General features: G+C 72.6%; 185 protein-coding genes, 3 tRNA genes and 1 pseudogene (2 of these 189 cut by a window edge). 100 read left to right on the forward strand and 89 right to left on the reverse strand.

What is annotated here, in order from left to right; all coding sequences use genetic code 11:
• Both ABZX85_RS08085 and ABZX85_RS08090 read right to left on the reverse strand, forming a co-directional pair.
• A protein-coding gene (locus ABZX85_RS08085; protein WP_355863641.1) for a transketolase crosses the window boundary here: on the reverse strand, positions 1-798 show its 5' portion. It extends 123 nt beyond the left edge of the window; the window shows 798 of its 921 coding nt (coding positions 1-798); it begins with the start codon at positions 796-798; its stop codon lies beyond the left edge, outside the window.
• Positions 799-828: 30 nt separating this feature from the next.
• The gene (locus ABZX85_RS08090) at positions 829-1,533 is read right to left on the reverse strand and encodes a transketolase (protein ID WP_355863643.1); all 705 of its coding nucleotides are present in this window, start codon (positions 1,531-1,533) and stop codon (positions 829-831) included.
• 136 nt (positions 1,534-1,669) lie between these two features.
• On the opposite strand from ABZX85_RS08090, the gene ABZX85_RS08095 reads away from it, so the two are divergent.
• A tRNA-Pro gene (locus ABZX85_RS08095) sits at positions 1,670-1,743 on the forward strand.
• Positions 1,744-1,832: 89 nt separating this feature from the next.
• Here the strand turns inward: ABZX85_RS08095 and ABZX85_RS08100 are convergent.
• The 3 genes from ABZX85_RS08100 to ABZX85_RS08110 all read right to left on the reverse strand — a co-directional run bounded on the left by ABZX85_RS08100 (position 1,833) and on the right by ABZX85_RS08110 (position 6,899).
• Positions 1,833-3,035, reverse strand: a complete 1,203-nt coding sequence (locus ABZX85_RS08100) for a cytochrome P450 (RefSeq protein ID WP_355863644.1) — start codon at positions 3,033-3,035, stop codon at positions 1,833-1,835.
• 544 nt (positions 3,036-3,579) lie between these two features.
• Complete coding sequence (locus ABZX85_RS08105; RefSeq protein ID WP_355863646.1) at positions 3,580-3,705, reverse strand: hypothetical protein; 126 nt, start codon at positions 3,703-3,705, stop codon at positions 3,580-3,582.
• 95 nt (positions 3,706-3,800) lie between these two features.
• Positions 3,801-6,899, reverse strand: a complete 3,099-nt coding sequence (locus ABZX85_RS08110; RefSeq protein ID WP_355863648.1) for a tetratricopeptide repeat protein — start codon at positions 6,897-6,899, stop codon at positions 3,801-3,803.
• 263 nt (positions 6,900-7,162) lie between these two features.
• Between ABZX85_RS08110 and ABZX85_RS08115 the strand changes: the two genes are divergently transcribed.
• On the forward strand, positions 7,163-9,265 hold the full coding sequence (locus ABZX85_RS08115) for a tetratricopeptide repeat protein (RefSeq protein WP_355863650.1): 2,103 nt from the start codon (positions 7,163-7,165) through the stop codon (positions 9,263-9,265).
• Between the two features lie 13 nt (positions 9,266-9,278).
• On the opposite strand, the gene ABZX85_RS08120 is transcribed toward ABZX85_RS08115, so the two are convergent.
• Positions 9,279-9,716 (reverse strand): hypothetical protein, encoded by a 438-nt coding sequence (locus tag ABZX85_RS08120; protein ID WP_355863652.1) that lies wholly within the window; start codon positions 9,714-9,716, stop codon positions 9,279-9,281.
• Complete coding sequence (locus ABZX85_RS08125; protein WP_355863654.1) at positions 9,713-10,930, reverse strand: hypothetical protein; 1,218 nt, start codon at positions 10,928-10,930, stop codon at positions 9,713-9,715. Before ABZX85_RS08125 ends, ABZX85_RS08120 begins: the two co-directional genes overlap by 4 nt.
• A gap of 239 nt (positions 10,931-11,169) precedes the next feature.
• On the opposite strand from ABZX85_RS08125, the gene ABZX85_RS08130 reads away from it, so the two are divergent.
• The gene (locus ABZX85_RS08130) at positions 11,170-12,972 is read left to right on the forward strand and encodes an ABC transporter ATP-binding protein (protein WP_355863656.1); all 1,803 of its coding nucleotides are present in this window, start codon (positions 11,170-11,172) and stop codon (positions 12,970-12,972) included.
• A gap of 114 nt (positions 12,973-13,086) precedes the next feature.
• On the forward strand, positions 13,087-13,662 hold the full coding sequence (locus ABZX85_RS08135) for a sigma-70 family RNA polymerase sigma factor (RefSeq protein ID WP_355863657.1): 576 nt from the start codon (positions 13,087-13,089) through the stop codon (positions 13,660-13,662).
• Positions 13,663-13,677: 15 nt separating this feature from the next.
• Here the strand turns inward: ABZX85_RS08135 and ABZX85_RS08140 are convergent, their stop codons facing one another.
• Genes ABZX85_RS08140 through ABZX85_RS08155 form a run of 4 tightly spaced genes read right to left on the reverse strand, consistent with a single transcriptional unit; the run spans position 13,678 to position 17,148 of the window.
• Positions 13,678-14,076: a (2Fe-2S) ferredoxin domain-containing protein gene (locus tag ABZX85_RS08140; RefSeq protein ID WP_355863659.1), complete on the reverse strand. Its 399-nt coding sequence runs from the start codon at positions 14,074-14,076 to the stop codon at positions 13,678-13,680.
• Positions 14,076-14,615, reverse strand: coding sequence for an NUDIX hydrolase family protein (locus ABZX85_RS08145; RefSeq protein WP_355863661.1), 540 nt, complete (start codon positions 14,613-14,615; stop codon positions 14,076-14,078). Before ABZX85_RS08145 ends, ABZX85_RS08140 begins: the two co-directional genes overlap by 1 nt.
• Positions 14,616-14,630: 15 nt before the next feature.
• The gene (locus ABZX85_RS08150; protein WP_355863663.1) at positions 14,631-15,743 is read right to left on the reverse strand and encodes an amidohydrolase family protein; all 1,113 of its coding nucleotides are present in this window, start codon (positions 15,741-15,743) and stop codon (positions 14,631-14,633) included.
• A gap of 1 nt (position 15,744) precedes the next feature.
• On the reverse strand, positions 15,745-17,148 hold the full coding sequence (locus ABZX85_RS08155; RefSeq protein WP_355863665.1) for a glutamine synthetase family protein: 1,404 nt from the start codon (positions 17,146-17,148) through the stop codon (positions 15,745-15,747).
• A gap of 280 nt (positions 17,149-17,428) precedes the next feature.
• On the opposite strand from ABZX85_RS08155, the gene ABZX85_RS08160 reads away from it, so the two are divergent.
• Complete coding sequence (locus ABZX85_RS08160; RefSeq protein WP_355863667.1) at positions 17,429-18,310, forward strand: Cof-type HAD-IIB family hydrolase; 882 nt, start codon at positions 17,429-17,431, stop codon at positions 18,308-18,310.
• 88 nt (positions 18,311-18,398) lie between these two features.
• Here ABZX85_RS08160 and ABZX85_RS08165 read toward each other — a convergent pair whose 3' ends face one another.
• The 3 genes from ABZX85_RS08165 to ABZX85_RS08175 all read right to left on the reverse strand — a co-directional run bounded on the left by ABZX85_RS08165 (position 18,399) and on the right by ABZX85_RS08175 (position 20,510).
• Positions 18,399-19,115, reverse strand: coding sequence for a response regulator transcription factor (locus ABZX85_RS08165; protein WP_355863669.1), 717 nt, complete (start codon positions 19,113-19,115; stop codon positions 18,399-18,401).
• 273 nt (positions 19,116-19,388) lie between these two features.
• A complete protein-coding gene (locus tag ABZX85_RS08170) occupies positions 19,389-20,072 on the reverse strand; it encodes an ABC transporter ATP-binding protein (protein ID WP_355863671.1) in 684 nt (227 codons plus the stop codon).
• Between the two features lie 66 nt (positions 20,073-20,138).
• Positions 20,139-20,510 carry a DUF4333 domain-containing protein gene (locus ABZX85_RS08175; RefSeq protein WP_355863673.1) on the reverse strand — a complete coding sequence of 124 codons (372 nt, stop codon included), beginning with the start codon at positions 20,508-20,510 and terminating at the stop codon, positions 20,139-20,141.
• A gap of 195 nt (positions 20,511-20,705) precedes the next feature.
• Between ABZX85_RS08175 and ABZX85_RS08180 the strand changes: the two genes are divergently transcribed.
• Entirely contained in the window at positions 20,706-21,923 is a 1,218-nt protein-coding gene (locus ABZX85_RS08180) for a histidine kinase (protein WP_355863675.1), read from the forward strand.
• Between the two features lie 575 nt (positions 21,924-22,498).
• On the forward strand, positions 22,499-23,737 hold the full coding sequence (locus ABZX85_RS08185) for an amidohydrolase (protein WP_355864167.1): 1,239 nt from the start codon (positions 22,499-22,501) through the stop codon (positions 23,735-23,737).
• Here the strand turns inward: ABZX85_RS08185 and ABZX85_RS08190 are convergent.
• Positions 23,703-24,506 carry a lysophospholipase gene (locus ABZX85_RS08190; protein ID WP_355863677.1) on the reverse strand — a complete coding sequence of 268 codons (804 nt, stop codon included), beginning with the start codon at positions 24,504-24,506 and terminating at the stop codon, positions 23,703-23,705. The two genes, ABZX85_RS08185 and ABZX85_RS08190, sit on opposite strands and share 35 nt — an antisense overlap.
• 85 nt (positions 24,507-24,591) lie before the next feature.
• Here ABZX85_RS08190 and ABZX85_RS08195 point away from each other — a divergent pair, with 85 nt between their 5' ends.
• Positions 24,592-25,365, forward strand: coding sequence for a sulfite exporter TauE/SafE family protein (locus ABZX85_RS08195; protein ID WP_355863678.1), 774 nt, complete (start codon positions 24,592-24,594; stop codon positions 25,363-25,365).
• On the opposite strand, the gene ABZX85_RS08200 is transcribed toward ABZX85_RS08195, so the two are convergent.
• The 5 genes from ABZX85_RS08200 to ABZX85_RS08220 form a co-directional block, all read right to left on the reverse strand.
• Complete coding sequence (locus tag ABZX85_RS08200) at positions 25,292-26,197, reverse strand: methylenetetrahydrofolate reductase (RefSeq protein ID WP_355863680.1); 906 nt, start codon at positions 26,195-26,197, stop codon at positions 25,292-25,294. The genes ABZX85_RS08195 and ABZX85_RS08200 overlap by 74 nt on opposite strands.
• 102 nt (positions 26,198-26,299) lie before the next feature.
• On the reverse strand, positions 26,300-26,746 hold the full coding sequence (locus ABZX85_RS08205) for a hypothetical protein (protein ID WP_355863682.1): 447 nt from the start codon (positions 26,744-26,746) through the stop codon (positions 26,300-26,302).
• Positions 26,747-26,766: 20 nt separating this feature from the next.
• Positions 26,767-28,827: an MDR family MFS transporter gene (locus ABZX85_RS08210; protein ID WP_355863684.1), complete on the reverse strand. Its 2,061-nt coding sequence runs from the start codon at positions 28,825-28,827 to the stop codon at positions 26,767-26,769.
• An 81-nt stretch (positions 28,828-28,908) separates the two neighbouring features.
• Positions 28,909-29,682, reverse strand: a complete 774-nt coding sequence (cobF, locus tag ABZX85_RS08215) for a precorrin-6A synthase (deacetylating) (protein ID WP_355863686.1) — start codon at positions 29,680-29,682, stop codon at positions 28,909-28,911.
• A gap of 192 nt (positions 29,683-29,874) precedes the next feature.
• A complete protein-coding gene (locus tag ABZX85_RS08220; RefSeq protein ID WP_355863688.1) occupies positions 29,875-30,357 on the reverse strand; it encodes a DUF309 domain-containing protein in 483 nt (160 codons plus the stop codon).
• Positions 30,358-30,438: 81 nt separating this feature from the next.
• On the opposite strand from ABZX85_RS08220, the gene ABZX85_RS08225 reads away from it, so the two are divergent.
• Together ABZX85_RS08225 and ABZX85_RS08230 are read left to right on the forward strand one after the other, a co-directional pair.
• Positions 30,439-30,512 (forward strand) — tRNA-Pro (locus tag ABZX85_RS08225).
• Between the two features lie 775 nt (positions 30,513-31,287).
• Positions 31,288-31,665 (forward strand): type I CRISPR-associated protein Cas7, encoded by a 378-nt coding sequence (locus ABZX85_RS08230; RefSeq protein WP_355864169.1) that lies wholly within the window; start codon positions 31,288-31,290, stop codon positions 31,663-31,665.
• Positions 31,666-32,142: 477 nt separating this feature from the next.
• Here ABZX85_RS08230 and ABZX85_RS08235 read toward each other — a convergent pair whose 3' ends face one another.
• Entirely contained in the window at positions 32,143-32,976 is an 834-nt protein-coding gene (locus ABZX85_RS08235; protein WP_355863690.1) for a L,D-transpeptidase family protein, read from the reverse strand.
• Between the two features lie 86 nt (positions 32,977-33,062).
• A complete protein-coding gene (locus ABZX85_RS08240) occupies positions 33,063-38,003 on the reverse strand; it encodes a LamG-like jellyroll fold domain-containing protein (RefSeq protein ID WP_355863692.1) in 4,941 nt (1,646 codons plus the stop codon).
• Positions 38,004-38,209: 206 nt separating this feature from the next.
• Between ABZX85_RS08240 and ABZX85_RS08245 the strand changes: the two genes are divergently transcribed.
• From ABZX85_RS08245 to ABZX85_RS08255, 3 genes are all read left to right on the forward strand, one after another.
• On the forward strand, positions 38,210-44,686 hold the full coding sequence (locus ABZX85_RS08245; protein ID WP_355863694.1) for an RHS repeat-associated core domain-containing protein: 6,477 nt from the start codon (positions 38,210-38,212) through the stop codon (positions 44,684-44,686).
• 63 nt (positions 44,687-44,749) lie between these two features.
• Positions 44,750-45,406: a hypothetical protein gene (locus ABZX85_RS08250; protein WP_355863696.1), complete on the forward strand. Its 657-nt coding sequence runs from the start codon at positions 44,750-44,752 to the stop codon at positions 45,404-45,406.
• A gap of 25 nt (positions 45,407-45,431) precedes the next feature.
• Complete coding sequence (locus tag ABZX85_RS08255) at positions 45,432-46,115, forward strand: hypothetical protein (RefSeq protein WP_355863698.1); 684 nt, start codon at positions 45,432-45,434, stop codon at positions 46,113-46,115.
• Between the two features lie 844 nt (positions 46,116-46,959).
• Here ABZX85_RS08255 and ABZX85_RS08260 read toward each other — a convergent pair.
• Positions 46,960-47,082, reverse strand: a pseudogene (locus tag ABZX85_RS08260) (IS5/IS1182 family transposase); the annotation flags it as partial.
• A gap of 13 nt (positions 47,083-47,095) precedes the next feature.
• Between ABZX85_RS08260 and ABZX85_RS08265 the strand changes: the two are divergent.
• Complete coding sequence (locus ABZX85_RS08265; RefSeq protein ID WP_355863700.1) at positions 47,096-49,300, forward strand: hypothetical protein; 2,205 nt, start codon at positions 47,096-47,098, stop codon at positions 49,298-49,300.
• A 220-nt stretch (positions 49,301-49,520) separates the two neighbouring features.
• Here the strand turns inward: ABZX85_RS08265 and sbnB are convergent, their stop codons facing one another.
• The 7 genes from sbnB to ABZX85_RS08300 all read right to left on the reverse strand — a co-directional run bounded on the left by sbnB (position 49,521) and on the right by ABZX85_RS08300 (position 62,735).
• Positions 49,521-50,522 (reverse strand): 2,3-diaminopropionate biosynthesis protein SbnB, encoded by a 1,002-nt coding sequence (gene sbnB / locus ABZX85_RS08270; protein ID WP_355863702.1) that lies wholly within the window; start codon positions 50,520-50,522, stop codon positions 49,521-49,523.
• Between the two features lie 45 nt (positions 50,523-50,567).
• Complete coding sequence (sbnA, locus tag ABZX85_RS08275) at positions 50,568-51,548, reverse strand: 2,3-diaminopropionate biosynthesis protein SbnA (protein WP_355863703.1); 981 nt, start codon at positions 51,546-51,548, stop codon at positions 50,568-50,570.
• 56 nt (positions 51,549-51,604) lie between these two features.
• On the reverse strand, positions 51,605-56,815 hold the full coding sequence (locus ABZX85_RS08280) for an amino acid adenylation domain-containing protein (protein ID WP_355863705.1): 5,211 nt from the start codon (positions 56,813-56,815) through the stop codon (positions 51,605-51,607).
• A complete protein-coding gene (locus ABZX85_RS08285) occupies positions 56,812-59,814 on the reverse strand; it encodes an amino acid adenylation domain-containing protein (protein ID WP_355863707.1) in 3,003 nt (1,000 codons plus the stop codon). Before ABZX85_RS08285 ends, ABZX85_RS08280 begins: the two co-directional genes overlap by 4 nt.
• Positions 59,815-59,994: 180 nt before the next feature.
• Positions 59,995-60,930 (reverse strand): ornithine carbamoyltransferase, encoded by a 936-nt coding sequence (locus ABZX85_RS08290; RefSeq protein ID WP_355863709.1) that lies wholly within the window; start codon positions 60,928-60,930, stop codon positions 59,995-59,997.
• Between the two features lie 85 nt (positions 60,931-61,015).
• The gene (locus ABZX85_RS08295; RefSeq protein ID WP_355863711.1) at positions 61,016-61,249 is read right to left on the reverse strand and encodes an MbtH family protein; all 234 of its coding nucleotides are present in this window, start codon (positions 61,247-61,249) and stop codon (positions 61,016-61,018) included.
• A 253-nt stretch (positions 61,250-61,502) separates the two neighbouring features.
• Positions 61,503-62,735 (reverse strand): MFS transporter, encoded by a 1,233-nt coding sequence (locus ABZX85_RS08300; RefSeq protein ID WP_355863713.1) that lies wholly within the window; start codon positions 62,733-62,735, stop codon positions 61,503-61,505.
• Positions 62,736-63,072: 337 nt separating this feature from the next.
• Here ABZX85_RS08300 and ABZX85_RS08305 point away from each other — a divergent pair, with 337 nt between their 5' ends.
• On the forward strand, positions 63,073-64,317 hold the full coding sequence (locus ABZX85_RS08305; protein ID WP_355863715.1) for an ATP-grasp domain-containing protein: 1,245 nt from the start codon (positions 63,073-63,075) through the stop codon (positions 64,315-64,317).
• A gap of 81 nt (positions 64,318-64,398) precedes the next feature.
• On the opposite strand, the gene ABZX85_RS08310 is transcribed toward ABZX85_RS08305, so the two are convergent.
• A complete protein-coding gene (locus tag ABZX85_RS08310) occupies positions 64,399-64,992 on the reverse strand; it encodes a TetR family transcriptional regulator (RefSeq protein ID WP_355863717.1) in 594 nt (197 codons plus the stop codon).
• A gap of 56 nt (positions 64,993-65,048) precedes the next feature.
• Between ABZX85_RS08310 and ABZX85_RS08315 the strand changes: the two genes are divergently transcribed.
• Positions 65,049-65,537, forward strand: coding sequence for a GNAT family N-acetyltransferase (locus tag ABZX85_RS08315; protein ID WP_355863719.1), 489 nt, complete (start codon positions 65,049-65,051; stop codon positions 65,535-65,537).
• A 432-nt stretch (positions 65,538-65,969) separates the two neighbouring features.
• On the opposite strand, the gene ABZX85_RS08320 is transcribed toward ABZX85_RS08315, so the two are convergent.
• Complete coding sequence (locus ABZX85_RS08320; protein ID WP_355863721.1) at positions 65,970-66,710, reverse strand: IclR family transcriptional regulator; 741 nt, start codon at positions 66,708-66,710, stop codon at positions 65,970-65,972.
• A gap of 189 nt (positions 66,711-66,899) precedes the next feature.
• On the opposite strand from ABZX85_RS08320, the gene ABZX85_RS08325 reads away from it, so the two are divergent.
• From ABZX85_RS08325 to ABZX85_RS08345, 5 genes are all read left to right on the forward strand, one after another.
• Positions 66,900-67,352 (forward strand): hypothetical protein, encoded by a 453-nt coding sequence (locus ABZX85_RS08325; protein ID WP_355863723.1) that lies wholly within the window; start codon positions 66,900-66,902, stop codon positions 67,350-67,352.
• Positions 67,353-67,820: 468 nt separating this feature from the next.
• A complete protein-coding gene (locus ABZX85_RS08330; RefSeq protein WP_355863725.1) occupies positions 67,821-69,251 on the forward strand; it encodes an amino acid permease in 1,431 nt (476 codons plus the stop codon).
• A complete protein-coding gene (locus ABZX85_RS08335; RefSeq protein WP_355863727.1) occupies positions 69,248-69,901 on the forward strand; it encodes an HAD hydrolase-like protein in 654 nt (217 codons plus the stop codon). The genes ABZX85_RS08330 and ABZX85_RS08335 overlap by 4 nt, the downstream gene beginning before the upstream one ends.
• 10 nt (positions 69,902-69,911) lie before the next feature.
• Positions 69,912-70,667, forward strand: a complete 756-nt coding sequence (locus ABZX85_RS08340) for a cyclase family protein (RefSeq protein ID WP_355863729.1) — start codon at positions 69,912-69,914, stop codon at positions 70,665-70,667.
• Positions 70,668-70,743: 76 nt separating this feature from the next.
• Complete coding sequence (locus tag ABZX85_RS08345; protein ID WP_355863731.1) at positions 70,744-71,184, forward strand: Lrp/AsnC family transcriptional regulator; 441 nt, start codon at positions 70,744-70,746, stop codon at positions 71,182-71,184.
• On the opposite strand, the gene ABZX85_RS08350 is transcribed toward ABZX85_RS08345, so the two are convergent.
• From ABZX85_RS08350 to ABZX85_RS08360, 3 genes are all read right to left on the reverse strand, one after another.
• On the reverse strand, positions 71,165-72,529 hold the full coding sequence (locus ABZX85_RS08350) for an aspartate ammonia-lyase (protein WP_355863732.1): 1,365 nt from the start codon (positions 72,527-72,529) through the stop codon (positions 71,165-71,167). The genes ABZX85_RS08345 and ABZX85_RS08350 overlap by 20 nt on opposite strands.
• Positions 72,526-73,950: an aldehyde dehydrogenase family protein gene (locus ABZX85_RS08355; RefSeq protein ID WP_355863734.1), complete on the reverse strand. Its 1,425-nt coding sequence runs from the start codon at positions 73,948-73,950 to the stop codon at positions 72,526-72,528. Before ABZX85_RS08355 ends, ABZX85_RS08350 begins: the two co-directional genes overlap by 4 nt.
• Positions 73,951-74,036: 86 nt before the next feature.
• Positions 74,037-75,101 carry a homoserine dehydrogenase gene (locus tag ABZX85_RS08360; protein ID WP_355863736.1) on the reverse strand — a complete coding sequence of 355 codons (1,065 nt, stop codon included), beginning with the start codon at positions 75,099-75,101 and terminating at the stop codon, positions 74,037-74,039.
• A gap of 159 nt (positions 75,102-75,260) precedes the next feature.
• On the opposite strand from ABZX85_RS08360, the gene ABZX85_RS08365 reads away from it, so the two are divergent.
• Entirely contained in the window at positions 75,261-76,034 is a 774-nt protein-coding gene (locus tag ABZX85_RS08365) for an IclR family transcriptional regulator C-terminal domain-containing protein (RefSeq protein ID WP_355863738.1), read from the forward strand.
• A gap of 6 nt (positions 76,035-76,040) precedes the next feature.
• On the opposite strand, the gene ABZX85_RS08370 is transcribed toward ABZX85_RS08365, so the two are convergent.
• The 3 genes from ABZX85_RS08370 to ABZX85_RS08380 all read right to left on the reverse strand — a co-directional run bounded on the left by ABZX85_RS08370 (position 76,041) and on the right by ABZX85_RS08380 (position 79,657).
• Positions 76,041-76,850 (reverse strand): SAM-dependent methyltransferase, encoded by an 810-nt coding sequence (locus ABZX85_RS08370; RefSeq protein ID WP_355863739.1) that lies wholly within the window; start codon positions 76,848-76,850, stop codon positions 76,041-76,043.
• A 120-nt stretch (positions 76,851-76,970) separates the two neighbouring features.
• Positions 76,971-78,302 carry an enolase C-terminal domain-like protein gene (locus ABZX85_RS08375; RefSeq protein ID WP_355863741.1) on the reverse strand — a complete coding sequence of 444 codons (1,332 nt, stop codon included), beginning with the start codon at positions 78,300-78,302 and terminating at the stop codon, positions 76,971-76,973.
• A 20-nt stretch (positions 78,303-78,322) separates the two neighbouring features.
• Complete coding sequence (locus ABZX85_RS08380; RefSeq protein WP_355864171.1) at positions 78,323-79,657, reverse strand: gluconate:H+ symporter; 1,335 nt, start codon at positions 79,655-79,657, stop codon at positions 78,323-78,325.
• 127 nt (positions 79,658-79,784) lie between these two features.
• Between ABZX85_RS08380 and ABZX85_RS08385 the strand changes: the two genes are divergently transcribed.
• The 4 genes from ABZX85_RS08385 to ABZX85_RS08400 all read left to right on the forward strand — a co-directional run bounded on the left by ABZX85_RS08385 (position 79,785) and on the right by ABZX85_RS08400 (position 83,258).
• On the forward strand, positions 79,785-80,576 hold the full coding sequence (locus tag ABZX85_RS08385; RefSeq protein WP_355863743.1) for an IclR family transcriptional regulator: 792 nt from the start codon (positions 79,785-79,787) through the stop codon (positions 80,574-80,576).
• A gap of 65 nt (positions 80,577-80,641) precedes the next feature.
• The gene (locus tag ABZX85_RS08390) at positions 80,642-81,214 is read left to right on the forward strand and encodes a TetR/AcrR family transcriptional regulator (RefSeq protein WP_355863745.1); all 573 of its coding nucleotides are present in this window, start codon (positions 80,642-80,644) and stop codon (positions 81,212-81,214) included.
• Positions 81,215-81,318: 104 nt separating this feature from the next.
• Complete coding sequence (locus ABZX85_RS08395) at positions 81,319-82,497, forward strand: acyl-CoA dehydrogenase family protein (protein ID WP_355863747.1); 1,179 nt, start codon at positions 81,319-81,321, stop codon at positions 82,495-82,497.
• A gap of 2 nt (positions 82,498-82,499) precedes the next feature.
• Positions 82,500-83,258, forward strand: coding sequence for an SDR family NAD(P)-dependent oxidoreductase (locus tag ABZX85_RS08400; RefSeq protein WP_355863749.1), 759 nt, complete (start codon positions 82,500-82,502; stop codon positions 83,256-83,258).
• A gap of 7 nt (positions 83,259-83,265) precedes the next feature.
• On the opposite strand, the gene ABZX85_RS08405 is transcribed toward ABZX85_RS08400, so the two are convergent.
• Positions 83,266-84,051, reverse strand: coding sequence for a GntR family transcriptional regulator (locus ABZX85_RS08405; RefSeq protein WP_355863751.1), 786 nt, complete (start codon positions 84,049-84,051; stop codon positions 83,266-83,268).
• Positions 84,052-84,258: 207 nt separating this feature from the next.
• Here ABZX85_RS08405 and ABZX85_RS08410 point away from each other — a divergent pair, with 207 nt between their 5' ends.
• From ABZX85_RS08410 to ABZX85_RS08430, 5 genes are all read left to right on the forward strand, one after another.
• A complete protein-coding gene (locus ABZX85_RS08410; protein WP_355863753.1) occupies positions 84,259-85,281 on the forward strand; it encodes a sugar ABC transporter substrate-binding protein in 1,023 nt (340 codons plus the stop codon).
• Positions 85,281-86,330: an ABC transporter permease gene (locus ABZX85_RS08415; protein ID WP_355863755.1), complete on the forward strand. Its 1,050-nt coding sequence runs from the start codon at positions 85,281-85,283 to the stop codon at positions 86,328-86,330. The genes ABZX85_RS08410 and ABZX85_RS08415 overlap by 1 nt, the downstream gene beginning before the upstream one ends.
• 5 nt (positions 86,331-86,335) lie before the next feature.
• A complete protein-coding gene (locus tag ABZX85_RS08420; RefSeq protein ID WP_355863757.1) occupies positions 86,336-87,208 on the forward strand; it encodes an ATP-binding cassette domain-containing protein in 873 nt (290 codons plus the stop codon).
• Complete coding sequence (locus tag ABZX85_RS08425; protein WP_355863759.1) at positions 87,205-88,101, forward strand: sugar phosphate isomerase/epimerase; 897 nt, start codon at positions 87,205-87,207, stop codon at positions 88,099-88,101. The genes ABZX85_RS08420 and ABZX85_RS08425 overlap by 4 nt, the downstream gene beginning before the upstream one ends.
• Positions 88,102-88,330: 229 nt before the next feature.
• Positions 88,331-88,870 (forward strand): GNAT family N-acetyltransferase, encoded by a 540-nt coding sequence (locus ABZX85_RS08430; protein ID WP_355863761.1) that lies wholly within the window; start codon positions 88,331-88,333, stop codon positions 88,868-88,870.
• Position 88,871: 1 nt separating this feature from the next.
• Here the strand turns inward: ABZX85_RS08430 and ABZX85_RS08435 are convergent, their stop codons facing one another.
• The 4 genes from ABZX85_RS08435 to ABZX85_RS08450 form a co-directional block, all read right to left on the reverse strand.
• Positions 88,872-89,315, reverse strand: a complete 444-nt coding sequence (locus tag ABZX85_RS08435) for a GNAT family N-acetyltransferase (RefSeq protein WP_355863763.1) — start codon at positions 89,313-89,315, stop codon at positions 88,872-88,874.
• Between the two features lie 255 nt (positions 89,316-89,570).
• Positions 89,571-90,575: a Gfo/Idh/MocA family oxidoreductase gene (locus ABZX85_RS08440; RefSeq protein ID WP_355863764.1), complete on the reverse strand. Its 1,005-nt coding sequence runs from the start codon at positions 90,573-90,575 to the stop codon at positions 89,571-89,573.
• Positions 90,576-90,624: 49 nt separating this feature from the next.
• The gene (locus tag ABZX85_RS08445; RefSeq protein WP_355863766.1) at positions 90,625-91,392 is read right to left on the reverse strand and encodes an SDR family oxidoreductase; all 768 of its coding nucleotides are present in this window, start codon (positions 91,390-91,392) and stop codon (positions 90,625-90,627) included.
• Between the two features lie 11 nt (positions 91,393-91,403).
• Complete coding sequence (locus tag ABZX85_RS08450; protein WP_355863768.1) at positions 91,404-92,582, reverse strand: phytanoyl-CoA dioxygenase family protein; 1,179 nt, start codon at positions 92,580-92,582, stop codon at positions 91,404-91,406.
• A 192-nt stretch (positions 92,583-92,774) separates the two neighbouring features.
• On the opposite strand from ABZX85_RS08450, the gene ABZX85_RS08455 reads away from it, so the two are divergent.
• Positions 92,775-93,800, forward strand: coding sequence for a LacI family DNA-binding transcriptional regulator (locus ABZX85_RS08455; protein ID WP_355863770.1), 1,026 nt, complete (start codon positions 92,775-92,777; stop codon positions 93,798-93,800).
• Positions 93,801-93,930: 130 nt separating this feature from the next.
• Here the strand turns inward: ABZX85_RS08455 and ABZX85_RS08460 are convergent, their stop codons facing one another.
• Entirely contained in the window at positions 93,931-95,088 is a 1,158-nt protein-coding gene (locus ABZX85_RS08460) for a Gfo/Idh/MocA family oxidoreductase (RefSeq protein WP_355864173.1), read from the reverse strand.
• A gap of 210 nt (positions 95,089-95,298) precedes the next feature.
• Between ABZX85_RS08460 and ABZX85_RS08465 the strand changes: the two genes are divergently transcribed.
• The 7 genes from ABZX85_RS08465 (at position 95,299) to ABZX85_RS08495 (ending at position 102,405) form a co-directional block, all read left to right on the forward strand.
• Positions 95,299-96,297: a LacI family DNA-binding transcriptional regulator gene (locus tag ABZX85_RS08465; protein WP_355863772.1), complete on the forward strand. Its 999-nt coding sequence runs from the start codon at positions 95,299-95,301 to the stop codon at positions 96,295-96,297.
• 87 nt (positions 96,298-96,384) lie between these two features.
• Entirely contained in the window at positions 96,385-97,035 is a 651-nt protein-coding gene (locus ABZX85_RS08470) for a GntR family transcriptional regulator (protein WP_355863774.1), read from the forward strand.
• Between the two features lie 280 nt (positions 97,036-97,315).
• Positions 97,316-98,059: a PIG-L deacetylase family protein gene (locus tag ABZX85_RS08475; protein WP_355863776.1), complete on the forward strand. Its 744-nt coding sequence runs from the start codon at positions 97,316-97,318 to the stop codon at positions 98,057-98,059.
• Positions 98,056-98,763, forward strand: a complete 708-nt coding sequence (locus tag ABZX85_RS08480; protein ID WP_355863778.1) for a 4-carboxy-4-hydroxy-2-oxoadipate aldolase/oxaloacetate decarboxylase — start codon at positions 98,056-98,058, stop codon at positions 98,761-98,763. Before ABZX85_RS08475 ends, ABZX85_RS08480 begins: the two co-directional genes overlap by 4 nt.
• A gap of 29 nt (positions 98,764-98,792) precedes the next feature.
• The gene (locus ABZX85_RS08485) at positions 98,793-99,995 is read left to right on the forward strand and encodes a PrpF domain-containing protein (protein ID WP_355864175.1); all 1,203 of its coding nucleotides are present in this window, start codon (positions 98,793-98,795) and stop codon (positions 99,993-99,995) included.
• 36 nt (positions 99,996-100,031) lie between these two features.
• Positions 100,032-100,985, forward strand: a complete 954-nt coding sequence (locus ABZX85_RS08490; protein ID WP_355863780.1) for a VOC family protein — start codon at positions 100,032-100,034, stop codon at positions 100,983-100,985.
• Between the two features lie 91 nt (positions 100,986-101,076).
• Positions 101,077-102,405: an aromatic acid/H+ symport family MFS transporter gene (locus tag ABZX85_RS08495; RefSeq protein ID WP_355863782.1), complete on the forward strand. Its 1,329-nt coding sequence runs from the start codon at positions 101,077-101,079 to the stop codon at positions 102,403-102,405.
• Positions 102,406-102,429: 24 nt separating this feature from the next.
• On the opposite strand, the gene ABZX85_RS08500 is transcribed toward ABZX85_RS08495, so the two are convergent.
• From ABZX85_RS08500 to ABZX85_RS08530, 7 genes are all read right to left on the reverse strand, one after another.
• Positions 102,430-103,500 carry a class I SAM-dependent methyltransferase gene (locus tag ABZX85_RS08500; RefSeq protein ID WP_355863784.1) on the reverse strand — a complete coding sequence of 357 codons (1,071 nt, stop codon included), beginning with the start codon at positions 103,498-103,500 and terminating at the stop codon, positions 102,430-102,432.
• A complete protein-coding gene (locus ABZX85_RS08505) occupies positions 103,497-104,759 on the reverse strand; it encodes a glycosyltransferase (RefSeq protein ID WP_355863786.1) in 1,263 nt (420 codons plus the stop codon). The genes ABZX85_RS08500 and ABZX85_RS08505 overlap by 4 nt, the downstream gene beginning before the upstream one ends.
• Positions 104,756-105,559 carry an alpha/beta hydrolase gene (locus ABZX85_RS08510; RefSeq protein WP_355864176.1) on the reverse strand — a complete coding sequence of 268 codons (804 nt, stop codon included), beginning with the start codon at positions 105,557-105,559 and terminating at the stop codon, positions 104,756-104,758. The genes ABZX85_RS08505 and ABZX85_RS08510 overlap by 4 nt, the downstream gene beginning before the upstream one ends.
• 9 nt (positions 105,560-105,568) lie before the next feature.
• Positions 105,569-105,862 carry a phosphopantetheine-binding protein gene (locus ABZX85_RS08515; RefSeq protein WP_355863788.1) on the reverse strand — a complete coding sequence of 98 codons (294 nt, stop codon included), beginning with the start codon at positions 105,860-105,862 and terminating at the stop codon, positions 105,569-105,571.
• Positions 105,859-110,367, reverse strand: coding sequence for a beta-ketoacyl synthase N-terminal-like domain-containing protein (locus tag ABZX85_RS08520; RefSeq protein ID WP_355864178.1), 4,509 nt, complete (start codon positions 110,365-110,367; stop codon positions 105,859-105,861). The genes ABZX85_RS08515 and ABZX85_RS08520 overlap by 4 nt, the downstream gene beginning before the upstream one ends.
• A gap of 70 nt (positions 110,368-110,437) precedes the next feature.
• Positions 110,438-117,109, reverse strand: coding sequence for an SDR family oxidoreductase (locus ABZX85_RS08525; RefSeq protein WP_355863790.1), 6,672 nt, complete (start codon positions 117,107-117,109; stop codon positions 110,438-110,440).
• 448 nt (positions 117,110-117,557) lie between these two features.
• Complete coding sequence (locus tag ABZX85_RS08530; protein ID WP_355863792.1) at positions 117,558-118,136, reverse strand: helix-turn-helix domain-containing protein; 579 nt, start codon at positions 118,134-118,136, stop codon at positions 117,558-117,560.
• A gap of 120 nt (positions 118,137-118,256) precedes the next feature.
• Between ABZX85_RS08530 and ABZX85_RS08535 the strand changes: the two genes are divergently transcribed.
• The 6 genes from ABZX85_RS08535 (at position 118,257) to ABZX85_RS08560 (ending at position 125,113) form a co-directional block, all read left to right on the forward strand.
• Entirely contained in the window at positions 118,257-119,678 is a 1,422-nt protein-coding gene (locus ABZX85_RS08535; protein WP_355863794.1) for an MFS transporter, read from the forward strand.
• 44 nt (positions 119,679-119,722) lie between these two features.
• A tRNA-Pro gene (locus ABZX85_RS08540) sits at positions 119,723-119,796 on the forward strand.
• 292 nt (positions 119,797-120,088) lie between these two features.
• Positions 120,089-120,514 (forward strand): RICIN domain-containing protein, encoded by a 426-nt coding sequence (locus ABZX85_RS08545; RefSeq protein WP_355863796.1) that lies wholly within the window; start codon positions 120,089-120,091, stop codon positions 120,512-120,514.
• A gap of 293 nt (positions 120,515-120,807) precedes the next feature.
• A complete protein-coding gene (locus ABZX85_RS08550) occupies positions 120,808-121,233 on the forward strand; it encodes a hypothetical protein (RefSeq protein WP_355863798.1) in 426 nt (141 codons plus the stop codon).
• A 7-nt stretch (positions 121,234-121,240) separates the two neighbouring features.
• Positions 121,241-123,799 (forward strand): caspase family protein, encoded by a 2,559-nt coding sequence (locus ABZX85_RS08555; RefSeq protein WP_355863800.1) that lies wholly within the window; start codon positions 121,241-121,243, stop codon positions 123,797-123,799.
• 51 nt (positions 123,800-123,850) lie between these two features.
• A complete protein-coding gene (locus ABZX85_RS08560) occupies positions 123,851-125,113 on the forward strand; it encodes a cytochrome P450 (protein ID WP_355863802.1) in 1,263 nt (420 codons plus the stop codon).
• Here ABZX85_RS08560 and ABZX85_RS08565 read toward each other — a convergent pair.
• Entirely contained in the window at positions 125,052-125,963 is a 912-nt protein-coding gene (locus ABZX85_RS08565) for an EamA family transporter (RefSeq protein ID WP_355863804.1), read from the reverse strand. The two genes, ABZX85_RS08560 and ABZX85_RS08565, sit on opposite strands and share 62 nt — an antisense overlap.
• A 40-nt stretch (positions 125,964-126,003) precedes the next feature.
• Between ABZX85_RS08565 and ABZX85_RS08570 the strand changes: the two genes are divergently transcribed.
• The gene (locus ABZX85_RS08570) at positions 126,004-126,576 is read left to right on the forward strand and encodes a MarR family transcriptional regulator (RefSeq protein ID WP_355863806.1); all 573 of its coding nucleotides are present in this window, start codon (positions 126,004-126,006) and stop codon (positions 126,574-126,576) included.
• 152 nt (positions 126,577-126,728) lie between these two features.
• The gene (locus ABZX85_RS08575) at positions 126,729-127,835 is read left to right on the forward strand and encodes an FAD-dependent oxidoreductase (protein WP_355863808.1); all 1,107 of its coding nucleotides are present in this window, start codon (positions 126,729-126,731) and stop codon (positions 127,833-127,835) included.
• 54 nt (positions 127,836-127,889) lie between these two features.
• On the opposite strand, the gene ABZX85_RS08580 is transcribed toward ABZX85_RS08575, so the two are convergent.
• The 10 genes from ABZX85_RS08580 to ABZX85_RS08625 form a co-directional block, all read right to left on the reverse strand.
• Positions 127,890-128,039, reverse strand: a complete 150-nt coding sequence (locus ABZX85_RS08580; RefSeq protein WP_355863810.1) for a hypothetical protein — start codon at positions 128,037-128,039, stop codon at positions 127,890-127,892.
• A 42-nt stretch (positions 128,040-128,081) separates the two neighbouring features.
• The gene (locus ABZX85_RS08585) at positions 128,082-130,169 is read right to left on the reverse strand and encodes a histidine kinase (RefSeq protein ID WP_355863812.1); all 2,088 of its coding nucleotides are present in this window, start codon (positions 130,167-130,169) and stop codon (positions 128,082-128,084) included.
• A gap of 84 nt (positions 130,170-130,253) precedes the next feature.
• Positions 130,254-130,937 (reverse strand): response regulator transcription factor, encoded by a 684-nt coding sequence (locus ABZX85_RS08590; protein ID WP_355863814.1) that lies wholly within the window; start codon positions 130,935-130,937, stop codon positions 130,254-130,256.
• A 144-nt stretch (positions 130,938-131,081) separates the two neighbouring features.
• Positions 131,082-132,230, reverse strand: coding sequence for an NAD(P)-dependent alcohol dehydrogenase (locus ABZX85_RS08595; protein ID WP_355863816.1), 1,149 nt, complete (start codon positions 132,228-132,230; stop codon positions 131,082-131,084).
• A 153-nt stretch (positions 132,231-132,383) separates the two neighbouring features.
• Positions 132,384-133,946 (reverse strand): GMC family oxidoreductase, encoded by a 1,563-nt coding sequence (locus ABZX85_RS08600; RefSeq protein ID WP_355863818.1) that lies wholly within the window; start codon positions 133,944-133,946, stop codon positions 132,384-132,386.
• Positions 133,943-134,476, reverse strand: a complete 534-nt coding sequence (locus ABZX85_RS08605; protein WP_355863819.1) for a VOC family protein — start codon at positions 134,474-134,476, stop codon at positions 133,943-133,945. The genes ABZX85_RS08600 and ABZX85_RS08605 overlap by 4 nt, the downstream gene beginning before the upstream one ends.
• Positions 134,473-134,871: a hypothetical protein gene (locus ABZX85_RS08610; protein ID WP_355863821.1), complete on the reverse strand. Its 399-nt coding sequence runs from the start codon at positions 134,869-134,871 to the stop codon at positions 134,473-134,475. The genes ABZX85_RS08605 and ABZX85_RS08610 overlap by 4 nt, the downstream gene beginning before the upstream one ends.
• Before the next feature lie 44 nt (positions 134,872-134,915).
• Positions 134,916-135,644, reverse strand: coding sequence for a cupin domain-containing protein (locus ABZX85_RS08615; RefSeq protein ID WP_355863823.1), 729 nt, complete (start codon positions 135,642-135,644; stop codon positions 134,916-134,918).
• Positions 135,637-137,415 (reverse strand): sedoheptulose 7-phosphate cyclase, encoded by a 1,779-nt coding sequence (locus tag ABZX85_RS08620; protein ID WP_355863825.1) that lies wholly within the window; start codon positions 137,413-137,415, stop codon positions 135,637-135,639. Before ABZX85_RS08620 ends, ABZX85_RS08615 begins: the two co-directional genes overlap by 8 nt.
• Positions 137,416-137,758: 343 nt before the next feature.
• Complete coding sequence (locus ABZX85_RS08625; RefSeq protein ID WP_355863827.1) at positions 137,759-138,625, reverse strand: TetR/AcrR family transcriptional regulator; 867 nt, start codon at positions 138,623-138,625, stop codon at positions 137,759-137,761.
• A gap of 195 nt (positions 138,626-138,820) precedes the next feature.
• Here ABZX85_RS08625 and ABZX85_RS08630 point away from each other — a divergent pair, with 195 nt between their 5' ends.
• The 12 genes from ABZX85_RS08630 (at position 138,821) to ABZX85_RS08685 (ending at position 150,221) form a co-directional block, all read left to right on the forward strand.
• Positions 138,821-138,934, forward strand: a complete 114-nt coding sequence (locus ABZX85_RS08630) for a putative leader peptide (protein WP_355863829.1) — start codon at positions 138,821-138,823, stop codon at positions 138,932-138,934.
• A gap of 92 nt (positions 138,935-139,026) precedes the next feature.
• Positions 139,027-139,908, forward strand: coding sequence for a glutathione S-transferase C-terminal domain-containing protein (locus tag ABZX85_RS08635; RefSeq protein WP_355863831.1), 882 nt, complete (start codon positions 139,027-139,029; stop codon positions 139,906-139,908).
• 472 nt (positions 139,909-140,380) lie between these two features.
• Positions 140,381-141,358: an amino acid ABC transporter permease gene (locus ABZX85_RS08640; protein WP_355863833.1), complete on the forward strand. Its 978-nt coding sequence runs from the start codon at positions 140,381-140,383 to the stop codon at positions 141,356-141,358.
• Entirely contained in the window at positions 141,355-142,143 is a 789-nt protein-coding gene (locus ABZX85_RS08645; protein ID WP_355863835.1) for an amino acid ABC transporter ATP-binding protein, read from the forward strand. The genes ABZX85_RS08640 and ABZX85_RS08645 overlap by 4 nt, the downstream gene beginning before the upstream one ends.
• Before the next feature lie 109 nt (positions 142,144-142,252).
• A complete protein-coding gene (locus tag ABZX85_RS08650) occupies positions 142,253-143,272 on the forward strand; it encodes an ABC transporter substrate-binding protein (protein WP_355863837.1) in 1,020 nt (339 codons plus the stop codon).
• 41 nt (positions 143,273-143,313) lie between these two features.
• The gene (locus ABZX85_RS08655; protein ID WP_355863839.1) at positions 143,314-144,261 is read left to right on the forward strand and encodes a GNAT family N-acetyltransferase; all 948 of its coding nucleotides are present in this window, start codon (positions 143,314-143,316) and stop codon (positions 144,259-144,261) included.
• Between the two features lie 53 nt (positions 144,262-144,314).
• Complete coding sequence (locus ABZX85_RS08660) at positions 144,315-144,404, forward strand: putative leader peptide (protein WP_355863841.1); 90 nt, start codon at positions 144,315-144,317, stop codon at positions 144,402-144,404.
• Between the two features lie 82 nt (positions 144,405-144,486).
• Positions 144,487-145,692, forward strand: coding sequence for an LLM class flavin-dependent oxidoreductase (locus ABZX85_RS08665; protein ID WP_355863843.1), 1,206 nt, complete (start codon positions 144,487-144,489; stop codon positions 145,690-145,692).
• A 20-nt stretch (positions 145,693-145,712) separates the two neighbouring features.
• Entirely contained in the window at positions 145,713-147,086 is a 1,374-nt protein-coding gene (locus ABZX85_RS08670) for an NtaA/DmoA family FMN-dependent monooxygenase (protein WP_355863845.1), read from the forward strand.
• Positions 147,083-148,147 carry an LLM class flavin-dependent oxidoreductase gene (locus ABZX85_RS08675; protein ID WP_355863847.1) on the forward strand — a complete coding sequence of 355 codons (1,065 nt, stop codon included), beginning with the start codon at positions 147,083-147,085 and terminating at the stop codon, positions 148,145-148,147. Before ABZX85_RS08670 ends, ABZX85_RS08675 begins: the two co-directional genes overlap by 4 nt.
• A gap of 17 nt (positions 148,148-148,164) precedes the next feature.
• A complete protein-coding gene (locus tag ABZX85_RS08680) occupies positions 148,165-149,316 on the forward strand; it encodes an LLM class flavin-dependent oxidoreductase (RefSeq protein ID WP_355863849.1) in 1,152 nt (383 codons plus the stop codon).
• A 74-nt stretch (positions 149,317-149,390) separates the two neighbouring features.
• The gene (locus tag ABZX85_RS08685) at positions 149,391-150,221 is read left to right on the forward strand and encodes a TauD/TfdA family dioxygenase (RefSeq protein WP_355863851.1); all 831 of its coding nucleotides are present in this window, start codon (positions 149,391-149,393) and stop codon (positions 150,219-150,221) included.
• Positions 150,222-150,440: 219 nt separating this feature from the next.
• Here ABZX85_RS08685 and ABZX85_RS08690 read toward each other — a convergent pair whose 3' ends face one another.
• Both ABZX85_RS08690 and ABZX85_RS08695 read right to left on the reverse strand, forming a co-directional pair.
• Positions 150,441-151,880, reverse strand: a complete 1,440-nt coding sequence (locus ABZX85_RS08690; protein WP_355863853.1) for an MFS transporter — start codon at positions 151,878-151,880, stop codon at positions 150,441-150,443.
• A gap of 175 nt (positions 151,881-152,055) precedes the next feature.
• Positions 152,056-153,120, reverse strand: coding sequence for a M12 family metallopeptidase (locus ABZX85_RS08695; protein WP_355863855.1), 1,065 nt, complete (start codon positions 153,118-153,120; stop codon positions 152,056-152,058).
• 94 nt (positions 153,121-153,214) lie between these two features.
• Here ABZX85_RS08695 and ABZX85_RS08700 point away from each other — a divergent pair, with 94 nt between their 5' ends.
• Positions 153,215-155,059, forward strand: coding sequence for a LuxR family transcriptional regulator (locus ABZX85_RS08700; RefSeq protein ID WP_355863857.1), 1,845 nt, complete (start codon positions 153,215-153,217; stop codon positions 155,057-155,059).
• Positions 155,060-155,093: 34 nt separating this feature from the next.
• Here ABZX85_RS08700 and ABZX85_RS08705 read toward each other — a convergent pair whose 3' ends face one another.
• Entirely contained in the window at positions 155,094-157,697 is a 2,604-nt protein-coding gene (locus ABZX85_RS08705; RefSeq protein ID WP_355863859.1) for a CHAT domain-containing tetratricopeptide repeat protein, read from the reverse strand.
• A gap of 370 nt (positions 157,698-158,067) precedes the next feature.
• Here ABZX85_RS08705 and ABZX85_RS08710 point away from each other — a divergent pair, with 370 nt between their 5' ends.
• The 3 genes from ABZX85_RS08710 to ABZX85_RS08720 are packed head-to-tail and all read left to right on the forward strand — an operon-like array spanning position 158,068 to position 160,633.
• A complete protein-coding gene (locus ABZX85_RS08710; protein WP_355863861.1) occupies positions 158,068-159,495 on the forward strand; it encodes a S8/S53 family peptidase in 1,428 nt (475 codons plus the stop codon).
• Positions 159,492-160,130 (forward strand): sigma-70 family RNA polymerase sigma factor, encoded by a 639-nt coding sequence (locus ABZX85_RS08715; protein ID WP_355863862.1) that lies wholly within the window; start codon positions 159,492-159,494, stop codon positions 160,128-160,130. The genes ABZX85_RS08710 and ABZX85_RS08715 overlap by 4 nt, the downstream gene beginning before the upstream one ends.
• Before the next feature lie 20 nt (positions 160,131-160,150).
• Complete coding sequence (locus ABZX85_RS08720; RefSeq protein WP_355864180.1) at positions 160,151-160,633, forward strand: hypothetical protein; 483 nt, start codon at positions 160,151-160,153, stop codon at positions 160,631-160,633.
• A 42-nt stretch (positions 160,634-160,675) separates the two neighbouring features.
• Here ABZX85_RS08720 and ABZX85_RS08725 read toward each other — a convergent pair whose 3' ends face one another.
• Both ABZX85_RS08725 and ABZX85_RS08730 read right to left on the reverse strand, forming a co-directional pair.
• The gene (locus tag ABZX85_RS08725; protein WP_355863863.1) at positions 160,676-161,890 is read right to left on the reverse strand and encodes a cytochrome P450; all 1,215 of its coding nucleotides are present in this window, start codon (positions 161,888-161,890) and stop codon (positions 160,676-160,678) included.
• 62 nt (positions 161,891-161,952) lie between these two features.
• Positions 161,953-162,750, reverse strand: coding sequence for an N-formylglutamate amidohydrolase (locus ABZX85_RS08730; RefSeq protein ID WP_355863864.1), 798 nt, complete (start codon positions 162,748-162,750; stop codon positions 161,953-161,955).
• 76 nt (positions 162,751-162,826) lie between these two features.
• Between ABZX85_RS08730 and ABZX85_RS08735 the strand changes: the two genes are divergently transcribed.
• A complete protein-coding gene (locus ABZX85_RS08735) occupies positions 162,827-163,168 on the forward strand; it encodes a DUF5713 family protein (protein ID WP_355863865.1) in 342 nt (113 codons plus the stop codon).
• A 1-nt stretch (position 163,169) separates the two neighbouring features.
• Here the strand turns inward: ABZX85_RS08735 and metX are convergent, their stop codons facing one another.
• A complete protein-coding gene (gene metX, locus ABZX85_RS08740; RefSeq protein WP_355863866.1) occupies positions 163,170-164,495 on the reverse strand; it encodes a homoserine O-acetyltransferase in 1,326 nt (441 codons plus the stop codon).
• 243 nt (positions 164,496-164,738) lie between these two features.
• The gene (locus ABZX85_RS08745) at positions 164,739-166,055 is read right to left on the reverse strand and encodes a bifunctional o-acetylhomoserine/o-acetylserine sulfhydrylase (RefSeq protein ID WP_355863868.1); all 1,317 of its coding nucleotides are present in this window, start codon (positions 166,053-166,055) and stop codon (positions 164,739-164,741) included.
• 177 nt (positions 166,056-166,232) lie between these two features.
• On the opposite strand from ABZX85_RS08745, the gene ABZX85_RS08750 reads away from it, so the two are divergent.
• Positions 166,233-166,721, forward strand: a complete 489-nt coding sequence (locus tag ABZX85_RS08750; protein WP_355863870.1) for a hypothetical protein — start codon at positions 166,233-166,235, stop codon at positions 166,719-166,721.
• A gap of 198 nt (positions 166,722-166,919) precedes the next feature.
• On the opposite strand, the gene ABZX85_RS08755 is transcribed toward ABZX85_RS08750, so the two are convergent.
• Positions 166,920-169,136 carry an NADP-dependent isocitrate dehydrogenase gene (locus tag ABZX85_RS08755; RefSeq protein ID WP_355863872.1) on the reverse strand — a complete coding sequence of 739 codons (2,217 nt, stop codon included), beginning with the start codon at positions 169,134-169,136 and terminating at the stop codon, positions 166,920-166,922.
• A gap of 233 nt (positions 169,137-169,369) precedes the next feature.
• Between ABZX85_RS08755 and ABZX85_RS08760 the strand changes: the two genes are divergently transcribed.
• Positions 169,370-170,902 (forward strand): M1 family metallopeptidase, encoded by a 1,533-nt coding sequence (locus ABZX85_RS08760; RefSeq protein ID WP_355863874.1) that lies wholly within the window; start codon positions 169,370-169,372, stop codon positions 170,900-170,902.
• Here ABZX85_RS08760 and ABZX85_RS08765 read toward each other — a convergent pair.
• Positions 170,899-171,963, reverse strand: a complete 1,065-nt coding sequence (locus ABZX85_RS08765; protein ID WP_355864182.1) for a mechanosensitive ion channel family protein — start codon at positions 171,961-171,963, stop codon at positions 170,899-170,901. The two genes, ABZX85_RS08760 and ABZX85_RS08765, sit on opposite strands and share 4 nt — an antisense overlap.
• Positions 171,964-172,324: 361 nt before the next feature.
• Here ABZX85_RS08765 and ABZX85_RS08770 point away from each other — a divergent pair, with 361 nt between their 5' ends.
• Positions 172,325-176,095, forward strand: coding sequence for a hypothetical protein (locus tag ABZX85_RS08770; protein WP_355863876.1), 3,771 nt, complete (start codon positions 172,325-172,327; stop codon positions 176,093-176,095).
• Between the two features lie 8 nt (positions 176,096-176,103).
• Positions 176,104-176,445, forward strand: coding sequence for a hypothetical protein (locus tag ABZX85_RS08775; RefSeq protein WP_355863878.1), 342 nt, complete (start codon positions 176,104-176,106; stop codon positions 176,443-176,445).
• 38 nt (positions 176,446-176,483) lie between these two features.
• Here ABZX85_RS08775 and ABZX85_RS08780 read toward each other — a convergent pair whose 3' ends face one another.
• The gene (locus ABZX85_RS08780; protein WP_355863880.1) at positions 176,484-177,446 is read right to left on the reverse strand and encodes a lysylphosphatidylglycerol synthase domain-containing protein; all 963 of its coding nucleotides are present in this window, start codon (positions 177,444-177,446) and stop codon (positions 176,484-176,486) included.
• Between the two features lie 126 nt (positions 177,447-177,572).
• Here ABZX85_RS08780 and ABZX85_RS08785 point away from each other — a divergent pair, with 126 nt between their 5' ends.
• Entirely contained in the window at positions 177,573-179,528 is a 1,956-nt protein-coding gene (locus ABZX85_RS08785) for an ABC transporter ATP-binding protein (protein ID WP_355864184.1), read from the forward strand.
• A gap of 97 nt (positions 179,529-179,625) precedes the next feature.
• On the opposite strand, the gene ABZX85_RS08790 is transcribed toward ABZX85_RS08785, so the two are convergent.
• Positions 179,626-181,002, reverse strand: coding sequence for an aminotransferase class V-fold PLP-dependent enzyme (locus ABZX85_RS08790; protein ID WP_355863882.1), 1,377 nt, complete (start codon positions 181,000-181,002; stop codon positions 179,626-179,628).
• Positions 181,003-181,314: 312 nt separating this feature from the next.
• Between ABZX85_RS08790 and ABZX85_RS08795 the strand changes: the two genes are divergently transcribed.
• From ABZX85_RS08795 to ABZX85_RS08805, 3 genes are read left to right on the forward strand one after another with little or no spacing between them, the layout of a single operon-like run.
• Complete coding sequence (locus ABZX85_RS08795; protein WP_355863884.1) at positions 181,315-182,115, forward strand: acyl-ACP desaturase; 801 nt, start codon at positions 181,315-181,317, stop codon at positions 182,113-182,115.
• Complete coding sequence (locus tag ABZX85_RS08800; protein ID WP_355863886.1) at positions 182,112-182,594, forward strand: hypothetical protein; 483 nt, start codon at positions 182,112-182,114, stop codon at positions 182,592-182,594. Before ABZX85_RS08795 ends, ABZX85_RS08800 begins: the two co-directional genes overlap by 4 nt.
• Positions 182,595-182,623: 29 nt before the next feature.
• Entirely contained in the window at positions 182,624-183,925 is a 1,302-nt protein-coding gene (locus ABZX85_RS08805) for a GDSL-type esterase/lipase family protein (RefSeq protein WP_355863888.1), read from the forward strand.
• 204 nt (positions 183,926-184,129) lie between these two features.
• Here ABZX85_RS08805 and ABZX85_RS08810 read toward each other — a convergent pair whose 3' ends face one another.
• A complete protein-coding gene (locus tag ABZX85_RS08810) occupies positions 184,130-184,804 on the reverse strand; it encodes a ScbR family autoregulator-binding transcription factor (RefSeq protein ID WP_355863890.1) in 675 nt (224 codons plus the stop codon).
• 106 nt (positions 184,805-184,910) lie between these two features.
• On the opposite strand from ABZX85_RS08810, the gene ABZX85_RS08815 reads away from it, so the two are divergent.
• The 5 genes from ABZX85_RS08815 to ABZX85_RS08835 all read left to right on the forward strand — a co-directional run bounded on the left by ABZX85_RS08815 (position 184,911) and on the right by ABZX85_RS08835 (position 190,295).
• The gene (locus ABZX85_RS08815) at positions 184,911-185,843 is read left to right on the forward strand and encodes a ScbA/BarX family gamma-butyrolactone biosynthesis protein (protein ID WP_355863892.1); all 933 of its coding nucleotides are present in this window, start codon (positions 184,911-184,913) and stop codon (positions 185,841-185,843) included.
• 71 nt (positions 185,844-185,914) lie between these two features.
• Positions 185,915-186,268, forward strand: a complete 354-nt coding sequence (locus ABZX85_RS08820) for a GNAT family N-acetyltransferase (protein WP_355863894.1) — start codon at positions 185,915-185,917, stop codon at positions 186,266-186,268.
• A gap of 502 nt (positions 186,269-186,770) precedes the next feature.
• The gene (locus ABZX85_RS08825; RefSeq protein ID WP_355863896.1) at positions 186,771-187,400 is read left to right on the forward strand and encodes an aspartate/glutamate racemase family protein; all 630 of its coding nucleotides are present in this window, start codon (positions 186,771-186,773) and stop codon (positions 187,398-187,400) included.
• A gap of 122 nt (positions 187,401-187,522) precedes the next feature.
• The gene (locus tag ABZX85_RS08830) at positions 187,523-188,974 is read left to right on the forward strand and encodes an FAD-binding protein (protein ID WP_355863898.1); all 1,452 of its coding nucleotides are present in this window, start codon (positions 187,523-187,525) and stop codon (positions 188,972-188,974) included.
• A 127-nt stretch (positions 188,975-189,101) separates the two neighbouring features.
• Positions 189,102-190,295, forward strand: a complete 1,194-nt coding sequence (locus ABZX85_RS08835; protein ID WP_355863900.1) for a transglycosylase family protein — start codon at positions 189,102-189,104, stop codon at positions 190,293-190,295.
• On the opposite strand, the gene ABZX85_RS08840 is transcribed toward ABZX85_RS08835, so the two are convergent.
• Positions 190,285-191,358: a DMT family transporter gene (locus ABZX85_RS08840; protein ID WP_355863902.1), complete on the reverse strand. Its 1,074-nt coding sequence runs from the start codon at positions 191,356-191,358 to the stop codon at positions 190,285-190,287. The two genes, ABZX85_RS08835 and ABZX85_RS08840, sit on opposite strands and share 11 nt — an antisense overlap.
• 227 nt (positions 191,359-191,585) lie before the next feature.
• Between ABZX85_RS08840 and ABZX85_RS08845 the strand changes: the two genes are divergently transcribed.
• The 3 genes from ABZX85_RS08845 to glgC are packed head-to-tail and all read left to right on the forward strand — an operon-like array spanning position 191,586 to position 194,801.
• Positions 191,586-192,353 carry a (2Fe-2S)-binding protein gene (locus ABZX85_RS08845; protein WP_355863904.1) on the forward strand — a complete coding sequence of 256 codons (768 nt, stop codon included), beginning with the start codon at positions 191,586-191,588 and terminating at the stop codon, positions 192,351-192,353.
• 14 nt (positions 192,354-192,367) lie between these two features.
• Complete coding sequence (gene glgA, locus ABZX85_RS08850) at positions 192,368-193,528, forward strand: glycogen synthase (RefSeq protein ID WP_355863906.1); 1,161 nt, start codon at positions 192,368-192,370, stop codon at positions 193,526-193,528.
• 52 nt (positions 193,529-193,580) lie between these two features.
• Complete coding sequence (gene glgC / locus ABZX85_RS08855; RefSeq protein WP_355863908.1) at positions 193,581-194,801, forward strand: glucose-1-phosphate adenylyltransferase; 1,221 nt, start codon at positions 193,581-193,583, stop codon at positions 194,799-194,801.
• On the opposite strand, the gene ABZX85_RS08860 is transcribed toward glgC, so the two are convergent.
• Positions 194,802-195,941 (reverse strand): nucleosidase, encoded by a 1,140-nt coding sequence (locus ABZX85_RS08860; protein ID WP_355863910.1) that lies wholly within the window; start codon positions 195,939-195,941, stop codon positions 194,802-194,804.
• 178 nt (positions 195,942-196,119) lie between these two features.
• On the opposite strand from ABZX85_RS08860, the gene ABZX85_RS08865 reads away from it, so the two are divergent.
• Both ABZX85_RS08865 and ABZX85_RS08870 read left to right on the forward strand, forming a co-directional pair.
• Positions 196,120-197,469, forward strand: a complete 1,350-nt coding sequence (locus ABZX85_RS08865; RefSeq protein WP_355863911.1) for a wax ester/triacylglycerol synthase family O-acyltransferase — start codon at positions 196,120-196,122, stop codon at positions 197,467-197,469.
• A 64-nt stretch (positions 197,470-197,533) separates the two neighbouring features.
• The gene (locus ABZX85_RS08870) at positions 197,534-199,012 is read left to right on the forward strand and encodes an SDR family NAD(P)-dependent oxidoreductase (RefSeq protein ID WP_355863913.1); all 1,479 of its coding nucleotides are present in this window, start codon (positions 197,534-197,536) and stop codon (positions 199,010-199,012) included.
• 7 nt (positions 199,013-199,019) lie between these two features.
• Here the strand turns inward: ABZX85_RS08870 and ABZX85_RS08875 are convergent, their stop codons facing one another.
• Together ABZX85_RS08875 and ABZX85_RS08880 are read right to left on the reverse strand one after the other, a co-directional pair.
• Positions 199,020-199,766: an SDR family oxidoreductase gene (locus ABZX85_RS08875; RefSeq protein WP_355863915.1), complete on the reverse strand. Its 747-nt coding sequence runs from the start codon at positions 199,764-199,766 to the stop codon at positions 199,020-199,022.
• A 25-nt stretch (positions 199,767-199,791) separates the two neighbouring features.
• Complete coding sequence (locus ABZX85_RS08880; RefSeq protein ID WP_355863917.1) at positions 199,792-200,229, reverse strand: hypothetical protein; 438 nt, start codon at positions 200,227-200,229, stop codon at positions 199,792-199,794.
• 469 nt (positions 200,230-200,698) lie between these two features.
• On the opposite strand from ABZX85_RS08880, the gene ABZX85_RS08885 reads away from it, so the two are divergent.
• The 3 genes from ABZX85_RS08885 (at position 200,699) to ABZX85_RS08895 (ending at position 202,689) form a co-directional block, all read left to right on the forward strand.
• A complete protein-coding gene (locus ABZX85_RS08885) occupies positions 200,699-200,872 on the forward strand; it encodes a hypothetical protein (RefSeq protein ID WP_355863919.1) in 174 nt (57 codons plus the stop codon).
• A gap of 72 nt (positions 200,873-200,944) precedes the next feature.
• The gene (locus tag ABZX85_RS08890) at positions 200,945-201,523 is read left to right on the forward strand and encodes a WHG domain-containing protein (protein WP_355863921.1); all 579 of its coding nucleotides are present in this window, start codon (positions 200,945-200,947) and stop codon (positions 201,521-201,523) included.
• A 2-nt stretch (positions 201,524-201,525) separates the two neighbouring features.
• Positions 201,526-202,689, forward strand: a complete 1,164-nt coding sequence (locus ABZX85_RS08895; RefSeq protein ID WP_355863923.1) for an SGNH/GDSL hydrolase family protein — start codon at positions 201,526-201,528, stop codon at positions 202,687-202,689.
• A 254-nt stretch (positions 202,690-202,943) separates the two neighbouring features.
• Here the strand turns inward: ABZX85_RS08895 and ABZX85_RS08900 are convergent, their stop codons facing one another.
• Complete coding sequence (locus ABZX85_RS08900) at positions 202,944-204,287, reverse strand: amidase family protein (protein ID WP_355863925.1); 1,344 nt, start codon at positions 204,285-204,287, stop codon at positions 202,944-202,946.
• Between the two features lie 185 nt (positions 204,288-204,472).
• On the opposite strand from ABZX85_RS08900, the gene ABZX85_RS08905 reads away from it, so the two are divergent.
• The 3 genes from ABZX85_RS08905 to ABZX85_RS08915 all read left to right on the forward strand — a co-directional run bounded on the left by ABZX85_RS08905 (position 204,473) and on the right by ABZX85_RS08915 (position 208,368).
• Complete coding sequence (locus ABZX85_RS08905) at positions 204,473-206,308, forward strand: beta-N-acetylhexosaminidase (protein WP_355863927.1); 1,836 nt, start codon at positions 204,473-204,475, stop codon at positions 206,306-206,308.
• Positions 206,309-206,317: 9 nt separating this feature from the next.
• Positions 206,318-207,964, forward strand: coding sequence for an alpha-L-fucosidase (locus ABZX85_RS08910; protein WP_355863929.1), 1,647 nt, complete (start codon positions 206,318-206,320; stop codon positions 207,962-207,964).
• A gap of 92 nt (positions 207,965-208,056) precedes the next feature.
• Entirely contained in the window at positions 208,057-208,368 is a 312-nt protein-coding gene (locus ABZX85_RS08915; RefSeq protein ID WP_355863931.1) for a protease inhibitor I42 family protein, read from the forward strand.
• 101 nt (positions 208,369-208,469) lie between these two features.
• On the opposite strand, the gene ABZX85_RS08920 is transcribed toward ABZX85_RS08915, so the two are convergent.
• The 3 genes from ABZX85_RS08920 to ABZX85_RS08930 form a co-directional block, all read right to left on the reverse strand.
• Positions 208,470-208,979, reverse strand: coding sequence for a hypothetical protein (locus ABZX85_RS08920; protein WP_355863933.1), 510 nt, complete (start codon positions 208,977-208,979; stop codon positions 208,470-208,472).
• Between the two features lie 32 nt (positions 208,980-209,011).
• Positions 209,012-210,118, reverse strand: a complete 1,107-nt coding sequence (locus ABZX85_RS08925; protein WP_355863935.1) for a C1 family peptidase — start codon at positions 210,116-210,118, stop codon at positions 209,012-209,014.
• A gap of 429 nt (positions 210,119-210,547) precedes the next feature.
• Positions 210,548-211,258: a FadR/GntR family transcriptional regulator gene (locus ABZX85_RS08930; RefSeq protein ID WP_355863937.1), complete on the reverse strand. Its 711-nt coding sequence runs from the start codon at positions 211,256-211,258 to the stop codon at positions 210,548-210,550.
• Between the two features lie 150 nt (positions 211,259-211,408).
• On the opposite strand from ABZX85_RS08930, the gene ABZX85_RS08935 reads away from it, so the two are divergent.
• Genes ABZX85_RS08935 through ABZX85_RS08955 form a run of 5 tightly spaced genes read left to right on the forward strand, consistent with a single transcriptional unit; the run spans position 211,409 to position 215,553 of the window.
• Positions 211,409-212,734 (forward strand): L-fuconate dehydratase, encoded by a 1,326-nt coding sequence (locus tag ABZX85_RS08935; RefSeq protein WP_355863939.1) that lies wholly within the window; start codon positions 211,409-211,411, stop codon positions 212,732-212,734.
• Entirely contained in the window at positions 212,731-213,486 is a 756-nt protein-coding gene (locus ABZX85_RS08940; RefSeq protein WP_355863941.1) for an SDR family oxidoreductase, read from the forward strand. The genes ABZX85_RS08935 and ABZX85_RS08940 overlap by 4 nt, the downstream gene beginning before the upstream one ends.
• Positions 213,483-214,424, forward strand: a complete 942-nt coding sequence (locus ABZX85_RS08945) for an aldo/keto reductase (protein WP_355863943.1) — start codon at positions 213,483-213,485, stop codon at positions 214,422-214,424. Before ABZX85_RS08940 ends, ABZX85_RS08945 begins: the two co-directional genes overlap by 4 nt.
• Positions 214,421-214,735 (forward strand): L-rhamnose mutarotase, encoded by a 315-nt coding sequence (locus tag ABZX85_RS08950; RefSeq protein ID WP_355863945.1) that lies wholly within the window; start codon positions 214,421-214,423, stop codon positions 214,733-214,735. The genes ABZX85_RS08945 and ABZX85_RS08950 overlap by 4 nt, the downstream gene beginning before the upstream one ends.
• On the forward strand, positions 214,732-215,553 hold the full coding sequence (locus ABZX85_RS08955) for an amidohydrolase family protein (RefSeq protein ID WP_355863947.1): 822 nt from the start codon (positions 214,732-214,734) through the stop codon (positions 215,551-215,553). The genes ABZX85_RS08950 and ABZX85_RS08955 overlap by 4 nt, the downstream gene beginning before the upstream one ends.
• Here ABZX85_RS08955 and ABZX85_RS08960 read toward each other — a convergent pair.
• Entirely contained in the window at positions 215,541-216,986 is a 1,446-nt protein-coding gene (locus ABZX85_RS08960; RefSeq protein WP_355863949.1) for a lipase maturation factor family protein, read from the reverse strand. The two genes, ABZX85_RS08955 and ABZX85_RS08960, sit on opposite strands and share 13 nt — an antisense overlap.
• Positions 216,987-217,055: 69 nt before the next feature.
• On the opposite strand from ABZX85_RS08960, the gene ABZX85_RS08965 reads away from it, so the two are divergent.
• Genes ABZX85_RS08965 through ABZX85_RS08975 form a run of 3 tightly spaced genes read left to right on the forward strand, consistent with a single transcriptional unit; the run spans position 217,056 to position 220,349 of the window.
• Positions 217,056-217,343 carry a hypothetical protein gene (locus ABZX85_RS08965; protein ID WP_355863951.1) on the forward strand — a complete coding sequence of 96 codons (288 nt, stop codon included), beginning with the start codon at positions 217,056-217,058 and terminating at the stop codon, positions 217,341-217,343.
• Between the two features lie 48 nt (positions 217,344-217,391).
• The gene (locus ABZX85_RS08970) at positions 217,392-219,452 is read left to right on the forward strand and encodes a SpoIIE family protein phosphatase (protein ID WP_355863953.1); all 2,061 of its coding nucleotides are present in this window, start codon (positions 217,392-217,394) and stop codon (positions 219,450-219,452) included.
• Positions 219,453-219,485: 33 nt separating this feature from the next.
• Positions 219,486-220,349, forward strand: a complete 864-nt coding sequence (locus ABZX85_RS08975) for a DNA-formamidopyrimidine glycosylase family protein (RefSeq protein ID WP_355863955.1) — start codon at positions 219,486-219,488, stop codon at positions 220,347-220,349.
• Between the two features lie 13 nt (positions 220,350-220,362).
• Here ABZX85_RS08975 and ABZX85_RS08980 read toward each other — a convergent pair whose 3' ends face one another.
• From ABZX85_RS08980 to ABZX85_RS08990, 3 genes are all read right to left on the reverse strand, one after another.
• Positions 220,363-221,034 (reverse strand): zf-HC2 domain-containing protein, encoded by a 672-nt coding sequence (locus ABZX85_RS08980; RefSeq protein WP_355863957.1) that lies wholly within the window; start codon positions 221,032-221,034, stop codon positions 220,363-220,365.
• A gap of 162 nt (positions 221,035-221,196) precedes the next feature.
• A complete protein-coding gene (locus tag ABZX85_RS08985; RefSeq protein WP_355863959.1) occupies positions 221,197-221,766 on the reverse strand; it encodes a hypothetical protein in 570 nt (189 codons plus the stop codon).
• A 134-nt stretch (positions 221,767-221,900) separates the two neighbouring features.
• The gene (locus tag ABZX85_RS08990; RefSeq protein WP_355863961.1) at positions 221,901-222,443 is read right to left on the reverse strand and encodes a sigma-70 family RNA polymerase sigma factor; all 543 of its coding nucleotides are present in this window, start codon (positions 222,441-222,443) and stop codon (positions 221,901-221,903) included.
• A 267-nt stretch (positions 222,444-222,710) separates the two neighbouring features.
• Between ABZX85_RS08990 and ABZX85_RS08995 the strand changes: the two genes are divergently transcribed.
• The gene (locus ABZX85_RS08995; RefSeq protein WP_355864186.1) at positions 222,711-223,880 is read left to right on the forward strand and encodes a CapA family protein; all 1,170 of its coding nucleotides are present in this window, start codon (positions 222,711-222,713) and stop codon (positions 223,878-223,880) included.
• Position 223,881: 1 nt separating this feature from the next.
• On the opposite strand, the gene ABZX85_RS09000 is transcribed toward ABZX85_RS08995, so the two are convergent.
• Positions 223,882-224,355, reverse strand: a complete 474-nt coding sequence (locus ABZX85_RS09000; protein WP_355863963.1) for a universal stress protein — start codon at positions 224,353-224,355, stop codon at positions 223,882-223,884.
• A gap of 76 nt (positions 224,356-224,431) precedes the next feature.
• On the opposite strand from ABZX85_RS09000, the gene lysX reads away from it, so the two are divergent.
• Together lysX and ABZX85_RS09010 are read left to right on the forward strand one after the other, a co-directional pair.
• Entirely contained in the window at positions 224,432-227,659 is a 3,228-nt protein-coding gene (gene lysX / locus ABZX85_RS09005; protein ID WP_355863965.1) for a bifunctional lysylphosphatidylglycerol synthetase/lysine--tRNA ligase LysX, read from the forward strand.
• 85 nt (positions 227,660-227,744) lie between these two features.
• Positions 227,745-228,575, forward strand: coding sequence for a polysaccharide deacetylase family protein (locus ABZX85_RS09010; protein WP_355863967.1), 831 nt, complete (start codon positions 227,745-227,747; stop codon positions 228,573-228,575).
• 27 nt (positions 228,576-228,602) lie between these two features.
• Here ABZX85_RS09010 and ABZX85_RS09015 read toward each other — a convergent pair whose 3' ends face one another.
• Positions 228,603-229,283 (reverse strand): class F sortase, encoded by a 681-nt coding sequence (locus ABZX85_RS09015; protein ID WP_355863969.1) that lies wholly within the window; start codon positions 229,281-229,283, stop codon positions 228,603-228,605.
• A 333-nt stretch (positions 229,284-229,616) separates the two neighbouring features.
• On the opposite strand from ABZX85_RS09015, the gene ABZX85_RS09020 reads away from it, so the two are divergent.
• Positions 229,617-230,114, forward strand: a complete 498-nt coding sequence (locus ABZX85_RS09020; protein ID WP_355863971.1) for a hypothetical protein — start codon at positions 229,617-229,619, stop codon at positions 230,112-230,114.
• 83 nt (positions 230,115-230,197) lie between these two features.
• On the opposite strand, the gene ABZX85_RS09025 is transcribed toward ABZX85_RS09020, so the two are convergent.
• On the reverse strand, positions 230,198-230,686 hold the 3' portion of the coding sequence (locus ABZX85_RS09025; RefSeq protein ID WP_355863973.1) for a hypothetical protein. Its footprint extends 42 nt past the window's final position; the window shows 489 of its 531 coding nt (coding positions 43-531); its start codon lies off the right edge, out of view; its stop codon occupies positions 230,198-230,200.

A 230,686-nucleotide genomic window follows, 5' to 3' on the forward strand; every position in this document is an offset into this window, starting at 1 on the left:
GCGGCCCACGCCGAGCCCGAGGACCCGGTGCGGGCGGTCCGCCAGGGCGTCGTTCGCGGCGGCCGTCGAGGTGCCCGCGAGGTAGGGCTCGACCAGGACGACGTCAGGGGCCGCCGCGTCCGCCGCCCGGCGCAGGGACTCCGCGTCGAAGGGGCGGACCGTCGTGCCGTACAGGACCGTGACGTCCAGGTCCTCCGTCGCCGCGAGGACCGCGTCCAGCGTCGTCCCCACGGCGACGACGACTCCTCGGCGGCCCTCGCGGACGGTGAGGAAGCCGGTGCCGTCGACCGGGTGGGGGCGCGCGTTGGACAGGGTCGACAGGCGGACGTACACCTTGTCGTCCCCGGCGGCCACCGCGTGCCGCAGCAGGGTCTCGGCCTCGTCGGGGTGGCCCGGGACGTGGACGGTCCAGCCGTCCAGCGTGTCCAGGAGGGCGACGTCCCCGGGCGACATGTGCGTGAACCCGCCCGAGGGCCAGTCGTACGACGCCGCCGCGCTCACCAGCACCGCGCCCGCGTCCTGGTGTCCCAGGTCCAGCTTGACCTGCTCGAAGGGGCGCTCCACGAGGAAGCTCGCGAACGTGTGCATGACCGGTCGCATCCCGGTCAGCGCCAGCCCCGCACCCGCCCCGATCAGCAGCTGCTCCCTGATGCCGACGTCGACGACCCGTTCGGGGTGACGCCGGGCGGCCTCGGCGAAGCCGTCCGAACCGATGACGGCGAGGACGACGGCGAGGCGGGGGTTCTCGTCGAGGAGGCGGGTGAGGGTGGGGGCGAAACGGTCGCGCATGGTGTCCATGGGGGTCCTCCGGGGAAGGTCGGTGCGGGCTTACGCGGCGTGCTTCGGTTCCACGCGGGCGATCACCACGTGCGGGCGGCCGGGGTGCGGCGCGGTGAAGGCGTCGTACAGGGCGTCGTGGTCACGGCCGTCGACGGTCGCCGTGGACCAGCCGGCCGCCTCGAAGCGGGCCGCGATCCCGCCGGGGCGGGCGGGCCGGGCCGAGGAGTTGTCGACGACGACGGCGTGCAGCCGGTCCAGGCCCGTGGGGCCGGCGTAGGCGATGGCCTCGTGGTTGCTGCCCTCGTCGAGTTCGGCGTCGCCGGTCAGGACCCAGACGGCCGCGTCGGTCAGGTGCTGGGCGCGCAGGCCGAGGGCCGTGCCGACGGCCAGCGGGAGGCCGTGGCCGAGGGAGCCGCTGCCGATCTCGACGCCGGGGATCAGGACGCGGTCGGGGTGGTGGCCGAGGGGGGAGTCGTAGCCGCCGAAGCCGTCCAGCCACTCCACCGGGACGAAGCCCTTCGCGGCGAGCACTGCGTAGTACGCCATCGGGCCGTGCCCCTTCGACAGCAGGAACCTGTCCCGGCCCGGGTCCTCGGCCCCCTCCGGCGTCACCCTCAGCACCCGGTCGTACAGCACCCACAGCACGTCCAGCGTCGACGTCGCCGCCGGGCCGTGCTTCTCGTCCCCCGTCATCCGGCCCATCAGCCGTGCCAGATCGTCGTACCCGTACGTGATGTCCTCTGCGATCGTCATGCCACCGATCCTGCAACCTCCACCAAACTTGAGGTCAACCCCGCCCCGCCGGGAAAGTGATGCGCGACCCGCTGTCCGAGTGCGGTATATTTTCCCTGCGCGTTCAACCCAGGGAAATCCCAGGTCAGACGGGCAACGGGACGTGGCGCAGCTTGGTAGCGCACTTGACTGGGGGTCAAGGGGTCGCAGGTTCAAATCCTGTCGTCCCGACTGTGGACATCACAGATCGGAAGCCGTTCTCTCAGCTTTGAGGGAACGGCTTTTCGCATGTCCTGCCCGGCCGGTGCGTGTGCCGCGGGTCAGAAACGTACCGGGAGGCTGAGCAGACCTCGGGTGCGCATCGACGGCCGTCGGTGCGGTCCCTCCGGCGGGAGGTCGAGTGCGAGGCCGGGGAAGCGGTCGAGGAGTGCGGAGAGGGCGATCTCGGTCTCCATGCGGGCCAGGGGCGCGCCGAGGCAGTAGTGGATTCCGTGCCCGAGCGCGAGGTGTCCGCCGGTGTCGCGGCCGATGTCGAACCGGTCGGGGTCGGTGAAGCGGCGCGGGTCGCGGTGTGCGGCGGCCAGGGACAGCAGGACGGTCTCGCCGGCCGGGACCACGGTCTCGCCGAGGGGGAGGTCCTCGGCCGGGAAGCGGCGGATGGCCAGGGGCACCGGGCCGTCGAAGCGGGCCGCCTCCTCGACGGCCGGGCCGAGGCGGGTGAAGTCGGCGCGGAGCGCGGCCAGTTGGCCGGGGTGCTCCAGGAGGGCCAGGACGGTGTTGCCGATGAGGTGGACGGTGTTCTCGTATCCGGCGAAGAGGATGAGGAAGGCCAGGGAGGTCAACTCGTCCTCGGTCAGCCGGTCCTCGTCGTCGCGTACGGCGATCAGGGCGGAGAGCAGGTCGTCGGCGGGGGCGGCCCGCTTGGCGGCGAGGAGTTCCGCGAAGTAGCCGAGTATGGCCTTGACGGCTCCCTTCGCCTTCTCCGGCCGGGCCGGGTCGGGGGCCACCAGAGTGTCGGTCCACGACCGGAAGTCCTGACGGGCGTCCGGGGTGATGCCCAGCAGGTCGCAGATCACCGTGATCGGCAGGGGCGCGGCGTAGGACGGGATGAGGTCCGCGTGGCCGAGCGGCGCGATGGCGTCGAGCAGGGCGTCCGCGGTCCTCCTGGTGGGTTCCCGCAGGAGTTCGACCTGTCGCGGGGTGAACGCCTTGGCCACGAGCCGCCGGATGCGGGTGTGGTCCGGCGGGTCCATGTTCAGCAGGTTCGCGTCCAGCGCGGGCGGGAGCGCGAGGCCGTGGTAGCCGCCGGGCTTCGCGTTGCGTTTGTCGAGGGAGAGCCGGGGGTCGGCGATCGCCTGGCGTACGTCCTCGTACCGCGTCACCAGCCAGGCCGGCAGCCCGTCCGTCCCGGTGATCCGGTGCACGGGCCCGTCCTCACGAAGCCGCGCGTACGCCGTGTACGGGTCCGCGATCAGCTCCGCGGGGTCGATGAGGGGGGATTCGCTGGGGGGTGTGGGCGACATGATCTCTAGCCTAGGCAGAATCGTGCGCGGGGGTGGAGCCGGGACTTGAACTCTGCCGCGCCTTCGCCGAACCGGAGGACCTGGTCACGGCCGTCCAGCGGGGCCTGGGCCGGCTCTGGTACCGCAGCGACGTGGCGGACGGCCGCCTCGCCCTGGCGGGACCTGTCAACGGCGTTGCGGGACGGGGGAGTCGACCCGATTCGATTGTCTGACCGCGCCGGACGGGCCGCTGCGGACGCCGGGGGCGGGGGTGCCGGGCGTGTGGACCTCGAAGCAACACCCTCGCCGTCCACCACCATCAACATCACCCTGATCCATTCCCACCGACCCCCCTTGGACCTGGGCCCCTCCGCCGCTTCCTGCAAATCCACGGCCCTGCTCGCGACTTCTGCCTCCCCGTCGCCCGACGCAAGGCACTGCCGAGGACTGGGCTGGTCGCGATCGGGGAGGACGCGCGGAAGTGGATCGAGGTGGCTCGGGTGTTCCCTTGAGGGGGAGGGGGGTGGGGTGGCGGCCGGTGCTGCCACCCCGGTGCGCCGGGGCGCTACATCATGATGTAGCCCCTGTCGGCGCTGACGCTGACCGTTGCGCGGAGGGTGAGTTCGGTGGCCGAGGCAGCCTGCGCGGACAGGCTGAAGGCAGCCAGGACGAGAATGGCTCCGACGGTCAAGCGGCGGGTTGTACGCACGAGCGTTGAGTTCCTTTCGCATGGTGGACGATCTTGCGAAGGAACAGTAGTCCATCGAACGGCAGTCTGAAGAAGTTCTAGCTTCCTGATTGGTTACTTGAGGGTAGTTCATCGTTCTGTTGAGCCATGGCCAGTGCTTCCTCGATCCGCGCCTGCTCGTCGGAATCGTGCGTGTGCTCGGTCAGGGAAAGGGCTTTCCGCAGGTATTTCACCGCCAGGTCTCGTCGGCCGGCGTCGGCGTGGCTCCGGCCGAGATGCCGCATGGCGCGGGCCTCCTGGTGTGCGGCACCGATTTCCTGGGCTATGTCCAGTGCTTCCAGGAGGTGCCGCACGGCCTGTTCGGTCTCCCCCGCTCTGCGGTGGGCTTCCCCAAGACCGGTCAGTATGTCGGCCTGGCTCTTGCGGTCGGCAAGCGCGCGGAATTCTCTGAGGGTCTCCAGATAAAGAGGGAATGCGGTGGCGGTGTCACCGGATTCCGTGAGGACGTCGGCCAAGCTGCCTCGGACTGTCGCGCGGTCGTATCGATTTCCGGAGTTTTCGAGCAGGGTAAGCGATTCTTCGAACGAGTCGCGAGCGGAATCCAGATCTCCGGTTCGCATGTGGAGGACGCCTACATTGTTGAGGCACTTACCCACGGCGGTAGGGTCACCTGCCTCGGTGAAGTAGGCGATCGCCTTCCGGAAGTGTCCCAGAGCGCGTTCGTGCGCGCCGAGGGATTGCGAGATCACCGCCATGTTGTTCAGGAGCCGCCCGGTTGCCTGCGGGTCCCCGGTCGGCGCGACGATGGCGTACGACTCCTGGAAGAACGCGAGGGCGGCATCGAGATCGCCCAGGTGCCACTTCAACGTCCCCAGCATCCGCAGCACCTCCCCCTCCGCCCCCCTGTCCCCGGTCGCCCGTGCCAGCAGCAGGGCCTGTTCTCCCGTGTCCGCCGCTTCCGGGTAGTGGGAGATGTTCGCGTGGGCGGTGGAGAGGCGGAGGAGGGTGTGGCAGAGGGCGGGGCGGTTGCCGGTGGAGGTCCAGTGGGTGACGGCCGGTTCGAGGACGGTCCGGGTGTCCTGCCAGTAGCACTCCTCGTTGAGGAACCCGGCGACGGCGTGGGCCAGCCGGGCGGCGGCCCCGGCGCGGCCGTGGTCGCGGGCGTGGCGTTCGACGGCCAGGAGGTTGACGCGCTCGGCGGCGAGCCACGCCTTCGCGGCGCGGGAGTCGCTCCAGCGGGGCGACCGGGCGTCGGCCGGGGGGCCGTAGGACGACCGGTCGGCGTCCTCGGCGGAGGCGACGTAGAAGTCGGTGAGACGGTCGAGGACCTCGGCGCGGTCCTGATCGGTGTCGTCGGCGAGGGACCGGGTGCGACCGTACGCGCGTAAGAGGTCGTGGTACTGGTAGCGGTCGGGGACGGGCTCTCTCAGGAGGTGTCCGGAGAGGAGGCTCTCCAGGAAGCGTTCCGCCTCCCGCGCGGGCCTGCCCAGCGCCGCGGCGGCCGATTCCGCGGTGATCTCCGGGCCGGGATGCAGGCTGAGGCGCCGGAAGGCGACGCGCTGTTCCTCGGTCAGCGTCCGGTAGGTGAGGTCGAGGGCCCGCGCCATCTCCGCCCGGTCGGCGTCGCGGATCTCGCTCAGCCGGTCCTCCGCGCGGGCGAGCCGGTCGGCGAGGGTCGCCGGCGTCCAGGAGGGGTGCGCGCGGAAACGGCTCGCGACCAGCTCGACGGCCAGCGGGAGGTGGCCGCACAGCCGGACGATCCGGGTGACCTGCGCGATGTCCCTCGTGCGGTCCTCCCCGGCGAACGCGCGGAACAGCGCGATGGCGTCGTCGGCGGGCAGCACGTCCAGCGGGATGTGCCGGGCGTGCGGCAGGCCGGTGAGATGGCGGCGGCTGGTGACGATCGTCAGGGAGGGCGAGCCGCCCGGCAGCAGCGGTGTGACCTGGTCGGTGCTGACGGCGTCGTCGAGGACGATGACGGCCCGCCGGTCGGCGAGCATGGTCCGCCACAGGGCCGTACGCGCTTCGAGTTCGACGGGAACGTCCTCCGCGGGGGTGCCGAGGAGGCGCAGCAGGGTGGCCAGCGCCGCGCCGGGGCTCAGCGGTTCGCCGGCGGGGGAGTGGCCGCGCAGGTCGAGGTAGAGCTGGGCCGAGGGGAAACGGTCCGCCAGCCTGCCCGCCGCGAAGACGGACAGGGCCGTCTTGCCGACTCCGGCCATCCCGCTGACGGTGCTCACCGACTCCAGGCTGATCACCGAACCGTCACCGGCCTCGGCGCCCAGGAGGCGCAGTTCCGCGTGGCGGCCGACCAGCGGAGGCTGGTGCGGCAGGTTGTACGGCGTGGCGGGCGCAGGTGGCGGCGGACTCGCGGCCGGACGGGGGCGGCGGCGCCCCTGGACGAGGTCGGTGACCGGCACCCGGTCGAGGAGCCCGCGGTGGATGCGGTCCAGTTCCGCGCCGGGCCGGGCGCCGTACTGGGTCAGCAGGAGGCTGCGCGTCTCCTGGTGGACCCGCAGCGCGTCGGTGTACCGGTCGCCTCCGTAGTACGCCAGCATCAGCTGGCCCGCGAGCGTCTCGTCGCCGGGGTGCCGGTCGACGAGGGCGGCGAGTTCGGCTCCGGCGTCCGTGAAGCGGCCGAGTCTCAGCAGGGTGGCCGTACGGGAGACGGTCGCGGCCAGCCGTCGTTCCGCCAGCGCCCGGCGCGTCGTCTCGGCCCACAGGCCGGGCAGCCCCGCGAGGGCCTCACCGTGCCAGAGGCGCTCGGCCTGCTCGTGGAGCGCGACGGCCCGCTCGTCGTCGCCCTCCGAGGTGGCGGCGCCCGCCTTCGTGGCCAGCCGCAGGAACCGGTGCCAGTCCACGCTCTCCGGGGCGGCTTCCAGGGTGTAGGTGTGGGCGCGGCTCAGGATGCGGGGCGCGTCCGGCGGCGGGGGGCCGGGGAGCTTGAGCCGGCGGCGCAGCTTGGACATGTAGCTGTGGGTGTTCGCGCGCGCGTGCGGCGGGGGTTCGCCGTCCCAGAGCCGGTCCATGAGCGTGTCCAGGGCGATCGGGTGTCCCACGTCCAGCGCCAGCAGGGCGAGGAGGCCGCGTTCGCGGTCGGACCCCAGTTCCACGCGCCGGCCGTCCACCCGTAGACCCACCGGGCCCAGTACCTGGAATTCCACCAGCGCCTCCCGCTGGTCCGGCCATGCCGCAGGCATGACAGGGGGTAATGGACATGTCAGGAGTGTCGAGCATGACAGCAGCGGGAAAGCGATTTCCAGTGGTGGTTCCGTGCTGACCGAAAGGAGACGCGGCGCTGGCCGGGAGAGGGTCGTCCGCCGCCGTCGGAACCGTTCCCTCCTCGGGACGCCCGCGTTCCGCCCAGGTCGGAGCATGTGCCTGTGGCATAGTCCACCCGGTGGCACGGGTAGAACCGCCATGATCGAAGTCATCGGGGGACCGGCCGAAGGGGGACGACGGCATGACCGCGGCAGGCGAGAACGAGACCCGCAACACCGTTCAGGGGGAGGCCCGGCTGTACGGGCCCACCGTCCAGGCCCGCGACATCCACGGCGGCGTCCACATCCGCGCCGACGCGCCCCAGCCGCCGCCCCGGCCCCGCCAACTCCTCCCCGTCCCGGCGCACTTCACCGACCGGGAGACCGAACTCCGCGCCCTCGACCGGTCGCTGGACAGGAACGAGGGCTCCTCCGGGCCGCTGATCGTCGTCACGGGCCCCGCCGGGGTCGGCAAGACCACCCTGGTCTCCCACTGGCTGCGCGGCCGTCAACCCTCCTTCTCCGACGGCCAGTTGTACGCCGACCTGCGCGGACACGCGGCCGACGGACCAGCTGACCCCGGCGAGATCCTGGGCCGCTTCCTGTGGGCCCTCGGCGCGGGCGCCGTCCCCGTCGACCTCGCCGAACGCTCCTCCCTGTGGCGGTCCGTCACCGCCGACCTGCGCATCGCGGTCATGCTGGACAACGTCTTCAGCGCCGCGCAGATCCGCCCCCTGTTACCCGGCGCGGCCGGCTGCCTCGTGGTCGCCACCAGCCGCCGCAGACTCACCGGACTGCGCCTGGACGGCGCCGAGTTCCACCAGGTGCGCGCGCTGGACCCGGACGCCGGGGTACGGCTGTTCATCCGGGCCGCCGGGGAGGACCGGGTCGGCGCCGAACTGTCCGCCGTCCGCGAGGTCGTGTCCCTGTGCGCGGGACTCCCGCTCGCGGTGTGCCTCGCCTCCGCCCGGCTCGCCGCCCGCCCCGGCCAGCCGGTCGCCGCCCTCGCCGACGCCCTCGCGCCCGACGCCGGGCGGCTGTCCGCGCTGGAGATCGAAGGGGAAGTCACCGTGCGCAAGGCCCTGGACGCGTCGTACGCCGTACTCGGAGCGGAGGCGGCCCGTCTCTACCGGGCCCTCGGGCTGCTGCCGCTGCCCGACTTCGACACCCGGACCGCCGCCGCCGCGCTCGCCGAACCGCCGGAGCGGGCCGCGCTCCTGCTCGACGAACTCGTGGACGCCAACGTCCTGGAGGACATCGGGCCCGACGCCTTCCGCTTCCACGACCTCGTCCGGGTCCACGCCCGGGACCGGGCGACGGCCGTCGAGACGGAGCCGGAGCGCGAGCGGACGCTGCGCCGGGTGGCGGACTGGTTCCTCACGGCGGCCACCGAGGCCCAGCGCCTCATCACCCCGGTCCAGCTCACCCTGCCCCGGACGTACGCCCACCCCACCCCGCTCACCGCGCCGTTCACGGACGACCGCGGCGCGCTCGACTGGCTGGACGCGCGGCGCGGGAACCTCATGGCCGTCCTGCGCCTCGCCGCCGAGCGCGGCTGGAACGCCACAGCCTGGCAACTGACCGACGCGCTATGGCCCTTGGTCCTTCGGCTGCGCCACTACGACCTGTGGATCGAGGCCCACCGCATCGGCCTCGCCGCCGCCCGCGCGGACGGACACCGCGAGGCCGAACGCCAGATGCTCAACTCCGGTGCCATCGGCCTGAGCGCGGCCGGGCTGACCGACGAGGCGATCGAGTGGTACACCGCCTCCCTGGCGGCGGCCCGCGACGCCGGCGACACCCGGGACGCGGGACAGGCGCTGCTCGGCCTCGGCGGCTGCCACCTGGAGTCGGGCCGCCCCGCCGAGGCGCGGCGCCTGCTGCGGGACGCGATCGCCGCCTGGGAGGAGTGCGGCTACCCGCGCGGCGTCGCCCTCGCCAGGATTCTCCTCGGCCAGGCGGCCCTCGCCGACGGCGAACCCGACCGCGCCGCCGCCCTGTTCACCCGGGCCAGGGAAACCCTCCTGGCCGTCGCCGACCCGCACGACGCGGCCCGCGCCCTCGTCTTCCTGGGCCGCGCCCGCGCCCGCGCCGGAGACCCCGCCGAGGGGACCGCCCTCATGACGGAGGCCCTCGCCGTCTTCACCGCCTCCGGCGCCGCCCACTGGCAGGCCCGCGCCCTGGAGATGCTCGGCGACACCGCGCACGAACAGGGCACGGACGCCCGGGAGTTCCACGCCCGTGCCCGCGCCCTGTACGAGACCACCAGCCCGGCCGACGCACGCCGGCTCGCAGAGCGGCTCTGACGCCCCGGCGCCCTCAGGACGCCGGGATCACCCGCACCTCCTCGATGTCACCCAGCGCGTACCCCGCCACCAGCCAGGCGTGCAGGCACGACACCAACAGGGGCCGGTGCACGGGCACTCGGCGGATCAGCAGCACCTCCGTCCCGTCGGTCACGGCCCAGCCCCCGCCCCGCACCGCCGCCCCGGCCACCCGGCAGGAAGGGTGGGCGGCCAGGATCTCCGCCACCCGGCGCACCGCCACCTCGGGCGGGCTCGGGCGTCGCGTGTACAGGACGTCGGCGCAGGCCCGCCACCGGGACTCCGCGCACCGGTCGACGTCCACCGCGAAGTGCTCGTCCTCGCCGCCCGTACCGGGCCGTGCCGTCACGCCGTACGTTCGCCCGCCCGCGCGGATGCGCAGCCCGAGCCCGGGAGCGCCGTCCGGTGGGCCGGCCGTGACGAGGCGCCTCATGCCGGGACCCCCCGTCGGCCCGGGACCCAGGTGCCGAGGGCGGGCGGCGACGGCAGCGGGACCGTCTCCGGCTCGTGGGCCGGCTGGCCGAGGCCCAGCACCCGGTACATGAGCCGCCGCATGTTGCGGTTGAACCGGCCCGGCTCCGAGGTGATGCGGCCGGCGATCGCCGCGTAGTCCGCCCTGCGGTACTCGGCGGCGGCGTACCGCAGCTGCCCGACGAGCGGATGCACGGGCGACAGCGCCGGCGCGGTGACCGCCAGCGCCGCCGCCGGGGAGAGCGGGTTGATCTCCTGGGCCGGTGAACCCGTCAGCAGGATCGGCGCTCCGGTGAGCGTGCCGTACAGCGTCACCGAGCCGTGGTCCCCGATGATCCAGTCCGCCGCGATCAGCACACTGCGCCAGTCCGCCTCCGGCGGCAGGAGGGCGATGCCCGGACCCGCGCCGCGCGACAGCCAGGCCCGCACCTGCCACGAGCCGTGGCCCGACCACACGTTGGGGTGCACGAGGAGCACCACCCGGTACCGTTCGGCGGGCAGCTCCGCGACGAGCCGGGGCAGCAGCGCCTCGAACCGGCCGAACGACGAGAGCGCGCCCCACGTCGACACGACCGCCACCAGTTTCTCCCCCGCCCGCAGTCCGAGCGACCGGCGGTAGGCGGGGCGCAGCCGCAGGCTCGCCGCGATCCGGTCGTGGGCGGGATCGCCCACCACGTGCGCGAGCGGCAGCGCCTCCGGGCAGTGGCGCTCCAGCTCGGCCAGTTCGGCGTGGTGCGGGACGGCCACCGCGGCGGGCAGCCGGCCGCCCGGGGCCAGATCCTGCCGCCGCAGACCCGCCACACCCGTGCACGCCCCCGCCGTCACCCGCTTCAGATACCCGGCGCCGTGCGGAAGCGTGATGAGCGGCGCGGAGAGCTGTTCCACCCCGCGCGGACCCGCCGCCAGCGCCAGGTCGAACGGTGTCGTGACCGCCTCGTCCCACGGCACCACCGCGCCCCCCAACCGGCTGAGGAAGCCCGGGACTTCGTCGCCGAAGGCGTGCGGCGGCGCGGTGAACAGGACCTGGAGGCGGAAGTCGGCCGCCAGCAACGACAGCACGTCGACCAGCCGTTTGCCGTAGGTGAGGGTGTGCACGACGGCCAGCACCGTCCTGCGCGCGACGAGCGTCAGCCGCTCGCGTCCGTCGTGCAGAGGTTCTCTGAGTGACCCTGACATGATGTGTCCCCGTTTCCCCCTCGGGCCCGATGCGGCCCGGCTGTCCGGACCGTGCCCGCGCCGGTGGACGGAACCCTTGTCCGAACCTTGCCGAAACCCTGCGGTCCCCGGCCGGGGCGGAGGAAAAACGCTTGGACGGCGTGGTCGCCCCCGCGGGACACTGCCCGTTCCTCCTCCGATTTGTCCCCGCTTGCGTGCTGTTTCTCGCGCGCGCGGGGCCCGAGCGACGCAGGGACGGGATGGATACGGCTGAATCACGCAAGGGCGCGGTGGTGCTCGCCCTTCGGTACTACGGACGGGAGTTGGGACGGCTCAAACGGCTGGCGGTGCCCGCGTTGCTGCTGCCCGCGCTGGGGAACGCGGGCATCAACTACGTGGCGCCGCTGGTGGTGGCGAAACTGGTGGGGCGGATCGCGGACGACGGGAACGTGTCGGTCGCGACCGCGTGGCCGTACGTCGTGACGTTCGCTGTCGTGATGCTGACCGCGGAGGCGCTGTGGCGGATCGGCATCCACTGCCTGAACCGGGTGGACGCACTCGGGGTCGAGCATCTGTACGTCGTCGGCATGGACGAACTCTTCGCGAAGGACGCGGCGTTCTTCCACGACAACTTCGCGGGCTCCCTCACCAAACGGGTGCTGAGCTTCGCCTCGCGGTTCGAGGAGTTCGCGGACACCCTCGCCTTCCAGGTCTTCGGCAGCCTGGTGCCGCTCGTCTTCGGCTCCGTCGTGCTCTGGAGCTACGAACCCTGGCTCGTCGTCTGCCTGTTGACGATGATCCTGGTCACCGCCGTGGGCGTCACCCCGCTGATCCGGCGCCGGCAACGGCTCGTCGACGAGCGGGAGGAGGCCATCGCGCGGGTGTCCGGGCATGTCGCCGACAGCCTCATGAACATGGACACCGTGCGGGCGTTCGCCGCCGAGGAGCGCGAGGCCGCCGAACACCGGGTCCGCGTCGCGGAGTCCAAGCGGCTGATGCTGAGGTCGTGGGACTACGGCAACCTGCGCATCGACACGTTCGTCGCGCCGATGTCCGTCCTCACCAACGCGCTCGGCCTGCTGCTGGCCGTCATGCTGGCCGGGGGCGGGCACAGCGTGGAGGCGATCGTCGTGGCGTTCACCTACTTCATGAGCGCCACCCGCATCATGTTCGACTTCAACCAGATCTACCGCCGCATGGAGAGCTCCATGACGGAGGCGGCCCAGTTCACCGAACTGCTCCTCACCTCGCCGACCGTCGTCGACTCCCCCACCCCGGAGCCGCTCGCGCCGCGCTCCGCCGACGTCCGCTTCGACCAGGTGACCTTCGCGCACGGCGGCGGAGATCCGCTCTTCCACAAACTCGACCTGGACGTGCCGAGCGGGACGAAGATCGGGCTGGTCGGCAGGTCCGGCGGCGGCAAGACGACACTCACCCGGCTGCTGCTGCGGATGACCGACATCGACGGCGGGCGCATCCTCGTCGGCGGGCAGGACATCAGCCGGCTGCGCCAGTCCGACCTGCGCGGCCTCATCGCGTACGTCCCGCAGGAACCGGCCATGTTCCACCGCACCCTGCGGGAGAACATCGCCTTCGCCCGGCCCGACGCCACCGAGGCGGAGATCCGGCGGGCCGCCGAAGCCGCCCACGTCACGGAGTTCGCCGACGCGCTGCCCGAGGGCTTCGACACGATGGTCGGCGAGCGGGGCGTCAAGCTCTCCGGCGGGCAGCGCCAGCGCGTCGCCCTCGCCCGCGCGATCCTGCGCGACGCGCCGATCCTCCTCCTCGACGAGGCCACCAGCGCGCTCGACTCCGAGAGCGAACTCCTCGTCCAGGACGCGCTGTGGCGGCTGATGGAGGGCCGTACGACCCTGGTCGTCGCCCACCGCCTCTCCACCGTCGCCGGCATGGACCGCCTCGTCGTCCTCGACCGGGGGCGGATCATCGAACAGGGCAGCCACACGGAACTGCTCGCGGCGGAGGGCGCCTACGCGAAGCTGTGGCAGCACCAGTCGGGCGGATTCCTGGACGACACGGCCGACGAGGCGGGGGTGAGGGCGTGAGGTAAAGGGGGCGGGGAGGCCGGGGCGGGCCTCCCTGGCACCCCGCTACGGACTCCCTGTGGTTTCCCCCGGTGCCGGGGGCGCGGCCCCGGCCCGCTGCCAGGATGGGGCGTCATGAACCCCGGCAAGCACACCAAGCGCCGCCTGCCGCCCAGGTCGGGCCACCGCAAGGCGTCCCGCGTGCACGACGACACCCGTACGACCGCCCTCGCCCTCGCCGCCAGGGACGGCGACCCCGTCGCCGGTGAGGCGTGGACGAGGGCGCTCTACCGGGACGTCCTGCGGTACGTCGTCCACCTCGGCGCCGACCCGCAGGCCGCCGACGACGTCGTCCAGGACACCTTCCTGCGGGCGCTCACCGCGCTGCACCGGTTCGAGGGGCGGTCCTCCGCGCGGTCCTGGCTGCTGGCGATCGCGCGGCACGCGGTCGTCGACAGCCACCGGCGCCGCGCGGCGCAGGACCCGCCCCGGGAGAGCGCCGAGGCGGGCGCCGGGTTCGAGGAGGGCGTCGTCCTCGGGGAACTGCTCGGGCTGCTGCCGCCGGAGCGGCGCGAGGCGTTCGTCCTCACGCAGCTCGCGGGATGGTCCTACGAGGAGGTCGCGCGGCGGGCCGACTGCCCGGTCGGGACGGTCCGCTCCCGGGTCGCGCGGGCGCGTACGGCGCTGGCGGAGCAGGTCAGGGGAGGGTGAGGGCCGAGAGAGATCTCACCGACGCGACCGTGCCCTGCTCCCCCTCGGCGCCTTTACGAACTGCATCTCCAGGGTCGCCGGAGGTTCCGCCACCCCCGGGCCGCCCGCCTCCGCCCACCCGATGAGTTCCTCCGTCGCGTCGTCGTCCGTGGCGAAGCCGATCCAGACGGAGCGGGCGCCGGCGAGACGGGCGGCGGTGGCGGGCTGGACGACGATGACGTTCGCCTGGTCGCAGGGGCCGAGGCAGTCGGTCGTCCGCACGGTGAACGTGCCGCCGGAGGACGCGGCGGCGGCCCGCAGCCGCTCCAGCTGCCAGGCGTGGTCGAAACCGGGGTTCTTGCGGCGGTCACCGCAGCAGCAGCCCCTGCACACCACGAGTGTGCAGGGGGCACCGCGCTGGGCGGGGAAGGGCATCAGGAGGCCGAGAGGCCGACGTGGGCCAGGGCCTGGCGCAGCAGGAAGCCGTGCCCGCCGGGCATCTCGCTCTGCACGGCCGGGGAGGCCGCCTCCTGCGGCTCGAACCACACCAGGTCGAGCGCGTCCTGCCGGGGCTGGCAGTCGCCGGTCACCGGCACGATGTACGCGAGCGACACCGCGTGCTGACGCGGGTCGTGGTACGGCGTGACCCCCTGCGTGGGGAAGTACTCGGCCACCGTGAACGGCTGGAGCGCGGCCGGCAGCCGGGGCAGCGCCACCGGCCCGAGGTCCTTCTCCAGATTGCGCAGAAGGGCGTCGCGGACGCGCTCGTGGTGCAGGACCCGGCCCGAGACCAGGGTCCGGCTGACATCGCCGTCCGGTCCGATGCGCAGGAGCAGGCCGATGCTGGTGATCTCGCCCCGGTCGTCCACGCGGACGGGCACGGCCTCGACGTACAGGATCGGCATCCGGGCGCGCGCCAGTTCAAGCTCGTCCTGGCTCATCCAGCCGGGCGTGGTCTCGGTCATGTCAGACATTGCTTGATCATACTTTCAGAACCGGTCGCGCAGCCGGTAGATCCGGCGCGCGTTCTCCGCGCCCGCCCACCGGGCGAGCCGCACCGCGTCGGGCGGACTCAGCTCACCCGCGTCCACCCGGTCCTGGAGAAGGTCCCCGAGACCCCGGCGGAACGCCAGCGCGCCGAGCGCGTAGAACTCGGCCACACCATAGGCGTCCGAGCTGTACAGCAGTTTGCCGAACGGTGTGATCTCCAGCGCTTCCGCCAGCACCGCCGCCGCCCGCACCGGCCCCACATGGTGCAGCGTCAGCCCGACATCCAGATACACCCGCGAGAACACCGAGGTCAGATAGGCCGCCTGCCGCTGGAACGGCCAGCAGTGCAGAAGCAGGACCGGGACGTCGCCGGGAATCGCGTGCAGCCAGTCCGTCAGCAGACTCGGGTCCGCCCGGTGCAGCCGGATGTCCCCGTCCCCGAACCCGGTGTGCAACTGGAGCGGCACCCCGGCCTCCACGGCCGTCCACAGCAGATGACGGACGAGTACGGCGTCGTCGAGCCGGCCTTCTCGCCCGAGCCAGCTCCGCGCGGCCCGCGTGATCTCCTGCGGCGCCGGGCGTGTCGGATCGAGGGCGAACCCGGTGCGGTAGGCGGCGACCGACTTCACGGCGACCACCCCGGGGGCCCGCACGGCGTCGTGGACGGCCCGCGTGAACTCCTCGGCCCAGTCGCCCGGTTCGACCCCGTCCGCCTTCAACTTCTCGGCGACCGACTCCAGCCGGACCACCTCGTACGCCGTTCCCCGCGCCGCCTCCGCGAGTTCGGCGGGCGTCGTGAGCGGGATCGGGGTGTGGCCGGTGTCCACACAGAACGTGTGGGTCCGGGAGGCGTGCAGGAAACGGCGGTTGACCTCCTCGGCGCCCAACTCGGCCCGCCGCTCCAGGTATTCCTCGGGCGGCGCGTGCGGCGGAAGGTCGAGGACGGGGGCGCAGTGGCGCCGTACGGCGATCCCCGTGGGGGTGTCGAAGGGGGTGACGCCGCCCTCGGTGAGGAGGGACTCGAAGGCCGGGCGGTCGAGGTCGTGCCGGGTCACGCCGTGGCAGTGGTGGTCGACCAACTCCAGTTCCGCGAGCGCCTCGTGGACCCGCATGTCAGTAGGTCCAGCGGTAGGCGGCGGCGATCCGCTCGTCGTCCAGGCCCCGGACGGCGTCGAGTTCGCCCTCGCGGACCGCGGTCACGGCGTCCGCGAGGACCGGGCCGAGGGCCGTGCGCAGGACCTTGTCCTCGCGGAACTCGGCGACCGCCTCGGAGAGGGACGCGGGCAGACGGCGGACCTCCCTGGCCGCGGCGGTGCGCGGGTCGAGCGCCGCCGGATCGCCGGTCGTCTCCTGCGGGAGGCTCCGTCCCGCGGCGAGGCCGTCGAGTCCGGCGGCGATCAGGCAGGTCAGGGCGGCGTACGGGTTCGCGGCGAGGTCGATCGGCTTGACCTCCAGGTTCGCCTGCTCGGCGCGGTGGCCCTTGGTGCCGGGGACCAGCCGCAGGGCCGTCTCCCGGGTCTCCAGGCCCCAGGCGGTGAACACCCCGGCCCACTGGGCGGGTTTGAGGCGCAGATAGCTGGCCGGGCTGGGGGCGGTGACCGCCAGCAGGGCGGGCAGGCGGGCGAGGACACCGGCCGCGAACGCCTCCGCGTCCGGGGTCAGACCGTGTCTGCGGTCGCCGCCGGTGTGCAGGTTGCGGCCGTCGCGCCAGGCGGAGAGGTGGACGTGGCCGCCGTTGCCGACGCCCGTCGCGGCCACGGCCGGGGCGAACGAGACGCGCAGGCCGTGCCGTCCGGCGACCGCGCGGATCGTGTGCCGGGTCAGCGCGCTGCGGTCGGCCGCCGCGACCGGGTCCGCCGTCCCCACCGAGATCTCGAACTGGCCCGCCGCGTACTCCGGATGGACCTGGTCGACGTCCAGCTCCTGGGCCGCGCACGCCTTCAGCAGGTCCGCGAGGAACGCGCCCAGCTCCACCTGGCGCGTCGCGCCGTACGCCGGGGCCGTCGTCACCGGCACGAACTCGCCCGGCGGGGCCGAGTCCAGGCCGAGCATCCACTCGACCTCGATCGCCGCGCGGAAGGTCAGGCCGTGCTCCAGGGCGGCCCGCTCCTCGATCCGGCGCAGCGCCGTGCGGGAGCAGCCCGGGTGCGGGGTGCCGTCCTGCGTGATGCGGTCGACCGGCGCCCACGCCCAGCCGGGCTGCGCGGCCAGCACGGTCAGCAGGTCGAGGTCCGGGTACAGGCGCAGGTCGCCGTCCGGGGAGCCGAGGACGTCCGTCGTGACGATGTGGTCGTTCGCGAGGAACGTGTCGAACACCGGGGACATGCCCACGCCCCAGGCGGCGGCCGAGGGGAGCTTCGCCGTGGGGACCGTCTTCACGCGGTGGACGCCGGCCGTGTCCACGTACGCGAGGACGATGCCGTGGACGTCTCGGGCGGCCAGTTCCTCGGCGAGGGCTTCGGCCCGCTCGACGTCGCCCGGCCTGCCGCCGGGGGTGGGGTCGGCGAGGGTGGTCATACGGGTCCTCCTCGGGCAAGCCGGGCTTTCGGGCCAGGGTTTCATGTCCGGGGGGTCGGGTGGGGGTGGTGGTGGGCGCGTTTGGCGCGGCGGGTGCGTCGGGTGGGGGTTCGGGGGAGGGGGCCGGGGTTTCCGGACGGGGGTTCGGGGGGTGGGTTCACGGGAGGGGGCGAGTTGGAGGGGCGAGGGGGGTGAGGGGAGCGTGGTGAGACGGTTCGGTTCGTCTTTCGAGGGGGCCGGTAGTCTGACGATCGGACCGACCCCGTACGGAAAGCAGGACATGCCCTACTCCGCCGCGCCCCAGCTCACCCCGAACCCCGGCCCGGCCGGACCGTCCGTCCCCGACATCCGTCTGATCGTCACCGACATGGACGGCACGCTCCTCGACGACGACAAACGGACTCCCCGGGGCCTCGGCGACATGCTGGGTCTGCTGCGCGAGCGCGGCATCCTCTTCACCCCGGCCAGCGGACGCCAGTACGCCACCCTGGAACGGGACTTCACCGGTCTCGCCGACGGCATGGTCTTCATCGCGGAGAACGGCACCTACGTCGTCCGCGACGGCCGGGAGCTCAGCTCCGACCCCGTCGCGCCCGAGGTCGCCGCCGAGATCGTCCGCACCGTGCGGCGGCTCGCCGCGAGCGGGGTCGACGTCGGGGTCGTCGTCTGCGGGAAGCGGTCCGCGTACGTCGAGCAGACCGACGCGGCGTTCCTCGCCGAGGTGCGGCGCTACTACCTGCGCAACGAGATCGTCGACGACGTCAGCTCCGTCGACGACGACATCATCAAGGTCGCCCTCTACTCCTTCGGCTCCGCCGAGCGGGACGTCGCCCCCGCGTTCGCCGGCTTCGCCCGTACCCACCAGGTCGTCGTCTCCGGCGAGCACTGGGTCGACCTCATGAACCGCACCGCCAACAAGGGGGCCGCGCTGCGCCGGCTCCAGGGGGAGCTGGGCATCACCCCGGCCCAGACCATGGTCTTCGGCGACTACCTCAACGACCTGGAGATGCTGGACGCCGCCGAGTGGTCCTTCGCCATGACGGGCGCCCACCCCGAGGTGATACGCCGGGCCCGGCACCTGGCCCCGTCCAACAACGAGAACGGCGTCCTGCGCACCATCGCCCGCGTCCTGGACCTCGGCACGCCGGAGTCGGTCGGCTGAGCCCCGGCGCGAGCGGGACCTGCGTGGCTTGGACCGTCGTGGCCCGGACCTGCGTGGCCTGGACCGGGTTCGCCTGGACCGGGTTCACCTAGACCGGGTTCACCTGGCCGTGCTGCCAGGCCCACGCCGCGATCTCCACCCGGTTCCGCGTCCCCAGCTTCACCTGCACGCTCGACAGGTGCGTCTTCACCGTCGACAGCGAGACGAACAGCTCCGTCGCGATCTCCGCGTTCGTCCGCCCCAGCGCCACCAGCCGGACGACCTCCAGCTCCCGGTCCGTCAACGGGTCGGCCGGCGCGGAGGCCACGGCGCCCGCCCTGGCGGCACGGCTCTCCTCCTGCTGCGTGAGGTGCTTGAGCAGCCGGACCGTGACCGACGGGGAGACCAGCGAGTCGCCCGCCGCTGCCGCCCGCACCGCCTCCGCGAGCAGCGTCGGCCCCGAGTCCTTCAGCAGGAACCCGCAGGCGCCGCCCCGCAGCGCGCCGTACACGTATTCGTCGAGGTCGAAGGTGGTCACGACGACGACCCTCAGCGGGTCCTCCACGCCCGGCCCCGCCAGCAGCCGCGTCGCCTCCAGGCCGTCCAACCTCGGCATCCGGATGTCCAGCAAGCACACGTCCGGCCGCAGTCGCCGCGCCAGCGTCACCGCCTCCTCGCCGTCGCCAGCCTCCGCGACCACCGTCATGTCCGGCTGCGCGTCCAGGAAGAACCGGAAGCCCGTACGGACCATCTCCTGGTCGTCGGCGATCAGCACCCTGATCGGGGCGGCGGGGTTCGGCGTCGGGGCCGGGGAGGGGACGGTCATGGGTCGATCATGCCTCAGGGGGTGAGAGGGGTGGGGTGGGTTGCGGGGGTGGGGATGGGTTCCGGGGGGGTGTTCGGGGTGGGGCGGTCTGGGCTCCTTGCTGGGGCTGGGGCTGGGGCTGAGGTTGGAAGCGGTGCGTGGGGGTGGGTGGGGTCGAGGGCTCGGCGAGCGGGTGGTCGAGGGGAGGTCCGGGTGCCGGGTGACCGGTGGGAGGGGCCCGGTGGGAGGGCGGGGCGGGCGTGGTGTGCGGGCGGTGTGGGGCGGGGTGTGGGCTCAGGCCACCGTGTACTGGGAGTGGCCGTTGATGCGGCCGTCGCGGACCTGGAGGATGCGGTCGCAGTGGGCGGCGACGTCGGGGTCGTGGGTGACCATGACGAGGGCGGCTCCCTGGGCGCGGGTGACGGAGGTCAGGAGGGTGATCACCTCCGTGCTGGTGCGCTGGTCGAGGGCGCCTGTCGGTTCGTCCGCGAAGACGACGTCCGGTTCTATGACGAGGGCGCGGGCGATCGCGACCCGCTGGGCCTGCCCGCCGGAGAGGGCGCCGGGGCGGCGGGCCTCCAGCCCTTCGAGGCCGAGCGGCGCGAACCAGCGGCGGGCCCGCTCCACCGCCTGCTTGCGCGGCACCCCCTCCAGCATCAGCGGCAGCGCCACGTTCTCCTCGGCCGGCAGTTCGGGCAGCAGCTGGCCGAACTGGAAGACGAAGCCGAACCGCTTGCGGCGCAGCGCGCTCAGCCGGTTCTCCCCGAGGCGCTCGATGCTCTCGCCGCGCAGCAGGACCGTCCCGGAGTCGGGGCGGACGATGCCCGCCAGGGTGTGCAGCAGCGTCGACTTGCCGGAGCCGGACGGGCCCATGACGGCGAGGGAGTCACGCTCCTGGATCTGGACGTCCACGCCGTCGAGCGCGACGGTCGAGCCGTACTTCTTCACGAGGCCGAGGCCGGCCAGAACGGGGTTCATGAGAGAGGGGAGCCTTTCGCGGTGAGGTGGGTGTGGACGGCTGGGCGGAGCCTGCTCGGCGCGCGGTCAGCGTTCGAACTTCCAGGTGACGGAGGTGGTCGTCGCCTTGACGACGCTGACCGGTATCTCGACGCTCTTCCCGTCGCTCCCGCGCCCCTCGCAGACGACGGTGGCGCCGGCGACCGCCTTGAGGCCCGTCGGGCAGCTGACGGCCTCGATCCTGGCGCCGACCCACGGCAGCGGGTGGTACTTGCTCTGGATACGGCCCTGGGCGATCGTCTTGGACAGGGCCGGATAGCCGTCCACCTTCACCAGGGAGTGCTCGTCCAGCCCCGTCGTCGACTCCGTGCCCGACAGCAGGTGTGTCCCCACCGCGCCCACCGCGACCAGGGCGGTCACGCCGCCCACCAGACCGATCACGAACTTGCTGCGCTGCATGGCATGCCTCCGAACGGGGAGCAGGGGAGAAGAAGGGAGAGGCGGGGCGACCGGATCGCTCCGTGCCCCCACTCTCGCCCGTCGGACCGCCCGCCCGCCTCGGCCGTCCGGCCAGGTTCTCCGGCCGTTTCACCCACTCGCCCTCGGCCGTTCGGCCGATCCGCGGAGGGGGCCGGCGGGGCTACCGTGATCGCCATGTCATCAGTCACCGGCAGGGCCCGGGGCTGTGCACGGGGTCTGGCTGTCGGCACCGTGCCCGCCGCCGCGGTCCTGGATCTCATGAACGCCGAGTCGGCGGGGGAGCCCGTCTGGCCGGTCGCCCTCGTCCTCGCCGTCGGCACCGCCGCCGTGCTCCGGGCGGCCCGGCGCCGGCCCGCCTGGCTCACGGAACAGGTGCGGATCGCCGTCCCCGCCCTGTTCTCCCTGATCTACACGGGCGTGGTGCTGGGCCTGCGGGAGCCCTCGCGGTTCGGGCCGGGCGAGGTGCTCGTCCTGCTCTGCCTCCTCTTCCTGGCGGTGCGGCATGCGCCGGGGTGGTGGGCGGCGGGGTGCGCCGTGCTGGACGGGCTGGCGCTGCTCGCCCTGCCCGTGCGGTACCTCCAGTCCTTCTCGCTGCGCGACGACGACATGGTGGCGGCGCTGCTGATCGGCCTGCTGCTCATCGGGATCGTCGCCGGGATCGCCGGGTATCTGCGGTCCGTGGACTACCGGCGGGTCGTCGCCGTCGGGGAGACCCGGCGGGCCGAGCGGCTCGCCATCGCCACCGACCTGCACGACTTCGTGGCGCATCACGTGACGGGGATTCTCGTCCAGACGCAGGTCGCCCGGATGATGGCCGACGCCCCGCAGCACGAGATCGACGGCGTCCTCGCCGGCATCGAGCGCGCCGCGACCGAGGCGCTGGCCTCGATGCGGCGTACGGTCGGGGTCCTGCGGGACGTGGGGCCGGAAGCCGTCGAGCGGCGGCCCGTCGGCGACCTCGACGGGATCTTCGAGCTCGTCGACCGCTTCCCCGGTCCCGGCCAGCGGGCCGTCGTCCACCGCGATCCCGAGCTGCCCGCCGGACTGCCCCACGAAGTGCAGGCCGCCGCCTTCCGCGTCGTCCAGGAGTCCCTCACCAACGTCCGCCGCCATGCCGCCGACGCGACCGAGATCCTCGTCAGCCTCTTCCCCGACGGGGACCGTCTCGTCGTCATCGTCCAGGACGACGGCCGAGGCGGCGTCCGCCTCCCCGCCGAGGCCCACGGCGGCGGCTTCGGTCTCGTCGGCCTCAAGGAACGCGTCACTGCACTCGACGGCGAGGTGACGGCGGGGCCGAGACAGGGGGCGGGCTGGGAGGTGCGGGCCGTCCTCCCGACGGGGGTGAAGGGGCGGGCGGGGAGTGGGGTGGAGATGCGGGAGGGGAGGCGATGAGGTGCGCGTCGAGCGGGTTCGGCCGGCCAGCACTCCGTTCAGTCCCGTGCGGCCCCCACCTCCCGCATCGGGCGGTAGACGAGGCCGGGCTGAGCGTCGACGGTGCTCCACCCCTCGGGCGGGCCGCCTGCGCCCGGCCCCTCGGGCGAGAAACGCGGCGGGTAGCGTGCCCGACAGGCGGTCGGCCCCACGCCGGCCCCCGCCGCACCCCGCGCCCGAAGGGAAGCCGCATGCCCCAACCCGCCCGCCCAGCCCCGGACTTCCCCGAGCCCGCCGGGACCGCCCCGGTCTTGCCGGACCCCGCCGGCACCGTCCCGGTCTTGCCCGCCCCCGCCGGGACCGCCCCGAACCTGCCCCACCCCGCCCACATCGCCCCCGACACGCCCGCCCGAGCCCCCTCCGCCCCCGACCGACCCGAGCCGGCCCCGCCGTCCACCGACCCGCCCACCCTCACCCCCTCCCACCTCAGCCCCTCCCACCTCACCCCCGGCCCGCCCGCCCCCGCCCACCAAGCCCCCGGCACCCCCGAGCCGACCCCCCTCACCGCCACCCCCGACCGCGCCACCCCCGCCGGCCTGGCCCTCGACCTCACCTCCGCGACCGACCCCGCCCGGCTCGCGGAGTTCTACCGGGACCTGCACCGCCACCCCGAACTCGCCTTCCAGGAACACCGCACGGCGGGGAAGCTCGCCGCCGGGCTGAGGGGAGCCGGGTACGAGGTGACGGAGGGGGTCGGGGGGACCGGGGTCGTGGGGGTGCTGCGGGCCGGTGCCGGTGCCGGGCCCGTCGTCTGGCTGCGTGCCGATATGGACGCGCTGCCGGTACGGGAGGCGACGGGGCTGTCGTACGCGTCCACGGCCGACGGCGTCATGCACGCCTGTGGGCACGACCTGCACGTCACCTGGCTCATGGGCGCCGCCGAGGCGCTCGCCGCCGGGCGGGACGCCTGGGCGGGGACGGTCGTCGTGGTGGGGCAGCCCGCCGAGGAGGGCGGGGGAGGGGCCGCGGCGATGGTCGCGGACGGCCTCCACGAACGCTTCCCGCGCCCGGACGTCGTCCTCGGCCAGCACGCCGCCCCCGGACTCGCCGGGTTCTACCCGCACACCCCCGGCCTGACCATGGCCGCCTCGGACGACATCGACGTCGTCGTGCACGGCGTCGGGGGCCACGGCTCCCGCCCTGAGTCGACCGTCGACCCCGTCGTCACCGCCGCCTACATCGTCACCCGCCTCCAGAGCGTCGTCTCCCGAGAGATCGCCGCGAGCGAGGCCGCCGTCCTGACCGTGGGCGCCTTCCACGCCGGGACCGGTCACAACATCATCCCCGCCGAGGCGAGGCTCTCCCTCAACGTCCGCACCCGGAACGGGAACACCCGCGAGAAGCTCCTCGACGCGATCAGGCGGACCGTCACCGGCGAGTGCCAGGCCGCCGGCTGCCCGAGGCCGCCGGACATCGGACTCTCCGGCGGCTACCCCGTCACCGTCAACGACCCCGGGACCGACCACCGGGTGGCCGAGACGCACCGGCGGCTCTTCGGCGCGCACACCGTGTTCGACTTCGGCCCGGTCATGGGCAGCGAGGACTTCTCCCTGCTCGCGCCCGAAGGGGTGCCGTACGACTACTGGTACGTCACGACGACCCCGCCGGACGTCTGGGAGGCCGCCGAGGGCGAGGAGCTGACGGAGCGGCTCGCGAACGTCCCCGGGAACCACAGCCCGTTGTTCGCGCCCGACCTGTCCGTGCTCGTGCCGGGCGTGCGGACGCTCGTGTCGGCCGCCCTCACCGAGCTGCGGCACCGTCCAGGAACCGGGTGAGGTCCCCGAAGACCTCCGCCCGGTTCGTCTCCGCGAACACCTCGTGCCGCGCCCCCGGATAGACCCGCGACGTCAGCACCCCGCCGCTGAGCGCCTCCACCCCCGGCCGGCTCCCCGCGAGCGGCACGAGCCGGTCCTCCTCGCCGTGCAGCCACAGCACCGGCAGCCGCCCCACGTCCCCGGCCCGGGCGACCGTTCCCAGCGTGCGGGCGAACGCCTCCAGCGTCGGCCGCTTCATCGCCCCGTGCCACACCAGCGGATCGGCCGCGTACGCCGCCCCCACCGCCGGGTCCCGGGAGAGCGCGGCCGGGCCGACGGGGACGTCCGGGATCTCGTCGTACGCCAGGAGCCTGCCCGGCAGCGCCCAGTCGCCGATCACCGGGCCCGACAGGACCAGCGCGGCGAGGTCGGCGGTCCGGCGCTGGGCGAGACGGGCCGCGATCAGACCGCCCATCGAATGGCCGACGACGACCAGCGGCAGCCCCGGCCGCCGCGCCCGCGCCAGGTCCACGACCGACTCGACGTCCGTGACGACGTCCTCGAAGTCCTCGACGAGGACCCGCTCGCCGTCCGAGAGCCCGTGCCCGGCGTGGTCCGGACCCACGACCTCCGCGCCCCGCGCGCGCAGCACCCCGGCGAGTTCCCCGTACCGGCCGAGGTGCTCGCCGTAGCCGTGGACCAGCAGCGCGAGGAGGCGGGGGGCCGGGTGCGGCCAGTGGTGGACCGCGAGGCGGCCGTGGGTGCCGTGCAGGTGGCGGACGTCGGCCACGTTCCCTCCGGAGGTCGTAGCGTTCTCAGGCGGCGAGACGGTCTTTACCTACCCCAGTTGCGTGGGCATAGCATCGGTCAACGCAATGAACACGATGACTCTGTGGCACATCACCGGCTGGGAGTTCGCCGCCCTGGCCCTCGCCGCCCTCCTCGTCGGCTTCTCGAAGACGGCCGTGAGCGGCGCCAACACCGTCAGCCTCGCCGTCTTCGCGGCGGTCCTCCCGGCCCGCGCCTCCACCGGCGTGCTGCTGCCGATCCTGATCTTCGGTGACGTCCTGGCCGTCCTCACCTACCGCCGGCACGCCCACTGGCCCACCCTGTGGCGGCTCTTCCCGGCCGTCGCGGCGGGGGTGATCGTCGGGACGGTGTTCCTGCTGTGGGCCGACGACGGCGTCGTCCGCACCTCGATCGGGGCGATCCTGCTGCTCATGGCGGGGGTCACGGTGTGGCGCAGACGCCAGGCGGAGACGCCGGACGACCCCGACGCGGTCGTCACCCGCGCGGGGCGGCTGAAGGCGCGGTCGTACGGGGTGCTCGGGGGTTTCACGACGATGGTCGCGAACGCCGGGGGGCCGGTCATGTCGATGTACCTGCTGTCCGCCGGGTTCCGGAAGCTGGGGTTCCTCGGGACGTCCGCGTTCTTCTTCCTCATCGTCAACGTGACGAAGGTGCCCTTCAGCGCCGGGCTCGGGCTGATCGACGGGAACTCGTTGCTGCTGGACGCGGCGCTGGTGCTGTTCGTGGTGCCGGGGGCGCTCATCGGGCGGTGGGCCGTGGACCGGATCAACCAGCGGTTGTTCGAGCGGCTGGTGATCGCGGCGACTGTGGTGGGAGGCTTGCAGCTCCTGCTGCGGTGAGCCCGGAGGCGGTGAGCCACGAGGACGTCGCCGCCAGGCCGCCGAACGTGTAGAAGTGCAGGCCGACCTCGCCGTGTGCCTCCGGTGAGAGCCCCGCCGCGAGCTCTCGCAGGAAACGGTCCGGGCCCGCCGTACCCATCAGGTGGGTCAGGGAGAAGCCGTACTTGCGGGCGATGCCCGTGCTGGTCGTGACGCCGAAGCGGCGGGCGTACGACAGGAGGCGGCGCACGCCGGCCGGGCCGGGGACGCCGATGCGCACCGGCAGGTGGACGCCCCGGCGCCGGGTCTCCGTGAGCCACTCCAGCACCGGGTCCACGGCGAAGCCGAACTGGGTGATGACGCCGCCGGCCATCCCCTGCTCCCGCAGCGCCGCCGCCTTCGCCTCCAGCGCCGACCACAGCACCGGGCCGTCGATCGCCGGGTGGCCCTCCGGATAGCCCGCGATCCCGACGTGCCGGACGCCGTACTCCTCCAGCAGGCCCGAGCGGATGACGGCGAGGGCGTCGTCGTACGGGCCGTGCGGGGTGGCCGGATCGCCGGAGACGACGAAGACGTCCTCCGCGGCGCGCACGTCACGCAGCGCGGCGAGCGTCTCGGCCAGCTCCGAGCGGGAGCGCAGTCGGCGGGCCGAGAGGTGGGGTACGGGGGTGAGGCCCAGCCGGCGCAGGGCGCTCGCTGCCTCCACTCTGGCCGACAGGTCCTCGGTCGCGAGGTGCGTGATGTTGACCCGGGTGCCGGGAGCCAGGGCCGCGCTCTCCAGGGCCGGGGTGTCCTTGCCGGTCATCTCCAGGGACGCGTCGGGGAACAGGGGGTGCCGCGGGCTCTCCGTCATCCGTCGTCGCGTTCCTCACCTGGGGAAAAGGGCGGTCCAGGCTAACAATCGGACGGGGGTGGGCGCTGTGGCGGGGGTCTCGTGGAGACGCGGTCGAGTGGCTCAGGGGGTGACGACCGAGGCGCGCAGGCGGTCGATCGTACGGAGGATCTCGGTGCGGTTCCCGGCGGACTTGAGCCAGGCGGGGAGGCGGGCGACGTACGTCATACGGCGGTGCTCGTGCTCGTACCAGGGGGCGTGTTCGCGGAGGTCGGCGGCCACGAAGTCGCGGAGCCGGGTGAGGTGTTCGAGGTTGTAGGCCCAGACGGTGCCGTGGCGGGTGTCGGCGGTGAGCCACAGGGGCTCGACGTCCGTGCACCGCTTGACCTGTCCCCGCACCCGTGCGAGCCCGCAGGACCGGCAGATCACCCGCCACTGCGCGGCCCGGTCGGCGGTCCCGGGCCGGTGTTCGCGGTGGGCGAGGCGGTCGCAGCGCGGGCAGCGCACGAGAGCCGAACTCGCGTAGTGGTGCAGTTCCTCGCGGGTGTCGAAGAAGCGGATCGGGGCCATGGTGGGGAGTATCGGTGGCCTCAGCCCGACGGCACCAGCTCTTTTCGCCGGCCGGGTGTGCTGCTCAGGTCCTCCACCAGGAGCTGCTTCGCGATGGAGTCGACGGCCGCGTGGAGGTCGCCGGTGGGGGTGTGGCCGAGGTCCTGTTCGACACGGGATCTGAGCCAGGTGCCCCATGCCTCGGTGATGAGGTGGGCCTCGCGGGTGCCGGCCGGGGTGTGGGAGAGGAGGGAGCCGTCGTGGGTGAGGTAGCCCTCGTCGACCATGCGGTCGAAGACCGGGAGGAGGACCTCGGGCGGGAGATGGCGGCGGGCCGCGATGAGGCCGAGGCTCGCGTGGCCGACGAGTCGGGTGAAGAGCTCGACCTGCATCACCGCCCAGGCGCCGGCCGTGTCCAGCCGGGTGTCGGACTCCTCGACGATCCGGCGCGTGGTCGTGAGGTCCGTACTGCCGATGATCTTCGCGACCGAGGTCTCCAGGACCCGCCGCGAGTCCGTGCCGCTCGGGGAGGCGAAGCCCTCGCCCAGGTCGGTGGAGCCGGCGCGGGCGCTGTCGCGCAGGGGGACCTGCTTGAGGAGGAGGGCGACCAGGAAACCGAGCGCCGCGACCGGGACCGTCCACAGGAACACCGTCTGGATGGTGTCCGCATAGGCCCCGATAATCGGGGCGGCGGTCTTCGCTGGCAGCGCGTGGACGCCCGCCGGGCTCGTCGCCGCCTTCGCCAGCGCCGCCGCGTCCCCCGCCCCCGTCGCCGCCTCGGCGACACCGTCCCGCAGGTTCGGCGTCAGCGCGTTCGTGTAGATCGTCCCGAAGACGGCCGTACCGAAGGAACTCCCCAGCGTACGGAAGAAGGTGACACCCGAGGTCGCGGTCCCGAGGTCGGCGTACTCGACCGTGTTCTGCACGGCGATCGTCAGGACCTGCATGCACAGGCCGATCCCGGCGCCGAGGACGAACATGTACAGCGACTCCAGCCACGCGCCCGTCGACGGCCCCATCAGGGACATCAGATACAGGCCGAGCCCCATGACGAGCGACCCGGCGATCGGGAACACCCGGTACTTCCCGGTCTGGCTGACGACGTTGCCGCTCACGATCGACGCGATCAGCAGGCCGATCACCATCGGCAGCGTCCGCACCCCGGAGACCGTCGCCGAATCGCCGTCCACGTACTGGAGATAGCTCGGCAGGTACGTCATCGCGCCGAGCATCGCGAACCCGACGATGAAGCTCAGCACCGAGCACACCGTGAACACCGGGTTCCTGAACAGCCGCATCGGCAGCATCGGCTCCGCCGCCCGCGTCTCCGTCCAGCAGAACAGGCCGAGCGCGAGCACGCCGCCCACGAACAGGCCGACGATCACACCGGAACCCCACGCGTACTCGTTGCCGCCCCAACTCGTCGCCAGGATCAGGGCGCTCGCGCCGAGCGCGACCCACGCGATGCCGAGGTAGTCGATGACCGGGCGCGACACCGACTTGACCACCGGGATCGTGCGGGCCGCCGCGACGACGACCGCGATCGCGATCGGGACGTTCACGTAGAACGCCCACCGCCACGACAGGTGGTCCGTGAACAGGCCGCCCAGCAGGGGGCCGATCACCGTCGCCACGCCGAACACCGCGCCGATCGCGCCCTGGTACTTGCCGCGCTCCCGCAGCGGGATGACGTCCGCGATCAGCGCCATCGCCGTCACCATCAGGCCGCCCGCGCCGATGCCCTGCACCGCCCGCCAGGCGATCAGCAGCGGCATGTTCGTCGCCAGGCCGCACAGGAACGAGCCCGTGATGAACACGATCGCCGAGACCTGGAAGACGACCTTGCGGCCGAAGAGGTCACCGAACTTGCCGACCAGGACCGTCGCCACGGTCTCCGCGAGGAGGTACGACGTCACCACCCACGACATGTGGGAGGCGCCGCCCAGGTCCGAGACGATCGTCGGGAGCGCCGTGCCCACGATCGTCTGGTCCAGGGCCGCCAGCAGCATGCCGAGGACGATCGTCACGAAGACGACGTTGCGGCGGCGGGGGTCGAGGACCGGGGGCTGCGCCGCGGGCGGGGAGTCCTGGGTGACGGTCACGGGGCCACCTTCGCGCCGGAGGGTGGGGGACGCACGCGGGGAGGGCCGACTGGGGGGCGTGTGTGCTTCGCCGCGTGGCGGTCAGCTCGTGCGCGGTCTGCGGCGCAGCAGGTACGTGTCCATGATCCAGCCCTTGCGCTCGCGGGCCTCGGCGCGCAGCTCCTCGATCCGGGGGCCCGCCTCGGCGATCGGGCCGGACACGAGGATCTCGTCCGGGGTGCCGATGTACGCGCCCCAGTAGATGTCGACGTCCTCCCGGGCGTACTCCCGGAACGCCTGGTGCGCGTCGAGCATCACCACCACGTCGTCCACCCCCTCCGGGAACCCCTCCGCGAGGCGCCGGCCGGTGGTGATCTGGACGGGGCGCGCGACCCGGTTGAGCCCCGTCCGGTGCCGGGCGACGAGGGCCGAGACGCTGCTGACGCCCGGGACGACGTCGTACGAGAAGGCGACCGTGCCCCGGGCGAGGACCTCGTCGAGGATCGCGATCGTGCTGTCGTAGAGCGCCGGGTCGCCCCAGACGAGGAAGGCGCCCGTCTGGGTCTCCGTCAGCTCGTCGGCGATCAGACGCTCGTAGATGTCCGCGCGGGCCGTGCGCCAGTCGCCCACGGCGGGGGAGTAGGCGGCGGAGCCGGCCGTACGGTCGCGCTCGGGGTCGCGGGCCTCGACGACGCGGTACGTGCCCTGCGCGACATGCTCGCTCAGCATCTCCCGCCGCAGGTCCGTGAGGTCGCTCTTCACCTCGCCCTTGTCCAGGACGAAGAACACGTCCGTCCCCCGCATGGCCCTGACCGCCTGCAACGTCAGGTGCTCCGGGTCGCCCGCGCCGATACCGATGACATGAATCTCTCGCACACCTCCGAGTCTGCCGTACGGCACTGACAGCGGGGACGGTGCGGTGGGGGATGGGGGCTTGGGTGATCGGGGTGGGGCCGACCGGGGTGCGCCTGGTCCGCGCGGCGTCGAGTCGGGCGGGGTGGGGCCGGCCAGGGCGGGGCGGCCGGGGTGCGGCTGGTCCGTGTGGCGTCGAGGCGGGTGGGGGAGCGGTCAGGGCGGGGTCAGCCGGGGTGCTCGTGCCGTCGGGTCCACGGGGCGGCCGTTGCGCTCGACCTCGTCCGCGAGGTCCCGGGCCCAGCGCACCAACCCGGCGAGATCCATTCCGTACGACGGTCCCGTCCACCCCGCGACGACGTCCGCGCCGCGCCGCAGCAGCCGTACGCCGCCCGTCGGGTTCCCCCGGGCCGCGTGCGTCAGCCCGACGGCGAGCTGGGCGAGCCCTCGCCACAGGGGGCGTTCCTTCTCGGGGCCCGTCTTCCAGGCGTCCTCGAACACCTCGTGCGCGTGGAACGGCCGGCCGGCGTCCAGCAGCGACTGAGCCTCCGCGACGGTCTCCGCCGGGCCCCGCACGATCCCCTCCGGCTGCCGGGGCACCCCTCGCGCGCCGTACTCCAGGGGCCGCCCCAGCCCGTCCCTCGGCCGCGCGCTCCGCGCCCGCCCCTCCCCGTCCCTGTCCCGCTCCGCTCCCGCCATACCCCGATTCTCCCGCCTCCGTCCCCCTGCTCCCGGTGGGGTACAGTTCTGTTCGCGCGACCGCACGCTTGCGGTCCGCGACGGGACGTGGCGCAGCTTGGTAGCGCACTTGACTGGGGGTCAAGGGGTCGCAGGTTCAAATCCTGTCGTCCCGACTGTGGAAGTCACAGGTCGGAGGCCGTGTCGGAGAAATCCGACGCGGCCTTTGTTTTGTTTTTGGGGACCTGTTGGGGACCAGGGGGTCAAGTGAGGGGGGATTCGCGGGTCTCGGGGGCTGTGTGGTGGGGGTGAGGTGGGCGGTGAGGGCGGCGTCGGCGGACGCGGGCGCGGGCGCGGTAGGGGGGGTGGGGCGGTCGGGGCGGAACTCGACGGTGGGGGAGAGCTGGACGCCGATGGGGATGGGGGTGGTGTGCCCCATCAGGCGGTCACGCCGGGGGTGGTGCGGTGCTGGTGGAGCCAGGTTTCGACGTCGTGGTCGCTGTACATGACGACGCGTTCGGAGAGCCGGACGAAGGGCGGGCCTTGGGGAGGGCGGGCGGTGCGCCAGCGGCGCAGGGTCGAGGGGGCGATGTTGAGGAGGAGCGCGAGTTGCTCGGTGGTGTGCCAAGTTCCGTTCAGGAGAGTGATGTTGGATGTGGCCGGAAGGGCATCGGGTACGGGAGGCGCGGAGCGGTTGGGGGAGAGCAGGAGGGCAGACGTTTCTGTGCGGGGTGGTCCACAGGGCGCGGCTGGTCTCTGATTCCGTTTGTGCGGGGAGACTTGCGGAAGCCGGAGTCAGGGCACCGGGTTGAGTACGAGTGCAGGTGCCTGCTCTGGAGATCGCGGGACAGTGTGCGGCTGGTGGACACAGCGGGCGACTGAACCGCACCGGCGCGGCATTCGCTTCAGGGGGAATCCCTGCAAGCGAGGGGGCGAGGGGAGTGAACGGCCATCTGCAAAGTCACCGAGACGGGCAACAAGCACTACGTGCCCTACGGCCTCTACCGCGGCCACGGCTTCTACTCCGCACCTCTCGGCACCAAAGCCGGCGTCACCTCCGACGACCTCGCCGCCTACTGGCACGCCATGACCATGATGTTCGACCACGACCGCGCCTCCACCCACGGCGAAATGGCCATCCACGGCCTCTACGTCTTCACCCACGACGACTCCTACGGCCGAGCCCCCGCCCACAAACTCTTCGACCTCATCCGCATCAAACCTCTCGGCCACAACGAAGCCCGCTCCTGGGACGACTACACCGACCGCATCACCATCGACCACGACAACATCCCCACCGGAGTGACCCTCACCCGCCTCATCGACTGAACAACACCCCACCGACCGACCGGCATGGCCGTCCTAGACCGAGAAGCCCGGACCGCGACACCGGATGCTATAGAAGGTGCAGGTCAGACCCGGCGCAGCGGTAGCCCTCCGCGGCGCTCGAGGACCGTAACGCCCCGAGGACCTGGGGTATCGAAGAAGTTGTCACCGTGGCGGTCGCCCTCCGGGACGACCGAGGATCGCAACCAGAAGAGTAAGAAGGAACGGGGCGTGTCGGGGGCTGTGGAGTGGTGCCTCGGCGGTGTTGTGTTCGTTGGTCCTGGCGGGTGGCGGGTGGCGGGTGGCGGGTGCCTGACGGGCTGTTGGGTGGATCGGTCTGTCGGAAGAGGGAAAGGCTCTGTGTGCCTCCCGGGGTCGGCGGGTGTTGCTTGGAGATGGGGTCGGCTCCGAGTTCTGCCAGGGGCCGCGGGCCGGTGCTCGACCTGCGGCCCCCAGCTGTCATGCATCGCCGCGCGGGCGCTAGCGAATGGCGACTACCGGGTGCTGGGCCGGGTCGATCCAGCGGATGATCTCCGTCATCACCGAGGCCGGCAGGGCGACGCATCCTGCCGTGGGACCGGCCTGTGGGCCGAGGTCATGGAGGAAGATGCCGGCGCCACGGCCGGCGACGGCGGGGTTGGTGTTGAAGTTGATGACGAGGGCGTTGTTGTACTGGGTGGGGTAGTTGATGAGGTGTTCGCTGCCGTGGACGCCGGCTTCGGTGAGCGGGAAGCCGCCCTGCTCCGAGGTGCGCGCCTGGTTGTAGTAGGACGAGGAGGGGTCCTCGACCCACCAGTCGTCCGTGGCCACGTGGTGATAGGGCATCTTCGTCCCGGGGTCGGTACCGACGCCGAAGCCCTGCGTGATGGTGTATGTGCCGGTCGGCGTCGTATCGGTGCCCTGTTTGCGGGTGGCACCGTCGGCCACCCCGTTCGCCCCGACCCTGGCCTTGGCTGTGGCGTAGACGTTGTGCCAGGTGGTTCCGCTTTTCTGCCACGCGATGACGGTGGCGTAGGAGCCGTGGGACTGGACGGTGATGACCTGGGTCGCCTTGCCCACCGTGACCGGCACGGGGAAGGGCGACGCCGCCGAGGAGGAGGGGAGGGCCAGTCGCTCGCCCGGGTGGATGATGTACGGGCTGACCAGCTGATTGGTCCGGGCGAGCGCCTGCCAGCCGCCGGCCACGTGCTCGGCCTGCGCGATGCCGGAAAGGGTGTCGCCGGCTTTCACCGTGTACGCCGTCGTGGCTGCCTGCGCCGGTGCTGCGGCGAGGACGCCGCCTGCGGCGGTGGCGGCGAGGGCAGAGGATGCCATCGCGGTGCGTAGCCGTGCGGGCCGCGGTTTTGCGTGGCGGCCCGAGCCGGTGATGAGGGACATCGGTTTCCTGGTTCCTCTGGTTGTCACTGGATCTGCTGGTAGAGAGCGGTGACCTGGTTGGCGGTCAGTGCGTAGTTCCATGCCTGGACATTGCTGACGGAGCCGGGGAAGAAGTCGTTGTCGGCCCCGTTGTACTTCGAGCGCCCGATGGAGAACGCGCCCGTGGCGCTCCACGACTTCACGTTGGCCGCAGTCCCGGCGAGGGTGCCGTTGACGTAGAGCTGGGCCGTTCTGGTGGCGGCGTTGTAGACGCCGACCAGGTGGGTCCAGACGTTCGCGGTGGCCCCGGAGGCGTAGGCGTTGGTGAAGGAGGGGCTGTTCGTGTCGGCGTCGGTGAAGGCGAGGTCCCAGCCCGGGCTGCTCTTCTGGGCGTAGTTGTACTGGAGGTAGAAGGGGCTGTTCTGGGCGCCGTCCTGTCCGGCGACGGTCGCGTTGCTGCTGGGCAGTGAGGAGGGCTTGACCCAGGCGGAGACCGAGTAGCTGGCTGTGGTGTCGAGGACTTGGCCGCCACTCGCGGCGTAGCCGCTGCTGCCGTCGAGCGACAGGACGGTACCCCGGGTCGCGTCGGTGGCCCAGGTCGTGCCGCCGGTCAGGGTGAGCGGGTTGTTGCCGAGGTTCGGGTTCGCGCCCGCCGCGTTGAGGGTGTTGAGCGTGTCCGTCGCGGCGGTGTCGGTGGCGACCGGCATGCCGTCGCCGTCGTCGAGGTTCCAGGTGTCGACGGGGGAGAGGAGGGCCGTGGTGAGCGCCCCGAAGGCCGGGTCGGAGAGGTTGACGTGGTCGCCGCTGTCGGCGGTCGCCGTGAGTTTCTCCTCGCCGGTCGTCGTGTCCGGCACGGCCACGGCCGCGTCGAAGTCCGCGAAGTAGAGGGCGGGCGTGGCCCAGGGGTTGCCCAGGTTCATGCCGCCGAGGAACGCGTTGACGTCCGTGCGGTTGTCGTCGGTGGCGGACGTGCACGGGTCGTTCGGGGTGGCGCCGTCCCCGGCGAAGCCCTCGCAGGGGGTCAGGGAGGTGAGGACGACGTTGACGCCCCGGCCCTGGAGTTGCTGGACGAGTTCGGTGTACCCGTCGGCGTCGAGGTCGTCGCTGGTGGACCCGGCCAGGAGGTCTTCGAGACCGGCGTCGACGACGACGGTGGACAGGCCGGGCTGGTCGAGGATGTCGCGGTCGAGCCGGGAGAGGACCGAGGGGCCGCCGACAGAATTGCCGTTGTACGTCTGGGGGTTGTCGGTCATGAGCTGGTTGGCCTCGATGCCTTCGGCGAGCACGCCGTAGGGGGCGGCCGTCGTAGGTTCGGCGGCGGTCAGGCCGTCGGCCACCCGGTAGCCGTTGGAGTTGGGCAGGGTCGTGTTCGGCTGGAACGGGTCGACCAGATGGTCTCCGAGGACCGCCTCGGTGGGGATGTTCGCGGACTGCACGTCCAGCCCGGTCACCAGGTCGGTGAAGTTGCCGTACGCGGCGGCGTTCGTCGTGAACGGTGTCGCGCTGGTGCCGGTCGTCAGGTCGCCCGTGCCGCTCGCGGTGATGTACTCGTAGGAGCCGCCCGCGTAGGTGTGCTGCACCAAGTAGGGGACGGCGTTGGAGAGTTGGTAGGAGACCAGCAGGTACTGGTTCGCGGCGACGGTGAACGGCAGGGGGTCGCTGTAGACCATGCCGCCGACGGGGACGGTCACCGCCTGGGCGCCGCCGAACTTGAGGGTCGTCGGGGTGCCCGACGGGACCGCGCCGATCGCGTTCGGGGTGGAGCTGACGGCGATCGTCGCGTGGCCGATGGACAGCTTGTTCGTGCCGAGCGCGTTGTCGAGCTTGACGCGGACCGCGGACCCGGACACCGACGGCTTCAGCGCCACCCGGATCGTCTGGTTCGAGTAGGTGCCGCCGCCCGGCAGCCCGAAGCTGCCCTCGGTGGCGCCGGACCAGGCACCCGTCCAGGACTGACCGGACGGTGAGGCGGCGTAGGTGCCGTTCGCCTCGGCCGTGCCCGCCGTGGTGTTGCGGGTGCCCAGCGCGAAGACGTGCAGCGTCGGCTCGCTCGGCCCGGCCCCGCCGGTCAGGTCGGGCAGGGTCACCGAGGCGATCGTCCGCGCCGGGTCGACCGGCACGGAGAACGCGTACAGCTGCCGGTTCGCCGTGCTCTGCGTCGAGCCGTTGGCGTGCGGGAACACGGCCGCCGCGATGGAGCTGTCGCTGTTGGACCAGTCGGGCACGGTCAGCATGTAGGTCGCGCTGGTGCCGTCCGTGTAGGTGATCTGCCCGCTCGCCGGGCAGAACGAGTCGGCGTCGTCACCGGAGAAGCAGTACGCGGCGCTGACCCGGGTACCGGCCGGCACGTACGGCGACGTCGTGTCGCCCGCGATCGCGCCGGGGGAGCTGAGGTTGGTGTACGTCGAGGTCGTCAGGAAGACGAGCGCGTTGCCCTGACCGGAGTAGCCGACGGTCTGGTTGGCGGCGAGGAGGTTGTCCTTCTGGCCCGAACCGAAGGCGGGGAGCGTCAGGGTCGCGCCGTCGACGGTCACCTTCCCGCCGCTCGTCCAGCCGGCGTTCGCCCAGTCGGTCGCCGAGAAGCTGTGGCCGTTGCCGTCGAGGTTGGCGGCGGTCATGTTGCTGTCGGCGCTGATGCCGACGTTGTCGAAGCAGGCGGCGAGGCTCGCGCACGTGGTGTTCGGGTGCCCGGCGGCCAGGAACGGGTAGGCGGAGGTGCCGGACACGTCACCGGCGCCGTCCACCGCGTACACGTACAGGGTGTGCGGGCCCGGTGAGGGCGGGGCCACGGTCACGGTCGCTTTGTTGCCGCTCGCGGTCACTGTCTCGCTCGCGGGCGCCCCGCTCGTCGGGGGCGGTACGTCGAGGTGGTACACGAACTTCGTCGCGGTCGTGCCGGAGCCGGTGATGTCGAACTTCCCCGAGGTGCCGGCCGCCGCGCCGACGGCCGCGTCGGTGACGTCCGTGTTCGGGTACAGGTTGCTCTCCGAGGCGAGCGTCGGCTCGTCGGGGGCGTTCGGCTCGGCGGTGAAGTGGCAGGTGGGGGACTGGCTGTACGTCGTGGACGCCATGCCGTCGGTCACCGACACGTCCCAGTCGACCGTCTTGCCGGCTGTCAGCGAGGAGACGAACGACGCCGGGAGTGAGGCCGTGGCGTACGTGTTGCTCGCGAGGTTGTCGCCGCTCTTGACCGTCGCCTTCGTGGTCGTGCCGTCCACCCAGTACTGGAACGTCGCCTGGAGCTTGTCCCCGTTCGGGTCCTTCACCTTGGCGCGCAGCACCGGCGGCGTGGAGGCGATCGTCTTGCCCATGTACGGGTACGGCGAGGAGGTGTCGCAGGCCGCGTCGGCGGCGCCGGAGACGGCGGCCATGGTCGCGGCGGTGGGGGCGCTCGGCGGGTTGTCGAAGAAGATCTGGAGCGTCGGGTTGTGCGAGAACCGCTTGAACCCGAGGTCGTTGCGGTCGGACTCCATCGAGTCCTCGCTCAACGTGGCGGTGAAGCTCGTCGAGTGGCCGCTCGCCGCCTTCTTGATCGGCGTCAGCACGTCGAAGCCGTTGGTCGAGCTGCCGTTGTTCGGGCACAGCGACGGGTTGTACGCCGGGCCGAAGCTCTTCGACGTCGAATAACTGTTGTACTTCGGCCTGTTGCTCCAGTCCGTGCCCGAGCCGATGCCCCGGGACCAGTGCAGGTTGACGGTCGCCGTCGTCGAGCAGGACGCCGAGTAGATGTCCGTCGCGTCCACTTCAGCGCTGTTGATCGTCGCGCCGAAGATCGTCTTGGACAAGGTCCACTGGTAGACGGCGTGCTCGTCACCCGTGTTGCAGGAACCCTCCGGCCAGCCGTTGTAGCCGACGCCGAGATAGCCGTTGTCGGCCAGCGAACCCGTCTTGTTGTAGAAGGACGTCCCCGGGCAGCCCTGTTTCACCTCGTCGAACGCCGGGTTCGCGTAGTCGACGGGGTGCCAGTTGACCGACGGGTCGACGTACACCGGGAACACGGTCGAGGCGCGGGTGAGCATCGCCCTGTCCGGTACGAGGGTCAGCGCGCCGTGTCCGAGCCGGGTGCGGACGTCGGCGACGCGGGCGGCGAGGCCCGGGTGTCCGGCGTCGGAGGGGTCGGCGGCGACCTTCGCCCTGGTGTGCAGGGCGCGGTTGGAGTCCCACTGGAGCGGGGTCGGGGAGTCGGCCACCGCTGTGCCGCGCGTGTCCGTGACGGTGAGTCCGCCGCCGGCTGTGGGGGCCAGGTGTCCTCCGTGCACCTGAGCGCCCAGGCGCAGGGCGGCCAGCGCGGGGTTGCGGGCGGCGGTGGCGTCGTGGACGACGAGGGTCTCGCTGGGGCCACCGGACACGGTGGCCGTGACCTGGAGGTCGACGCCGGGGAGTACGGCGGGGTAGGTCGCGGTGTCACCCTCGACGCGCGGGGCGGGCAGGGGAGTCGGCCAGGTCAGGGTGAGCGACGTGTTGCCGGAGCGGGTGACCGCGAGGGGCGCCTTGCCGCCGCCGGAGAAGGAGACCGTGCCGTACGCCGTGGCCTTCGGAGCCCAGGTGCCGTCGGGGCGGCGCGTGAGCGTCAGGTCCACCGGGACCCAGCGGCCGGACTGCCGGGTTCGCACCGGCAACGGGTTCGAGACCGTGCGGAAGCCGCCGCCCGGCCGCGCCTCGACCTGGAGGGTGGGGGTGGTGAGGGCGGAGACGGTGACCGGTTCTCCGGTGGCGTGCGCCTGTGCCGCGGCTGCCTGCATGGCGGTGGCGTCGGCCGAGGTGGGGCCGTAGCCGTCCGGCAGGACCGGTGAACTGGCGCTGTTGTCGGTCGACTTGGTGACGGGGGCGCTCTTGCCGGTGACCTGGAGGCCCGTGGCCGGGCGTGGGGGCGCCGCTGCGGCGGGGGTGGTGGCGAGGCCGGCCGCGCCGACCGCCAGGATCGCGGCGACGGCAACTGCCGCGCTCGGTCTGTGGATTCGCGCACGTGCACGAGGTGGGTGCATCGGATTCCCGTCTGTTGAGGGCCTTCGGGACGGACGTGAGTGACCGTTCGGAACCCCGCAAAGATCAGCCGGGCAGGTGAGAGACGTATGTGGTCATGTCAAGAATCGGGGAAGAGCTTCCGGTTGCCCGATGCGCGGCAAATCGTCGGGCACGTACGGTCCGATGCGTCGTGAAGATCGACATCGGCGTGCGAAGGAGCAAGTCCTTGCCCAGGACGACAGGTGCACAGGGCGGCCCGAGACCCGACGGCCGTCTGAGACGCGGGCTGACCGCCCTGACCGCGGTGATCTCCGTGATCGTCGGCGTGACGGGTGCCGCCCAGCCGGCCCACAGCCGCTCGCAGCCGGGGTACGCCCAGGTGAAGCCGGTTCCCGTGACGGCCGTACGCTCGCACTACGGCCCCGTACGGCATCTCGCGAACTCGCCGTCGCCGAAGGTGACATGGCCCAGCGGGGCGGCGGGGTTCCGTGAACCGACGGCCAAGGGCCGTACGGAGACGGCGTCCGGCACCCGGCTCAGAGCGGGCGGCCTGCCCGTGTGGCTCACCCCCGCGTCCGGCGCCCACACCTCCTCGGCCAACTCCTCTTCCCCCGGCGCCACTTCCCCGGCCGGTCGAGCCGCCACCCCCGGCAGCGCTCCCGCCTTCGCGCACACCACCGCACGCCTCCTCCCGCAGCGCACCGCCCAGGCGGCCGGAGTCGACGGCGTCCTCCTCCAGCTCACCGGACTCCCCAGGACCAAGTCCCAAGTCGCCCTCGACTACCACGACTTCACCGCCGCGTACGGCGCCGACTGGGGCGCCCGCCTCCACCTCGTCCAGCTCCCCGCCTGCGCCCTCACCACGCCGACCCGCGCGGCCTGCCGTACCCAGACCCCCGTGGCCTCCACCAACGACGCCGGGGCGCAGACGGTTTCGGCCCCCCTCGCCCTCGCGCAGAGCGACGTCGTCATGGCCGCGACCGCCGCGCCCACCGGAGGCGGCGGCGACTTCACGGCCACCTCCCTGAAGGCGTCCGGCTCCTGGCAGGCCGGCGGCAGCACCGACGCGTTCACCTGGTCCTACCCGATCAGCGGCCCCGCCGTACCCGGAGGGCTCGCCCCCAACCTGGCGCTCGGCTACGACTCGCAGAGCGTGGACGGCCTCACCTCGTCCACGAACAACCAGGCGTCGGTGGTCGGCGACGGCTTCTCCCTGCCGAGCAACTACGTCGAGCGCTCGTACGCCTCCTGCCACGACAACCCGGCCGGTTCCACGAAGACCTGGGACAACTGCTGGTCCTCCGACAACCAGCTCACCCTCTCCCTCAACGGCACGACCACGACCCTCGTCAAGGACGACACCACCGGAGCCTACCGCGCCCAGGGCGACGCCGACGAGCGCGTCGAGCGGCTGACCGGCGCCACCAACGGCGCCCAGAGCGGCGAGTACTTCCGGGTCACCACCCCGAACGGCACCCAGTACACCTTCGGCCTGAACCAGCTCCCCGGCTGGGCCTCGGGAAACACGGCCACGAACTCGGTGCTGACGGAACCCGTCTACGCCACCGCCTCCGGCCAGCCCTGCTACAACGCCACCTGGGCCAACTCCTGGTGCCAGCAGGGCTACCGCTGGATGCTGGACTACGTCAAGGACACCCACGGCGACGTGATGTCCTACTTCTACACGCAGACCACCGCGCACTACGCCCGCGACCTCGGCAAGACCGCCGACACCCCGTACACCCGCGACGCGGCCCTCGCGAAGATCCAGTACGGCCAGCGCGACGGCTCGGTGTACTCCACCAGCCCCGCCGCTCAGGTCACCTTCACCTACAACGGCCGCTGCAACACCGCCGCCACCGGCTGCGCCACCTCCACGCTCACCAGCTCCACCGCGTCGAAGTGGCCCGACGTACCGTTCGACCTCAACTGCGCCAGCGGCGCGACCTGCTCCGCCAACTCGCCCACGTTCTGGAGCGAGAACGAACTGACGGGCATCCAGACACAGGCGCTCGTCGGCACCACCGAGACGAACGTCGACGCATGGGCGTTCACCTACTCCTTCCCCGCCACCGGAGACGCGACCACACCCTCCCTGTGGCTCGACTCCGTCACCCGCACGGGGCAGGACACCTCTGCCGGGGGCTCCACGGCGTCCCTCTCCATGCCCCAAGTCACCTTCTCCGGCACGCCGTTGTCGAACCGGGTGGACCTGACCGACGGCTACCCGCCCATCACCCGCTACCGCCTCAACACGATCACCACCGAGTCCGGCGCCGTCATCAGCGTCGGCTACTCGGCCCCGGCCTGCGGCAGCGGCACCCCGGGCGACGCGAGCCACAACACCAGCCTGTGCTACCCCGGTTACTGGACCCCCACCGGCCAGACCGCCCCGATGCTCGACTGGTTCAACAAATACGTCGTCACGACCGTCACCCAGCAGGACCCCACCGGCGGCGGCGTCAACGACACGATCGTCACCCGCTACACCCCCGTCGGCACCCCCGCCTGGCACCACGACGACAACCCGCTGACCCCCGCCGCCCAGCGCACCTGGGACCAGTGGCGCGGCTACGGCGGCATGAAGGCCACCACCGGCACCGCGCCCGACCCGGTCACCGAGACCGACTACACGTACTTCCGCGGCATGGACGGCGACACCCTCTCCAGCGGCACCCGCTCGGCGTCCGTCACCGACTCGCGCGGCGACCCCGCGGTGACGGACTCACCCCAGTACGCGGGCCTGACGTACGAGGCGATCCTCTACAACGGCCTGAACAGCGGAAAGGTCGTCAACGACACGATCACCGCGCCCTGGAGCAGCGCCGCCACCGCCACCCACGCCCTGTCCGGCGGCCTGCCCGCGCAGAAGGCGTACCTCACCGGCCAGAGCTCGGTCGAGGTCTACACCCCCCTCGCCTCCGGCTCCACCCGCGAGACCGAGACCGACTACACCCACGACGCGCACGGCCGCGTCACCCAGACCGACGACAAGGGCGACGTCTCCACCACGGGCGACGACCTGTGCACCACGGCGAGCTACGCGGACAGCGCCTCCGCGTGGATCTACGACCTCGTCGACGAGACGAGGACGGTCTCGGTCAAGTGCTCCGCGACCCCGTCCCTCCCGGCCGACGCCGTCAGCGACAAACGGGTCCTGTACGACGGCTCCACCACCCTCGGCGCCACCCCGACCGTCGGCGACCCGACGTCCACCCAGCAGGCCACGTCGTACACCGGCGCCACCCCGGTCTACTCGACCATGTCGGCCCTCACCGCGGACGTCTACGGCCGCCCCCTCACCAGCACCGACGCCGACCAGCGCACCACCACGACCGCCTACACCCCGACCACCGGCGCCGCCCCCACGGCCGTCGTCTCCACCGACCCGCTCGGCCAGACCCTCAGCCAGACCTACGACGCCTCCCGCGGCCTGATGCTGACGCAGACCACGGCCGCCGGATACGTCACCAAGGCGCAGTACGACGCCCTGGGCCGCACCACCGCCGTCTTCCGCCCCGGCATCACCGCCGCCACGACGAAGTACACGTACGTGCTCGCCGCCGGCAAGCCGAGCACCGTCACCACGCAGACCCTGAACGACGACGGCACCTACCGCAGCAGCGAACTCCTCATGGACGCGCTCCTGCGCCCCCGCGAGACACAGATCGCGACCGTGGACGGCGGCCGGGACGTCACCGACACCGTCTACGACACCAACGGCTGGGTCGCCAAGACCACCGCCCCCTACTACGCGAGCGGCGCCCCCTCGGCGACCCTCGTACAGGCCCAGGACGGCGACATCCCGTCGGAGACCGGCTTCACCTACGACGGCGCCGGCCGCAAGACCGTCGCCACCGCCTACGCCCTCGGCACCGCGACCTGGAACACCACCACCGTCTTCGGCGGGAACTTCACCACCACGATCCCGCCGAAGGGCGGCGTCGCCGAGTCCACGCTCACCGACGCCCGGGGCCGCAAGACCGACCTGTACCAGTACCACGCGGGCGCCGCCGCCGACCCCGTCCACGACAGCGCCGCCGACTACTCCGACACCCACTACACGTACTTCCCCGACGGCCACCAGTCCGGCCAGACCGACCCCGCCGGCAACTCCTGGTCGTGGACCTACAACCTCCTCGGCGACCAGGTCACCGCCACCGACCCCGACGCGGGCGGCTCCTCCGCGAGCTACGACAACGCCGGCCAGCTCCTGACGACCACCGATGCGCGCGGCGACCAGGCGACCTACACGTACGACAAGGACGGCCGCCGCACCGCCGTCTACGACACCACCGGCAACGCCACCGCGTCCGCCGCGAACCAGACGGCCGCCTGGACGTACGACACGCTGAAGAAGGGGTACCCCACCTCTTCCACCTCGTACGAACTGGGTACGGGAAGCGCTTCGGTCACCAACACCGTGCTCGGTTACACCAGCCTGGGCAAGGTCGCCGCCTCGAAGACCACGCTGGCCAACCTGCCGAGCAACCTCGCGGCACTGGCCCCCAGCGCCGGGTACACCGAGTCGTACACCTACAAGACCACCGGGACCCCGGCCAGCAGCCAGTCCCCGGCGGGCGGCGGGCTTCCGACGGAGACGGTCGACTACGGGTACGACCAGTACGGGCAGCCCACCAGCCTCGCCAGCACCGGCACCACGGCCTGGACGTACGTCTCCGCCATCGGCTACGACGAGTACGGCGAGCCCCTCCAGTACTCCATGGGCCCCACCACCAGCTGGGTCGACCTCACCCTCAAGTACGACGCCCAGACCGGCCAGCCCACCGACGCCAAGACCACCGACTCCAGCAGCTCCACGGTCGTCGACGACACCTCGTACACCTGGGGCAACACGTCCGTCTCCAAGGGCGCCGGGCTCCTCACCGCCACCACCGGCAGCCAGTCCGGGACCCAGTGCTACGGCTACGACTGGGCGGCCCGCCTCACCGCGGCCTGGACCGCCACCGACAACTGCGCCGCCGCGAGCAGTTCGACCGTCGGCGGGCCCGACCCCTACTGGCAGACCTGGACCTACACCGCCGACGGCCAGCGCGACACCCAGACCGACCACGGCACCACCGACACCACCACGACCTACCACTACCCGGCCGCCGGCTCCGCCACCGACCAGCCCCACACCCTCGGCAGCACCACCGGCCCCGCCGCGGACACCGCGTCCTACACCTACGACGCCTCCGGCAACACCACCACCGTCAAGGGCGGCGCCCTCGGCGACCAGACCCTCACCTGGAACCACCAGAACCGCCTCGACACCGACACGACGTCCAGCGGCACGACGAGCTACCTGTACGGCCTCGACGGCGGCCTCGTCCTGCGCACCGATCCGACGCAGGCCACGCTGTACCTCGGGGACGAGGAACTCGTCGAGAACCTCTCCACCAAGGCCGTCACCGGCACCCGTTACTACTCCGTCGCCGGCACGACCGTCGCCACGCGCTCCAGCAGCGGGAACATCCAGTACCTCATCCCCGACCGCCAAGGCACCGACTACCTCTCCGTCGACTACCAGACCCAGGCGGTCACCCGTCGCGAGTACCTCCCCTTCGGCGGCACGCGGGGTACGGCTCCTTCGGCCTGGTCCGGCGACAAGGGATACGTCGGCGGCACCACCGACACCGGCACCGGCCTCGTCAACCTCGGCCTGCGCGAGTACGACGCCCAGACCGGCCGCTTCATCAGCCGCGACCCCCAGCTGGAGACCACCGACCCCTCCCAGCTCACCGGCTACGACTACGCCGCCAACAACCCCGTCACCGGCAGCGACCCCACCGGGCAGAGCTGGTTCAGCTCCCTCTCCAACGCGGTCTCCAGCTTCGCCGACACCGCCCAGCAGGTCATCGACCGGACCAACGGGCCCATGGCCGCGCTCGGCGTCGGCGAACTCCTGATCGGCGCCGCGTCGGACGGGCTGGGCGGGGCGCTCATGGCGACGGGGATCGGGGCACTCGGTCCCGGGGAGGCGTTGATCGCGGCGGGGTCGATGCTGGCCGTGTCCGGCAGCGCGACGGTGGCGTCGGCGGTCGCCGCGCCGAACATCGCGTATGCCGTGCAGAACGGGGACGGCGGGGGCGAGGACGGAGGCGGGTCCGACGGCTCGTCCTCGGAGGATTCGAGCCGGGACGCGGACGCGGAGAAGCTGGTCCGCGAGCACCTGAAGGGCGGTAGGACCGATCAGCTCACTCTGGACAATGCCTACCGCGCGCTGGACGGGGCGCCGGAGGGTACTCGGGTTCAAGGTCTGTCCGAAGAGAACGAGTACAAGAACATGAAGGGCTATAAAAATCCTGACCTTGAGTATCTCGACCAGCAAGGAAACGTGGTCGGCTACGGAGAGGTCAAGACTGTTGGGAAGATTGACCAGAAGACCTTCAACGAGCAGCTTTCCAGCGCCGTGCAACAGTTGCGTGTTCGCGATGACGTGGAGGGGTCCCAGGACATCGATGAAATCTTCATTCAAGTCCCTGACCTGACCGATGCTCGGGAGATCAAGGGATGGGTCCGTTCCTATCAGCGGGCACGAGTGAACCGAGGAAGCCCGCTCGACAAGGTCAGCGGGTACCACGTACGGGTCTACAGCAAAAGCGGCAGCAAACTGGCAGACTTCGACCTCGGCGTCAACGCCGACGAAGGCCATGTCGTGGGACACACCTACTATTCGCCGAACGGGTACTCCTACTGAATCTCCGTCCACCGTCCTGCCCTTGCCCGAAAGGCGCATTCCTTGTCCTCGACGCTTTACCGAGTGCTCGAACCCTTTTCCGACGCGTCGAGCGCGCTGACCCGGGCACGGGCGATCATGCGTGAGCTGACCGATTGGGTCGCGCTCCCCTGGCCCACCCTGGAGGAGGTCACCACGGCCGAGCAGTACGCGTACGCCCTGCGGACCTTCGACACCGCCCGCATGGCCGGCGACTGGGAGCCCGGCGTCATGCCTTTCCTGGACGAACTGAGACGCCGCGGGGTCATCACCTTCGACGAGGGCCCGTCGAGAACCTGGTTCACGGCGGACCTGAGGATCAGCCCTGACCTGGCCGATCTCTGGCCGCTGCCCGAGGGGGTGGACCTCGGCCTGTACTTGACCCCGCCTTTCGGCAGCCCCGGTGGCAGGGAGCCCGAGGACACCTGCACCGAGGAGGAGTTGGACCGGATGGTCGCCGCGCTCGGGCCGCTGACACTGAACGCCAGATGGGACTGCGCCTGGCGCGGCCTGCCCGAGTCGAAGGACTGTGCCGTGCAACTCTGCCTGAACAGTGTCTGGGTCTCGCAGCACACCGAGCCGTCCCCCGGCGAGTTCGGCGTCTGGATCTCCCTCGGCCCCCGCGTGGCCTGGACCCCCGCCGGCGAGGCATGGCTGCGTAACCTGGGAATTCCGCTGGGCGAACCCCAGACGGGCTGGTGAGCAAGGTCTTCGAAAGGAACTCTTCTTGGCCTCCACGCTCTGGCCCGTCCTCGAACCCTTCCCCGACGCTCCGAGTGCGCTGGCGCGGGCGCGGGAGATCGCGCGCGAGCTGGCCGACTGGGCCTCGGGCCCCACGGCTCGAATGAAGCCGGTCACCACGGCCGAGCAGTACGCGTACGCCCTTTCAGCCTTCGACACCGCCCCCGCCCGCATCTACGGGAACCGGGCGGAACCCGGTGTCGGACCCCGCTTGGACGAACTGCGGCGCCGCACTGTCGTCACGTTCGACAGCGAAAAGCCGGATTCCTGGTTCGCCGGCTATGCGCTACTCCGCCCCGATCTGATCGACCTCTGGCCGCTGCCCGAGAGGCTGACTCTCACTCTGGACTCGACAGCGCCCTTCGGTGATCCCTCCAGCGAGTTCGACCCCGACTGTGGCGAGGAGGAGCTGGATGACATGGTTTCCGTTCTCGGACCGCTGTCTCTGGACGTGGACTGGGACTGCGGTTGGCGCGGCCTGTCCGAGTTCAAGGACTGCGGTGTGCAACTCTGCCTGAACAGTGTCTGGACGCAGCAGATCGCCGTGCCGTCGCCCGGCGAGTTCGGCGTCTGGATCTCCCTCGGCAACCGCATCGCCTGGACGACCGAAGGCGAGAACTGGCGCCGCGACTGCGGACTTTCGCTGGGCGAACCGCAGCAAGGCTGGTGACTCGGACGCCCGGAGCCCTATGTTCCGGCAGAGGCGAGGCGCGCGTGCCACTCGCGTCGGGCTGTCCGACTGGTGATCGAGAAAGCAGAAAGTGCCTGCCGGCCGGCGAGAATGAGGATTACCGAGGTCCTTGCGTCCGCGTCGAGGGCGGCGGTCGTGGGGCGGTGCACGATCCGGGCAGGAGCCTGCTGGATGTCGCGTTCGCGGGCGGTGGGTGTTGTCCAGGCGGGTGGTGAAGCCGCCCGCCTGGCTGAGGGTGAGGAGGGGCAGGGGTTGGCTGGTGCTGAGGTCCGGGGTGTAGAGGTGAGTGGTGTTGCGGGTGCCGTGTAGCCGTTCAGCAGGCACTTGGCGACGCCGAGGGTGAAGCAGCCACCGAGGAGGCTGGCGGTGGTGCTCTGGATGAGGGTGATGACAGTGAAGAGTTCACCTTCGGGGGGCGGAGGGGACGTGAGTGTGTGTTCGTGGGCCGGGGAGCCTTGCTTGGGGACCACACGGTATGCGCGGAGGTGAACGTGACGGGCGTTCACTCGCAATTTGCGTCCATGATTAGTCCGTTATGTCACGACAATCCCGCTGGCCCTCACTCCTGGGGGTCAAGGGGGCGCAGGTTCAAATCCTGTTGTCCCGACTTGTGGAGTCGCAGGTCGGAGGCTGTATCGGAGAAATTCGATGCGGCCTTTGATTGTTTCTGGGGACCAGTCCCGTCTGGGCGGGCCTGTGGCACACCTTGACTTGGTACACACGCGCCACAGGAGCATCTGCGACGTGATGTAGTCATGATGTCGTCCGCCTGCTGCGAATCGGGCAGATCCTTGTCGCCATCTGCACTCGGCGAGACAAACGTGTCCACGAGCCACAGCCGTTCCACCGCGTCTGCCGGACGGGCTGTCGGCTCGATGGCCAGCAACGGCCGCAGCCGTTGAACGACTCGGCATACCGTTGTCGGCGAGCATCCGAACAGCTAGGAGGAGGGGGAGTTCGTGCGCGACCGCATGCTGACAGCTGACGTACCGCTCGGGCCGTTCGAGGGCACCAAGATCACCGTCTACTCGGCGAAGGGCAAGAACGCCAGACTGCATGTCCGGAGGGAATGCGGCCAGCTCCGCACGGCCAACGTGACGACGACCGAAGTCCCGTTGAGCGCGGACGTGATGGGCAGGTTCTGCTCGGGTTGCGCGGACTGGGGGCCGAGGGCGCGGGAGACGTCCGGGCTGGGCATCTTCATGGGGGCGCTCTGCGGCGCGGGACTGCTTCACCAGTTGCAGGCCTATGCGGAGCCGGACGAGGACGTGTACTGGACGCAGGAAGAGGTGCGGGCCGCAGCCGAGCTCCTGCGCTTGCAGCGAGAGGACGAGGACGAGGACGAGGATGACGATGGGTGGTGGGAAGCCCGTAGGGAGGCCGGCGAGCTTCAGGATCAGGTCTTGTCCCTCTGGCGTCATGCCGCGGGGAGCCTTCACCGAGCGCATGCCGTCATCGCCCACTTCCCTTGGCTGACGGACTGGGCGCGGCCGAAGCTGTTGGTGAAGGAGGGCTACCTTGAGACCCTGCGGGTACAGGCGGCCCTCTTCGTGGATCCGGCCGGTCTCGTTGTCGCCGCAGCAGCCGCAGCAATGGACACACCCACGTTGCCTGTCGACGATCATGCCTTCGCGGTGCTCGGCAACCGTAGTCGGATCTCCACTGGCCTGAGTGCGCTATGGCGCAGGTGGCAGTATGCGGCCGAAGACGGCTGGGAGGGACCGCCCGCCCGTGCGTTGAAGCGTTATGACCTGGTGGAGGGCGTCAGGTCCAACAAGAAGGGGCGCGCGGAAGCTCTGGAAGGAGCCGCTCGCCTGATCCAGTCGTGGGAGGACGAGGCCCGCGCGGCTGCCGCGGCGGCGGATTCGACACCGACGGTGTGGGTCACGGCACGCTTGCCGGAGGATACGGAGGAGCCTTCGCGCAGGGATGTGCGGGATGTCCTGGACGGCCTGGATCGGTGGACCCTCGGGGTGGTGGTGACCTGGACCGTGACCGCCGACTGGAGCCGACGCGCCTTGACGCTGAAGGTCCCGGCCTTCGTCGCCGACAGACTCCTCACATCCTCGAACGCCCTCACCTGCGACCGTGGGGCAGAAGCCGCGTCGGCGGAGGTCGTCCCCCAGGTACAACCCGGCTCCGTGCGCCCCGGGGTCTTCGACGACACGGCTGTCTTCGATCGCCAGCCGGTTAGCCTTGCACATTTGCGGGCACTGCGTAATTTCTCGTACGACGCCGACCAGCTCTACATCGTCTTCTCGACGAGCGGAGGAGCGGAGGTCCTGCCCCTCAAGGTCATCGAGAAGCGCGTCGCGCAGGGCTGGCTCGGCGTCATCGTCGCCGGTGCGTCGGACCTTCCTGAAAGCGTGATCAATCCGTGGATGAAGGAAGCCTGCCCCGCACCGGAAGCCGAAGAGGGCCCTCGACCGGGCCACGTCGGTGCAGGGCAGGATGACCGCTCGGGGGCTGACCTGGGCCTTGCAGTCGGGGCTCAGGTAGCTGTCCGGTGGGCGCAGGGGGAGCGGGCGAAGGAGCATGAACTGCGTCTACTCGCCATGGCGCGCGGCGTTCCCGACCTGCGGAGCCTCGATACCGGTCGCCCCGGAACGCTGTCGGTAGCGGTCTGGGAGGGCCTGCTCACGCCCGGCCCCTTGGACCTGACGCCGTTCCGGGCGCGCAGCACCGACCGTTGGCGCGGCGGTAGCGGCCTACCATTGGGCGTTCTGGGACCAGTGCAGATCTACGCCACGAACGCGGATCCCGCGTTCGAAGGCAAGGGACATTCACCCTTCTGCCGGCACACGCAGGACAGAGGTCTCGCGCAGAGCGACGACCTTCTCAGCCTCTGCGACCTACTGGCCCGTGACGACTGGGACTGGTGCAGCAAGTGCGGCGGCTACTCCGCGCGCCGACTGACCGACACCCAACTCTCCTACTATCGCGCCGCCCACCGACTCCACGACATCGTCGGCCAGCTCGACGACGAGCGCACCTACCTCGCTCCTGTCGAACCGGAAGCCTTGCTCAAGGAGTTGGACGAGCTCGCGGACTGGGAGCCCGGCTGGCACGAGAACGGCAACCGGGGCGGAAGCTGGCGTTGGCGTGAGGTCGTCAGTGACCTTCGCCGCCGGGCCGAAAGGAAGCGGCTTCACACCGCTCCCTGACTCGCCGTCTCCGCCCAGCGGCCGGAGACGGCTCGGTGGCCCGAGGCCAGGTGGCTTTGCCTCGGGGACCACTGCCCACGTCGATGAGCGCACGGCAGGTACGTAAGTACACGCTGTGCGCCCTGAGATGGGGGCGTGTGTCGCGATTTCTCCCCCGGTCCATCGACCTGGAGGTCAAGGGGGCGCAGGTTCAAATCCTGTCGTCCCGGCCTGTGTGGGGTCACCAGCGTGCGGTCTCTCCGATGAAGTCGGGGATCTCCACGACGCCGCCGCGGGCCTTGGCGCTGTGCAGGACGTGGTGGCCCACGGCGAGGTCGAGGATGCCGAGTCCGAACGGTGAGAAGACGGTGGGCCTCGCGGGGTCCGGGGTGACCTTGCCTTCCAGGAGGGCCCCCAGTGTGCCGGTGACGAAGTCGCGGCTCCCGGTGAGCTGTTCCGTCAGGTGGGGTGAGGTCTGCGCCTTCAGGCAGTGGTCGACGTCGTCGACGATGTTGTTGCTGCGCAGCAGGATCTCGGGGGCGAGGTCACGGAGGGAGATGTTGAGGAGGACCTGGCCGGGGCGCAGCGGGAGGTCGGCGGGGACGTAGGGCGTGGCCGCCGTGGTGGCGAAGACGACGAGGTCCCGGGACAGGGCCTCGGACAGGGTGCCCGTGGCGGACGGCAGGCCGTGGCGTTCGGAGGCGTGCTGGGTGAGATGGCCGGCGCTGGTGTCGTCGAGGTCGTGGACGAGGACGTCCGTGATCGCGACGTCGTTCGCCCGGAGATAGTCGAGGATCGTGCGGGCGATGACCCCGGCGCCGATGAACGCGACACTCGCCCCGTCCGTGCCGGGGAGGAGTTCACGGGCGGCGACCGCCGCCGACGCCGCCGTACGGGCCGCGCTGATGCCGGCCGCTTCGAGGCAGGCGAGCGGATAGCCCGTCGCGTAGTCGTTGAGGAGCAGGGTGGCGGAGGCCCTGGGCAGACCGTGCTCGACGTTGCCGGGGAAGCTGGCGATCCACTTCATGCCGATGGTGTCGACCTCGCCGCCCAGGTAGCAGGGCAGTGCGATGACCCGCGCGTCGGGTTTCTCCGGGAAGCGGAGGAAGTAGCTGTCGGGGTTCACCGACTGCCCCTGTTCGTGGGCGAGGTAGGACTGGGCGACGATGCGCAGGACGTCCTTGTGGGAGGTGGCGAGGATGCTGGACACCACTGAGCCGGGGACCACGGAGAAGGTCGTCATGTAGCTCTCTCTTTCTGTTCTCGGGAGTTCTGTGCCCGCGGGGCGTCAACGTGCGGTGGCGTGGCCGAGATCGGCCAGATCGGGCGTTCTGGTGTACCGCTCCGCGACCCAGGTGTCGGAGTAGACGGTGTCCGTGTACTTGTCGCCCAGGTCGGGGGAGATGGCGGCGACCCGGCAGCCGGGCGGCAGCGCCGGGGCGAGCCGGCGCACGGCGGCGAGGACGGTGCCGGTCGAACCGCCGATGAGCAGCCCGTACCGCGCGGCGACCGTCCGGCACATGCCGATGGTGTCGGACTCCTCGACCAGGACCTTCTCGAACGTGCCGCCGTCCACGAAGATCTCCGGCCGGCGGCTGGTGCCGAGCCCCGGGATGAAGCGGGGCGCGGCGGCGCCGCCGAACGTGACCGAGCCGGCCGCGTCCACCGCGATGACCCGGGTGCGGGGGCTGTGCTCGGCGAAGTACTCGACACAGCCCATCAGGGTCCCGGTCGTCCCCGCCCCGACGAACAGGGCGTCGATGTCGCCGAGTTCCCGGTGCAGGGACTTCGCGGTCCGCTCCCGGTGCGCGGCGACGTTCGCCCGGTTGGCGTACTGGTTGAGCCAGACCAGCTCCGGTTCCCTGACGAGGCACTGGCGGATGTGGTCCAGCCGGGTCCGCAGATAGCCGCCGTGCGTGTCCCGGTGGGTGACCTCGACGACATGGGTGCCCAGGCTCTCCATGACCCGGATCGCCTGGCGCGCCGCGTTGGGGTCGGTCACCACGGTCAGCCGGTATCCGCGCGCGGCGCACACCACGGACAGCGCGACGCCGAGGTTGCCGGAGGACGATTCGATCAGCCGGCCTCCCGGCCGGAGGGTGCCGTGGGCCTCGGCCGACTCGACCAGGGCCACGGCGGTCTTCAGCTTCACCGACCCGGCGGGGTTCAGCCCCTCCAGCTTCAGGAGCACGTCGATGTCGGGGACGAAGTCGGGCAGGCGCAGGAAGATGTCGTCGAGAACGACGTCGGAGGCGCTTTCGAAGATCATGAGGAGTAGGCCCTTCCGGTCGGCGGGCACCCCCGGACAGGGGGTGCCCGCCGGCGTCAGCTGCGGGAGTCCGAGGGGCGGCGTACGGCGCCGAGGTGCTTCTCGACGACGGCCGCGATCTCGGAGAGGGGCTCGGGGCCGGCCATGGCCAGGTGTTCGCAGTCGACCTCGTGGTTGTCCACCCGGCCCCGGACGAACGGTGCCCACAGCCCGGCCAGGGAGGCCGCGCCGGGTTCACGTCCGGCGGTGAAGAACAGCACATCCCCGTCGAACGGGGCGCGCGGCGGCTGCGCGCCGATGCCGTTCTCGTTGCGGTAGACGTCGTAGATCGCCCTGAGCACCGCTTCGTCGAGGCCGGCCAACGACGAGCCGGAGACGGCGGGCCGGGCCGCCGACGGCGAACCGGCGGCGGCGATCAGCCCGCGCAGCCGGTCCATGCCGAGGGGTCCGTCGTCCGTTCGCAGCGCGTCGCGGTCCAGTCCCAGTTCGTAGAGGATGTACTCGGCGAACTCCTCCTCCCCGGGAAGGGCGCTGTCCGGGGTCGAGGGCCGGGAGTCGAGCAGGGCCAGCAGCCCCGTCTCCTGGCCGAGTTCACCCAGCCGGACGGCGACCTCGTGGGCGATGCGACCGCCCCAGGACCAGCCCAGCAGGTGGTAGGGCCCGGTGGGCTGAACAGTGCGGATGTGCTCGACGTAGCTGTCGGCCATCTCCTGGATCGTGCGAGGTGCCAGGTCGGGCCGGGTGATGCCGTGGGCCTGGACACCGTAGACCGGCTGCTCCGCGTCGAGCAGTTGCACCAGCCGGGCGTACGGCCAGGCGAGACCGCCCGCCGGGTGGATGCAGAAGAGCGGCGGACGGCTGCCGCGGGGCCGCAGTGGAAGCAGGACCCCGAGTCCGGCCTCGCGGTCGTCGGCGCCGAGCCGGGCGGCGAGGGCCTCGACGGTGGACGCCTCGAACAGCACACGGACGGGCAGCTCCACGTCGAGCACGGCGCGCACCCGGGACGCGAGCCGGATCGCGAGCAGGGAGTTGCCGCCCAGGTCGAAGAAGCTGTCGTCGATGCCGGCCCGTTCGATGCCGAGGACCTCGGCGAAGAGCCGGCACAGCGTCTCCTCCCGCTCGTCGCGCGGCAGGCGGTCCGACGCCGCCGCGGACAGGTCGGGGGCGGGCAGCGCCCTGCGGTCCAGCTTCCCGTTGGGTGTCACCGGCAGGCTGTCCATGACGACGACGGCGCTCGGCACCATGTGGTCGGGCAGGACGCTGCCCACGTGGTGGCGGACGGACACGGCGAGTTCGCCCGTGCGGCGGGCGCCGGCCGGGTCGTTGACCGCGGTCCGCCAGGACGCGGTGCCGGCCGGGGCGGCGTACACGTCGGTCAGGGCCGAGGGCTCGCCGGGGGTGGGCAGGACGACGGCGTCGAAGGCGTCCGCCGCCGTACGCGACCAGGTGGTGAGGACACCGCGGCCGTGGGCCCGTCCCCAGGCGTGCACCGCCTCGGGGTCGACCGCGTGGGCGGGGGTCCGCTCCAGCAGGGCTTCGACCTGGTCGAGCGGCGCCCCGTCGGCGAGGCGGTCGGCGGCGGACACCTCCGGGACGAGGCGCGCGTTGGGGATGCCGGTGACCCGCACCGGTCCCTCGTACCCGGCCAGCCGGCCGGCGAGGCCGTCGAGCCGGTCGGTGTCCTGGTCCCAGGCCACCTCGGGCAGTCCGGCGTACGACACGGCGGAGGCGGGACCCTTGTGCAGCACCACTTCGTAACGGTGGCGGGTCAGTTCGTTGTGGGGCTCGCCCCTCTTGAGCCGGATGTCGACCCCGGAGATCCGGCCGCCGGACTCGGCGGCGAGCCCGGTGAAGAACTCCGGGTCGATGACGAGTTCGCGTTCCAGGAGCAGAGCGCGTTCGACGGTGGCGGCCAGCCGGCCGCTGTCCTGCCCGTCCGCCGTGCGGCCGGCCTGGATCGCGGTGTGGAAGGCCCGCAGGGTCTTCGCCCGGCGCACGTCCCCGATGAAGACGCGCCCGCCGGGCGCCAGCAGGTCGAGGGCCTGTTCGACGACCTGGCGGAGGTAGTCGCCGTGGGGGAAGTACTGCACCACCGAGTTGATGACGACGGTGTCGAAGTACCCGGCCGGGAGGCCGTCCGTGACATGCGCCGGCTGGCTGCGCAGCCGCACCTTGCCGGTGAGGCCCTGTTCACGGACGTGCGTCTCCAGCAGGGCGATCGCGGTGGGGGAGAGGTCGATGCCCCAGTACTCCTCGACCCGGCCGACCAGCTCGGCCAGGACGAGACCGGAACCGACCCCTATCTCCAGCACCCGTACGGGGTCGTGTTCCGCGATGCGCCGGATCACCTCGGAGCGCCACTGCCGCATCTCCGGGAGCGGGATCGGGTCACCGGTGTAGCTGGAGTCCCAGCCGCCGAAGTCCTCGCCGAAGGGGATGGGTTCGGTGTCGATGGCCTCGTGGACCTGGAGCCACTCCTCCAGCTGCCGCTCCGTCGCGTCGTCCGCCTCGGGCCCCTGGGCGGCCGGACCGGAGGACGGCACCACGTAGGCCACGAGCTGCTGATTGCCCAGCCGGTCCGCCCGGGCCACCACGACGCCCCGGTCGACGGCGGGGTGCTGCCGGACCACGGACTCGATCTCGCCGAGCTCGACCCGGAAGCCCCGCACCTTCACCTGGTCGTCGGCGCGGCCCACGTACACGAGGTTCCCGTCCGGCAGCCGGCGTACGAGGTCGCCGGTGCGGTACATGCGTTCGCCGGGGGCGCCGTAGGGGCAGGGGAGGAACCTGTCGGCCGTCAGCCCGGGCCTGCCCAGGTAGCCGCGGGCCGTCTGGGCGCCCGTCAGGAAGAGTTCACCGACAGTGCCGACCGGGGTGAGCGAGAGGTCCGGGTCCAGGACGTGGGCGCGGGTGTTCCACACCGGACGGCCGATGACCTGTTCCCGGCCGGCGCCGACCTGGTGCGACGTGGCGTCGACCGTGTACTCGGTGGGGCCGTAGAAGTTGTACGCCACCGTGTCGGGCGCGCCGGCCAGCTCGGCCGGCAGCGACGCCGGCATCGGCTCCCCGCCCACCACGAGGAGGGCGGGGCGGGCCCGGGTGAGCAGCCCGGCCTCGACGAGCTGCTCGGCGAAGGAGGGCGTGACGTCGACCACGTCGAGACGGGCCGCCGTCGCGTACGCCACGAACGCGGCCGGATCATGACGGCACTCGTCGTCGAGGAGGTGCAGCTCGTGGCCGTCGAGCAGCCACAGCAGACCGGCGACGGAGGCGTCGAAGGAGATCGAGGCCGCCAGAGCCACCCGGAACCGGTCCGCCGACACCCGTGCCGTCTGCGGCCGGTACAGCTCGGCGCGATGGTCGTGGAAGAGGTTGACGGCGCTCCGGTGCGCGATCACCACGCCCTTGGGCACACCCGTCGAACCGGACGTGTAGATGACGTAGGCGGCGTGGTCCGGAGCGAGCGCGGTGGCGCGTTCGTCGTCGCCGACGTCCGTCGCGGGCTGTTCCGCGGCCGGGTCGGTGTCCAGGAGGAGCACGGGAGTGCCCTCGGGCAGGACCGCTCGCAGGTCACCGGTGGTCACGACCAGCGCCGGCGCGGCGTCCGTGACCAGCTGGGTGACGCGCGCCGCCGGGTAGTCGGTGTCGATCGGCACATAGGCGGCGCCCGACTTGAGAACGGCCAGGACCGCGACCACCAGGTCGGCCGTCCTGGGCAGGGCTATCCCCACCAGGCGCTCCGGACCGGCACCCCGGCCGATCAGGGTGCGGGCGAGCCGGTTCGCCGCCGCGTTCAGCTCGGCGAAGGTGAGCCGCCCGCCGTCCGCGGCGACGGCCACCGCGTCGGGCGTCCGGGCGGCCTGGGCCTCGAACAGGTCGGGCAGGGTGAGCGCGGGCACGTCCTGGACGCGGCCGTGCCCCGTGCCGAGGAGCAGTTCCCGTTCGGCGGGGTCCAGGACCTCGACGTCGGACAGGGGCCGCAGCGGATCGGCGGCGACCGCCTCGACGATCCGTACGAGCCAGCCGAGGAGCCGTTCGGCCGTGTCGCGGTTCACGGCGTCGGGCTGGTGGTCGAGGCACAGCCGCAGCGTGTCGCCGGGGAAGACGGTCAGACCGAGCGGGTAGTGGGTCGCGTCGACGCTGTAGGAGTCGACGAGCCGGACGTCCCCGGCCGTGCGCCGCTCGGCGCTGGGGGCGGTCGGGTAGTTCTGGAACACCATCAAGGTGTCGAACAGGGCTCCCGCGCCGGCCTGTTGCCGGATCTCGGTGAGGCCGAGGTTCTGGTGCGGCAGCAGCCGCCCCTGCTCCTGCTGGAGCCCGTCGAGCAGTTCGGCGAGGGTCGCCTCGGGCCTGATCCGCAGGCGCGCCGGAACGGTGTTGATCAGCAGGCCGATCATCCGCTCGACACCGTCGACCTCGGAGGGCCGCCCGGAGACGGTGACGCCGAAGACGATGTCGTCACGGCCCGTGAGACGGGCCAGGGCCAGCGCCCAGGCGCCCTGGACGACCGTGTTGAGCGTGAGGCCGTGACGGCGAATCCGCGCGGTGAGCTCGGCGGTCGTCCTCTCGTCGAGGGCGGCTTCGAGCGTGTCGGGCAGCGTCGGGGGCCGGCCCGCGTTCCCGGGGGCCACGAGCGTGGGCTCGTCCACGCCGGCGAGGGAGTGCCGCCAGGCGCTGCGGGCCACCTCCCAGTCCCGTCCGGCCAGCCACGCCAGGTAGTCCTTGTACGGGGCCACCGCAGGCAGCCCGGCGCTGTCGCCGCCCTGGCGGTACAGCGTGAGCAGCTCACCGATGAGCACGGGGATCGACCAGCCGTCGAGCAGGATGTGATGGTGCGTCATCACCAGGCGCCAGGCGCGCTCGGCGTGGCGGATCAGCATGAACCGCAGCAGGGGCGGGCGCGCCAGGTCGAACCGCCGCGCCTGGTCCGCACGCATCAGGCGGGCGATCTCGCCGGCCCGCTCGGCGTCGGGGAGCGGCGTCAGGTCGTACTCGCCGAGCAGCACGTCCACGCGGTCCGGGATCACCTGGACGGGGGCACCGCGCCGGGTGCGGGTGCGGAAACAGGCGCGCAGATTGTCGTGGCGGGCGAACAGGGCCGCGACGGAGTCACGCAGCACACCGGCGTCGACGTCGCCTTCGAGCTCGATGACCATCTGCGGCATGTACACATCGATGCCCTGCTCGTCGTACAGGGAATGGAAGAGCATTCCCTCCTGGAGCGGCGACAGGGGCAGGATGTCGGTCAGGCCGGGGCTCTCGCTCATTCCCACTCACTCACAAGGTCGTCGATTTCGTCCTGGCTCAGGGAGAGCAGGGACAGGTCGGAAGGCGTGCGTCCGCCCGCGCCGGGGCGTGTGCCGTGGGCCGCGACGCCCTCCATCGCCTCGGTCCACAGCACGGCCAGTTCTTCGACGGCGTGCGTGGCGATCCGGTCCGGCAGCCAGGTCCAGGTGGTGGCGAGCTGCCGGGCGTCGGGCGGGCCGGACAGGGCCGAGCCGATGTCGAGCGCGTGGCCCGGGGTCATGAGGTCCCCGCCGAACTCGGCGGGAAGCGGCGCGTCGTGGTGCCGGAAGCCGATCCGGGGCGCGCTGTCCGCGGCGGGCAGGGGCGGCCCGCCGCGGGCCGAGCGCACCTGTTCCTTGACCCGTTTGACGGCCTCTCCCACACAGTCGCCGCCGGCCCGCACCTCGGCCCAGGGCGCGGGCCCCGCGTCCAGGGCGGCCGGGTGCACACGGGCGAGGGACCCGACCGTGCGCGCGAGGTCGGCACCGGGCGCGGACCCGGTACGTCCGTCGTCCTCCAGGCCGACGGCCACGGCGCCGTCCGCCCGCCGCCCGCGGCGGGCCCGCTGTTCGGCGACCGCCAGGGCGAGTCCGGTCAGCGCCATGTCCCGGGGCAGGGCCCGGAACGCCTCAGGTACGGAGGTGAGCAGCGGGCCGCTCACCTCGCGCGGGAGACGGATCGTCAGTGTCCGCGCCGGGAGGCCGGCCCCGTCCCCGTACGGCTCGGTCTCCTGGTGGCCGTCCGCCAGGTGCCGGGCCCAGTGCCGGTACGACGTGCCGGCGGGCGCCAGGGTCACGGGTTCGCCGGCCTGGAGCGACGCCCAGGCGGTCTCCAGGTCGGCGAGGAGCACGTCCCAGGAGACGCGGTCCACGACCAGACGAGAGGCCACCAGCGCGAGGCGCCGCGGGGTGCCGCACCAGACGGCACGCAGCACCACGGCCTTCGCCGGGTCCAGCCCCGCCGCCGCGTCCTCGATCGCCGTACGGACGCCGTCACCCGCGGCGACGACGGCGGCCGTCATGTCGACCGCGCCGGGCGGCAGGACGGCCGCGTCCCAGTGCCCCTCCGCGATGTCCCACCGCGACCTCAGGGCGCCGTGGTGGTCGACCACCGCCTGGAGCGCACGGGCGAGCAGTTCCGGACTCCGGCCGGCCGGTATCTCTATCGCGGCGGACTGCCAGGAGGCGAGCGCCCCGGCCGAGGCCGGGGTCCGGGGCAGCGGCCCCTCCGCGTCGTCCGCGTCGTCCGGGTCGCCGTCCCCCGCGACCGGCTCCAGCGACGGCGCCAGCTCCACCACTCGTTGCCGGGCGAACACGTCGGCGGGTTCCAGCGCCCACCCCGCCCGGCGGGCGTTCGCGGCGAGCCGGATGGCCAGGACACTGTCCCCGCCCAGGTCGAAGAAGCGGTCGTCGATCCCCACCGCGTCGAGCCCGAGGACCTCGGCGAACAGCGCGCACAGGACCTCCTCCCGGGGCGTCGAGGGCGCCCGGCCGGACGACAGCGCCGACAGGTCGGGGCTCGGCAGCGCGCGCCGGTCCAGCTTTCCGTTGGCGTTGAGGGGAAACGCGTCGAGCGTGACGACGGCCGACGGCACCAGATGGCCGGGGAGCCGCTCCGCCAGGTACCGCCGCACCTGCGCGGGGTCCGGATCGGCGCCGTCGGCCGGGACGACGTACGCGACGAGACGCTTGGCGCCCGGCCGGTCCTCCCGGGCCGTCACCAGGGCGGCCGATACGTGCGGGTGCCCGTTCAGCACCGTCTCGATCTCGCCCGGCTCGATCCGGAACCCGCGGATCTTGACCTGTTCGTCGACGCGCCCGAGGAACTCCAGGTTCCCGTCCGGGCGTTCGCGTACGACGTCCCCCGTGCGGTACATGCGGTCACCCGGCCCGCCGAACGGGCAGGGCAGGAACCGGTCGGCGGTCAGCCCGGGCTGCCCCCGGTACCCCCGGGCCAGTCCGTCCCCGGCGATGAACAGCTCACCCTCGGTGCCGGGCGGCACCGGGTCCAGAGCGGCGTCCAGGACGTACACGCGGGTGTTCAGCACGGGTTTGCCGATGGGCGGGGCGGACGGCCCCGGGACGACCTCCGTCACGAGGGCGTCCACGGTGGCCTCGGTCGGCCCGTAGGCGTTGAACATCCGGCGGCCGGGCGCCCACAGGGAGACCAGGTCGGCGGGGAGCACGTCGCCCGCGGTGGCTATCGACCGCAGGGACGGGTGGTCGGCGTGCGGCAGGGCGGCGAGGACCTGGGGCGGGACGGTCGTGTGGGTGACGCGGGCCCGCCTGATCAGCTCGCCGAGCTGGTGCCCGGACAGGCAGTCCGCAGGGCGCACGACGAGGGCCGCCCCGGAGCCGAGGGCCATCACCAGGTCGCCCACCGAGCAGTCGAAGTTGAACGAGGCGAACTGGAGGACGCCGTCTCCCGGCCGGATGCCGAACCGCCCGATGTGGTCGGCGGCGAGGGCGGCCAGACCGCGGTGCGGTACGACGACCCCCTTGGGCGCTCCCGTCGAGCCGGAGGTGTGGATGACGTACGCGGCGTGGTCCACGAGGAGCGGGACGGCGCGCTCCTCGTCGGTCACGTCGTCGTCGGCGAACCCGGCGAGCGCGTCGGCGGTGCCGCTCTCGTCGAGGACGAGCGCGCGGGCGCCGTCCGGCAGCCGGCCGGCGGTCTCGCGGACGCACAGCACCAGCAGCGGCCGAGCGGAGTCCAGCAGCGCGGTGATCCGCGACCTGGGGTACTCGGGGTCGACGGGTACCCAGGCGGCCCCCGACTTGGCGACCCCCAGGATCGCGACCACTGTCCGGGCCGAACGGGGCAGGACGAGGGCCACGCGCTCCTCGGGGCGGGCCCCGCGGGAGATCAGCAGGCGGGCCAGCCGGTTGGCACGTGCGTTGAGTTCCCGGTACGTCAGAACGGTTGAACCGTATACGACTGCGTTTGCTTCCGGAGTCTTCGCCGCCTGACTTTCGAGCATGCGCGGCAGCGTCAGTGATTCGATGCGCAATGAAATTTCCCCCGTGCGATTTTTTTGGCGCACGCCTGACAGGCGCCGTCCCGAAATGTTCGGGCGCGTCGCGAGAACGTCTCTCGTATTCCTGTGGGCGTCCCGGAAAGGGAAGAGAAAAAGGTGAGAGGAAGAGAAGAAGGGGTGGGGTCAGCGCCGGCCGGCGCACCACTCCAGTACGGCCATCGCGGCGTACATCTTGTTCTCGGCCTGGTCGAAGGCCAGGCTGTACGGCCCGTCGAGGACCTCGGCGCTCACGTCCTCGCCGCGGTGCGCGGGCAGGTCGTGCAGGAAGACGGCGTTCGGGCTCCTGTCCCAGAGCGCGGACGTGACCTGGAACGGCGCGAAGACGGTCCGCCAGCCGGGGTCGGGCTTGTCCGTGCCCGTCGTCTGCCAGCGGGTCGTGTAGATCACGTCGAACCCGTCGGCGGCGCCGTCCATGGTGTGGTGCTCGGTCACGGTGGCCCCGATGACGGAGGCGTTGGCCGTCGCGTCCCGCAGCACGGTGGCGTCGAGCCCGTAGCCGGGCGGGGTGCGCAGTTCCAGGTGGACGCCCTTGAACCGGCTCAGGGTCAGGGCCAGCGCCGCCGCCGTGTTGTTGCCCTCGCCGACGTAGCAGACGCGCAGCCCCTCGATCCGCCCGAAGCGGCGCAGCAGGGTGACGAGGTCGGCGACGGCCTGGGTGGGGTGTTCGTCGGCGGTCATCGCGTTGATCACGGCCATACGCCGCTGACCGGCCAGAACGCGCAGGTCGGCGGGGTCGCCGGCGGTCCGTACGACGAGCAGGTCCAGCATCCTGGACAGGACCTCGGCGGTGTCCTCGAGGGTTTCGCCGGTGTTGGTCTGGAGGTCGCCGGGCCCGAAGGACACGATCTGCGCGCCGAGGCGCAGCGCCGCCGCGGAGAACGACGTACGGGTGCGGGTGGAGGTCTTGAGGAAGTGGATGCCGGCGATCAGCCCGGACAGCTGGTCACCGCCGCGCAGGGCGGACGAGGAGAACTCGGCCCCGCGCTCGACGAGCGAGGTCAGCTCGCCGTCGGTCAGGTCGTGGGTGGAGATGAGGTGCCGTACCGCACTGGTGTTCATGGGGTGTCACTTCCGTGCGTGAGGGCCGCCGCGCCGAGATCGTCGGCTGTCGGCGGAAGGGTCGGTACCGTCCGGCGGGACCCGGTCAGGGTCGGGCGGCATCCAGCGAAGGGCGGATCGAGGCGGGACGCATGTCCGTCCACACCTGGTCGATGCGCGCCAGACACTCGGGTCGGCTTCCTTCGAACCCCTCAGGAGTCCATCCCGCCGGCAGCCCTCTGTGAGCCGGCCAGATGGAGTACTGCTCTTCGTTATTGACGACGACGCGATATATGGATGTGGACACCTTTGCCGTATCCCCCTGGCTCGGCTTTTGCATTCGACCCGCAGACGCACCGTTCGGCGAACAGTGTGTGAAGCGGGTGTGAAGCGGCAGTTCGATCGATGATTCGACCCTGCTCGGCTTTCAGAATATTTGCACGGTGCTCTGCGAAGGTGAAGAGCGCGCCCTCGGCTCTTTCTGGCCAGCTGGCAGGAAAGTGATGCTAGCCGACGCGGAGTCACCTCTGAATTCTGGACACTTCGCATCGATACGGTGGCGTTACCTGCACGCTACGTGATGGTGACATAGGTCACACGTGAGGGGCGGGCGGTGTGACGACCCGGGAGCGTTCGCCCCACCGGACGACCGGGCCCATGACCGCCGACACGACGACGAACAGGACGCCCAGGAGTATCCAGCCGGGAGCCCCCCAGTAGACGATTAGACCGGTCAGGAGCAGTGGCCCGACCATCTCCGCGACCGTGGTGCCGTTCCCGAAGAACGCCTGGTACTGGCCGTGCTTCCCGTCCGGCGCGAGACCGAAGCTGACCTCCCAGGCCCCCGCCGCCTGCATCATCTCGCCCAGTGCCTGGATCGCCACCGCGACCAGCAGGACGACACCCGCCACCCAGGCCGAACTCCCCACGCTGGTCAGGGCGAAGACCACACAGCCCAGCCCCAGCAGGGAGCTGCCCACGAAGAGATAGCGGCTCGCGCTGGCCAGTCCGGTCACCCCTCGGGAGACCCGTACCTGGAAGAGCACCACGGACACGGTGTTGAGCATGAACATCAGCGACAGCAGCCACACGGGCGCCGCCGTGTGCTCGCTGATCCACAGCGGCAGGGCGATGTCCACCAGCGGGATGTGCAGCAGCAACAGCGTGTTCAGCGCGGTGACGACGACGTACGGCCGGTCCTTGAGCACGGACGTCTCACCCTGTGCCGCCTCCGGTGCCACCGGCCTCGGCGGCACCTCGGGCACCCGGCTGAGGACGAACGCGGCGCAGAAGAACGCCAGCGCGTTGAGCGCGAAGACCGCGTAGTACGCCTCGCGCCGGTCCACCAGCAGGGCCACGCCGCCGAGCGCGGACCCCATGGCCAGCCCGGCGTTGTAGCTGGACTGGACGTACGCGCGGATCTCGGTGACCCGCCCCTCGGGGGCCAGCCCGGCCAGCAGCGCCTGCTGGGCGGCCGAACCGCCGCGCTGCGACACCGCGTACGCGCAGGCACCGGCCAGGAACAGGGTGAACGAGGACACGAACAGGTACGAGGAGATCGCCAGGCCCGCGCAGACGAACAGCACGACCGCCATGACACGCGGTCCCCGGCGGTCGGCGAGATGGCCCAGCGGCACGCTCAGCACGAGCGCGAGCGACCAGGCGATGGTCAGACCGAGGCCCATCTTCACCGGGGAGATCCCCACGACGCGGGTGAAGAAGAGGGCGGAACAGATGTAGTAGGCCCCGTCGCCGGTCCGGCAGACCAGTTGGGCGAGGGCGAGGACCCGGGGCGGGCCGGGGGGCGGGATCAGTCCTTTGAGCACGGCGCTCCTTGGTGCGCGCGCGGGTGACACCGGTGAAGGCACGGCCGCGGCGACAAGTGGGGGGCAGGGAAGGCCGGACGACCCGTGCGCGCGGCCTGATTCGGCTCGTCCGGCCCGCAGCGCACTCCAAGATCCCCCGGCTCGTGAAAGAGTATGTGCGGTAACTCCCCACGGCCAGAGGGGTTTCTTGACACCGTCGGCCTCCCTGGCGAAGATCTCAAAGGCATCACGGTCATGCCCTGCGCCCGCCCTCGCGCCCATGACCCCTCAGCCGCGGCGGCACTCGGCTGACGCCCCCACCTCTCTTCTTCGACCCTTCTTCGGCAAGGAGTTCGCCGTGTCTGAGCACGTCCTGGTCTTCGGCGTCGGGTACGACATCCCCCAACGGATGCGGGACTCGGGTGAGGGCGTGGTCACGTCGGTGATGTGCTGGCCCGAACACCTGGAGAAGCTGGACGACCCGGAGGGGCACGCCCGCGTCGTCGTCCTGCGGCCCGACGCCCCCGACAGCGAGTGGCTGGCCCTGGCCCACGCCGTCCACGCGCTCCACCCGGTGACCCGGATCGGTTCCTTCTACGACGACTGCCGCCGTCAGGCGGCCCTGGTGGCGCAGGAGCTGGGCCTGGAGACCCACAGCCCGGAACGCGTCGAACTCGTCGGGGACAAACACGCGATGCGCCGTCGTCTCGCCGCGGCGGGCGTCGAGGACACGGCGTCCCGCGTCGTCGGCAGCGTCGACGCGCTGAAGGAGTTCGCCGCCGAGCACGGCTACCCCTGTGTGGTGAAGCCCGTCGACGGGGCCGCGAGCAAAGGGGTCTCCGTCCTGCGGGCGCCGCAGGAGGCCGAGGCCGCGTTCCTGCGGGCCAGTGGGGTCGGCACCGGCTCGCGGGTCACGGCCGAGGAGTTCCTGACGGGGGACCAGTACAGCGTGGAAGCCTTCTCGGAGAAGGGGGAACACGTGGTTCTGGCCATCACCCGCAAGTACTCCGACCCCGTCTCCCTGGTCGAGTTGGGGCATGTGATGCCGGCCCCGCTGGAGGAGGCGCAGAGGGCGGCCGTCGAGCGGCACGTCCTCGCGATGCTCGACGCGCTCGACGTGGAGTTCGGTCCGACCCACACCGAGATCATCCTGACGCCCGCAGGGCCCCGGGTCATCGAGACGCACTTGCGCACGGGGGGTGACGAGCTCTGGAACATGGTGACCGACGTCACCGGCGTCGACATGATCGAGTGCCAACTGCGCCAGGTGCTCGGCGAAACCGTCCTGCCCGGGGTCCGGGCCACACTCGCGGACCCGGGGCGGACGGCACGCTGCGAGGCGATCTGGTTCGCGGGCGCCCCCTCGTCCGGCACGCTCGTCGAGGTGACCGGTGTCGACGCCGGCCTTCCGGCGGAGGTGACGCTGACGGTGCTCGGCAAGCCGGGCGCCCGGCTCGGCGGGCTCCAGAACAGCTTCTCCCGTCTCGCGCAGGCGCGGGCCCACGCCGACACGGCCCAGACCGCCATGGAACTGGCCCGGCAGGCCATCGCGGGACTCTCCTTCATCGCCCGCCACTCCGGTGACCAGACGGAACTGCTGTGAGCGGTGGGGCGTCCTCGGCCGGCCGCAGGGGGCCGTCTTCCTGAGGTGACGGCCCGTCAATACCGGCGGGCCCGTGCGGAGTCAGGCCATGGCGGACAGATGGCGATGGACCGCCGCCGTCGTGCGGGTGGTGTCGCCGGTTGCCAGGAGGTCCAGGAGGGCGCCGCGCAGGACGGCGAGGAGGAGGGTGCGTTCGGTGCGGGCGGGGGTGGTGTCGCGGACGGTGGGGGGCTGGGCGCCGGCGAGGAGCGTGAGCCAGTCGGTGACCGTCTCGTGGGCGAAGTCGGCCCAGGGGCCGTCGGGTTCGGTGAGGGAGCGGGAGTAGCTCTCCAGCCAGAGGGTGAGCAGGCCGCGGTGGGTGTCCGCCGAGAGCCACGCCCACAGCTCCAGGGCGACGGCGCGCGGATCGCCGGGGGCGTGCCGGGTGAGGTGGTCGATGTGGGCCAGCTCCTCCGCCCTGGCCCGTGCGAGCAGGGCGCGGATCAGGCCGTCCTTGCTGCCGAAGAGGTAGAGCAGGACGCGGGGGCTGGAGCCGATCGCCTCCGCGAGGGGGCGCAGGGAGAGGCCGGTCAGGCCGTCGCGCAGGGCGTACGCGTAGGCCGCCTCCAGGAGTTCCTGGCGGCGGGCCGAGGGGGGTGCCTCGGGCGCGGAGGGGTTTGCCTCGGGTTCGGTCACCGGAATAGTCTACTGAAACAGTCGTTTCAGTGGGTTCGGCCGGTGGGAGGCGCAGGGTGACGGCGGAGCGTGAGGTGGTGGTCCGGCCGCTGGGGCGGCCCGGGGATCTGGGGTGGGTCGTGATGGCCCACGGGGAGCTGTACACGCGGGAGTTCGGGTGGGACGTGAGCTTCGAGGGGTTCGTCGCGAGGATCGTCGCCGACTACGCCGAGGACTCGCGGGAGCGGGCCGCGTGGATCGCGGAGGTCGACGGGGAGCGGGCCGGCTGCGTCTTCTGCGTCCGCGCGGACGACCGTACGGCGAAGCTGCGTCTCCTGCTCGTCGATCCCCGGGCGCGCGGGCTGGGGCTGGGGGCCCGGCTGGTCGGGGAGTGCCTGGCGTACGCGCGGGACGCCGGGTACGCGGCGATCACCCTGTGGACCAACGACATCCTCGACTCCGCGCGGCACATCTACCGGAAGCAGGGGTTCGAACTGGTCGCGGAGGAACCCCACCACAGCTTCGGGCACGATCTGGTGGGGCAGACGTGGGAGAGGCGGTTGTGACACGGGGGTGAGGGGGTGCGGCGGCGCCGGCCGGGGACGAGGCGCGGCGGCGCCGACCGGGGACGAATCGCAGCTCACGCCCTCCCCGACACCGGCTCGCGCCGCCCGGCACGGGCTCATGCCACGGGACGTCGGCTCGCCCCCTGACTCAGGCTCGCGCCGCCCGGCACCGGCTGATGCCCCCCGGGATGTCGGCTCACGCCTTCCTGGCGCCGTGCTCACGCCCGGCACCGGCTCGCGCTCCGAATGCCGGCTGGCCCCCCTGGCACCGGCTCGCGCCGCCCGGCACCGGCTGATGCCCCCCGGGATATCGGCTCGCGCCCTCCCGGCACCGTGCTCACGCCCCAGCACCGGCTCGCGCCCCGCATGTCGGCTCGCGCCCCCTGGCGCCAGCTCGCGCCCCGGCTACCGGCTCGCGCCCCAGGCGCCGCCTCACACCCCCCGCAACGCCCCCTCCAGCCACCTCCCCCACCGCAGCGCGGCCGCCACGCACTCCTCGCGTCTCGGTTCCAGGCGCCTGCGGGGGCCCACGACCTGGACGGCCGCGACGATCTCGTCGGTGAAGTCGCGGACGGGTACGGCGACGGAGTAGAGGCCGGGCTCGGCCTCCTCGTCGACGACGGAGTAGCCGCGCCGGCGGGTGAGGGCGAGCCGGTCGAGGAAGTCGGCCAGGTCGGTGGGGGTGTTGGGGCCGTGGCGGACGAACTCCGTGCGGGCGAAGACGGCGGTCACCTCGTCGTCGTCCGCGTCGGAGAGCAGCGCCTGGCCGCAGTCGCTGCAATAGGCCGGGTACGGGCGCCCGATCCAGGAGCCGAGCTGACGGCTGCCGGGGGGTACGCGCTCGGCGACCGTCACCGTCGTGTCCCCGGCGAGGACGCCCAGGTAGCAGCTCTCGCCCGTCTCGGCGGCCATCCCCTCCAGCGCCGTGAGCCCGTCGGTGCGCAGACGGTGGGCGGTGAGTTCACGGGCCGTCGCGTACAGCTTCCAGTGCGGGCCGACGGTGCCGTCGGTCTCCTCGCGGCGCACGAACCGCTCCGACGCCATCGCGGTGAGCGTCCGGGAGAGCTGGCTGCGGTCGCGGCCCATCTGGCGGGCCAGGTCGGCGACGGACACGGCCGCGCCGTCGGCGAGCGCCGTCAGGGCGTCCAGCCCCTTGGCCACGCTGGAATCCACCCGGTCCTCCGCCGTGCCGTCCCCGTGCTCCGTCGGTCCGCACTGTACCGGCACGCTCCGTCACCACCCCTCAAGATCCAGAATCGTGCAGCATTTACATCTTGCCGTGCATTTAATGCACGCTCTAGCATCCTCGCAACGGACGCCACCACCGAAGGTCGGCGAAACGGAACAAGGGGCACGATGCGTATGGCCATGACAGCGCCGCCGACCACCGTCGACCGGGTGCCGGTGACCCGCCGACGGGTCCGGACGATCAAGGTGTACTGGCCGGTCGCCGAGGAGACCCTCACCGCCGCCTCGGCGGGCGACCTCGACGCCCTGCGCCGCGACGACTCGTTCGCCGCGCTGCTGCGCGTCCTGGAGAGCACACCGGAACTCGGGGACTTCGGCGTCTACGGCGACGTCTTCGAGGTGGCGTTCGGCGCCGAGGGCTTCACCGTCCGCCCCGGCGCCCGGCCCAGCCTCGGCACGGTCGGCGGACGCTTCCTGTCCACGACCCTCGCCGTCACGACGTACGTCGACGGCACTCTCGACGACGACGCCCTCGCCCCGGTCCTCGCCCGCCTCGTCGCGGCCCACCCCTGGGAGATCCCGGTCCTCGAACTCTCCGCCCCCCTGGACCTCGTCTCCCGAGCCTGACCGGCGACGGCGAGACCCGCCCTCCCGGCAGCGCACGGCCCGCCCGCGAGACCCGCACACCCCCCGGCCCGGCCGGTGAGGACCCGCACACCCCCGGCCCCCGGTCCCGGCCCCCGGTCCCGGCCCCCGACGGCCCACCACGTCTCGTCGCCCGCCCGGTCCCGGCCGCCCACCGCAGCCCTCGGCGCCAGACCCCGCCCCGGCACCACCCCCGGCCGCCACCCCCGTCCCCTCACCCGACGGCACCCCGGCCCCCGCCGCCGAGCCCCGCCGCAACCCCGCTCACCACACCCCGCACCCCGCCGCCCCATCCCCAGCCCCACCTCATCCCCAGCCCCACCCCGGCACCCCCGCACCCCACCCACCCCGCGCCCACCACCCCGCGCGACACCCCGAAAGCGGCCCCACCCCCGCCATGCCCCACTGCTCCCCCCACCTCCCCCGTCCGCCTCCCCAGAGGACTCCGCCATGTCAGTCTCGACCACCCCGGACCAGCCGACGTCCGCCGGCAGTCTCGAACCCCCGTCCCCCGGCGGCCTGCGCCGCACCATGCGGTCCCGGCACCTCGTGATGATCGCGATGGGCGGCGTCATCGGCTCGGGGCTGTTCCTCAGCTCCGGCTACACCGTCTCCCAGGCAGGCCCCCTCGGCGCGGTCCTCGCCTACCTCGTCGGCGCGTTCGTCGTCTGGCTGGTCATGACCTGCCTCGGGGAACTCGCCGTCACCTACCCGGTCTCCGGCGCCTTCCACGTGTACGCGTGCCGCTCCATCGGCCCCGCGACCGGCTTCGCGACGGCGTGGCTGTACTGGCTGACCTGGGCGGTGGCGCTCGGCTCGGAGTTCACCGCGTGCGGGCTGCTGATGCAGCGCTGGTTCCCGGGCGTCGGCGTGTGGGTGTGGTGCGTCGTCTTCGCGGCGGTCGTCTTCGGCGTGAACGCGTTCTCCGCCCGGGTCTTCGGCGAGACCGAGTACTGGTTCTCGCTGGTCAAGGTCGTCGCCGTGGTCGCCCTCATCCTGCTCGGCGGCGCCGCCCTGTTCGGCTTCCACCCGATGGCCCCGGCAGGCTCCCACCCCTTCCTGCTGGAGAACTTCCACACCCCGGACGGCCTCTTCCCGAACGGCTTCTCCGGAGTCCTCGTCACCGTCCTCGCCGCGTTCTACGCGTTCTCCGGCTCCGAGCTGATCGGCGTCGCGGCGGGCGAGACCGAGGACCCCGCCAAGGCCGTCCCGAAGGCCCTGCGCGTCACCGTCGTCCGCCTCCTCGTCTTCTTCGTCGGCGCCATCACGGTCATCGCCGCGACCATCCCGTACGACAAGGTCGGGCTCGACGAGAGCCCCTTCGTCACCGTCTTCTCGTCGATCGGGATTCCGTACGCGGCGGACGTCATGAACTTCGTGATCATCACGGCGCTGCTGTCGGCGGGCAACAGCGGCCTCTACTCGTGCGCGCGGATGCTGTTCTCGCTGGCGGAGGAGAAGCAGGCGCCGCAGGCGCTGCGCAGGCTGAGCCGGCGGGGTATCCCGCTGACCGCGCTGGCGGTGAGCATGCTCGGCGGGCTCGCGTCGCTGGCGAGCAGCGTGGCGGCGCCGGAGACGGTGTACCTGGTGCTGGTGTCGATCGCCGGGTTCGCGGCCGTCGGGGTGTGGATGTCCATCGTGGCCTCGCAGTTCATGCACCGCAGGGCGTTCGTGCGCGGCGGCGGCGACATCCGCACCCTCGCCTACCGGACGCCGTTCTACCCCGTCGTCCCCGTCCTCGCCTTCGCCCTCTGCCTCGGCTCGCTCATCGGGATCGCGAGCGACCCGGCGCAGGCGACGGCCCTGTACTTCGGGGTGCCGTTCGTCGCGGGCTGCTACCTCTACCACTGGCTGCGGTACGGCCGCCGGGCGGACGCGTGAGGGCGACCTGTCTCCTCCTCGACCTCGACGGCACCCTCCTCGACTCGGCCCCCGGGGTGACCGCGAGCGCGGCCGAGGCGCTGCGCGCGGTCGGCGCCGAGGTCCCGGACGCGGCCGTCCTGCACGGCTTCGTCGGACCCCCGATGTACGACACGTTCCGCGAGGCCGTCGGCCTCGACGAGCCGACCGCCCGCACCGCCCTCAGCGTCTACCGCGCCGCGTACGCCCGCGAGGGCACCTACGCCGCCACCCCGTACGCCGGCGTCCCCGAGATGCTCGACGAGCTCGCCGCAGCCGGGCTCCCGATGGGCGTCGCGACCTCCAAGGTCGAGGACCAGGCCCAGTCGATGGCCCGCCGCTTCGGCCTCGACACCCGGCTGCTGACCGTGTGCGGAGTGTCCGACGCGGCGGGCCGCACCAGCAAACGCCTGGTCATCCGCGAATGCCTGGCCCGGCTGCGGCAGCGGGGCGCCGACGTCACCCGCCCGCTGATGGTCGGCGACCGCGCCTACGACGTCGAGAGCGCCGCCGCCGAGGAGATCCCCGCCGTCCACGTCCGGTGGGGGTACGGCGGCCCCGCCGAGGGAGCCGGCGCGGTGGCCTCCGTCGCCGCGCCCGCCGACCTCGTCCGCCTGCTCACCACCCTTTGAAAGAGGACGCATGACCACCGAACCGCCCCTGTGGGCCCTGCACCGCGAACTGACCGAGAAGACGGTCCGCACCGACCTCACCCACGCCTTCCACCCCGGCCAGCCGCACTTCCCGGCCTTCCCGGACGAGAAGCGCGAGACGCTCTTCGACATGGCGCGCGGCGACGGCTTCACCGTCCACCTCCACACGATCGTCGGCCAGTGGGGCACCCACGTCGACCCGCCCGTGCACTTCGTCGCCGGCGCCAGGACGCTCGACGAGATCCCGGTCGACGAGATGATCCTCCCGCTCGTCGTCCTCGACATCACCGCACGCGTCGACGCCGACCCGGACGCCGTACCCACCCTGGACGACGTCCGAGCCTGGGAGGAGCGCAACGGCCGTGTCCCGCAAGGGGCGTTCGTCGCCCTGCGCACCGGCTGGGGGCGCCGCTGGCCCGACCCGGACGCGATGGCCAACAAGGACGCGGCCGGCGTCAGCCACTACCCGGGCTGGTCGGCGGAGGTCCTCCGGTACCTCTTCGAGGAGGCCGGCGTCACCGCGATCGGGCACGAGCAGACCGACACCGACCCCGGACTCGCCACCTCCGCCGGGGACTTCGGCCTGGAGCTGTACGTCCTGGAGCGCGACCGCTGGCAGATCGAACTGATGGCCAACCTCGACCAGGTGCCGGAGACCGGCGCCCTGATCGTCGCCACCTGGCCCAAGCCGCAAGGCGGTTCGGGCTTCCCGGCCCGCGTCTTCGCCCTCCACCCGGCGCTGTAGAAGCGACCGACCCCCAGCTCCGGCGGCCCGCTCGAACCCGGCCGCCGGAGCTTGCCGCACGTCCAGGAGGCACCGCATGGACACCATCGACGAGCAGATCATCACCGAACTCACCCGCAACGCCCGGATCTCGCACGCCGAACTCGGCCAACGCGTCAGCCTGTCCCGCAACGCGGTCCGCCAGCGCGTCGAACGCCTGGAGCGCCAGGGCCACATCGGCGGCTACACCATCGTCCGCCCCGCGCACACCGCCGGACGCTCCCCGGTCGCCGCGCACGTCCTCGTCTACCGCCAGGACCGGATGCGCGGCGGAGAGGTCCTCGCCGCGCTGAAACGCATCCCCGAGGTGGTCTCCTGCGACGTCCTCAGCGGCCAGTTCGACCTGCTCGTCAGCGTCGAGGCGGACTGTCTGGAACGCGTCCAGGGCATCTGGGAGCAGATCGCCCAGATGCCCGGTGTACGCGACACGGTGACAGCCCTCGCGCTGTCCCGCGTGGTCAGCCGCCCGAGGCCATGAGCCCCCGCGCGCTCTCCCGGTCCAGCAGACCCCGCCGTACGACGACGTCGAGGACCGGCTCCCCGGTCGCCAGCGCCTCCCGGGCCACCGCCGAGGCGGCCTCGTGCCCGATGCGCGGCGCGAGCGCGGTCACCGCCCCCACCGCCGCCTCCCGGGGCCGGCCCGGCGTGATGCCGGCGACGCACAGGGTCCGCAGCGCCGCGCAGCCCCGCGTCAGCCAGCCGATGTGCTGGAGCAGCAGATGCCCGATGAGCGGCTCGAACGCGTTGAGCTGGAGCTGCCCGTTGTCGGCGGCCATGGTGATCGCGACGTCCGCGCCGGCCGTGGCGAACGCGATCTGGTTGACCATCTCGGGGATCACCGGGTTCACCTTCCCCGGCATCACCGACGAACCCGCCTGCCGCGCGGGCAGGTTGATCTCCCCGAACCCGGCGTGCGGCCCGCTGGCCAGCAGCCGCAGATCGCTGCACACCTTCGACAGCTTGACGGCCGTCCGCTTCAGCACCCCGGACACCAGCAGGAACACCCCGGTGTCGGACGTCGCCTCCACGAGGTCGGCGGCGGGCGTGACGTCGAGACCGGTCAGCTCCCTCAAGTGCCGTACGGCCGCCGCCGCGTAGCCCGGTGCGGCGGCGATGCCGGTGCCGACGGCCGTCGCGCCGAGGCTCGTCTCACCGAGCAGCGGGAGGGTCTCGCCGAGGCGCCGGACGTCCTCGGCGAGGGTGACGCCGAACGCGCCGAACTCCTGGCCCAGCGTCATCGGCACGGCGTCCTGCAACTGGGTCCGGCCGGTCTTCGCGATCCCCGCGAACTCGACGCCCTTCGTCGTGAACTCGGCGGACAGCAGGGTGAGTTCGTCGCGGAGTTCGATCAGCGCCGCCGACACGGCGAGCCGCAGGGCCGTCGGGTAGACGTCGTTCGTGGACTGGCAGCGGTTGACGTCGTCCAGCGGGTGCAGGAACTCGTAGCGGCCCTTCGGGTGGCCCAGGTGTTCCAGGGCGAGGTTCGCGATGACCTCGTTGGCGTTCATGTTGGTGCTGGTCCCGGCGCCGCCCTGGACGACGTCCACACAGAACTGGTCGTGGTGGCGGCCCTCGGCGACGGCCCGGCAGGCCGCCGCGATCGCGGCGGCCTTGGCGGGGTCGAGCACGCCGATCTCCTCGTTCGCGAGCGCGGCGGCGTGCTTCACGAGCGCCAACGCCCGTACCAGGTGCGGGTGTTCGGAGACAGGGACCCCGCTGACCCGGAAGTTCTCCCGGGCCCGCGCGGTGTGGACGCCCCAGTACGCCCCGGCGGGGACGGCGAGTTCGCCGAGGGAGTCCCGCTCGGTCCTCAACCCGCTCATCTCCCGGCCCCGTTGAGGCAGACGACCTTGGGCTGCGTCATCTCCTCGTACGCGAACCGCACCCCTTCGCGGCCCATGCTGCCGTACTTGGAGCCGCCGAACGGCATCGCGTCGAAGCGGTAGTCGGAGGAGTCGTTGACCATCACCCCGCCCGCGTCCAGGAGCCGGGCCGCCGCCATCGCCTTGTCCAGGGAGGAGGTGAACACGCCCGCGTGGAGGCTGAAGTCGATCTCGTTGGCCCGCTCGATCGCCTCCTCGAAGGAGTCGACCGGCTGGAGCACGACGACCGGCGCGAACACCTCGTCCCGCCAGACCGCCGCCGACCCCGGCACGCCCTCCAGGACGGTCGGCGCGTACACCCCGCCCTCGCGCCGGTGACCGCACAGCAGCCGCGCGCCGTCGGCGAGGGCCGCCGCGACCGTGGCCTCGGCGGCGACCGCCGCGTCCTCGCCGATCATCGGACCGACGTCCGTGCGCGGGTCCAGCGGGTCCCCGGCACGCAACTGCCGGGCGCGGGCCACGAACGCGTCGCGGAACTCCTCGTACACCGCCCGCTCGACCAGGACGCGCTGGGTGCCCACGCAGTTCTGGCCGGCCGCCCAGAACGCCCCGGAGACGCAGGCGTCGACGGCCGCGTCCACGTCGGCGTCGGCGAGGACCAGGACCGGCGCGTTCCCGCCGAGGTCCATCGCGAGCTTCTTCAGGCCCGCCGAGCGGGCGATCGCCTCACCGGTGCGGAAACCGCCGGTGAACGACACCATCCGCACGTCCGGCGCCGCGACCAGGGCCGCGCCGAGGTCGGCGCCGCCGTTGACGACGGTCACCACCTCCTCCGGCAGCCCCGCCTCCACCAGCGTGTCCACCAGCCGCAGCGCGGACAGCGGGGTCAGCAGCGAGGGTTTCAGGACGACCGCGTTGCCGCCCGCGACCGCCGGGCCCAGCTTGTGGGCGACCAGGTTCAGCGGGTCGTTGTACGGGGTGACGGCGACGATCACGCCCAGCGGCTCCCGGCTGAACCAGCCGGTGCGGTGCTCGGAGCCCTCGTACGCGTCGAACGGGACGACCTCGCCCGCGTTGCGCCGGGCCTCGGCCGCCGACAGGCGCAGGGTGTTGACGGCCCGGCCGGTCTCCTTGCGGGCCTGGGCGAGGGTCTTGCCCGCCTCGGCGACGATCAGCCGCGCGAACGACTCCGCCCGCTCCTCGACGAGGCGCGCGGCGCCGTCCAGAACAGCCGCCCGGGCCGCCCGCGACAGCCCGCGCGCGGTCTCCCGCCCCTCCCGGGCCCGCCGCAGCACGTCGGCCACGGCGTCGGCGGGCGTGAGGCAGACCGAGCCGATGATCTCGCCGGTGTAGGGGTTACGGACGGGGGACATGCCCGCGCCGACGGACAGGGGGGCACCCATGAGGGTCGTCTCAGCCATGGCGGGTCTCCTTGAGGGGGGTGGCGGGGGCGGTCGGGTCGGCAGCGGCCGGTCTCGTCGAGCGAGTCGGCGCCGGTACGGTCGGCTCAGCCACGGCCGGCCCCCGTGAGGGCGGCGGACCGTGCCGCGTGGATGCCGATGATGTCCGACAACAGCGCGTACGCCGTCTCCGTGCGGCCCGCGCCGGGGCCGCCCAGGGTGATCGCGCCCAGCAGGTCGGTGTGCAGGACCAGCGCGTTGGTGGGGCCCGCGACCCCGGCGAGGGGGTGTTCGGCGGGCAGCGCCACCGGGGCGACCTTCGCCTCGACGGTCCCGTCCGGACGGCGTCGTGCCGAGCCGACGAGCTTCCAGCGCAGCCCCTCGGCGGCGGCCCGCCGCACATCCTCCGGGGTGAGGGAGGAGATGCCCGTGCAGGGGACGTCGGCCCGGGTGAGGCGGGTTCCGAGGACCTCGCCCGCCAGGATCATCACCTTCAGCTGGACGTCGTACCCCTCCACGTCCGCCGTCGGGTCGGCCTCCGCGTAGCCCAGCGACTGGGCCTCGGCGACGGCGTCCGCGAAGGTCAGCCCGGACTCCAGACGGCCGAGGACATGGTTCGAGGTGCCGTTGAGGATGCCCTCGAAGCCGGTCACCGCGAGGCCGCCCAGCATCTCGCGGGCCGTGCGCAGCACCGGCGTGCCGGACATGACGGTCCCCTCGAACGCCAGCCGCACGCCGTGCCGTTCGGCCAGCTCCCGCAGCGCGGGCCCGTGCAGGGCGACGGGACCCTTGTTGGTCGTGCACACGTGCTTGCCGGCCTCGATCGCCCAGCAGACGTGCGAGAGGGCGGGCTGCCCGTCCTCCGGGTTGGTGAAGGTGGCCTCGACGACGATGTCCGACGGCACCTCCTTGACGACCCACTCGTTGCGCGGGTCCCGGCTGCCGCCGGGCAGCACCGAGAGGTCCAGCTCCCCGGGGGCCACCGCGAGCAGCGGGGCCAGGTCGATGCCGTCCGTCCGTACGAGGGAGCCCGCGCGCAGGTCGGTGATGGCCACCACCCTGAGGGCGAAGCCGAGTTCGGCCTCCAGGGCGTCGCCGCGCTCGGCGATCAGCTCGGCCAGCGCGCGGTTCACGCCGCCGAATCCGATGAGGGAGAGGTCGTAACGAGTCACCCGGTCCTCCGTACTCTCTGTGTTTCTTCGTGCCGTTCCGCTGTCCCCTCAGCCTCGGGGCCGGGCGTGTCGGTGCGGGCATGCCGATGCGACGGCACCGGCTGCCGATGTGCGCCGTGCGGCGGGCGATCGTCCTGTACGGCTCGTTACAGTGGGCGGATGACGACGAGAGAGCCGGTGGGCAAGGGGGCCGCGTCCTCGCTGCGGATGGCGCTGCGGATCGTCAACACGGTCCTGGACCGGGAGGTCTCCGGACGCGCCGGGTTCACCGTCGGCCGGCTCGCCGACGAGGTCGGGGTCGAGCGCAGCAAGGGGTCCCGGACCACGCAGGACCTGTGCGACAAGGGGTTTCTGGAGCGCCGGGAGGACGCCACGCTGCGCGCCGGGTCCGCGTTCTTCTCGGTGGCGGCGTCCCTGCACCCCGGGCTGCTCCGGCTCAGCCGCCCCCACCTGCGCCGGCTCGCCGTCGCGCACGGCGCGGACGCCCGGCTCTCCGTCCGCGACGGCGTCCAGGTCAGGCTGCTGCGCACCGAGTCGGCGGCGGCCGTCGCACCCCAGTGGTTCATCCGCGCCGGACTGGTCACGCCCTGCTGGTGCACCGGCGCGGGCCGCGCGCTCCTCCTCGACCACACCGGCGACGAACTCGCCGCCCTCCTCGCCGACTACGAGCTGATCGGCGTCGGCGGCCCCGACGCGGCCCGCTCCGTCGAGGAACTCCTCGCGGCCAACGACCGCGACCGCCCGGCCGACTTCGTCGCCGCGCACGGCGAGTTCGAACACGGCGTCACCGAGTACGCCATGCCCGTGCGGGACCCCGACGGCCGTATCCGGGCGGCGGTGTCGGTCGTCGGCCGCCGCCAGGACCTGCTGCCGCGCGAGGCGGAGATCCGTACGGACCTGGCGGCGGCCGTCGGGGCGCTGGCCCTCGGCTAGGCGCGGTCAGGCGTCCTTGCGGGCCACGCCGCCGTAGAAGCCGATCGGCGGGAGGGCCGGGTCCGGGGCCTCGTCCGGGCGCCAGGTCGGGACCGTGACCAGGCCCGGCTCCAGGAGCGTGAGGCCGTCGAAGAAGCGCAGGACCTCGGCGTGCGGGCGGGGGTTCATCGTCGCGGAGGCGTTCTTGTAGATGGCGACGGCGTTCTCGCGGCGGTCCGCGTGGAAGTCGACCGTCGCGTGCGTGAGGATCAGGTAGGAGCCGGTGGGCAGGGCGTCCAGGAGGGTCGTCATCAGGGCGTTCGGGTCCTCGTCGTCCTTGACGAAGTGCAGGACGGCGACCAGCAGCAGGGCGACCGGCTCGTCGAGGTCGATGACCTTGCGGACGTCCGGGTGGTCGAGGATCGCGCGCGGGTCGCGCAGGTCCGCGAGGACGACGGAGATGCCCTCGTCGTCGTCGAGCAGGGCCATCGAGTGGGTGCCGACGATCGGGTCGTTGTCGACGTACGCGACCCGGGTCTCCGGCGCGATCTCGCGGGCGATCTGGTGGACGTTCGGCTCGGTGGGCAGGCCCGTGCCGATGTCCAGGATCTGCCGGACGCCGCCCTCGCCCACCACGTGCCGCACGGCCCGCCGCATGAAGGCGCGGTTCGCGCGGACCGCGACCTTCACCTCGGGGGCCGCCGCGATGAAGCGTTCGGCGGCCTCCTGGTCGACCGGGTAGTTGTCCTTGCCGCCGAGGAAGTAGTCGTACATCCGCGCCGGATGCGGACGGCTCGTGTCGATCTTCGGGCGCGCGGTGGGCTCGGGGGCGGTCATGGGCGGGCTCCGTCCTGGCGGTCGGCTTCGCGGAGCCGGGCGCGGGATGACTTGCGGAACATCATCTTGGCACGCGGGAGGCCGCGCCCGACGCCGGGTGCCGGGAAGGGGCGCCTATGGTCAACTGCGCACGAGACAGGGGCGTTTGGCATCGAACGTCCAGTCCGGGACGAGGTGGCGCATGCCCGCCGCGTCGTCGCGCCCCGACAGCCCGTGCTCCGCGTACAGCGCCTCGGCGGCGGCGAGCCGCTCCCGGTCGAGCGTGACGCCGAGACCGGGCGCGTCCGTCACCGCGACCTGACCCGCGACGATGCGCGGCGGCTCCACGGTCAGGCGCTCCAGCCCCTCCTGCCAGATCCAGTGCGTGTCCAGGGCGTTGTAGTCGCCCGGCGCCGCCGCCCCGCAGTGGGCCATCATCGCGAGCGAGATGTCGAAGTGGTTGTTGGAGTGGCAACCCCACGTCAGACCCAGGGAGTTGCAGAGCTGCGCGACCCGGACCGAGCCGGACATCGTCCAGAAGTGCGGGTCGGCCAGCGGGATGTCGACCGAGCCGAGCGCGAGCGCGTGGGCGAGCTGACGCCAGTCGGTGGCGATCATGTTCGTGGCCGTCGGCAGCCCGGTCGCCCGGCGGAACTCCGCGAGGATCTCCCGCCCGGAGAAACCGTCCTCGGCCCCGCACGGGTCCTCGGCGTAGGCGAGGACGCCCCGCAGCGGACGGCACAGCTCGACCGCCTCCGCCAGCGACCAGGCCCCGTTGGGGTCGAGCGTGATCCGCGCCTCGGGGAACCGCTCCTTCAACGCGCGCACCGCCGTCACCTCCTCCGCGCCCGCCAGCACGCCCCCCTTCAGCTTGAAGTCCCGGAACCCGTACCGCTCGTACGCCGCCTCCGCCTGCCGCACGATCGCCTCCGGCGTGAGCGCCTCCTCGCGCCGGACCCGGTACCACTCGACGTCCGCGTCCTTCTCCCGGACGTACGGCAGACCGGTGCGGTCCGGGTCGCCCACGTAGAAGAGGTACCCGAGCACACGCACGGCGTCCCGCTGCCGCCCGTCGCCGAGGAGGGCCGCGACGGGCACCTCCAGGTGCCGGCCCAGGAGGTCGAGGAGCGCCGACTCGATCGCCGTGACGGCGTGGACGGTCGTCCGCAGGTCGAAGGTCTGCTCGCCCCGGCCGTGCGCGTCACGGTTGGCGAAGGTCTCCGACACGGCCCGCAGGACCTGCTTGTAGTCGCCCAACTCGGCGCCGACGACGAGGTGTTCGGCGTCCCGCAGGGTGCGGGTGATGGCCTCGCCGCCCGGCACCTCGCCGAGGCCGACGTGCCCGGCGGAGTCCTCGACGACCAGGACGTTGCGGGTGAAGAAGGGGGCGTGGGCGCCGGAGAGGTTGAGGAGCATCGAGTCGTGGCCCGCGACGGGGTGCACGGACCAGCGGGTGACGACGGGCTGGGGCATGAGGTTCCTTACCGAGAGGGTCAGAGGGCGTCCAGGGCCAGTTCGAGCAGCAGGGTGCCACCCAGGCCCAGGACAGCGAGGACGGTCGTGTAGGTCGTCCGTGCCTTGATGGCCTGGACGACGGACAGGTTGAAGTACTCCTTGAACATCCAGAACCCCGGATCGTTCACGTGGGAGAACGCGATCGAGCCGCAGGACACGGCGAGGACCATCACCTCGGCGTGCGCCCCGCTGCCCGCGACGAGCGGCAGGACGACACCGGAGGCGGTGACGACGGCGACGGTCGCCGAGCCGAGCGCGACCCGCAGGATCGCGGCGACCAGCCAGGCGAGGACGATCGGCGAGATCGACCAGCCGTCGGTGGCGTCCTTGATGTAGTCGGATATCCCGCCCTCCACCAGCACCTGCTTGAACGCCCCGCCCGCGCCGATCACCAGCAGGATCATCGCCATCGCCTGCGCCGCGCCCCGGCAGGACGCGCTGACCTCCTCCAGACTCCGCCCGATGCGCGGCCCGAACGCCCAGACCGCCACCAGCAGCGTCAGCAGCAGGGCGACCGGCGCCGAGCCGATGAACTCGACGGTGTGCACGAGACCCGATTCCGAGCCGGTGGCCATGTCGGTGACGGCGGCGCCCGCGATGAGGACGACCGGCAGCAGCGCCACCGCCAACGACCAGGACAGGCCCGGGAGTTCCTCCTCCTCCTCGAAGACCTTGTCGCTGACCAGACCGGTCGGCACGCTCGGGTTCATCGCGCGCACGAACGGCAGCCGGGGCCACACCAGCGCGATCACCGCGCCGATCGGGACGGCGATGAACAGGCCGTAGAACAGGGTCAGTCCGACCGAGGCGTGGAACGTCGCGGCGACGGCCGTCGGGCCCGGGTGCGGGGGCAGGAAGCTGTGCATCGTCGACAGCGCGATCGACATCGGCAGGCCCACCCACAGCAGGTTCGCGCCCGTGACCCTGACGAGGGTGAACGCCACCGGGACGATGATGACGAACGCCACCTCGTAGAACATCGTCACGCCGATCAGCATCGCCGTCAGCACCATCGCGACCTGCACCCAGCGCGGGCCGCACACCGCCAGCAGCTTCCCCGCGATGCGCTGCGCCGCGCCCGAGTCGCCCATCACCCGGCCGACCATCGCGCCGAGCCCGATCGTCAGCATCGTGTCGCCGATCTGACCGCCGATGCCGTCCGAGAGGACGTCCGGGATCTTCGCCACCGGGATGCCCCTGACCAGGGCGACCCCGACGGCGACCAGGAGGAGCGCGGCGAAGCCGTTGAGCTTGAGCCTCGTCATGAGGAACAGAAGGACCAGGACGCTGATCCCGACGACCACGAGCGGCATGTGCAGTTCCCCCATCTGAGATACGGAGACGCTGTCTATGTCCTGCTGTCTATGTCCTGAGACGCAGGCTAGATATGTAGACGGCAGTTATCAATGTGTCTGCACGGACGGGATCTACGATCGGTTCATGTCGACACCTGGGGGAGTCCCCGAAGTGAAGTCGGCGGTGCGGACCGTCGCCCTGCTCGAACTGCTCGCCGCGCGCGGTGACCGGCCCGCCCGGCTGCGCGAACTCGCCGAGGCGCTGGAGGTGCCGCGCAGCAGCATGTACGCGCTGCTGCGCACGCTGGTGGACCAGGGATGGGTGCGGACGGACACCACCGGCTCGCTGTACGGGATCGGGATTCGGGCGCTGCTGACGGGGACCGGGTACCTCGACAGCGACCGGTACGTCCGGCTCGTGCGGCCGTATCTCGACGAGGCGTCCGACGCGCTGGGCGAGACCATCCACCTCGCGCGGCTCGACGGGACGGACGTCGTGTACCTCGCGACGCGGGAGTCCCACGAGTACCTGCGGACGATAAGCCGCGTCGGACGCCGGGTCGCCGCGCACGCGGGGGCCCTCGGCAAGGCGCTCCTCGCCGAGCGCCCGGACGACGGACTCCCGCTGCCCGAGGGCGGGTTGACGTCGTACACGGCCAACACGCACACCACCCGGGAGGCGCTTCTCGCGGATCTCGCCGGGGTCCGGGAGCGGGGGTACTCCGTCGACCGGGAGGAGACGGTGGCCGGGATCGCCGGGTTCGGGTTCGCGCTGCGCTACGCCTCGCCCGCCACCGACGCGATCAGCTGCTCGGTGCCGGTGTCACGGCTCACGGAGGAGCACGAGCGGCGGATCGTCGCCGTCATGGGGGAGGTGCGGGGGAAGATCGAGGCGTTCGCGCCGGCGGCTTCGCGGGAGGTGGACTGGCGGAGGTGAGCGGCGCGGAAACGGTCCGCCGCACGTTACCTACCCACCGGTCACTTCTGGATTAGGCTGAGATCATGCCCTCCGCTCGCCGCACCGCCCGCCAGGCGGACCTGCTGGAACGTCTCGTCGCACTGGTCACGGCGGAAGGGTTCGCCGATCTCACGCTGGACGACCTCGCGGAACGGCTGAGGTGCTCCAAGACGACCCTGTACCAACTGGCGCGCAGCAAGCAGGGGTTGGTCGTCGAGGCGGTGAAGCACTACTTCCGGGGGGCGACCGAGGCGGTCGAGAAGCGGGTCGTGCAGACCGCCGACCCCGCCGACCGGGTGCGGGTGTACCTGACGGCCGTCGCCGAGCAACTGCGGCCCCTGTCCCGCCGGTTCGTCGACGACGTGGCCGATTTCCCGCCCGCGCGCGAGGTGTACGAGGCGAACACGCGGTGGGCGTCGGAGCGGGTCCGCCAGCTCATCGCGGACGGGGTCGCGCACGGCGCGTTCCGGGACGTGCACGCCGGGTTCGTCGGGGAGGTGGCGGCGGCGACCATGCGGCAGATCCAGGGGGGCGAGCTGAAGGCGCGGACCGGGCTGTCGGACGCGGAGGCGTACGAACAGCTCGCGTCGCTGATCGTGCACGCGGTGTCGTCGTAAGCATGCAGGGCGAGGGAACCGCTGTCGTCGCACGTCCCTGTGGCGTACTGTTAACGATACGCAGGTACTCGTTCCAGTATCGTTTTCGTCCCGGGGAGGCCACCGTGCCCGCCACTCGCGCCCTGCCCACCGAGGAAGCCCTCGACCTCGTCCGGCTCACGCGGATGCTCGCCGCCAAGGAGCTGGCGCCGCGTGTCGCCGACGCGGAGGCGGAGGCGGAGTTCCCGAGGGACGTGTTCCGCACGCTCGGCCGCAGCGGACTGCTCGGCCTCCCGTTCCCCGAGGAGGACGGCGGGGCGGGGCAGCCGTACGAGGTGTATCTCCAGGTCCTCGAAGAGGTCGCCGCCGTCTGGTCGAGCGTCGCCGTCGGGATCTCCGTGCACGCCCTGTCCTGCTTCCCGCTGGCCCGGTTCGGCACGGCCGAGCAGCGCGCCGAGTGGCTGCCCGAGCTGCTCGGCGGGGAGCTGCTGGGCGCGTACTGCCTCTCCGAGCCGCACGCCGGATCGGACCCGGCGGCGATGCGGACACGCGCGGTGCGCGACGGCGACGAGTACGTCATCAACGGCGCCAAGGCATGGACCACGCACGGCGGTTACGCCGACTTCTACACCGTCATGGCGCGCACCTCCGAGGACCGCACGCACGGCATCTCCTGCTTCCTCGTCCCGGCCGGCACCCCCGGCCTGAGCGCGGACCCGCCGGAGCGCAAGATGGGGCTGACCGGTTCCGCGACCGCGACGATGCGGTTCGACGACGTCCGTGTACCGCTCTCGCGGCGGATCGGCGAGGAGGGGCACGGTCTGCGGATCGCGCTCGCCTCGCTGGACTGCGGTCGCCTCGGGATCGCCGCCGTCGCCACCGGCCTCGCGCAGGGCGCCCTCGACCACGCCGTGCGCTACGCGCGCGAGCGGGAGACGTTCGGGAAGCCGATCATCGAGCACCAGGGGCTCGCGTTCGTCCTCGCGGACATGGGGGCCGCCGTCGAGTCCGCGCGCGCGACGACCCTGGCGGCGGCCCGGCTCAAGGACCAGGGGCTGCCGTTCACCAGCGAGGCGTCCATCGCCAAGCTCGTCGCGACGGACAACGCGATGAAGGTGACCACGGACGCGGTGCAGGTCCTCGGCGGGTACGGCTACACGCGGGACTTCCCCGTCGAGCGGTACATGCGCGAGGCCAAGGTCATGCAGATCTTCGAAGGAACGAACCAGATCCAGCGCATGGTCATCTCGCGTGCGCTGGACCGGAGCGAGGGCGGTGCGCTCACCGTCCTCGGCAAGGAGTGATGATGCAGCTCGCCCACACCGCCGCCCTCGTCACCGGCGGGGCCTCCGGACTCGGCGCCGCGACCGCGAAGGCGTTCGCCGAGGCCGGTGCGCAGGTGTTCGCCGTCGACCTGAAGTCCGGGATCGACGGCGCCCCCGAGGTGCCCGGGGTGACGTACGTCGCCGCCGACGTCACCGACCCCGAGCAGGTGGCCGCCGCCGTCGCCGCCGCGTCCGGGGCGGGGGTGCCGCTGCGGGCCGTCGTCAACTGCGCGGGTATCGGGCCGTCCATGCGGATTCTCGGCCGCAAGGGGGTCCACGATCTCGCGCTGTACGCGAAGGTCGTGCAGATCAACCTCGTCGGGACGTTCAACGTCCTCGCCCTCGCCTCCGAGGCCATCGCCGCGACCGAGGCGGACGAGGGCGGCCAGCGCGGCGTCATCGTCAACACCGCGTCCATCGCCGCGTACGACGGACAGGTCGGGCAGGCGGCGTACGCGTCCTCCAAGGGCGGAGTGGTGGGGCTGACGCTGCCCGCCGCCCGGGACCTCGCGCAGTACGGCATCCGGGTCTGCACGATCGCGCCGGGCATCGTCGACACACCCATGATGGGGACCGTCTCGGAGGAGTTCCGTACGTCCCTCGCCGCCGGGGTGCCGTTCCCGCAGCGGTTCGCCTCGCCGGAGGAGTACGCGAAGCTGGCGCTGGCGATCGTCGACCACGACTACCTGAACGGGGAGACGATCAGGATGGACGGGGCGCTGCGGATGGCGCCGCGCTGAGCGTTTCTCATGACCTGACCAGCAGCTGGAAGTCGAACGCGTAGCGGCTCGCGCGGTAGATGTGCGTTCCGTACTCCACCGCGCGGCCCGTGTCGTCGTAGGCCGTGCGCTGCATCGTGAGGAGGGCGGCGCCCGGGGTCTCCTCCAGGAGCTTCGCCTCGTCGGGGGTGGCGGAGCGGGCGCCGATGGTCTGGCGGGCGCTGTGCAGGGTGATGCCGGCCGTGCGGAGCATGGTGTAGAGGCCGGTGGCTTCGAGGTGGGGCGTGGAGAGGTCGAGGAGGTCCGGGGGGAGGTAGTTGGAGAGGCGGGCGACCGGCTGGCCGTGCGTCGCGCGCAGGCGTTCGATGAGGATCACCTCGCTGCCCTCGGGGACGGAGAGGGCGGCGGCGACGTCGGCGGAGGCGGGGAGTGTCTCGTTGCGCAGGACGACGGTGGTGGGGCCCTGGCCGGCGGCGGCGAGGTCGTCGTACAGGCTGCTCAGCTCCAGGGGGCGTTTCACCTGGCTGTGCACGACCTGCGTGCCCACCCCCCGGCGGCGGACCAGCAGGCCCTTGTCGACGAGCGACTGGATCGCCTGGCGGACGGTCGGGCGGGAGAGGCCGAGGCGGGTCGAGAGGTCGATCTCGTTGCCGAGGAGGTTGCCCGGGGCCAGCTCGCCGTGCTCGATCGCCGCCTCCAGCTGCTGGGCGAGCTGGTAGTACAGCGGGACGGGGCTGCCCCGGTCCAGCGCGAACTGGAGCGCGTCCAGCGCGGAGGCGGACACGGCGCGGGCCCGCTCACCGGTCTTCGGCATGCGAGGCACCTCCTCGGGGGTAGAGATCGGCTCCGGAGTGTGCGTTCCTCAGGTGTAGGTCCCGGGAGTCTCCCCTGTCAATGATTTGTTCTGACATTCGGACCTGTTAGTGAAATGATGTCTTAACAAAGTATTGACACCGGGTTCGACAAGGGATTTGATCCCGTCCCAACAGAGCAGCGTCCCGCACAGTGAGGTGCCGGAAAGATGGACAGTGCAACGTCAGCCCGTTCCCGCAAGATCGTCCCGCTCGTGGCCCTCGCCGCGGCGGCGGCCCTGACCGTCGCGGGATGCTCCAGCAGTTCCGGTGGCAAGAAGGCCGAGGAGAGCGCCTCGACCGGCGCCTCCGCGGGCAAGGCCACCACGCCCCGGATGAAGGTCGCCTTCGTCACCCACGCCGCCGCCGGCGACACCTTCTGGGACACCGTCCGCAAGGGTGCCGAGGCCGCCGCCGCGAAGGACAACATCGAGCTCATCTACTCGAACGACCCGATCGCCGGCAACCAGGCGAACCTGGTGCAGAACGGCATCGACCAGAAGGTCGACGGCATCGCCGTCACCCTCGCCAAGCCCGACGCGATGAAGACCGTCATCGCCAAGGCGAAGGCGGCCGGGATACCCGTCGTCGGCCTCAACTCCGGTCTCAGCGACTGGAAGAGCCTCGGCCTCCTCGAATTCTTCGGGCAGGACGAGTCCGTCGCCGGCGAGGCGTTCGGCAACCGCCTGAACACCGACGGCGCCAAGAAGGTCGTCTGCGTCATCCAGGAGCAGGGCAACGTGGGTCTCACCCAGCGCTGCGACGGACTGAAGAAGACCTTCAAGGGCACCACCGAGATCCTCAACGTCAACGGCACCGACATGCCGTCCGTGCAGTCGACGATCACCGCCAAGCTCCGCCAGGACACCGCGATCGACCGGGTCGTCGCCCTCGGCGCGCCCTACGCGCTGACCGCGGTCAAGTCGGTCTCCGAGTCGGGCTCCAAGGCGAAGGTCGCCACCTTCGACCTCAACAAGGAACTCGTCAAGGCGGTCCAGGACGGCAGCATCGAGTTCGCCGTCGACCAGCAGCCCTACCTCCAGGGCTACTTGGCGGTCGACGGGCTGTGGCTCTACAAGAACAACGGCAACTACAGCGGCGGCGGCGAGCAGGCCGTCCTGACCGGCCCCGCGTTCGTCGACAAGACCAACGTCGCCAAGGTCGCCGAGTACGCGGCGAAGGGGACGCGGTGATGAGTACGGCCCAACTGGCCCCGCCCGCACCGGAGAAGGACGGGCGCACCGCACAGCGCCCGTTCGCGGTACGGGCGTTGGCCCGTCCTGAGGTGGGGGTGTTCCTCGGGGCGGCGGCGGTCTTCGTGTTCTTCCTGATCGCGGCGCCGACGGTGCGTGACGGCGGTTCGATGGCGACGGTCCTCTACCAGTCGTCGACGATCGGGATCATGGCGCTGCCGGTCGCCCTGCTCATGATCGGCGGGGAGTTCGACCTCTCGTCGGGTGTCGCGGTCATCTCCTCCGCGCTCACCGCGTCCATGCTCAGCTTCCAGCTCACCATGAACGTGTGGGTCGGTGTGGTCGTCGCCCTGGTCGTCGCCCTGGCGATCGGCGCGTTCAACGGCTGGATGGTCGTCAAGACCGGACTGCCCAGCTTCCTCGTCACGCTGGGCACGTTCCTGATCCTCCAGGGCGCCAACCTCGCCGTGACGAAGCTCGTCACGACGAACGTCGCGACCGACGACATCAGCGACATGGACGGCTTCGACCAGGCCCGCAAGGTCTTCGCGTCGTCCTTCCACGTCGGGGACGTCGAGATCAAGGTCACCGTGGTGTGGTGGCTGGTCTTCGCGGCGCTGGCCACCTGGGTCCTGCTGCGGACGAAGTACGGGAACTGGGTGTTCGCGGTCGGCGGGAACAAGGAGTCGGCCCGCGCGGTCGGTGTCCCGGTGAACTTCACGAAGATCACCCTGTTCATGGCCGTCGGGTTCGGTGCCTGGTTCGTGGGGATGCACCAACTGTTCTCCTTCAACACCGTGCAGTCGGGTGAAGGGGTCGGGCAGGAGCTGATCTACATCGCGGCGGCCGTCATCGGCGGCTGTCTCCTGACCGGCGGTGCCGGTTCCGCGATCGGGCCGGTCTTCGGCGCCTTCATGTTCGGGATGGTCCAGCAGGGCATCGTCTACGCCGGCTGGAACCCCGACTGGTTCAAGGCGTTCCTCGGCGTCATGCTCCTCGGCGCCGTCCTGATCAACCTGTGGATTCAGCGCACGGCGACCCGGAGGTGACTTCCATGACGACCGAAGGAACACACGGGGCGATCCTCCAGGACCCCCCGGCCGGCGACGGCGCGATCGTCGAACTCCGCGGCGCGGGCAAGGCGTACGGCAACATCCGCGCCCTGCACGGCGTCTCCCTCGCCGTGCACCCCGGGAAGGTGACCTGCGTCCTCGGCGACAACGGCGCCGGCAAATCGACCCTCATCAAAATCATCTCCGGCCTCCACCAGCACACCGAGGGTGAGTTCCTCGTCGACGGACAGCCGGTCCGCTTCAGCACCCCGCGCGACGCGCTCGCCCGAGGCATCGCCACCGTCTACCAGGACCTCGCGACCGTCCCGCTCATGCCGGTCTGGCGGAACTTCTTCCTTGGCTCCGAGATGACCAAAGGCCCCTGGCCCATCAGGCGGCTGGACATCGAGCGGATGAAGAAGACCGCCGACGAAGAACTCCGCAACATGGGGATCGTCCTCGACGACCTCGAACAGCCCATCGGCACCCTCTCCGGCGGCCAGCGGCAGTGCGTCGCCATCGCACGCGCCGTCTACTTCGGCGCACGGGTGCTGATCCTCGACGAGCCGACCGCCGCCCTCGGCGTCAAACAGTCCGGCGTCGTGCTGAAGTACATCGCCGCCGCCCGCGACCGCGGCCTCGGCGTCATCTTCATCACCCACAACCCCCACCACGCCTACATGGTCGGCGACCACTTCAGCGTCCTACGCCTCGGCACGCTGGAGTTGAGCGCCGCCCGCAGCGAGGTGAGCCTGGAGGAGCTGACCAACCACATGGCCGGCGGCGCCGAACTCGCGGCTCTCAAGCACGAGTTGTCGCAGGTGCGGGGTGTCGACGTGGACGAGCTGCCGGACGCTGCGGGGGAGGGCTCGTGACTCTCGACCGTATCCGCGTCGGCTCGGCTCCCGACTCGTGGGGGGTGTGGTTCCCCGACGATCCCCGGCAGGTGCCGTGGGAACGGTTCCTGGACGAGGTCTCCGAGGCCGGGTACTCCTGGATCGAGCTGGGTCCCTACGGCTATCTCCCCACCGATCCCGGCCGGTTGGCGGAGGAGGTGGCGAAACGGGAGCTGAAGGTGTCCGCCGGGACCGTCTTCACCGGTATGCACCGGGGGCCGTCCGTCTGGGAGTCCACCTGGGAGCACGTCAGCCAGGTCGCCGCGCTCACCCAGGCGATGGGGGCCCGGCACCTCGTCGTCATCCCCTCCTTCTGGCGGGACGACAAGACCGCCGAGATCCTCGAACCCCCGGAGCTGACCGCCGCCCAGTGGGCCCACCTCACCAAGGGCATGGAGCGGCTCGGGCACGAGGTCAAGGAGGTGTACGGGCTGGACATCGTCGTCCATCCGCACGCCGACACCCACATCGACACCGAGGACCACGTCGAGCGGTTCCTCGACTCGACGGACGGCGAACTCGTCAACCTCTGCCTCGACACCGGGCATTACGCGTACTGCGGCGGCGACAGCGTGAAGCTGATCGAGACGTACGGGGAGCGGATCGGGTACCTGCACCTCAAGCAGGTCGACCCGGCGGTCCTCGCGGACGTCCAGGCCAAGGGGACCCCCTTCGGGCCGGCCGTCGCCCAGGGCGTGATGTGCGAACCGCCTTCCGGTGTCCCCGAGTTGGGGCCCGTGATGGAGGCGGCCCAGCGGCTGGGCGTCGAGCTGTTCGCGATCGTCGAGCAGGACATGTATCCCTGCGAGCCGGACCGGCCCCTGCCGATCGCCGTGCGGACCCGGCAGTTCTTGCGGTCGTGCGGGGCGTGAGGGGGCCTGCCGGCGGGAGTCCGTGGCTGGAGGCGGGGGGAGGGAGCCGGGGGCTTGTCGGCTGACCTCAGGGGGGCTGGGAGCTTGTGGGCCGGGCTCAAGGAAGCTGGGGGCCGGTCGGCCGGGCGTGAATCTGCGGCTGCGGCTGCGGCTGTGACTGGGGCTGCGGTTGTGACTGGGGCCGAGGTCGCGTCCGCGTCCGTGCCCTGAGGGCCCTAGCCTCCTGTACATGGACAAGATCGCCATACCGCTGGAAGCCGGCTCTTCGGGGCCGGCTTCCGCGCTCTCCCTGCGCCCCTGGCAGCCCTCCGACGCCCCCGCGCTGATCCCGCTGGCCCAGGACGCCGCCCTCCGCCACTGGACCAGCCTCGACATCCACGACGAGAGCGACGCCGTGCGCTGGATCGCCGAGCAGGAGCGGGGCTGGACGACCGGAACCCGCCTCGCCTTCGCCGTGGTCACCCCGCAGGGGCAGCCGCTGGGCCACGCCGTCCTCAAACACCCCGACGCCGTCGCGGCCGAGATCGGCTACTGGACGGCCGCCGCCGCCCGGGGACGAGGGGTCGCCTCCAATGCCCTGCGCACCCTGACGTCCTGGGCGTTCAGGGAGTACGAGGCCCTGGAGCGGCTGGAGTTGATCCACCAGACCGACAACGCGGCGTCCTGCCGGGTCGCGGAGAAGTGCGGGTACGGACTGGAGGGGGTACTGCCCGCTCGTCCGCCCGCGTATCCGTTGGAGGGGCATCTGCATGTGCGGGGGCGGGGCTGACTCAGAAGAGCGCCCGCGTGAACACCACCATCGGCTCGCCGGGCCCGTTGTAGTCGTCCACCACGTTCGCCTCGAACCCCAACGAACGGTGGAACGCGATCGACCCCGCGTTGCCGGTGCCGGTGATCGCCTTGAGCCGGGCGGCGCCCTGCTGCTGGGCGGCCTCGCCGAACGCGGTGTACAGGGCGCGGCCCAGCCCCGTTCCCTTCGCGTCGTCGCGGACGGCGATGAGGTGGACGTACCCGGTGGCGGCCGGCGTGACGAAGCCGATCACGTACCCCCGAATCCCGTCCCGCGCGCGGGCCACCAGGCAGGTGTCCGGGAACTCCTGTACCAGGGCGCGGAGATGGAGCGCGCGGAGGTCGCGGTCGCCCCAGTAGCGGGGGTGGTCGGAGAGGAGTTGGGGGAGGTCGGTGATGTGGGCGGGGGTAATGAGGGGTGGCATGGGGTGAGGGTGCCAGAGGGGGGTGGGGAGGTGGTGCGTGATATATCACGCATGATGTGTCATGTGTGGTGCGTGGTGCGTGGTGCGTCGTGCGTGGGGCGCGTGATGCGTGATGCGTGATGCGTGATGTGCGGCGCATGGCGCGTGGTGTGTGATGCGTGATGTGCCGTACGGCAGCCATGTAGCCGTACGGCACATCACATTCCGCCGGGCCCGGAGTCCGTGCGGGTGGGCTCAGGGGGCGGCTCTCCGGGCTCAGGCGCCCCGTACCTCCGCGATCGTCACCGGGCGGTGTTCGTGGAGGGAGAGGGTGCAGGCGTCGGCGATCCAGCCGGCTTCGAGGGCGTCCTCGATGGTGCAGGGGGAGGTGCGGGTGCCGGAGACGACCTCGGTGAAGGCGGTGAGTTCGGCGCGGTAGGCCGCGGTGAAGCGGTCCATGAAGAAGTCGTGGGGGGTGCCGGCGGGGAAGGTGACGCCGGGTTCGACGGAACGGAGGGGGAGCTTGTCCTCCAGGCCGACGGCGATGGAGTCGGTGAAGCCGTGGATCTCCATCCGGACGTCGTAACCGCGCCCGTTGTGGCGGGAGTTGGAGACGACGGCGATCGTGCCGTCGTCGAGGGTGAGGACCGCGCCGGTCGTGTCGGCGTCCCCCGCCTCCTTGATGTAGTCGGCACCCCGGTTGCCGCCGACGGCGTACACCTCGGTGACCTCGCGGCCCGTCACCCACCGGATGATGTCGAAGTCGTGCACGGAGCAGTCGCGGAAGATCCCGCCGGACGCGGCGACGTAGGCCGCGGGCGGCGGAGCCGGGTCGAGGGTCGTGGAGCGGACCGTGTGGAGCTTGCCCAGCTCACCCGCCTGCACGGCCGCGCGCGCGGCGACGAAACCGGCGTCGAAACGGCGGTTGTACCCGATCTGGATGGGGACGCCGCTGCCCTGGACGGCCTTGAGGACCTCGACGCCCTCCGCCATGGTCTTGGCGACCGGCTTCTCGCAGAAGACCGGGATGCCCGCCGCCACGCCCGCCCGGATCAGCGCCGGGTGCGCGTCGGTCGCGGCGGCCACGACGATGCCGTCCACCCCCGCCGCGAGGAGCGCCTCGGGCGAGTCGACGACCTCCCCGCCGAACTTCTCGGCGGCGGCCTTGGCGGCCTCGGCGAACGGGTCGGTGAGGACGAGGGAGTCGACGGCGTCGAGTCCGGAGAGGGTCTCGGCGTGGAAGGCGCCGATGCGGCCGAGGCCGAGGATTCCGATGCGCATGGGGGTGCAGCTCCTAAGGGTGGTGCCAAAAACAGGGGGAGAGGGAGGTCTAGTCGAGGCCGCCGAGGACGTTCTGGTCCCAGTCGATCACCGAACCGGTCACCACGCCCGACCGGTCGGACAGCAGGAGGACGACGAAGTCGGCGATCTCGTCGGGCTGGCCCAGCTTGCCCATGGGCAGCTTCGCGGCGGCGTCCGCCAGCCAGCCGTCCTCGGCGCCGTGGAAGGCCCGCTGGGTGGCGTCCTCGCCCTCCGTGGCCGTCCAGCCGATGTTCAGGCCGTTGATGCGCACCCGGTCCCAGCGGTGCGCGTGCGCGGCGTTGCGGGTCAGCCCGATCAGGCCCGCCTTGGCGGCGACGTACGGCGCCAGGAAGGGCTGACCGCCGTGCGCCGACGAGGTGATGATGTTGACGACCGTCCCGGGCTCCTTGCGCCCCACCATGTTGGCGACGGCCGCCTGCATCGCGAAGAACGGCCCCTTCAGGTTGATCGCGATGTGCGCGTCGAACAGCTCGGGCGTCGTGTCGAGCAGCGTGCCGCGCGAGGTGAGGCCCGCGGAGTTGACGAGGCAGTCGACACGGCCGTACGCCTCCACGACGGCCGCCACGGCCGACTTCGCCTGTTCGGCGTCCGAGAGGTCGGCCTGTACGTACAGTGCGTCGCCGCCCAGTTCCGCCACCAGGGCCTCGCCCACCTCGGGCCGGCGCCCGGTCACGGCGACCTTCGCGCCCTCGCGCGCGGCGGCCCGCGCGATCGCCGCCCCCACGCCCTGGCTGCCGCCGTTGACGAGGACGACCTTGTCCTTCAGGAGTGCCATGCCGTTCCCTTTCAGCTCTCGCGCCGTACGGCGCCGGCCCGCAGCTCGTCCCGCAGAGCCCGGGTGGTCCATCCCTCGGCGAGCGCCCGCCGCACCACGTCCGCCTGCGAGGGCGGCGCCATCCCGTCGACCGGCGGATCACGGTCGAGGTTCGTGGGGAAGGCGTAGCCCTCCGCGCTCGCGGCGATCACCCGCTCCACCCAGGCCGGATCGCCCGCGTGCTGGACCAGCGCCGGGTAGACCGCGTTCGCGACCGCCTCCCGGTCGACCGTCTCCATGGCCCGCCCGAACGCCGACGACACCTGGAGCAGGTTCGCGATCCTTCGCACGTCGAGCGTGCGGTTGGTGCCGGCCGCGTGGAACACCGCCGGGTTGAAGAACACCGCGTCCCCCTTGAGCAGCGGGAGCTGGACGTGGCGCTCCTTGAAGTACGCCTGGAACTCCGGCCGGTGCCACGCCAGATACCCGGGGACGTATCTCTGCGAGTACGGCAGGTACAGCGTCGGCCCCGACTCCACCGGCATGTCGCAGTGCGCCACCGCGCCCTGGAGGGTCAGGACGGCCGACAGCCGGTGGACGTGCTCCGGGTACGCGGCGACCGCCTCGGCCGACAGGAACCCCAGGTGGTAGTCCCGGTGCGCGGTCTGCGCGGCGCCGCCCGGGTTGACGACGTTGACCTGCGAGGTGATCTGGTAGCCGGGGCCGAGCCACGCCTCGGAGACGAGCGCGACGACCGGGTTCGCGTAGTAGTCCGCGAACGCCGACGGGTCGTACAGGGCGGCCTTCTCCAGGGCGTTCCACACCCGTTCGTTCGCCCCCGGCTTCGCGAAGTGGTCGCCCGCGGGGGCCTCCGCCGCGCGCTGCTCGTTCAGCAGGGCCTCGAAGACGGAGGTCAGCCGGTCGACGACCGCCGCGTCCGGGAAGGCACGCCGGAACAGGACGACGCCGGGGCCGTCCGTGAGGGCCCGGACCAGCTCGGCGCGCAGGCCCTCGCCGGGCGCCTCACCGTCGTAAGCCTCACCGTCGTACGCCTCGCTGTCGTACACGAGGACGCCGTTCTCGACCGACGCCGCGCGCGGGTAGTCGGCCGGGTCGGTGGTGCGTTCGACGAGGGCGCGGAACGTGTCGAGGTCGCAGTCCTGGGCGGTCAGCCAGGCGGCGGAGGTCGGGGCTTCGGGTGTGAAGGACATCCTCGTCCTTTCGGGGCACAGGAGGGCGACTCGGGGCGCGGGGTGCCGCGGCTCTGTCATTCTTGTCAGCACAAACCCCTCGAACAACCAGCAGTGGGCCATCAAAAACCCCTCAGAAAACCGGTGCCGGCGCGGCTGGGGAGCCGGCCGGCGAGGTGTGAGGAGTCAGGCGTGGGGCTTAAGGAGTCAGCTGTGGGGCACCCCTTCCCGATCCGTGAGATCGCCCGTCAGGCGGGGCTCAGCGAGGCCACCGTCGACCGCGTCCTCAACGGCCGCGGCGGCGTGCGCGCCTCCACCGAGCAGGAGGTGCGCCGGGCCATCGCCGACCTCGACCGGCAGCGCACGCAGGTCCGGCTGGTCGGGCGGACGTTCATGCTGGACATCGTCATGCAGGCCCCCGAACGGTTCACCACGGCCGTACGCGCCGCCTTGGAGGCCGAACTGCCCGCCCTGCACCCGGCGGTCCTGCGCTCCCGCTTCCACTTCCGGGAGACCGGTCCCGCGCGCGAGACCGTCACCGCCCTGGAGCGCATCGGCCGGCGCGGCTCCCAGGGCGTCATCCTGAAGGCGCCCGACGCCCCCGAGGTCACCGACGCCGTCGGCCGGCTCGTCGACGCGGGCATCCCCGTCGTCACCCTCGTCACCGACCTGCCCGCCAGCGCGCGCCTCGCCTACGTCGGCATAGACAACCGCGCGGCGGGCGCCACGGCCGCCTACCTGATGGGCCAGTGGCTCGGCGAACGCCCCGGGAACGTCCTGACCAGCGTCAGCAGCGGCTCCTTCCGCAACGAGGAGGAGCGCGAGATGGGCTTCCGGAGCGTCATGCGGGCCCGGCATCCCGCGCGGGCGCTCGTCGAGATCACCGAGGGGCAGGGGCTCGACGCGACGCAGTACGAACTGGTCCGGGCGGCGCTGGAGCGGGACGCGGAGATCCGCGCGGTGTACTCCATCGGCGGCGGCAACAACGCGACGCTCCGGGCGTTCGCGGATCTCGGGCGGGAGTGCGCGGTGTTCGTCGCGCACGACCTCGACCAGGACAACACACGGCTGCTGCGGGAGCAGCGGATCTCGGCGGTCCTGCATCACGATCTGCGGCAGGACGTGCGGGACGCCTGCCAGACCGTGATGCGGGCACACGGGGCGCTGCCGCCGGCGGGGCCGGTGCTGCCGTCGGCGATCCAGGTGGTGACGCCGTACAACATGCCGGTGGGGAGGTGAAGGTGCCCTCCGGGGAGCGAGGTCCGGTTTTCGACGCACCGGGAGGGCAGGGGACCGAGGGAGCCCGGTGGCCCACCGGGAGCGCCGATCGCCTATCGTCCGACAATCGGCTCGTACGGCCGTACGGCGTCTACTCCGCCGCCACGTCCACCCACCCCCGGCGCTCCGCCGACCTCGTCATCGCGTCCAGCACCGTCGCGCTGCGCACCGCGTCCGCGAGCGTCGTCCCGTACGGCGTCCCCTCCGCCACGGAGCGGAGGAAACGGTACGCCTCGATGACCTTCAGGTCGTCGTACCCCATCGCGTTCGCCGCCCCCGGCTGGAACGCCGCGAACTCGCCGTCCCCGGGGCCGACATACACCGTGCTGACGGACTGGTCCTGGTACGACGTCCCGAGGCTGACGCGCAGCTCGTTCATACGGCGGAAGTCCCACAGGACCGCGCCCTTCGTGCCGTGCACCTCGAAGCCGTAGTTGTTCTGCTCGCCGACGGAGACCCGGCACGCCTCCAGGACACCGCGCGCGCCCGAGGCGAAGCGCAGGAGACAGCTGACGTAGTCCTCGTTCTCGACGGGCCCCAGGACGCCCCCGGAGGCCAGCGTGTGGCCCGCCGTAGCCCCGGTGGGCCGCGCCCGCTCCGGGACGAAGACGGCCGTGTCGGCGGCCAGGGAGACGATGTCGCCCAGCAGGAAGCCGGCCAGGTCCACGCCGTGCGAGGCGAGATCGCCCAGCACCCCGCTGCCGCCGCGCTCCCGCTCGTACCGCCAGGTGAGGGCGCCGTCCGGGTGGGCCGCGTAGTCGCTGAAGAGCCGCACGCGCGCGTGCGTGACGTCCCCGATCCCGCCGGAGGCGATGATCTCCCGCGCCTTCTCGACGGCCGGGGCGTTGCGGTAGTTGAAACCGACCGCCCCCTGGACGCCCGCCTTCGCGACCGCGTCGGCCACCGCGCGCGCGTCCCCCGACGTCAGCCCGACCGGCTTCTCGATCCACAGGTGCTTACCGGCCTTCGCCATCGCCACCCCGATCTCCCGGTGCAGGAAGTTCGGGGCGGTGACGCTGACGGCGCGCACGCGCGGGTCGGCCGCGATCTCCCGCCAGTCCCGGACGGCGTCCTGGAACCCGTACCGCGCGGCGGCCTCCTCCGCGCGGCCGGGCACCTCCTCGGCGACGGTCACGAGGCGGGGGCGGAGCGGGAGGCCGGGGAAGTGGTGCGGCACGCGCGCGTACGCCTGCGTGTGCACGCGGCCCATCCAGCCGAATCCGATGACGGCGACACCCAGCTCGTTCACGTCGTTCACGGCAGCAGCCCTTCGTTGGACTCTCTGGAAGCTCTTCGGACTCGTGACGGTCCTTGATTGTTTGGACCGGTCCACAACTTGTCCCGGCCACCCTGGGGGTGTCGGCGCCGGACTGTCAAGGGGCCGGCCTGCTGCCGGGCGGGCCGTCGGAGACCGGGGCGACCCTTTGACAAGCGGGCGGCCGACTGGAACGGTCCACGCATGAGACCGCCCACCATCCGTGACGTCGCCGACCGGGCCGGGGTGTCCAAGTCGCTGGTCTCCCTCGTGCTGCGCGGCGCCTCCCAGGTCCGGCCCGAGAAGCGGGAAGCCGTGCTGGCGGCGATGCGCGAACTCGGCTACCGGCCCAACGCCGCCGCGCGCAGCCTCAGCGAGCAGCGCACCCGCACGGTCGGCGTCCTCCTCAACGACCTGCGCAACCCCTGGTACGTCGACCTCCTGGACGGCCTCAACTCGCTGCTGCACGAGAGCGGGCTGCACATGCTCCTCGCGGACGCCCGCCTCAACCGCCGGGTCGGGCAGGACCTCGCGGACCCGTTCCTGGCCCTCCAGGCGGACGGACTCGTCGTCGTCGGCACGTTCCCCGACGGGACCGCTCTGGACGCCGTGGCGGCCCGTATGCCGGTCGTGGTGGCCGGTGCGCGGGAGCCGGTGCCGGCCGGGGTGGACGTCGTCGCCGCGGACGACGCGCTCGGCGCGCGGCTCGCCACCGAGCACCTGCTCGGGCTCGGGCACCGGCGGATCGCGCACATCGCCGGGTACGGGGCCGTGGGGGAGCTGCGCAGGGGCGGGTACGAGGCGGCGATGCGGGCGCACGGGGGTGATCCGGCGGGGCTCGTGGAGGTGTGCGACATGACCGAGGAGGGGGGTCATCGGGCCGCCGTGCGGCTGCTCAGCCGGGCCGAGCGGCCCACCGCCGTGTTCGCCGTCAACGACATCGCGTGTGTGGGGGTGCTGTCGGCGGCCGAGGAGATGGGGCTGCGGGTGCCGGGGGAGCTGTCGGTGGTGGGGTACGACAACACGAGCATCTCGCGGCTGCGGCATCTGTGGCTGACGACGGTGGACCCGGCGGGGCGTGAGGTGGGGCGGGAGGCGGCTCGGTTCCTGTTGTCGCGGTTGGCGGGGGAGCGGGGGGAGGGGCGGGTGCGGTTGGCGGTGCCGGTGCTGGAGCGGCGGGGTAGTACATCACGCATCGCCTGAGCTCCCCATCTGTCGGCGACGAAATTGTTGACAATCTTGTCGGGCTAGATTTACGTTCGACAGGCACTCACTTCAGGGAGGGCGACGATGCCTCAAGGAGCCGGCCCGAGCACCGGGGAGCAGGCCAGGCAGCATGCGCTCGCGCAGTTGCGGCAGGCGATCCTGCACGGCGAGATGTCACCGGCCCAGCGGCTGGTGGAGAACGAACTCGCCGAGCAGTTCGGTGTGACGCGGGCCAGTATCCGCGCCGCGCTCATCGACCTCGAAGCGCAGGGGCTGGTCGAGCGCATCCGCAACAAGGGCTCACGGGTACGGGTCGTGTCGGTCGAGGAGGCCGTCGCCATCACCGAGTGCCGCATGGTCCTCGAAGGACTGTGCGCGGCGAAGGCGGCGACGCTCGCGAGCGACGAGCAGATCGACGAGCTGAAGCACATCGGCACGGCGATGACCAAGGCGGTCGCCGACGGCGAACCGCTCACGTACTCCGACCTCAACCACGAACTGCACACCCGCGTACGGGAGTTCTCCGGCCAGCGCACGGCCGTCGAGCTCCTGGAGCGGCTCAACGCCCAACTGGTCCGGCACCGCTTCCAGTTGGCGCTGAGGCCGGGCCGTCCGCAGCGCTCCCTGAACGAACACCTGGCGATGATCGAGACGATCGAGGCCAGGGACCCGGAGGCGGCCGAGACGGCCGTGCGCGCCCATCTTGCCAGCGTGATCGAGGCGTTGCGGGACTGACGCGGGGGCGGTGGCGGGGGCGGTGGCGGGGCGGCGTGGTGGCAGGGCCGGTGTGGTGCCGGGGCTGATGCGGGGCCGGGGGTGACGCGGCGTCGGGGTCGATCCGGTGCCGGGGCCGGTACGGCGTCGGGTTCGTGCCGGTGCCGGTGCCTGCGCCTGTGCCTGTCCGTTCCGGTGTCGGTCCGATCCGATCCGGTGCCGGGGTCGATCCGGTGCTGGGGTCGGCGTCACTTCGGGGTGGGTGCTTTCCGCTCATGCGAACAGCCCGAGGAGTTCTGCCGTGAACCAGCCCACCGCGCCCCCTCGTTCGACCCTCGTCGTCACCGCGCACGCCGGGGACTTCGTCTGGCGGGCGGGCGGGGCCATCGCCCTGGCCGCCGCCCGTGGTGAACGGGTCACCATCGCCTGCCTCACCTTCGGCGAGCGCGGCGAGTCCGCCAGTGCGTGGCGTGCCGGGAAGACCCTGGACGAGATCAAGGCGCTACGCCGCGACGAGGCCGAGCGCGCCGCCGCGGTCCTCGGCGCCGAGATCCGTTTCTACGACGCCGGCGACTATCCCCTCGTGCCCACACCGGAGTTGACGGACCGTCTGGTCGGGCTGCTGCGTGCCGTGCAGCCCGATGTCGTCCTCACCCATCCCGCCGACGACCCCTACAACGGTGACCATCCCGCCGCCCACCGGATGGCGATGGAGGCCCGCGTCCTCGCGCAGGCCGTCGGCTATCCCGGGCCGGGCGAGATCATCGGCGCCCCGCCTGTGTTCTGCTTCGAGCCGCACCAGCCGGAGATGAGCGGCTTCCGGCCCGAGGTGCTTCTCGACATCACCGAGGTGTGGGACACCAAGCGCGCGGCCATGGAGTGCCTCGGCGCCCAGCAGCACCTGTGGGACTACTACACCGATCTCGCCGTGCGCCGGGGCGTCCAGCTCAGGCGGAACGCGGGCCCGAATCTGGGGCTCGCCCACACCGCCATGGCCGAGGCGTACATGCGGCCGTTCCCGCAGGTCGCGAGGGAGCTGGCATGAGCGGCGTGATCGTCACCGGGCCCCCGAAGGCTGCCGCCGAGGACGTCGAGGCGCTGGCTCGCTTCGGTGTCGCCACCGTCAGCGAGGCGATGGGCCGAACCGGCCTGCTGGGTAGGGGAATTCGCCCCGTCCAGCAGGGGGTGCGGGTCGCGGGCACCGCCGTGACCGTGCTCGGCTGGCCCGGCGACAACCTCATGATCCACGCGGCCGTCGAGCAGTGCGGCGAGGGCGACCTCCTCGTCGTCACCACCACCTCGCCCTCCACGGACGGCCTGTTCGGCGAGTTGTTCGCCACCGCCCTCCAGGCGCGCGGTGTGCGGGGCGTCGTGCTGAACACGGGCATCCGCGACACCCAGGAACTCCGCGACATGGGTTTCCCCGCCTGGGCGCGGGCGGTCTCCGCGCAGGGCACGGTCAAGGCGACCGGTGGCTCGGTCAACGTGCCGATCGCGATCGACGGCCAGGTGATCCACCCGGGTGACGTGATCCTGGCCGACGACGACGGCGTCGTGATCGTCCCCCGCCGCCGCGCCCACGCCGTCGCCCTCGTCGCACGGGCGCGTGAGGACAAGGAGGCCCGTGCGCGTGCCGCCTTCCTCGACGGTGAACTCTCCCTCGACCGCTACGGGTTGCGGGGGAAGCTGAAGCAACTCGGCGTGGAGTACCGGACGTACGAGGAGTACTCGGCCGGGGAGGAGACGTGAGCCCCGCCGGCTCCGACGGGGTGCGCTGCATGCTGATGCGGGGCGGCACCTCCAAGGGGGCCTACTTCCTCGCCGCCGACCTCCCCGCCGAACCCGCCCTGCGCGACGCCCTGTTGCTGCGGATCATGGGCGGGCCCGACCCTCACCAGATCGACGGCGTCGGCGGCGGACATCCCCTCACCAGCAAGGTCGCGGTGGTGTCCCCGTCCACCCGACCGGACTCCGACATCGACTACCTCTTCCTCCAAGTCGCCGTGGACCGAGCCGAGGTGAGCGACCGTCAGAATTGCGGCAACATCCTCGCCGGCGTCGGCGCGTTCGCCGTCGAACGGGGGCTCGTCACGGCCGGGGACCCGGAGACCGCCGTCCGCGTCCGGATGGTCAACTCCGGTGATCTCGCGGCCGTTTCCTTTCCCACACCCGGAGGCCGGGTGCGGTACGACGGGGACGTCACCATCGCGGGAGTGCCGGGGAGCGCGGCGCCCGTGCTGATCGAATTCCCGCCCGGGGCAGGGCCGTTGCTGCCGACCGGGCGAGTGCGGGACGTCGTCGACGGGGCGCCGGTGACCTGTGTCGACAACGGGATGCCGACCGTACTCGTCGCCGCCGCCTCGCTCGGGGTCAGCGGCTACGAGTCACCGGAGGAACTGGAGGGGGACACCGCACTCGCCGGCCGGATTCGCGCGATCCGGCTCGCCGCGGGGCGGCTGATGGGGCTCGGGGACGTGTCCGCGGCGACCGTGCCCAAGGTGACACTGCTGTCGCCGGCTCGGTTCGGGGGGACGGTGAGCACGCGGACGTTCCTGCCGGTGAGGTGTCATACATCGATCGGGGTGCTGGGGGCGGCGAGTGTGGCGGTGGGGGTGGGGCTGGTGGGGGGTGTGGGGGAGGGGGTGACGGCGGAGAGGGTGACGGCAGAGGCGGCGGAGGGGGTGACGCTGGAGGCGGCGGAGGCAGTGGTACATCACACAGCACCGGACGGCCCAGCGGTACGTGATACATCACGCACCGGCGCTCCCGGCGCTCCCGGCGCTCCCGGCGCTCCCGCCGCCTCTCCCAGATCAGCTCCCCCCACCCCCACCCGTCTCCGCATCGAGCACCCCGCCGGCCACCTCGACATGGAGACCACCCTCGGCACCACCCCCGAAGGGCTCCTCACCGCGCGTCGCACCGCCGTGATCCGCACGGCGCGCAAGATCTTCGACGGGACCGTGTTCCCCGCCCCCGCCTGACCTCCCCACCTCCTCTCCCTCCCCAAGGACCCCCTGATGACTCCGCCACTCGGCGACATCGCCCACCTCGGCCACGCCCAGCTCCACACTCCGGACCTGGCCGCCAGCGTCGCCTTCTGCACCGACTACCTGGGACTCACCGTCAACGCGGAGACCGCTGACACTGTCTACCTGCGCGCCTTCGACGACTACGAGCACCACAGCCTCGTCCTCACCGCCCGCGACCGCCCCGGCCTCGGCCGCGTCGCGCTGCGCACCTCCAGCGAGGCGGCCCTGCACCGCCGGGTCGCCGCGATCGAGGCGGCGGGCGGCACCGGGAAGTGGGTCGAGGACGAACCCGGCCTCGGCCCCCTCTACGTCACCACCGACCCCGACGGCCACGAACACGCCCTGTACTGGGAGTCCGAGCACTACCGGGCGCCCGAGGAACTCCGCCCCGCGCTGAAGAACCAGCCCCAGGCCAAGCCCAACCGGGGCGTCGGTGTCCGCCGCCTCGACCACGTCAACTTCCTCGCCGTGGACGTCCTGGCGAACGCCGAGTTCCAGGAGAACGTCCTCGGCGCCCGCCCCACCGAACAGATCAGGCTCGACTCCGGCGGGATCGCGGCCCGCTGGCTGACGTACACGAACAAGTCCTACGACGTCGTCTACACCTCCGACTGGACGGGCACGCCCGGCCGGCTGCACCACATCGCGTTCGCCACCGACACCCGCGAGGACATCCTGAGGGCGGCCGATCTCGCCGTCGACACAGGGGTGTTCATCGAGACGGGCCCCCACAAGCACGCCATCCAGCAGACGTTCTTCCTCTACGTCTACGAACCCGGCGGCAACCGCGTCGAGTTGTGCAACCCCCTCACCCGACTCGTGCTCGCCCCCGACTGGCCGCTCGTGACGTGGACGGAGGCGGAGCGGGCCAAGGGGCAGGCGTGGGGGCTGAAGACGATCGAGTCGTTCCACACGCACGGGACACCACCGGTCGCCCCTTGATTGTCGATGAGATTGTTGACAAAAATGTTGACGTCTAATCCCGGGCTCCCTACCGTCATGCGCACCGTCCCCGCCCGAGAGGAAAACAGCGATGTCCTCCTCGCACTCCCCCTCGACCTCGATCGCCCCGCCGACAGGCCGGCTCGCCCTGCTGGTCGTCGGCCTGTGCTGGCTCGCCGTCCTCTTCGACGGGCTCGACATGTTCGTCTACGGCTCGGTGCTGCCCCACCTGCTGGCCACCAAGACCTTCGGCCTCACCCCGGACCAGGCCGGTGACCTGGGCAGTTACGCCACGCTCGGCATGCTCGTCGGCGCCCTCGCCGCAGGCACGGTCGCCGACCGGACCGGCCGCAAGAACCTGATGGTGGGCTGCGTGGCGCTGTTCTCCCTGGCGTCCGCGCTATGTGCTGCATCACACAGCATCGAGGTGTTCGGCCTCGGCCGCGTCCTCGCCGGGATCGGACTCGGCGGCCTGCTCCCGACCGCGATCAGCATGGTCTCCGACTACGCGGGCCGCGGCCGGGCCGCCCTGACGATCGGCGTCCTCATGACGGCCCACCACACGGGCGGAATCCTCTCCGCGTACGTCGCCAAGTGGCTGGTGGAACCGGTGGGTTGGCGGGCCGCGTTCTGGGTCTGCGTGCTGCCGCTGCTGTTCGCGCCGGTCCTCGCCAAGTTCCTGCCGGAGTCGCTGAGTTTCCTCGTCGCGAAGGGCCGCACCGACGAGGCGCGCGCCCTCGCCGACCGGCACCGCGTCGAACTCCCGCAGACGGAGGAGAAGCGGACGCCGGCCGACCGCTGGGACGCGCTGCTGCACCTCTTCCGCGCCGGTGCCTGGCTCCAGACCCTCCTGTACTGGCTGGCCTCCTTCGGCGGCCTCCTCCTCGTGTACGGCGTCGCCACCTGGCTCCCCACCCTGATGCGCACCGAGGGCTACGCCCTGTCCGACGCCCTCACCTTCGTCGTGGTCTTCAACCTCGGCGGCATCGCCGGCATGCTCCTCGCGGGCCGCGCCGCCGACCGCTTCGGCGCCCCGCGCATCTCCGCCCTCTGGTTCGCGCTCACCGCCGTCGGCGTCCACCTCTTCGGCGTCCACATGCCGACCGCGCTCACCATGCTCGTCGTCTTCCTCACCGGCGTCTTCCTCAACAGCGCCCAGGTGATGGTCTACGCGACCGTCTCCCTGCGCTCCGCCCCCGAGCACCGCGCCACCGCCGTCGGCTGGACCTCGGGCATCGGACGCTTCGGCGCGGTCTTCGGCCCCTGGCTGGGCGGCCGGCTGCTGTCCTCGGGCCACGGCGACTGGGGCTTCACCGCGTTCGCGATCGCCGGACTCTGGTCCATGCTGTTCATCGGTACGGCGGCCCTGCGCGGCGCGTCCCGAGAGGGCGGGCTGGGCCGGCCGGCCGAGGCCCGCTGACCCACCCGGCACACCCCGCCGACGTCAGTCCCTGCGGGCGACCACCCGGTACGCGTTGCACATCCGCCCCCGCCGCGCGAACGGCCGTACGGCGATCCGGTCGAGCACCGTCGCCACCAGCAGCGCCGGAATTCCCGCCACGAACACGGCAGTTCGCACCGCCCGCCGCAGCCGGCCCGGCGGACGGGCGAGCCAGGGAGTGTTCTCGGCCGGTGATATATGACCCAGCACCAGCCATGCGGCGGCCACCAGGTCGATCACCTCGTGGGCTTCGGCGTGCTCCTCGGCCACCACGGTGAACCCGAGCGCGCCGAGCCGCTCCCGCAGATTGGCCACCGGAACGAAATGCAGGTGCTGCGGCTGGAGCCAGGGCAGCCACCACCGCCCCAGCAGCCGGGAGAGGCGGCTCTCGGCATCCGGCACCTCGATCAGCAGGTGTCCCCCGGCCCGCACCACCTCCTGGGCGGCCCGTAGCTCCCGGTCCGGATCGGCGCTGTGCTCCAGGTAGTGGAACATGCTCACCACGTCGTACCGGCCGGCGAGTTCGGGAGCGAGCGCGGGGAAACTCCCCCGGTAACCGCGTTCTACGCGTTTCTCCCGTTCGGCGATCTCCGCGCCGTCGGTGAAGTCCAGCCCGTCGAAGACGGTGTCCGGTAATACATCACGCACCGCCGCGCAGAAGTGCCCCTGTCCGGTCCCCACGTCCAGCCACCGCTTCGGCGCCGCGTCGTGCGCGGCCATCGTCCGGGCCCGCCCCAGGTACGACGAGTTCCGCCCTTCGAAGAGATCCCCGAGCTGCTTCTCCCCGAGCCCGTCGTAGAAGTCCCGGTAGTAGAACTCCAGACCCTCGGCGGTGAGTTGGGGGTTCTGGAAGATGTGCCCGCAGGTCTCGCACCGGTCGAGGACGAACCGTCCCGGCTTGTGCTGGAGCAGATCCGTGGTGCGCAGCCGGGTCCGCAGCGACTCGCCGCCGCACCAGGGGCAGTCGGTGCGGCGCGGCGCGAAGTACCGCTCCACCCCGTCCGCCAGATCCTTCTGATACCCCGGCCGGAGCGCGGCGATCCGCTGCTCCCGCTCGGCCTTCGCGTCACTCACGAACGACTCCTCTCGGCAAGCTGTTCGAGATGGACGGCGGCGGCGTCCGCACCCCCGGCCGCCCGGAACGCCGCACCGACCCGCGCCGCCTCGGCCCGGTACGACGGTTCGTCGAGCACGGCGTCCAGCGCCGCCCCCACCTGCTGCGCCCCGGCCCGCCCGAACCGCACCCGCACCCCGGCCCCCGCGGTCACGACCTGCCCGGCGATCAGCGGCTGATCGTCCCTGATCGGCGCGACGACCAGCGGCACGCCGTACCAGAGCGCCTCGCAGACGGTGTTGTGTCCCGCATGACATACCACCGCGTCGAGACCCTTGGCCAAGAGCGCGATCTGCGGCACGGACGCCACGACCAGCACGTTCTCGTCGGCGCCGCCGCCCAGTACCCCGCCGGGGTCGACCAGCACCGCCTGGAGCCGGCCCGCCCGCGCCCGCACCGCGTCCCGGCACACGGTGAGGAACCGTTCCCCCGCGTCGGCGTTCGCGGTGCCGAGGCTGACGAGGACCGTCGCGCGGTCCGGGTCGAGCCACTCCCACGGGAACCCCTCACCGTCGGGCCGGCCGGTCACCGACGGGCCCACCCAGCGCACCGCCTCGACCTCCCCGACGAGTTCGGGCGTGCTGAACCCGATGACCAGATGCGGCGAGAACCGGGGATCGGCGGTCCCGGACACGTCCCCGACGGCCCGTCGCAGCCCGGCCAGCCGTGCCCCGATCCACTCCTGTACCTTCGGCAGCCCCGCCAGCGGGTCCATGAACTCCGCCGAGGTGGTTGCCGACGTCGCCCACGGCACCCCCGCCCGCTCCGCGACCAGCGCCCCCGCGAACGCCTGCTGGTCGGAGACCACGACATCCGGCCGGAACACCTCCACGGCCCGCCGCACCCCCGGCGCCATCGCCTCCGCCAGCGGCAGCAGAAACCGCTCCCACAAGAACTTCAGCGCCTCGGGGCCACGGAGTTCGGGCGGGCGGTGGGAGGAGGTGACGGTGCCGTGCATGATGCGTGACATATCGGTCTCGGCGCTGGTGGTGTGTGATGTACCACCACCGCCGCCGCTGGCCACGCTTTCGGCCTCGCCCCCGCCCTCCACCTCACACCCGAACACCACAGCATCCGCCCCCGCCAGCCTTCGCACCAGCTCCCGGTCCGGGCACACCCACGCCACCCGGTGTCCTCGGGCGGCGAGACGGGCGGCGACGCCTACGACGGGGTTGATGTGGCCGGTGAGGGGCGGGACGACGAAGAGGAAACCGCTCACCGGGACGTCACCGCCGCGCAGGTCTCGGTGACGAGGGCCTGGACGTGGTCGCCGACCGTGGCGGGTGCCTCGACCAGGATCGAGTGCTCGTGGCCGGGAAGGATCACCGTCCGGCAGTCGGGGAGCAATTCGGCCAGCCGGGGCGCGAGTTCGACGACGTCCGAGTCCCCTCCGTAGAGGGCGAGGACCGGACAGGAGACGGACCCGATCTGATGGTCCGTCAACGTCCCGCTGGCCGGTATGTCCTGGCCGAGGGAGGTCTCGCGGGCCAGCCGGGCGGCGCCCCGTGCGAGGCGGGCCATGTTGTGGCCGCGGTGGGCGGCGATCCAGGTGATCGTGTCGGACTCGTTGTGCGCCAACTCGTGCACGACCCGCCCGAGGATGCGGCGGAGCTTCGACGCCCAGGCGGGCGTGGCCGGTTCGGACTCGATCAGGGAGAGGCTCGCGACCTGCCCGGGATGCCGCACGGCGTACCCGAACGCGATCGTCCCGCCGTAGGAGTTGCCGACCAGATGGACCGGGCCGGTCACCTTCAGCCGTCCCAACAGGGCTTCCAGATCGGCGATGTTGTGGTCGAGGGTGTAGCCGTCGGGCGGCCGGTCGCTGCGGCCGTGGCCCCGCAGGTCGTACATGATCACGTCGAACCCGGCCGCCGCGAACGAGGGCGCCACGGTGAAGTAGTAGCTCGCGAGGCTGTCGGTGAGCAGCCCGTGGACGAGTACGACGGTGGCCCGCGAACTCCGGCTGCCCCGGGGCCCGATGCGCTGGACGTGCAACCGGAGCGCGCCGGTGTCGACCATCGACACGGGTCAGCCCTCCTCGGCCGCTTTGAGACCCAGCACGACGTACTCGACGAGCCGCCCGACGGTGAGCTCGATGATCTCCTCGAACTCCATCCCGGCCAGGAACTCGGCGAAGTTGACGCGTTCGCCGTACCGCTCCTGGAGGAGCCCGGCCAGGGTGACGAGGTCGATGCTCTCCAGCTCCAGATCCCGGTTGAAGGACGTCTCCATGCCTATCTCGGCGTCGTCGACGCCGTACTCGTCCTCCAGGAGGCGGGCGAGCATGCCGGACACGTCGGCGAGAACGGTTTCCTCGTTCATCGGGCGTCGTACTCCTCTTCGTTCGCGTGTCCCGTCGTCCAGGCCACGACGTACTCCCGCGCCGGCAGGCCCGGCGGGTTGGCGGCCGGTGCGCAGTGCACCGGGTAGGCGCGCTCCAGGCGGCCGGAGACGGTGAGGAGGTCGCCGTCCGGGGTGGCGTCGAGGACGGTGAACTCCCGTGGCCTGCCACCGAGTCCGGTGCCCTCGGCCTTGGCCACCGCCTCCTTCGCCGCCCAGAACCGGGTGAACCACAGGGCGCGGGAGCCCTCCAGCCGCTCCAGCAGGCGGAGTTCGTCCGGGCCGAGGGCTGCCGACTCCGTCTCCGGGGTACGCGCGGTGATCTCCTCGATGTCGATCCCCGGCCCCGGACCCGGCCGGTGCGGCCGGGCGATCGCGGCGCCCGCCTCCGCGCAGTGCGCCAACGACACGTCCAGCGCGGGCAGTTGACGGCCGTGCACGCCGACGACGTACGGCCGGCCGAGACCGTCGTTCTCGACGCGCAGCTCCGCCGGGAACACCGGACCCTCCCCGTGCTCCCACAGCCACCGCCGCACCGCGTCCTTCGCGGCGATCCGCCCCAGCAGCCACTGTCGCCGGCCACGCGGCGCGTGCTCGGCGTAGCGCGAACGCTCCACACCGCCCAGGGAGTTGCGCATGATGAGTTCGCGAGAGGCGAGGTCGGGCCACCGTTCGTGGACCAACGTCCAGCCACCCGGCCGGAGTTCGGACAGGGTGTGGCGTTCGGGGAAGCGTTCGACGGGGCGGGTGCGCGGGTCGTTGTCGAAGCGGCGGTCCTGCCAGCCGGAGATCTCCGCCCACACCTCGCCGCCCACGGTCAGCCGGACGTCCGCCTCCAGGAGGGCGTCCGTGAGCGCGGTGATCCGCACCAGGCAGGCGACTTGAGTGCCGGGCGCCGGGTGGGGGCCGTAGAAGCGGATCTCGCGGACGCCGACCGGGAAGACGACCGTGCGGTCGGTGCGGGTGGCCATGATCCAGTAGCCGAGGAGCTGGCCGACGTTGTCGAGGAGGGCGCCGGGGGCGGGCGGAGTGGTGATGACGCCCCGGACGTGGCGGTCGCCGATCGCGGTGAGTTCGGTGACCCCTTGGAACGCCGGGCCGTGGAACATCCAGCGTTCTTCGTAGAGTTGGGCCGCCGTGTGGTCCGGGACGCGCTCCTCGGCGGCAGGGATGCTGGTGGGAGCCGGGCGGGGGTGGGACGGGGCGAGTTCGACCGTCGCGCGGGCGCGGGGGCCGAAGGAGACCGCCAGGCGGTTCGTGGACTCGGGCGTCGTCGTGACCGGGACGTCCACGGCGGGGGTCGCGGTGAGCCACTCCTCGAAACGCGCGTCGTGGACGGCCACCGGGAGGAGTCCGGGGCGGGCCTCGGCGGCTGTGTCCATGATGTGCTGGACGATGGTGGTGGCGGGGACGACCGGCCAACGGTCGGCGATGTCCGGCCAGTTGGGGCGCTGCGGGAAGAAGCAGTGGTCCAGCAGGTAGGGCATGGTGTCGGGGGAGACGCGGACCGTGGTCCGTCGCGGGGTGGTGCGGGCCGCCATGAGGGCGGTCGCCGTGTCGGCCGTCTCCCGCAGGAGTGCGCTGAGTTCGGCGGCGATCGGCATGTGGTCCGCGAGCGCGTCCAGCGGGGCGGACGAGGTGCGCAGGACGGGACGCGCCTCGGGCGGGAGGGAGATCAGGGCGCCGCTCAAGTCGAGGCGGGTCGGCGGGTGTTGGGTGCGAGGGGAGTGGTTCGGGCCCGGCAGTGCCGGGGCCACCTCCGCGCCCGCTGTCCACAAGGCCGCCGCCACACGCCTGAGTTGGGGAAGTCCGTCGCGGTGCGGGGAGTTGGCGGCGACGGTGAGGTGGTCCTGGGCGCCGAGGGTGTCGTCCACGAGGGAGCCCAGGCGGCCGGGGCCGACCTGGACGAAGACGCGGTGGCCGGCGTCGTACAGGGCCTGGGTCAACTGCCGGAAGCGGACCGGCTCCAGGAGGTGGCGGATGAACAACGCCCTGACATGCGCCGGGTCTTCGGGGAACGGGGTCGCCGTCGTTCCCGACCAGAGGGGGATCGTCGGCGGGCGCAGCCGGAAGCGGTTCGCGGCCTGCGCGATGGGGGTCAGGTGGGGACGGAGCATCGGGGTGTGGAAGCCCGAACGGAACGGCAGGACCTGACTGATGACGCCTCGGGCACGGAAGGAGCGGACGAACTCCTCGACCGCCGCGTCCGGTCCGCACACCATCGACTGGCCGGGCGCGTTGTCGTGCGAGAGGACGACGTCACTGCGGCCCAACTCTGCCAACGCGTCCAGCACTTGTTCGGCGGGGGCGCCGATCGCGCCGAACGCCAGGCCCGGGACGGTCAGGGAAGCGGGGTCGAACTCGGCCATGAACGTGTCGACTTCGTCCCCGTCGTACAGCCCCGACGCGACCATCGCCGTCCACTCGCCGACGCTGTGCCCGGCGACGGCGTCCGGGACGATGCCGCTGCGGCGCAGGGCCGCGTCCAGGAGGCGGCCCACGGCGACGACGTCGAAGCCGTGCCGGCCCACGTCGTCCACCTCTTCACCGGGCGCGGGCAGGGCGGGGAGGTCGAAGTGGGCGGCGACGTCGTCGACATGGGGGGCGAAATCGGCTTCGAGGCCGGGGAACAGGAACGCCAGCTTTCCTGTAGCCAGCTTTCCCGAACCGGACTGTCCCGCGACCGGCTCTCCTGCACCCGGCTTTCCCGTACCTTGCTCGCCCGCCCCCGGATCTCCCTTGCCCAGCAGGGGAGTCGGCCGGAGCCACACGTCGCTCCGGCCGCTCCAGGGGCGGGACTTGGCCGCCGCGCGGCGGGCCAGGGCGAGGCGTTTCGCGGTGGGGCCGAAGACGGCCAGCCGGGCGGGGCCGGCCGTGGGATGGAGGCGGGTGGGGTCGAGGCCGGCGGCCCGGAGGGTGGTGTCGTCGGTGTCGAGGAGCGCGGCGAGGGCGGTGGGGGAATCGGCGGCGAAGAGGAGGATCTGCTCGCTCTCGACGACTCGCTCGACACCGGCCTGAGATAAGCGAGTTGACGACACGGGCTCTCGCGAAGACGCCGTCCCTAGCGAAGACACCGTCCCTGGTGAAGGCAGCGCCCCCCGCGAAGACACCACCCCTCGCCCCGGCCTCTGCTCCAGCACCACATGCGCGTTGATCCCCCCGAACCCGAACGCGTTCACCGCCGCCCGCCGCACCTCCCCCTCCCACGGCTCCGCCTTCTCCAGCGGCCTGAACCGGGTCCGCGCCAGCGCGGGATGCGGATCGTCGCAGTGCAACGTCGGCAGCAGCACACCGTGATGGACGGCCAGCGCAGCCTTCACCAACCCGGCGACCCCCGCGGCCGGCATCGCGTGCCCGATCATCGACTTCACCGACCCGATGACCGCGCCCCCGTCCTCCACCGGCCCACCGAACACCTCGGCCAGCGTGGCGAGTTCGGCCCCGTCACCGGCAGGCGTCGCCGTGCCGTGCGCCTCCAGGAGCCCCAGCGAACCGGACGCCGCGGGGTCGAGCCCGGCCGCCCGCCACGCCTGCCGGACCGCCCGCGCCTGGCCGCCGGGGTCCGGGTTGACCAGCCCCGACGCCCGCCCGTCGCTGGAGATGCCGGTGCCCCGGATCACCGCGTAGACCCGGTCGCCGTCCCGCTCCGCGTCCGCCAGCCGCTTGAGGACGACGACCCCGGTGCCCTCGCCGATCAGGATGCCGTCGGCGTCGCGGTGGAAGGGCCGGATGCGCTCGGTGGGGGAGAGCGCCCGCAGTTGGGAGAAGACACTCCACAACGTGATGTCGTGACAGTGGTGGACGCCCCCGGCGAGCATCAAGTCACAGCGCCCCGAGGCCAGTTCACCCACCGCCTGGTCCACCGCGACGAGCGACGAGGCGCAGGCTGCGTCCACGGTGTAGGCGGGCCCGCGCAGGTCCAGCCGGCTCGCGACCCGGGACGCGGCGAGGTTCGGCACCAGCCCGATCGCCGCCTCGGGGCTGTCGGGCCCGAGCCGCTCGGTGAACGCCTCCCGCACCCGCTCCAGTTGTCCACCGGACAGCTCCGGCAGCAACTCGCCCAGCGTGCGCACGAGTTGACCGGCGGTCCGGACCCGTTGATCGAGCCGGACCAGCCCGGGGGTGAGGTATCCGCCCCGGCCGAGGACGACCCCGACCCGCTGCCGGTCGGGCAGCCGCCCGGTCCCGCCCGCGTCCTCCAGCGCCGCCGCCGCGACGTGCAGCGCGATCAACTGGTCCGGTTCCGTGCCGCCCACCGACGCCGGCATGATCCCGAACCGGGTCACCTCGACCTCGGCGAGCCCGTCCACGAACCCGCCGCGCCGGCAGTACACCCGGTCGGCGACGGCCGGTTCGGCGGCGGTGCCGGGACGGTAGTAGTCGGCGTCCCAGCGCCCGGCGGGCACGGCGCCGATCGCGTCGACGCCGTCACGGAGGTTGCGCCAGTAGGTGTCGAGGTCGGGCGCGCCGGGGAACAGGACGGACATCCCCACGATGGCCACCGGGAGTTGACGGTCCGTCAAGCGGGCCTCCTCGGGACCTCTGTCAGCCACCCCGTCACCAGCCCGAGGCCGTGTGCACGACCGCCGTCAACGACGGATCGCCCCACGCCAACTCCCGCAGCAGCGCGGCCGTCCCCTCCTCCGGGTCGATCAGCTCGACCCCGCGCCGCGCGTACTCCCGCGCCAACTCCGGCCCCACCATGCCCCCGTGGGAGGCGTCGGGCGCCCATGGCCCCCAGTGCACGGTCAGCGCCCGCCACCCCGTCCGCGCAGCCCAGGCCGCCCCCAGCGCCTCCAACGCGTCGTTGGCGGCGGCGTAGTCAGCCTGCCCCCGGTTGCCGAGGACCGCCGAGATGCTGCCGAACAGCACGGTGAACGACGGCCCGCCCGGCAGCTCCTCCAGCGCCGTCAGCAGGGCGTGCGCGCCGGACGCCTTCGTCCCGTACACCCGCCGGAACGACTCGGCGCTCTTCTCCGCGATCAGCCGGTCCTCGATCACCCCGGCCGCGTACACCACACCGTCCAGCCGCCCGTGCTCGGCGTGGATCTCCTTCACCGCCTGCAACACGGCGTCGGACTCCCGGAAATCGACGCTGCGATACCGCACGGCGCTGCCCAGCGCGGTGAGTTCGGCGAGCGTCGCCCTGATCTCCCGCTGGGCGAGCAGCAGTTCGGCCTCCCGATTGATCTCGGCAAGGCCGCCACCACCCCGCCCGGCCAGTACGGCACGCAGCTCGGCCGGGGTGCGCGCGCCTGCCGTCGCCGCATCCTCGGGGCCGTCCGGCGCGGGCGTACGGCCCAGCAGTTCGAGACGGCACCGCGAGGCGCGCGCCAGCGTCACGGCGCACTGCGCGGCGATCCCCCGCGCCCCGCCCGCCAGCAGGACGACGGCGTCCTGGTCGAGCCCCAGCGCGGCGGCCTCCGCGATCCCGTCCCCGGCGGGCCCGGCCCCGGTGCTGCCCAGCGCCCCGAGCGGCGCCTCGACCAGCTCGAACCCGTGCCGCCCGACAGCCCTGCACAGCACGGCGGGTGACGGATCGTCAGCCAGTATCTCGGCGATCACCGCGTCGGCCACGTCCTCGTCGACGTCCACCACCCGTGCCACCGTCTCCGGGAACTCCCGCGCCACGCTCCGGAACAGCCCGCGCAGCCCGACTGCGTCCCCGTCCACCGGACGCACCGCCAGCAGCCATCCCGGCTCCCGCGCCAACGCGGCCTTGAGTACCGGGAACGCGTCCGGCAGCACCGGCACCCCGTCGGCCGCCCCGAGATACACCACCCCGTCGACCGGCCCGTCCGCCTCGCCCAGGAGATGCTCCATGTCCCGGACGGAGACCTCGGCGCCGTGCGACGTGAGCCGCTCGGAGATTCCGGCGCCGAACCCGTCGTCGCCGAGCAACACCCAGCGTGTGCCCGAGAGTCGGGACGGCGGACGGCTGCCCGTGTCGAGGAGGACCGGCTGGAGGAGGAGCCGTCGGGGCGCCCGGCCCGTGACCGTCTCCTCCGCGCGCACGGATTCCTCGGCGGTCGGGGGACCCGACAGGCGTGCGGTCAGCCAGTCGGTGACGGCGGCGGCCGTCCGCGCCTTCGTCAGCTCCTCCAACTCGTCGTCCGCGAGCGCCGCGAGGTCGGTGGCGCCGCCGAGTCTTCGGGCCAACTCCCCGGCGATCTCGGCCCGTTTGATGGAGTCGATGCTGAGGTCGGCCTCCAGATCGAGGTCCGGCTCGATCATGTCGACGGGATACCCGGTGCGTTCGCTGATGATGTCGAGGACGACCTGGCCGACGTCCACGACCTCCGGCGCCGGACCGGGCTCAGGCGCTACCTCAACCGGCTCGCTCTGTACGGCAGTTGCCTGAAGGACCGGCATCTGCACCGGTGGCGCCGACGGCCGTTCGCCGCCCCCTGCCCCGAAGTACGTGAGCAGCACGTCCCGTTGGGCCGCGATCATCTCCCGGCTCGTCCGCAGGAACTCGGCGATCAGGGCGTCCTGGCCCTGCGGGGGATTCGTCGTCACGTTCGCCTCCAAGGAGCCCTGGAAAACCGAAGAAACCGAAGAAACGGGGGAGACCGGGGAACCCGGAGAAGCCGGCACGGCCGACGAGACCAGCGTCTGCGCGACACGGCGGGCCGGTGCCAGCCCGCCGGGCAGGAACGCCCCGTCGGCGGTCCGCACGAGCTGCCCGTCCACCGTCCACCCGGGCCGCTTCGGCGCCGGCGTCCGCACCGCGTCCACCGCGCCCCGCCCCCGCAGCAGCCACCCGGCCCGCACCGGCACCCCGGCCAGGGCGAGTCGGGCCAGTGCTTCCAGCCAGCCGCGCAGTCCGCTGCCGGGGCGCGGTTCGCAGGCGACCGTCCGGTGCGGCCTGTCCCCGAGCACCTTCCCGACCAGTCGCGTCAGCACCGACCCCGGCCCGGCCTCGACGAAGACGCGCGCGCCGGCGTCGTACATGGCCTCGATCTGGTCGGCGAAACGGACGGGGGAGCCGATCTGGGCGGCGAGTTCGGTGCGGACGGAGTCGGGGGTGTAGGGGGCCGCCGTCCGGTTGGCCCAGACGGGGAACTCGGGCTCGTGGAAGGTGTGTTGGGCGAGGGTTGTGGCGAAGCGGGGGCCTGCTTCGGCGACGAGCGGGCTGTGGAAGGCGCAGGCGACCGGGATGCGGCGGGCGGTGAGGCCGGCCGCGCGCAGGAGGCGTACGGCTTCGGCGACCGAGTCCGTCGGGCCCGAAACGACGGTCTGTTCCGGGGAGTTGAGGTTGGCGATCACCACAGCCGGGTCGCCGGTGTCAGCGAGGACGCGTCCGACGGACTCCGCGTCCGCCGACACCGCAGCCATCGTGCCCGGCTCGTCGCCGGCGGCGGCCAGGATCGCGGACGCCCGTTCCTCGCTCAACTCCAGCAGTGCCTCGGGGGAGATGACCCCGGCGGCGCACAGGGCGACCAGTTCGCCGTAGCTGTGCCCGGCCGCCATGTCGGGGTGGACCCCGGCGGCCGTGAGGACCGTGTACGCCGCCAACCCGGCGATGCCCAGAGCCGGTTGGGCGACCCGGGTGTCGGTCAGGGCGGCGTTCTGACGCTCGCGGGCGGCCTCGTCGAAGGCGGCCGGCGGATACATCGTCGGGGTGTGGGCGCGGCCCAGCTCCAGGTAGTACCGCAGCTCGGGGAAGGCGATGAAGAGGTCCGCGAGCATGCCCGGCCGCTGACTGCCCTGGCCGGGGAAGAGGAACGCCACCTTGCCGCCGGTCTCCCCGTCGACACCGCCCTCCCTGTCGGCCGGCTCCCGCTCCCGCACCCGCCTCAACTCCCGCACCAGCTCCCCGACATCGGACGCCACCACCGCGAACCGCACCGGCTCATGGCTCGCGTCCGCCCGCCGGGCCGCGCTCAGCGCGAGATCCCGCAGCCGCCACGCCTGCTGCCCCGGCGCCTCGGCGGCCTTGAGCAGCTCCTCGACACCCCGCCGGGCGGAGGCCGCGTTCCGTCCCCGGAACAGGAACAGCTCGGCGGGCCACTCGTCGACACCGCGCACCCCTTCGTCGTGCGCGGCCAGCACCACATGGAAGTTGGTCCCGCCGAACCCGAACGCGCTCACTCCACCGATGCGTTGAGCCGGCTCGGCGGTCCACGGCCGGGCCTCGGAGTGGAACACGAAGGGGCTCTCCCCCTCCGTCCAGGCCGCGTTGGGCGCCTCCACGTGCAGGGTCGGCGGCCGGACGCCCGTGTACAGCGCCAGCGTCGTCTTGATCAGCCCCGCGAGACCGGCCGCGCACTTGGTATGCCCGATCTGCGACTTGACCGACCCGAGGGCACAACTCCCGGGCTCGGCACCGGAGGTGCGGAACACCTCGGACAGGATGGTCAGTTCGGTGCGGTCCCCGACGACCGTCCCCGTACCGTGCGCCTCGACGATCCCTACGTCCGCCGGAGACACCCCCGCGCTGCGGTACGCCCTTTCCAGCGCGGCCCGTTGACCCTCCGGGCGAGGTGCGGTGAGGCCCAGGGAACGGCCGTCGCTGGAGGAGCCGAGTCCCTTGATCACGCCGTAGACCCGGTCGCCGTCCCGTTCCGCGTCCGCCAGCCGTTTGAGGACGACGCAGGCGACACCCTCGCCGAGCGCGATGCCGTCGGCGGAGGAGTCGAAGGCGCGGGAGCGGCCGGTGGGGGAGAGGGCGTGGACGGAGGAGAACAGGGCGTAGTCGTTGATGCCGTTGTGCAGGTCCGCGCCACCGCACAGCACGACGTCGCTCGTCCCGGACAGCAGTTCCTTGCAGGCGACGTCCACCGCCGCCAGCGAGGACGCGCAGGCCGCGTCCACGGTGTAGTTGGCGCCGCCCAGGTCGAGGCGGTTGGCGATGCGGCCCGAGATGACGTTGGCGAGCATGCCGGGGAACGAGTCCTCGGTGAGGAGCGGGAGTTGACCCTCCAGGGCCGCGGGGACCTCACCGTAGTAGGCGGGCAGGACGGAGCGCAGCGTCGCCGCGTTCGACAGGTCGCTGCCCGCCTCCGCGCCGAACACCACCGAGGTGCGCGAGCGGTCGAACTCCCGTCCCCCGTCGCCGTATCCGGCGTCGTCCAGAGCGCGCCGGGCCGCCTCCAGGGACAGCAGCTGGACCGGCTCGACGCTGCCGAGGGAGGTGGGCGGGATGCCGTAGCGCAGCGGGTCGAAGGGGATCTCCGGCAGGAAGCCGCCCCACTTGGAGTCGGTGGACGTGCCGTGGTGGACGGCCGGGTCCCAGCGCTCCGGGGGGACTTCGGTGACCGCGTCGACGCCCGCGACGACGTTCGCCCAGAACGAGGGCAGGTCGGGGGAGCCGGCGAACATGCAGGCCATGCCGACGATCGCGACGTCCAGCGGCGCCGGTGCCGGCGGCTCGACCTCCTCGCGTGGAACGAGGCGCCCGGCCAGGAAGGCCGCCGCGCCGGTCGTCACCGACTCGTGCAGCGCGGCGATCGTCGTCGTACGGGAGCGCAGGACGGCGACCTCGCCGGCCATGAACATCCCCTCGGCGAGCTGCCGTTGCTCGTCCACCGAGGCGAGCGCCCCGTCCGTGTCGCGCTCCACGCCCTTGCTGGCGATGCGCAGCCGCCCCACGTTGAGCCGCTCCAGCTGCTCCCACACCTCGCGCTCGGGCAGCCCCCGGGCCCGCAGCCGGGCCGCCTCCTCCCGGTACCCGTCCGCGAACGGGCTCGGCACGCAACGGGTCGCGTGGCCCGGCGCCGACTCCAGCAGCGTCGTCGACCCGGCCGTCAACACCCGCTCCTGGAAAAGGGGTTGGATGGCCCCCTGGCTCACGGCCTCCTCAGTGAAGAGGTACGCCGTGCCCATCAGCACCCCGACCGCCGCGCCCCGGGCCGTCAACGGGGCGGCGAGCGCCGCGACCATCGCCGCCGACCGCTCGTCGTGCACGCCGCCCGCGAAGAACACCTCCACCCCGGAGACGTCCCCGAAGTCCGCCAGCACCCCCAACTGGGCTTCCCACAGCGGGAACGCGGCGCGCGGGCCGACGTGACCGCCGCACTCCGCGCCCTCGAAGACGAACCGCCGGGCACCCGCGTCGAGGAACTGCCGCAGCAGCTCGGGGGAGGGGACGTGCAGGAACGTTCGGATGCCCGCCTCCTCCAACGCCCTTGCCTGGGACGGGCGTCCACCCGCGATGATCGCGTGGGTCGGCCGGGACAGCCGTACCGCCTCCAGCTGCGCGGTGCGCAACTCCTCGGGTGCGAAGCCGAGTACGCCCACTCCCCACGGCCTGTCACCCACCGCCTCCCGGGCCTGCGCGAGCATCGCCCGCGACCGCTCGCCGTTCGCCAGGGCCAGCGCCAGGAACGGCAGCGCCCCGTCGTCCGCCACGGCCGCCGCGAACGCCGCCCGGTCGCTCACCCGCGTCATCGGCCCCTGCGCGACCGGCAGCCGGGTCCCCAGCGCCCGGCTCATCACCGAGTCCGGTCCCAGCGTCCGGACGAGGTCGGTGTCGCGTAACGCTGAGCCCACCGCGTCGGTCAACTCCCTTACCGTGCGCCGGACATCGCCCCATCGGTCGGCGAACCGGGCGGCGAGGAAACCGTCCTGGCCCACCGGGAGCCGTACGCCCCGGCGCTCGACGCAGCGGACGCCGTCCACGACCGCCGACTCGGAACCGTCCAGGGTGCGGACGACGGCGGCGAGCCGGTCGGGGAGCGACGACTCGGCGAGCAGGGCGAGTTGGGAGTCCAGGACGACCCCCGCGGCACCGCCCGCGACCGCCGCGGCGGCCGTACGGGGACCGATGCCGCCGCAGGCCCACACCGGGACGTCGACCTCGGCCAGGAGCTGCTGGAGGAGCACGAAGGTGCTCAACTCGCCTGTCCTGCCGCCCGATTCGGAGCCGCGCGCGATCAGCCCGTGCGCCCCGGCCCGCACCGCCGCCCGCGCGCCCGCCAGGTCGGTGACCTCGGCGAGGACCCGGTGCCGGGCGCCGACCTGCGGACTGTGGCCCTCGGCGAGGACGACCGTCAGCTTGCGGTCCGGGAGGTCCGCCGGAGTCAGCCGGCACCCGGGCCCGATCCGGACCCCGACGGGCGCCCGCCGCACCCGCTCCAGCGCCTCGCGGGCGCCCCGGCCGCCGTCACCGAGGTCGAGGACGCCGAGGGCGCCGGACCGGGCGAGCGCGAGGGCGAGCGTGGCGTCGGGCCCACCGAACGGGGTGATGCCGATGATCATGTCCTCGGGGCGCACAGCGGGCGTCATGTCTCTCCGTAATCACTGCGTCAAGGAGGAAACTGCACGGTGGGGGGTGCGGGGACAGCGGAAAAGGGCAGGGCCGGACAACGGCTTCCCAGGCCACGCCATTCGGGCAGGGCTCACCGGGGAAACGCCGGTCCGACTTTTGACGCGTGTGTGTGAAACGCATGGAAAGGTAGTGCGGTTATTACTCGCGGGTCAATAACCGTGCGGGCCTCTGATCGGCTGTCGCACCGATTCGGTCAGACGCAGGTCAGGGGGCAGCAGTGCCGAAATCGGGCCAATCGTGGTGCCGGAAGGCGGCGTTCACCTCGGGCTCACGCCGTTGAAACACGGGTGGCCGCGGGAAATGCGTTCGGATGGCCTCGCATGTCCGAAAAGGCCATCGGAATCGCCCCGGTGGATGGCCGCCGGGGAAATTCCTTGTTTCGATCTTGGGGTGACCAGGAAAGGGTCAGGGGGTCTTGCGGACTCCGTCGAGAGCGATCCCGAGAACGCGGTCGCGCTGCGCGTCGTCCGGGAAATGGGTGGCGGTGACGCCCGCGACCAGGCGCAGCAGATCCGAGAACTCCATGTCGGCGCGCGCCTCGCCCGCCTCCTGGGCGCGGGTGAACAGTGGGCCGCCCGCGGCGTAGAGGGACTCGCGGCAGGCGTCGAAGATCTCGGAGTCCTCCTCCAGCGCCTCGCGGACCGCGCGCTTGGTGACCATGTAGGCGGTGAAGCTCTCCAGCCACGTCGTCACCGCGGGCCACGGGGGGAGATCGGCCACCTCGCCGGCCGTCTCGCACAGCGCGTTGACCTCGTCGGCGTAGACGCTCTCGAACAGGGCGCGGCGGGTGGGGAAGTTGCGGTACAGCGTGCCGATGCCGACGCCCGCGCGGCGTGCGATGTCCTCCAGGGACGCCTCGGCGCCGTTCTCCGCGAACGCCTCGCGCGCGGCGGCGAGCAGGGCGTCGTAGTTGCGCGCGGCGTCCTTCCGGTGGGGGCGCTGGGCGGCGACGATCGCCGTGATCGGGAACGACTGGGCGGTCACGGTGGCCTCCCTGGGCCGAAAGAGTGAAGCGGAGGTTGGCCTCCGGAACGGCTTGAAGCGGAGGTTCGCCTCCGCTATGGTGGAGGGGTGCCTCCACTTTACCATTCGAGAGGTCCCCTCATGCCTCGCACGTCCTCCCGTCTCACCTTCGCGGTCCTCGCGACAGGCGCGGGTGTGTTCTCGATGCTCCAGTCGCTCATCGCCCCCGCCCTGCCCACCGTCCAGCACGCCCTGCACACCTCGCAGTCGACGGCGACCTGGGTGATGACCGCCTACCTGCTCTCCGCGTCCGTGTTCACCCCGATCCTCGGCCGCGTCGGCGACCTGATCGGCAGGAAACGCACCCTCGTCGCCGTCCTGTTGGCCGTCCTCGCCGGCTGTCTGCTCGCCGCGCTCGCGCCGAACATCGGCGTCCTCGTCGCCGCCCGGGTGATCCAGGGCGTCGGCGGCGCGCTCTTCCCGCTCTCCTTCGGCATCATCCGCGACGAGTTCGCCGCGCAGGACGTCCCGGGCCGCATCAGCGCCCTGTCCGCCGTCATCGCCGCGGGCGGCGGCGTCGGCATGGTCGCCGCCGGGCCCATCGTCTCCGCGCTCGACTACCGGTGGCTGTTCTGGATACCCGTCGCGATCGTCGCGGGCGCCGCCCTGATCGCCGTGCGGTACGTCCCAGAGTCCCCCGACAGGGCCTCGGGCAAGGTCGGCTGGCTCGGCGCGGTACTGCTGTCCGGATGGCTCGTCGCCCTGCTGCTGCCGCTCAGCCAGGCCGCCGTCTGGGGCTGGGGTTCGGCCCGGGTGCTCGGACTGTTCGGCCTCGCCGCCGTCCTCGCCGCCGCCTGGCTGTACGCCGAGTCGCGCTCCGCCGACCCGCTGATCGACCTGCGCATCATGCGCCTGCCCGCCGTGTGGACGACCAACCTCGCCGCCCTGCTGTTCGGCGCCGGCATGTACGCGATCTGGTCCTTCCTCCCCGGCTTCGTCCAGACCCCCGAGAGCGCCGGGTACGGCTTCGGCGCCAGTGTCACCGCGTCGGGGCTGCTCATGCTGCCGATGCTGCTCGCCATGTTCGTCTCCGGCATGCTCAGCGGCCGGCTCGCCCCGCGCGTCGGCTCCAAGGCGCTGCTCGTCACCGGCTCCGGGCTCGGCGCCCTGGCCCTCGCCTTCCTCACCCTGTGGCACGACGAGCGGTGGCAGATCGCCCTCGTCGCCGGGGTGTTCGGCCTCGGCATCGGCCTCGCGTTCGCCTCTATGGCCAACCTGATCGTCGCCAGCGTCCCGCCCGCCCAGACCGGCGCGGCCACCGGCATGAACGCCAACATCCGGACGATCGGCGGCTCCATCGGCGCCGCCCTCACCAGCGTCCTCGTCACCAGCCGCCTCCAGCCCTCCGGCCTGCCCTACGACAGCGGCTACACCCACGGCTTCACCCTGCTCACCCTCCTCTGCCTCGCCGCCGCCCTCGCGGCCCTCCTCGTCCCCGCCACCCGCACCACCCGCCCCGCCCCCGACCCCGCCCAGGCAAAGGCACCCGCTCCCGTGCGGTAAGGTTTACCTGCGTGTTCACGCGGTCACCGGCCACGCGGACACCACGGGACGTGGCGCAGCTTGGTAGCGCACTTGACTGGGGGTCAAGGGGTCGCAGGTTCAAATCCTGTCGTCCCGACTGTGATGGTCGAGAACAGAGGCCGTGTCAGAGACATCTGACACGGCCTCTGTCTCGTTCTCGGGGCGGGGTGGGCCGGTACGAGGAGACTGCCGGGGGCCGGCGCGCCGACGAGCCCGGCTGCCGCCGCCCGTCCGGCCGGGGGGTCGGTGCCGGACCGCTCCGGTTCACCGCTTGGGGTGGTTTACCGCGGCTGGGGCCTGAGGGGGGCGATGACGAGTGACAGGCTCGGTTCCGGCCCCAGCGCCGAGCCTGAGGGGCCGTCGGCTCCGCTCGTGAAAGAGGGAAACGCATGTCTGTCTTCACCGCCGCCCTGATCGCCCGCCACAGCGACAAGGCGGTGTCCGTGAACGGCGAGAAGAAGGACAACGGAACGGAGGTGATCCAGTGGCCGTTCAGTGACGGCGACCACCAGAAGTGGAACCTGGAAGCCGCCACCGGCGGCTACTACGTCGTCCGCGCCGTACACAGCCGCAAGGCGCTCTCCGTCGACAGCGAGAGCACGAGCCAGGGCGCCCGGATCGTCCAGTGGGACTACGAGGCGGGCAAGGGACACCAGGAGTGGCGCCTGGTCCAGAAGGACAACGGCTACTTCGCCCTGCAGAACCGCCACAGCAGCCTGTTCCTGTCCGTCAACTCCGAGAGCACCGACAACGGCACCGCCCTGGTCCAGTGGCCGGGCGGCGACAGCCGGCACCAGCAGTTCCGCCTCGGCTGACCACCCCGGCCGCACCGCATGCGCATGCCCTGGCAGTTCCGCACTGCCAGGGCATCGTGCCGCAACCACTCAGGCCGATCACCGCCACATCTTCACCCCTGCTCGCCCACCCGCCGGTCGACCTTGTCGGCCGTCCCTGCCGCCCCGCCCGGCCGTGCCGCGGCAGAGCGGCGGGCGTCATTCTCCCCGGAATCCGGTTCCGGGGACGGCCGAAGGCGCGAAGTTCCGCGAGAGGCTCCCGCCGGACCCCGCGCGCGACCACACTGGAGGGGTCGAGCACATCGGGGGACACCATGTGGCAGAGCGATGCGAGCGCCGACGAACGCGCGGTCGGGCTGAGGGACGTACGGCTGGACGTCACGCCCGACCCCGAACTGGACCCGGAGGCCGCCGAACGGCTGCTGCGCCGGCTGCGGGCCGAACTCGACGGGCTGGACGTCGAGTCGGTCCGGTTCGCGCCGGGTGCCGCGCCGCCCGAGGGCGCGAAGGGCTCGGACGCGGTGACGCTCGGGGCGATCGTGGTGGCGCTGAGCGCGTCCGGCGGGGTGTTCACCTCGCTGATCGGCGCCGTACGGGACTGGCTGGGCCGCTCCTCCGGCCGGCACCGGGTGTCGGTCACGGTCGACGGCGACACCATCGAGCTGGAGGCCGCGACGGACGCCGAACGCCGGGCGCTGGTCGAGACGTTCGTGCGCCGGCACTCCGGCGAAGGGCGGTGAACGGGCCATGGGCCGCAGGCTCGCGCTGCTCGTCGCGACGTACGACCACCAGGACGCCACGCTCCGGCAGCTGACCTCGCCCGCGCAGGACGCCGAGGCGCTCGCGGCGGTGCTGCGCGATCCGGACATCGCCGGGTTCGAGGTCACCACCCTCGTCAACGAGCCGTACCACCGCGTCGGTTCCGCGATCAGCGACCTCTACCGCGACCGGCGCCGCGACGACCTCACCCTGCTGTACTTCACCGGCCACGGCCTCAAGGACGACCACGGCCGGCTCTACCTCGCCACCACCGACACCCGCCACGACAGCCTGCTGTTCACCGCGCTGTCCGCCGAGCAGATCGCCCAGGCCATGGAGGGCTGCGCGTCCCGGCGGATGGTGCTGATCCTCGACTGCTGCTACAGCGGCGCGTTCCCCGCGCACACCAAGGGCGACACCGAGGTGCACGCGCTGGAACGCTTCCAGGGCCGCGGCCGTACGGTCCTCACCGCCTCGGACTCCACGCAGTACTCCTTCGACGGCGAACGCGCGCAGGGGCAGGCGGCGCAGTCGGTGTTCACCCGCTACCTGGTGGAGGGGCTGCGCGACGGCAGCGCGGACCTCGACGGCGACGGCGACATCACCCTCGACGAGCTGTACGGCTACGTCCACGACCGGGTCGTCGAGGCGATGCCGCAGCAGCGGCCCAAGAAGCAGGACGACGTCGAGGGCCGGATCGTCATCGCACACAACATCAACTGGCGGCTCCCCGTCCATCTGCGCAACGCCCTCGCGAGCCCGATGGTCGGCGACCGGCTCGGCGCGCTCGACGGGCTCACCCGTCTGCACCGGATCGGCAACGCGACGGTGCGGGTGGCGGTGCTGGAGGAGATTCGGCGGCTGGAGGAGGACGACAGCAAGCAGGTGTCCGCGGCGGCGGCGGTACGACTGGCGAGCCTGACGCCCCGACCGGTGCCGCCCGACCCTCCGGCGCCCCCACCTCCACCGCCGGAACCGGAACCCGAACCGCCAGCGCATCCGGAGCCGGAGCTGCCTGCGCACCCCGAGCCGCCTTCGCGCCCCGAACCGGAAGCGCCGCGCCCTCCGGAACCCGAAGCGCCACTGGTACCGGCCGCTGAGGCATCACCGACACCGGAAGCATCACTGGCCCCCTCGACTCCGGAAGCACCACCGGCACCGGCTCCAGCGACCTCTCCTCCCCGGACCACCGCCCCTGCCGAACCCAGGCACCCCGCCGCATCAACTCCCGCCCCGCACAAGGCCCCTGCCCGCATCCCACCCCAGCCCTCCGACCCCCCGACCTTCCATCCCCGCTCCCGAGCCACCACTCCCCACAAGCCCCCCAAATCCCGCAAACACGCCTTCTCCACCCGCGCCAAGATCCTCGCCGCCGTCATCGTGGTGGCGATCGGCGTGTCCGTCCCCCTGTGGCTTCCGCTCCTCCAGGGCAAGTCGGAAGACAACTCGAAGGCGTCCGCCTCGTCCGCCGGCGGGAGCTCCTCGGCCGGCCCCTTCCTCCGCACCGCCGTGGCCGACGCCGGCACCTCGGCCGTGTTCAGCCCGGACGGCAAACTCATCGCGACGACCGGCAGCACGGGCGTACGGCTGCTGCGGGCGACGGACGCCGGGACCGTCACGACGCTGCCCCAGCAGGCGTACCCCCTGTTCAGCCGGGCCGGGAACCTCCTGGCGACGATGGACACGCGCGGCACCGGCAAGACGACCGTCCACCTGCGGGACGTGGCCGGCGACGGCACGACCGGCAGCACGATCGACATCCACACCGGAGCCCCGGCCAGTGTCACGATGGCGTTCAGCCCTCGCGGCGACCTCCTCGCGACCGCCGCCGGTCTCGCCGCCGGGCAGGACTACGACAACCCGGTCCGCCTGTGGAACACCGCCACCGGCAAACTCGTCACCACCCTCCCCGGCTTCGGCAACGGCGTCCAGAGCATGGTGTTCACCCCGGACGGCAAGACGCTCGCGGCGGGTGCGGCGGGCAGCCCCGGCACGGTGAAACTCTGGAACGTGACGACCGGCAAGGTCACCGCCACCCTCCCCACCGGCTACGTGATCGCCCTCAGCCCCGACGGCAAAACGCTCGCCACGAGCAGCGAGTTCGCCGCCGACCACAAGGCGAGCCTGTGGGACGTCACCACCGGGAAACGCCTCGCCGCACTCGCCGAGGGCCGCCCGCTCGGGTTCAGCGGTGACGGCGCGCTGCTCGCGCTCATGGACGCCAAGGACGTCGTACAGATGTGGCGGGTCTCCGGCGGCACATACGTGAGCTCCGCCACCGCCATGGCCACGGCGGAGTTCGGCCCGACCGGTGAACGCTACGCACTCCTCTCCGCCGCCGGCGCGGTCACCGTGGTCGACTACGCGAACTCCGGCTCGATGCACACCCTCACGCCGCCCGCCGGAAGCGTGGGGAAGACGCAGACGGTCGACTTCAGCGCGGACGGCAGCGCCCTGGTCACGGCGGATCAGGACGGAACCGTGCGGGTGTGGATGCTCAACTGGTCGTCGTGGGCGAGCCCGTCCCCGTCCCCATCGCGGTCGTGAGGAACACCCACCGTTCGCCAAGTCACTGAACACGCCCAGCAGGAGGTCGAGTTGGCCGGTGCAGTACCGGAGTTGCCCGAGGCGGAGGTGGCCGCCTGGCGGGCGGAGGGGACGCCCGTCGTCGAACTGCTGGCGCGGGCCCAGCGGTTGGGGCCGGTGAGCGGGATTCGGCTGGGGGACCGGCCGGTCGCGCTGGTGACCGGCCCGGAGGCCGTCCGGCACGTGCTCGCGCGCCGGCCGGAGCGGTACGTCAAGCGGTCGCACCGGATGCGGCATCTGCTCGGGGACGGTGTGCTGACCGTGGACGGCGAGCCGTGGCGCGGGCAACGGCGGCTCTTCCAGCCGCAGTTCACCGTCCAGGGCGTGCGGCGGTACGAGCGCTGCATGCGGGACGCCGTCGAGGACACCGCGCGCGCCTGGGCGGAGTCCGCCCGCACCGGCCGCCCCCGCGACCTCGTCGCCGACATGCGGCGCTTCACCATCGACGTGATCTGGCGGGCCACCACCGGGCTGCCCCTCGACGACACCACCCACCGCCAACTCCTCGCCGCCGCCCGCATCGTCGCCTCGATCGCGGCCCTCGGCCCCGCCGACACCACCGAGCTGGAGCACGACCTCGCCGAGGTCGACGCCGCTGCCGCCCGCGCCGTCACCGCGGCCCGCGCCAAGGGCGACCCCGGCATCCTCGACGCCCTCCTCGGCGCCGTCGAACTCCCCGACCCCGACGGGCGGTTGGTGCGCGACAACTTCGTCACCCTCCTCGTCGCCGGCTACGAGACCACCGCCGCCACCCTCAGCTGGCTCCTGCTCCTCCTGCACGACCACCCCGAGCACCGGGACCGGGCGCTCGCCCAGGGGCCCGCCGGCTCGCCCGCGCGGACCGCCGCGATCCGGGCGCTGATCAGCGAGACGCTCCGCCTCTACCCGGCGGCCCTGCTGCTGTTCCGCGAGGCCACCGAGGACGACGACCTCGCCGGCCACCGCGTCCCGGCCGGTACGACCGTCGCGCTCTGCGCCTACCTCACCCACCGCGACCCCCGGCTCTGGCCCGACCCCGAACGGTTCCTGCCCCAGCGTTTCCACGAACCGGCTCCCCGCCCCGCCCTCGGCACCTACTACCCCCTCGGCCTCGGACCGCGCACCTGCCTGGGCGCGCAGTTCACCCTCCAGGAGATGACCCTGCTCGCCGAAGCCCTCCTGCCCGCCTTCGACGTCACCCTCGAAGGGAAGCGGCCCGAGCCGGCGTTCGACATCACGATCCACCCCGACGGACCGCTTCTCGCGACGCTGACGCGACGGCGCCGGAGCGGCTGACCGGCGCCCGGGAGGGCCGCCCCAGCACCACCCCCGCCAGCACCAGCACCAGCCCGCCCACCTGCCGTCCGCTCAGGCTGTCCCCCGCGACAGCCGTGCCCAGCAGCACCCCCGTCACCGGGTTGAGCAGGCCCGTCAGCCCCACCGTCCCCGCGGGCAGATGCCGCAGCCCCGTGAACCAGACGGCGAACGCCAGGGCCGTGGCTATCAGGGACGTGTAGCCGACCGCGAGGAGCGCCGTGCCGGACAGCTCGGGCGGGGCGCCCTCCACGGCTACGGCGACCGGGAGCAGGAACAGGCCGCCGGCGGTGAGCTGCCAGGCGGTTGCCGAGAGGACGTCGACGCCGGAACCCCAGTGCTTCGTCAGGACGTGCCCGAACGACGACACCAGCATCGCCGCCGCCGACGCGAGGACGCCCACCGTGTTCGTGCCGTCCGCGCCCGTGAAGAGCATCAGGCACACCCCGGCCAGGCCGACCGCCGCGCCCACGAAATGGGCGGCCCGGGGGCGCTCGGCGAGGAGACCCCACGCGATCAGCATCATCGTCAGCGGCGACACCGCCATCACCGTCGACGCCACGCTCGTCGGCAGTGTCTGCGAGGCGACGTACACGAGGACGAAGAACACGCTCGCGTTCAGCAGGCCGAGCACGGCGGAGCGGCCCCACCACACCCCGCGCGGCAGCCTCGGGCGCAGGGCGAGGAGGGCGAGCCCGGCGGGCAGGGCGCGCAGGGCCGCGCCGTACAGCGGGGAGTCGGGCGGGAGGTATTCGTGCGTCACGAAGTAGTTGGCGCCCCACGCCACCGGCGCGAGCGCCGTGAGGACGGTCCAGCGCAGATTCGCTTCCATGGAAGACAATGTAGCTTCCGGGGAAGGTATCGTGGAAGGCATGCATGAGGACATTCCCTCGGAAGAGTGGCGAGCCGCGGAATCGGGAACCTCCGAGCGGCGGCCCGAGGACCGCGTCGCCCGAATCCAGGCGGACTGGAGACGCGAGCGGCCCGACCTCGACGTGTCGCCGCAGGGCGTCATCGGCCGGCTGCACTCCCTCGCGGGCCGGCTGACCGACGAACTGTGCCTGGTCTACGGGCGGTACGGCCTCGGGGAGGGCGAGTTCGACGTCCTGTGCGCGCTGCGGCGCGCGGGAGCGCCGTACGAAAGGGCGCCCGGGGAACTCGCCGCGTACACCATGGTCACCACCGGGGCGATGACTAAGCGGATCGACCGGCTGGAGCGGGCCGGACTCGTCACCCGGCGGCGGTCCGCCGACGACCAGCGCGGGCGCATCGTCGCGCTGACGACCCCCGGACGCGAACTGATCGACCGGGCCTTCACCGACCACATGCGCAACGAACGCAAGCTGCTCGACCTGATGACCCCCGCCGAGGCCGCCGTCCTCGAACAGCTCCTCGGCTCCTGGCTCGCCCGGCTCGACGGCGACCGCCCGCCCGGCAACTCCTGAGCCCGGCCCGTGGTTTCACGGGATGCGCACGCGTCCTCACCGTTTCTTTAGATTTCAAAAGCTACGCTCGCGGTCAAGCCGAGCGGCCGAAAACGGCCCCCCACGCCGCGGCGCTCGCGTATCGCACCCCCCACAGGTACAGGAGACAGGCCGTGCGCGACGGCGACGTAGTGGTGATCGGCGGCGGCTACGCCGGAGTCCGGCTGGCCAAGCGGCTGGACGCCACCTCGCGGGTCACCCTGGTGGACCGCAAGGAGGTCTTCTTCCACCGGATCGCCTCCCTGCGCGCGGGCGTCCACCCCGACTGGACCGCCACCCCCTTCATCCCCTACGACCGGCTCCTCACCCACGGCCGGATCGTCGTCGGCAAGGCCCTGCGCATCGACACCGCCGCCCGGCACGTCGTCCTCGCCACCGGCGAACGCATCCCCTACGACGTGCTGGTCGTCGCCACCGGCGCCGACTACCCCGAACCCGCGCGGTTCACCGGGACCACCGCCGACGAGGCCGCCAAGGGGTTCACCGCCCACCAGCAGAAGATCGCCGCCGCCCGGCACGTCCTGGTCGCCGGCGGTGGCCCCTCAGGCGTCGAACTCGCCGCCGAGATCCGCCTCGCGCACCCCCACGCGCGCGTGACGCTCGCCCACGCCGGAGAGACCCTCCTCAACTCCACCGGCAGCGCCTGGGCCGGACGCCGGGCGCGGACCTGGCTGGAGGCCCACGACATCGACGTACGCCTAGGCTCCTTCATGGCCCCCGGGAACGAGTTCGGTGTCTACAAGGACACCCGGGGCAACACCATCGAGGCCGACGTCTCCTTCTGGGCCACCGGCATCACCCCCAACACCCTCTGGCTGCGCCTCGCCGGACACGGCGACTGGCTCAACCCCGCGGGCCACATCCGGGTCGACCGCGCGCTGCGGGTCACCGGGCTGCGCGACGTCTTCGCCGTCGGCGACGTCAACGACGCGGCCGGACAGAAGGTGACCCAGACCGCCATCGCGCAGGCCGACCTCGCCGCCCACAACATCCGCACCCACCTCGCCGCCTCCGGCCGCCACCGCAAGGAACCCCGCCTCTACCGCCCCGCCCACCGCACCCCCCTCATCGTCCCCTTCGGCGGCGCCGACGGCCTCACCCTCGTCCCCGTCCCGGGCGGCGAGAGCGCGGTCCTGGGGAGCCGGACGACGACCGTCGCCAAGGCGAAGACGCTGATGACGCCGTACATGCGGCGGCAGCTGGGGTATTCGGCGGCGTGAACGCACGCGAAAGGGCCGCCCCGTGACGGCTCACGGGGCGGCCCTGACGTACCGCTACTTCTTGACCACCACTCCGCACGGCGCCTTGCAGCGGGCGTCGAGCTGGGCCTTCGCACCCGGAAGGCGAAGACGGGCGGCGATACGCAGCAGGAAGAGCGCGGGGCCGGACGGGTCCTCCCCGTCGCGGTGCCGGTTCTCGGTCATGTCTTTCTCCCTTCGACCCCGCTGACGCGGGCTCGTGATCGCTCACGAGTCTTCGGCACCCGCCGTCCCGGCCGCATGGGGCCGGTGTCCCGACGTGGTCCCGGGCTCCGCCGGGAACGCGGCCCTGACGACCGTTCCGGCTCCGTCGCTGGTCAGCGCGAACGCGCCGCCCAGCTCCTCCGAACGCTCCGCCATGGAGCGCAGCCCCACCCCCGTGCAGTGCTCGTGAGTGGGGAAGCCGTCCCCGTTGTCCGTGATCCGCAGGCCGACCTTCCCGTCCGTGACCGTGACCAGCGCCCGCGCGCGGTCCGCGTGCGAATGCCGTACCACGTTGTTGAGCGCCTCGGACGCGATCCGATACACCGCGACCTCCAGCGCGGCGGGCAGCGCGGGCAGCGGGTCCGGTTCCACCCCCACCGAGATCCGCAGACCACGGCTGCTGAGCTGCTCCGCGAGCTGCCGCAGCGCCCGCGCGAGATCCGCCCCGTCCAACGCGGCCGGCGCCAGCCCGTCCGTGATGTGCCGCAGCTCGCGGATCGCGTACCCGATGCCGTCGGACACCCCGGACAGCGGCTGGGCGACCTGCGGTGCCGCACCCCGCCGTACCGCGTCGACCTGGAGCCGCAGCCCCGACAGGGCCGGACCCAGCCCGTCGTGCAGTTCGTGCCGCAGCCGCCGCCGTTCCTCCTCGCGCGTGTGCACGATCCGTTCCCGGCTGCTCTTGAGGTCCTCGTACAGCCGCAGCGAGGCCAGCGCGGGCCCCGCCTGCTGCGCCAGCACCTGCACCGCCTCCCGGTCCTGCGGGTCCAGCGCCAGCTCACCGGGTCTCGGCGACACGTCGAGACGGCCCGTCTCCTCGCCCTGGTAGAGGATCGGGAACCGCTCCGACTGGGGCCCCGGACTCCCCACCCGCACCAGCTCGCGCGGCCCCTCCCGGCTGTCCACGACGACCGACGCGGACGGCAGGCCCAGCGTGTGCACGACCGTCCCCGCCAGCAGCTGAGGCGTCTCCCCGGGGTCGACGGCCCGGCTCAGCGCCTTCGCGAGACCCCGCACCACCTGGTACGGCTGCGCGCGCGAGCCGTAGAACCAGCGGTCCGTCAGCCGCGCCGACCACCGCGCCGCCGGCCGCAGCAGCAGCCCCAGCAGCAGACCCAGGGCCAGCGCGGGAAGGAGTTTCGCGAGGCTCTCGTGACGAGGGCCGAGGTCCAGCAGCAGGAAGACCGCCACCGTGCACTCGACGAGGATCAGCAGCGTCAGCAGCAGCGCCGTCAGCATCCGCCGGGCCGCCCGGTCGAGCGCCCAGGTACGCGCGCGCACGTGGACGCAGCACAGCGCGATCGGCCACAGCGCGGACGCCCCGTACGCGAGCACCTTCTCCAGCGGCTCGGGGATGACCTCGCTGAGCAGGATGCGCGCACACCACGCCGCGTACGGCACGTTCACCCAGTACGTCGCCCGCCGGTACTCCCGGGACACGACCATGCGGACGACCATCAGCAGCAGCGCGGCACCCAGCAGCACATTGGTGGCGTTGTCGTCGATCCACCGGGTGACCGGCGAGGTCCAGCGCCAGAAGTCGGCCCACCCGCCCCGCGTCAGCGGATTGACGACGCTCATCCGCGCGTCGATCTCCTGGCTCCACCGATAGCACTGCTGGGCGATCGCCACCACCAGCAGGACCCCCACGTACCCGCGCGCCCACCGGTTGCCCAGCCGGCCCGTGGGCAGCCACAGAGGCTGCGTGTAGAGGAGCATCAGGAAGAGGACGAAGTAGAGCATTCCGCTGGTGAACAGGAGCCCGCTCAGCGCCCTCGGCGCGTACCCCAGGAGGATCATGAGCTGGAGGACGTAGAACAGCATCCCGGTGACGCCCGTGGACAACAGGAACCAGCCGAAGACCACCCCCGAACGACGGGCGACGAACACCATCCCGGACAGCGCGAAACCGACGGTCAGCAACATGCCCTGGGCCGCGTAGTGGAACTCCGGGAAGTCGGTGACGCGGTCGATGTGGAGGAGCGCCACCACCATCCACGCCACCCCCGTCAGCGCCGCGACCGCGCACACCAGGTATGCCGGAAGCAGCTCACGCCCTGTCCCGGGACCCTTCGTGCCGCTCGCGCCCATGCCCACTCCTCGCCGTCGCCGACCGGATCTGACCAGCCTCGCGCGCCCGCTGTCCCGGACGCATGGGGCACCGGTCCCGACCCGCTACCGTTCCTCGCCGAGCCCGGCGTCCCGCGCGCGGGCGACGGCTTCCGCGCGGGTGGCGACGTGGAGCTTCTCGAAGATGTGCGTGACGTGGTTGCGGACGGTCTTCTCGGAGAGGACGAGCTCCCGGGCGATACGACGGTTGTCGAGCCCGCGCGCGATCAGCGCGAGAACCTCGCACTCGCGTGTCGTCAGCGCGGGGAACAACTGCTCGGCGTCCCTGCGCCGGCCCCCCGCGACCAGCGAGTTCAGCCGCGCCGCCACCCCGGCCCCGAACACCGCGCCGCCCGCCGCCACGGTCCGCACCGCGTGCAGGACCTCCTCTGCGGGGGCGCCCTTGACGATGTAGCCGCGCGCCCCGGCCTGGAGGGCGGCGAGGAGGTCGCCCTCGTCGTCGGACATGGTGAGCGTCAGCACCGGCAGCCCGGGGTGCTCCTCGGCGAGTGTCCGGATCGCGGAGATGCCGGAGCCGTCGGGCAGCCCCAGATCCATGATCACGACGTCCGGGAGATGTGCCGACACCGCCCCCGGCACCTGCGCGACGGTCTCCGCCTCCGCCACGACCTCCACCTCGCCGAGGCTCTCCAGCGCCGACCTGAGCCCGCTGCGGAACAGGGGATGGTCCTCGACGACAAGCGCCCGCAGCACGGACCGGTCCGCGGGCGACGCGGCATCCTCGTTCACATTCGAAAGGTAAGCCCTGGTGGGGTGGTTCAGCATATTTTCGGGCGGTATATCACACGCCACATACCGCCCGTACGGCGTCACGGCGGCGCGGCTTCACGGTGGCGCGGCTTCACGGTGGCATGCCGACAAGGCGTCACACGCTCACGGCATCAGCAGCACCGGCTTCACCGCCTCCCCCCGCACCGCCGCCTCCCCCGCCTCCTCGATCCTCTCGAACGGGAACACCGACACGATCGCGTCCACCGGCAGCCGCCCCGCCAGATACAGCTCCACCAGCGCCGGCACGAACACCCGGGGCACCACGTCCCCCTGGTTCACCCCCACCACCCGGGGCCCCCGGTCCAGCATCGCCGGCACGTCGAACGCCGCCTCCGTCCCCACCGGCGGCGCCCCCACCACCCCGCACACCCCGCTCACCGCGAGCCCGTCCACCGCCTGCCGCAGCACCCTCGGCACCCCACTCGTCTCCAACGCCCGCTCCGCCCCGGCCCCACCCGTCAGATCCCGTACGGCGCCCAGCGGATCGTCCTCGTCCGGGTTCACGACGTCGGTCGCGCCGAGCCGCCGCGCGAGCGCCAGCCGACGGGGGTCGGGATCGACGGCGACGACCCGCGTCGCCGCCGTCAGCCGCGAGGCCATCACCGCGGCCAGCCCCACCGACCCCACCCCGTACACCACGAGCGTGTGCCCCGCCTCGGGCCGCAGCACGTTCAGCACCGACCCCGCCCCGGTCTGCACCCCGCACCCCAGCGGCGCCAGCACCTCCGGCGGCAGCCCCGCGGGGACGGGGACGACATTGCGCTCACCGGTCAGCGCGTACGTCGCGAACGACGACTGCCCGAAGAAGTGCCCGTGCAGCGGCTGACCGGCGTACCGGCCCGTCCCGGACACCGTCGCGCTCCCGTCCAGCCGGCTCCCGCCGAACAGGTTCAGCGCGGGCCAGTGCGCGCACCGCACCGGCCGCCCGGTCAGACACGCCGCACACCGCCCGCACGAGGCGAAGCTCAGGACGACACTGTCGCCGGGCACCACCGAGGTGACCGCGTCCCCCACCGCCTCCACGGTCCCCGTCCCCTCGTGCCCCAGCACCGCCGGGACGGGGAAGGGGGTGTGACCTGCGCGGACGCTGAGATCGGTGTGACAGACGCCGGCCGCCCGGACGCGGACGAGGACCTCGTCGGGGCGGGGGGTGTCGACGCGGATCTCCTCCAGGGCGAAGGGGGCGCCTCGGGTGCGGACCACTGCTGCGGTGGCGGGGGTTGTGGGGGTGGTGGCGGTGGTGGTGGGCATGGCGGGCTCCGGGGGAGGGGGCGGGGGCGGGGGTGGAGGGGGGTGGTACATCACGTGTCATGTGGGCGGGGCTGGGTGGGGCGAGCCGAGTGGTACATCACGCGTCACACATCACGCATGATCCTCACCCCCTCTCGCGGCCTCCTCCGCCCCTCACGGCAGCACCCCTCCCTCTCGCACCACCCGCAACGCCTGCGCCGCGATCGTCAACGTCGGATTGACCGCCGCCGACGAGGGGAAGAAGCCGCCGTCCACGACGAACAGGTTCCCCACCTCGTGGCTGCGGCAGTACGGATCGAGGACGGACCGCGCCGGATCGGTCCCGGCGACGGTCGTCCCGCACTGGTGCCCGGTCGCCTCGACGCCCAACTGCCGCGAGAACACGAGGGGATAGCCGGCCCGGCGCATCATCGTGGTGGCGGCGCGGACGAGCCTGCGGTGGGTGCGGGTGTTCGTCGGGTGCCAGCGGACGGTCACGTCGTCGACGCCGGGACCGGGCAGGACACGGTTCTCCGGGTCGGGGAGGTCCTCCGACATCACCCACCAGTCGACGCTCCGCGAGGCCAGCGCGCCCAGCAGCCGCCGGGGCAGCCGGGGACGGGCGGCGGCGAGCGTCGCCCCGTACACCTTGCCCATCAACTGGAGGTTGCCCAGCGGATGTTCGCCCTGGGGGCCGTCCGGCAGGTAGAAGTCGTTGACGGCGAGGGTCTTCTGGAAGGTGACCGGGTTGCGGCGGCGCGGATCGACCGCCATCAGCACGGAGTTGTTGTGCAGCATGAGGTTGCGTCCGACGAGCCCGCTGCCGTTCCCGAGCCCGTCGGGATGCGCGGCGCCCCCCGAACGCAGCAGCAGGACAGCCGAGTTGACGGCTCCGCAGGCCACCACCACGGTCCCGGCCCGCAGCCGCACGGCCCGCCCGTCCCGTACCGCGTCGACGGACGTCACCCGCCGCCCGTCGGTGTCGGTGCGCAGCCGCAGGGCGCGGGTGCGGGTGAGGAGGCGGACCGTCGGGGTGCGCAGCGCGGGGCGCAGCGCTCGGGTCTCGGCGTCGCTCTTCGCGCCGATCCGGCACGGGAAGGCGTCACATGTGCCACATCGTTCACACGTCCCCTCCGGCGCCAGGTCGACGCCGAGTTCGACGGGGTAGGGGTGCAGCCCCTGCGCCGTGAGCCGATCGGCGAGTTCGGCGATGACCGGCTCGTGCGGCACCGGCGGCCACGGGTAGGGGGTGCTGCGCGGCGGACCGCTCGGATCGGTGCCGTCGGCGCCGTGGACGCGGTAGAGGCGTTCGGCCTCCGCGTAGTACGGCTCCAGGTCGCCGTACGCGAACGGCCAGCCGGGGGAGGTGCCTTGGAGGTGCTCGACCGCCCGGAAGTCGCTCGCCCGCAGCCGGGGGAGGGCGGCGCCGTACACCTTCGTGGTGCCGCCGACGCCGTAGAAGCCGCCGGAGGTGAAGGAGCGGCCCTCGGCCGTGTGCCAGGAACCCGTGTTGTGGTAGCGGTTACCGACGAACACGGCCTCGGGGGACCAGTTCTCGGGCTCGCGGGGCAGGAAGTCGCCCCGCTCGACGACGAGTACGCGCGCCCCCGTCGACGCCAGCGCCCACGCGGTGGTGGCACCGCCGGCGCCCGAACCGAGGACGAGGACGTCGGCGTCGTACACCTCCCGCTCCTGTGTGACGACCGGCGGGGAGCCGGGACCCCAGACGCCGGTCATGACGCGGCCCTCGGCGGGTCGTAGAGGCGGACGGGTGTGTCGTCGTGGAAGGGCAGTCGCTCGGGGATCTCGGAGAGTTCCAGGTGGAGTCCGAAGGGGGTGCGCAGGTAGATGAAGCGGACGCCGGCGATGGGCCCGTCGGTGACGGTCTGCGGCGCACCGAGGGCCACCACCCCTTCGTGCGCGGTGAGATGGTCCAGCGAGGCGTCCAAGTCGTCGGTGGCCAGGGCGAGATGGTGGCCGCCCCAGTCGCTGTTGCGCGGGTAGACGCGGCGTTGGTCGGGGGAGGTGTACTCGAACAGCTCGACGTTGGTGACCGGGCCGAGGCGCAGCATCGCGATGTGCGCGACGGCGTCACGGTGGACACCGAGCTGGCGGAGCATCCACAGGCCGGCCGGGTCTGCCACCGGGCCGGTGAGATAGGCGAGTTCGGCGCCGAGCACGTCGGTGAAGAAGGCCACGGCCCGGCCGAGGTCGGGGACCGTGTAGGCGACGTGGTGGACGGCGCCGACACCGGGGACGCTGATCATGGCTGTTCCTTGCGGGAGTCGGCGGAAGTGCTGGGGGTGCGGGCGGGCAGGGCGTGGGTCACGGCCGCCGGACCGAGCGTCAGGCAGAGCAGCCGGGCGCCGTGCCGGCCCGCGGTGAGGGAGGCGGCGCCGCCCTGCGGGGCGAGGACGAGGCCGCCCGCGGTGAGCGGGACGGCGCGCCGGTCGGCGTGCACGGTCCCGGTCAGCACGTACCAGACGGTCTCGGTGCCGCCGCGGCCGGCGGGCTCCCAGCGGGTGCCGGGCGTCAACTCGACCTCGTCGAACGCCTCGCACTCGCTGTGGAGCATCCCCCGCCGGGCGAGGCAGCGGACGGTCGCCCGCTCCTCGCCCGGCCCGAACAGGACGGCGCTCAACGGTCCGTCGTGGACGATCACGGCCAACTCCCTGTCTGTCGAGGTGGATTCATGAACTGGCCTGTCTACGCGGCGAGTTGCCGCTCGCCCGGCAGCGGGACGTCCAGGACGGCGTGAAAGAACTCCATCCCGCCGTCCCCGGCCCACAGCCGCACCGACCCGCCGAGCGGCAGGGTCAGCGCGGTCCCGGAGGCCAGCCGGACCTCGCGGTCGGCGGTCCGGGCGGTGCCCGTGCCGCTCAGCACGAACACCGTGTGCTCGGTGCCGCGCGCCGCGAACTCCACGCCCGCGTGCGGCGGAAGGTCCTGCACATGGATGGTGCGCAGCGGCCCGGTCAGGACGCTCTGGGCGTCCAGCGGCCCATGCGCACGCAGATCGCGTACGACGATGCTGTTCACGGAGTGCTCCTCCTCGGAGGACCGGCGGGGCCGGGGGAAGACGGCGGGCAACTCGACCACCAGCCAGGACAGAGGCCGTCGCCCGGTGTTGTGCAGCGCGTGCCGGGAGCCGATCCCGGTGAGGACGGCGTCCCCGGCGCGCACCGCGTGCGCCGTGCCGTCGAGGCGGATCTCGCCCCGGCCGCGCAGCAGGAAGTACAACTCCTCGGTGCGGGAGTGCAGATGCTCCCCGCTGACCCCGCCGGGCGGCAGCCAGGCCCACTCGACGGCCTCCCAGCCGCCGTACAGCCCGGTCCGCCGCGCGAGGCAGGACCAGCGGGAGATCCCGTCCGAGTCGTGCACGCCGTGCACCACGGCGGGTGCGTGTACGTCGGCCACCACGAGTGCGTCACGCATGGGACCGCACCTCCTTCGCGGCGCGCGCCAACTTCTCGGCCGCGCCGGTGATCTCACGATCCGTCAGGTCGTTCACGAACACCGCGTCACCGATCCCGACCGGCAGCGGCAGCCGCTGCATGCCGTCCCGGTGGCGGACGGTGTCCGCGAGGGCGGAGCCGAGCAACTCCGGCTCCAGCAGGGGGTGGTGGACCGGCAGCCGCAGGGCGCGCATCGTGTCCAGCACGCGCGTGCACTGACGGTCCGTCATGAGGCCGCGCCCACGGGCGATCACGGTGGTCAACGCCATGTCGAGGTTGACCGCCTCGCCGTGCAGCAGGGCGGGCAGGGCCCGCATCTCCAGCGTCGGGCTGAAGGTGTGGCCGTAGTCGACGACCCGTTCGAGCCGGTGCTCCCACAGGTTGTCGTGGAGTTCTTCGAGCATCCCGTGCACCGCGCGGGCCAGTACGTGATGTGCCGTGGTCCGCAGCGGGCCGTCCGACTGGAACCGGCCGGCGAGCAGCCGCTCGCCGCTGCTCTCCAGCAGGTCGAACAGGTCACGGTCCTTGATCAGGGCGATCTTGAGGATCTCGGCGAGGCCGTTGCCGATGTGCCGCTCGTCGAGCGTCGCGAGGAACGCCGGGTCGAGGAGGGTCTCGACGGCCGGGTGGTAGGTGCCGAGGCGGTTCTTGCCGCCGCCGAAGTTGACGCCGGTCTTCGCGCCGACCCCGGCGTCGACCAGCCCGATGAGGGTGGTCGGCACCCGGACGTACGGTGTGCTGCGCCGGTACAGGCTGCACGCGAGGCCGACGATGTCCAGCAGCACGCCGCCGCCGACGGCCACGACCGGCTCGCGCCGCCGGTCCAGACCGAACCGGTCCATCGCGTCGACCACGGAGTACACCGAATCCATCGTCTTCAGCCGCTCGTGCGCGGGCAGGACATGGATGCTGTACGACGCGTGACGCGCCGCCTCGCAGTAGGCGCGCAGCGCGTCGCCGTACAGCAGGTCCACGTGCTCCTCGACGACCAGCAGCCGGCGGGCCGGCGTGCTCTCGCCGTCCGGGAGTCCGGCGAGGGCGAGGGCGGGGTTGCGGGGGTCCAGGACGCCGGGGGCGAAGCGGACCCGGTAGCTGACGGGCTTCGCGGTGGCGACGGTCCAGCTGCGCGCCGGCCCGGGGCCGTCCGTGGTGGTGAGTCCGTGGGTGGTGGGAGGCGGGAAGGGCATGGCGGGTCCTTCGGTGTGCGGACGGCCGGGAGTGGGAGTGGGGAGGGGGTGGTGTGTGATGTGCCACCGGTTGGGAGAGAGGCGGGGGAGGAGGTGGTGCGTGATGTTCCACCTGCTGGTAGCGCGGCTGGGAGGGCGGTGATGCGTGATGTGCCACCCGCCGGCAGCCGGGCAGTGATGCGTGATGTTCCACCCGCTGACAACGGGCCGGTGGTACGTGATGTGCCACCCGCCGGGAGAGGCGAAGTGGTGTGTGATGTGCCACTGACGGTGCAGGAGCGCCCACGCTCCGCACGAGGCGGCCGGACGGGCCGGCGTGGCCTCGTGCGGGCGGGGCAGGGAGGCCGGACCGGTGGACGCCCTCGCCGGCCGCCGCTGCGCCGCACCCCTACGACGCCCCCGTCGGCGGCCGGCGACGCGGGCAGCTCGCGGGGAGCGCCCGGTCCGGTCCGGCTGGTCGGTGTGCTCGGGCTCCGTGCGGAGCGGGGTGGTGTCCAGGGCGGTGCGGGCCTGTGCGCTGTACGACACCTGCGTGCTGTACGACGCCTCTGTGCTGTATGACATGTGGCCCACCACCTCTCGGGATTCCCCTCCGAGAGCGACCCTCTCGGAACCTTGCCCACTCAAGGTCCCCCGCCCGGTGTCCCGGCGGCTTGAGCCCCCGGCCCCGTGACGGCCCTGCCCGCGCCCGGTGCCGTATGGGACAAGGGGCAGGGTGGGGTGTGAGAGGAGGGCCCGGGATCGGGGTGGGATCGGGGTCCCGGGTTCCCGGGCGGCGGCGTCAGGGGTGCCCCCTAGGGGACGCCTCCGGCGTCGTGGAGCGCGGGCCCGGTGAGGGAGGGGCGCCCGGGCAGCGAGAAGCCCCCGCCGGTCGTGCCTGCGGGGGCTGTGGGTCGGACGGGCCGGGTCAGGCGGGGTCGTGGGCCGCCGGTTCCGAACTCGGCTTGCGGGCGCCGGACTTGGCCGTCCTCGCGGACGTGGTCTTCGTCCCGGCCGGGGACTTGGCGGCCGTCGACTTGGCGGCGGCGCCGCGTGACGCCGTCGCCTTGCGGGCCGCGGGCGCCTTCTTGGCCGCGGGAGTGGCCACCGGTTCGGCCGACGCCGGGGGCGGGCCCGTGATGCCGCCGAGGCAGAAGGACCAGACCTCCTCGACCGAGATGGGGGAGGGGTGGGCGCCCACCGGAGCGGCGGGGGCGCGGGCGGTGAACATCGCCGTCTGCATGATGAGGGAGGCGACCCGGCGGGGCTTGGGCGCGGTGGCCTGGCCCGCAGCGACCGCTTCCTCGACCAGCTCCGTGAAGAAGCCGAGCAGCGGGAGGTGCGCGGTGGCGACCTGGTCGGGGTGGGTGACCAGGAGCTGGATGGCGAAGTCGGTGAACAGGGGCGACTGCGCACCGGACTTGGGCTCGGAGGAACGGTAGAGGAGGTCGACCGCGATACGGAGCCTGTCCAGGGGATCGCGGCCGGACGCGGCGGCCTCGCGGATCTCCCCGGCCGACCGCGACAGCGCGTCCTCGAAGAGGGCGAGCAGCAACTCGTGCTTGCCGTCGAAGTGTTGGTAGAAGCTGCGCAGTGACTGACGCGAACGCTCCACGACCTCCTGCACGGTGAAGTCGGTGGTGCCCTTGTCGGCGATCAACTCCTGCGCGGCGTCGAGGAATCGCTGCACGCGCTGTTCCGCGCGGAGCTTCGCGGCCCGGGTGGACCGCTCGACGGCGCGCTGCCGCCAGGCGGGCTCTGGGGTCTCGACCGGTTCTACGGGGACGGCACTCATGAGTAGAACGCTACTCCACGTATGTGAAAAGCGAGTCCGTTCCCCCTACCGAATTCCCCTCCACCGGAAACGAGACCGACATGTTCGATATCCAGAATGCCATTCTCTATTACTCACCCTTCGGACGCCCTCTTGACGCACCCCACCCCTCGATCGACACTCGAACCGGGAATCCTAGTGAACAGGTAGGGAATCATGGGGCGCCTGGAGCCGATCGCCAGCCGGACGAGCCGCACGGCCTGGTCGTCGCCCCTTCTCACCTCCCGCCGCCACATCGACCTGCTCCGCGTGTGCAGCGCACAACGCTGACCGAGACGCCCGCAGGCCCGCACCCCCACCCCCTCCGACGCCGCAACCGCCGCCGCGCGTACGCCCCCGCGCGCCCGCCCCCGGGGAGACTCATGTCCATCACACCGCTGGCCGCCCACACGTACGACCGCCCGGCCCCCGCCTTCCGGGGCCGCATCGGCCACGACGCCCGCAGCGGCCACTACGCCGTGCCGCGCCGCTACCGCCTCCACCTCTCCACGGCCGACCCCGACGGCCTGCGCATCGCCGTCACCCACGGCCTGCTCCGCCTCGACGCGGCCTGTCCCGTCACGTTCCTGCCCGCCGTCCCCGACTGTCCCGACGGCGGCCACGCGAGCCTGCGCCCGCTGTACGACGCGAGCGCGCACCGCTACCGGGGCCCGGCCCTCGCACCCGTCCTGAGCGACGACTGGTCGGGCCGGATCGTCTCCACCCATGGCCCGGACATCGCCCGCGACCTCGCCCGGCACTTCGGCGGCGGCCGGCCCTCGCTGCACCCCTGCGGCACCGAACCGCGGATCGAGGCGGCGGTACGCCTGTGCGCCGCGATCGAACGGGCCGCCCAGCGCGCGGGCGAGGCGGCGGTGCCCGTGACGGAACGCGCCGAGGCCCTCGACGCCCTGCTCGACTCCCTCGGCCTCCTGGACCGACGCCTGCGCGAGGAACGGTATGTGACGGGCGATCACATCACGGCCGCGGACGTCGAGTTGTGGGTCACCCTCGTCCAGCTCGACACCGTGCACCGCCACCACCTCGACGCCGCCGCCGTCCAGCAGGTCACCGGCCACCACGCCCTGTGGGCCTACGCCCGCCACCTCACCGCCCACCCCGCGTTCGGCACCCACCTCGACCTCGACGGCATCGACCGCCGCCACCGCGCCCGCTGCCAGGGCCTGGAAGCCGCCGGTTCCGCTGTCCAGATCCTGGACTGGGCGGCGTACCGAGCCGACGAGAACCGGACCCACCAGGGCTGATCCGGTCCGAAACGTGGACAGGCGTTGACAAGCCCCCGGGCAACTGGGTTACTTGCGAACCAGAACAGTCTTTCGATCCACGCCGCACGCCGCCTCACGGCCGCACCCCGGCCGTGAGCCACGCAGCAGAAGCAGAGGACGACATGTACGCAGCTCTCAGGACGGCGCCCCGCCGCTCCCAGGGCTGCGCACGCCCCTGCCTCAGCGACCTCGTCGCCGACCGCGCCGTCGATCTCCTGCGCGTCAGCAGCGCACTGTGTACCGCACCGGGCCGTGCCCGCTGTCGGGTCTGACCTCGAAGCCGACCCCGACCGCAGCGCCCTCGCCGGCCACCGCTTCCGCGGTGCGCCGCCCGCAGCCCCCGAACCCCGGTCCCGTACGCACCCGTTGACCGCGCCCGCTCCCCGAGGAGCCGTGCGTCCACGGCCGCCGCCCGCGACCCGGGGCAGCCCGCCTCCCGCCGGAGCCCCTCATGAGCGAATCAACGGGCGCCGTGTCCCTCGCCACGGCACCGCCACCCGACGTACCGTCAAAAACCCTCACAGCGCAGCGAGTTCAGCCGCTGCGCCGCCCCGGACGCTGGATCGCCACCGCGATCGTCCTCGTCCTGTCCGCCCAGTTCGTCCACGGACTGGTCACCAACCCGTTCTACCAGTGGGACCGCTTCGGCTACTGGTTCCTGCGCCCGACCATCGTCGACGGACTCCTCATCACCCTCGAAGTCACCGCCTACAGCGCGGTGCTGGGCCTGTTCGGCGGCGTCCTGCTGGCCCTCGCCCGGCTCTCGAAGAGCCCGGTGCTGCGGGCGGTCAGCTGGACGTACATCTGGGCGTTCCGCTCGATCCCGCTGATCGTCGTGCTGCTGTTCCTCTACAACTTCAGCGCCCTGTACCAGACGTTGAGCGTCGGCGTCCCCTTCGGCCCGGCCTTCTTCACCTTCGACGAGTCCCGGCTCGCGACCGACATGGTCATCGCCGTCGTCGGCCTCAGCCTCTACGAGGCCGCGTACGCCGCCGAGGTCGTCCGGGGCGGCGTCCTCTCCGTCGACCAGGGCCAGCACGAGGCCGCCGCCGCGCTCGGCCTGCCCAAGGGCTACCAGTTCCGCCGGATCGTCTTCCCGCAGGCCCTCAGGTCGATCGTCCCGAACTACGTCAACCAGCTGATCGGCCTGGTCAAGTCCACCTCGCTGGTCTTCTACGTCTCGCTCCTCGACCTCTTCGGCGCCGCGCAGACGATGGGCTCCACCTACCCCGGCGACATCGTCCCGCTGCTGCTCGTCGTGACCGTCTGGTACCTGATCCTCACGAGCCTCGTCTCGATCGCCCAGTTCTACGTCGAGCGGTACTACGCGCGCGGCGCCATCCGCACCCTGCCGCCCACCCCGCTCCAGCAACTGCGCGCTGCCTACGGCCGGTTCAGGGAGCGCCTGCGCAAGGAGGCCGCCGTATGACCGCCGCCACGGCCGCTGTCGCCGCCCCCGCCGCCGTCGAACTCCACGACGTCCACAAGTGGTTCGGCAGCCACCGGGTCCTGGACGGCATCGACCTGACCGTCCGTCCTGGCGAGGTCACCGCGCTGCTCGGCCCCTCCGGCTCCGGCAAGTCCACGCTCCTGCGCGTCATCAACCACCTGGAGAAACCCGAACGCGGCTACGTCAGCGTCAACGGCGAGCTCATCGGCGTACGCAAGAACGGCGACCGGCTGAGGGAGTTGAGCGAGCGCGCCATCCTCGCCCAGCGCTCCAGGATCGGCTTCGTCTTCCAGAACTTCAACCTCTTCCCGCACCTCACCGTCCTCGACAACGTCGCCGCCGCCCCCGTCGCGACCGGCCGGCTCGGCAGGCCCGCCGCGCAGGAACTGGCCCGTGAACTCCTCGACCGGGTCGGTCTCGCCGACAAGTCGGGTGCCTATCCACGGCAGTTGTCCGGCGGCCAGCAGCAGCGCGTCGCCATCGCCCGCGCCCTCGCGCTGCGCCCCGGCGTCATCCTCTTCGACGAGCCGACCTCCGCGCTCGACCCCGAGCTGGTCGGTGAAGTCCTCGCCGTCATCAAGGACTTGGCGACGAGCGGCACCACCCTCCTGATCGTCACGCACGAGATCGGCTTCGCCCGCGAGGTCGCCGACCGTGTCGTGTTCCTGGACGCCGGAAGGATCGTCGAACAGGGCCCGCCCGAACAGGTGCTGGACAAGCCGCAGCACGAACGGACCCGCGAGTTCCTCGCGAAGGTCCTCTGAAGCCAGGGTCCTCCCAAGCCAAGGTTCTTCGAGGCCAAGGTCCTTTGAGACCAAGGTCCTCTGAAATCACCCCCCTTCGACCCACGCACCACGAAACCTAAGGACAGCCATGCCCGCGCCCCTCTCCCGACGTGCCCTGATCCGAGGCATCTCCGCGGCGGCCGTCGCCGCCACCCTCGCCGGCGGGCTCGCCGCCTGCGGCGGGGACAGCGAGGCCGCCACCACCACCGACTCCTCGGGCTCCGTCACCATCGGCCGCTTCTCCAACGGGGCGGCGAAAGAAGCGACGTTGAAGGTGTCCGAGGTGAAGTCGATCAGCGCCGAGGTCCCCGAGGCGATCCGCAAGCGCGGCACACTCGTCATCGGCAGCGGCTCCCTGCCCTCAGGCTCCGCGCCGCTCGGCTACGTCGGCGACGACCAGAAGACCCTCACCGGCGCCGAACCCGACCTCGCCCGCCTGGTCGCCGCCGTCCTCGGCCTCAAGACCGAGAACAAGCGGTTCACCTGGGAGAACCTCTTCGTCGGCATCGACAGCGGCAAGGTCGACGCCGGCTTCTCGAACATCACCGACACCGAGGAGCGCAAGCAGAAGTACGACTTCGCCTCCTACCGTCAGGACAACCTCGGCTTCGAGAAGCTGAAGTCCAACTCCTGGAAGTTCGACGGCACTTACCAGAGCCTCGCGGGCAAGACCGTCTCCGTCGGCGCCGGCACCAACCAGGAACGCCTGCTGCTGGAATGGCAGAAGAAGCTGAAGGCCGAGGGCAAGAACCTCACCGTCAAGTACTTCCAGGACAGCAACAGCACGTACCTGGCCCTCAACAGCGGCAAGATCGACGCCTACCTCGGCCCGAACCCGAGCCTGTCGTACCACGTCACCCAGACCGCCAAGTCGCCCTCCCCGACCGCCATCGCGGGCACCTACTCGGGCGCCGGCGAGACCCTCCAGGGCCTCATCGCGGCGACCGTCAAGAAGGACAGCGGCCTCGTCAAGCCGCTGGCCGACGCCATCAACTACCTGATCGAGAACGGTCAGTACGCGAAGTGGCTCGAATCCTGGAACCTCGCCAACGAGGCCGTCACCAAGTCCGAGATCAACCCGCCCGGCCTGCCCCTCACCAACTCCTGACACTCCGTCGACACCGCACCGGCCGAAAGGACTCCGCCTCCGTGACGCACCCGAACGACCCCCGCGGAGGCGGGGCCCCGGCCACCACCTCACCCCACCCGGCCGCCACGGCGCCCCACCCCGTAGCCACCGCACCCCACCCCCTCGACAACGCCGTCTGGTCCGCCCTCACAGGCCCCCACGCCCACCTCGCCGACCGCCTCGGCCGCGCCGCCCGCTACCCCGCCGACGTCTACGCCTTCGCCGCCCTCGACGACCCGGCCGACCCCGCCGCCTGGACCGACCTCCACCGCCTCGCCGGCCCCGCGACCGCCGTACGCGTCAAGCCCGTCGACGCGGTCCCGGGCGGCTGGGAGCCGATCCGGGAGGGGTACGGCGTGCAGCTCGTCGCCACCTCGCTGCGCGCCGAACCCGACCCCGAGGCGGTACGGCTCGGACCGGACGACGTCCCCGAGATCCTGGACCTCGTCGCCCGCACCCGGCCCGGACCGTACCTGAAACGGACGATCCTGCTCGGCACCTACCTCGGCATCCGGCACGAGGGACGGCTGATCGCGCTCGCCGGGGAACGGCTGAAGCCGCCCGGCTGGACGGAGATCAGCGCCGTCTGCACCGACCCCGCGCACCGGGGCCGGGGGCTCGCCACCCGGCTGATCCGCGCCGTCGCCGCGGGCATCCGCGAGCGCGGGGACACCCCGTTCCTGCACGCCGCCGCCGACAACGCGAACGCGATCCGGCTGTACGAGTCGATCGGCTTCGAACTGCGGCGGTCGTCGCGGATCGTGGAGGTGCGGACCCCGGCACGGCCCGCCCCACCCGCGACCGGTGCGGCCGACCGGCAGGCCGACCGCCCGGACGCCGGACCAGCCGCCGGGCTTGCCACCGGCCCCGCCGTCGGGCTCGCCGTCGAGCCCGCAGAATCGATTTCGCACAAAAGTTCGAGAAATTCCGGGAAATCGGGAACACGGCGGGAGACCGGCCCGTTGTGACGGATGAGAGCCACGACCGGGCCGCACAGAGCGAGAGGGAAGGGGGGACGGCAGTGACCGACATCCACATACGCCACGCCGCGCACCTCCACTCCCGGCCCCACATCGACCTCCTGCGCGTGGCCGGCGCGCTCTGTAGCTGACCGTCCCGCAGCCCCGCCGCCGTGCCCGCGCCCCGGGCCGCCCCGGCGACCTCGTACGGACCTCCAGGAAGGCACTCCACCCGTGTCCCCTTCATCACCCACCCCTCTGCACCTCGCCGTAGCCCTCGACGGCACCGGCTGGCACCCCGCCTCCTGGCGCGAGCAAGTCGCCCGCCCCCGCGACCTGTTCACGGCCGGATACTGGGCCGACCTCGTCGCCGAGGCCGAACGCGGCCTGCTCGACTTCGTCACCATCGAGGACGGCCTGGGCCCCCAGTCCTCCCGCTTCCTCGACCCGGACGACCGCACCGACCAGGTCCGGGGCCGCCTCGACGCCGTCCTGATCGCCTCCCGCGTCGCCCCGCTCACCCGGCACATCGGCCTCGTCCCCACGACCGTCGCCACCCACACCGAGCCCTTCCACATCTCCAAGGCCATAGCCACCCTCGACTACGTCAGCACCGGCCGCGCCGGCCTGCGCGTCCAGATCACCGCCCGCCCCGCCGAGGCCGCCCACTTCGGCCGCCGCACGATCCCGCGCATCGAGGCGTACGACGAGAGCGACCCCGACACCCTCGCCCTCGTCACCGACCTGTTCGACGAGGCGGCCGACCACGTCGAGGCGGTCCGCCGCCTGTGGGACAGCTGGGAGGACGACGCGGAGATCCGGGACGCCGCGACCGGCCGCTTCGTCGACCGGGAGAAACTCCACTACATCGACTTCGAGGGCCGTCACTTCAGCGTCAAGGGCCCCTCCATCACCCCCCGCCCGCCCCAGGGCCAGCCCCTCGTCACGGCCCTCGCGCACGCGACGGTGCCCTACCGGCTGGTGGCGCGCGCGGCGGACGTCGGCTTCGTCACCCCGCACGACACGGACGGGGCGCGGGCCATCGTCCAGGAGATCCGCGCCGAACAGGAGGCCGCGGGCCGCGCCGGCCGGCCGCTGCACGTCTTCGCCGACCTGGTCGTGTTCCTCGACGACGACCCGGCCGAGGCCCGGGCACGCCGGGCCCGGCTCGACGAGGTCGCGGGCGAGCCGTACACCAGCGACGCGCGGATCTTCGCCGGCAGCCCCGCCGAACTCGCCGACCTGCTCCAGGAGTTCCAGACGGCAGGGCTCACCGGGTTCCGGCTGCGCCCCGCCGTCGTGGGGCACGACCTGCCGGCGATCAGCCGGGGCCTGGTCCCCGAACTCCAGCGGCGCGGCGCCTTCCGCGAGGCGTACGAGGCCGACACCCTGCGCGGGCTGCTCGGCCTGACCCGTCCCGCCAACCGATACGCCGCCTGAGCGCGAGGGAGAGACCGACGATGAGCAAGCCGCTGAAGCAGATCCACCTCGCCGCCCACTTCCCCGGCGTCAACAACACCACCGTCTGGAGCGATCCGCAGGCGGGCAGCCACATCGAGTTCAGCTCCTTCGCCCACCTCGCGAAGACCGCCGAACGCGCCAAGTTCGACTTCCTGTTCCTCGCCGAGGGCCTGCGCCTGCGCGAACAGGGCGGAAAGATCTACGACCTGGACGTCGTCGGCCGCCCCGACACCTTCACCGTCCTCGCCGCCCTGGCCGCCGTCACCGACCGCCTCGGCCTGACCGGCACGATCAACTCGACGTTCAACGAACCGTACGAGGTGGCCCGCCAGTTCGCGAGCCTCGACCACCTCTCCGCCGGCCGCGCCGCGTGGAACGTGGTCACCTCCTGGGACGCGTTCACCGGCGAGAACTTCCGGCGCGGCGGCTTCCTCCCGCAGGACGAGCGCTACTCCCGCGCCAAGGAGTTCCTCGCCACCGCCCACGAACTCTTCGACTCCTGGCGGGGCGACGAGATCCTCGCCGACCAGGCCACCGGCGCCTTCCTCGCGGACGCGAAGGCGGGTTCGTTCGTCCACACCGGCAAGCACTTCGACATCCACGGCCGGTTCAACGTGCCGCGCAGCCCCCAGGGCCGCCCGGTGATCTTCCAGGCCGGGGACTCCGAGGAGGGCCGCGAGTTCGCCGCCGCCGAGGCCGACGCCATCTTCAGCAGGCACGCGCAACTGGACCAGGGCCGGGCGTTCTACGCCGACGTCAAGAGCCGCCTCGCCAAGTACGGCCGCCGCGCCGACCAGCTGCTGATCCTCCCCGCGGCGACGTTCGTCCTCGGCGACACCGAGGAGGAGGCCCGCGACACCGCCAAGGAGGTCCGCCGCCAGCAGGTCAGCGGGGCGACGGCCCTCAAGCACCTGGAGTTCGTCTGGAACCGCGACCTCTCCGCGTACGACCCCGAGGGGCCGCTGCCCGACATCGATCCCGATGTCGGCGCCGAGCACATTTCCCGGGGCCGCGCCCAGGTCAGGATGTACCGTGACCCGCTGGCCACCGCCCGCGAGTGGCGGGAGCTCGCCGAGGCCAACAAGTGGTCGATCCGGGACCTCGTCATCGAGACCGGCAACCGCCAGAACTTCGTCGGCACCCCCGAGACGGTGGCCCGCACGATCGACGAGTACGTCCAGGCGGACGCCGCCGACGGCTTCATCCTCGTCCCGCACATCACCCCCGGCGGACTCGACGACTTCGCCGACAAGGTCGTCCCGATCCTCCAGGAGAAGGGCGTCTTCCGCGCCGACTACGAGGGCACCACCCTGCGCGACCACCTCGGCCTCGCCCACCCCGACGAGGTGCGGGAAACCCGGGCGGCGTCGTGAAGTTCCTCGCGATCACCCTCATCGTCCACCGCCCCGACCCCGTCACCGGCGTCCAGAAGTCCACCCAGGACCGGTTCCGGGAGGTCCTCGACAACGCGCTGCTCGCCGAGGAACTCGGCTTCGACGGCTTCGGCGTGGGGGAGCGGCACGAACGGCCGTTCATCTCCTCCTCGCCGACCGTCGTCCTCAGCCACATCGCCGCCCTCACCCGCCGCATCCGCCTCTTCACCGCCGTCACCACCCTCAGCCTCCTCGACCCCGTCCGCGCCTACGAGGACTACGCCACCCTCGACCACCTCTCCGGCGGCCGGCTCGACCTGATCATCGGCAAGGGCAACGGGGCGGCGCAGCGCGAGCTGTTCCACGTCACCCCCGAGGACCAGTGGGAGCGCAACGCCGAGAGCTACGAGGTGTTCCGGCGGCTCTGGCGGCAGGACAAGGTCACCGCCGACACCCGCTTCCGCCCGCCGCTGACCGACGCGGAGGTCTGGCCGAGGCCCTACCAGCAGCCGGTCCGGGTCTGGCACGGCAGCGCCACCAGCAAGGAGTCCGTCGACCTCGCCGCCCGCTACGGCGACCCGCTGTTCTCGGCGAACGTCACGAACCCCATCGAGCCGTACGCCGAGCTGATCCGCTACTACCGCGAGCGGTGGGAGCACCACGGGCACGACCCGGCGGCGATCGCCGTCGGCGCGGGATCGGCGGGGCTGTACGTGGCGCGGACCTCGCAGGAGGCCGTCGAGACGTACCGGCCGGTCTTCGAGAGCACCCGTGACTTCCAGCGCCGGGCCGGGCTGCCCGTCGTGTTCGAGACCGTGGAGGACTTCGTCGAGCGCAGCTCCGCGCTCATCGGCAGCCCGCAGCAGGTCATCGAGAAGGTCCACCGCTACCACGCCGAGTTCGGGCACACCGTCCTGCATCTCCACGCCGACGCCGGCGGACTGACCGACGCGCAGCACCGGGACTCCCTGGAGCGGTTCCAGGGGGAGGTCGCGAGCGTGCTGCGCAAGGAGATCCCCGACCCGCCCTTCGACTGGGCCCCCGTACGGCCCGCCGTCTGACAGAAGGAGAACCCGCCATGTCCGGTACGCCCCTCGGCATCCTCGACCTGGTGCCGATCTCCTCCGGTTCCACCGCCGCCGACGCCCTGCGCAACTCGGTCGACCTCGCCCGGCACGCCGAACGCCTCGGGTACACGCGGTACTGGTTCGCCGAGCACCACCTCAACCCCGGAGTCGCGGGGACGTCCCCGGCGGTCGTCCTCGCTCTCACCGCGTCCGCCACCTCCACCATCCGCCTCGGCTCCGGAGCCGTACAGCTCGGCCACCGCACGGCGCTGAGCACGGTGGAGGAGTTCGGCCTGGTCGACGCCCTGCACCCGGGGCGGCTGGACCTGGGGCTGGGGCGGTCGGGGGGACGGCCGACCGGGAGAGGAGGCCCGGCGCAAGCCCCGCCGGCCGGCGGAACCACCCGCACCCCGGTCCACGACGGCCGGACCGTGAACGGCCTCCTCATCCCGCCCCCGTTCTCCTTCGAGGCGGTCATGGGCTCCCCGCGCTTCGCGCTCCAGCGCGGACTGCTCCAGCTCCCCGGTGCCCGCTCCCAGGAGTACGCCGAGCAGATCGACGATATCCTCGCCCTGCTCGCGGGGACCTACCGCTCCCCGGAGGGGGAGGAGGCGCACGTCGTGCCCGGGGAGGGCGCCGGCATCGACGTGTGGATACTCGGCAGCAGCGGCGGCGAGAGCGCCGAGGTCGCGGGGGAGCGGGGGCTGCGGTTCGCGGCGAACTACCACGTCAGCCCGGCCACCGTCCTGGACGCGGTGGACGCCTACCGCGCCCGCTTCAAACCCTCCCCGGCCCTCGACCGCCCGTACGTCAGCGTCTCGGCGGACATCGTGGTCGCCGACACCGAGGAAGAGGCCCGCGAGGCCGCCACCGGCTACGCCCTCTGGGTGCGCAGCATCCGCACGGCGGAGGGCGCGATCCCCTTCCCCACCCCCGACGAGGCCCGAGCCCACCGCTGGACCGACGCCGACCGCGCTCTCGTCCAGGACCGGGTCGACACCCAGTTCGTCGGCACCGCCGCCCAGGTCGCCGACCGGCTCGAACAACTCCGGGAAGCCACCGGGGCCGACGAGCTGCTCCTGACGACCATCACCCACGCCCACCCCGACCGGGTCCGCTCGTACACCCTGCTCGCACAGGAGTGGTCCCGCAGAGGCCACTGACCGGCCCGCCCACCCGACGCGCGAACCCCCGAAGTGACAAGCCTGGCCTCTTCATCCCACCGAAGGAGACGGACATGAGCACCCTCACCACCCAGGACACCGGCCCCGTGGTGCACCGCGCCGGGCCGAGGTTCGGCGCCGAGATCACTGGCGTAGACCTGACCCGCCCGGTCGACGAGCCCACCGCCGACGCCCTGCGCGAAGCGTTCGCCGAGCACAAGGTGCTGGTCTTCCGGGGACAGCACCTGACCCCCGCCCAGCAGGTCGAGGCCGTGCGGATCTTCGCGGAACCCTTCGACCACCCGACGGCACTGCGCCACCCCGACCACCCGCTGGTCTACCCCTACGACGTCGTGAAGACCGGCAAGGCCGGCACCTGGCACATCGGCGGCCTGTGGCGGACGCCGGTCTTCGCGATCGAGTCCCTCGTGTACGAGGAGGTCAGCGAACTCGGCGGGCACACCCTGTGGGCCGACCTCCAGGCCGCGTACGACGACCTGTCCGCACCGTTCAAGGACCTCCTCGCGTCGGTGAACGCCGTGTACGACGGGAACGCGGCGAACTACGCGCAGGGCAGCCGCAAGGACGCGCCCGGTCCGCCCGTCGAGCACCCCGTCGTCCTCGAACACCCCCTCACCGGCCGCAAGGGCCTCTTCCTCAGCACCTCCGCGAAGCGCCTCACCGGCGTCACCGACCAGGAGGGCAAGGCCCTCCTCGACCACCTCCTGCGCCACGCCTCCTCCCCGGACTACACCATCCGCTTCGGCTGGCACCCCGGCGATTTCGTCCTCTGGGACAACCAGGCCACCTGGCACTACGCCATCGACGACTACGGCACCGGCCCCCGCCGCTACCGCAAGGTCCTCGCCACGGAACCACTGAGGCCGGCGACACGGACGGCATAGCGCCGACGGACAGCAGGGGCTGAACCGGGGCTGAAGGGGGGCGGGGCCGAGGCCGGGAAGGCGAGGCTCGGCAGCACGACCGGACGACCGCGTACGAGAGTCCCGGCAGGCCCTGCGCTACCCGGACCGGCAGAAAGCCCCGCCCCCCCGGGAGGCCCCGGCCTCGGTAGGTCCCCTTTCCTCGGGGGAACACCCCCCACCCCGAGGGACCCCCCACCCCTACACCCCCTCCCGCGAAGCCCGCCCCTCCACCCCCGCCTCCCCAGCCACCCGCGCCCCCGTCCCCCCACCCGTCCGAGGCAACCCCAGACACACCCCCACGGCCACGGCCAACAGCCCCGCACACACGAGACACGCCTCCGCGAACGCCCGCCGAGGTTCCTCGGACGCGCCCCGCAGATAGATCCCGGTCACCGCGCTGAGGCACACCGCCGCCGACACCCGCTGCGTCATCTGGAGAATCCCGCCCGCGACCCCGGCCGCCTCGGCGGGAGCGTGGTGCAGGACGCGCGCCTGGTTGGGGGAGACGGCGAGCCCGGAGGCGGCGCCGGAGGAGAGCTGGAGGGCGGCGAGGGCGTAGGGGAGGGCGGCGGGCGAGAGGACCGTCGCCGCCAGCGCCTCCGCGAGCAGCGTCAGCGCGCCCAGCGTGAGCCCGACGGTCACCGTCCGGTCGCCCAGCCGCCGTACGACCCGCCAGGCCACGGCCGAGGAGACCCCCATGGAGGCCGCGCCGAGCGCGGTGATCCCGGCGGCGGTCAGCGCGGACAGCCCGAGACCGCTCTGGAGGAACAGCGCGAGGACGACCGTCCCGGCCATGGACGAGCCGAACTGCGCCATGGCGACGAGCGTGCCGAGCCCGTAGCGCGGGGAGCGCGTCAGGGCCGGATGGATCAGGGGCGCGCGGCCCCGCCGTACCCGCAGCCGCTGGGACAGCGCCAGCGCGGCGGCCGAGACGAGGGCGGCGGCGAGCCAGGCGAGGGGCGGGCCGCCGGTGATGAAGGGGAGCATCGCGGACAGCGTCAGGGCGGCGACGCAGAGGAGACCGAGCGGGTCGAGGCCGCCGTCGGGGGCGGTCCGGGCCGGTTTCGGGAGCCGGCGGGCGGCCAGCCAGAGTGTGACGAGCCCGCACGGCGTGCTGAGCAGCAGGCACAGCCGCCACCCCGTGCCGCCGCCGCACAGGGTGACGAGCAGACCGCTGAGGGCCGGGCCGAGCGCGGCCGAGACACCGCCCGTGACCGCGTACCAGCCGAGCGCGCGAGCCCGCTCCTGCCCCTGGAAGACGTCCTGGATCGTGCCGATGACCTGCGAGTTGACGAGCCCGGCGCCCGCGCCCTGAAGCAGCCGCGCCGCGATGACGGTCTCGGCGCGGGTACCGGTCGCGGCGATCAGCGCGCACACCAGGAACAGCGACAGCCCCGCAAGGAACAGATGCTTGCGCCCTCGGACGTCCCCGAGCCGGCCGCCCGGCACCAGCGTGAGCCCGAACGCGAGCGAGTACCCCGACACGATCCACTGCACGTCCCCGGCGCTCGCGCCGAGGGACTGCCGCAGCGACGGCACGGCGATCGTGAGGACCGCCTGGTCCAGCAGTGTGGTGACACCGGCCGCCAGACAGACCGTCAGGACCCGCCGGGGCGCGGACGAGGACGTCGGGCGCATACCGGCATGCTCACACCACCGGAACGCCCCTGTCCCGGCCGCGACGATCTTTTCGTACGACCGCAACAAGTCGTTCGCGACCGGTCGCCCGCCGGTGCGGCCGGGCCGTCCCACCCTCCCCCGAGAGCGGACGGCCCGGCCTTTCCCCCGGCGCAGGACTGTGGTCCGTGGGCGGTCACCAGCACATGACCGCCGTCTGCCCCGCCCCCCAGGCCGAGTACAGACGCATGCGTACGAAGTAGCGGCGGCCCTTGACGAGCCGGGCGCGCAGCGTCGCGTTCCCCGGCGTCCCGCCGTCGTCGTCCCCCGCGAGGAAACGCGGCTCCCCCTCGCGCTCCTCGAAGAGGACGACGACGGCGTCGCAGTCGCCGAACGCGGCGAGCTGGTACTCGCGGGTCTCGGGTGGCTCCAGCACGAAGTCGGCCTGCTCACCCGGCCCCAGGGACAACGGCACCGAGCGGAACGGCGTCAGCGTGAGGGGCCCGGGGGTCAGCGGCGGCGGATACCAGCGCTGCACGAACTCCTTGTCCAGCGCGGACAGCGCCCCCGGCGGATGCACACCCTGCCGGAACTGCTCGGGCTCCAGGATCAGGCCCGCAGGGAAGGGGTACTCCATCACCGACTGCGGGTCCCACACCGTGCCGTTGACCTCGGTGGCGTCGAGCTTGCGCAGGATGTTGACGTACGTCCGCTCGCGGCTCCAGTGGTTCGGCGGGCCCGCGAGGTCGGCGTACACCGCCTCCTCGTCCCAGTGGATCGCGGCGTACGGGCTCTGGTGTTCGTGCTGCATGCCCAGCGCGTGGCCGATCTGGTGGAGCGCCGTCGCCCGTTCGCCGGGGGCCGTGAGGTCCCAGCCGAAGTTCATCGTGCGGTCGTGGAGCCCGGCCAGGAGCGCGTCGCGGCCCACGGCGGACCAGGAGCCGTCGCCCTCCTGGAACCCTATGCGCACCTCGGCCTCGGACCGCTCGCCGACCTCCGCGAACGTCACGCCGATGCCGAGCCCCTGCCACTCCCGGAAGCAGTCGCGCACGACCTCGCGCTGGGCCTCGCCACCCGCCCACGAGACCCGCCGGCTCCCCCCGGTGCCGGCGTTCTCGGAGTCGAAGAAGCAGTAGTGCAGAACCGTGCCGTTGACCCACATCCGCCGCCCGCTCATGAGCGCGCCGTGCCGCTCGGCGGCGAGGCCCGGGGTGAACCCGGGCTCCGGCTGCCGGACGAGCGAGCAGTAGCGGGTGGTCATGGCTCCAGCGTGCCCGGTCCAAGGTCACCGCGCCTGAGTCGGGAGCTACTCAAGTCACCGTGTATCAGACCTGAGTACCCCCGCTCATGATGACGTGACGACTCTCGCAAGCGACCCCAAGTCCCTCGATCTGCCGTGGCCGTTCACCGGCCGCGAGGAGGAACTCGCCCTGGTCCGCCAGGCCCTGACCGCCACCCGCCCCGGCATGATCCTCACCGGTCCGCCCGGCCACGGCCGCACCCGCCTCGCGGCGGAGGCCGTGCGCGACCTCGAACCCGGGCGGGCGCGAGGGGCGTCGAGAGAGACGCGGGGACGTTCGGCGCGCGGCCCCTTCGCGGCCGGGCGGGGCACCGGCGCGCGCGGGGCACGGGGCCGCACGGCAGCCCTCACCGGCCCGCACGGCAGGGCCACCGCCGCGACCGGCACGGTCACCGACCCGCACCCCCGGGGAGCCACCCCGTACGCGCGCGTGGCCGGCACCCCCGAGACCCGTCACCTCCCCTTCGCCGCCTTCGCCCACCTCCTCCCCGAGGACGTCACGCTCCACCGCGCGGTCGAACTCCTCGCCCCCGTCCGCCTGCTGCTCGTCGACGACGCCCACCTCCTGGACGACTCCTCCGCCGCCCTCGTCCACCAGCTCGCCGTCCAGGGCCGCACCCGCCTCCTGGTCGTCACCACCGAAGGCGCCCCCGCCCCCACCGCGATCACCCGCCTGTGGGCCGACGAACTCCTCCCGAGGCTCGTCCTCGGCCCGCTCCCGTACGACGGCACGGCACAGCTCCTGTCGTCCGGCGCGGGCGTCCCGCTCGACGCGCTCACCGTCCACCGCCTGCACCGCCTGTGCGGAGGAGACCTGAGGCTCCTGCGGGACCTGGTGGACGCCCTGCGCGAACAGGACCTGCTCGTACCGGCCGGCGCCGGGGACGACGCGTACGCCTGGCGGGGCCCCCTCCCGGTCACCCCGGCCGTCCGGGACCGGGCGTCCGGCGTCCTCGCGCGCGCGGGCGCCGAGCGCGAGACCCTCGACCGGCTGGCGTTCGCGGAACCCCTCCCGGTGCGCGCCGCCGCCCTCGACCTGGCCGTCCTGGAACGGCTGGAGGCGGACGGCCTCATCGAGGTCGCCGACGACACGGCCGTACGCCTCGCGGACCCCCTGCACGGCCCGGTCCTGCGTGCCGTCGCGGGCCGGCTCAGGGCGCTGCGGCTGACGGGCGGGCGGGAGCCGTACGAGGCGGCACTGGCCGAGGAGTCCGCCGAACTGGTCCGGCGGATGGGCGCGGCGGACGTGCGGGACATGCACGCGCCCGTGGGGGAGTGGCTCGTCGCCGAGGGGGAGCCGGTCGCGGCGGTCCACGCGTGCGTGCGGGCACGGTTCGCGCGGCTGCGGGGCGAGCTGCGGCAGGCGGTGTCCTGGGCGCGCGAGGGGCTCAGGCACAGCCCCGGGGACGCGTCCTGCCGTACGGAGCTGGCGTGGGCCGAGGACGGGGGTGTGCATCCCGACGAGACGCGGGCGGCGGGCGGGGTGTTCGCGCACTACGCGCGGGCGCTCGCGCGGGGGGACGCGGCGGCGCTGGACGAGGCGGCGCGGGAGCTGGAGGAGCGGGGCTTCCTGCTGTACGCGGCACAGGCGCGCTCCCGGGCCGCGCAGACGCACCGCGACCCCCGGGCCGCCCGTGCCGCACGCACGCGTGCCGTCGCGCTGGCCCGCCGCTGCCAGGGCACCGGCACCCCCGCCCTGTCGGGCCTCGCCCTCGACGAACTCACCGCCCGCCAGCGCCAGATCGTCACCCTCGCGGCGGCCGGCCTCAGCAACCGGGAGATCGCCGAACGCCTCACCCTGTCGATCCGCACGGTCGGCAACCACCTCTACAGCGCGTACACGCGCCTCGGAGCGAGCGACCGGGGCGCCCTGTCGTGGCTGGTGGGGCAACCGGCGTGAACGCGACGGGGGCGACGGGTCCCGGCGCCGTCCCTCAGGCCGCCCCGAACGCCGTGAACGCCCACCCCGTCGCCTGATGCAGCGCGTCCCCCGGCACCGCCCGGCGCGCGTCCCGCAGGGCCTCCGCGAGTGTGCGGCCACCGGCGAGGCTCTTGTGGAGGGCCAGCATCAGCGGGACGACGGCGGCGTCGTTGACGGGCGCGCTGCTGGCGAGGACCCCGGCCGTGCCCAGCGGCAGCAGGGCGGTGACGAGGCCGAGGAGCTCGTCGGCGCCGACGGAGGCGAGGCGGGCGGTGTCGCAGCTGGAGAGGATGATCCGGTAGGGGCTGCGGTCGAGCCGTTCGAAGTCGTGCACGATCAGCGGCCCGTCCGCCATCCGCAGGGACGAGAACAGCGGGCTGTCCGCGCGGAACGTGCCGTGCGCGGCGATGTGCGCGAGCGCCGCGCCGTCCAGCTCCGAGAGCACCCGGGGCACGCGCGCCCCGTCGTGCTCCAGGACGACGGGACGGCCGTACCGCCCGGCCACCTCCGGCACCTCGGCCCCGCCGGACGCGAGCCCGGGACCGCGCACCAGGACGTGCCGTCCGCCCGCCGGCGGCAGCGTCTCCTTGGCCCGCAGCCAACTGCTCGCCGACGGCGACACGCTCAGGACGCGTTCGCGCAGCGCCGGCAGCAGCGCCCACGGCACGCGGTGCAGGCGCGCGGGCGGCACGACGACCACCGGGCCGTCCCCGAGCCGTTCGGCGGCCGGCCCGAGCAGCAGCTCCTGGAGCCGGCGGCCCATCTCCTCCACCAGCGGCAGCCGCCCCTCCGCACCGGGGTGCGCGAGCCTGCGCAACGCCGCCTGGACGTGCTCGGCCTCCCGCTCCGCGTCCGCGAGCAGCCCGCCCGTGAACCGGCGCACCCGGCCGCCCCCGACGAGCAGCACCTGCACCCGCCCGTCCAGCACGGCGAGTTCGACGAGCCGCCCGTCCTCCAGCCGCTCCAGCAGCCGCTCCACGTCGAACCGGTGACCGTACCCGGGGGACTCGCCCCGGATGTGCAGGGTCCTCGACCGGATCTCCCGCTCCAGACGCTTCTGCTCGCGCTCCAGGGCGGGCAGGGGACGCCCGGAGATACGCGCCTGCTCCGCCTGGTCGGCGATGACCCGGAAGGCCGTCAGACCGCTCAGCAGGGCCGCGTCGGCGGGCGGCCGGGTGGGCGGCGCGGACAGCACGGTGGCCCGCCACCGCTCGCTCCACAGCAGCAGTTGGCGCGGCCCGCCCCGCTCCAGGCTCACCTGCTGCGCCAGCGCGGCGAGTTCGGCGCCCTGCGCCGTCGCCCGCGCGCGCAGCTCCGAGGCGCCCAGCGTCATCCGGTGGTCGTCCAGGACGTCCAGACCGCGCCGGCACGCCTCCAGGACACCCCGCCCGGAACCCGCCGCGCGCGCCCGCAGGGCCTGCGCCGCCCAGCCCGTCACCCGGGCCAGGGGAGGGCCGCTGTGGCGGCTGCGGGCGGCCAGCGCGAGATAGTGCTCGGCGTCCGACGTCCAGTCCAGGCCGAGCGCGATCCGGCCCGCCAGCAGCCACGCCTCCGGGGCGGCCGGAGCCCCGAACGACGCGAGCCGCCCGGCGACCCTCGCGGCGTCCGCGACGAGCCGCCCCGACCCCCGCCCCGCCGTCAGCTTCGCCTCGATGAGCACCAGTTGGGCGTGCGCCTCCCACCAGGAGCGCCGCTGCGCCGCGAACAGCCGGACCGCGACCGCCGCGCGGGCGATCGCCGTGCCCGTGTCGCCCGCGAGCCGGGCCGCCTTCGCCGCCGTCAGCAGCAGCTCCGCCTTGCGCGTGGACTGTCCCCGGATGCCCTCCAGGACGCCGATCGCCGCGTCCGCCTCGGACAGCGCCTCCGGGGCGAGCCCCGCCGCCATCAGGACCTCGCTGCGCCGGATGTTCAGCATGATCCCCGGGGTGCCGAGCTTCGCGTACCGCTCGGCGGCGTCGTCCAGCAGGCTCAGCGCGCGCGGGATGTCGCCCGAGCGGAACGCGGCGATCCCCTGGCTCTCCAGGGCGTCCGCCTTGTCGTGCTCCTGGTCGGTGGTGTCCCACAGGGCCTGCGCCGCCGCGTAGTCGGCCTCCGCGCGGTCCACCGCGCCGAGCGCCAGATGCACCGTGGCCCGCAGGTTCAGCGCCCGTGCCGTCCAGATCGTGTCCCCGACCTGGCGCAGCACCGGCACCGCCCGCCGCAGGTCCTCCAGCGCCTCGGGATGGTGCCCGAGCACCTCCCAGGAGTACGCCCGCCGGAACAGCACGCGCGCGCGGGTGTGGCCCGTGCCGCGCTCGACGCCCCGCTCGAACGCGGCGAGGCCCTGCCGGGTACGGCCCGCGTGGACCAGGGCGACCCCCAGGGTGCCCAGGATGTCCGCCTCGCGGTCGGCGGAGTCCGCGCGGGCCGCCAGCGCGCCCGCGCGGCGCAGATGCTTCAGGGCCAGCCGCAGATCGCCCCAGTCGCGCTGCCAGATGCCGATCACCTGATGGGCGACCGAGGCGTGCAGAGCGGGCGGGTCGGCGCGGAGCAGTTCCTCCGCCCGCGCCAACGCCTCATGGGGGGCGGCGAACACCAGAGGCAGCAGTTCGAGGACCGGTTCGTGTGCCGCTGTCACCCCACGGATGGTATCGGGCAGCGGAGCGCATCACACCGGTTGGGGCGCTTCCGACGGAACGCCGCACGGCCGGCCCGGCGCCACGCGCGGCGCGCACTCCGGCGCACGTCCCGCCACGCGCCCCCACCAGGACGACCCGACAGTGATCCACACGACACCGGGCCCCTCCGCGCCCACCCTCCCCGACCCCGGGAACGATCCCCTCCACCCCCTCCCACCTGCACGAACACCACCAGCCCCACCCCTCGCCCCCGCGCGCGAGGCACACGCCGCGCCCCCACCGCGCACCGCGCCACCGCTCACTGCCTGTATCAACGGCTACCTTCGCGGCTCTGACTGAAGACCATCGCCTCAGGGGAAGAGGACAGCCATGGCGCCACAGCGATTCCACGAGCAGTTCGGCCACATACAGCGTTCGATGCCGGACGTGCCGCTCGCCATGGGTCCTGACGATCTCGGGGAGTTCGTGTACGAGAAGGGCGTGGTGCTCGCGCGCGACGGCGAGGAGGCGCGTCTCGTCGAGGACACCGTGCGCGCGCACTTCACCGAGGCACCGAGCCTCACCGCCGACCACATCCGCCGCGCCGGACCCGCCACGAACCGCTCGGGCATCACCCGCATCCAGGTCGGCGACCCCGGCCAGGGCATCCGCGCGGGCGGCGACGACCAGTCCGTCGCCCACGCGCTGCGCGCCCTCACCGCCCGCGAGGGCCGCGCCGGACACCGCCTGATCAGCCGCAACCACGTCGTCCACATCGCGACCAACGCCTGCCCCGGCGACGAGCCGGTGCCCGCCGCCCGCGCCGACGGCGTCAACCCGGCCCCCTCGGACGCCGTGCACGACCCGGACACCGCCGTCTCCGTCCTGGTCATCGACAACGGCCTCACCCACGACTACCGCGCCTGCCCCGCCCTCGGGCACGTCTCGGGCGACGCGCAGGTCAGCGAGACCGACGACCAGGGCGTCCTGCGCCAGTACGCCGGCCACGGCACGTTCATCGCGGGCCTGCTCACCGCCGTCGCCCCCAACACGGACGTCACCGTCCGGGGCACCCTCAACGACGCGGGCGCCATCCTGGAGTCGGAGTTCGGCGAGCGCCTCTTCGACGCCGTCGAGGACGGCTGGCCCGACATCCTCAGCCTCTCCGCCGGCAGTGTCAACGGCCGCACGGACGGCCTCCTCGGCGTCGAGGCGTTCATGACCGCCCTCCAGGCGCAGCGCACGCTCCTGGTGGCCGCCGCCGGCAACGACAGCAGGGCCACGCCGTTCTGGCCCGCCGCCTACGCGGGCCTGCCCGAGCACGCCGACGCCGTCCTGTCGGTCGGCGCACTGCGCACCGACGGCGCGTACGGCGCCTGCTTCACCAACTACGGCCCCTGGGTGAAGGTCTACGCCCCCGGCGAGCGCCTCGTCAGCGCGCTCACCGGCTTCGAGACGCCCGTGCCGTACGTCTACCAGCACTCCACCTACGACACCTGCCGCTACGGCTTCGGCTACGCCTGCACCTGCTGCTCCCCGCGGCACACCGGCGCCCTCAGCGACCCGGCGGAGAAACCCGATCAGGTGATGTTCGAGGGGTACGCCGCGTGGAGCGGCACCTCCTTCGCGACGCCCGTGGTCGCCGGTCTCGTCGCCGCCTGGATGACCGCGAGCAAGGAGACCGACCCGCGCGCGGCGGCCCGGGGCCTCCTCACGGCCTGCGCCGACTTCGCGGAGGTGCGCGGCGAGCACGTCACGGCGCTGCGCCCGCCGACCTGGCTCCCGGCGCCCGCCGGGCAGCTCGTCGCCCACTCATGAGGGCCGTCGCCACCCCCGTCACGGCGTACGATGACAGGCCGTACACGAGGGGTGGGGCCGTGGACCGTACAGATGTCGGCGCGCTCGTCCAGGCCGCGATCGACGGTGACGCGGCGGCCTGGAAAGCGCTGGTGGAAGGGCTCAGCCCGCTGGTCTGGTCGGTGGTGCGCGCCCACCGGCTCTCCGAGGCCGACGGGCACGAGGTGTGCCAGACCGTCTGGTTCCGCTTCGCCCAGCACCTGGGGCGCATCCGCGAGCCCGAGAAGGCGGGCGCCTGGCTCGCCAGCACCGCGCGCAACGAGTGCCTGAAGGTCATCAAGAGCCTCAAGCGCCTCACCCCGACCGACGACCCCCAGGTCCTGGACCGGGTCAGCGAGGAGCGCACCCCCGAGCAGTCCGTCCTCGACTCCGAGGAGGCGGCGGCGCAGAGCGAACGCGTCCGACGCCTCTGGGAGGAGTTCGAGGCCCTCGGCGAACGCTGCCGGGAACTGTTGAGGGTGCTCATCGCCTCGCCCCCGCCCAGCTACCAGGAGGTGGCGGACTCGCTCGGCATCGCCGTCGGCAGCATCGGACCGATGCGCCAGCGCTGCCTGCGCCGTCTGCGCGCCCGCCTGGAAGGCCGGGGGTCGAAGTGAACCACGACGTGTACGACGGGATGGACGAACCGATGAACGAGGCGCCGCACGACGCCGAGCCCGGCGACGATTTCGAGGACGACTGTCTGGAGGAGGAACTGCGCCAGGCCGCCGCGATCCTCGACCCCGTGCCCCCGGAGGTGTACCGCACCGCCCTGGAGGCGTTCGCTCTGGTCGACCTCGACGCCAAGATCGCCGGGCTCACCTTCGACTCGCTGACCCACGGCATCCCGGTCCGGGGGGTGACGGACGCGCCGCGCATGCTGACGTTCGACACCGGCGAGCTGACGGTCGACGTCGAGGTCACCCCGCATGGCATGTTCGGCCAGCTGATGCCCCCGCAGGCGGCCCGTATCGAGGTCCTCGGCGGGGCCCGGACGACCGTCGCGCTCGACGCCGACGAACTGGGCCGGTTCACCAGCGACGACCCGCTGTCCGGCCCGTTCGCCCTCAGGGTGCGGGCCGGCGCGGACGTCGTCGTCACGGAGTGGCTGCGGGCCTGAGCATCACCGGGAGTCCCGAGCACGATCGGGAACCCCGGGGCGTCACCAGGTGACCGGCAGCGTCCGCGGTCCCCGGATCATGGTCTTCTTCCGCCACTCGACCTGGTCCGCGGGAACCGCGAGGCGCAGCTCCGGCAGCCGCCTCAGCAGGGTCTCCAGCAGCAGGTCGATCTGGAGGCGCGCCAGGACGGCCCCGGTGCAGTAGTGGACGCCGTTGCCGAACGCGAGATGCGGGTTCGGGTCCCGGCCCACGTCGACGACGTCCGGCGCGGGGAAGACGTCCGGGTCGCGGTTGGCGGCCAGGTACGACACGTACACCGGCTCGCCCGCGCGGATCACGTGCCCGGCCAGTTCGACGTCCTCCAGGGCGATGCGGGCCAGGCCCACACTGCTGCGGTGCGGGATGTAACGGAGGAGTTCGTCGATCAGGGGGCCGCGCGCGTCCGGCCGTTCCCGCATTCTGACCAGCAGTTCCGGGCGGGTCAGCAGCAGGTACAGCATCTGGCCGACGTTGTGCGTGACGGCCTCCCCGCCGATCTGGAGCGGCCCCGCGAGCCCGATCGCCTCCTCCTCCCGCACGTCCCCCCGTGCGATCGCCGCCCCCAGCAGCGTGTACACGTCCTCGCCCGGCTCCCCGGCCCGCGCCCGCACGGTCTCGGCGATCCACCCGTACAGCCCCTGTTTCGCCCGCTCCGCGCCCTCCGCGCCGCCGGACGTCGAGATGATCTCCCGCGTCCACGCGTGGACCCGCGCGCGCTCCGCCTCCGGGACCCCCATCACCTCGCTCACCACGGCCAGCGGGAACGGCTCCAGGACGCGCGCGACGAGATCGGCGGGCGGCCCGTCCCGGACGACGCCGTCGATCAGGTCGTCGAGGATCGCCTGCGCGGTCGGGCGCAGCCGCTTCATACCGCCGACCGTGAACGCGCCCGCGACCGCCCTGCGCAGCCGGTTGTGGTCGGGCTGGTCCGCGAACGCCAGCGACCCCGGACGTGGACCGAAATGTGGGGCCATCCGCGTGACCTGGCACTTCGTCACCTCCGCACGGCTGAACCGGGGATCGTTCGTCACCGCCCGCACATCGTCGTGGCGGGTCGCGAGCCAGGCCCAGCCCTCGCCGAACGGCAGCCGGACACGGGTCAGCGGGCCCTCGCGCATCAGCTCCGCGAGGAACGGGTCGAAGGCGGTGCCCTCCAGATCGGGGGTGGGCCAGTCCCGGACGGCGGGCAGCGCCTGTGCGGTGATCTCCTCGGTCATGCGTCCACCTTCACCGGGGGAGGGCGGGGTGTCGCGCCGGAGTGCTCCTTCTCAGGGGCGTGTCATCCCGGGACCGTGTCCACGAGAGCGGCGAGGGCCGCCGCGAGCGGGTCCAGGCCCGGTCCCGCCGGGCCGCCGGGCTCCGTCATGTAGACGTCCCGGCGGACCTCGATCATCAGCGCCGAGACCCGCGCGTCCGACCCGTAATACTCCAGGGGGACGTACGTTCCGCCGAACGGGCTGTCCAGCCCCACCTCGAACCCCGAGAAGGCGTCCCGGGCCGCGGCGAGCAGGCCCGGGGGCGTGTGGAACGGGTCGGTGCCCAGACAGACGGCGGGCCGCTCGCCGCCGCCGTGCAGCTCGTACGGCAACGGGGAGCTGGGGTAGGAGTGCACGTCGAGCACCACCGCCCGCCCCGTCTCCCGCAGCCGCCCGGCCACGGCCTGGCTCATGGCCCGCGCGTACGGCCGGAAGTAACGGTCGATCAGAGGCTGGGCATCGGCCGTGTCGTCCCGTAGTACTTCCTGGTGAGTCGTCCGGGTGTACACGGCGCCCATCCCGACCGCCCGCATCTCCTCCCGCTCGTCCGGGAACCGCTCCGGGTCCACGACCAGCCGCGACAGCAGGTTGACGAACCGCCACGGGCGGACGGCCGACCGGTCCGCCGCGTACCGCGCGATCTCGGCGGTGTGCGCGTCCACGATGTGGTCCGACTCCCGCTCCAGCGCCGCGTCCCCGAGGACGATCCCGGCGCGCACCTCCGGCGGGATCTCCCGCGCGGAGTGCGGGACATGCAGGATCACGGGGGAGCCGGCCGCGCCGGGGACGTACGTGAAGGACGGCGGTACGGCATCGGCCATGGCTGCTCCCGGGGCGTTGTCAGTGGCGTGGTGCACCATCGGATCAAGGTGTCACACGGACGACGGGGGAGGACCGATGGGTTTCGGGAACGAGCAGGTGGCGGGGCGGGTGTTCCTGGAGGCGCTGTACGAGGACGACTACTTTCCCGACCACCTCCTGGACAAGGGGCGCGCGATCCTCGTGCGGCTCTGCGAGCGGATCGAGGCGGAGCGGCCCGCGGATCTCGCCGCGCTGTACGTCCTGACGCACGCGGCGACGGAGGAGTTCAACGGCCTCGAAGCGGAGTTCGAGGCCGCCGGGAGCGAGTTCGAGACCGTGGCGCGGGAGGAGATCGGCGGCGAGTTCTGGTTCGTGGCGGGGGCGTACGGCTTCGGCGACGCCGACGGGGAGGAGCTGATCGCGCCCCGGGACTGGTGAGTCAGGGGAGGAGTTCCCTGATCAGGGACGACACCTGGGCGGTCTCGACGAGGAAGCCGTCGTGGCCGTGCGGGGACTCGATGACACGGAGGTGGTCGGCGGTGGGAATGAGGGAGGCGAGTTCGGCTTGCTGGGACAGGGGGTAGAGGCGGTCGCTGTCCACGCCGGCCACCAGCGTGGGCGCGGTGACACGGGACAGGGCCTGACGCGGGCCGCCCCGGGAGCGGGCGACGTCGTGGGCGTTCATCGCCTCCGTGAGGACGACGTAACTGGCCGCGTCGAACCGGTGGACCAGCTTCGCGGCGTGGTGGTCGAGGTAGGACCCCACCTGGTAGCGACCGCCGGTCCAGGGGTCCTCGCCGGGCTGCGGGGCCCGGCCGAACCGCTGCCCCAGCTCGGGTTCGCTGCGGTAGGTGACGTGCGCGAGCCGGCGGGCGAGACCGAGGCCGGTGCCGGGGCCGACGGGGAGGTCGTGGTAGTCGCCGCCGTGCCAGTGGGGATCGCTGCGGATCGCCCGTACCTGGATGTCCGCCCAGGCGATCTGCTCCGCGCTCGCCGCCGCCGTCGTCGCCAGCAGCAGCAACCGCCCCACCCGCTCCGGACACGACACCGCCCACTCCAGGGCCCGCATCCCGCCCATCGACCCGCCCACCACCAGCGCCCACCGCTCGATCCCGAGCGCATCGGCGAGCGAGACCTCGGCGGCGACCTGATCACGCTGGGTGAGGAAGGGGAAGGCACCGCCCCAGACGGGGGCGTGGTCCCGCGGGGACTCGGTGCCGGTACGGGGGGCGGTCTGAGCCGGGGAACTCTGCGGGGCACCGGGAGCGTTGGGACCGCCGGAGCTGCCGGAGCTGCCGGAGCTGCCGGAGCTGCCGGAGCTGCCGGAGCTGCCGGAGCTGCCGGAGCTGCCGGAGCTGCCGGAGCCGGTCGGCTCTCCCTCGGCTCCTCCGAGAACCTCGGCCTCTCCGAGAACCCCGGCCTCCTCGAACCCGTCCCCCCGCTCCACACCACCCCGCCGAGAAGCCGGCCCCGTGCTCCCCTGGCACCCGCCCAGCACGTTCGCCGCGACGACGAACCAGCGGTCGGTGTCGAGGGCGAGGCCGGGGCCGATCACCCCGGTCCACCAGCCCGGTGTGGGATGGCCCGCCCCGGCGGGACCGGCGGCGTGGCTGTCGCCGGTGAGGGCGTGCAGGACGAGGACCGCGTTGGAGCGGTCGGGGGAGAGCCGGCCCCAGGTCTCGAAGGCGAGGCGGGCGGAGGGGAGTTCGCCGCCCGCCTCCAGGGGGAGGGGGCCCGGCAGGGGATGCCAGCGCCGCCGGCCCACAGGGTCCCCCTCCCGCCAGGCCCCGGTCGGGTTCCCCTCGGGCCGTGTCCCGGTCGGGCCTCCTTCCTGCCAGGCCCCCAACGGGCCCCCCTTCTGCCAGGCCCCGGTCGGGTTCCCCTCGGGCCCCGTTCCGGTCGGGTCTCTCTCCCGCCACGCCCCCACCAGGCCCCCCTCCCGCCACGCCCCCACCAGGCCCCCCTTCCGCCGGGCCCCGGCCAGGTCCCCCTTCGCCCGCTCGGCCACCTACGCGCCCGCGCCCTTGGCCGCGCGGAACCCGGCCTCCAGGTCGGCCTTGAGGTCGGCGAGGTTCTCCAGGCCGACGGAGAGCCGGACCAGCCCGGGAGAGGTCCCGGTCGCCGTCAGCTGCTCGGCGTCCAGCTGGCTGTGGGTCGTGGACGCCGGATGGATGATCAGGCTCCGGACGTCACCGATGTTCGCGAGGTGGCTGAACAGCTCGACGGCGTCCACGAACCGCTTGCCCGCCTCGATGCCGTCCCGCAGCTCGAAGGAGACGATCGCGCCGGCGCCGGCGGGCAGGTACTTCTGCCCGGCGTCGTACCAGCGGCTGGACGGCAGCCCCGCGTAGTGCACGGCCTCCACCTCGTCCCGGGTCTCCAGCCACTCCGCGAGGGCCTGCGCGTTGGCGGTGTGCCGTTCGATCCGCAGGCTCAGCGTCTCGATGCCCTGGAGCAGCAGGAACGCCGAGTGCGGGGAGAGCGCGGGCCCGAGGTCGCGCAGCAGCTGCACCCGCAGCTTGACGCCGAACGCGCCGGGACCGAGGGCCGGCCAGTACCGCAGCCCGTGGTAGCTCGGGTCGGGCTCCACGAAGTCCGGGAACCGGTCCGAGTGCGCCCCGAAGTCGAACGTCCCGCCGTCGACGACGACCCCGGCGATCGTCGTCCCGTGCCCCCCGAGGAACTTCGTCGCGGAGTGCACGACGACATCCGCGCCGTGCTCGATCGGCCGCACGAGGTACGGCGTCGGGACGGTGTTGTCGATGATCAGCGGCACCCCCGCCGCGTGCGCGACGTCGGCGACGGCCCGGATGTCGAGGACGTTCCCGCGCGGGTTGCCCAGCGACTCCGCGAACAGCGCCTTCGTGTTCGGCCGGATCGCCGCCGCCCACGCCTCGGCGTCGTCCGGGTCGTCCACGAAGGACACCTCGATGCCGAACCGGGGCAGGGTGTGCCGGAACAGGTTGTAGGTGCCGCCGTACAGGGACGTGCTGGAGACGATGTGGTCCCCGGCGCCCGCCACCGTCAGGATCGCGAGCGTCTCCGCGGCCTGCCCGGACGCGAGCGCGACCGCGCCGACGCCCCCTTCCAGGGCGGCGATCCGCTGCTCGAAGACGTCCTGCGTCGGGTTGTGGATACGGGTGTAGATGTTGCCGGGCTCGGCGAGCGCGAACAGGTCGGCGGCGTGCTGGGTGTCCCGGAACACGAAGGACGACGTCTGGTAGATCGGCGTCGCCCGCGCCCCGGTCACCGGGTCGGGTACGGCCCCGGCGTGGATCTGCTTCGTCTCGAACGACCAGGCGGCGGAGGGGGTCTCGGTGCTCATGCGGTGCTCCTCGTACGGCGTGCGGGTGCGTCCGGGCACACGGGGGCGTACCAGGACGATTGGTGACAACGAGGGAAAGTCGAACGAGCCTGAGAAAACCACACCCCGAAGACGCCGGACCAGCGCAAAGCCCTTGCTGACACGCACTGTTCACGAACCCCGGAAGGACCCGCCGCCATGTCCATGTGGCTCGACCTGGTGAAGATCGACCCCGCCCTCCTCGCGGAGATACACACCGGCCCGGAGCTGATCGACGCCCTCTTCTTCGACGAGGACGACGTCCCGGACCCCCGCGCCGCCGCCGTCCACCTCACCGGCGACTTCTTCGGCCACGACTACCGCTTCCTCGCGGAGATCGCCGAGGACCGCGCGAAGACCGAACGGAACACCGCCGACTGGCACACCGCCTACCCCTGGCTGGCCAGGGCCACCGGCCACGACTGCCCGACCCTCGACGAGTACGACTTCGGCTACGGCCCCGCCCACTTCCTCACCCCCGACGAGGTGGCCCGCGTCGCCGAGGGCCTGCGCGCCGAACACTGGTCCCCCGGCGCCCGCGCCGCCCACTGGAACCCGGCCGCCGAGGACCGCGACTTCACCGACCTGGTGCCCTTCTTCGCGAAGGCGGCGGAGGAGGGGAAGGCGGTGCTGGGCGGGGTGAGCTGACCCCCGGCACCGACCCCCGGCACCGACCCCCGGCACCGACCCCCGGCAACGAACCTCGGCACCGAACCCTGCCACCGCCTCCCCCCGGCCCCCCGCACAACAGAAATCCGCCCCGGCCGGAAACCTCCCGACCGGGGCGGACCCCATGTCACGAACCCAGACTCGGCGCCCTACGAAACTCGGCGCCTCCCCAGCTCCTTACAGCGCGGCCAGCGCCGCGTTCCACGTCGCCGACGGCCGCATGACCGCCGCCGCCTTCGCCGGGTCGGGCTGGTAGTACCCGCCGATGTCGGCGGCGGAGCCCTGGACGGCGTTCAGCTCGCCGACGATCGTCTCCTCGTTCGCCGCGAGGGACTCCGCGAAGGACGCGAACGCCTTCGCCAGCTCCGCGTCCTCGGTCTGCGCGGCCAGCTCCTGCGCCCAGTACAGGGACAGGTAGAAGTGGCTGCCGCGGTTGTCGATGCCGCCGACGCGCCGGGTCGGGGACTTGTCCTCGTTGAGGAAGGTCGCCGTGGCGCGGTCGAGGGTGTCGGCGAGGACCTTCGCCTTCGGGTTGTTCGTGGCCTCGGCGTACTGCTCCAGCGACGGCACGAGCGCGAAGAACTCACCGAGGGAGTCCCAGCGCAGGTAGTTCTCCTTGACGAGCTGCTGGACGTGCTTCGGCGCGGAGCCGCCGGCGCCCGTCTCGAAGAGGCCGCCGCCCGCCATCAGCGGGACGACCGACAGCATCTTGGCGCTGGTGCCCAGCTCCAGGATGGGGAAGAGGTCGGTCAGGTAGTCGCGCAGCACGTTGCCGGTGACGGAGATGGTGTTCTCGCCGCGCCGGATGCGCTCGATGGACAGCTTCGTCGCGTCGACCGGCGCGAGGATGCGGATGTCCAGGCCCTCGGTGTCGTGCTCCGGGAGGTACGCCTTGACCTTCTCGATGATCACGGCGTCGTGGCCGCGCGTCTCGTCGAGCCAGAACACGGCCGGGTCACCGGTGGCCCGCGCGCGCGTGACGGCGAGCTTCACCCAGTCGCGGATCGGCGCGTCCTTGGTCTGGCAGGCGCGGAAGATGTCGCCCTCGGCGACCTCCTGCTCCAGGACGACGTTCCCGGCCTGGTCGACCAGGCGGACCGTGCCGGCGGCCTTGATCTCGAAGGTCTTGTCGTGGGAGCCGTACTCCTCGGCCTTCTGCGCCATGAGGCCGACGTTCGGGACCGAACCCATGGTCGAGGGGTCGTAGGCGCCGTTGGCGCGGCAGTCGTCGATGACGGCCTGGTAGACGCCCGCGTACGACGAGTCGGGCAGGACGGCGATCGTGTCGGCCTCCTGGCCGTCCGGCCCCCACATGTGGCCGGAGGTGCGGATCATGGCCGGCATCGAGGCGTCGACGATGACGTCGGACGGCACGTGCAGGTTGGTGATGCCCTTGTCGGAGTCGACCATCGCGAGGGCCGGGCCCTCGGCCAGCTCCGCGTCGAAGGACGCCTTGATCTCGGCGCCGTTCGGGAGCGCGTCGAGGCCCTTGAGGATGCCGCCCAGACCGTCGTTCGGGGTGAGACCGGCGGCGGCCAGCGTCGCGCCGTGCGCGGCGAACGTCTTCGGGAAGAACGCGCGGACCACGTGGCCGAAGACGATCGGGTCGGAGACCTTCATCATCGTCGCCTTGAGGTGCACGGAGAACAGCACGTCCTCCGCCTTGGCACGGGCGATCTGCGCGGTGAGGAACTCGCGCAGCGCCGCGACGTGCAGCACGGACGCGTCGACGACCTCGCCGGCGAGGACCGGTACGGACTCGCGCAGCACGGTCGTCGTACCGTCGGCCGCGGCCAGCTCGATCTTCAGCGTGCCGGCCTCGGAGATCACGACGGACTTCTCGGTGGAGCGGAAGTCGTTCTCACCCATCGTCGCGACATTGGTCTTGGACTCGGGGGTCCAGGCGCCCATGCGGTGCGGGTGGGTCTTCGCGTAGTTCTTGACCGACGCGGGGGCGCGGCGGTCGGAGTTGCCCTCGCGCAGCACCGGGTTCACGGCGGAGCCCTTGACCTTGTCGTAGCGGGCCTGGATCTCCCGCTCCTCGTCGGTCTTCGGGTCGTCCGGGTAGTCCGGAAGCGCGTAGCCCTGGCCCTGGAGCTCGGCGACCGCGGCCTTGAGCTGCGGGATGGACGCCGAGACGTTCGGCAGCTTGATGATGTTCGCGGCCGGCGTCTTGGCCAGCTCGCCCAGCTCGGCGAGGGCGTCCGGGATGCGCTGGTCCTCGGCGAGGTACTCCGGGAACACGGCGATGATGCGCCCGGCCAGCGAGATGTCCCGGGTCTCCACGGAGACGCCCGCCTGGCCGGCGTACGCCTCGACCACCGGCAGGAACGAATACGTCGCCAGGGCCGGGGCCTCGTCAGTGTGGGTGTAGATGATGGTCGAGTCAGTCACCGGGTGCTCCGCTCCACGTCTGCAACATTGCTCGACATCAAGATATCTCGTGACGCGGGCGGGCTCGACAGGGGTCCGCACGGTCCGGCCACCCACCCCCCTCGCCGGTCCGGTCACCCACACGCCCTCACCGGTCCGGCCGCACCCCTAGCCGATCCCGTCCGGTCTCGTACAACCGATCCGCCTCGGACGGTGGTCCAGCACAGTGACGGCCCCGGACACGAAGGCGAACCATGAGATACCGCACCCGCGTGACAGCACCAGCGACCGCCCTCCTCGGCACGGCGCTCGCCCTGACCGTGAGCAACGGCACGGCCCGCGCCGACGGCCCCACCGAGGACGGCACCCTCGACGACCCGGTCTTCCCCACCCTCGGCAACACCGGCTACCGCGTCGCCGCCTACCACCTCGACCTCTCCTACGACGCGGCCACCACCCTCGTCGACGCCACGGCCGTACTGAAGATCCGCACCACCGGCCGGCTCACCGCCCTCACCCTGGACTCCCTCGGCCTCGACATCCACACCGTCGAGGTGAACGGCCACCCGGCGGCGTTCGAGCAGAGCGACCCGGACGAAAAGCTCCGCGTCACCCCGGCCCACCCCCTGCGCGCCCACGCCTCCGCCGTCGTCCGTGTCACCTACACGGCCGATCCGCGCCGCACGCTCCCGCACACCGCCTGGGTCCCCACTCCCGACGGCTTCGCGATCGCCCCGCAGCCGAACAGCGCCCACACGGTCTTCCCGTGCAACGACCACCCCTCCGACAAGGCGGACTTCTCGTTCCGCGTCACGGTCCCCGGCAATCTGAAGGCGGTCGCGAGCGGCCGGCCCACCCGCACCGAGCGGCTCCCCGGCGGCCGTACCGCGTACGCGTTCCGCTCGTGCTCCCCGATCGCCACCGAGATCGTCCAGATCACCGTCGGCGACTACGTGGTCAAGGACCGGCAGGGCCCGCACGGACTGCCGCTGCGGGACGTCGTCCCCGTCGCCCGCGCGGAGGCCCTGGAGCCGGCCCTCGCGCTCACCCCGCACCTCGTCGAGTGGATAGAACAGCGCCTGGGCGCCTACCCGTTCGAGACGTACGGACTGCTGCCCTGCAACACCGACGACCCGAACGCCTTCGATTTCACAGGACTTGAGACCCAGACCCTCACCCTGTACAAGCCGAACTTCCTCCTCCAGCAGGAGTCGAAGATCGGCTCGCACATGATGCACGAACTGGTCCACTCCTGGTTCGGCAACAGCGTCTCCCCGGCGACCTGGGCCGACCTGTGGATCAACGAGGGCCACGCCGACTTCTACGGCCTCCTCTACCGCTACGAGCGCGGCTGGACCGACTCCCTCGGCCTCACCACGTTCGAGGCCCGGATGAAGGACACCTACGCGCGCGGCGACCAGTGGCGCCACACCTCGGGCCCGGTCGCCGCGCCGAACGCCGTCAACCTCTTCGACAGCCAGCGCTACCTCGGCGGCGTCCTCGTCCTGTACGCCCTGCGGCAGCTGATCGGCGAGGACGCCTTCCACGCGGTCGAACGCGCCTTCCTGGCCCGCCACCGCGACTCCTCGGCGTCCACCGCCGACTACGTCGCGACGGCGTGCGCGGTGTCCGGGCAGGACGTCTCCGGGTTCCTGCGGGAGTGGCTGTACGGGACGACGACCCCGCGCATGCCGGGCCACCCGGACTGGACGGTCACGCCCGTCACCCCGTCCCTGGCGGCCCCGAAGCGGGCACGCTCGCACGACAACAGCGCGACCCTGAACTAGGAGGCGTTCTCCCGCTGCTGGGGGATCACCACCGCGCCCTGCTGCAACGACACGTTCCGCGCGGGCGCCGGAATCCTGATCCCCTCCGCGCGGTAGCGCTTGTGCAGCCGTTTGATGAACTCGTGCTTGATCCGGTACTGGTCGCTGAACTCCCCGACGCCCAGGATCACGGTGAAGCCGATGCGGTTGTCGCCGAACGTGTGGAAGCGGACGGCGGGTTCGTGGTCCGGTATCGCGCCGGTGATCTCCGTCATCACCTCCGCGACGACGTCCGTGGTGACCTTCTCGACCTGGTCCAGATCGCTGTCGTACGCGACCCCGACCTGGACCAGGATCGTCAACTGCTGCTCGGGGCGCATGAAGTTGGTCATGTTGGCCTTGGCGAGCTGCCCGTTGGGGATCACGATCAGGTTGTTGGACAGCGCGCGCACGGTCGTCTGGCGCCAGTTGATGTCCTCGACGTACCCCTCCTCGCCGCTGCTCAGCTTGATGTAGTCGCCGGGCTGGACGGTCTTCGAGGCGAGGATGTGGATACCGGCGAAGAGGTTCGCGAGGGTGTCCTGGAGGGCCAGCGCGACGGCCAGACCGCCGACGCCGAGGGCGGTCAGCATCGGCGCTATGGAGATGCCGAGGGACTGGAGCATCACGAGGAAGCCGATCGCGAGGATCAGCACGCGCGTGATGTTCACGAAGATCGTCGCGGACCCGGCGACCCCGGGCCGGGACTGCGTGACGGTCTGCATCAGCCCCGCGACGACCCGCGCCACCGACACGGTCACCACGAAGATCAGGACGACGGTGAACGCCTGGTTCGACGTCCGGTGCCACACCTTCGCCAGCGGCAGCACGGCCGTCGCCGACGCGACGCCCCCGGCGACCGCCGCCCACGGCAGGACGCCCCGCAGCGCGGCGACCATCACGTCGTCGCCGCCCCACTTCGTGCGCTTGGCGTGCTTGCCGAGCCACAGCAGCAACGACCGGGACACGAACGCCAGAAGCAGTCCGGACGCCACCGCGATCCCGGCGAACACCGCGTCGTGCACGGTGAGTTCACGGGTCAGCATCGGTCACCTCCCGCCAACTCGCCCATAAGAGGCCGGATGTGAAATGTCGTCACCTGGTCACCTGCTCGATTCCGGGATGTGCTGACACGGCCGCGAGGCGGACGTGATCATCCATCCTGCCGTATCCGGGAAAGACCTTTCGCAAGCCCTTTCGATGTGTCAGGATCTGCGCGTTCAACGGGGGAAGAGGGCGGCCGTCCACTCCCGACCAGACCCGACGGCCCCGCCTGATTCAAAGAGATTCTTCACGCGCCGCGTGGCGCTGTCATGCCTGCCGTCGGCTTGTCCACGGCCCGTCATGCCCTCACGCGTGCCCGCTTTCCCCGTCGCGAGTCCGTACCGCAAGGGGGAAGTCCCGATGATCAGATCTCCGCGCTTAGGGCGACGGCACACGACCACCGCGCTGGTGGCCGCCGTGTCGGTCCTCACCGGCCTGGCGTACGCCGTGCCCGCCCGCGCCGCCGACCCGCTGCCCGACAACGGCGCCGGGGCCCGCATCACCTTCGGCCAGGGCGCCCGCGCCGACCGCTGCGAGGTCGGCCACGCCCTCCACATCGGCGGCGCCGCCGTGAAGGCCGCCGCCGCCAAGGCCCTCGGCGGCACCGACGCCGACCTCGCCGCCGCGCTCTTCCGCAAGGACAACATCTACCCGAGCCCCCTGGACGACGCCCTGCGCGCCGACCGGGCGAGCGCCGTCGCCTACGTCCAGGGCGCCGACACCCGCAAGAAGGGCTGGGAGGCCCTCAACCGGCCGTACGCGATGAGCGCGACCGGCTCCACCGGGATGTCGCTGTTCGCCCCCGAGTTCGACGCGGGCATCAAGGCGTTCACCCTGGGCCCGCAGGAGGCCCTGTACGACACGTTCGGGCAGGACGGCCGCAGCGCGCCGAGCGCCGCCGCCCTGGACGCGGCCCGCAGGCTCGCCGCGTCGCTGAAGGGGAAGAGCCCGGCGGGCGACGACCAGCTCGCCGAGTTCACCGTCTACGCGGGCAACGTCGAGGGCCCCTTCAACTCGATCACCTCCAGCGACCTCGCCCGTTACCTGCGCCAGGGCGGCTTCCCGGTACAGGCGCCGGCCGCCGGCTCGGCCGAGTACCGCACCGAGGTCGAGACCCTCAAGGTCTCCTGGGCGGCCTGCGACAGCTGGAACCCCCAGGACCCGCGCCGCGTCCTCGCCCCGGTGACCGCCGACGCGTACGCCGAGTGGGAGCAGGAGTACGCCGGGCAGGCGAAGCCGCGCGCCGACATCATGGCCGCCGAGACGACGGCCGCCGCGCAGGCGCAGAAGGCCACCGACGCGATGATCGAGTCGATCGGCCAGGCGTGGCTCGCCGACCAGATCCTCACCTGGCAGAAGTTCTGGGCCGGGAAACCCGCGAACGACCCGAACCGCCCCGCCAAGGCCCTGTTCACGCAGGCAGGCACCGACCTCACCAAGGCCCGCGACAAGGCCGCCGCGCAGGTCACGCTGGCCAACGCCGCCGTGACGGCCGCGAAGACCGCCGCCGACAAGGCCGGCGCCGCGCAGACCAGCGCGTACGCCATCGCCGACACCGCGAGGACGCCGCGCGGCCGGGGCCTGCTCTACGCCCAGCAGTCCGCGCAGGTCGTGAAGGCGTCGTACGCCGCGACCCAGGCCGCCGCCAAGGCCACGCTGACCGCGCTGAACGCGGCCAAGGCGACCGTCGCCGACAGCAAGGCGCAGCTCGCGCTCTCCCAGACGCAGGCGCACGCCGTCAACACCGAGTTCCGGCGGGCCGCCGCCGAGGAGGCCGCCGCGCAGGCGAAGGCCGCCGCCGACGCGGCCGACGCGCAGGCCAAGGAGGCGGCAGCGAACGCGGCCAAGGCCAAGACGGCGCAGACCACCGCCGAGGCCGCCGAGAAGACTGCCCAGGCGGGGGCGGCGACCGCGAAGTCGGCCCGCGCCACCGCCGAGACGGCGTCCGCGACCGCCAAGGCCGAGCACGCCAACGCCACCCGGGAACGCGGCAAGGCGCAGGCCGCCGAGGCGCGCGCCCAGCAGGACGCGGCGACGGCGGCCACCGCCCGCTCGGCCGCCGACACCTCGGGCGCCACCGCCGAGGACGGCTACCTGACCGCGCTCGACGCCCAGCAGCGGGCGTACGAGGCGAAGAACAAGGCGAAGGACGCCGCCCGCGACAAGCAGGCCGCGCTCTCCCGCGCCGCCGCGATGGAGGCCGCCGCAGCCGCAGCCGTGGGCACCGCCGCCGCGCAGGAGACACGGGCCGCCGCCACCGAGGCACGGGCCGCCGCGAACACGGCGACCTCCGCCGCCGCGAGCGCCCAGCAGGAGGCCGCCACGGCGACCACCGCGGCCGTCGCCGCGCGCGCCGCGTCCGTGCGGGCCGACGCCGCCGCCTACCGGGCCGAGTCGGCGGCACAGACCGCGCAGGCCGCCGCACGGACCACGCACGCGGCGGCCGTCACCGCGCACGCCGCAGCCGCCACGGCCATCGAGGCGTCCAAGGCCGCGCAGCAGAACGCCGAGAACGCGGAGGCGGAGGCCAAGAAGGCCGCCGCAGCCGCCGTCACGGCACGCACCCAGGCGACCGCCGCACGCTCCGAGGCCGACAAGACCGCCTCCTGGGCCGCCGTCACCGCCGGGTACGCGTACGCCGCCGCCGAGCACGCCACCGCCGCCCGCGACTCGGCGGCCGAGGTCGTCAAACCGGCCAACGAGGCCATCAACATAGGCACCTCCTACAAGGAGACCGACTCCTCCGCCGCGTACGCCGTCCTCGTCGGCCAGACCTCGCTGACCCTCTCCGAGCAGCAGGCCGCCGCCGCGAAGGCCAAGTCCGACGACGCCGCGAAGGCCGCCGCCACCGCCAAGGCCCTCGCCGACAAGGCCGACGCGGACGCCAAGGCGGCGGCCAAGGCAGCGGCGGCAGCAGCCGCCGACGCGGCGAGGGCGGCAGCGGCCGTCACCGCCGCACGGGCCTCCGCCGCAGCCGCCGCCAAGTCGGCCGAGGCCGCGAAGAAGGCCGACGCGAACGCCCAGGCGTACGACGCGCAGGCCGGTGCCGACGCCTCCGCCGCCCAGTCCGCCGCGTACACCGCGCGCTCCGAGGCGAACGCCGCCGACGGCGAGGCCACCGAGGCCGAGCGGGACGCGGCCGGCGCCCGCTCCGCCGCGCAGGCCGCCGAGAACGACGCGGCGAGCGCGCGGGCCACCGCGACCGAGGCGGAGAGCGACGCCACCGGCGCCGAGGCCGCCGCCAAGGACGCGCAGGGCTCCGCCAAGGACGCCGACGCCGCCGCCGACGCGGCCGAGGAGGAGTACCGCAAGCGGATCGAGGCGGACCGCGCCTCCACCGCGACCGGCGGCACCGACACCGGCCCCGGGCTGAGCGCGAGCGACGAGGCACTGCTGCTCAAGGAGTGCGGCCAGTCCTGCGTGGACGACTTCCGCGCCGCCAAGGCCCTCGCCTCGCTGGACGTCATCGACTGGGTCAAGCAGAACGGCGCGGACATCCTCCTGGAGTTCATCGGCGAGAAGGACCTCAAGCGCTGCCTGGGCTCCGGCGACGTCGAGAGCTGCCTGTGGACCATCGTCAACGCCGCCGGCCTCGTCTTCGCCGTCGGCAAGCTCCCCGCGCTCGGCAAGGCCATCGTCAAGGTCAGCAGCGGCATCGCGAAGTTCCTCGACGACGTCGTCCAGGCGAAGCACACGCTGGACCGGCTGCGGAAACTCGTGGAGACCCTGCGCAAGGGCCAGACGGTCGCGCAGTGCCTGCTGAGCCTCGCGGACGCGACCGTGGGGTTCACCGCGCGTACGTCGCTGAAGACGGCAGCGGCGGCTCCCGCGAAGTTCTGCATGAAGTCCGCGATCAACAAGGACAAGCGGCTGGAGGACCTCGCCGAACTGTCCACCAAGAACCAGAAGGTGCAGGCCGACCTCGACTCCCTGTTCCGCAAGCTGAAGGAAGGCAACCTCAACCCCGGTATGGGCAACGGCTCGCTCCCCAACGGCATCAGCTACGCCCGTACCGTGGACGGCGCGCGGCTCTTCTACCGGAAGCTGGGCGACACGATCGAGATCGTCGGCAAGTCCGACAAGAAGTACGAGAGCAAGGTCATCGCGCGGCTGCGGCAGCTCTACGGATGAGGAGGCGCATGGACATCGAGGTCGACGAACCGTTCTGGACGGTCCGCAGACCCCAGCTCACCTTCCGGTTCACGGTCGGCGAGCCCGCCGATCCGGCGACCCTCGACGACGGTGACACACTGATCACCGGACCCGGCGGCGAGGAATGGTTCGCCACGATCATGACGCCGGACCGGGTCCGGCAGGTAATGGACGGATGGCGCGACACCGGCGAGAGCCTCTGCGGCGCCTACCTCCGCGTCCCGAGCCTCGTCGTCGTCCGTGAACCCGGCGTCGAGTCCATGGTCCGGGCCGTCGAGGACCTGTACGACACGTACGGCACCCTCGACGACACCCTGCCGAGACTCTGAACCGGTGCGCCCGCCTCAGCCGGAGGCGGGCGCACCGCTCATATGACCTTCCACCGCACGAGCGCCCCGAGCGTCACCGCCCCCGGCACCAACGGCACCCACACCGTGATCACCCGGTACGTCAGCACGACGGCCGTCGTCAGCGCGAGCGGCCCGCCCGCCGCCACCAGCGCGATCACCAGCGCCGCCTCCACCGACCCGATCCCGCCCGGCGTCGGCACGACGGCCACGGCGACGGTCGCCGCGAGATAGGCCAGCGCCATGTGCAGGGCCGGCACCGGCAGCCCGAGCGCCCGCCCCACGGCGACGAGCCCGGCCGCCTGGAGCAGCGGGAAGGCCAGCGAACCGCCCCACAGCGCCAGCACCCGCCCGGGACACGTGTGCACGGACCGCGCCTCGGCGAGAGCGGCCCGCAGGAACGCCACCACGGGCACGCGCAGCCGCCGTACGGACAACAGCGCGGCCACGACGACGGCCGTGCCCCCGGCGACGGCCGCGAGGAGCGGGCCCGCGTCCGTGCCGGGCAGCAGCGCGCCCAGCCGCAGCGCGTCGGGGAAGGCGAGCAGCAGCGCGGCCAGCAGACTCACCCGGGCGACGCTCTCCGCGAGGAGGTACAGCGCGAGGGCCGCCGAGGAGCGGGCCGGCGGCACCCCGCACACGGTCATGAACCGCAGGTTGACCGCGCCGGCCCCGAGACCGGTCGGCAGCAGGTGGTTGGCGGCGCCGGCCGCGAACTGGGTGGCCAGCAGCCGCAGCCGGGGCAGCCGCTCGGACACCGCGCCCTGCCGGGTGACGGCGGCGGCGACCCAGGTCAGACAGGTCGCCCCGGCGGCGGCCAGCAGCCAGGGCCACTCGGCGTCGCGGAGGTGGCCGAAGCCCTCGACGAGGACGTCACGGTGGCGGACCGCGACGACGGCGACGAGGACGACGGGGACCAGGCACAGGAGCTGGCGCAGCGGAAGGCGCGGGGGAAGGCGCCGGGGCGCGAGGGGGACGGTCACGTCGGTAGAGGTTCTCCACGCGGGCACAACAGGGGGTTGCGGACGCGCGGACACCGCATGACGAACGCTCGTCGCCGCGTCCTTGACCTCAAGGACGGTCGAGGTCCTACGGTCGCCCGTATGAGCATGGAGACCACCGCCTGGGCGCAGTTGCAGAGCGCCATGTCGGCACAGTCACAGTCCGGGGGCCGCCCCTTCGACCGGGCCACCCTGCGCCGCATCGGCGCGTTCGCCCGCCCGCACCGCAAGCGGATCGCGCTCTTCGTCGCCCTCGGGATGGTGACCGCGCTCCTCGCGGTCGCGGGACCCGTCCTCGCCGGCCGCGTCGTCGACACGATCGTGTCGCACGGCGACCCCGCCGGCGTCGTCCGCCTCGCGCTGCTCATCGCGGCCCTCGCGATCCTCGAAGCGGCCCTCGGCATCCTGGGGCGGCGGCTGTCCGCGACGCTGGGGGAGGGGCTCATCCTCGATCTGCGCACGGCCGTCTTCGACCATGTGCAGCGCATGCCGGTCGCGTTCTTCACCCGGACCCGTACGGGAGCGCTGGTCTCCCGGCTCAACAACGACGTGATCGGCGCGCAGCGCGCGTTCAGCAACACGCTCTCCGGAGTCGTCAGCAACCTCGTCACCCTGCTGCTCACCCTCGCCGTGATGCTCACCCTGTCCTGGCAGGTCACGCTCCTCGCGCTGGCCCTGCTGCCGGTGTTCGTGATCCCCGCCCGCCGCATGGGCGCGAAGATGGCCGGCATGCAGCGCGAGGCCGCGACCCTCAACGCCGCGATGGGCACCCGGATGACCGAGCGGTTCTCCGCGCCCGGCGCGACCCTCGTCAAGCTCTTCGGCCGCCCCGAGGAGGAGTCCGCGCAGTTCGCCGAACGCGCGTCCCGGGTCCGGGACATCGGGGTGCGGACCGCGACCGCCCAGTCCGTGTTCATCACGGCCCTCACCCTCGTCTCCGCCCTGGCCCTGGCGCTCGTGTACGGCCTCGGCGGGCGGCTCGCGCTCGGCGGCACCCTGGAGGCGGGGGCCGTGGTCTCCCTGGCGCTGCTCCTCACCCGGCTGTACGCGCCACTCACCTCGCTCGCGGGGGCGCGGGTCGAGGTGATGAGCGCGCTGGTGAGCTTCGAGCGGGTCTTCGAGATCCTGGACCTGAGGCCGCTGATCGAGGAGAGGCCGGACGCCGCTGAACTCCCCGCCGGACCCCTCGCGGTGGAGTTCGACGACGTCCGCTTCGGCTACCCCTCCGCCGACCGCGTCTCCCTCGCCTCCCTGGAGGAGGTCGCCGCGCTCGACACCCGGGGCGGCACCGAGGTCCTCCACGGCCTCACGTTCCGCGCGGAACCGGGGCGGACCGTCGCCCTCGTCGGCTCCTCCGGTGCCGGGAAGTCGACGATCGCCCAGCTCCTGCCGCGCCTGTACGACGTCGACTCGGGCGCCGTCAGGATCGGCGGCGTCGACGTCCGGGACGTCACCACGCGCTCCCTGCGGGAGACGGTCGGCATGGTCACGCAGGACGGCCACCTCTTCCACGACTCGGTCAGGGCGAACCTCCTCCTCGCGGCCCCCTCCGCGACCGACGAGGAGCTGTGGGACGCGCTGCGCAGGGCCCGCCTCGACACCCTCGTCGCGGAGCTCCCGGACGCGCTGGACACCGTCGTCGGCGAACGCGGCTACCGGCTCTCCGGCGGTGAGCGCCAGCGCATGACCATCGCCCGGCTCCTCCTCGCCCGCCAGCGCGTCGTCATCCTCGACGAGGCGACGGCCCACCTCGACAACACGTCGGAGGCGGCCGTCCAGGAGGCTCTCTCGGAGGCCCTCGCCGACCGTACGGCCCTGATCATCGCCCACCGCCTGTCGACGGTCCGCGCGGCCGACCTGATCCTCGTCCTGGAGGCCGGGCGGATCGTCGAACGGGGCACGCACGAGGGGTTGTTGGCGGCGGGTGGGCGGTACGCGGAGCTGTACCGGACGCAGTTCGCGGGGGCGGAGAAGGGGGAGCTGGAGAAGAGGGAGGCGGAGAAGGAGGGGGCGGAGAAGGAGGGGGCGCCGGAGTGCTTCGTGTGCGAGGAGGCGGTGGTCTAGGAAGGCTCGGGTGCGGGTGCGGGCGGGCGGAGTTCGCGGCAGCCGTCGCCGCCGGCCCCGCACCAGCCGGCCCCGCACCAGCCGCCCCCGCGCATCCTCAGCAGCCCGTCCGGGGCTCAGGCATCTCCCCCTCCAGCCCCCCGTCCACCAACTCCGCGCACACCTCCAGCAGCCGGTCCACGTCGCGCGTGTTCGTCGCCACGCCCACGGACGCCCGGACGGCGCCCTGGGCCTGGACGGCGAGGTGGTGGAGGTAGGTGTCGACGTCGGCGGGGGTGCCGCGCAGGAGGGCGGCGTGGACGATCTCCGGGGTCATGCCGTTGGCCTCCTCGGCGACGCCGGGGTTGCAGAAGCAGCCGGTGCGCAGGCTGACGCGGGCGGTGGCGGCGGAGTGCTGGAGGTGGCGTTCGTCGACGGGGGTGCCGTCGGGGTGCAGGAGGTTGAAGGTGACCGTGGGGCCGCGGTCCCGGTCGGAGAGGGGGCCCAGGACCCGGACCGCGGGGGTGCCGTCGGGGTGGCGCAGGGCGGTGAGGCCCGTGAGGAGACGGGCGGTCAGACCGGTGACGTGGTGGTGGACGGCGTCGTAGCCGATCTCCCGGTGCCAGGCGGCGGCGGCCGTCACGTCGGGGAGGGCGAGGAAGGGGAGCGTGCCGTCCTCGAAGCCCTCCGGGGGCGGCGCGGGCAGGTGCCAGTCGGTGTGGGAGGACGACGCCCGGACCGTACCGCCCGCGAACCAGGGCCGCCGCAGCTCGGCGAGGGCGTCCCGGCGGGCCACCAGACAGCCCACGCCCGTCGGGAACCCGGTGATCTTGTACCAGGACAGCGCGACGAAGTCCGCGGGGACGGCCGTCAGGTCCAGCGGCCCCGTCGGGACGTACGCGGCGGCGTCCAGCAGCACCCGCCACCCGGCGCGCCGCGCCTCGCCCACCCACTCCAGGGGATGCCGCACCCCCGTCGCGTTCGACTGCGCCGGGAAGGCGAACAGCCCCTGTCCGCCCGCCCCCAGACAGGCCGTCACCGCCGACGGCTCCGTACGGAACCCGGGCCCGAGCGGCACGACCCGCACCGGCGCCCCCGCCCGCGCCGCGTACCGGCGCATCCCCAGCACCGAGTTGTGGTCGTCCCCGAGGAACGCGAGCGGCCGGCCGGGGCCGAACGGGTAAGCCTCCGCGACCAGCCGTATCGCCGCCGTCGCGTTCGGCGTGAAGACGACCGCGTACTCCCGCGGCGACGCCCCGCAGAACGCCAGCACCGCCTCCCGCGCCTCCTCCACGAGCCGCGTCGACGCCTGGGACGCCGGGCTCGCCGTGTGCGGATTGCCGTACACGCCCGAGCCGAGCCGCGCCGCGCTCGCCCGGACCAGGGAGAGCGGCGCGAGCGCGGCGCCCGTGTAGTCCAGATAGGCGTGGCCCGCCGCGTCCAGGTACGGGAATTCCGCCTCCCGCAGGAAGTCGAGATCACTCGGTCGGTTCATGACTAATGTGGTAGGCATCCCGGAACCCCTCCTGAGCCGTTTCCGAAAACCTTCCGGAACGGGCCGATAAAACCCACGGAAAATAATCCGACGCGCCACAGATGCGCATGGTCGGTATTTCGCCCCTTCCGAGTGAAACATTCGGCGGGGACCACTCCGTCCAGCGGTAACGGGCCGTTGTCGGCTCGGTACACATGGCAACCTACGACGCGTGAACGATAGGGACCATTATGGTTCCGCGTTCCCTTCGGTACGGACGGAATCCATGGTCCGCCCCACCACTCCTTCCGCAATGCGAAACGGGACATCGCCATGCCAATCGATCTGCGCGCGGAACTGGAACCCAGTGTCGCCCGCCTTCTCGACCGCCATCTGGCGGCCGCCCGCGACTGGATGCCGCACGAACTCGTGCCCTGGTCCCTCGGCCGGGATTTCGACAGCTCCCCCTGGCACCCCGGCCAGTCCCGGCTGCCCGGCCACGCCCGGGGCGCCCTCGAACTCCTCCTCGCCGCCGAGGACGACCTCCCCCGCCGCCACGCCTCCCTCGCCGCCGTGTACGGCGACCGGGGCGCCTGGGCGCGCTGGCTGCACCGCTGGACCGCCGAGGAGCAGCGGCACGGACTCGCCCTGCGCGACTACCTCCTGACCAGCCGCGCCGCCGACCCGGCGGGCCTGGAGGCGGCCCGGCTGCGGACCCTGTGCACCGTACGGGAACGGCCCGCCCGCGACCTCGCCCGCACCCTCGCGCACCTCGCCGTCGAGCAGCGGGCCGCCGCCGTCCGCTACCGCGCCGTCCCGGACGTCCCCGACTGCTGCGGCGCCCTGCTGGAACGCATCGCCGACGACAAGGAACTCCACGCCGGTTTCCACCGTTCCCTTCTCGACGACGCCCTCCTGATCGACCCGTCCCGCTCGGTGAGCGCGATCTGCGCCGAGCTCCTCACGGCCGCCGCGGGCCTCCACCCCGACCTGGTCGTCCGCCCCCTCGCCGAGCACTGGCGCCTCGCCGACCGGCCCGGCCTCGACGCCGACGCGGTGCGCCATCTGGACGCGCTCGACGCGTTCCTGGACTCCGCGCGGCCCGCCGCGCTCGCCCCGGGCGGTCCGCGGTGACCGTCTCCATCCGCAGCGGGGACACGGCCGACTACGACGCCGTCCGCGCCCTGCACGTCCGCTGCTCGGTGGCGACCCGCGCGCGCCGCTACCACACCGGGACGCCGCAGCTCACCCGCGACGCGTGGGCCCGCATGAGCGGGCCCCGGGCCGGCTGCACCCTCCTCGCGACGCCCTTCGGGCTGCCCCACCGGGTCGTCGCGGTCGGGCACCTCCTCTACGAACGCCATCCGGACGTCGCCGAGCTGGCCGTCCTCGTCGAGGACACCTGGCAGTCCCACGGCCTCGGCGGCATCCTCTCCCGGCGCCTGTACGGGTTCGCCCACTTCATGCGGGTCCGCACGATCGTCGCGTACGTCGCCACCGACAACATCCGGGCCCGCCGCATGGTCAACGGCCTCGCCCGGCACGCCGGCGGGCACGGGCCCGACGTCCGGCTCCTCTCCGACTCCGACGTCTTCGAAACGGTCTTCTCCTAGCCCCCGCCACCCCACCCCGAAGGTCCCCCATGCCCTCACGCGCCCTCACCACCTGGTACGCCCGCACCTTCCTCCGCTCCCTGAGCCATCTCGACCCCTGGACGGTCCATCGGGTCAACGGGCTCTATGTGCCTGGGGGGTCGGGGGACGAGGTGGGCTTCTCGGGGAGGGGCGGGGGAGCGGGGCGTGGCGGGGAGCCGGGGGTGGAGCGCTTCGGGGGTGCGGCCGAGGGGGCAGGGTTCGTCGAGGCCGGGGGTGAGGGGGCCGCCGAGGGTGCGGTCGGTGTTCCGGGGACGCGGAGGGTCGGGGGGTCGAGTGGGGACACGGGTGTGGGTGTGGATGTGGGTGCGGCGCCCGGTGCGGCCTCGGTGGCGGCCGGTGGGTCCGGCGCCTCCGCCCCGGCCGGGCCGTGTGCTGCGGCATGCGACGTCCCCGTCGGCTCCCCGGTCGGTGGTTCCGGTGGGTCCTCGGCGGGGGACGGTGACGAGATCCGGCTGGTCGTCGTGGGGGACTCCACCGCGCTCGGGGTGGGGGTGGCGTGTGCGCATCAGGCGCCGGGGGCGCTGCTCGGGCAGTGGCTGGCGGAGGAGACGGGGCGGGCGGTGCGGGTGTGGGTGCACGGGAGGTTCGGGGCGACGACGCGGTCGCTCGCGGGGAGGGTGGAGCGGGCGGCGCGGGTGCGGCCGGATCTGGTGGTGGTGCTCAGCGGGGCCAACGACAGTCTGCTGCCGGTGCCGTTGGGGGTGGCCGCCCGCGCGCTCGGACGGCATGTGCGGCGGCTGGTGGGGGAGGGGGCGGCGGTGGTGGCCGCGGTCAGCCCGGACGCGGGGTGCGGGGACGCGATCCCCGGGTTCCTCGGCCGGCTGCTGTCCCTGAGGTGCCGCAGGCTCGGCCGGCTCCAGGCCCGCCACGCGCTGCGGGCCGGCGCGCGGGTCGTCTCCTTCCGCGACGACGACTTCCGCACCCGGCGGGCCCGGCTGATCGCCGACGACGGCTTCCACCCCTCCGCGCTCGGCTACGAACTCCACGCGGGCCGCCTGATGCACGCCATGCTCGCGTCCCTCGCCGGACCCCGGCTCCCCGCCGTCCACGCGGCCCTGTGCCTGCGCCGGGCCGACTCCCTGCGCTCCGCGTCCCGCCGCCTCGCCCGCACCCCCAACTCCCACGCGGCGCCGTCCACTTCACCGGGTGTGTACGACGTCCAGGTCCTCCCGCCGAAACGCCGACGCCCCGGCAGAACCCCGCCCCTCACTCCGCCGGCCCCTCGAAGCGGACCGGAAGGCGCGGTGGCCGTGGCATCGGGGGGTGGGGTCGGGGACGGGGGGTTCTGAGGGCCGGAGGGGTCGGGGTGGGGCCGGGGAAGGCGGTGTGGGTCGGGGCGGGGGTGCCGGCAGGGGGGCGTGTACGGGGCGAGGCGGGGGCGAAGGGGCGCGTGCGCGAGGTGGTGGCGTAGGGCGGGGCAGCGGTGGTGGTGTGGGCCGGGGATGCCGGGCGTCGGACTGCCCAGCCCCCGCCACCCGGCCACCCCCTGCCCCCTACCCCCCGACCCCCGCCCCCTCCTCGCGAACCCCCGCCCCCCGTTCCGCCTCCGACAGCAGCCGGACCCGTGACAGACACCCCTCGACATCGGGCACCGCCTGAAGCGCGGGCAGCAGAAGCCGCCACATGTCGACGACGGCCTCCTCGACGTCCTCGCGCCGGCAGAGCGCGTCGGAGACCGTGTGGGTCCCGAAGAACGCCGCGATGACGGTGCGCGCGGCGCGCGGGACGTCGATCGAGGGGTTCAGCTCACCCGCGCCGCGCGCCTCCTCCAGGACGTCCCCGACCGTGGCGATCCAGCCCACGAACGGCACGGGCAACTCCGTGGAGATCACGTGCCGTTCGTTCCACAGCCGGTTCCCGGCCCGCACGAGCAGATGGTCACGGAACTCCCGCGCGACGTCGAGGCTGAGCAGCACGAGCCGCTCCAGTGCGCTGCCGTCCCGCTCCAGGCACCCGGCGATGACCGGCGGCCAGTGCGCGAAGTGCTCCTCGACGAGACTGCGCGCGAGATCCTCCTTGCTGCCGAAATGGAAATAGAGCGCCCCGCTGGTGTACCCGCTGTACTTGGCCACGTCGGAAATGCTCGTACCCGCGTACCCGTACTCCTCGAAGAGCCTGGCGGCTGCGACGAGAACCGCCTTTCTGGTCGTCTCCGCGCGTTCCTGCATCTTCGTCCTCCGGTTCCCGTGATATCTCATCGGCCTTTCAGGTGATCTATAGGCGCCGGGGAGAAATGTCAGCACTGACACGGCCGATCATTGTTTTCATGATTTTATGTCTGAAACTCTTGTCATTCCTTCCGTCGTCCCCGCGGAGCAGCCGGCCCCCACCTGGGACCGCACGGTCTCCCGCCATCTGGTCCACCGTCGCTCGGTCGCGGAGGTCCTGCTCACGGACGCGCTTCGGGTCTCGGACAGCCGTTTCCTCGTCGCGGCCCAGTGGCCGCTGCGGCACTCCACGTTCCCCCGCGACCCGGAGGGCCGGCCCGACCCGGTGTTCGCGGTGGAGACGATCCGCCAGATCGGCCTGCTGATCCCCCGCGTGTTCCTGGGCAGCCCCCCGGAGACCCGCCTGATCATCAGGACCGTCTCCTTCGCCCTCGACCCGGCGGCGGAGCCCCGCGCGGCGTTCGGCGCGAGCGACGTCCTGTGCGAGGCGCATCTCTCGAACGTCCGCCAAGTCCCGTCCCGGCCGGGCCCGTTGTCCCTGGCGCTGGCGGTCACCTTCTCCTGCGGAGGGGTGCCCTTCGGCCGCGCGGAGGGCCGGCTGCGCACGCTGACCCCCCAGCAGTACGACGCCCTGCGCACCGGCCGGGTCCAGCGTCCGCCCCGCACGCCGGCCGGGGAGCGGCCCGCGCCGGCCGAGGTGGGGGTGGGCGGTGAGGCCGGGGTGATGGTCGGGGTCGGTGAGGACGGCGCCGTCCGTGTCGGGCCCGCCGATCTGCATCACCCGCTGTTCTTCGACCACCCCAGCGACCATGTCCCAGGGATGGTCCTGCTGGAGGCGGCCCGGCAGGCGGTGTGCCTCGCGGCGGGCGGTGTTCCCGGCCGGCTCAGCGCCGCGCGGCTGACCGCGACCGGTTTCACGGAGTGGGCCCCCGCGGCGGGGATCGAGTGCGTGCGGGAAGAGGAGGGGGAGGGCTGGGGGTTCACGGTCGTCCAGAACGGGACGCCCACGGCGTCGGGGAGGCTGGAGTTCGGGGCCTGAGGTCTCCGCGCGCGAGCGCTTCTAAGATCATCGTCCATTACGCTCGGGCCCGTACCCCTCACCCCAGGAGCGTGCCCATGAGCGACATCCGGATTCGTGACGACCGTGCTGCGGGCCGTCTGGAGGCGGTGGACGCCGACGGTGAACTCGTCGGCCACATCGCCTACTTCACCCTGGACGCCCCGGAGCCGGCCCTCGTCCCGGTCCACACGATCGTCGAGCCGGCCCACGAGGGCCAGGGCATCGCGGGCTCCCTGGCCCGGGAGATCTACGACATCGCGGCACGTGAGGCCAGAAAGGTCGCCCCCCTCTGCCCGTACGTCGCCTCCTGGGCCACCCGCCACCCCGACGACGCCCCACCCGCGACCCCCGAACTCCTCCGCGCGGCGAAACTCTGGCTCAAGAACCACCCCGAATCCCGCTGACCCCACCCACCGGCGCCCACCGCCCACCCCGCCTGCGCCCCCTGCCCCGGCCCTGCCGAAGGCCCCGGCCGGCTCTCATCGCCCGGCTTCGCCGACCGGCCCCTGCCACAGCCCGTCGACCGGCTTCAGGGGGCCTGCCCACGGGGGCCTGCGGTTGCATCGGGCCGGCCCCGCCTGCCGGTGCCCGCCGCCCGCCCCGCTCGCGGCCTCCGCCCCGCCTGCTCCTGACCGTGTGGCTTCGCCGGTGGGTTCTGTCTGCGGTTCCCGCAGGCCAGTCTTGCCTGCCGGTGCCCGCCGCCCGCCCCGCCCGCTCCACATCGCCCGGCTTCGCCAGCCAGCCCCGCCTGCGATTCCCTCAGGCCGTCCCCGCCGGTCTTCGTCGCCCAGACCCAGCTTGCCGCGCTCGCTCGCCCTCGTCGGCCACCCCAGTCGACCGGCGTCGGTCGGCCCCCTCGCCCACCCCGTCGCCCTCGCCCCCACCCCCGCCGCCTACCCTCACCCCATGCGCCTAGCCCTCCTCCACACCTCCCCCGCCCACATCCCCGTCTTCGAAGCCCTGCGCGACGCCCATCACCCGGGTCTCGTCCTGCGGCACCACGTGGACGAGAGTCTGCTGGCCCGTGCACGGGAGGAGGGGGCGGAGGCGGTGGTGGTGGAGGTGCGGGAGGCGTTGGAGCGGGCCGTGGCCGAGGGGGTGGACGCCGTGTTGTGCACGTGTTCGTCGATCGGCGGGGTCGCGGAGGCGCAGGGCACGGGGTTCGCCGTTCCTGTTGTGCGGGTGGACCGGCCGATGGCCGCGGAGGCGGTTGCCGCGGGGGAGCGGATCGTGGTGCTCGCGACGGTCGCCAGTACGCTCGATCCGACCGCCGACCTGGTGCGGGAGGAGGCGGGCGGCCGGCCCGTGACCGTGCGGACGGTCCTCGTCGACGGTGCGTGGGAGCTGTTCGCGGCCGGAGACGGCGAGGGATACGCGCGGGCGGTCGCCGACGCGGTCGACGCGGTGACGGACGCCGACGCGATCGTGCTGGCGCAGGCGTCGATGACGCCGGCCGAACGGCTCGTCAGGACGGCGGTCCCGGTGTTCTCCAGCCCCCGGCCCGGTCTGGCCGCTGCCGCCGCCCAATGTGTGTGAAACCACAAGCACTTGATCGCCAAGATCGTTCTAGCATGGCCCTCCGACCGTTCCCATGACGACATCTGACGATCTTTCGGGCCACCCCACGACGGCCCGAACGGCAGGACGAGGCGAGGCACATGACCCCCACCCCCTCCCGGCGCACCCTTCTCCAGGGCCTCGCGGCAGGCACCGCAGTGGTCGCGTTCGACCCCTTCACCCGGGCCTGGGCCACCACCCGGGAGCCGGCCTTCGCGCAGGTCCCGCCGCTGGACGGCACCCTGCTCACCGACCCGGCGTCCCTCGCCGCGGCGGCCGACGACTACGGCCACATCGTCCACCGCACCCCGGCCGCCGTCCTGCGCCCCGGCTCGGTCGACGACGTCGTCAAGATGATCCGCTTCTGCAACACCCACACCGTCGACGTCGCCCCGCGCGGCCAGGGCCACGGCACCTTCGGCCAGGCCCAGGTGCCGGGCGGCGTGATCATCGAGACGACCCCGCTGAACCACATCGGCACCCCCGGGCACGGCACGGTCACCGTCGGAGCCGGCGCCAAGTGGAGCGACGTCGTACGCGCCACCCTCGAACACGGCCTCACCCCGCCCGTGTTCACCGACTACCTCGAACTCTCCGTCGGCGGCACCCTCTCGGTCGGCGGTATCGGCGGCCAGACCCACCGGCACGGCGCCCAGGTCGACAACGTCCTCGCCCTCGACGTCGTCACCGGCGCGGGCGAACTCGTCCACTGCTCCCCGGCCCGCCACGCCGGCCTCTTCCACGCCGTCCTCGCCGGCCTCGGCCAGTGCGCCGTCATCGTCTCCGCGACCCTGCGCCTCGTCCCGGCCCCCACCGCGCCGACCGTCCGCCACTACCTCCTGCCCTACACCGACCTCGACACCTACCTCACCGACCAGCGCACCCTCACCGAGGAGCGCCGCTTCGACTACGTCGAGGGCCAGGTCACCGCCGACACGAACGGCGCCTTCACGGCGTACGTCCTGGAGGCGGTCTCCTACGACGCCGAGATCCCCGAGTCGGTACTGCTCGCGGGCCTGTCGTACGACCCGGCGGGCGTCCAGCGGACCACACCCACCTACTTCGACTTCCTGAACCGGGTCGGACCGGTCGCCGAGGAGCTGAAGAAGTCCGGGATCTGGGCGTACGCGCACCCCTGGCTGAACCTGCTGATCCCGGGCGAGCGGACCGCCGAGGTGACCCGGGAGATCCTCGCCGGGGTCACCGCCGCCGACGTCGGCCCGGGGCTCATCCTGCTCTACCCGCTCGACCGGGCCCGGCTGCGGACCCCGCTGCTGCGCATGCCGGACGACCCGGTTCCGTACCTGTTCGCGATCCTCGCGGCCACCCCGCCGGACGACACGGCCACCGTCGACCGCCTCCTCGCGGCCAACCGCGCAGCGTACGACAAGGTCGCGGCGGCCGGCGGCACCAACTATCCGGTGGGGTCCATCCCGTTTCGGCCGCAGGACTGGCGGGCCCACTACGGGGAGCGATGGGCGCAGCTCACGGCGGCCAAGAAGACGTACGACCCGAAGGGTGTCCTCGTGCCGGGACAGGGCGTCTTCGGCTGAAACAAGCCGACTTGAGGGGAACCGTTCGGGTCCGGACAGCGGCTGATTCGCGGTCTTGTCCTGGCCGGTTCCCACCCTTTACTTTGGCCCCGCCTGACGCCTGTCCGTCTGTTCAGGGGGAGACTCCATGGCCGTACGCGGCCGGCACCGCCGGTACCAGCCGAACCGGATCAACCGCGCCTCACTGACCGTCACCGCGGGCGGCGCCGGGATGGCGCTCCCCCTCATCGCCGCGAACCCCGCGCACGCCGCCGACGTGCACACCTGGAACAAGGTCGCGGCCTGCGAGTCGACGAACGACTGGAACATCAACACCGGCAACGGCTACTACGGCGGACTCCAGTTCACCCAGTCCACCTGGGAGGCGTACGGCGGACTGCGGTACGCGGGGCGAGCGGATCTGGCCACCAAGGACCAGCAGATCGCCGTGGCCGAGAAGGTCCTCGACGGACAGGGACCCGGCGCCTGGCCGGTCTGCTCGGTCCGCGCCGGACTCACCCGGGGCGGCGACGCGCCGGACATCGAGCCGGGCGGGGGCGATGGGCGGAAGAAGACGGTGAGCCAGAAGAAGGCGGCCACCGAGCGGAAGAGCACCGAGAAGGCTCCGGACGTCCGCGCCCAGGCCACCCCGCAGTCCCGCGCCGGCCGCACCGAGATGTACACCGTCGTCCACGGCGACACCCTCTCCGGGATCGCCGAGGAGAAGGACGTCAGAGGCGGCTGGCGGGGCCTGTACGCCGCGAACCGGCGGACCGTCGGCGCCGACCCGGACCTGATCATGCCGGGCCAGCGGCTCAGCCTGGACGGCAAGGCGGCGCCCAAGGCGTCGAAGGCGTCCAAGACGAAGCCGAAGACCGAGGCAAAGACCGCCGCCAAGCCCAAGACGGTCGCCAAGCCCAGGACGAGCGAGGGGCACGCCTCGCGCGTCGCCCCCGTCAGCGCCGGGACCGGCACGCAGTACCACGCCACCGGCTCCTCCTGGTCGAAGGGCTACCACACGGGCGTCGACTTCCCTGTCCCCACCGGGACGTCCGTGAAGGCGGTCGGCGCGGGCGAGGTCGTCACCGCCGGATGGGGCGGCTCCTTCGGCTACCAGGTCGTCATCCGGCACTCCGACGGCCGCTACACCCAGTACGCCCACCTCTCGGCGATCTCCGTACGGGACGGGCAGTCGGTCGGTGCGGGCCAGCGCATCGGCCGGTCCGGGTCGACCGGGAACAGCACGGGCCCGCATCTGCACTTCGAGGTGCGGACGGGGCCCGAGTTCGGTTCCGACGTCGACCCGCTCGCCTATCTGCGGGCCGGGGGCGTCAGGATCTGACCTTCGCGCGGTGCCGGTCGTCGGCCGCGCGGACCACCAGCCCGAGGCCGTCGTAGGAGAGGCGGTACGTCCCGTCCGCGATGTGGGCGGGACGCTTCTCCGTGAGCACGTTCACCGTGCGGACCGGGGCCGGCTGTTCCGGGAGCGCCACGAGAAGGCCGTCCACGGCTGGTGCCGGGGTCTCCGGCCGCGGGGTCTCCTGCGGCGCCGTCCCCTGGGAGTGCTCCCGGGCCAGCCGCTCGGTCGTCAGCAGGATCAGGCCGCCCGCCGCGACGACGCCGCAGCCCAGCGCGAGGGCGGTGCCGGTGGCGCCGTAGCGGAACGTCTCGCCGAACATCGTGATCCCCACGGCCGCCGCGACCACCGGGTTGACGACCGTCAGCGTCGAGAGCGGGGCGGCGAGGCCCGCGCCCCGGTAGGACGCCTGGGAGAGCAGCATGCCCGCCGTGGCGAGGACGCCGATCAGGGCGAGCGCCGGTACGTCGGCGGCGGTGACCCCGCCCGACCAGTCCACGGCGACCGTCTTCGTGAACACCGAGGACATGCCGAACGCGATGCCCGACGCGGTCGCCAGGAGCATCGCGCGGACCGCCGGATGCCGGTGCACGGCGCGGGCGGCGACCATCAGGGCGGCCACCGCGAGGCCGGTCGCCGTCGCGACCGCGATGCGCTGGGGCGTCGACAGGGACTGCGAGTCGGAGGCGCCGACCAGCGCCAGGAGACCGGCCAGCCCGACCGTCGCCATCAGGGCGCCGCGCCAGGCGGTCGCGCCGGCCCGGCGCTTCACGAACAGGGCCGCCATCGGCAGCGCGAACACGATCGTCAGCGCGCCCAGCGGCTGCACCAGGCTCAGCGGGCCGTACGCCAGCGCCACCACGTGCAGGACACCGCCCAGGCCGTTCAGCGCGACCGCGCCCCACCACGCCGGGCGGCGCAGCGGCGCGTACTGGCGGCCGTTCGCGGAGTCGGAGGAGAGCGCGACCTGCTCCTGCACGATCGCCCCCGCGGCGTACGCCACGGCGGAGACGAGCGACAGGACCACGGACAACGCGAGGGCGCTCATGAGCTGCTCCTCTGCGTGAGGCGGGGGCGCGGGGCCCGGCGAGGCGAACGGTCGGCTCTCATGTCAACAACGATGCCCTGCCGATCTGTTCCTGTCGTCGTACCTGAGCACTCATTGCGTCGTACTCCCGATGGAGTACGAAAGGACCAGACTCCACCCCAGGGGGGTGGTGCGGCCCGGCGGAACCGAGTCTCTCTCCCCGGCCGTTCTTGGTACTACTGCTTTTCGTGGACCTCGACCCCGCTCTCGCCGCCCTCCGACCGCTCGGCGGCTTCTCCGTCCTGCGCACACTCCTAACCCCGGCAGGAGACCCGGACGGCCCCCCGCCCGGCCCGCTCCCGACCCTCGCGGACGCCTACGCGGGCCGGTCGTCGGACGTTTACGGAGATCCGCTGATTTTCCGTGTCCGGAAGGTCGCCGAGAGTGTCCGTACGCCCGAGGAGCGGGTCGCCGCCTCCCTCGCCCACCAGTCCCTGGCCTCCCGCCTCTGGTCGGCCGCCCTCGGCTGCGCCGCCCTCTACGGCCGCGTCCCCGACCTCGCCCCCGCCCTCCTGCGCTGGAACCCCGACGCCTCCGCCCCCGACGACCTGTGGCTCACCGAGGTCCGCCCCCGCCCCGCCGACGACCTCGCCGCACTCGTCCTCGACGCCCACCTCGAACCCCTCGCGACCGCCCTGCACACCCGCTACGGCGTCGCCCCCGGCCTGCTGCGCGGCAACGCCGGCTCCGCCCTCGCCGGCAGCGCCCGTCAGCTGAGCCACTGGGCCCGCCGGCACGGCCGTACCGACGTCGCCGCCGCCACCCGCGCGCTCACCGCCGCGCTCTTCGCCCACCCGCTCCTCGCGGACACCGGCACCTTCACCGGTCCGGGCTTCCGGCGCCGCAGCTGCTGCCTGTACTACCGGGTGCCCGGCGGGGGCCTGTGCGGCGACTGTTGCCTCGACGCTCTTCCCCGCGCGCCCCGTCTGGGTGACCATGAGGGAACTGGCCGCTGAGAAGGGGGCTTCGGTTGCGTGTGGGCCTGCTGACCCGGGAGTATCCGCCGGACGTGTACGGCGGCGCGGGTGTCCATGTCGAGTTCCTGGCACGGGAGCTGAGACCCCTCGTCGACCTGGAGGTGCACTGCTGGGGCGAGGGCCGCGGCGAGGGCGTCCTGCGCCACCGCCCCTGGTCCGCGCTGGACGGCGCGAACGACGCGCTGCGCACCTTCTCCGTCGACCTGGGCATGGCCGCGGCCCTCCAGGACCGCGACCTCGTCCATTCCCACACCTGGTACGCCAACCTCGCGGGCCACCTCGCGAAGCTCCTGCACGGCGTGCCGCACGTGATGACCGCCCACTCCCTGGAGCCCCTGCGCCCCTGGAAGGCCGAGCAACTCGGCGGCGGATACGCCCTGTCGAGCTGGGCGGAGCGCACCGCGATCGAGTCCGCCGACGCGGTGATCGCCGTCTCCGGGGCGATGCGCGAGGACATCCTCGGCTGCTACCCGGCGCTCGACCCGGCCCGCGTCCACGTCGTCCACAACGGCATCGACACCGAGCTGTACCGCCCCGACCACGGCACCGAGGCCCTGCTGCGCGCAGGGCTCGACCCCGACCGGCCCTACGTCCTGTTCGTCGGCCGCATCACCCGCCAGAAGGGCGTCCCCCATCTCCTGCGCGCCGTCCGGGACATCGACCCGGCGGCCCAGGTCGTGCTGTGCGCCGGCGCCCCCGACACCCCGGAGATCGACCGCGAGTTCCGGGAGCTGTACGAGGAGCTGAGCCGGGTCCGCGACGGCGTGCACTGGATACCGAAGATGCTGCCGCGCCCCGAGGTCATCCAACTCCTCACGCACGCCGCCGTGTTCGTGTGCCCGTCGGTCTACGAACCGCTGGGCATCGTGAACCTGGAGGCGATGGCGTGCGGCACCCCGGTCGTCGCCTCGCGCGTCGGTGGGATACCCGAGGTCGTCGACCACGGGCGCAGCGGACTGCTCGTCGATGTCGCCGAGGACAGCGGGGAGTTCGAGGCGGGGCTCGCGCACGCCCTCGACTCCCTGCTCACCGATCCGGCGGCGGCCCGGCGGATGGGGGAGGCCGGACGGGCCCGCGCCGTCGGGGAGTTCGGGTGGGACGCGGTGGCCCGGCGCACCGCCGCGCTCTACGCGGAGATCCTTCAACAGGGTTGAGCGGTGCTGGTCGGGGGCAGTGAACGGGAACCCAAGGGTGAGGGGAGCGGCTATGCGTCGTGGCGGACCTTCGGTGCTCGGGATCGTACTGGCGGGCGGTGAGGGCAAACGGCTGATGCCGCTGACCGCGGACCGGGCGAAACCCGCGGTCACCTTCGGCGGGACCTACCGGCTGGTGGACTTCGTCCTGTCGAACCTCGTCAACGCGGACATCCTGCGCATCTGCGTGCTGACGCAGTACAAGTCGCACTCGCTGGACCGGCACATCACGACCACGTGGCGGATGTCGAGCCTGCTCGGCAACTACGTCACCCCGGTGCCCGCGCAGCAGCGGCTCGGCCCCCGCTGGTACCTCGGCAGCGCGGACGCCCTCCTCCAGTCGCTGAACCTCGTCCACGACGAACGGCCCGAGTACGTCGCGGTGTTCGGCGCCGACCACGTGTACCGGATGGACCCCCGCCAGATGCTCGCCCAGCACATGGAGAGCGGCGCCGGGGTCACGGTCGCGGGGATACGGATACCGCGCGCCGAGTCCTCCTCGTTCGGGGTCATCACGCCCGGCAGCGACGGGCAGACCGTCGAGCGGTTCCTGGAGAAGCCGGCCGACCCGCCCGGGCTGCCGGACGACCCGGAGACCGTGTTCGCCTCCATGGGCAACTACCTGTTCACCACCAAGACCCTCATCGAGGCGCTCCAGCGGGACGCCGAGGACGAGGACTCGGTGCACGACATGGGCGGCTCGATCCTGCCCCAGCTCACCGCGCGCGGTGAGGCGTTCCTGTACGACTTCAGCCAGAACCACGTCCCCGGCGAGACCAGCCGCGACCGCGGCTACTGGCGGGACGTCGGGACGCTGGACGCGTACTACGACGCCCACATGGACCTCATCGCCGAGCGGCCCGCGTTCAACCTGTTCAACCGGAGCTGGCCCATCTACACCCACTCCGGCCAGCTCTCCCCGGCGCGCTTCAACGCGGGCGGGATGGCCAGCGAGTCGATCATCAGCGCGGGGTGCCTGATCCGGGGGCAGGTCACGCGGTCGGTGCTGTCGCCGGGGGTCGTCGTCGACCCGGGGGCGGTCGTGCAGGGGGCCGTGCTCCACGACAACGTCCGCATCGGGCGGGGTGCCGTGGTGCGGGGGGCCGTCCTCGACAAGAACGTCGAGGTACCGCCGGGGGCGACGATCGGGGTCAACCCGGAGCGGGACGGGGAGCTGTACACGGTGTCCGCGGGCGGGGTGATCGGGCTGGGGAAGGGGCAGATCGTGAGCTGATCAGCGGCAGACGGCCGGCAGCGGGTACGGCGCCGTGTCGACGTACATGGCGGACAGCCACAGCCCGGTGCCGGCGATCCTGAACCAGATCCCGGCGCGTTCCGGGTGCCCGCTGTAACGCGGTCCGACGGAGGCTCTCGCGCCGGTGTCCTTCTGGCACGCGATCCGCACGACCCGGTGCTCGGAGTAGGGAGCACCCGCGACGGGGCCCTGCGAGGGGGAGGCGTACACGTCGGCCGGGCAGGACTCCTGCGGACACCGTCCGTCGTCCGTCCACCGGACGACCCCGTTGAACGCGGGTTCCGGCACGGGCACGTCCGGCATGGCGGTGCTGCCGCCCGTCGGCCTGCCGGCCGTGCCGGTGTCGTACCAGAGGAAGCCACCGCCCAGCAGCAGGGCGAGGACGGCCGCTGAGAGGACCGCCACGGCGGAGCGGGCCGCTCCCGACGGCGGCTTCTCCGCGCGCAGGACGGCGAGCGCGGCCAGCGCGGCGCCGGTCGCGGCCCGCTCCCGCTCCTCGCGGGCGGAGCCGGCGACACCTCGGACCACCAGTACCGGGAGCGAGCCGGTGAGGTGCGCCGCGTGGACGGCTCCCGTCGCGTCGGTCTCGGTGGCCACGGCGTCGCTGTAGTGGTCGCGTACGCGGCGGGACAGGGGAGCGCCGGGGTTTTCGAGGACCGCGTCGCTCACCGCGACCGGAGCGAACCGGGCCCGGCCGCGCAGGGCGTGGCGCGCCGTCTGGAGCAGCCGGTGCGAGGGCCGCCACGCCTCCGGACGGTGCCGGAAGCCACCGCCGGACTCCTCGCCGCCCTGGATGCCGTACACCTTGGTGGGGACCACCACCTCGCCGGGCGCGGACCTGTCCGCCAGCGGCCGGGCCACACCGACCAGGAGCAGGGTCCGGGGAGCCAGCCAGGTGTACAGGCGTTCGGTGAGCGCGGCGGCGTGCGTGGCGCCCTCGTCCGTCTCGGCGAGAGCGACCAGCCAGCGTGTCCCCGGCAGTCGGCCGCGTTCGACGACGGTGCCGGCGGGGTGGACGAGGCGCTCGACGTGCTCCAGGGCCGCGCGCAGCACGAGGTACTCCGTGGGGTGGGTGGTGAGGACGACGGCCACCGGACCGGTGGTCCCGTTCGGCGTCATGCGCACCCCCTTCGGCCGTCGCCGTTCACTGTAGGGGTGCGGTGGCCGGGCCGGGTGAGTCGTGGGCGGCGCGCGGACTTAACTCGATGTTAACTGTGGGTAGCTTGATCGTACTTGACCGTAATCGACCGGACGGGTTTGACTGCTGACTCATCCGTCGTCGACGCGAGGCAATCCCTTGACCGCAGATCTGCTCGCACCTCTCGACCTGGCGTTCTGGAACATCGACTCCGCCGACCACCCGATGCACCTCGGCGCTCTCGGCGTCTTCTCCGCCCACTCGCCCACCGCGGGCGCGCACGCCGCCGACCTGCTGGCCGCCCGCGCGGCGGGCGTCCCCGGACTGCGGATGCGCATCCGGGACGTCTGGCACCCGCTCTCGCCCGGCGGCGCCGTCCGGGAACCCGCCCCCGGCTTCGACCCGCAGCGGCACGTCCTGCTGCACGCCCCCACCGCCGACTTCCAGAGCGAGGCCGGACGGCTGATGGAATGCCCGCTGGAACGCGGCAGGCCCCCCTGGGAGGCGCACGTCCTGCCGGGCGAGGACGGCGTCACCTTCGCGGTGCTGTTCAAGTTCCACCACGCCCTCGCCGACGGCCTGCGCGCCCTCGCCCTCGCCGCCGCAGTCCTCGACCCGCTGGACGACCCTCCCATGCCCCGGCGCCGCCGCACGGAACCCGCCTCCGGACCCTTCAGCACCCTGTTCGCGGTCCCCGGCCGGGTACGCGGCGCTCTCACCGACGCCGGACGCGCCCTCGACATCGGCGCCTCGGTCGCCGTCTCGACGCTCGCCTCCCGCACCACCCCCGCCCTCACGGCCGCCTCCACCGGAACCCGCCGCACCGCCGGAGCCGTCGTGGACCTCGACGACGTCCACCGGGTCCGCAAGGCGGCCGGCGGGACCGTCAACGACGTCCTGATCGCCGTCGTCGCGGGCGCGCTGCGCGGTTGGCTCGACGAACGCGGCGACGGCAGCGAGGGGGTGATGCCCCGGGTGCTGGTCCCCGTCTCGCAGCGCCGGCCGCGCACCGCGCAGCCGCAGGGCAACCGGCTCTCCGGCTACCTGCTGCGCCTCCCCGTCCACGACCCCGACCCGCTGGCCCGCCTCACCGCCGTCCGCACCGCCATGGACCGCAACAAGGACGCCGGACCCGGCCGGGGGGCCGGCGCGGTCGCCCTGCTCGCCGACCACGTCCCCGCCCTCGGCCACCGCCTCGCGGGTCCCCTCGCCGCACGCGCCGCACGGTTCTGGTTCGACCTCCTCGTCACCAGCGTCCCCCTGCCCGGCGTCGGTCTCAGGCTCGGCGGCCACCAGGTCACCGAGGTCTTCCCGTACGCCCCCCTCGCCCGGGGACACTCCCTCGCCGTCGCCGTCTCCACCTACCGGGGACGCGTCCACTTCGGGCTCGTCGCCGACGCCGCGGCCGTCCCCGATCTCGACCGGCTCGCGTCCGCGCTGACCGCCGAGGTGGAGACGCTGATCACGGCGACCTCCGCGGGTTTGGAGGACGGCCCGCACGCTCCGTAGAATCACCCGTTCGAAAGCGGGCGCGACCGGCGCGCCGCACGGCGAGGTCGAGGAACACAGCGCGATGACGGTGACAGAGGACGGCGAGGCCGTGTACGGCCCCGGGATCGACCCCGAGCGGCTGGCCGTCTGCCTGAGCGTGCTGGACGAACTGGACAAGCTCGACGTCGACCACCCCGACGCGATCGCCGTGCGCCGCGCCACCGCCGGCATCTACCGCACGGTCAAGCAGCGCCGCCGCCAGGAGCGCCGCGCGTCGAAGACCGCGCACGACAAGGCGGTCACCGAGGCCACCGCGACCGGCTCCGCGCAGCGCATCGACGACGAGACGGAGGGCATCCTGCCGTCCTCGGTCACCGAGGCGGGCCGGATCGCCGGGGTCCTCCAGCGCCCGCGCTCCTGCTACACCTGCAAGACCCGCTACGTCGAGGTCGACTACTTCTACCACCAGCTCTGTCCGGCCTGCGCGGCCCTCAACCGCGCCAAGCGGGACGTCCGCGCCGACCTCACCGGCAAGCGCGCCCTGCTGACCGGCGGCCGGGCCAAGATCGGCATGTACATCGCGCTGCGCCTGCTGCGCGACGGCGCGCACACCACGATCACCACCCGTTTCCCGAAGGACGCCATCCGCCGCTTCAAGGCGATGGACGACTCCGGGGACTGGCTGCACCGCCTCGAAGTCGTCGGCATCGACCTGCGCGACCCCGCCCAGGTCGTCGCCCTCGGCGAGCGGATGACCGAGGCGGGCCCCCTCGACATCCTCATCAACAACGCGACCCAGACCGTCCGGCGCCTGCCGGCCGCGTACGCCGCCCTCGTCGACGGCGAGTCCGCGCCGCTGCCCGCCGGGGAGCTGCCCGCGCACCACGTCATCGGCGCGTTCGGCTCCGGCGCGGTCGACGGCCTGGCCGCGCTGCCGCTGGGCTCCTCCGGCATCGACGCGCAGAAGGTCGCCGACCTCGCGCTGGTCGCCGGGAACGCGAGCGTCGCCCGCCACCTCGACGGGACGGCCATCGACGCCGGCGGCCTCGTCCCGGACGTCGTCGACACCAACACCTGGGTCCAGTCCATCGAGCAGATCTCGCCCGTCGAGCTGCTGGAGACCCAGCTCTGCAACTACACCGCCCCGTTCATCCTCATCAGCGCGCTGCGCCCCAGCATGGCCGAGGCCGCGCGCAAGGCGGTCAGCAAGCGCGCGTACGTCGTCAACGTCTCCGCGATGGAAGGGGTGTTCGGCCGGGGCTACAAGGGCGCAGGTCACCCCAACACCAACGCCGCGAAGGCCGCGATGAACATGGTGACGCGCACCAGCGCCGAGGAGATGTTCCAGACCGACGGCATCCTCATGACGTCCGTCGACACCGGCTGGATCACCGACGAACGCCCCCACTACGACAAACTCCGCCTCGCTGAGGCCGGCTTCCACGCGCCGCTCGACCTGGTCGACGGGGCGGCCCGGGTGTACGACCCGGTCGTGCGCGGGGAGGCGGGGGAGGACGTGTACGGGGTCTTCCTGAAGGACTACGCGCCGGGCAAGTGGTAGCAGGCCCTTAGGGGGTGCGGGCCCGGCGCACCCGCGTCCCCCCGTCCACCAGCAGATCGGCGCCGGTCACCCAGCCCGCGTCCTCCGACACCAGCCACAGCACCGCCCTCGCGACGTCCTCGGGCTCCCCGATCCGCTCCAGGGGGAGCCCGGTCGTCGTCTGCCGCTCCCACACGAACCGGGCCATCTCGGTCCGGGTGAGCCCCGGGGACACCGAGTTGACGCGGACGAGCGGCCCCAGCTCGCCGGCCAGCTGCTCGGTCAGCCGCAGGAGCGCCGCCTTGCTGACGCTGTACGCGCCGACCCCGGCGCCCACATGGGCGGCGCCCTCCGTGCAGATGTTGACGACCGCGCCGCCGTGCTCCCGCATCCACGCCCGCCACGCGCACTGCGCGAGCCGCAGCGGAGCCTCGACGTTCACGGCGAACGCGCGGCTCCACAGGGCGGGTTCGGCGTCCATGAGGGGGCCGAGGGGCTGGTTGGTCGCCGCGTTGTTGACGAGGACGTCGAGACGGCCGTACGCCTCCAGGACGTGCGCGGTGAGCCGCTCGGGGAAGGCCGGGTCGGCGAGGTCGCCGGGAAGGCCGGTCCCCTTGAGAGCGGCGGCGGTCCGGCGCACCTCGGCGGGGTCACGGGCCGTGACACAGACCCGCGCCCCCGTCGCGGCGAGCGCGCGGGCGACGGCGAGACCGATGCCCCGGGTGGCGCCGGTGACCAGAGCCACCCGGCCGGCCGGCGAGTACGACGACGTCATCGCCGTACCGTCTCATGACGGACCGTCAGTCGACAGCCCCCAGCGGGGAGTTGCGGCTCGCGACGAGGTGCAGGACGGTCCGCCAGTCCTCCAGGACGCCCGCGTCGAACCCGGCGGCGCGGGCCTCCTCGTCGGCGTGCGCGAGACGGGCGAGGTCGTCGTCGGCGAGGTGCCCGGGCCAGGGGTGGCGGCGCAGCAGACCGGCGACCCGCACACCGAGGAGGGGGCGGACGGCGTCGGCGGTGCGGACGGCGCGGCCGGCCGGGTCCGTGGGGCACAGGAGCCGGCCGACCGGGTGGACCAGGCCCGTCAGCTGGAGCTCCTTGTCGGCCGGGCGGGTGCGGCGCAGCAGGGCGGCGGTCCGGAGGGCGTGGTCGTGCAGATCGGCGGTGTCGCCGGCCTCCCGGACGCCCCTACAGGCGTACAGCAGGTCCATCAGCTCCTCGACGCTGCGCAGCTCCATCCGTCGGTCCTCCCGCGAGACAGCCCGTGCGCGCGCCAGCAGACCATGGCGACCTTGCGGCCGGGCCAACGGCGGCTGAACTGCGCGGCGGGGCGCGGAGCGCGCGGCGGGACGCGCCGACTGCGCCGGACGGGTGAACCGGAGGCGCCCCGGAAACCCGGTCCGGCCGTCAACCGACAAGGGACGACATCTCGGTGACGTCCCATCGTTACGCCAAATTATCGGCGCTATCGAGCGGGGGCCCGCTCATTTGGTTACCCTAGGGCTCGGCGGGCAGCAGTACAGGGATTCCACCCGAGCCCATCGTCCGCCGTGGGACGGCCTGGCCCAACACGGCCCGATCTCCCACGAGTTGCCGGCGCCACCGCGTCCGAACTGCCTTCAAGCAAGACCCGAGGGTGCGTCAGACGCCGGACCGTAGAGTGGCCGGCCCGCCCCGAGGGTGACCCGAACACATAAGGAGTGCGCGGTGACACCGGAGAAGACGAATCGCGAGCAGCGCCCGAAGGAACGCACGGAGCGCTCGGGCCGGCGGCCCGGAGAACTCGGCAGCCTCGACGTGTGGGCCCGGTCCGCCCCGATCCGCCTCGCGGGCTACGAGGACGACCTCGCCGAGCCCCACATCCTGCCCAGCGTGGACTGACACCTATATGGGCTTGCCTAAAGGTTTTAGGCAAGCCCATAATCCCTTCAGGAAGACGGAAGGGATACGACGATGGCGCGCGCGGGGCTGACCCCTGAACGCCTGATCCTCGCGGGCGCCGAACTCGCCGACGAGGTGGGCTTCGAACACGTCACCCTCTCCGCGCTGGCCCGGCGCTTCGACGTCCGGGTCGCGAGCCTGTACGCCCACCTCAGGAACTCCCAGGACCTGAAGACCGGCATCGCGCTGCTCGCCCTGGAGGAACTCGCCGACCGCGCCGCCGACGCCCTCGCGGGCCGCTCCGGCAAGGACGCCCTCACGGCTTTCGCCGACGTCTACCGCGACTACGCCCACACCCACCCCGGCCGCTACACCGCCGCCCGCTTCCGGCTCGACCCCGAGACCGCCGCCGCGAGCGCCGGCCTGCGGCACTCCCGCATGATGCGGGCGATCCTGCGCGGCTACGCCCTCACCGAGCCGGACGAGACCCATGCGGTCCGCCTCATCGGCAGCGTCTTCCACGGGTACGTCAGCCTGGAGGCGGCCGGCGGATTCGCGCACAGCGAGCCGGACGCGCGGGAGAGCTGGGTCCGCATCCTCGACGGCCTGGACGCGCTGCTGCGCAACTGGCCGCCCGCACGAGAAGGCTGAGCATGCCGTCGTACACCACACCCGTCACCGCCGAGCTGATACGCGGCGCCCTCGACCTCGAACCCACCCCGGCCGGCGGCCTCGTCCCGCACCGGCTGCCCGCGCGGGCCCGCGCGCAGAACACCGACCCGCAGCTCGCGGCCGTCGAGGCGCAGCCCTCCGGTGTCCGCCTCGCCTTCCGCACCCGCGCCACGGACATCGAGCTGGCGGTCCTGCCCACCACCCGCGTCTACGTCGCCGCCCCGCCCCGGCCCCCGGCCTACCACGACCTCCTCGTGGACGGCGAACTCGTCGCCCAGGCCGCCGCGACCGGCGGTGACACCCTCACCGTCGACATGTCCACAGGCGTGACCGAACTGACCCCCGGCCCACCCGGAGCCGTCCGCTTCACCGGCCTCCCCGGCCACCTGAAGAACGTCGAGATCTGGCTCCCCTACGCCCAGCGCACCGAACTGCGCACCCTCCGCACGGACGCACCGGTGGAACCAGCCACCCCCTCCACCCGACCCCTCTGGCTCCACCACGGCAGCTCCATCAGCCACGGCACGGACGCCGCGAGCCCCACGGCCATCTGGCCGGCCGTCGCCGCCCGCCTCGCCGGCGTCGACCTCCTCAACCTCGGGTTCGGCGGCAGCGCCATGCTCGACCCCTTCACCGCCCGCGCCATCCGCGACACCCCCGCCGACCTCATCACCCTCAAGATCGGCATCAACATCGTCAACGCGGACGCGATGCGCATGCGCGCGTTCGGCCCCGCCGTCCACGGCTTCCTCGACACGATCAGAGACGGCCACCCCTCCACCCCGATCGTCCTGATCTCCCCCATCCACTGCCCCATCCACGAAACCACCCCGGGCCCCGGCGCCCTCGACACCGAGGCGTTCACCGAAGGCCGCCTCCGCTTCCTGGCGACGGGAGACCCGACGGAGGCGGCACGGGGCCGCCTGACACTGGTGACGATCAGGGAGGCCCTGGAGCGCATCGCCGGCGAACGGACCCGGGAGGACCCCCAGCTGACCTACTTGGACGGCCGAGACCTGTACGGCCCGAACGACACAGACCTCCCCCTGCCGGACGCCCTCCACCCGGACACGGAGACCCACCGAAGGATGGGGGAGAGGTTCGCGGAGGGGGTGTTGAGGAAGGAGGGGTGGGGAGACTGGTAGACGGGCGCGACCGGCCGCGACGGTGCTGTCGTTCGGCGCGGTGCTCAGCCGAGTCTTTTCAGGGGCGCGGGGCTGTGTCTGTCTGATGTGCGGCTGCCGCCGCGCGGGCGCGACCGGCCGCGACGGTGCTGTCGTCTGGCGCGGCGATCAGCCCAGTCCTTTCAGGGGCGCGGGGCTGTGTCTGATGTGCGGCTGCCGCCGCGCGGGCGCGAACAACCACGACGAGCCCGCACCCGCCGCACAACAGTCGCCCCTCACTCCATCGGCGCGGTCCTGGGCCACGGCCTCAACTCCTCCAACTGTTCCGCCAACCGCAGCAACCTCCCCTCGCTCCCCGGCATCCCGACAAGCTGGACCGCGGTGGGCACCCCGGAGGGATGCGTGCCGAGGGGGACCGACATCGCGGGCCACCCCGTCAGATTCCAGGCGGGCGTCAGCGGCGAGTAGTTGGTGTTGACGAGCAGATTCCGCACCCACCCCCGCTGATCCCACGCCACCGACTTCGGCGCCCGCCGGGCCAGCGCCGGTGTCAACAGCACGTCGTACTCCGCGAAGAACGGCTCGAACCGCCCCCGCAGCGCCGCCCGCGCGGTCCCCTTGCGGACGGTCCCGAGGAACCGCCGCCCCACGGCCGCGTGGACCCGGGTCCGCCGGGTGAGGAGCCGGGGATCGAGAGGCTGCGCGTCGACGGCCGCCCCGGCGGTCCAGTGGGCGAGCGACGTCACCCCGAGGGAGAGGGGGTACGGCGGATCGGCGCGCCGGACCCGATGCCCGGCCCCGGTCAAGGCCCGCGCGGCCTCCCGCGTGGCGACGACGAACGGCTCGCTGATCGTCGTCCCGGCGAGCGGACTCCGTACGGACACCGCGACCCGCAGGAACCCGGGGGAGTCGGGGCGTTCCACCTCGGCGTCGGCCAGGACGGACAGCATGAGGCGCGCGTCGCCGACGGTCGTGGCGAGGGGCCCGTTCTCGGAGAGGCCGAACCAGTCGCCGTCGCCTATCCCGGCCGGCACGAGCCCGTGCCCCGGCTTGATGGTGACGAGCCCGCAGTTGGCGGCCGGAATCCGCAGCGACCCCATCCCGTCGTTGCCCAGCGCGATCGGCACCATCCCGGCGGCGACGGCGGCGGCGCTGCCCCCGGAGGACCCGCCGGCCGTCCGGGACGTGTCCCAGGGGTTGCGGGCGGTGCCGTGCACCCCCTCGGTCGTCCCGAAGACACACAGCTCGGGCACGTTCGTGAGCCCCACGACGACCGCCCCGGCCGCCCGCAGCCGGGCGACGGTGACATGGTCGGCCTCGGACGCCGTGTCCGGGGTCGCGGCGGACCCCACCCGCATCGACTCGCCGCGCACCGCGAGATTGTCCTTGACCGCCAACGGCACCCCGGCGAGGGGCAGTTCGGCCAGATCCCCGCGCGCCGCCAGCGCGTGCGCCTCGGCGAGAGCCGCCTCCTTGCGCACGACACGGAACGCCCCGACCCGCTCGTCCAGCCGCTCGATCCGCGCCAGATGCTCCGCCACCACCTCGCGCGGAGTGGCCCGCTTCTCGCGTACGGCGGCGGCGATCTCTGCGGCGGTCCGGCCGATCCAGCTGGTCACGGGCGCTCCTTCGGGTGCGTGGTGTGGGGAGAACTCTGCCCCGGGCGGCGCGGCACGTCGAGATCTCTCCGAACGACACACCGGCTCATCCGATCACTTGGTCAACTTCCATGGCCTCCGGCCCCATTGACAACGATCTCCCGCACCTCAATCATTCGATACATCCGATGACCTGGGGGCCTTGAATGCGGGCTTGTCGTCAGATCCTTGGTGCCGCGACCGCGGCCCTCCTCCTCTTCGCGGCGCCCCTCCCGGCCGCCGCCGCACCTACCGCCACACCACCCGTCACGGTGCCGGCGCTGACCGACTGGACGCCGGAAGGCGCCGGCTACACCTACGGCACCGGCACCCGCCTGGTCGCCGCCACCCCGGCCGAACGCGAGGTCGCCGCCGTCCTCGCCGACGACCTCCGCGACGCCGGACACGGCACCGTCCCGGTGGTGGACGGCGCCCCGCGCGCCGGTGACGTCGTCGTCGACGTCGACCCGGCCCGTACCGCCCTCGGCGCCGAGGGCTACGAACTCCGCTCCGGCGACACCCTCACGGTCACCGGCGCCACCGGGACCGGCGCCTTCTACGGCACCCGGACGATCCTTCAACTCCTCGCGCAGGGCGACAGGTTGCCCGGCGGGCGGACCGTGGACATCCCCCGCTACCCGGAGCGCGGGGTCGGCGTCTGCGCCTGCTACATCCACGTCTCGCTGCCCTGGCTGGAGAACCTCGTCCGCGAGATGAGCTACCACAAGCTGAACCAGCTGCTCCTCGAACTCAAGGTGAAGAGCGACGCCCACCCCGAGGCGAACACCTGGGGCTACTACTCCAAGGACGAGATCCGCCGCCTCGTCGCCCTCGGCGAGCGCTACCACGTCGAGATCATCCCGGAGATCAACTCCCCGGGCCACATGGACCCGTGGATCGAGAACCGCCCCGACCTCCAGCTCACCGACTCCGGCGGCGTCAAGCAGCCCTCCCGCCTCGACGTCACCCAGCAGGCGGCCTTCACGTACTACACGAGCCTCATCGACGAGTACGCCGAGGTCTTCCCCGCCCGCTCCTGGCACATGGGCGCCGACGAGTACATGCTCGGCTCCGACTTCGCGAAGTACCCGCAGATCCTGGCCTACGCCCGGCAGAAGTACGGCGCGAACGCCACACCCCAGGACGCCTTCGTCGACTTCGTGAACCGCGTCCAGGCGTACGCCGCCGGCAAGGGGAAGCGGCTGCGCATCTGGAACGACGGCCTCACCGGCGCCAACACCGTCCCGGTCACGGCCGGCACGACCGTCGAGCACTGGCTGAACGTCGCCGTGAAGCCGAGCCAACTCCTCGCGCAGGGCTACCCGTTGATGAACGCCGCCTACGCCCTCTACCTGATCCGGGGCGGCTTCCACTCCGACACCGCCGGGCTCTACGCCCAGAGCTGGGACCCGCGCAGCTTCGAAGGGGAGAAGGTTGCCTCAAGCAGTGGAATAGTGGGCGCGAAGATCAGCCTGTGGCCGGACAACGGACGCGGCGAGACGGAGAACGAGGTCGCCGTGGGGCTGTGGCCCGCGCTGCGTCATGTATCACAGGCCACCTGGGGCGACCCCCACCCCGACGCGACCTACGCCCAGTTCACCGCCCGCGGCACGGCCGTGGGCCACGCCCCGGGCCGGCGTGACCTCACCCGGGTGCCGGTCCCGAACGGCCGCTACACGCTGGGCGCGGCCGGCCGGTCGTACGGCACGTATGACATATCACGCACCACTGACGGATACGTCACCCTCCGGGCCTCCGACGGCTGTCTCGACGTGCGCGGCGGGAAGCTCACCCTCAACACACCCCTCCAGCCCGGCGTCGTCCTGACCCGGGCCGCCTGCGACGCGGGCAGCACCGTGCAGCGCTGGGAACTCCAGCCCGTCCCCGGCGGCTTCCTGCTGGTCAACGCGATCACCCGGATGACGATCAGCGCGACCTCCGACGGGCGCCTCGCCCAGTACCCGCCGGACCAGCAGCCGCCCACCGTATGGCAGTTGAGCTGAGGAGCGTCCATGTCCGTCTCACGTCGAGTGTTCGTCGCGTCGGCCGTGGCGCTGGCCGCGGCGGGGGTGCCGTCGGGGGCCAACGCGGTGGTGGGTGATGCATCACGCGTGACACCCCGGCCGGGTGGGGGTGGCGGTGGCGGTGGTACATCACGCATCACACCCCAGCCCGGGGCCGGTGGTACCTCACACATCACACCTCGCCTCGCCGACCTGTCCCGTATCCCCGTCGCCCCCACCGACACCGAAGCCGACCTCGTCCGCAAAGCCTCGCAGGTCCGGCCGACCCCGCGGCAGGTCGCCTGGCAGAGCCTGGAGCGGACGGCGTTCCTGCACTTCGGGGTCAACACCTTCACCGGTCTTGAGTGGGGCACCGGGGACGAGGACCCGGACGTCTTCCAGCCCACCGGCCTCGACACCGACCAGTGGGCGAGAGCCCTGGTGGACGGCGGGTTCAAGCTCGCGATCCTGACGGTGAAGCACCACGACGGGTTCGTGCTCTACCCCACCCGGTACACCGGCCACAGTGTCGCCTCCAGCAGCTGGCAGGGCGGCCGGGGCGACGTCCTGCGGTCCTTCGCGGACTCGATGCGGCGCCACGGACTCAAGGTCGGCGTCTACCTCTCGCCGGCCGACGAGAACCAGTACCTCCACGGCGTCTACGCCAACGGCAGTCCCCGCGCCGCGCACACGATCCCGACCCTCACGGCCGGCGACGACCGTACTCCGGGACATTTCTGGACGCTCGACGCCACCGACTACGGCGCGCACATGCTGAACACCCTGTACGAAGTGCTGACCGAGTACGGTCCCGTCGACGAGGTCTGGTTCGACGGGGCGCAGGGACACATCCCGTCGGACAAGGTCGAGAACTACGACTGGGACAGCTGGTACACCCTCGTCCGCGACCTGGCCCCGGAGGCGACGATCGCCGTCACCGGCCCCGACGTCCGCTGGGTCGGCAACGAGTCGGGGCTCGCCCGCGAGGACGAGTGGAACGTGATCCCCGTCAAGGAGAACCAGTACGGCCGCACCGACTGGGCCCTCTCCTACGACACCGCCGACCAGGGCAGCAGGGCCGCGCTGGTGCGGGCCCGGCCGAACACCCGCTACCTCCAGTGGTGGCCCGCGGAATGTGATGTGTCGATCCGCGACGGCTGGTTCTACCACGCGAACCAGCAGCCCAAGTCCGTCGCCGCGCTCACCGAGATCTGGTTCGGCTCGGTCGGCCGGGGCGCGGTCCTCCTCCTCAACGTCCCGCCGGACACGCGGGGACTCCTGCCCGCGTCCGACGTGACCCGGCTGCGGGAGTTCCGCGAGCGCATCGACCGTGAACTCCCGCGCGACCTCGCCCTGGACGGCCGGACGGCCTCCGTCGCCAACCAGGTCACCGTCGACCTCCCCGCCGACACCGACGTGAACCGCATCCGGCTCGCCGAGGACATCAGGGAGGGGCAGCAGGTCGAGGCGTTCGTCGTCGAGGTGCTGCGCTCGGGCGTGTGGACGCAGGTCGCGCGGGCGGGGACGATGGGTGCGAGCCGCATCCTCAGGCTGTCCGCTCCGGTGCGGGCCCGGCAGTGGCGAGTACGCGTCACGGGGGCACGGGTCGCCTCGGTGCGGATCGCGGAGTTCCGGCTGTATCGGTCGGTGAGCTGAGACGCCGGGCCGGGCGGGGGCGTGTCCCGGCTGGGTGGCCCGGTGGTGTATCACGCGGTACACCGGAGGCAGCTACCGCCGAGGAGGCTCCCATGGGTGAGGTACGTGTCTCGTCGCAGGACACCCGGGTGAGCGTCCGGGCCGGCGACGACCTCGTCGTCGAACTCCCCGAGAACGCGACGACCGGCTTCCGCTGGGAGGTGACCAGCCTCGACGGCCTGGAACTCACCGGGGACGACCACACCCCGGCCCCGACCGTCACGGTCGGGGCCGGGGGGACCCGCGTCCTGCGGCTACGGGCCGAGAAGGCGGGGGAGGGCCGACTGGAACTGGTGTACCGCCGGCCGTGGGAGGCGGAGGGGGAGAGGGCGGGGGAGTACGCCTTGCGGGTCACCGTGGAGTGAGGTGTCACGCGTGATGCGTGATGTACCACCCGCCCGCCGCGCGGTGCGTGACGCGTGATGTACCACCCGCCACCCGCCTCCCGCCGCCCACCCCCGTCCCGCTACCAGAGATAGATCTCGTGCACCATCCCGTCCGCCTCCTCGCGGAAGGAGATGGCGTGGTTGGTCTGGCGGGCCTGGGCCGCCAGGGTGGTGAGGGCCGTGAAGGACCAGTCCGTGGCGTTGTAGATCTTCTTCCAGCCGCCGCCCTTGACGCGGAAGAACGCGTTGCGGGTCTGGTTGATGCACCACAGCCCGTCGACCATGACGTTCTGCGTCCAGGTCCCGGTGATCGCGGTCGTGGCCTGCGCGGCCCCGAACGCCCTCAGGTCACCCTGGAGTTCGGGCGTCAGCGTCGGCCGCGCCTCACCCCCCGGCGTCAGTTCGAACCGCTGGACCATGGCGTCCCCGGCGGGCTTGCCGGCCCCCGCGAACGGGCTGCCCCCCTGTCCGACGTCGACACCGGGCGGCAGCAGGGCGGGCCGGCCGGCCTCGTCCTGGGCGGCGGAGGAACGGACCTCCTGGGTGGTGGGCGCCTGCTTCGGCTGGGCGTCCTGTCGCTGCGGACTCATCGTCGTCCCCTCCGTTTCCTGTCGCGCCCGGCTCACCAGGCGTAGATCTGCTGGACGGTGCCGCTGTCCTCGTAGAGGCCGACCTTCGCGCCGTTCGCCTTGGACGCGGCGAGTTCCGAGAGCATCGCCGCGTCGGTCGCGCCCACCGAGCCGTTCAGGCTGAGCCAGCCGCGCAGTTCGCCGTAGGCCCAGACGTTCGCGTCGGCCTCATTGCTCCAGAGTGCGAGGATGCGCTGGTCGGGCAGCCAGTCGCGGATGAGGGCGCCGAGGTAGCCGACGTTGTGCCAGCTCTCGATGGAGCACTCGCCGTACCCGATGCGGAAGAAGCCCTGCTCGCCCCAGCCGGGGCCCCAGCTGTTCTTCGCGATCCAGCACTGCTGGGCGTCGTCGTAGCCGACGAGGGTGACGCAGTGCCCGCCGGCCAGGCCGCCGGTGCGGTGCCGGTAGACGCCGCCCGCGTAGGAGAAGAAGTCCTGGTAGACGTAGAAGCAGGCGACGACCGAGCCGTAGGTGGAGATCAGCTCCTTCATCGTCGCCGGGCTGTTCGCCTGCTGCCAGGAGCGGGCCTTGACGATCCGGTTGGGCCAGTCCGCGTTGAGCTTGGAGCAGTCCTGGTCGCCCGCCGTGTACGGGAAGTACGCGTCGATGGTGAGCCCGGAGTCGCGCACCTTGTCGGCGAGGGGCTCGGGCAGCCAGCCGGTGCCGCAGGTGGCGCCCGCCGCGCGGCCGTAGCAGTAGTACGCCTGCGCCTCGGAGAGGTCGACGGCGAGGTAGGGCGTGCGGTTGGTGTAGCGCGTGACGTGCTCCAGCGTCCCGACGGACCCGAAGGCCACGCAGGAGCCGCAGGAGCCCTGGTCCTTCACGGGCGTCGTGTAGTTGACGCCCCCGATGTTGCGCAGGTCGAAGGCGCTGGGGGCGCCGATGGAGTCGGCGGTCGCGGCGAGGGCGGCGGCGCGGTCGCCCTGCCGGGCGCTCTCGTGCTCGGCGACCTCGTGTTCCTGGACGGGGACACCGAGGCGGATCACGCGCTGCGCCTCGGTGAGGGAGGTCATGCTGGTGACGGCCATGCGCCACGGGTTGCCCGCGTCGTCGAGCACCGACCTGAGGTGGTCGAGGTCGAGCGGGTCGTTGACAGGCATGATGAAGCCTCCTTGGTGCTGCTGCTTCTGCTGCTGAACGGGAACCGGGCAGGGCGAAGCGGCCTACAGGGCCGCCTCGGTGACGGTTCGTCAGGATGTCGTGCCGGAAGGAGAGGCGGGCACGTGCGCCTCGGCAGCTCTACGACGCGCGGATCGGTTCCGCGTCAGTGTCCGCGTGTTCTCTCGATGGCTTGCACAGCCGAACCCCCGAATGCGTGACAACCCCCGAAGTCCGTACGGCGCCCCGGAGAGGCCGCCGTCGGCTGTCGAGACGCAGCTAAGCAGAGAACGCGGGGTGCGGGAATACGACGGAATGCGGAGCCGGAAACGGGGTACACGCACCCGCGCGTTGCGGAGGGCGGACTCTCGGTTGCCGCAACCGCTTTCGGAAACCGGCCTGCCAAATCCCCCCGCCGCCAGGTCGTTTCCTCAGGAACCCAACTGCGCCCGCAGCCACTCCTCCACCTCGCCGACGTGCGCGGCGGCAGCCGCCCGCCCGGCCTCCGGGTCCCGGGCCTTCAACGCCCGGTGGATCGCGGCGTGTTCGCGGCGGGTGCGGGCGAACGCGCCCTCCTCGGCGTAGCCGCGCCAGACCCGGGCGCGGAACGTGCGCGAGGAGAGGCCCTCCAGGATCGCGGCCATCGTCTCGTTCCCGGCGGCGACGGCGATCGCGCGGTGGAAGGCGAGGTCGTGCGCGAGGATCACCTCGGGGTCGTCGGTCGCGTTCATCGCCGCCAAGTGCTCCTCGACCTCGGCGAGTTGGGCGTCCGTGATGCGGGCCGCCGCCAGCGCCGTCGCCGTCGACTCCAGGACCCGCCGCACTTCGAGCAGCTCCACCAGCCGCGCCCCGCGCGAGAGGTCGGCGACGACGCCGAACGTCTCCAGCAGGTCCCCGGCGTCGAGCGCGGTGACATAGGTCCCGGAGCCGTGCCGGGCCTCCAGCACCCCGAGGACGGTCAGCGCCCGGATCGCCTCCCGCATCGAGCTGCGGGACATCCCGAGCTGCGCGGCGAGGTCCCGCTCGGTCGGCAGCCGCTGCCCCGGTCCGAGGACCCCGTCCGCGATCATCGCCTTGATCCGCTCGATGGCGCGCTGCGTCACCGTGCCTTGCCGCGGGGCGGTTCCTGTGCCGTCGTTCACCGTCGTCCTCCTGAAGCCGTGCGGGGAGTCTAGCCACCCAAGTGGTCGGACCACTCCGGCAGAAAATCTGGACTGAACCGCTCCAGGGGGTGTTCGAAAGTGAAATTGGTCTGATAAATATGCAGGACTGATACGAATGAGAGGGGTCCCGTGAGCCCACGCATCACCGCCGTCGACACCCACGACGTCCGCTTCCCCACCTCACGGGAGCTGGACGGCTCCGACGCGATGAACCCGGACCCGGACTACTCGGCCGCCTACGTCGTCCTGCGCACGGACGCCGGGGACGGGCACGAGGGCCACGGCTTCACGTTCACCATCGGCCGGGGCAACGAGGTCCAGGTCGCCGCGATCGAGGCCCTGCGCGCGCACGTCGTCGGCCGGGACGTGGCGGAGGTCTGCGCGGACCCGGGAAGCGTCAGCCGCGCCCTGATCGGCGACAGCCAACTCCGGTGGCTGGGACCGGAGAAGGGCGTGATGCACATGGCGATCGGCGCGGTCGTCAACGCCGTCTGGGACCTCGCCGCCAAACGCGCCGCCAAACCCCTCTGGCAGCTCCTCGCCGACGCCGACCCCGAGTGGCTCGTCGCCCAGATCGACTTCCGCTACCTCACCGACGCCCTCACCCCCGCCGACGCCCTCGACCTGCTGCGCCGGGGCAAGGAGGGCGCCGAGGAGCGCCGTACGAAGCTCCTGGCGCGCGGCTATCCCGCCTACACGACGTCCGCCGGCTGGCTCGGGTACGACGACGAGAAGCTCGCGCGGCTCGCCGCCGAGGCCGTCGCGGACGGGTTCACGCAGATCAAGCTGAAGGTCGGCGCCGACCTCGACGACGACGTACGCCGCTGCCGGGTCGCCCGCGAGGTGGTCGGGCCGGACATCCGGATCGCCGTCGACGCCAACCAGCGCTGGGACGTCGAGGAGGCGATCCGCTGGACGAACGCGCTCGCCCCCTTCGACCCGTACTGGATCGAGGAGCCGACCAGCCCCGACGACATCCTCGGCCACGCCGCCGTACGGCGCGGTGTCGCGCCCGTGAAGGTCGCCACCGGCGAGCACGTCCAGAACCGCATCGTCTTCAAGCAGCTCCTCCAGGCGGGCTCCCTCGACGTCCTCCAGCTCGACGCGGCCCGCGTCGGCGGGGTCAACGAGAACCTCGCGATCCTCCTGCTCGCCGCGAAGTTCGGCGTCCCGGTCTGCCCGCACGCCGGCGGGGTCGGGCTGTGCGAACTCGTCCAGCACCTCTCGATGTTCGACTACGTCGCCCTGACCGGGACGACCGAGGACCGGGTCATCGAGTACGTCGATCATCTGCACGCCCACTTCCTTGATCCGGTGGTCATCAGGGAAGGTCACTACATGGCACCGAGCACACCCGGGTTCTCCGCCGCCATGCGGCCGGAGTCCCTGGCGCGGTTCCGGTACCCGGACGGTGCCTTCTGGATCGAGGACCTGAAGGAGGACAAGGCGGCATGAGCGACTTCGAGGGGCTCGCGGCACTGGTCACGGGCGGTGCCTCCGGGATCGGCCGGGCGACGGCCGACCTGCTGGCGGAGCGCGGCGCACGCGTCGCGGTGCTCGACCTCGACCCGTCCGGCGTCGACAAACCCCTGCTCGGCTACCGCGCCGACGTCAGCGACGACGCCTCCGTCCGCGCCGCCGTCGAGGCTGCCGCCGCCGACCTGGGCGGCCTGGACGTCCTCGTCAACAACGCGGGGATCGGCGCGCAGGGCACTGTCGAGGACAACGACGACACCGAGTGGCATCGCGTGTGGGACGTCAACGTCGTCGGCATGGTCCGTACGACCCGGGCGGCGCTGCCGTACCTGCGCGCGTCGTCCCACGCGGCGATCGTCAACACCTGCTCGATCGCGGCGACGGCCGGCCTGCCCCAACGGGCCCTGTACGGGGCGACGAAGGGCGCCGTCCTCTCGCTGACCCTCTCGATGGCCGCCGACCACCTCCGCGAGGGCATCCGCGTCAACTGCGTCAACCCCGGTACGGCGGACACCCCTTGGGTCGGCCGCCTTCTCGACGCCGCCACCGACCCGGCCGCCGAACGCGCCGCCCTGGAGGCCCGCCAGCCCACCGGCCGACTGGTCGCCGCCGCCGAAGTCGCCGCCGCCATCGCCTATTTGGCGAGCCCTCTCGCGGGCGCCACCACCGGCACCTCGCTCGCCGTGGACGGCGGCATGCAGGGGCTGCGGCTGCGGCCGGTGCAGCGGTGAGCCGCCTCGGCCGCAGCGGCGTCGAGGTCACCGCGCTCGGCTTCGGCGCCGCCGGCATCGGCAACCTCTTCACCCCGCTCACCGACGACCAGGCCACCGAGGCGGTGACCGCCGCCTGGGACAAGGGAATCCGCTACTTCGACACGGCCCCGCACTACGGCCTCGGCCTCTCCGAGCGCCGCCTGGGAGCCGCCCTGCGCGACCGGCCCCGCGCCGAGTACACGGTCTCCACGAAGGTCGGCCGGCTGCTGGAGCCCTCTGCGGAGACCGGCGACGACCTCGACAACGGCTTCGCGGTCCCCGCCTCCCACCGCCGCGTCTGGGACTTCAGCGCCGACGGCGTACGCCGCTCCCTGGACGCCAGCCTGGAGCGCCTCGGCCTCGACCGGGTCGACATCGTCTACCTCCACGACCCCGACGACCATGCCGACCAGGCATTCCGCGAGGGCTACCCGGCCCTGGAGAGGCTCCGCTCGGAAGGCGTCGTCGGCGCGATCGGCGCCGGCATGAACCAGACGGCGATGCTCACCCGCTTCGTGCGCGAGACGGACGTCGACGTCGTGCTCTGCGCGGGCCGCTACACGCTCCTCGACCGCGGCGCCCTCACCGACCTGCTGCCGGCCGCCGAGGAGCGGGGCGTGTCGGTGGTGATCGGCGGCGCCTTCAACTCCGGTCTGCTCGCGGACCCGAAGCCCGGGGCGACCTACAACTACACCGCAGCACCACAGGAGTTGTTGGACGAGGCCCTCCGCCTCAAGGCGGTCGCCGACCGGCACGGCAGCACCCTGCGGGCCGCCGCGCTCGCGTTCTGCGCCGCGCACCCGGCCGTCGCGAGCGTGCTCCTCGGCGCCCGTTCGGCGGCCGAAGTCACCGACGGTGCCGAGCAGTTCGCGACTCCGGTGCCGGACGCCTTCTGGAAGGAGGCCGGGCTGTCGTGAGGATCGCCCTGCACACCAAGGTCCGCGCCGACCGGACCGAGGAGTACGACGCCGCCCACCGGGAGGTCCCCGTCGAGCTCACGGACGCGATCCGGGCCGCCGGGGCCGCCTCCTGGACGATCTGGCGCAGCGGCACCGACCTCTTCCACGTCCTGGAGTGCGAGGACTACGCCCGGCTCCTCGCCGAACTGGAGAAGCTCCCGGTCAACGTCGCCTGGCAGGCACGGATGGCCGACCTCCTGGACGTCGTCCACGACTATTCCGCCGAGGGCTCGGACGCCGGGCTGCCGGTCGTCTGGGAGCTGCCGTGACGGTCGACGCCCACCACCACGTCTGGGACCTGTCGGTGCGGGACCAGGCGTGGATTCCCGAACACGGCCCGCTCAGACGGGACTTCACCCTCACCGACCTGCTCCCCGAGACGGCCGCGCACGGCGTCGACCGCACGGTCCTCGTCCAGACCGTCACCGTCGCCGAGGAGACCCCCGAGTTCCTCGCGCTGGCCGAGGCGTCCGACCTCGTCGCGGGCGTCGTCGGCTGGACCGACCTCACGCACCCCGGCATCGCCGAGGAACTGGCCCGCCTGCGTGAACTCCCGGGCGGCGCCCACCTCAAGGGCATCCGGCACCAGGTCCAGGGCGAGTCCGACCCGGGCTGGCTCCAGCGCCCGGACGTCAAGCGGGGCCTCAAGGCGGTCGCGGCGGCGGGCCTCGTCTACGACCTGGTGGTCCTACCGCACCAACTCCCCTCCTGCGTCCGGGCGGTGGGGGAGCACGACGATCTCGTGTTCGTCCTCGACCACCTCGGCAAACCGGCCGTCCCCGCCGGCCTCCACGGCCCCTGGGCCGGTGACGTGCTCGCCCTCGGGCGCCACCCCAACACGGTCGGCAAGCTCTCCGGCCTGGTCACCGAGGCCGGCCCGCAGTGGCGGACCGCCGACCTGCGGCCGTACGTCGATGTCGCGCTCAACGCGTTCGGCCCCGAGCGGCTGATGTTCGGGTCGGACTGGCCGGTGTGCACGGAGGTCGCCAGCTACGGCCAAGTCCTGGCGGCGGCCCGGGAGTTGATCGGTCCGGCGGACCGGGCCCAGGTCTTCGAGGCGACGGCCGTCCGCGTCTACGGCCTCTGATCCGGCCGGGGCTGCTCAGGCCGGGGCGGCGGCTCCAGGCGGAGGCGGGTCGGCGGCAGATACTCCCGCACGTACGTCCGCCGCCAGAAGTCCCCCGTCTCCCGCAACTCCCGCCGGTCCGTGTACCGGTACCGGAAGAGCCGGGCCCGGACATAGCGCGGCGGACGGTCGAAGGGCGCCCGGCGCAGCAGCCTCAGCGTCGCCGGGTCGCCCTCCAGGAGCCGTTCCACGAACCTCGTGAACCAGGTCCCGGCGTAACCGGGCGACAGGGCCGCGAACCACATCAGCCAGTCCAGCCGCAGATGGTAGGGCGCGAACTGGCGCGGCCGGTACCCGAGTTCGCCCGGCTTCCCCCGGAACTCGTACGCCCGCCAGCCCGACTCCGCCCGGGGCGTCTCGTCGAGCGTGCCCTCGATCACCACCTCGTACCGGACGCGGCTGACGCTGCCGAACGCGCCGTAGGAGTTGACCAGGTGGAGGGGGTCGAAGGAGCGGTTCATGACCTGGCGGCGGGAGAGCATGTTGGCGACCGGACCCCGGCTGAGGAACAGCAGCAGCGCGGCCACGGCCAGGACCAGGATCTCGTACCAGCGGGGAGCCCGAGGCAACTCCCGCTCGCCGCCGGGCCATTGGACCACCGACAGGGCCAGGGCGATCGTCAGCCAGTTCAGCCAGGCGAAGTTGCCCGACAGGACCAGCCACAGTTGCGTGAGGATCATCAGGGAGGCCGCCGCCGTCGCCACCGGCTGCGGGGTGAACAGGAGGAACGGGACGACGAGTTGGGTGAGGTGGTTGGCCGCCGCCTCGACGCGGTGGAACGGGCGCGGGAGGTGGTGGAAGTACCGGCTCAGCGGGCCCGGCATCGGCTGGGTCTCGTGATGGAAGTCCAGACAGGTCAGCCTCCGCCAGCAGGGGTCGCCCCGCAGCTTGATCAGCCCCGCCCCGAACTCCACCCGCAGCAGCAGCCAGCGCAGCAGGAACAGCACCACGACCGGCGGCGCGACCTCGTCGTTGCCGAGGAACACCGCGAGGAACCCGGTCTCCAGGAGCAGCGACTCCCAGCCGAACCCGTACCAGGTCTGGCCGACGTTCACGACCGACAGGTACAGCACCCAGGGGAGCAGCCACAGCGCCATCGCGGCCCACAGGGGGAGCAGCGCGTCCACCCCGGCCAGCAGCCCCGCCGACACCGCGCACCCCGTCCAGGCGCACACCCCGAACCACCGGTCCGAGTAGTGCAGTTGGAACAGGCTCGGCGCCCTGCGGAACGGCACGCGCGCGGTGAACCGGGGGATCGGCAGCAGTCCCCGCTCGCCCAGCAGCGCCCGGAACTGGAGAGCCGCCGTGAGGAACGCGACCAGGTAGACCCCGGCGAGCACCCGCTGGAAGAGGAGACGGCTCAGCCAGGCGGCGTCGGAGGTGAACCAGTCCATGGCGGTGACTTTCGGTGAGCGATCTCTCCGCTTGCGTGACCCTTGTGAGTGAAACAGACAATGGGAGATATGCGCACTCACCACGGCATCTGCGCCGGCGCGCTGGTCACGGCGTCCGCGCTGCTCGTCGCCGCGACCGGGCCGACCGACGCCACCGACACCGCCGACGAGACACCGACGGGGCCGGGGACCTCGTACACGTGGGACGTCCCCGAAGCCCACGACGTCCCGGAAGTCGGCGACGTACCGGAAGTCGGCGATGTGCCCGAGGCCGACGACCTCGGCCCCGACACCGTCCCCGAGGTCCCCGACCTCCCGGACGGCGGCGGGCTCATCCCGGACCTTCCCTTCGAGTGACCCGCCTCTCGGGTCGTGAAACACCATGAACCCTGTCAGAGTGGGCGCATGCCGGACGACTGGCCCGCCCGCCCGGACCCGGTCCTGGCGCTCAACCGCATGGGCAGCTTCGAGTGGGATCTGGACTCCGGGAAGTTCCGCATGGACGCGCGGGCCCACGAGATCTTCGACCTGCGCCCCGAGGAATACGACGGGAACCCGGAGACGCTGAGCGTCCGGGTGCCGAGGGCGGAGGGCGAGCGGCTGGACGCGCTGGTCGCGCAGGCCATCAAGGACGGCAGCGAGAACTACGGCTGCTACTTCCGCCTCCAGCGCCGCGACGGCACCCTGTGCTGGACCCACACGCAGGGCCACATCAGCCGGGACGACACCGGCCGGCCCCGCAGGATCGTCGGCATCGTCCGGGACGCCACCCAGGAGCTGGACGACCTCGCGCGCCGCTGGCAGGAGACCGCGCGGGACGACGCGCGCCGGGAGCAGACGAACGTCGTCCAGCTCACGACGGCCGCGCTCGCGCACGCGCGGACCGTGCAGGACGTCATCGACGTCCTCAAGGACACCCAGGGCCTCACCCATTTGGGCGCCACCAGCCTCGTCATGGGCCTGGTCGAGGCGGGCCGCATCCGGCTGGTCGCGGAGGGCCCCGAGGGCAGCTTCGTGCCCGGCACGCTCGTCACCCGGATCGACGAGCCGTACCCGATGAGTGAGGTCGTCCGCACGCTCACCCCGCGTTTCATCGAGTCGCCGCGGGAGTTCGCGGAGGGCTACCCGGTGCTCTGGCCGCACCTGCGCGACCTGCGGATCACCTCCGCCGCCTATCTCCCGCTGATCGTCCAGGCCCGCCCCATCGGCGCGATGGGCCTGCTCTACAACGACCGGCGGGGCTTCACCCCCGAGGAGCGCAACATCCTCGTCGCGCTCGGCAGCAGCATCGCGCAGAGCCTCCAGCGGGCCATGTTCTACGAGCAGGAGAAGGACATCGCGCAGGGCCTCCAGCAGGCGATGCTGCCCCGCACGATCCCGAGCGTCCCCGGCGCCGAGATCGCCGTCCGCTACCGGGCCGCGACCATCGGGGGCAGCCTCGGGCGGGACATCGGCGGCGACTGGTACGACCTGATCCCGCTGCCCGGGGGCAAGGTCGGCGCGGTCATCGGGGACGTCCAGGGGCACGACACGCACGCGGCGGCGGTCATGGGCCAGCTGCGGATCGTCCTCAAGGCGTACGCCTCCGAGGGGCACCCCCCGGCGACGGTCATGGCCCGCGCCTCGCTCTTCCTCCACGACCTCGACACCGACCGCTTCGCGACCTGCCTGTACGCCGAGGCCGACCTCTCCACCGGTGTCGTACAGGTGGTCCGCGCGGGCCACATCGACCCCCTGCTGCGGGCCGCCGACGGCACCTGCCGGCGCCTCACCCTGCCCGGCGGGCTGCCGCTCGGCCTGTCGGCGGAGTTCGGCGGGCTCGCCTACCCCGTCAGCACCCTCGAACTCGACTCCGGGGACCTGCTCGTGCTGTGCACCGACGGGCTCGTCGAACAGCCGGGCGTCGACCTCGACGACGGGATGCGGGAGCTGACGGCCCTGGTCGCGGACGGCCCCGACGACGTGCGCAGCCTCGCCGACCGGCTGATCGAGATCGCGGAGGAACGGGGCGGGGACGACGACGTCGCGCTCCTGCTGCTGCGCCGGCGCCGCCTCGACACGCCCCGCGCGGGCGGCCGGCTCCAGCAGCACGTCGCGCCGGGCGATCCCGAGGCGCTCGTGCAGGCCCGGCACATGATCCGGGCGGCCGTCCGGGCGTGGGGCGCGCGGGCCCGCGCCGACGACGTCGAACTCTCCGCCGACGAACTCATCACCAACGCCCTCATGCACACGGAAGGCGCCGCCGTCGTCACCCTGAGGGTCGTCCTCGCCGACCCCTCCCGCCGGCTGCGCGTCGAGGTCGAGGACACCTCCAGCGCCCTTCCCCGCCGCCGCGAGGCCGGCGCCGCCGGGGTCTCCGGCCGCGGCCTCCTCCTCGTCGACCTCCTCGCCGACGCGTGGGGCGTGGAGGCGCGGGGCGGCGGCAAGTGCGTGTGGTGCGAGTTCGCGCTGCCGGAGCCGGGATGAGCACGGCGGTCCCCTCGGTGGCACCCTGGAACCATGCCCGAACTCCCCGAGGTGGAAGCCCTGCGCGACTTCCTCACCGAGCAGCTGGCCGGCCGTGAGATCGTCCGGGTACTGCCGGTCGCGATCAGCGTCCTGAAGACGTACGACCCGCCCGTGACGGCGATCGAGGGGCGGGCGGTCGCCGGGGTGCGGCGGTACGGGAAGTTCCTGGACGTGGCGACGGAAGGCGGCCCGCATCTCGTCACGCACCTCGCCCGCGCGGGCTGGCTGCACTGGCGCGACCGGCTCCCGGACGGCATGCCCCGCCCCGGGAAGGGGCCGCTCGCGCTGCGGGTCGCGCTGGAGACGGGCGCCGGTTTCGACCTCACCGAGGCCGGCACGCAGAAGAAGCTCGCGGTGTACGTCGTACGAGATCCGCAGGAGGTCCCCGGTGTCGCCCGGCTCGGTCCCGATCCGCTGGCGGAGGGTTTCGACGAGGCCCGGCTGGCGGAGCTGCTCGCGGGGGAACGGCGGCAGCTGAAGGGCGCGCTGCGCGACCAGAGCCTGATCGCGGGCGTGGGGAACGCCTACAGCGACGAGATCCTGCACGCGGCGAAGATGTCCCCGTTCAAACTGGCGGCCTCCCTCACCCCCGAGGAGACCCACGTCCTCTACGAGGCGCTGCGCACCACGCTGCGGGACGCCGTGGAGCGCTCCCACAAGGTCGCGGCGGGCCGGCTCAAGGCGGAGAAGAAGAGCGGGCTGCGCGTGCACGGAAGGGCGGGGGAGGCGTGCCCGGTGTGCGGGGACACCATCCGCGAGGTCTCCTTCAGCGACTCCTCGCTCCAGTACTGCCCCACCTGCCAGACCGGCGGGAGACCGCTGGCCGACCGCAGGATGTCCCGCCTGCTCAAGTGACCCGCCCCGGCCGTCACGACCCCGCCGGGATGCGCACCAGCGTCCGGTCCCCGTCGCGGACGTCGTAGAAGGCGATCTCCTCCGTGTGCATCGCCGTCCCGCCGTGCATCGTGTTGGGCCGGGCGTCGTGGTCGGGGACCATCCAGCCGGTCGCCGTCTGCTCGCTGCCGTCGCGCCCGACGATGACGAGCCGGCAGGACCGCGGCCCCGCCCCGTCCTTCACCTGGAGCTCGATGTCCGCGCCCCACGCCATGTCGGCGGCGGTGACCTGCGCCCACACCCCCGACTTCGCGTCGGTCGCGGCGATCTTCACCTGGGCCGCCGCCTCGGTCCCCTTCTCGCCCCCGCCGCCGAACGCCATCATCAGCGCGGGCCCGGCCAGCGCGACGACGACGGACGCGGCCAGCCCGTACAGGAACCGCCGGCGCACCGCGCGGCGCCGCACGGCGACCTCGCCGAGCAGCTTCTCCAGCAGCCGGGGGCCGGGCCCCGCGAACGGGTGCACCGAACGCGGGGTGGCCCGCCGGTACAGCATCAACTGCCGTGTGGCGGGACCGAATTCCGTGACCTGAGCCGCGCACCGAGGACACTCCATGAGGTGGTCCTCGAAGCGGAAGGCTTCCGCTTCGTCCAGGACGCCGAGCGCGTACGCGCCGACGTCCACATGCTGTTCCAGGGACCTCATCGCCGAATCCTCGTGCCGTTGGGTGCGGTTGGGGTTACTCCTTGCTCCCATCGGTACGCACCGGGCACGGGAATCACTCAAGGCGTGTACAGAATCGTGACCCAGGTGTTCGGAGCCGCCGCGTGAACGGATTGGTCGGATCGGAAAATTTTTTTCCGCGGCCTAGAACAGGTGGATCGCCAAGTGTCCGAGCGGCAGCCCGAGTTGCCAGGCGGGGGTCCACACCTTCGGCCCCTCGTCCTCACCGAGGCCCGGCAGCGCGCCGCCGCCGGGGACTGCGTTGAGGTCGGGCGCGAGGAGTTCGGTCTCCTCCAGCCACTGCCAGGCGGCCTCCGCGAGCCGCAGGTCGGGCGAGTCGAGGCCCGACTGCGCGACGCGCGCGGTGAGTCCGCCCATCCGCTCGCAGACCCAGTCCTGCCACGGCTGGTCGTACGCGGTCAGCGAGAGCCACGTCTCCAGCTGGGTGACGACCCGGATGCCGGGGAGTTCGCCGTCGGTGTCCGACAGGAAGATGGTGAGCGCCAGGGCGTCGCGCCCGGCGCGGAACTCGAACGACGTCGGCGGCATCAGGTCGCCGGTGCGCAGGAGTTCGTCGGCGATGTACTCGGCGTACAACCAGGCCATGGGGACGGTGAGTTCACCGTCGCCGGAGCCGTCGTGGGCGCCTTCGCCCGAGCCGTCGTCGGAGTTGTCGTCGGACCCGTCCCGGCCCGAATGATCTCTGTGCAGCATCTCTCGCAGCCTTCCCTCCGGTGTGCCGTCGCCCGTCGCCGGGCCCCCAGTCCGGAACACGGATGGGAACAGCCGATTACTCAACCGGGGTCCGAGGCAAGGCACTTTACGGAGGTTTGACTCTGCGGTGGGTTTCAGCGCAGGTCGGCCGCGTAACCCGGAAGAACCCTGCGCAGGGCGCGCAGCGCGTAGTACGCGCGGGACTTCACCGTACCGGGAGGGATGCCGAGTATCCCGGCGGCCTCCGCCACACTCGCCCCCTGGAAGTACACCAGCACCAGGACTTCACGGTGTTCGGGAGTGAGAGTCTTCACAGCCTCGCGAACGTCGAGGGCCGCCGCGGCGCGCTCCGCGTGGTCGGCGCAGACCGGCGCGTGCTCCAGGACCGCGTCGCCCACCTCGGCGGGCCGCGCCTGCCGGGCCCGCCGGGCGTCGATCGCGAGGCGCCGCCCGACCGTCATCAGCCAGGGGCGCACGGAGTCGAAGTCGTCCGCCCGCAGCGCCTCGGGGTGCTGCCAGGCGCGCACCAGCGTCTCCTGGACGAGGTCCTCCGCCCGCTGCCGGTCGCCGTCGCTCAGCCGCAGCAGCAGCGCGAAGAGGGGCCGCCCGTGTTCCCGCTGGAGCGCGGCGAGTTCATGCTCAGCGGTCGTCTTCGGCTGCGTGAGTGTGGCGGTCATGGCCGTTATGGCACACCGGCGTCGTCACTCAGGGACAGGGCACGTACACAGATCTGCGACGGACGGTCGATCGCGTCGACGAACGGTTCGACGAACGGTCGGTGAACGGCGGGGCGGGGAGTTCCGGTTCGGGGCGGGGACGGGGGTTCGAATCGCTACGCCGATCGCGTGCGTCCTAGGGAGCGGCGCCGCCGCGCGGGCCCGGGCATGGGCTAAGAGTGTGGCCGTGCGGCATAAGTATGAAAATAGGATCAGATTGGGGTGGCTGTGATCACACGCCGACGAACCGTGGCCCTCGCCGTGACCGTGCTCCTCGCGCTGGCCGCCTGCCAGGCCCAGGAGTCCCGGCAGGAGAAGCGGCCCGCCCCGGGCCGCCCGGCACCCGCCCGGTCCGCCCCCGCGGCCCCGGCCGGCTTCACGCTCGTCGCCACCGGCGACGTCCTGCCCCACACCTCCATCATCGAACGCGCCCGGTTCGACGCGGGCGGCCGGGGCTACGACTTCCGCCCGATGCTCGACGGCGTCCGCCCGATCGTCTCCCGCGCCGACCTCGCCCTGTGCCACATGGAGACCGTGTACGGCGCGAACGGCGACTACACCGGCTACCCCGCCTTCAAGTCCCCGCCGGAGATCGCCGAGGCCCTCGCCGCCACCGGGTACGACGGCTGCTCCACCGCCTCCAACCACAGCCTCGACGACGGCCCCGCCGGGGTCCGCCGCACCCTCGACGCCCTCGACGGCGCCGGGGTCCGCCACGCCGGCACCGCCCGCACCCCCGAGGAGGCGACGACGCCGACGCTCCTGCGCGCGGGCCCCGCCAAGGTCGCCCACCTCGCCTACACCTACGGCACCAACGGCTACCCCCTCCCGCCGGACCAGCCCTGGGCGGTCAACGTCATCGACGAGGCCCGCATCCTCACCGACGCGCGGGCCGCGCGCCGGGCGGGCGCCGACGTCGTGGTCGTCTCCCTGCACTGGGGCACCGAGTGGCAGGACGCCCCCGACGAGCAGCAGACCACCCTGGCCCGCACCCTCACCGCCGCGCAGTCCGCTGGCCGCCCCGACATCGACCTCGTCCTCGGCACCCACGCGCACATCCCGCAGGCGTACGAGAAGGTCAACGGCACCTGGGTCGTCTACGGCATGGGCGACCAGATCGCCGGCGAGATGTTCAACCACCAGGGACAGCAGGACCCGCGCGGCAACCAGTCCACCATCGCCCGCTTCACCTTCGCCCCGCCGGCCACCCCGGGCGCCCGCTGGAACGTCACCAGGGCCGAGTTCGTCCCGCAGCTGTTCGACATCGACGCGGGCCGCGTCCTCGACCTGAACCAGGCCCTCGCCCAGGGCGCCGACGTCCGCGGCGTCCGCGACCGCGTCAGGGACGTCGTCCTCAGCCGGGGCGCCGCGAACGACGGCCTCACCATGGCGCCCTGACCTACGGCACGACCGTCACCGGCCACCGCCCCGCCTTCACCAGCCGCACCGCCACCGACCCCACGATCCGGTGCCCCGCCTGCTCCGACGCGCCGACGACCACGGCATCCGCCTTCAGGTCGTCGGCCGCCGTCACCAGTCCCGTGTACGGGTCGCCGCGGAACGTGTGGAACTCCCAGCGGATGTCGAATATCCCCTTGAGCCGCTCGGTCTCGCTGCGCACCATCGCCATCAGGTCCTCGGCGATTGACTCCGTCGTCTCCGCGACCGGCGCCCCCATCGCCGCCCCCGCCGCCATCACCGGCTGGACGTACACGATCGCCAGCAGCGCCCGCTGCCGCCGCGCGAGCCCCGCCGCGTAGGCGGCGGCCCGCAACGAGGAGTCGGAGCCGTCCACCCCGACCACGATGACCTTCGGACCGTCGGTCCCCCGCTCGAACCCCTGCGAGGGCCGCCGCTCATGCTGTTCCGTCACGCGCCGAGGCTATCGGAACCCCCGCTTCCCCCCGCTCGACGGGCGCGCAGTCGTTCCCCTTCCTACAGTCGAAGCCATGAGCGCAGCCGGAACCGCGACCGCACCCGGGCAGCAGGCCGATCCGCCGAGGCATCTGCGGCTGCTGAACCGTGTCCCCGAGGCGTTCGGGGGGTTCTTCGGGGGGATCGGGGCGCTGTGTGTCGTGCTCGCCTTCGTGCCGCCGGTGCGCCGGCTGCTGCGGCCGGCGGTGGATCTGCTGGACCTGCTGATCATCCCGGTGAGCGCGAACCTCGCGTACGCGGTGTTCCTGTTCCTGCTGGCGGGGGCGACGGCGGCGCGCAAGAAGGTCGCCTGGTGGCTGGTGGTGGTCTATCTCGGGCTGCTGGTGCTGGGGGACAGCCTGGGGGTCGCGTTCGGGGACTACCGGGAGTCGCTGCCCTCGCTGGTCATCTGTGGCCTCGCGCTCGTCGTCCTGCTGTTCGCGCGCCGAGAGTTCTACGCCGACTCCCGGCACGGCGCGGTCCGCCGCGCCGTCCTCGTCCTGCTGATCGGGCTCGGCCTGGCGATCCTTACCGGGTGGGGACTGGTCGAGCTGTTCCCCGGCTCGCTGCCGAGGGGCGACCGGTTCGCGTGGGCCGCCGACCGGGTGCTCGGCGGCCTCGTCTCCGCCCGCAGCTTCGGCGGCCGGCCGCCGCGCGCCCTCTTCTTCCTCCTCGGCCTCTTCGGCGCCCTCGCCCTCCTGAACGCCGCCGCGACCATGTTCCGCAGCCAGCGCATGGAAGCCGCCCTGCACGGCGACGAGGAGGCCCGTATCCGCGCCCTCCTCAAGCGGTACGGCGCCCAGGACTCCCTGGGCTACTTCGCGACCCGCCGCGACAAGGCCGTCGTCTTCTCGCCCAGCGGCAAGGCCGCCGTCACCTACCGTGTCGAGGCCGGCGTCTGCCTCGCCAGCGGCGACCCCGTCGGCGACCGGGAGGCATGGCCGCACGCCATCGCCGTCTGGCAGGACACCGCCCGCCGGCACGGCTGGACCCCCGCCGTCATGGGCGCCTCCGAGGACGGCGCGAAAGCCTTCGCCCGCGCGGGCCTCGGCGCCCTCCAGCTCGGCGACGAGGCGATCCTCGACATCCCCTCCTTCGACCTCGGCGGACGCGACATGCGCGTCACCCGCCAGGCCGTCAACCGGGTCCGCCGCACCGGCGCCGGCTGCCGGGTCCGCCGCCACTCCTCCCTCACCGACGAGGAGATGGAGGAGGTCGTCGACCGCGCCGACGCCTGGCGCGACACCGAGACCGAACGCGGCTTCTCCATGGCCCTCGACCGGCTCGGCGACCCCGCCGACGGCGACTGCCTCCTCGTCGAGACCGTCTCCGCCGACGGCCGCCTCCTCGCCCTGCTCTCCTTCGTCCCCTGGGGCCCCGACGGCATCTCCCTCGACCTGATGCGCCGCGACCGCACCGCCCCCAACGGCGTCATGGAGTTCATGGTCGCCGAGGTCTGCGCCGCCGCCCCCAAACTCGGCGTGCGCCGCATCTCCCTCAACTTCGCCGTCTTCCGCTCCGTCTTCGAGGAGGGCGCCCGCATCGGCGCGGGGCCCGTCCTGCGGCTGTGGCGGCGCCTGCTGCTGTTCTTCTCCAAGTGGTGGCAGCTGGAGGCCCTCTACCGCTCCAACGCCAAGTACCGCCCCGCCTGGTACCCCCGCTTCCTGTGCTACGGCGACGCCGGCGCCCTCGCCCGCGTCGGCCTCGCCTCCGGGATCGCCGAGGGCTTCGTCGTCGTCCCCTCCCTGCGCCGCCACCGCCTCAAGCACGCCGTGCGCCCCGCCTCCTCCACCGTCGCCCTGCCGCCCCTCGAAGACCTCACCGAGCCCGCGAAACGCGGCGCCGAGGGCCCCTCCGACCAGGTCCGCGTCCGCCAGGACCGCCTGAAGAGGCTGTACGACGACGGCACCGACCCCTACCCGGTGGGCGTCCCGGCACCCACGCACGCCCTCGCCGACGTCCGCGAGGGGGACGACGTCACCGTCGCCGGACGCGTCCTGCGCGTGCGGGACTTCGGCGGCATCGTCTTCGTCACCCTGCGGGACTGGTCCGGGGACCATCAGCTGGCGCTCACCGAAGCGGCCCGTTTCCGCGCCGACGTCGACCTCGGAGACCTCGTGAACTGCACGGGGACCGCCGGGCGCAGCGACAAGGGCGAACCGACCGTCTTCGTGGACGACTGGCGGCTCACCGGCAAGTGCCTGCGCCCCCTGCCCGACAAACGGCGCGGCCTCACCGACCCCGAGGCGAAGGTCCGGCTGCGCGCCCTCGACCTCGTCACCAGCCCCGCCGCCCGCGACACCGTCCGCGCCCGCTCCGCCGCCGTGCAGGCGCTGCGCCAGGGCCTCCTGGAACGCGGGTACCTGGAGGTCGAGACGCCGATGCTCCAGCAGATCCACGGCGGCGCCAACGCCCGCCCGTTCACCACCCACATCAACGCCTACGACCTCGACCTGTACCTGCGGATCGCCCCCGAGCTGTACCTCAAACGGCTCTGCGTAGGCGGCCTGGAGAAGGTCTTCGAACTGGGCCGCACCTTCCGCAACGAAGGCGTCTCGCCCAAGCACAACCCCGAGTTCACGATGCTGGAGGCGTACCAGGCGTACGCCGACTACGACGTCATGCTCGACCTGACCCGCGAGCTTATCCAGGGAGCGGCCCGGGCCGCGTTCGGCGCACCTCTGGTCCGCAAGGGCGGGCAGGAGTACGACATCTCCGGGACCTGGCCCGTCAAGACCGTCTACGGCGCGCTCTCCGAGGCGCTCGGCGAGGAGGTCGGCGCCGACACCGAGCTGCCCGCGCTGCGCCGGCTGTGCGACCGGGCGGGCGTGCCGTACGGGGAGGGTGACGGGCGGGGGGACGTCGTCCTGGAGATGTACGAGCGGCTCGTCGAGGAGCGGACCCAACTGCCCACGTTCTACAAGGACTTCCCGACGGACGTCTCCCCCCTCACCCGGCAGCACCGCACCGACCCCCGGGTCGCCGAACGCTGGGACCTCGTGGCGTTCGGTACGGAGCTGGGCACCGCCTACTCCGAGCTGACCGATCCCGTCGAGCAGCGCAGGCGGCTGACCGAGCAGTCGCTGAAGGCGGCGGGCGGTGACCCCGAGGCCATGGAGCTGGACGAGGAGTTCTTGGAGGCGCTGGCCTACGCGATGCCGCCGACCGGGGGGCTCGGGATCGGCGTCGACCGGCTCGTCATGTTCATCACGGGGTTGACGATCCGCGAGACGCTGCCGTTCCCGTTGGTGAGGAGAAGGTGAGAGCTGTCGGCTGCCGGGGTGGAAAACAGGCTCCGAACCGGTGTCGTGGGGGTGAGTCCGGGGGCGCGTGGGTGACTGATGAGTCATGAAGAAAGATCAGGTGTTCACGCGGCGTCGGGTGTTGTGGGGTGCGGGTGTCGCCGCTGTCGGGGGTGCCGGGGCCGTCGCGCTCGGGGCGGGCGGGGGAGCGGAGCCGGCCGCCGTGCCCGCCGCCGGGGCCCCCGCGAGGCCCGCCCCGCTCAAGCCGTCCGCGTTCCGGCTCCAGCCGATCACCGGGTTCGGGCCGCCCCCCGTCTCCTCCCGGATCGCCGCGCGCCGCAAGCCGATCCTGGAGGTGTCCGGCCGGGGCAACACCATGGTGCTCACCTTCGACGACGGCCCCGACCCCCGCTACACGCCCGCGATCCTCGACACCCTCGGCGAGTACGGCGTCCACGCCATGTTCTTCGTGTGCGGCGAGATGGCCGTCGACAACCAGGACCTGCTGGCGAGGATGGCCGACGAGGGGCACGTCGTCGGCAACCACACCTGGTCCCACCCTTTGCTGACGAAGCTGCGCCGGAGCCGGATCAGGTCGGAGATGGAGCGGACCTGCGAGGTCATCGAGGAGGGGTACGGCGAGAAGCCCCGCTGGTTCCGGGCGCCCTACGGGGCGTGGAACCGGGCCGCGTTCCAGATCGGCGCCGACCTCGGCATGGAACCCCTCGCCTGGACCGTCGACACCCTGGACTGGACGACCCCCGGCACCGGCACCATCGTGCGCCGCGTCGAGGGGGGCGCCGCCCCCGGGGTGGTCGTCCTGTCGCACGACGCCGGCGGCGACCGCACCCAGAGCGTCCGCGCCCTGCGCCGCTACCTGCCCCGGCTCCTCGACTCCGGCTACCACATCACCGTGCCGCGCAGGCACCCCGCCTGAGCAGGGCGCCCGCCCGGCCGGGGAGCTTCAGCGGACCTCGGTCAGGCGGGCGAAGACGACGACGTTCCCGTCGTACCCGTGGGCCTTCGAGAAGCCGCCGCCGCACGTGATGACCCGCAGCTCCGGGGAGCCCTTCGAGGCGTACACGCGGTCGCCCGGGAAGTTCTTCTTCTCGAAGACCTCGATGCCGTAGATCTCGAACACGGCCGTCTTCCCGTCCGCCCGGGACACCTCGACCTTGTTGCCCTTCTTCAGGGCGCCGAGGCCGTAGAAGACGGCGGGACCCAGCTTGTTGTCGACGTGGCCGACGACCACCGCCGTGCCCTTCTCGCCGGGGGCGACCCCGCCCGTGAACCAGCCCGCGAGGTTCGGGTCCTGCGGCGGCGGCGCGTCGACCCAGCCGGCCGCGTCGAGCCCGACCGGCGTCACGGGGGCGTCCACCCGGATCGCCGGAATCCGCACCCGGTCCGGCACCGCGTACGGCAGCGGGCCCGGGGCCTTGTCGAAGACGCTCCCGGTCAGCCCGCCCGTGCGGCCGTCGGCGGCAGCGGCGGCGGCCGGCTGCGGGGGGCCCGCGTCGAACTCGCCCGAACCGTTGCGGATGAGCGCGAGGCCGGTCAGCAGGACCAGCGCTATCACGCCCCACGGCGCGCGCTTCCTCGGCCGCTCCTCCTCGTCCGCCGGCTCGGACAGCTCGTAACCCGACATTCGCCATCCCCTTTCGACACGGCCGTCGCCGTGTCCCGTAGCGCATACCGGAAACGCTAGGACGGCTCGCGGGACGCGGCGACAAGGGAGCGGCGAACGGGTGGCCGCCGGACGGGGAAGTGCGCCATCCGAGTTGACGGCCGCAGGAAATTTCTGACGGTCCGTGACCTGCGGGGATGTCCGATTGTACGGAGATCGCACGGCGTGTCGGCTCACCAGGACGGACCATTCCCGAAATGCGGGCGCCCGCACGGCATCTGAGGGTCTTTCCGGGAGGCGCTTTCTCGCCGACAGACCGGGGACGTGCCCCGGGGCGCCTTCCGCGGAGGAACCATGCGAACCACTCGTGCCCTGGCGGCCTCGGCCGCCGCGTGCGCCGTTCTGGGCCTCGCCGCCCCGACGGCCTCGGCCTGGACCGACCCCACCTCAGTCACCTCGGCGCCGAGCGTGATCGCCCGCGGCGGCCAGCTCGTGCTGACCGTCAACGGCGGCGGCAACAACGGATGCATCACGCCGGGCAGCACCATCAGCTCGAACGCGTTCCCGACGACCACCCTGACCTCGCTGGGCAACAACACGGCCACCGCGACCGTCCGGGTCAACTCCTTCGCCAACGCGGGGTCGTACAGCGTCACCACGACCTGCGAGAACCGCACCCGGACCTTCCCCGGCGTCTTCACCGTCCTCGGCGGCGTCCGGGGCGGGATCGGGGGCTCCTCCACCACGGGGGCCACACCGACCGACATGGCGATCGGCGGCGGGCTCGTCGCGGCGGCCGTCGTCGGCGGCGGGGTGTTCTGGATGCGGCGGCGCGCGGAGCGCCGTATCTGAGGAACCGTTCGGGAAACGCCTTCGGCCCGGCCCTCTTGAGGAGGGACCGGGCCGAAGGCGTGGGCGGTGGCGGACCGTCGCCGTCAGGCGTTGTCCTCGCCCGCGCGGCGACGGGAGAAGTGGTACGCCGTGCCGAGCGACCCGACGATGAGCAGGGTGCCGAGACCCAGCTCCTTCAGGTCGAAGCCGCCGATCGTGCCGCCCTCACCGGCGTGCACGCCCCGGTTCGGGGGGTAGAGCGGGTACGGCTGCTGGGTGGGACCCCGGCCGCCCGCGATCGTCAGCTGGGCCGTCCCGCTGTCGCCGCCGTTGCAGGTGAACGTCACCCGGTAGGAGGCGCCGGGACGGGCGTCCCAGTCGACGGTCGCCGTGGACTGCGAGCGGTCCGGTGGGATGCGGACGGTGTCGAAGACGCCGGACGACACGATGACCGTCCCCTGGCAGTTGCCGTGGCCCCGGCTCACGGAGAGCGTGACCTGGCCGCCCGCCGCGATCGTCGTCGGCTGCACGCCGAAGCCGAACGCGTCGTTGTCGCCCGCTGCCGCGGTCGGTGCGGTGATGGCCAGGGCGCT

Source organism: Streptomyces sp. NPDC004539, from assembly GCF_040610055.1.
Lineage (GTDB): Bacteria > Actinomycetota > Actinomycetes > Streptomycetales > Streptomycetaceae > Streptomyces.

Excerpts from the sequence above, each read along its gene's own strand:
- ABZX85_RS08090 (WP_355863643.1), bottom strand. The coding sequence starts at position 1,533 with ATGACGATCGCAGAGGACATCACGTACGGGTACGACGATCTGGCACGG.
- ABZX85_RS08100 (WP_355863644.1), bottom strand. The coding sequence starts at position 3,035 with ATGTCGCCCACACCCCCCAGCGAATCCCCCCTCATCGACCCCGCGGAG.
- ABZX85_RS08110 (WP_355863648.1), bottom strand. The coding sequence starts at position 6,899 with ATGCCTGCGGCATGGCCGGACCAGCGGGAGGCGCTGGTGGAATTCCAG.
- ABZX85_RS08115 (WP_355863650.1), top strand. The coding sequence starts at position 7,163 with ATGACCGCGGCAGGCGAGAACGAGACCCGCAACACCGTTCAGGGGGAG.
- ABZX85_RS08120 (WP_355863652.1), bottom strand. The coding sequence starts at position 9,716 with ATGAGGCGCCTCGTCACGGCCGGCCCACCGGACGGCGCTCCCGGGCTC.
- ABZX85_RS08125 (WP_355863654.1), bottom strand. The coding sequence starts at position 10,930 with ATGTCAGGGTCACTCAGAGAACCTCTGCACGACGGACGCGAGCGGCTG.
- ABZX85_RS08130 (WP_355863656.1), top strand. The coding sequence starts at position 11,170 with ATGGATACGGCTGAATCACGCAAGGGCGCGGTGGTGCTCGCCCTTCGG.
- ABZX85_RS08135 (WP_355863657.1), top strand. The coding sequence starts at position 13,087 with ATGAACCCCGGCAAGCACACCAAGCGCCGCCTGCCGCCCAGGTCGGGC.
- ABZX85_RS08140 (WP_355863659.1), bottom strand. The coding sequence starts at position 14,076 with ATGCCCTTCCCCGCCCAGCGCGGTGCCCCCTGCACACTCGTGGTGTGC.
- ABZX85_RS08145 (WP_355863661.1), bottom strand. The coding sequence starts at position 14,615 with ATGTCTGACATGACCGAGACCACGCCCGGCTGGATGAGCCAGGACGAG.
- ABZX85_RS08150 (WP_355863663.1), bottom strand. The coding sequence starts at position 15,743 with ATGCGGGTCCACGAGGCGCTCGCGGAACTGGAGTTGGTCGACCACCAC.
- ABZX85_RS08155 (WP_355863665.1), bottom strand. The coding sequence starts at position 17,148 with ATGACCACCCTCGCCGACCCCACCCCCGGCGGCAGGCCGGGCGACGTC.
- ABZX85_RS08160 (WP_355863667.1), top strand. The coding sequence starts at position 17,429 with ATGCCCTACTCCGCCGCGCCCCAGCTCACCCCGAACCCCGGCCCGGCC.
- ABZX85_RS08165 (WP_355863669.1), bottom strand. The coding sequence starts at position 19,115 with ATGACCGTCCCCTCCCCGGCCCCGACGCCGAACCCCGCCGCCCCGATC.
- ABZX85_RS08170 (WP_355863671.1), bottom strand. The coding sequence starts at position 20,072 with ATGAACCCCGTTCTGGCCGGCCTCGGCCTCGTGAAGAAGTACGGCTCG.
- ABZX85_RS08175 (WP_355863673.1), bottom strand. The coding sequence starts at position 20,510 with ATGCAGCGCAGCAAGTTCGTGATCGGTCTGGTGGGCGGCGTGACCGCC.
- ABZX85_RS08180 (WP_355863675.1), top strand. The coding sequence starts at position 20,706 with ATGTCATCAGTCACCGGCAGGGCCCGGGGCTGTGCACGGGGTCTGGCT.
- ABZX85_RS08195 (WP_355863678.1), top strand. The coding sequence starts at position 24,592 with ATGAACACGATGACTCTGTGGCACATCACCGGCTGGGAGTTCGCCGCC.
- ABZX85_RS08200 (WP_355863680.1), bottom strand. The coding sequence starts at position 26,197 with ATGACGGAGAGCCCGCGGCACCCCCTGTTCCCCGACGCGTCCCTGGAG.
- ABZX85_RS08205 (WP_355863682.1), bottom strand. The coding sequence starts at position 26,746 with ATGGCCCCGATCCGCTTCTTCGACACCCGCGAGGAACTGCACCACTAC.
- ABZX85_RS08220 (WP_355863688.1), bottom strand. The coding sequence starts at position 30,357 with ATGGCGGGAGCGGAGCGGGACAGGGACGGGGAGGGGCGGGCGCGGAGC.
- ABZX85_RS08235 (WP_355863690.1), bottom strand. The coding sequence starts at position 32,976 with ATGGCATCCTCTGCCCTCGCCGCCACCGCCGCAGGCGGCGTCCTCGCC.
- ABZX85_RS08240 (WP_355863692.1), bottom strand. The coding sequence starts at position 38,003 with ATGCACCCACCTCGTGCACGTGCGCGAATCCACAGACCGAGCGCGGCA.
- sbnB (WP_355863702.1), bottom strand. The coding sequence starts at position 50,522 with ATGACGACCTTCTCCGTGGTCCCCGGCTCAGTGGTGTCCAGCATCCTC.
- sbnA (WP_355863703.1), bottom strand. The coding sequence starts at position 51,548 with ATGATCTTCGAAAGCGCCTCCGACGTCGTTCTCGACGACATCTTCCTG.
- ABZX85_RS08280 (WP_355863705.1), bottom strand. The coding sequence starts at position 56,815 with ATGAGCGAGAGCCCCGGCCTGACCGACATCCTGCCCCTGTCGCCGCTC.
- ABZX85_RS08285 (WP_355863707.1), bottom strand. The coding sequence starts at position 59,814 with ATGCTCGAAAGTCAGGCGGCGAAGACTCCGGAAGCAAACGCAGTCGTA.
- ABZX85_RS08290 (WP_355863709.1), bottom strand. The coding sequence starts at position 60,930 with ATGAACACCAGTGCGGTACGGCACCTCATCTCCACCCACGACCTGACC.
- ABZX85_RS08295 (WP_355863711.1), bottom strand. The coding sequence starts at position 61,249 with ATGCAAAAGCCGAGCCAGGGGGATACGGCAAAGGTGTCCACATCCATA.
- ABZX85_RS08325 (WP_355863723.1), top strand. The coding sequence starts at position 66,900 with ATGGCCATGACAGCGCCGCCGACCACCGTCGACCGGGTGCCGGTGACC.
- ABZX85_RS08330 (WP_355863725.1), top strand. The coding sequence starts at position 67,821 with ATGTCAGTCTCGACCACCCCGGACCAGCCGACGTCCGCCGGCAGTCTC.
- ABZX85_RS08340 (WP_355863729.1), top strand. The coding sequence starts at position 69,912 with ATGACCACCGAACCGCCCCTGTGGGCCCTGCACCGCGAACTGACCGAG.
- ABZX85_RS08345 (WP_355863731.1), top strand. The coding sequence starts at position 70,744 with ATGGACACCATCGACGAGCAGATCATCACCGAACTCACCCGCAACGCC.
- ABZX85_RS08350 (WP_355863732.1), bottom strand. The coding sequence starts at position 72,529 with ATGAGCGGGTTGAGGACCGAGCGGGACTCCCTCGGCGAACTCGCCGTC.
- ABZX85_RS08355 (WP_355863734.1), bottom strand. The coding sequence starts at position 73,950 with ATGGCTGAGACGACCCTCATGGGTGCCCCCCTGTCCGTCGGCGCGGGC.
- ABZX85_RS08365 (WP_355863738.1), top strand. The coding sequence starts at position 75,261 with ATGACGACGAGAGAGCCGGTGGGCAAGGGGGCCGCGTCCTCGCTGCGG.
- ABZX85_RS08370 (WP_355863739.1), bottom strand. The coding sequence starts at position 76,850 with ATGACCGCCCCCGAGCCCACCGCGCGCCCGAAGATCGACACGAGCCGT.
- ABZX85_RS08375 (WP_355863741.1), bottom strand. The coding sequence starts at position 78,302 with ATGCCCCAGCCCGTCGTCACCCGCTGGTCCGTGCACCCCGTCGCGGGC.
- ABZX85_RS08380 (WP_355864171.1), bottom strand. The coding sequence starts at position 79,657 with ATGCCGCTCGTGGTCGTCGGGATCAGCGTCCTGGTCCTTCTGTTCCTC.
- ABZX85_RS08385 (WP_355863743.1), top strand. The coding sequence starts at position 79,785 with ATGTCGACACCTGGGGGAGTCCCCGAAGTGAAGTCGGCGGTGCGGACC.
- ABZX85_RS08390 (WP_355863745.1), top strand. The coding sequence starts at position 80,642 with ATGCCCTCCGCTCGCCGCACCGCCCGCCAGGCGGACCTGCTGGAACGT.
- ABZX85_RS08400 (WP_355863749.1), top strand. The coding sequence starts at position 82,500 with ATGCAGCTCGCCCACACCGCCGCCCTCGTCACCGGCGGGGCCTCCGGA.
- ABZX85_RS08405 (WP_355863751.1), bottom strand. The coding sequence starts at position 84,051 with ATGCCGAAGACCGGTGAGCGGGCCCGCGCCGTGTCCGCCTCCGCGCTG.
- ABZX85_RS08410 (WP_355863753.1), top strand. The coding sequence starts at position 84,259 with ATGGACAGTGCAACGTCAGCCCGTTCCCGCAAGATCGTCCCGCTCGTG.
- ABZX85_RS08415 (WP_355863755.1), top strand. The coding sequence starts at position 85,281 with ATGAGTACGGCCCAACTGGCCCCGCCCGCACCGGAGAAGGACGGGCGC.
- ABZX85_RS08420 (WP_355863757.1), top strand. The coding sequence starts at position 86,336 with ATGACGACCGAAGGAACACACGGGGCGATCCTCCAGGACCCCCCGGCC.
- ABZX85_RS08430 (WP_355863761.1), top strand. The coding sequence starts at position 88,331 with ATGGACAAGATCGCCATACCGCTGGAAGCCGGCTCTTCGGGGCCGGCT.
- ABZX85_RS08435 (WP_355863763.1), bottom strand. The coding sequence starts at position 89,315 with ATGCCACCCCTCATTACCCCCGCCCACATCACCGACCTCCCCCAACTC.
- ABZX85_RS08440 (WP_355863764.1), bottom strand. The coding sequence starts at position 90,575 with ATGCGCATCGGAATCCTCGGCCTCGGCCGCATCGGCGCCTTCCACGCC.
- ABZX85_RS08445 (WP_355863766.1), bottom strand. The coding sequence starts at position 91,392 with ATGGCACTCCTGAAGGACAAGGTCGTCCTCGTCAACGGCGGCAGCCAG.
- ABZX85_RS08450 (WP_355863768.1), bottom strand. The coding sequence starts at position 92,582 with ATGTCCTTCACACCCGAAGCCCCGACCTCCGCCGCCTGGCTGACCGCC.
- ABZX85_RS08465 (WP_355863772.1), top strand. The coding sequence starts at position 95,299 with ATGAGACCGCCCACCATCCGTGACGTCGCCGACCGGGCCGGGGTGTCC.
- ABZX85_RS08470 (WP_355863774.1), top strand. The coding sequence starts at position 96,385 with ATGCCTCAAGGAGCCGGCCCGAGCACCGGGGAGCAGGCCAGGCAGCAT.
- ABZX85_RS08480 (WP_355863778.1), top strand. The coding sequence starts at position 98,056 with ATGAGCGGCGTGATCGTCACCGGGCCCCCGAAGGCTGCCGCCGAGGAC.
- ABZX85_RS08485 (WP_355864175.1), top strand. The coding sequence starts at position 98,793 with ATGCTGATGCGGGGCGGCACCTCCAAGGGGGCCTACTTCCTCGCCGCC.
- ABZX85_RS08490 (WP_355863780.1), top strand. The coding sequence starts at position 100,032 with ATGACTCCGCCACTCGGCGACATCGCCCACCTCGGCCACGCCCAGCTC.
- ABZX85_RS08495 (WP_355863782.1), top strand. The coding sequence starts at position 101,077 with ATGTCCTCCTCGCACTCCCCCTCGACCTCGATCGCCCCGCCGACAGGC.
- ABZX85_RS08510 (WP_355864176.1), bottom strand. The coding sequence starts at position 105,559 with ATGGTCGACACCGGCGCGCTCCGGTTGCACGTCCAGCGCATCGGGCCC.
- ABZX85_RS08515 (WP_355863788.1), bottom strand. The coding sequence starts at position 105,862 with ATGAACGAGGAAACCGTTCTCGCCGACGTGTCCGGCATGCTCGCCCGC.
- ABZX85_RS08520 (WP_355864178.1), bottom strand. The coding sequence starts at position 110,367 with ATGTCCGTCCTGTTCCCCGGCGCGCCCGACCTCGACACCTACTGGCGC.
- ABZX85_RS08525 (WP_355863790.1), bottom strand. The coding sequence starts at position 117,109 with ATGACGCCCGCTGTGCGCCCCGAGGACATGATCATCGGCATCACCCCG.
- ABZX85_RS08535 (WP_355863794.1), top strand. The coding sequence starts at position 118,257 with ATGCCTCGCACGTCCTCCCGTCTCACCTTCGCGGTCCTCGCGACAGGC.
- ABZX85_RS08545 (WP_355863796.1), top strand. The coding sequence starts at position 120,089 with ATGTCTGTCTTCACCGCCGCCCTGATCGCCCGCCACAGCGACAAGGCG.
- ABZX85_RS08550 (WP_355863798.1), top strand. The coding sequence starts at position 120,808 with ATGTGGCAGAGCGATGCGAGCGCCGACGAACGCGCGGTCGGGCTGAGG.
- ABZX85_RS08555 (WP_355863800.1), top strand. The coding sequence starts at position 121,241 with ATGGGCCGCAGGCTCGCGCTGCTCGTCGCGACGTACGACCACCAGGAC.
- ABZX85_RS08565 (WP_355863804.1), bottom strand. The coding sequence starts at position 125,963 with ATGGAAGCGAATCTGCGCTGGACCGTCCTCACGGCGCTCGCGCCGGTG.
- ABZX85_RS08570 (WP_355863806.1), top strand. The coding sequence starts at position 126,004 with ATGCATGAGGACATTCCCTCGGAAGAGTGGCGAGCCGCGGAATCGGGA.
- ABZX85_RS08580 (WP_355863810.1), bottom strand. The coding sequence starts at position 128,039 with ATGACCGAGAACCGGCACCGCGACGGGGAGGACCCGTCCGGCCCCGCG.
- ABZX85_RS08585 (WP_355863812.1), bottom strand. The coding sequence starts at position 130,169 with ATGGGCGCGAGCGGCACGAAGGGTCCCGGGACAGGGCGTGAGCTGCTT.
- ABZX85_RS08595 (WP_355863816.1), bottom strand. The coding sequence starts at position 132,230 with ATGCCCACCACCACCGCCACCACCCCCACAACCCCCGCCACCGCAGCA.
- ABZX85_RS08600 (WP_355863818.1), bottom strand. The coding sequence starts at position 133,946 with ATGACCGGCGTCTGGGGTCCCGGCTCCCCGCCGGTCGTCACACAGGAG.
- ABZX85_RS08605 (WP_355863819.1), bottom strand. The coding sequence starts at position 134,476 with ATGATCAGCGTCCCCGGTGTCGGCGCCGTCCACCACGTCGCCTACACG.
- ABZX85_RS08615 (WP_355863823.1), bottom strand. The coding sequence starts at position 135,644 with ATGCGTGACGCACTCGTGGTGGCCGACGTACACGCACCCGCCGTGGTG.
- ABZX85_RS08620 (WP_355863825.1), bottom strand. The coding sequence starts at position 137,415 with ATGTCATACAGCACAGAGGCGTCGTACAGCACGCAGGTGTCGTACAGC.
- ABZX85_RS08625 (WP_355863827.1), bottom strand. The coding sequence starts at position 138,625 with ATGAGTGCCGTCCCCGTAGAACCGGTCGAGACCCCAGAGCCCGCCTGG.
- ABZX85_RS08630 (WP_355863829.1), top strand. The coding sequence starts at position 138,821 with ATGGGGCGCCTGGAGCCGATCGCCAGCCGGACGAGCCGCACGGCCTGG.
- ABZX85_RS08635 (WP_355863831.1), top strand. The coding sequence starts at position 139,027 with ATGTCCATCACACCGCTGGCCGCCCACACGTACGACCGCCCGGCCCCC.
- ABZX85_RS08640 (WP_355863833.1), top strand. The coding sequence starts at position 140,381 with ATGAGCGAATCAACGGGCGCCGTGTCCCTCGCCACGGCACCGCCACCC.
- ABZX85_RS08645 (WP_355863835.1), top strand. The coding sequence starts at position 141,355 with ATGACCGCCGCCACGGCCGCTGTCGCCGCCCCCGCCGCCGTCGAACTC.
- ABZX85_RS08650 (WP_355863837.1), top strand. The coding sequence starts at position 142,253 with ATGCCCGCGCCCCTCTCCCGACGTGCCCTGATCCGAGGCATCTCCGCG.
- ABZX85_RS08670 (WP_355863845.1), top strand. The coding sequence starts at position 145,713 with ATGAGCAAGCCGCTGAAGCAGATCCACCTCGCCGCCCACTTCCCCGGC.
- ABZX85_RS08680 (WP_355863849.1), top strand. The coding sequence starts at position 148,165 with ATGTCCGGTACGCCCCTCGGCATCCTCGACCTGGTGCCGATCTCCTCC.
- ABZX85_RS08685 (WP_355863851.1), top strand. The coding sequence starts at position 149,391 with ATGAGCACCCTCACCACCCAGGACACCGGCCCCGTGGTGCACCGCGCC.
- ABZX85_RS08690 (WP_355863853.1), bottom strand. The coding sequence starts at position 151,880 with ATGCGCCCGACGTCCTCGTCCGCGCCCCGGCGGGTCCTGACGGTCTGT.
- ABZX85_RS08695 (WP_355863855.1), bottom strand. The coding sequence starts at position 153,120 with ATGACCACCCGCTACTGCTCGCTCGTCCGGCAGCCGGAGCCCGGGTTC.
- ABZX85_RS08710 (WP_355863861.1), top strand. The coding sequence starts at position 158,068 with ATGGCGCCACAGCGATTCCACGAGCAGTTCGGCCACATACAGCGTTCG.
- ABZX85_RS08715 (WP_355863862.1), top strand. The coding sequence starts at position 159,492 with ATGAGGGCCGTCGCCACCCCCGTCACGGCGTACGATGACAGGCCGTAC.
- ABZX85_RS08720 (WP_355864180.1), top strand. The coding sequence starts at position 160,151 with ATGGACGAACCGATGAACGAGGCGCCGCACGACGCCGAGCCCGGCGAC.
- ABZX85_RS08725 (WP_355863863.1), bottom strand. The coding sequence starts at position 161,890 with ATGACCGAGGAGATCACCGCACAGGCGCTGCCCGCCGTCCGGGACTGG.
- ABZX85_RS08730 (WP_355863864.1), bottom strand. The coding sequence starts at position 162,750 with ATGGCCGATGCCGTACCGCCGTCCTTCACGTACGTCCCCGGCGCGGCC.
- ABZX85_RS08735 (WP_355863865.1), top strand. The coding sequence starts at position 162,827 with ATGGGTTTCGGGAACGAGCAGGTGGCGGGGCGGGTGTTCCTGGAGGCG.
- ABZX85_RS08745 (WP_355863868.1), bottom strand. The coding sequence starts at position 166,055 with ATGAGCACCGAGACCCCCTCCGCCGCCTGGTCGTTCGAGACGAAGCAG.
- ABZX85_RS08750 (WP_355863870.1), top strand. The coding sequence starts at position 166,233 with ATGTCCATGTGGCTCGACCTGGTGAAGATCGACCCCGCCCTCCTCGCG.
- ABZX85_RS08760 (WP_355863874.1), top strand. The coding sequence starts at position 169,370 with ATGAGATACCGCACCCGCGTGACAGCACCAGCGACCGCCCTCCTCGGC.
- ABZX85_RS08770 (WP_355863876.1), top strand. The coding sequence starts at position 172,325 with ATGATCAGATCTCCGCGCTTAGGGCGACGGCACACGACCACCGCGCTG.
- ABZX85_RS08775 (WP_355863878.1), top strand. The coding sequence starts at position 176,104 with ATGGACATCGAGGTCGACGAACCGTTCTGGACGGTCCGCAGACCCCAG.
- ABZX85_RS08785 (WP_355864184.1), top strand. The coding sequence starts at position 177,573 with ATGGAGACCACCGCCTGGGCGCAGTTGCAGAGCGCCATGTCGGCACAG.
- ABZX85_RS08790 (WP_355863882.1), bottom strand. The coding sequence starts at position 181,002 with ATGAACCGACCGAGTGATCTCGACTTCCTGCGGGAGGCGGAATTCCCG.
- ABZX85_RS08795 (WP_355863884.1), top strand. The coding sequence starts at position 181,315 with ATGCCAATCGATCTGCGCGCGGAACTGGAACCCAGTGTCGCCCGCCTT.
- ABZX85_RS08805 (WP_355863888.1), top strand. The coding sequence starts at position 182,624 with ATGCCCTCACGCGCCCTCACCACCTGGTACGCCCGCACCTTCCTCCGC.
- ABZX85_RS08810 (WP_355863890.1), bottom strand. The coding sequence starts at position 184,804 with ATGCAGGAACGCGCGGAGACGACCAGAAAGGCGGTTCTCGTCGCAGCC.
- ABZX85_RS08815 (WP_355863892.1), top strand. The coding sequence starts at position 184,911 with ATGTCTGAAACTCTTGTCATTCCTTCCGTCGTCCCCGCGGAGCAGCCG.
- ABZX85_RS08825 (WP_355863896.1), top strand. The coding sequence starts at position 186,771 with ATGCGCCTAGCCCTCCTCCACACCTCCCCCGCCCACATCCCCGTCTTC.
- ABZX85_RS08830 (WP_355863898.1), top strand. The coding sequence starts at position 187,523 with ATGACCCCCACCCCCTCCCGGCGCACCCTTCTCCAGGGCCTCGCGGCA.
- ABZX85_RS08835 (WP_355863900.1), top strand. The coding sequence starts at position 189,102 with ATGGCCGTACGCGGCCGGCACCGCCGGTACCAGCCGAACCGGATCAAC.
- ABZX85_RS08840 (WP_355863902.1), bottom strand. The coding sequence starts at position 191,358 with ATGAGCGCCCTCGCGTTGTCCGTGGTCCTGTCGCTCGTCTCCGCCGTG.
- glgC (WP_355863908.1), top strand. The coding sequence starts at position 193,581 with ATGCGTCGTGGCGGACCTTCGGTGCTCGGGATCGTACTGGCGGGCGGT.
- ABZX85_RS08860 (WP_355863910.1), bottom strand. The coding sequence starts at position 195,941 with ATGACGCCGAACGGGACCACCGGTCCGGTGGCCGTCGTCCTCACCACC.
- ABZX85_RS08870 (WP_355863913.1), top strand. The coding sequence starts at position 197,534 with ATGACGGTGACAGAGGACGGCGAGGCCGTGTACGGCCCCGGGATCGAC.
- ABZX85_RS08875 (WP_355863915.1), bottom strand. The coding sequence starts at position 199,766 with ATGACGTCGTCGTACTCGCCGGCCGGCCGGGTGGCTCTGGTCACCGGC.
- ABZX85_RS08880 (WP_355863917.1), bottom strand. The coding sequence starts at position 200,229 with ATGGAGCTGCGCAGCGTCGAGGAGCTGATGGACCTGCTGTACGCCTGT.
- ABZX85_RS08890 (WP_355863921.1), top strand. The coding sequence starts at position 200,945 with ATGGCGCGCGCGGGGCTGACCCCTGAACGCCTGATCCTCGCGGGCGCC.
- ABZX85_RS08895 (WP_355863923.1), top strand. The coding sequence starts at position 201,526 with ATGCCGTCGTACACCACACCCGTCACCGCCGAGCTGATACGCGGCGCC.
- ABZX85_RS08905 (WP_355863927.1), top strand. The coding sequence starts at position 204,473 with ATGCGGGCTTGTCGTCAGATCCTTGGTGCCGCGACCGCGGCCCTCCTC.
- ABZX85_RS08910 (WP_355863929.1), top strand. The coding sequence starts at position 206,318 with ATGTCCGTCTCACGTCGAGTGTTCGTCGCGTCGGCCGTGGCGCTGGCC.
- ABZX85_RS08915 (WP_355863931.1), top strand. The coding sequence starts at position 208,057 with ATGGGTGAGGTACGTGTCTCGTCGCAGGACACCCGGGTGAGCGTCCGG.
- ABZX85_RS08920 (WP_355863933.1), bottom strand. The coding sequence starts at position 208,979 with ATGAGTCCGCAGCGACAGGACGCCCAGCCGAAGCAGGCGCCCACCACC.
- ABZX85_RS08925 (WP_355863935.1), bottom strand. The coding sequence starts at position 210,118 with ATGCCTGTCAACGACCCGCTCGACCTCGACCACCTCAGGTCGGTGCTC.
- ABZX85_RS08940 (WP_355863941.1), top strand. The coding sequence starts at position 212,731 with ATGAGCGACTTCGAGGGGCTCGCGGCACTGGTCACGGGCGGTGCCTCC.
- ABZX85_RS08960 (WP_355863949.1), bottom strand. The coding sequence starts at position 216,986 with ATGGACTGGTTCACCTCCGACGCCGCCTGGCTGAGCCGTCTCCTCTTC.
- ABZX85_RS08965 (WP_355863951.1), top strand. The coding sequence starts at position 217,056 with ATGCGCACTCACCACGGCATCTGCGCCGGCGCGCTGGTCACGGCGTCC.
- ABZX85_RS08970 (WP_355863953.1), top strand. The coding sequence starts at position 217,392 with ATGCCGGACGACTGGCCCGCCCGCCCGGACCCGGTCCTGGCGCTCAAC.
- ABZX85_RS08975 (WP_355863955.1), top strand. The coding sequence starts at position 219,486 with ATGCCCGAACTCCCCGAGGTGGAAGCCCTGCGCGACTTCCTCACCGAG.
- ABZX85_RS08980 (WP_355863957.1), bottom strand. The coding sequence starts at position 221,034 with ATGAGGTCCCTGGAACAGCATGTGGACGTCGGCGCGTACGCGCTCGGC.
- ABZX85_RS08985 (WP_355863959.1), bottom strand. The coding sequence starts at position 221,766 with ATGCTGCACAGAGATCATTCGGGCCGGGACGGGTCCGACGACAACTCC.
- ABZX85_RS08990 (WP_355863961.1), bottom strand. The coding sequence starts at position 222,443 with ATGACCGCCACACTCACGCAGCCGAAGACGACCGCTGAGCATGAACTC.
- lysX (WP_355863965.1), top strand. The coding sequence starts at position 224,432 with ATGAGCGCAGCCGGAACCGCGACCGCACCCGGGCAGCAGGCCGATCCG.
- ABZX85_RS09010 (WP_355863967.1), top strand. The coding sequence starts at position 227,745 with ATGAAGAAAGATCAGGTGTTCACGCGGCGTCGGGTGTTGTGGGGTGCG.
- ABZX85_RS09015 (WP_355863969.1), bottom strand. The coding sequence starts at position 229,283 with ATGTCGGGTTACGAGCTGTCCGAGCCGGCGGACGAGGAGGAGCGGCCG.
- ABZX85_RS09020 (WP_355863971.1), top strand. The coding sequence starts at position 229,617 with ATGCGAACCACTCGTGCCCTGGCGGCCTCGGCCGCCGCGTGCGCCGTT.